The 222,372-nt window shown below is 47.0% G+C and carries 187 protein-coding genes and 5 pseudogenes; 77 read left to right on the top strand and 115 right to left on the bottom strand.

Going from position 1 to position 222,372, the window contains the following annotated elements:
• A pseudogene (locus H6F73_RS02555) lies at nucleotides 1-90 on the top strand (IS1 family transposase); the annotation flags it as partial.
• A gap of 76 nt (nucleotides 91-166) precedes the next feature.
• On the opposite strand, the gene H6F73_RS02550 reads toward H6F73_RS02555, so the two are convergent.
• Complete coding sequence (locus tag H6F73_RS02550) at nucleotides 167-340, bottom strand: hypothetical protein (protein WP_190757251.1); 174 nt, start codon at nucleotides 338-340, stop codon at nucleotides 167-169.
• A 309-nt stretch (nucleotides 341-649) separates the two neighbouring features.
• Nucleotides 650-952, bottom strand: a complete 303-nt coding sequence (locus tag H6F73_RS02545; protein ID WP_190757250.1) for a hypothetical protein — start codon at nucleotides 950-952, stop codon at nucleotides 650-652.
• Nucleotides 953-2,052: 1,100 nt separating this feature from the next.
• Here H6F73_RS02545 and H6F73_RS02535 point away from each other — a divergent pair.
• Nucleotides 2,053-2,874 (top strand): annotated as a pseudogene (locus H6F73_RS02535) (Uma2 family endonuclease).
• Here H6F73_RS02535 and H6F73_RS02530 read toward each other — a convergent pair.
• The 3 genes from H6F73_RS02530 to hslO all read right to left on the bottom strand — a co-directional run bounded on the left by H6F73_RS02530 (nucleotide 2,778) and on the right by hslO (nucleotide 6,798).
• Entirely contained in the window at nucleotides 2,778-3,149 is a 372-nt protein-coding gene (locus tag H6F73_RS02530) for a hypothetical protein (RefSeq protein ID WP_190757249.1), read from the bottom strand. The pseudogene H6F73_RS02535 and the gene H6F73_RS02530 overlap by 97 nt on opposite strands.
• Nucleotides 3,150-3,332: 183 nt before the next feature.
• Nucleotides 3,333-5,609: a chromosome segregation ATPase gene (locus H6F73_RS02525; protein ID WP_190757248.1), complete on the bottom strand. Its 2,277-nt coding sequence runs from the start codon at nucleotides 5,607-5,609 to the stop codon at nucleotides 3,333-3,335.
• 292 nt (nucleotides 5,610-5,901) lie between these two features.
• On the bottom strand, nucleotides 5,902-6,798 hold the full coding sequence (hslO, locus tag H6F73_RS02520) for an Hsp33 family molecular chaperone HslO (protein WP_190757247.1): 897 nt from the start codon (nucleotides 6,796-6,798) through the stop codon (nucleotides 5,902-5,904).
• Nucleotides 6,799-7,201: 403 nt separating this feature from the next.
• On the opposite strand from hslO, the gene H6F73_RS02515 reads away from it, so the two are divergent.
• The gene (locus H6F73_RS02515) at nucleotides 7,202-7,606 is read left to right on the top strand and encodes a hypothetical protein (RefSeq protein ID WP_190757246.1); all 405 of its coding nucleotides are present in this window, start codon (nucleotides 7,202-7,204) and stop codon (nucleotides 7,604-7,606) included.
• Between the two features lie 201 nt (nucleotides 7,607-7,807).
• On the opposite strand, the gene H6F73_RS02510 is transcribed toward H6F73_RS02515, so the two are convergent.
• Nucleotides 7,808-9,466, bottom strand: a complete 1,659-nt coding sequence (locus tag H6F73_RS02510; protein WP_190757245.1) for a phycobilisome linker polypeptide — start codon at nucleotides 9,464-9,466, stop codon at nucleotides 7,808-7,810.
• Nucleotides 9,467-10,551: 1,085 nt separating this feature from the next.
• Nucleotides 10,552-11,106: a phycobiliprotein lyase gene (locus H6F73_RS02505; protein WP_190757244.1), complete on the bottom strand. Its 555-nt coding sequence runs from the start codon at nucleotides 11,104-11,106 to the stop codon at nucleotides 10,552-10,554.
• A gap of 648 nt (nucleotides 11,107-11,754) precedes the next feature.
• On the opposite strand from H6F73_RS02505, the gene H6F73_RS02500 reads away from it, so the two are divergent.
• On the top strand, nucleotides 11,755-13,404 hold the full coding sequence (locus H6F73_RS02500) for an MBL fold metallo-hydrolase (RefSeq protein ID WP_347239459.1): 1,650 nt from the start codon (nucleotides 11,755-11,757) through the stop codon (nucleotides 13,402-13,404).
• 304 nt (nucleotides 13,405-13,708) lie between these two features.
• Here H6F73_RS02500 and H6F73_RS02495 read toward each other — a convergent pair whose 3' ends face one another.
• From H6F73_RS02495 to H6F73_RS02475, 6 genes are all read right to left on the bottom strand, one after another.
• A complete protein-coding gene (locus tag H6F73_RS02495) occupies nucleotides 13,709-14,017 on the bottom strand; it encodes a DUF6679 family protein (RefSeq protein ID WP_190757242.1) in 309 nt (102 codons plus the stop codon).
• A 969-nt stretch (nucleotides 14,018-14,986) separates the two neighbouring features.
• Nucleotides 14,987-15,580, bottom strand: coding sequence for a hypothetical protein (locus tag H6F73_RS26310; RefSeq protein ID WP_242072306.1), 594 nt, complete (start codon nucleotides 15,578-15,580; stop codon nucleotides 14,987-14,989).
• Between the two features lie 29 nt (nucleotides 15,581-15,609).
• Complete coding sequence (locus tag H6F73_RS26305) at nucleotides 15,610-16,155, bottom strand: hypothetical protein (RefSeq protein WP_242072305.1); 546 nt, start codon at nucleotides 16,153-16,155, stop codon at nucleotides 15,610-15,612.
• 76 nt (nucleotides 16,156-16,231) lie between these two features.
• A complete protein-coding gene (locus tag H6F73_RS02485) occupies nucleotides 16,232-18,037 on the bottom strand; it encodes an ABC transporter permease subunit (protein ID WP_190757241.1) in 1,806 nt (601 codons plus the stop codon).
• A gap of 92 nt (nucleotides 18,038-18,129) precedes the next feature.
• Nucleotides 18,130-19,080, bottom strand: coding sequence for an ABC transporter ATP-binding protein (locus H6F73_RS02480; protein WP_190757240.1), 951 nt, complete (start codon nucleotides 19,078-19,080; stop codon nucleotides 18,130-18,132).
• A gap of 164 nt (nucleotides 19,081-19,244) precedes the next feature.
• Entirely contained in the window at nucleotides 19,245-19,724 is a 480-nt protein-coding gene (locus H6F73_RS02475; RefSeq protein ID WP_190757239.1) for a universal stress protein, read from the bottom strand.
• A 93-nt stretch (nucleotides 19,725-19,817) separates the two neighbouring features.
• Here H6F73_RS02475 and leuB point away from each other — a divergent pair, with 93 nt between their 5' ends.
• The 4 genes from leuB (at nucleotide 19,818) to H6F73_RS02455 (ending at nucleotide 23,292) form a co-directional block, all read left to right on the top strand.
• Complete coding sequence (gene leuB / locus H6F73_RS02470) at nucleotides 19,818-20,912, top strand: 3-isopropylmalate dehydrogenase (protein WP_190757238.1); 1,095 nt, start codon at nucleotides 19,818-19,820, stop codon at nucleotides 20,910-20,912.
• A 123-nt stretch (nucleotides 20,913-21,035) separates the two neighbouring features.
• Complete coding sequence (locus tag H6F73_RS02465; protein WP_190757237.1) at nucleotides 21,036-21,932, top strand: fructosamine kinase family protein; 897 nt, start codon at nucleotides 21,036-21,038, stop codon at nucleotides 21,930-21,932.
• Nucleotides 21,933-22,417: 485 nt separating this feature from the next.
• On the top strand, nucleotides 22,418-22,831 hold the full coding sequence (locus tag H6F73_RS02460; RefSeq protein WP_190757236.1) for a heavy metal-responsive transcriptional regulator: 414 nt from the start codon (nucleotides 22,418-22,420) through the stop codon (nucleotides 22,829-22,831).
• A gap of 317 nt (nucleotides 22,832-23,148) precedes the next feature.
• Nucleotides 23,149-23,292, top strand: a complete 144-nt coding sequence (locus tag H6F73_RS02455; protein ID WP_190757235.1) for a hypothetical protein — start codon at nucleotides 23,149-23,151, stop codon at nucleotides 23,290-23,292.
• A gap of 66 nt (nucleotides 23,293-23,358) precedes the next feature.
• Here H6F73_RS02455 and crtD read toward each other — a convergent pair whose 3' ends face one another.
• Nucleotides 23,359-24,915, bottom strand: a complete 1,557-nt coding sequence (gene crtD / locus H6F73_RS02445) for a C-3',4' desaturase CrtD (protein WP_190757234.1) — start codon at nucleotides 24,913-24,915, stop codon at nucleotides 23,359-23,361.
• 367 nt (nucleotides 24,916-25,282) lie between these two features.
• Here crtD and H6F73_RS02440 point away from each other — a divergent pair, with 367 nt between their 5' ends.
• Nucleotides 25,283-26,587: a pitrilysin family protein gene (locus tag H6F73_RS02440; RefSeq protein ID WP_190757233.1), complete on the top strand. Its 1,305-nt coding sequence runs from the start codon at nucleotides 25,283-25,285 to the stop codon at nucleotides 26,585-26,587.
• 170 nt (nucleotides 26,588-26,757) lie between these two features.
• On the opposite strand, the gene H6F73_RS02435 is transcribed toward H6F73_RS02440, so the two are convergent.
• Together H6F73_RS02435 and H6F73_RS02430 are read right to left on the bottom strand one after the other, a co-directional pair.
• Nucleotides 26,758-27,780 carry a WD40 repeat domain-containing protein gene (locus H6F73_RS02435; RefSeq protein WP_199330377.1) on the bottom strand — a complete coding sequence of 341 codons (1,023 nt, stop codon included), beginning with the start codon at nucleotides 27,778-27,780 and terminating at the stop codon, nucleotides 26,758-26,760.
• Between the two features lie 215 nt (nucleotides 27,781-27,995).
• Nucleotides 27,996-28,190, bottom strand: a complete 195-nt coding sequence (locus tag H6F73_RS02430; protein ID WP_190757232.1) for a hypothetical protein — start codon at nucleotides 28,188-28,190, stop codon at nucleotides 27,996-27,998.
• 79 nt (nucleotides 28,191-28,269) lie between these two features.
• Here H6F73_RS02430 and H6F73_RS02425 point away from each other — a divergent pair, with 79 nt between their 5' ends.
• The 4 genes from H6F73_RS02425 (at nucleotide 28,270) to H6F73_RS02410 (ending at nucleotide 31,400) form a co-directional block, all read left to right on the top strand.
• Nucleotides 28,270-28,743, top strand: a complete 474-nt coding sequence (locus tag H6F73_RS02425) for a GUN4 domain-containing protein (protein WP_190757231.1) — start codon at nucleotides 28,270-28,272, stop codon at nucleotides 28,741-28,743.
• Between the two features lie 105 nt (nucleotides 28,744-28,848).
• Entirely contained in the window at nucleotides 28,849-30,360 is a 1,512-nt protein-coding gene (locus tag H6F73_RS02420) for an FAD-dependent oxidoreductase (protein WP_190757230.1), read from the top strand.
• 165 nt (nucleotides 30,361-30,525) lie between these two features.
• Complete coding sequence (locus tag H6F73_RS02415) at nucleotides 30,526-30,867, top strand: 2Fe-2S iron-sulfur cluster-binding protein (protein ID WP_190757229.1); 342 nt, start codon at nucleotides 30,526-30,528, stop codon at nucleotides 30,865-30,867.
• Nucleotides 30,868-30,956: 89 nt separating this feature from the next.
• Entirely contained in the window at nucleotides 30,957-31,400 is a 444-nt protein-coding gene (locus tag H6F73_RS02410; protein WP_190757228.1) for a hypothetical protein, read from the top strand.
• Between the two features lie 150 nt (nucleotides 31,401-31,550).
• On the opposite strand, the gene H6F73_RS02405 is transcribed toward H6F73_RS02410, so the two are convergent.
• Together H6F73_RS02405 and H6F73_RS02400 are read right to left on the bottom strand one after the other, a co-directional pair.
• Nucleotides 31,551-31,835 carry a DUF2470 domain-containing protein gene (locus H6F73_RS02405; RefSeq protein WP_190757227.1) on the bottom strand — a complete coding sequence of 95 codons (285 nt, stop codon included), beginning with the start codon at nucleotides 31,833-31,835 and terminating at the stop codon, nucleotides 31,551-31,553.
• A gap of 132 nt (nucleotides 31,836-31,967) precedes the next feature.
• Nucleotides 31,968-32,438, bottom strand: a complete 471-nt coding sequence (locus H6F73_RS02400) for a tetratricopeptide repeat protein (protein ID WP_190757226.1) — start codon at nucleotides 32,436-32,438, stop codon at nucleotides 31,968-31,970.
• A 697-nt stretch (nucleotides 32,439-33,135) separates the two neighbouring features.
• Here H6F73_RS02400 and glyS point away from each other — a divergent pair.
• The 6 genes from glyS (at nucleotide 33,136) to H6F73_RS02370 (ending at nucleotide 40,684) form a co-directional block, all read left to right on the top strand.
• Complete coding sequence (glyS, locus tag H6F73_RS02395; protein ID WP_190757225.1) at nucleotides 33,136-35,301, top strand: glycine--tRNA ligase subunit beta; 2,166 nt, start codon at nucleotides 33,136-33,138, stop codon at nucleotides 35,299-35,301.
• Nucleotides 35,302-35,790: 489 nt separating this feature from the next.
• A complete protein-coding gene (gene murD / locus H6F73_RS02390) occupies nucleotides 35,791-37,158 on the top strand; it encodes a UDP-N-acetylmuramoyl-L-alanine--D-glutamate ligase (RefSeq protein WP_190757224.1) in 1,368 nt (455 codons plus the stop codon).
• A 57-nt stretch (nucleotides 37,159-37,215) separates the two neighbouring features.
• The gene (locus H6F73_RS02385; RefSeq protein ID WP_190757223.1) at nucleotides 37,216-37,692 is read left to right on the top strand and encodes a M67 family metallopeptidase; all 477 of its coding nucleotides are present in this window, start codon (nucleotides 37,216-37,218) and stop codon (nucleotides 37,690-37,692) included.
• Nucleotides 37,693-37,763: 71 nt separating this feature from the next.
• Nucleotides 37,764-38,936 (top strand): molybdopterin-synthase adenylyltransferase MoeB, encoded by a 1,173-nt coding sequence (gene moeB, locus H6F73_RS02380; protein ID WP_190757222.1) that lies wholly within the window; start codon nucleotides 37,764-37,766, stop codon nucleotides 38,934-38,936.
• Between the two features lie 101 nt (nucleotides 38,937-39,037).
• The gene (locus H6F73_RS02375; protein WP_190757221.1) at nucleotides 39,038-40,276 is read left to right on the top strand and encodes an MFS transporter; all 1,239 of its coding nucleotides are present in this window, start codon (nucleotides 39,038-39,040) and stop codon (nucleotides 40,274-40,276) included.
• 198 nt (nucleotides 40,277-40,474) lie between these two features.
• Nucleotides 40,475-40,684: a hypothetical protein gene (locus H6F73_RS02370; protein WP_190757220.1), complete on the top strand. Its 210-nt coding sequence runs from the start codon at nucleotides 40,475-40,477 to the stop codon at nucleotides 40,682-40,684.
• 85 nt (nucleotides 40,685-40,769) lie between these two features.
• On the opposite strand, the gene H6F73_RS02365 is transcribed toward H6F73_RS02370, so the two are convergent.
• On the bottom strand, nucleotides 40,770-42,965 hold the full coding sequence (locus tag H6F73_RS02365; protein ID WP_190757219.1) for a tetratricopeptide repeat protein: 2,196 nt from the start codon (nucleotides 42,963-42,965) through the stop codon (nucleotides 40,770-40,772).
• Between the two features lie 217 nt (nucleotides 42,966-43,182).
• Complete coding sequence (nfi, locus tag H6F73_RS02360) at nucleotides 43,183-43,842, bottom strand: deoxyribonuclease V (RefSeq protein ID WP_190757218.1); 660 nt, start codon at nucleotides 43,840-43,842, stop codon at nucleotides 43,183-43,185.
• A gap of 371 nt (nucleotides 43,843-44,213) precedes the next feature.
• Between nfi and H6F73_RS02355 the strand changes: the two genes are divergently transcribed.
• From H6F73_RS02355 to H6F73_RS02345, 3 genes are all read left to right on the top strand, one after another.
• Nucleotides 44,214-45,062, top strand: a complete 849-nt coding sequence (locus H6F73_RS02355; RefSeq protein WP_190757217.1) for a prohibitin family protein — start codon at nucleotides 44,214-44,216, stop codon at nucleotides 45,060-45,062.
• A 694-nt stretch (nucleotides 45,063-45,756) separates the two neighbouring features.
• Entirely contained in the window at nucleotides 45,757-47,070 is a 1,314-nt protein-coding gene (locus H6F73_RS02350) for a cytochrome P450 (protein ID WP_190757216.1), read from the top strand.
• Between the two features lie 152 nt (nucleotides 47,071-47,222).
• Entirely contained in the window at nucleotides 47,223-47,789 is a 567-nt protein-coding gene (locus tag H6F73_RS02345; RefSeq protein ID WP_190757215.1) for an FHA domain-containing protein, read from the top strand.
• A 162-nt stretch (nucleotides 47,790-47,951) separates the two neighbouring features.
• Here the strand turns inward: H6F73_RS02345 and H6F73_RS02340 are convergent, their stop codons facing one another.
• Nucleotides 47,952-48,101, bottom strand: coding sequence for a hypothetical protein (locus H6F73_RS02340; protein ID WP_190757214.1), 150 nt, complete (start codon nucleotides 48,099-48,101; stop codon nucleotides 47,952-47,954).
• A gap of 31 nt (nucleotides 48,102-48,132) precedes the next feature.
• Here H6F73_RS02340 and H6F73_RS02335 point away from each other — a divergent pair, with 31 nt between their 5' ends.
• The 3 genes from H6F73_RS02335 to H6F73_RS02325 all read left to right on the top strand — a co-directional run bounded on the left by H6F73_RS02335 (nucleotide 48,133) and on the right by H6F73_RS02325 (nucleotide 52,054).
• On the top strand, nucleotides 48,133-50,097 hold the full coding sequence (locus H6F73_RS02335; protein ID WP_190757213.1) for an FHA domain-containing protein: 1,965 nt from the start codon (nucleotides 48,133-48,135) through the stop codon (nucleotides 50,095-50,097).
• A 31-nt stretch (nucleotides 50,098-50,128) separates the two neighbouring features.
• Nucleotides 50,129-50,557 (top strand): hypothetical protein, encoded by a 429-nt coding sequence (locus tag H6F73_RS02330; protein ID WP_190757212.1) that lies wholly within the window; start codon nucleotides 50,129-50,131, stop codon nucleotides 50,555-50,557.
• A 276-nt stretch (nucleotides 50,558-50,833) separates the two neighbouring features.
• Nucleotides 50,834-52,054 (top strand): cation:proton antiporter, encoded by a 1,221-nt coding sequence (locus tag H6F73_RS02325; RefSeq protein ID WP_190757211.1) that lies wholly within the window; start codon nucleotides 50,834-50,836, stop codon nucleotides 52,052-52,054.
• Between the two features lie 8 nt (nucleotides 52,055-52,062).
• On the opposite strand, the gene H6F73_RS02320 is transcribed toward H6F73_RS02325, so the two are convergent.
• From H6F73_RS02320 to H6F73_RS02260, 13 genes are all read right to left on the bottom strand, one after another.
• Nucleotides 52,063-53,472 carry a protein kinase gene (locus tag H6F73_RS02320; protein WP_190757210.1) on the bottom strand — a complete coding sequence of 470 codons (1,410 nt, stop codon included), beginning with the start codon at nucleotides 53,470-53,472 and terminating at the stop codon, nucleotides 52,063-52,065.
• 120 nt (nucleotides 53,473-53,592) lie between these two features.
• Nucleotides 53,593-54,084 carry a hypothetical protein gene (locus H6F73_RS02315; protein WP_190757209.1) on the bottom strand — a complete coding sequence of 164 codons (492 nt, stop codon included), beginning with the start codon at nucleotides 54,082-54,084 and terminating at the stop codon, nucleotides 53,593-53,595.
• 198 nt (nucleotides 54,085-54,282) lie between these two features.
• Nucleotides 54,283-55,569 carry an MFS transporter gene (locus H6F73_RS02310; protein ID WP_190757208.1) on the bottom strand — a complete coding sequence of 429 codons (1,287 nt, stop codon included), beginning with the start codon at nucleotides 55,567-55,569 and terminating at the stop codon, nucleotides 54,283-54,285.
• Nucleotides 55,570-55,691: 122 nt separating this feature from the next.
• Entirely contained in the window at nucleotides 55,692-56,762 is a 1,071-nt protein-coding gene (locus H6F73_RS02305; RefSeq protein ID WP_190757207.1) for an alcohol dehydrogenase catalytic domain-containing protein, read from the bottom strand.
• 743 nt (nucleotides 56,763-57,505) lie between these two features.
• Nucleotides 57,506-58,576: a glycosyltransferase family 4 protein gene (locus H6F73_RS02300; RefSeq protein ID WP_190757206.1), complete on the bottom strand. Its 1,071-nt coding sequence runs from the start codon at nucleotides 58,574-58,576 to the stop codon at nucleotides 57,506-57,508.
• 94 nt (nucleotides 58,577-58,670) lie between these two features.
• Complete coding sequence (locus tag H6F73_RS02295) at nucleotides 58,671-58,886, bottom strand: hypothetical protein (protein WP_190757205.1); 216 nt, start codon at nucleotides 58,884-58,886, stop codon at nucleotides 58,671-58,673.
• 159 nt (nucleotides 58,887-59,045) lie between these two features.
• The gene (locus H6F73_RS02290; protein ID WP_190757204.1) at nucleotides 59,046-59,975 is read right to left on the bottom strand and encodes a LysR family transcriptional regulator; all 930 of its coding nucleotides are present in this window, start codon (nucleotides 59,973-59,975) and stop codon (nucleotides 59,046-59,048) included.
• Nucleotides 59,976-60,259: 284 nt separating this feature from the next.
• Entirely contained in the window at nucleotides 60,260-61,105 is an 846-nt protein-coding gene (locus H6F73_RS02285; protein ID WP_190757203.1) for a BMC domain-containing protein, read from the bottom strand.
• A 553-nt stretch (nucleotides 61,106-61,658) separates the two neighbouring features.
• Nucleotides 61,659-62,306, bottom strand: coding sequence for a carbon dioxide concentrating mechanism protein (locus H6F73_RS02280; RefSeq protein ID WP_190757202.1), 648 nt, complete (start codon nucleotides 62,304-62,306; stop codon nucleotides 61,659-61,661).
• A gap of 141 nt (nucleotides 62,307-62,447) precedes the next feature.
• Nucleotides 62,448-64,109 carry a ribulose bisphosphate carboxylase small subunit gene (locus tag H6F73_RS02275; RefSeq protein ID WP_190757201.1) on the bottom strand — a complete coding sequence of 554 codons (1,662 nt, stop codon included), beginning with the start codon at nucleotides 64,107-64,109 and terminating at the stop codon, nucleotides 62,448-62,450.
• A gap of 117 nt (nucleotides 64,110-64,226) precedes the next feature.
• Nucleotides 64,227-64,529: a EutN/CcmL family microcompartment protein gene (locus tag H6F73_RS02270; RefSeq protein ID WP_190670689.1), complete on the bottom strand. Its 303-nt coding sequence runs from the start codon at nucleotides 64,527-64,529 to the stop codon at nucleotides 64,227-64,229.
• A gap of 6 nt (nucleotides 64,530-64,535) precedes the next feature.
• Entirely contained in the window at nucleotides 64,536-64,877 is a 342-nt protein-coding gene (locus H6F73_RS02265) for a carbon dioxide-concentrating mechanism protein CcmK (protein ID WP_147689270.1), read from the bottom strand.
• 253 nt (nucleotides 64,878-65,130) lie between these two features.
• Nucleotides 65,131-65,442 (bottom strand): carbon dioxide-concentrating mechanism protein CcmK, encoded by a 312-nt coding sequence (locus H6F73_RS02260; RefSeq protein ID WP_190757200.1) that lies wholly within the window; start codon nucleotides 65,440-65,442, stop codon nucleotides 65,131-65,133.
• A gap of 829 nt (nucleotides 65,443-66,271) precedes the next feature.
• Between H6F73_RS02260 and H6F73_RS02255 the strand changes: the two genes are divergently transcribed.
• The 4 genes from H6F73_RS02255 (at nucleotide 66,272) to mrdA (ending at nucleotide 74,277) form a co-directional block, all read left to right on the top strand.
• Nucleotides 66,272-68,107 carry an NAD(P)H-quinone oxidoreductase subunit F gene (locus H6F73_RS02255; protein ID WP_190757199.1) on the top strand — a complete coding sequence of 612 codons (1,836 nt, stop codon included), beginning with the start codon at nucleotides 66,272-66,274 and terminating at the stop codon, nucleotides 68,105-68,107.
• Between the two features lie 782 nt (nucleotides 68,108-68,889).
• Nucleotides 68,890-70,389, top strand: coding sequence for an NADH-quinone oxidoreductase subunit M (locus tag H6F73_RS02250; RefSeq protein ID WP_190757198.1), 1,500 nt, complete (start codon nucleotides 68,890-68,892; stop codon nucleotides 70,387-70,389).
• A gap of 99 nt (nucleotides 70,390-70,488) precedes the next feature.
• Nucleotides 70,489-71,655 (top strand): CO2 hydration protein, encoded by a 1,167-nt coding sequence (locus tag H6F73_RS02245; protein WP_190757197.1) that lies wholly within the window; start codon nucleotides 70,489-70,491, stop codon nucleotides 71,653-71,655.
• An 804-nt stretch (nucleotides 71,656-72,459) separates the two neighbouring features.
• On the top strand, nucleotides 72,460-74,277 hold the full coding sequence (gene mrdA / locus H6F73_RS02240) for a penicillin-binding protein 2 (protein WP_190757196.1): 1,818 nt from the start codon (nucleotides 72,460-72,462) through the stop codon (nucleotides 74,275-74,277).
• A gap of 174 nt (nucleotides 74,278-74,451) precedes the next feature.
• Here mrdA and H6F73_RS02235 read toward each other — a convergent pair whose 3' ends face one another.
• Complete coding sequence (locus tag H6F73_RS02235; protein ID WP_190757195.1) at nucleotides 74,452-77,583, bottom strand: plasmid replication protein, CyRepA1 family; 3,132 nt, start codon at nucleotides 77,581-77,583, stop codon at nucleotides 74,452-74,454.
• A 159-nt stretch (nucleotides 77,584-77,742) separates the two neighbouring features.
• Nucleotides 77,743-78,597 carry a formyltetrahydrofolate deformylase gene (purU, locus tag H6F73_RS02230; protein ID WP_190757194.1) on the bottom strand — a complete coding sequence of 285 codons (855 nt, stop codon included), beginning with the start codon at nucleotides 78,595-78,597 and terminating at the stop codon, nucleotides 77,743-77,745.
• Between the two features lie 496 nt (nucleotides 78,598-79,093).
• On the opposite strand from purU, the gene H6F73_RS02225 reads away from it, so the two are divergent.
• The 3 genes from H6F73_RS02225 (at nucleotide 79,094) to H6F73_RS02215 (ending at nucleotide 81,983) form a co-directional block, all read left to right on the top strand.
• Entirely contained in the window at nucleotides 79,094-79,288 is a 195-nt protein-coding gene (locus H6F73_RS02225) for a hypothetical protein (RefSeq protein ID WP_190757193.1), read from the top strand.
• Between the two features lie 135 nt (nucleotides 79,289-79,423).
• Nucleotides 79,424-80,620, top strand: a complete 1,197-nt coding sequence (locus H6F73_RS02220) for an AI-2E family transporter (RefSeq protein ID WP_190757192.1) — start codon at nucleotides 79,424-79,426, stop codon at nucleotides 80,618-80,620.
• Nucleotides 80,621-80,801: 181 nt separating this feature from the next.
• On the top strand, nucleotides 80,802-81,983 hold the full coding sequence (locus H6F73_RS02215) for a homocysteine biosynthesis protein (RefSeq protein ID WP_190757191.1): 1,182 nt from the start codon (nucleotides 80,802-80,804) through the stop codon (nucleotides 81,981-81,983).
• 86 nt (nucleotides 81,984-82,069) lie between these two features.
• On the opposite strand, the gene H6F73_RS02210 is transcribed toward H6F73_RS02215, so the two are convergent.
• From H6F73_RS02210 to H6F73_RS02190, 5 genes are all read right to left on the bottom strand, one after another.
• The gene (locus tag H6F73_RS02210) at nucleotides 82,070-83,191 is read right to left on the bottom strand and encodes a hypothetical protein (protein WP_190757190.1); all 1,122 of its coding nucleotides are present in this window, start codon (nucleotides 83,189-83,191) and stop codon (nucleotides 82,070-82,072) included.
• 510 nt (nucleotides 83,192-83,701) lie between these two features.
• A complete protein-coding gene (locus H6F73_RS02205) occupies nucleotides 83,702-85,543 on the bottom strand; it encodes a DUF4335 domain-containing protein (protein WP_190757189.1) in 1,842 nt (613 codons plus the stop codon).
• A gap of 155 nt (nucleotides 85,544-85,698) precedes the next feature.
• The gene (locus H6F73_RS02200) at nucleotides 85,699-86,286 is read right to left on the bottom strand and encodes a DUF3038 domain-containing protein (RefSeq protein ID WP_190757188.1); all 588 of its coding nucleotides are present in this window, start codon (nucleotides 86,284-86,286) and stop codon (nucleotides 85,699-85,701) included.
• A 90-nt stretch (nucleotides 86,287-86,376) separates the two neighbouring features.
• Entirely contained in the window at nucleotides 86,377-88,779 is a 2,403-nt protein-coding gene (locus tag H6F73_RS02195) for an endonuclease MutS2 (RefSeq protein ID WP_190757187.1), read from the bottom strand.
• A 337-nt stretch (nucleotides 88,780-89,116) separates the two neighbouring features.
• The gene (locus H6F73_RS02190) at nucleotides 89,117-89,491 is read right to left on the bottom strand and encodes a VOC family protein (RefSeq protein WP_190670630.1); all 375 of its coding nucleotides are present in this window, start codon (nucleotides 89,489-89,491) and stop codon (nucleotides 89,117-89,119) included.
• 204 nt (nucleotides 89,492-89,695) lie between these two features.
• Between H6F73_RS02190 and H6F73_RS02185 the strand changes: the two genes are divergently transcribed.
• Nucleotides 89,696-90,010, top strand: coding sequence for a hypothetical protein (locus tag H6F73_RS02185; RefSeq protein WP_190757186.1), 315 nt, complete (start codon nucleotides 89,696-89,698; stop codon nucleotides 90,008-90,010).
• A 160-nt stretch (nucleotides 90,011-90,170) separates the two neighbouring features.
• Here H6F73_RS02185 and H6F73_RS02180 read toward each other — a convergent pair.
• Nucleotides 90,171-90,320: pseudogene (locus H6F73_RS02180) on the bottom strand (transposase); the annotation flags it as partial.
• 528 nt (nucleotides 90,321-90,848) lie between these two features.
• On the opposite strand from H6F73_RS02180, the gene H6F73_RS02175 reads away from it, so the two are divergent.
• From H6F73_RS02175 to H6F73_RS02160, 4 genes and pseudogenes are all read left to right on the top strand, one after another.
• Nucleotides 90,849-91,004, top strand: a complete 156-nt coding sequence (locus H6F73_RS02175) for a hypothetical protein (protein ID WP_190757184.1) — start codon at nucleotides 90,849-90,851, stop codon at nucleotides 91,002-91,004.
• A 48-nt stretch (nucleotides 91,005-91,052) separates the two neighbouring features.
• Complete coding sequence (locus H6F73_RS02170; RefSeq protein WP_190757257.1) at nucleotides 91,053-91,436, top strand: hypothetical protein; 384 nt, start codon at nucleotides 91,053-91,055, stop codon at nucleotides 91,434-91,436.
• Between the two features lie 76 nt (nucleotides 91,437-91,512).
• A complete protein-coding gene (locus tag H6F73_RS02165) occupies nucleotides 91,513-91,899 on the top strand; it encodes a VOC family protein (RefSeq protein WP_190757183.1) in 387 nt (128 codons plus the stop codon).
• 79 nt (nucleotides 91,900-91,978) lie between these two features.
• Nucleotides 91,979-92,913, top strand: a pseudogene (locus H6F73_RS02160) (IS630 family transposase).
• A 483-nt stretch (nucleotides 92,914-93,396) separates the two neighbouring features.
• On the opposite strand, the gene H6F73_RS02155 reads toward H6F73_RS02160, so the two are convergent.
• Nucleotides 93,397-93,561, bottom strand: coding sequence for a hypothetical protein (locus tag H6F73_RS02155; protein ID WP_190757182.1), 165 nt, complete (start codon nucleotides 93,559-93,561; stop codon nucleotides 93,397-93,399).
• A gap of 176 nt (nucleotides 93,562-93,737) precedes the next feature.
• Here H6F73_RS02155 and H6F73_RS02150 point away from each other — a divergent pair, with 176 nt between their 5' ends.
• Complete coding sequence (locus H6F73_RS02150; protein WP_190757181.1) at nucleotides 93,738-94,901, top strand: GuaB3 family IMP dehydrogenase-related protein; 1,164 nt, start codon at nucleotides 93,738-93,740, stop codon at nucleotides 94,899-94,901.
• A gap of 248 nt (nucleotides 94,902-95,149) precedes the next feature.
• The gene (gene trxA / locus H6F73_RS02145; protein WP_190670618.1) at nucleotides 95,150-95,473 is read left to right on the top strand and encodes a thioredoxin; all 324 of its coding nucleotides are present in this window, start codon (nucleotides 95,150-95,152) and stop codon (nucleotides 95,471-95,473) included.
• A 127-nt stretch (nucleotides 95,474-95,600) separates the two neighbouring features.
• On the opposite strand, the gene H6F73_RS02140 is transcribed toward trxA, so the two are convergent.
• Nucleotides 95,601-95,795: a hypothetical protein gene (locus tag H6F73_RS02140; RefSeq protein ID WP_190757180.1), complete on the bottom strand. Its 195-nt coding sequence runs from the start codon at nucleotides 95,793-95,795 to the stop codon at nucleotides 95,601-95,603.
• On the opposite strand from H6F73_RS02140, the gene H6F73_RS02135 reads away from it, so the two are divergent.
• Nucleotides 95,794-96,855: an LOG family protein gene (locus tag H6F73_RS02135; RefSeq protein WP_190757179.1), complete on the top strand. Its 1,062-nt coding sequence runs from the start codon at nucleotides 95,794-95,796 to the stop codon at nucleotides 96,853-96,855. The genes H6F73_RS02140 and H6F73_RS02135 overlap by 2 nt on opposite strands.
• A gap of 10 nt (nucleotides 96,856-96,865) precedes the next feature.
• Here the strand turns inward: H6F73_RS02135 and H6F73_RS02130 are convergent, their stop codons facing one another.
• The 4 genes from H6F73_RS02130 to H6F73_RS02115 all read right to left on the bottom strand — a co-directional run bounded on the left by H6F73_RS02130 (nucleotide 96,866) and on the right by H6F73_RS02115 (nucleotide 106,945).
• Nucleotides 96,866-101,236 (bottom strand): PAS domain S-box protein, encoded by a 4,371-nt coding sequence (locus H6F73_RS02130; protein ID WP_190757178.1) that lies wholly within the window; start codon nucleotides 101,234-101,236, stop codon nucleotides 96,866-96,868.
• Nucleotides 101,237-101,968: 732 nt separating this feature from the next.
• Nucleotides 101,969-103,135, bottom strand: a complete 1,167-nt coding sequence (gene cheB, locus H6F73_RS02125; protein WP_190757177.1) for a chemotaxis-specific protein-glutamate methyltransferase CheB — start codon at nucleotides 103,133-103,135, stop codon at nucleotides 101,969-101,971.
• A 128-nt stretch (nucleotides 103,136-103,263) separates the two neighbouring features.
• Entirely contained in the window at nucleotides 103,264-106,380 is a 3,117-nt protein-coding gene (locus H6F73_RS02120; RefSeq protein WP_190757255.1) for an Hpt domain-containing protein, read from the bottom strand.
• A gap of 97 nt (nucleotides 106,381-106,477) precedes the next feature.
• Entirely contained in the window at nucleotides 106,478-106,945 is a 468-nt protein-coding gene (locus tag H6F73_RS02115) for a hypothetical protein (protein ID WP_190757176.1), read from the bottom strand.
• 986 nt (nucleotides 106,946-107,931) lie between these two features.
• On the opposite strand from H6F73_RS02115, the gene H6F73_RS02110 reads away from it, so the two are divergent.
• Nucleotides 107,932-108,096: a hypothetical protein gene (locus H6F73_RS02110; protein ID WP_190757175.1), complete on the top strand. Its 165-nt coding sequence runs from the start codon at nucleotides 107,932-107,934 to the stop codon at nucleotides 108,094-108,096.
• 260 nt (nucleotides 108,097-108,356) lie between these two features.
• Here H6F73_RS02110 and prfA read toward each other — a convergent pair whose 3' ends face one another.
• From prfA to rplC, 31 genes are all read right to left on the bottom strand, one after another.
• Nucleotides 108,357-109,466: a peptide chain release factor 1 gene (gene prfA / locus H6F73_RS02105; RefSeq protein WP_190757174.1), complete on the bottom strand. Its 1,110-nt coding sequence runs from the start codon at nucleotides 109,464-109,466 to the stop codon at nucleotides 108,357-108,359.
• 143 nt (nucleotides 109,467-109,609) lie between these two features.
• A complete protein-coding gene (gene rpmE / locus H6F73_RS02100) occupies nucleotides 109,610-109,855 on the bottom strand; it encodes a 50S ribosomal protein L31 (RefSeq protein ID WP_190757173.1) in 246 nt (81 codons plus the stop codon).
• A gap of 122 nt (nucleotides 109,856-109,977) precedes the next feature.
• A complete protein-coding gene (rpsI, locus tag H6F73_RS02095) occupies nucleotides 109,978-110,391 on the bottom strand; it encodes a 30S ribosomal protein S9 (protein WP_190670572.1) in 414 nt (137 codons plus the stop codon).
• Nucleotides 110,391-110,852 (bottom strand): 50S ribosomal protein L13, encoded by a 462-nt coding sequence (rplM, locus tag H6F73_RS02090; protein WP_190757172.1) that lies wholly within the window; start codon nucleotides 110,850-110,852, stop codon nucleotides 110,391-110,393. The genes rpsI and rplM overlap by 1 nt, the downstream gene beginning before the upstream one ends.
• Before the next feature lie 24 nt (nucleotides 110,853-110,876).
• Entirely contained in the window at nucleotides 110,877-111,755 is an 879-nt protein-coding gene (gene truA, locus H6F73_RS02085) for a tRNA pseudouridine(38-40) synthase TruA (protein WP_190757171.1), read from the bottom strand.
• An 84-nt stretch (nucleotides 111,756-111,839) separates the two neighbouring features.
• Complete coding sequence (gene rplQ, locus H6F73_RS02080; RefSeq protein WP_190670553.1) at nucleotides 111,840-112,190, bottom strand: 50S ribosomal protein L17; 351 nt, start codon at nucleotides 112,188-112,190, stop codon at nucleotides 111,840-111,842.
• 105 nt (nucleotides 112,191-112,295) lie between these two features.
• A complete protein-coding gene (locus H6F73_RS02075; RefSeq protein ID WP_190757170.1) occupies nucleotides 112,296-113,243 on the bottom strand; it encodes a DNA-directed RNA polymerase subunit alpha in 948 nt (315 codons plus the stop codon).
• 141 nt (nucleotides 113,244-113,384) lie between these two features.
• Complete coding sequence (rpsK, locus tag H6F73_RS02070) at nucleotides 113,385-113,780, bottom strand: 30S ribosomal protein S11 (protein ID WP_190757169.1); 396 nt, start codon at nucleotides 113,778-113,780, stop codon at nucleotides 113,385-113,387.
• Nucleotides 113,781-113,833: 53 nt separating this feature from the next.
• On the bottom strand, nucleotides 113,834-114,217 hold the full coding sequence (gene rpsM, locus H6F73_RS02065) for a 30S ribosomal protein S13 (RefSeq protein WP_190757168.1): 384 nt from the start codon (nucleotides 114,215-114,217) through the stop codon (nucleotides 113,834-113,836).
• An 86-nt stretch (nucleotides 114,218-114,303) separates the two neighbouring features.
• The gene (gene rpmJ / locus H6F73_RS02060; protein WP_006618079.1) at nucleotides 114,304-114,417 is read right to left on the bottom strand and encodes a 50S ribosomal protein L36; all 114 of its coding nucleotides are present in this window, start codon (nucleotides 114,415-114,417) and stop codon (nucleotides 114,304-114,306) included.
• A gap of 110 nt (nucleotides 114,418-114,527) precedes the next feature.
• Nucleotides 114,528-114,752 carry a translation initiation factor IF-1 gene (gene infA / locus H6F73_RS02055; protein WP_008191178.1) on the bottom strand — a complete coding sequence of 75 codons (225 nt, stop codon included), beginning with the start codon at nucleotides 114,750-114,752 and terminating at the stop codon, nucleotides 114,528-114,530.
• 219 nt (nucleotides 114,753-114,971) lie between these two features.
• On the bottom strand, nucleotides 114,972-115,526 hold the full coding sequence (locus H6F73_RS02050; protein WP_190757167.1) for an adenylate kinase: 555 nt from the start codon (nucleotides 115,524-115,526) through the stop codon (nucleotides 114,972-114,974).
• Complete coding sequence (gene secY, locus H6F73_RS02045) at nucleotides 115,526-116,839, bottom strand: preprotein translocase subunit SecY (protein ID WP_190757166.1); 1,314 nt, start codon at nucleotides 116,837-116,839, stop codon at nucleotides 115,526-115,528. The genes H6F73_RS02050 and secY overlap by 1 nt, the downstream gene beginning before the upstream one ends.
• Nucleotides 116,840-116,904: 65 nt before the next feature.
• Nucleotides 116,905-117,363: a 50S ribosomal protein L15 gene (rplO, locus tag H6F73_RS02040; protein ID WP_190757165.1), complete on the bottom strand. Its 459-nt coding sequence runs from the start codon at nucleotides 117,361-117,363 to the stop codon at nucleotides 116,905-116,907.
• Between the two features lie 90 nt (nucleotides 117,364-117,453).
• The gene (gene rpsE, locus H6F73_RS02035; RefSeq protein WP_190670514.1) at nucleotides 117,454-117,993 is read right to left on the bottom strand and encodes a 30S ribosomal protein S5; all 540 of its coding nucleotides are present in this window, start codon (nucleotides 117,991-117,993) and stop codon (nucleotides 117,454-117,456) included.
• A 91-nt stretch (nucleotides 117,994-118,084) separates the two neighbouring features.
• Nucleotides 118,085-118,447, bottom strand: coding sequence for a 50S ribosomal protein L18 (rplR, locus tag H6F73_RS02030; RefSeq protein WP_190757164.1), 363 nt, complete (start codon nucleotides 118,445-118,447; stop codon nucleotides 118,085-118,087).
• The gene (gene rplF / locus H6F73_RS02025) at nucleotides 118,444-118,992 is read right to left on the bottom strand and encodes a 50S ribosomal protein L6 (RefSeq protein WP_190757163.1); all 549 of its coding nucleotides are present in this window, start codon (nucleotides 118,990-118,992) and stop codon (nucleotides 118,444-118,446) included. Before rplF ends, rplR begins: the two co-directional genes overlap by 4 nt.
• 96 nt (nucleotides 118,993-119,088) lie before the next feature.
• Nucleotides 119,089-119,490: a 30S ribosomal protein S8 gene (rpsH, locus tag H6F73_RS02020; RefSeq protein ID WP_190670506.1), complete on the bottom strand. Its 402-nt coding sequence runs from the start codon at nucleotides 119,488-119,490 to the stop codon at nucleotides 119,089-119,091.
• Nucleotides 119,491-119,513: 23 nt separating this feature from the next.
• Entirely contained in the window at nucleotides 119,514-120,059 is a 546-nt protein-coding gene (gene rplE, locus H6F73_RS02015) for a 50S ribosomal protein L5 (protein WP_190757162.1), read from the bottom strand.
• A 98-nt stretch (nucleotides 120,060-120,157) separates the two neighbouring features.
• Nucleotides 120,158-120,508 (bottom strand): 50S ribosomal protein L24, encoded by a 351-nt coding sequence (rplX, locus tag H6F73_RS02010; protein WP_190757161.1) that lies wholly within the window; start codon nucleotides 120,506-120,508, stop codon nucleotides 120,158-120,160.
• Nucleotides 120,508-120,873, bottom strand: a complete 366-nt coding sequence (rplN, locus tag H6F73_RS02005; RefSeq protein ID WP_190670500.1) for a 50S ribosomal protein L14 — start codon at nucleotides 120,871-120,873, stop codon at nucleotides 120,508-120,510. The genes rplX and rplN overlap by 1 nt, the downstream gene beginning before the upstream one ends.
• A gap of 24 nt (nucleotides 120,874-120,897) precedes the next feature.
• Nucleotides 120,898-121,143, bottom strand: a complete 246-nt coding sequence (gene rpsQ / locus H6F73_RS02000) for a 30S ribosomal protein S17 (RefSeq protein WP_190757160.1) — start codon at nucleotides 121,141-121,143, stop codon at nucleotides 120,898-120,900.
• A 6-nt stretch (nucleotides 121,144-121,149) separates the two neighbouring features.
• Nucleotides 121,150-121,389 (bottom strand): 50S ribosomal protein L29, encoded by a 240-nt coding sequence (gene rpmC / locus H6F73_RS01995; RefSeq protein ID WP_190757159.1) that lies wholly within the window; start codon nucleotides 121,387-121,389, stop codon nucleotides 121,150-121,152.
• 3 nt (nucleotides 121,390-121,392) lie between these two features.
• Nucleotides 121,393-121,812 (bottom strand): 50S ribosomal protein L16, encoded by a 420-nt coding sequence (gene rplP / locus H6F73_RS01990; protein ID WP_190757158.1) that lies wholly within the window; start codon nucleotides 121,810-121,812, stop codon nucleotides 121,393-121,395.
• Nucleotides 121,813-121,955: 143 nt separating this feature from the next.
• Nucleotides 121,956-122,687, bottom strand: a complete 732-nt coding sequence (gene rpsC, locus H6F73_RS01985; protein ID WP_190757157.1) for a 30S ribosomal protein S3 — start codon at nucleotides 122,685-122,687, stop codon at nucleotides 121,956-121,958.
• Nucleotides 122,688-122,784: 97 nt separating this feature from the next.
• Nucleotides 122,785-123,144 carry a 50S ribosomal protein L22 gene (rplV, locus tag H6F73_RS01980; RefSeq protein WP_190670471.1) on the bottom strand — a complete coding sequence of 120 codons (360 nt, stop codon included), beginning with the start codon at nucleotides 123,142-123,144 and terminating at the stop codon, nucleotides 122,785-122,787.
• Between the two features lie 100 nt (nucleotides 123,145-123,244).
• Nucleotides 123,245-123,523 (bottom strand): 30S ribosomal protein S19, encoded by a 279-nt coding sequence (gene rpsS / locus H6F73_RS01975; RefSeq protein ID WP_190670462.1) that lies wholly within the window; start codon nucleotides 123,521-123,523, stop codon nucleotides 123,245-123,247.
• A 91-nt stretch (nucleotides 123,524-123,614) separates the two neighbouring features.
• On the bottom strand, nucleotides 123,615-124,478 hold the full coding sequence (gene rplB / locus H6F73_RS01970; protein WP_190757156.1) for a 50S ribosomal protein L2: 864 nt from the start codon (nucleotides 124,476-124,478) through the stop codon (nucleotides 123,615-123,617).
• Nucleotides 124,479-124,571: 93 nt separating this feature from the next.
• On the bottom strand, nucleotides 124,572-124,874 hold the full coding sequence (locus tag H6F73_RS01965) for a 50S ribosomal protein L23 (RefSeq protein WP_190670454.1): 303 nt from the start codon (nucleotides 124,872-124,874) through the stop codon (nucleotides 124,572-124,574).
• Complete coding sequence (gene rplD / locus H6F73_RS01960) at nucleotides 124,867-125,502, bottom strand: 50S ribosomal protein L4 (protein ID WP_190757155.1); 636 nt, start codon at nucleotides 125,500-125,502, stop codon at nucleotides 124,867-124,869. The genes H6F73_RS01965 and rplD overlap by 8 nt, the downstream gene beginning before the upstream one ends.
• A gap of 72 nt (nucleotides 125,503-125,574) precedes the next feature.
• On the bottom strand, nucleotides 125,575-126,210 hold the full coding sequence (gene rplC, locus H6F73_RS01955; RefSeq protein WP_190757154.1) for a 50S ribosomal protein L3: 636 nt from the start codon (nucleotides 126,208-126,210) through the stop codon (nucleotides 125,575-125,577).
• 1,080 nt (nucleotides 126,211-127,290) lie between these two features.
• On the opposite strand from rplC, the gene H6F73_RS01950 reads away from it, so the two are divergent.
• From H6F73_RS01950 to H6F73_RS01895, 12 genes are all read left to right on the top strand, one after another.
• On the top strand, nucleotides 127,291-127,767 hold the full coding sequence (locus H6F73_RS01950; protein WP_190757153.1) for an NAD(P)H-quinone oxidoreductase subunit N: 477 nt from the start codon (nucleotides 127,291-127,293) through the stop codon (nucleotides 127,765-127,767).
• Nucleotides 127,768-127,873: 106 nt separating this feature from the next.
• Nucleotides 127,874-128,479 carry a VWA domain-containing protein gene (locus H6F73_RS01945; RefSeq protein ID WP_190757152.1) on the top strand — a complete coding sequence of 202 codons (606 nt, stop codon included), beginning with the start codon at nucleotides 127,874-127,876 and terminating at the stop codon, nucleotides 128,477-128,479.
• Nucleotides 128,480-128,675: 196 nt separating this feature from the next.
• Nucleotides 128,676-129,290: a hypothetical protein gene (locus tag H6F73_RS01940; protein ID WP_190757151.1), complete on the top strand. Its 615-nt coding sequence runs from the start codon at nucleotides 128,676-128,678 to the stop codon at nucleotides 129,288-129,290.
• Between the two features lie 128 nt (nucleotides 129,291-129,418).
• Nucleotides 129,419-130,018 carry a VWA domain-containing protein gene (locus H6F73_RS01935; protein WP_190757150.1) on the top strand — a complete coding sequence of 200 codons (600 nt, stop codon included), beginning with the start codon at nucleotides 129,419-129,421 and terminating at the stop codon, nucleotides 130,016-130,018.
• 180 nt (nucleotides 130,019-130,198) lie between these two features.
• Nucleotides 130,199-130,807: a VWA domain-containing protein gene (locus H6F73_RS01930; RefSeq protein ID WP_190757149.1), complete on the top strand. Its 609-nt coding sequence runs from the start codon at nucleotides 130,199-130,201 to the stop codon at nucleotides 130,805-130,807.
• Between the two features lie 680 nt (nucleotides 130,808-131,487).
• Complete coding sequence (locus H6F73_RS01925) at nucleotides 131,488-138,285, top strand: HAMP domain-containing protein (protein WP_190757148.1); 6,798 nt, start codon at nucleotides 131,488-131,490, stop codon at nucleotides 138,283-138,285.
• 95 nt (nucleotides 138,286-138,380) lie between these two features.
• Nucleotides 138,381-138,773 carry a response regulator gene (locus H6F73_RS01920; protein ID WP_190757147.1) on the top strand — a complete coding sequence of 131 codons (393 nt, stop codon included), beginning with the start codon at nucleotides 138,381-138,383 and terminating at the stop codon, nucleotides 138,771-138,773.
• A 372-nt stretch (nucleotides 138,774-139,145) separates the two neighbouring features.
• Entirely contained in the window at nucleotides 139,146-140,435 is a 1,290-nt protein-coding gene (locus tag H6F73_RS01915) for a HAMP domain-containing sensor histidine kinase (RefSeq protein ID WP_242072304.1), read from the top strand.
• A 203-nt stretch (nucleotides 140,436-140,638) separates the two neighbouring features.
• A complete protein-coding gene (locus H6F73_RS01910; protein WP_190757146.1) occupies nucleotides 140,639-142,318 on the top strand; it encodes an ATP-binding protein in 1,680 nt (559 codons plus the stop codon).
• Nucleotides 142,319-143,027: 709 nt separating this feature from the next.
• Entirely contained in the window at nucleotides 143,028-143,891 is an 864-nt protein-coding gene (gene bchL / locus H6F73_RS01905) for a ferredoxin:protochlorophyllide reductase (ATP-dependent) iron-sulfur ATP-binding protein (RefSeq protein WP_190757145.1), read from the top strand.
• A 138-nt stretch (nucleotides 143,892-144,029) separates the two neighbouring features.
• Nucleotides 144,030-145,451, top strand: a complete 1,422-nt coding sequence (locus tag H6F73_RS01900; RefSeq protein WP_190757144.1) for a DUF5331 domain-containing protein — start codon at nucleotides 144,030-144,032, stop codon at nucleotides 145,449-145,451.
• Between the two features lie 54 nt (nucleotides 145,452-145,505).
• Nucleotides 145,506-146,906, top strand: coding sequence for a ferredoxin:protochlorophyllide reductase (ATP-dependent) subunit N (locus H6F73_RS01895; RefSeq protein WP_190757143.1), 1,401 nt, complete (start codon nucleotides 145,506-145,508; stop codon nucleotides 146,904-146,906).
• 83 nt (nucleotides 146,907-146,989) lie between these two features.
• Here the strand turns inward: H6F73_RS01895 and H6F73_RS01890 are convergent, their stop codons facing one another.
• Nucleotides 146,990-147,529, bottom strand: a complete 540-nt coding sequence (locus tag H6F73_RS01890) for a hypothetical protein (RefSeq protein WP_190757142.1) — start codon at nucleotides 147,527-147,529, stop codon at nucleotides 146,990-146,992.
• A 652-nt stretch (nucleotides 147,530-148,181) separates the two neighbouring features.
• Nucleotides 148,182-148,745, bottom strand: coding sequence for a bifunctional adenosylcobinamide kinase/adenosylcobinamide-phosphate guanylyltransferase (cobU, locus tag H6F73_RS01885; RefSeq protein WP_190757141.1), 564 nt, complete (start codon nucleotides 148,743-148,745; stop codon nucleotides 148,182-148,184).
• A gap of 186 nt (nucleotides 148,746-148,931) precedes the next feature.
• Between cobU and H6F73_RS01880 the strand changes: the two genes are divergently transcribed.
• The 3 genes from H6F73_RS01880 to hpsU all read left to right on the top strand — a co-directional run bounded on the left by H6F73_RS01880 (nucleotide 148,932) and on the right by hpsU (nucleotide 151,755).
• The gene (locus H6F73_RS01880; RefSeq protein ID WP_190757140.1) at nucleotides 148,932-149,870 is read left to right on the top strand and encodes a glycosyltransferase family 2 protein; all 939 of its coding nucleotides are present in this window, start codon (nucleotides 148,932-148,934) and stop codon (nucleotides 149,868-149,870) included.
• A 145-nt stretch (nucleotides 149,871-150,015) separates the two neighbouring features.
• Complete coding sequence (locus H6F73_RS01875) at nucleotides 150,016-150,954, top strand: glycosyltransferase family 2 protein (protein ID WP_190757139.1); 939 nt, start codon at nucleotides 150,016-150,018, stop codon at nucleotides 150,952-150,954.
• 216 nt (nucleotides 150,955-151,170) lie between these two features.
• Complete coding sequence (gene hpsU, locus H6F73_RS01870) at nucleotides 151,171-151,755, top strand: hormogonium polysaccharide biosynthesis acetyltransferase HpsU (protein ID WP_190757253.1); 585 nt, start codon at nucleotides 151,171-151,173, stop codon at nucleotides 151,753-151,755.
• A gap of 81 nt (nucleotides 151,756-151,836) precedes the next feature.
• Here the strand turns inward: hpsU and H6F73_RS01865 are convergent, their stop codons facing one another.
• Entirely contained in the window at nucleotides 151,837-153,228 is a 1,392-nt protein-coding gene (locus H6F73_RS01865; RefSeq protein ID WP_190757252.1) for a proton extrusion protein PcxA, read from the bottom strand.
• A 256-nt stretch (nucleotides 153,229-153,484) separates the two neighbouring features.
• Between H6F73_RS01865 and H6F73_RS01860 the strand changes: the two genes are divergently transcribed.
• The gene (locus H6F73_RS01860; RefSeq protein WP_190757138.1) at nucleotides 153,485-155,752 is read left to right on the top strand and encodes a recombinase family protein; all 2,268 of its coding nucleotides are present in this window, start codon (nucleotides 153,485-153,487) and stop codon (nucleotides 155,750-155,752) included.
• Here the strand turns inward: H6F73_RS01860 and H6F73_RS01855 are convergent.
• The 4 genes from H6F73_RS01855 to H6F73_RS01840 all read right to left on the bottom strand — a co-directional run bounded on the left by H6F73_RS01855 (nucleotide 155,745) and on the right by H6F73_RS01840 (nucleotide 161,483).
• Complete coding sequence (locus H6F73_RS01855) at nucleotides 155,745-157,106, bottom strand: serine/threonine-protein kinase (RefSeq protein ID WP_190757137.1); 1,362 nt, start codon at nucleotides 157,104-157,106, stop codon at nucleotides 155,745-155,747. The genes H6F73_RS01860 and H6F73_RS01855 overlap by 8 nt on opposite strands.
• A gap of 274 nt (nucleotides 157,107-157,380) precedes the next feature.
• Nucleotides 157,381-158,574 (bottom strand): serine/threonine-protein kinase, encoded by a 1,194-nt coding sequence (locus tag H6F73_RS01850; protein WP_190757136.1) that lies wholly within the window; start codon nucleotides 158,572-158,574, stop codon nucleotides 157,381-157,383.
• A gap of 60 nt (nucleotides 158,575-158,634) precedes the next feature.
• Nucleotides 158,635-159,972 (bottom strand): type IV pilin-like G/H family protein, encoded by a 1,338-nt coding sequence (locus H6F73_RS01845; protein WP_190757135.1) that lies wholly within the window; start codon nucleotides 159,970-159,972, stop codon nucleotides 158,635-158,637.
• A gap of 71 nt (nucleotides 159,973-160,043) precedes the next feature.
• Nucleotides 160,044-161,483: a serine/threonine-protein kinase gene (locus tag H6F73_RS01840; protein ID WP_190757134.1), complete on the bottom strand. Its 1,440-nt coding sequence runs from the start codon at nucleotides 161,481-161,483 to the stop codon at nucleotides 160,044-160,046.
• A gap of 417 nt (nucleotides 161,484-161,900) precedes the next feature.
• Between H6F73_RS01840 and H6F73_RS01835 the strand changes: the two genes are divergently transcribed.
• Nucleotides 161,901-162,554: a class I SAM-dependent methyltransferase gene (locus H6F73_RS01835; RefSeq protein ID WP_190757133.1), complete on the top strand. Its 654-nt coding sequence runs from the start codon at nucleotides 161,901-161,903 to the stop codon at nucleotides 162,552-162,554.
• 57 nt (nucleotides 162,555-162,611) lie between these two features.
• Here H6F73_RS01835 and H6F73_RS01830 read toward each other — a convergent pair whose 3' ends face one another.
• Nucleotides 162,612-164,657, bottom strand: a complete 2,046-nt coding sequence (locus tag H6F73_RS01830; RefSeq protein ID WP_190757132.1) for an FAD-dependent oxidoreductase — start codon at nucleotides 164,655-164,657, stop codon at nucleotides 162,612-162,614.
• 636 nt (nucleotides 164,658-165,293) lie between these two features.
• On the opposite strand from H6F73_RS01830, the gene H6F73_RS27200 reads away from it, so the two are divergent.
• From H6F73_RS27200 to H6F73_RS27180, 5 genes are all read left to right on the top strand, one after another.
• On the top strand, nucleotides 165,294-165,467 hold the full coding sequence (locus H6F73_RS27200; protein ID WP_347239455.1) for a hypothetical protein: 174 nt from the start codon (nucleotides 165,294-165,296) through the stop codon (nucleotides 165,465-165,467).
• Between the two features lie 3 nt (nucleotides 165,468-165,470).
• Complete coding sequence (locus H6F73_RS27195) at nucleotides 165,471-165,857, top strand: protein kinase (protein ID WP_347239458.1); 387 nt, start codon at nucleotides 165,471-165,473, stop codon at nucleotides 165,855-165,857.
• A complete protein-coding gene (locus tag H6F73_RS27190; protein WP_347239454.1) occupies nucleotides 165,857-166,354 on the top strand; it encodes an AAA family ATPase in 498 nt (165 codons plus the stop codon). Before H6F73_RS27195 ends, H6F73_RS27190 begins: the two co-directional genes overlap by 1 nt.
• On the top strand, nucleotides 166,347-167,453 hold the full coding sequence (locus H6F73_RS27185; protein ID WP_347239453.1) for a hypothetical protein: 1,107 nt from the start codon (nucleotides 166,347-166,349) through the stop codon (nucleotides 167,451-167,453). The genes H6F73_RS27190 and H6F73_RS27185 overlap by 8 nt, the downstream gene beginning before the upstream one ends.
• A 116-nt stretch (nucleotides 167,454-167,569) precedes the next feature.
• Nucleotides 167,570-168,193, top strand: coding sequence for an ATP-binding protein (locus H6F73_RS27180; RefSeq protein WP_347239452.1), 624 nt, complete (start codon nucleotides 167,570-167,572; stop codon nucleotides 168,191-168,193).
• A 131-nt stretch (nucleotides 168,194-168,324) separates the two neighbouring features.
• On the opposite strand, the gene H6F73_RS27175 is transcribed toward H6F73_RS27180, so the two are convergent.
• On the bottom strand, nucleotides 168,325-168,522 hold the full coding sequence (locus H6F73_RS27175) for a hypothetical protein (RefSeq protein ID WP_347239451.1): 198 nt from the start codon (nucleotides 168,520-168,522) through the stop codon (nucleotides 168,325-168,327).
• A gap of 54 nt (nucleotides 168,523-168,576) precedes the next feature.
• Entirely contained in the window at nucleotides 168,577-169,002 is a 426-nt protein-coding gene (locus tag H6F73_RS27170) for a Uma2 family endonuclease (protein WP_347239450.1), read from the bottom strand.
• A gap of 350 nt (nucleotides 169,003-169,352) precedes the next feature.
• Here H6F73_RS27170 and H6F73_RS01810 point away from each other — a divergent pair, with 350 nt between their 5' ends.
• Together H6F73_RS01810 and H6F73_RS01805 are read left to right on the top strand one after the other, a co-directional pair.
• Nucleotides 169,353-170,114, top strand: coding sequence for an aldolase/citrate lyase family protein (locus H6F73_RS01810; RefSeq protein WP_190757131.1), 762 nt, complete (start codon nucleotides 169,353-169,355; stop codon nucleotides 170,112-170,114).
• A gap of 202 nt (nucleotides 170,115-170,316) precedes the next feature.
• The gene (locus H6F73_RS01805; RefSeq protein WP_190757130.1) at nucleotides 170,317-170,988 is read left to right on the top strand and encodes a 2OG-Fe dioxygenase family protein; all 672 of its coding nucleotides are present in this window, start codon (nucleotides 170,317-170,319) and stop codon (nucleotides 170,986-170,988) included.
• A gap of 36 nt (nucleotides 170,989-171,024) precedes the next feature.
• On the opposite strand, the gene H6F73_RS01800 is transcribed toward H6F73_RS01805, so the two are convergent.
• Both H6F73_RS01800 and H6F73_RS01795 read right to left on the bottom strand, forming a co-directional pair.
• Nucleotides 171,025-172,188 carry a DUF711 family protein gene (locus H6F73_RS01800; RefSeq protein WP_347239457.1) on the bottom strand — a complete coding sequence of 388 codons (1,164 nt, stop codon included), beginning with the start codon at nucleotides 172,186-172,188 and terminating at the stop codon, nucleotides 171,025-171,027.
• A gap of 47 nt (nucleotides 172,189-172,235) precedes the next feature.
• On the bottom strand, nucleotides 172,236-173,819 hold the full coding sequence (locus H6F73_RS01795) for a peptide ligase PGM1-related protein (RefSeq protein WP_190757128.1): 1,584 nt from the start codon (nucleotides 173,817-173,819) through the stop codon (nucleotides 172,236-172,238).
• 193 nt (nucleotides 173,820-174,012) lie between these two features.
• Between H6F73_RS01795 and H6F73_RS01790 the strand changes: the two genes are divergently transcribed.
• Entirely contained in the window at nucleotides 174,013-174,600 is a 588-nt protein-coding gene (locus H6F73_RS01790) for a Uma2 family endonuclease (protein ID WP_190757127.1), read from the top strand.
• 111 nt (nucleotides 174,601-174,711) lie between these two features.
• On the opposite strand, the gene H6F73_RS01785 is transcribed toward H6F73_RS01790, so the two are convergent.
• From H6F73_RS01785 to H6F73_RS01745, 9 genes are all read right to left on the bottom strand, one after another.
• Nucleotides 174,712-175,134, bottom strand: a complete 423-nt coding sequence (locus H6F73_RS01785) for a hypothetical protein (RefSeq protein WP_190757126.1) — start codon at nucleotides 175,132-175,134, stop codon at nucleotides 174,712-174,714.
• A 70-nt stretch (nucleotides 175,135-175,204) separates the two neighbouring features.
• A complete protein-coding gene (gene secF / locus H6F73_RS01780; protein ID WP_190757125.1) occupies nucleotides 175,205-176,230 on the bottom strand; it encodes a protein translocase subunit SecF in 1,026 nt (341 codons plus the stop codon).
• Nucleotides 176,227-177,657: a protein translocase subunit SecD gene (secD, locus tag H6F73_RS01775; protein WP_190757124.1), complete on the bottom strand. Its 1,431-nt coding sequence runs from the start codon at nucleotides 177,655-177,657 to the stop codon at nucleotides 176,227-176,229. Before secD ends, secF begins: the two co-directional genes overlap by 4 nt.
• 85 nt (nucleotides 177,658-177,742) lie before the next feature.
• Nucleotides 177,743-178,726, bottom strand: coding sequence for an alpha-ketoacid dehydrogenase subunit beta (locus H6F73_RS01770; protein WP_190670340.1), 984 nt, complete (start codon nucleotides 178,724-178,726; stop codon nucleotides 177,743-177,745).
• 129 nt (nucleotides 178,727-178,855) lie between these two features.
• Nucleotides 178,856-186,262 carry a putative Ig domain-containing protein gene (locus H6F73_RS01765; protein ID WP_190757123.1) on the bottom strand — a complete coding sequence of 2,469 codons (7,407 nt, stop codon included), beginning with the start codon at nucleotides 186,260-186,262 and terminating at the stop codon, nucleotides 178,856-178,858.
• A gap of 365 nt (nucleotides 186,263-186,627) precedes the next feature.
• Nucleotides 186,628-187,602, bottom strand: a complete 975-nt coding sequence (locus H6F73_RS01760) for a WD40 repeat domain-containing protein (protein ID WP_190757122.1) — start codon at nucleotides 187,600-187,602, stop codon at nucleotides 186,628-186,630.
• Nucleotides 187,603-187,932: 330 nt separating this feature from the next.
• Entirely contained in the window at nucleotides 187,933-188,871 is a 939-nt protein-coding gene (locus tag H6F73_RS01755; RefSeq protein ID WP_190757121.1) for a hypothetical protein, read from the bottom strand.
• Nucleotides 188,872-189,167: 296 nt separating this feature from the next.
• Nucleotides 189,168-190,166, bottom strand: a complete 999-nt coding sequence (gene galE, locus H6F73_RS01750; RefSeq protein WP_190757120.1) for a UDP-glucose 4-epimerase GalE — start codon at nucleotides 190,164-190,166, stop codon at nucleotides 189,168-189,170.
• A gap of 70 nt (nucleotides 190,167-190,236) precedes the next feature.
• Nucleotides 190,237-191,184 carry a hypothetical protein gene (locus tag H6F73_RS01745; protein WP_190757119.1) on the bottom strand — a complete coding sequence of 316 codons (948 nt, stop codon included), beginning with the start codon at nucleotides 191,182-191,184 and terminating at the stop codon, nucleotides 190,237-190,239.
• Nucleotides 191,185-191,616: 432 nt separating this feature from the next.
• Between H6F73_RS01745 and H6F73_RS01740 the strand changes: the two genes are divergently transcribed.
• The 3 genes from H6F73_RS01740 (at nucleotide 191,617) to H6F73_RS01730 (ending at nucleotide 195,103) form a co-directional block, all read left to right on the top strand.
• Nucleotides 191,617-192,507, top strand: a complete 891-nt coding sequence (locus H6F73_RS01740; protein ID WP_190757118.1) for a glycosyltransferase family 2 protein — start codon at nucleotides 191,617-191,619, stop codon at nucleotides 192,505-192,507.
• Nucleotides 192,508-192,594: 87 nt separating this feature from the next.
• A complete protein-coding gene (locus H6F73_RS01735) occupies nucleotides 192,595-193,746 on the top strand; it encodes a glycosyltransferase family 4 protein (RefSeq protein WP_190757117.1) in 1,152 nt (383 codons plus the stop codon).
• Nucleotides 193,747-193,858: 112 nt separating this feature from the next.
• The gene (locus H6F73_RS01730) at nucleotides 193,859-195,103 is read left to right on the top strand and encodes a glycosyltransferase family 4 protein (RefSeq protein ID WP_190757116.1); all 1,245 of its coding nucleotides are present in this window, start codon (nucleotides 193,859-193,861) and stop codon (nucleotides 195,101-195,103) included.
• A gap of 236 nt (nucleotides 195,104-195,339) precedes the next feature.
• On the opposite strand, the gene H6F73_RS01725 is transcribed toward H6F73_RS01730, so the two are convergent.
• The 7 genes from H6F73_RS01725 to H6F73_RS01695 all read right to left on the bottom strand — a co-directional run bounded on the left by H6F73_RS01725 (nucleotide 195,340) and on the right by H6F73_RS01695 (nucleotide 201,433).
• The gene (locus H6F73_RS01725) at nucleotides 195,340-196,146 is read right to left on the bottom strand and encodes a WecB/TagA/CpsF family glycosyltransferase (RefSeq protein WP_190757115.1); all 807 of its coding nucleotides are present in this window, start codon (nucleotides 196,144-196,146) and stop codon (nucleotides 195,340-195,342) included.
• A gap of 160 nt (nucleotides 196,147-196,306) precedes the next feature.
• Entirely contained in the window at nucleotides 196,307-197,383 is a 1,077-nt protein-coding gene (locus H6F73_RS01720; RefSeq protein WP_190757114.1) for an NAD-dependent epimerase/dehydratase family protein, read from the bottom strand.
• Nucleotides 197,384-198,002: 619 nt separating this feature from the next.
• Nucleotides 198,003-198,248: a hypothetical protein gene (locus tag H6F73_RS01715; RefSeq protein ID WP_190757113.1), complete on the bottom strand. Its 246-nt coding sequence runs from the start codon at nucleotides 198,246-198,248 to the stop codon at nucleotides 198,003-198,005.
• A gap of 8 nt (nucleotides 198,249-198,256) precedes the next feature.
• On the bottom strand, nucleotides 198,257-198,622 hold the full coding sequence (locus H6F73_RS01710; RefSeq protein ID WP_190757112.1) for a hypothetical protein: 366 nt from the start codon (nucleotides 198,620-198,622) through the stop codon (nucleotides 198,257-198,259).
• A 366-nt stretch (nucleotides 198,623-198,988) separates the two neighbouring features.
• Entirely contained in the window at nucleotides 198,989-199,387 is a 399-nt protein-coding gene (locus H6F73_RS01705; RefSeq protein WP_199330375.1) for a tellurite resistance TerB family protein, read from the bottom strand.
• 289 nt (nucleotides 199,388-199,676) lie between these two features.
• Nucleotides 199,677-200,141: a tellurite resistance TerB family protein gene (locus H6F73_RS01700; RefSeq protein WP_190757110.1), complete on the bottom strand. Its 465-nt coding sequence runs from the start codon at nucleotides 200,139-200,141 to the stop codon at nucleotides 199,677-199,679.
• Nucleotides 200,142-200,506: 365 nt separating this feature from the next.
• Nucleotides 200,507-201,433: a histone deacetylase gene (locus tag H6F73_RS01695; protein WP_190757109.1), complete on the bottom strand. Its 927-nt coding sequence runs from the start codon at nucleotides 201,431-201,433 to the stop codon at nucleotides 200,507-200,509.
• A gap of 283 nt (nucleotides 201,434-201,716) precedes the next feature.
• Between H6F73_RS01695 and H6F73_RS01690 the strand changes: the two genes are divergently transcribed.
• Entirely contained in the window at nucleotides 201,717-203,015 is a 1,299-nt protein-coding gene (locus H6F73_RS01690; protein ID WP_190757108.1) for a chloride channel protein, read from the top strand.
• Nucleotides 203,016-203,181: 166 nt separating this feature from the next.
• Here the strand turns inward: H6F73_RS01690 and H6F73_RS01685 are convergent, their stop codons facing one another.
• Complete coding sequence (locus H6F73_RS01685) at nucleotides 203,182-203,493, bottom strand: protein kinase (protein ID WP_347239456.1); 312 nt, start codon at nucleotides 203,491-203,493, stop codon at nucleotides 203,182-203,184.
• A gap of 7 nt (nucleotides 203,494-203,500) precedes the next feature.
• The gene (locus H6F73_RS01680) at nucleotides 203,501-203,773 is read right to left on the bottom strand and encodes a hypothetical protein (protein ID WP_190757106.1); all 273 of its coding nucleotides are present in this window, start codon (nucleotides 203,771-203,773) and stop codon (nucleotides 203,501-203,503) included.
• Between the two features lie 501 nt (nucleotides 203,774-204,274).
• Here H6F73_RS01680 and gyrA point away from each other — a divergent pair.
• Nucleotides 204,275-206,923, top strand: coding sequence for a DNA gyrase subunit A (gyrA, locus tag H6F73_RS01675; RefSeq protein WP_190757105.1), 2,649 nt, complete (start codon nucleotides 204,275-204,277; stop codon nucleotides 206,921-206,923).
• 66 nt (nucleotides 206,924-206,989) lie between these two features.
• Here gyrA and H6F73_RS01670 read toward each other — a convergent pair whose 3' ends face one another.
• Complete coding sequence (locus H6F73_RS01670) at nucleotides 206,990-207,658, bottom strand: hypothetical protein (protein WP_190757104.1); 669 nt, start codon at nucleotides 207,656-207,658, stop codon at nucleotides 206,990-206,992.
• A gap of 386 nt (nucleotides 207,659-208,044) precedes the next feature.
• Here H6F73_RS01670 and lnt point away from each other — a divergent pair, with 386 nt between their 5' ends.
• The 3 genes from lnt to H6F73_RS01655 all read left to right on the top strand — a co-directional run bounded on the left by lnt (nucleotide 208,045) and on the right by H6F73_RS01655 (nucleotide 211,516).
• Nucleotides 208,045-209,589, top strand: a complete 1,545-nt coding sequence (gene lnt, locus H6F73_RS01665) for an apolipoprotein N-acyltransferase (RefSeq protein WP_242072307.1) — start codon at nucleotides 208,045-208,047, stop codon at nucleotides 209,587-209,589.
• A gap of 326 nt (nucleotides 209,590-209,915) precedes the next feature.
• Nucleotides 209,916-210,848, top strand: coding sequence for a retropepsin-like aspartic protease (locus H6F73_RS01660; RefSeq protein ID WP_190757102.1), 933 nt, complete (start codon nucleotides 209,916-209,918; stop codon nucleotides 210,846-210,848).
• A gap of 101 nt (nucleotides 210,849-210,949) precedes the next feature.
• Entirely contained in the window at nucleotides 210,950-211,516 is a 567-nt protein-coding gene (locus H6F73_RS01655; RefSeq protein ID WP_190757101.1) for a retropepsin-like aspartic protease, read from the top strand.
• A gap of 111 nt (nucleotides 211,517-211,627) precedes the next feature.
• On the opposite strand, the gene trpD is transcribed toward H6F73_RS01655, so the two are convergent.
• Entirely contained in the window at nucleotides 211,628-212,746 is a 1,119-nt protein-coding gene (gene trpD / locus H6F73_RS01650; protein WP_190757100.1) for an anthranilate phosphoribosyltransferase, read from the bottom strand.
• 436 nt (nucleotides 212,747-213,182) lie between these two features.
• On the opposite strand from trpD, the gene H6F73_RS01645 reads away from it, so the two are divergent.
• Together H6F73_RS01645 and H6F73_RS01640 are read left to right on the top strand one after the other, a co-directional pair.
• Entirely contained in the window at nucleotides 213,183-215,327 is a 2,145-nt protein-coding gene (locus H6F73_RS01645; RefSeq protein WP_190757099.1) for an ATP-binding protein, read from the top strand.
• A gap of 135 nt (nucleotides 215,328-215,462) precedes the next feature.
• Nucleotides 215,463-218,042 carry a PAS domain S-box protein gene (locus H6F73_RS01640; protein WP_190757098.1) on the top strand — a complete coding sequence of 860 codons (2,580 nt, stop codon included), beginning with the start codon at nucleotides 215,463-215,465 and terminating at the stop codon, nucleotides 218,040-218,042.
• An 88-nt stretch (nucleotides 218,043-218,130) separates the two neighbouring features.
• Here H6F73_RS01640 and H6F73_RS01635 read toward each other — a convergent pair whose 3' ends face one another.
• The 4 genes from H6F73_RS01635 to H6F73_RS01620 form a co-directional block, all read right to left on the bottom strand.
• The gene (locus tag H6F73_RS01635; RefSeq protein WP_190757097.1) at nucleotides 218,131-219,216 is read right to left on the bottom strand and encodes an ATP-binding protein; all 1,086 of its coding nucleotides are present in this window, start codon (nucleotides 219,214-219,216) and stop codon (nucleotides 218,131-218,133) included.
• Between the two features lie 188 nt (nucleotides 219,217-219,404).
• The gene (locus tag H6F73_RS01630; protein WP_190757096.1) at nucleotides 219,405-220,550 is read right to left on the bottom strand and encodes a beta-ketoacyl-ACP synthase; all 1,146 of its coding nucleotides are present in this window, start codon (nucleotides 220,548-220,550) and stop codon (nucleotides 219,405-219,407) included.
• Between the two features lie 68 nt (nucleotides 220,551-220,618).
• Nucleotides 220,619-221,380 carry a peptidylprolyl isomerase gene (locus H6F73_RS01625; RefSeq protein WP_190757095.1) on the bottom strand — a complete coding sequence of 254 codons (762 nt, stop codon included), beginning with the start codon at nucleotides 221,378-221,380 and terminating at the stop codon, nucleotides 220,619-220,621.
• Nucleotides 221,381-221,537: 157 nt separating this feature from the next.
• The gene (locus H6F73_RS01620) at nucleotides 221,538-222,104 is read right to left on the bottom strand and encodes a photosystem I assembly protein Ycf4 (protein WP_190757094.1); all 567 of its coding nucleotides are present in this window, start codon (nucleotides 222,102-222,104) and stop codon (nucleotides 221,538-221,540) included.
• Between the two features lie 156 nt (nucleotides 222,105-222,260).
• Here H6F73_RS01620 and H6F73_RS01615 point away from each other — a divergent pair.
• Nucleotides 222,261-222,372, top strand: a pseudogene (locus H6F73_RS01615) (photosystem II D2 protein (photosystem q(a) protein)); the annotation flags it as partial.

The following is a 222,372-nucleotide window of genomic DNA, read 5'->3' as shown; positions in this document are numbered from 1 at the left end:
TGTTATTCCAAGTCTGTGGAGATGCTGAAGTGTTCACTGCGTTTACTGCTTCACTACTTAAAGTACCGAACAGTTCCCTTGCCAGCTTAGTTCATTACATTTTCAGCAACGCCCCCCTTGATGCCCTTGATGCCCTGGGTGATTCTGATGGTTATATCCCTGATGATTAGTCATCGGCTGTGCTGCAACAGTAGAGGCAGACGCTATCACAAAGCCGGCTGTTAGCATTGCCAATATCTGTTGTTTTGTATGCCTGGTTTTCCGAGTTGTCATATTCTTCTCCTCCATAAGAGTGGTCGTTCCATCCCTCAGCAGCCGTCATCTTTTGACACAGTTGCATTGTGTGATAAAGCGATATTTGTTTTGGTTTGAAGTTTTTAGTGGCCGGCAGCTCAAGGGACTATCACAAGCTGTTCATCCTGAAAGCCTTTCACCAAGTTAAGTCAGTGCTGATAGCTTTTATTCAGATTGATTATCTTCACGCCTAATTTACAAACTTGACAGCGCTGTCGGCTTGAATTTTATTAAAATCATAACCATCCGTAAACTAATAACAACGGTTGCAACACCGAGGTTTTATTGTTTGTGAAGAATTAACTATCAGCTATCAGCAAAATTTGAATAACTGATAGTTAAGGAAATTGAATGACTAAGCAGATGAATAATCAACGGCAGCAATTACTTCTTTGATTGCTTTATTAGATGCAAGAGTTTCCGCGCTTACCAATTTTGTTTTGTGTCTTTCATGTCCTTCATGTCCTTGATTATTTTGATGAGCTTGATGGCCTCCGTGTTCTGTATGTTCTCGCTGTCCTTCATGTTCCTGCTGGTTTTGCCCTTGATGGTTGGGTATAGGCTGCGCCGAGACAACTGATGCGAAGGTCATTACAAAGCCTGCGCTAAGCGCTGCAAAAATGCGTCGTTTTGAGTGCAGAGGTTTTTGAACTTTCATTTTTTTCTCCTCGTAAAAGAGTGAAGGGTGATTAACACTATGTTGCCAATACAGAAATATCAGCTAATTGATAATTGCTGATATTAGTTAACACTACTTAAGCTAAAATCGAAGTAACTACATAAGAGAATTCTGTTGCAAATCGAGTAGAAAATGATAAAGTCAAATGCACTTTTTGCCGCTTGATATCATTTACTTTTTTACTTTAAAATGTCTTGTTAGCTGGAGAGTCAAGGGGTAAGTCAAAAAAAATTTCGGTTTTTTTAAACACGTTTCTGCACCAAGAATTGTCAGTGCTTAAGGCTGACAAACACGAGAAGCAATCCTTAAAAGGCTAATAGCCTAAAACTAGCTGCAAAACTGGTTATTTCATGCTGATGTGGCCAGTGATCTGAGTAATCACTAGCTAACCTGAGTTCGGGTTAAGCAGTTTGGGGCAAAGCAAAGTCCAGAGTCAGAGACGGCTTGTTGGGCTGATGGCAATAAGCAATCAACCCAACAAGCCGATTTACCATGAAGTTAACCGAGCTGCAATGCTTGGAGTCGAGGTGACAGTGAGCAGTTGTGCATACTCATTAACCCCCAGATGCGGCTTAAACCCATAGAACCAATCTAGTGAGGTTTTGCCTGGTGCTGCCAGATGAGTAAACACGCGGTGGCCAGTAATGCGACGATTGTGACAAACCTTGAGCTTAGTGGCATTGATGAAACTGATTCCCCTGCAATCACCAGTACAGGCAGACTTGCTTGAGGTAGTAATCCTTGAAATTGCGCTAGCGCTGCGGGTGGAAGGCCACTAGAATCGTGATGATTTCACTGGGCAACAGACAACGAGCGCCTTGGCGTTTTTGTCCCCCCTTATCTTGCAAAGATTTTTGCCTCTGGGGTTCCAAGTGGCAGCACTAATTGTCGATGTCAGAGAAAAGTTCTTCTAAACTCGGCATGGCCGGCGCAGGCTGAATCATCTTTAACATATTTGAGCTTACACAGCTCCTCCTGTTCTTATCCCGAACTCAGGTTATTTAGGATTGGTAGATTATATTTAAAGCTATCTGCCGGCTCTTGGAGGTCAACATGACTACCACAGGAAGCCCGACACTCTGCCAATAAGTTTAGCGGATCACACTCAGCTACCTGACTTCGATAGCACCTGTGTGAAAAACTTTCAGGAACATCCGCAAAGTATTCTCCTCACAACTTGAATTCGGCCTGTTTTAGAACAGCTTCATCCTGACAGCCGGTATTGCATCGGTCAAGATTCTGGTATTTATTAGAAGATCACCGATCCACTAGAACGGGGTGCAGAAGCAACCGATTGGTTTTATTTGCCTGATGTGCCTCCAACCTTAGAAGGTAAAAGCCGGCGTTCTTATGTTTTGTGGCAAGAACATATTCCGCCGCTCATTGTTTTGGAATTTGTATCCGGAGATGGAACTGAAGAAGGCGATAAAACGCCCTATACTGGAAAATTTTGGATTCATGAAAAAGTCATTCGACCGGCTTTTTATGGAATCTATGAAGTCAAACTAGCGAGGGTGGAGTTGTTGATAGAAGACCACTATGAGCTAGTGCCGGCAAATCACCTAGGACATTACCCCATTCCTCGCCTTGGTGTAGAGTTAGGAATTTGGCAAGGATATTATCAAAATATGGAATTGCCTTGGCTACGCTAGTGGAATTCACAAGGCAATTTGTTGCTGACTGGTCAAGAACGAGCAGAACAGGCGGAAGCTTTGCTAAAACAGGAGCGTCAAAGATCAGAAAGCTTGGCGGCACGATTGAGAGAAATGAGCATAAATCCGGATGAAGGATTCGAGTTATTTTTTTACAATTTTAACTCCAGAGGCTCGCAAAAATCATTCACGCCTTGCTTGATTATATACATGAGAACCGGCGCAACTAATATCACGGGTAAAACCTGATTTTCTGTTAAATATTCAACAACAGCCACTAATTCTCCGTTTAACAAATTTTCTCTTACTGCTTGCTCACACAAAGCGGGACGATATCGCTTGGCAAACCCATCTAACCAAGTCGCACTGTCGGGTTGCTGTCCAACCTCAATCGCCAGTACAAGCGCGGCATCTTCCAAATCTCCATCACAATCTTCAATCACCTCAAGGGCTTTCAAGATATCAGGATAAGTAGCTAATTTAGAGCGGAAATGCGAGATTTCTTCCAGGGTAACTGAAGCCATAAAACAAGATCACATCCACTGAATTACGGTTAATTTTTAATAAATTCGCCCCAACAGAAAAGCGAATCTGCTTATAAATTCTAACAGTTTCCCTCGAATCTTAAATTGAAAATAGAAAGATGCCGGCACCAACCACAGTTAGATGCCGGCACACTTTAGCCAGAGAAAACACTGTTTTCTGTCCTAGGGGGCTGCTGGAGGGGGAGGTGCGGGGGCTGCTGAAGGAACGGGCGCGGGGGCGACTGAAGGAGCCGGCGCGGGATTTAACTGTTGTTGCCAGCTCTCTATCTGTCGCTGAGCCGCCGAAAAAGCCCCGGCATAGGAAGGGATCTTCTGGGCAATTTCAATCGCAGCGGGTAAGTCAGATGCTGCCCGTTCTCTCGCAATGGCCAAGATTTGCTGGCTCCATTGCTCGATTACCCCATCCGCCTCCGCCCGCAACAAGCTAGAATCAGAAACTTGATTCGCTGTGCGAATCGCAGACGCCAGAGTTTCTGGATTTCCCGAATTTGCGTAGCGATAGGCATCCTCGATATCTTGCTTCGCCCGAATTTCATCGCGCCAGGTTTTGATCACCTCTTGAGCAGTTTCATAAAGAGCGCGTCCTGGTTGAATTCTTTCTGCAGCCGCAATTGCCTCAGACAGCCGGCCCATATCTGCCATCTGTCGCGCTCGGTCGAGGTAGGGCTGATCTTCCTGCTGTTGCAGTTGCAATTTCCAATCTTGAATTTTGTTCTGAGCTTCCTGGTAAAGCGCCCGTCCGTTGCCAATCTTACGGGCTTCATTAATCGCCGCTTGCAGTGAGCCGGTGTTACCAGAGCGGGCCAATTGCATGGCCATTTCCAGGGCTGGCCGGTCTTCCTGAGTTTGTATCTGTCGATTCCACTCCTGAATTTTGTTCTGAGCTTCCTCGTAAAGCGCCCGTCCGTTGCCAATCATATTGGCCTGATTAATTGCCGCTTGCAGAGCGCTAATACTTCCCGATCTGGCTAACATCTCGGCCTTGTCTAAATAGGGCCGGTCTTCCTGAGTCTCTATTTGGCTTCTCCAGCGCTTGATTTCGCCTTGAGCTTCCTCCCAGCGCGGTTTAGAGCTGGAGACGAGCTGCGCTTGAGAGATGGCCTCTTTTAAGTCATTAATCACGCCACCTTTAGCCAGTGCACGCGCTCGCTCTAAATAGGCTAGACCTTCAAGGCTTTGCTGCCACTCGCTGATCAATCGTTGGGCTTTGCTATAAAGAGGGCGTTTGCGGTTGATCTTTTGGGCTGCGGTAATAGCCGATTCAATCGCTTCAACAGTGTCTGGCCAGGTTTGAGCTTCGGCCCTTGCTAGATCAATAAAGTCTTGAACTTCGTCCTTGAGATTCACACTCTCAGGAATTTGGCGCACGATAGAGATTGCCCCTTGCAAATCCCGGTTTTCTAAGGTGTCCTCAGCCAAATCCATGAGCTTGCTGCTGAATTTTCTAAGGGCGTCCTGAGCTTCCCGATAAACATGACTTTTTGGCTCGATGGACTGTGCAAGTTTAATCGCCTGTAGCAAGTTCTCTAACCCGCCTTGCTCGGCGCTGTTGTAAGCTTTGCCGAGCTTATTGCCATCTTCTCGCGCCGACTTCATCAGGATCGTCAGTTCTTCATACTTGGTCGTTGCCCAGTAGTTATTGCCCACATCCAGCAGCCGTACAGCTTCCCGAAATGCCTGTGGCCAGTTTTGCTTACGCAGTTCGGCTTCAGCTTTTTTATAAATTTCTTCGGCTTCGGCCCAAGTAGCCTTCCAGCGATCAATCCGCTCCTCTACTAATCGGTAGGCCGGCACATTTGAAGGAACTTTGCGGGCCATTTCGATGGCTTCATCCAGCTTGCCGGCTTGGAAGGTGTTGTCACACAAATCCAGGATCTGCTGCGACCACTGTTCGATGTTGCGGTTGATGTCCTGGCGCATGGGGTGATCGTTTGGCAGGTCATTGACTAGCTCGATCGCCCCTAGCAAGTCCTCGACAGTTTCCTTATTCGCTGCCAGTTGAGCGCAATAAATGCGTAAGCTCGCCGAAGCAGTTGGCCAAAATATAGCTGGGCAGTTGGGGAGGGCCGGCAGCCGCAACAACAGGGCTATGGCCATAAATCCACTTCCCCCAAACACGATCGCTGCTGTTATCCACCAAAACAGCCAGCTATTTAGCAGATTTTGCAGCCCCTGGGGAGGCTTTAAAGAATTTTTCAAGCTGTTTCGTGAGCGCCTCGACCGGCGCGTCTGAGAATCCGCTTTAGCCCCTAATCCTTTGGGTTGTAGGGGTGCTGAGCGCACACCATTACTCGCCTCCCATTCTGGAGTGGGCTGAGGCACCGGCTCCCCGGCGCTCGTGCTAGGTAAAGCTGGAAACACACGAAATTTGCTGTCCTCAACTGGCTTTGAAGACCTAGCGACACGCCGCCGGTCTCGACCTTTGCGATCTCTAGTCATATCCCACACCAACAGTAAAGCAGCGGTCTTGGCTCCTGCAAACAAGCAGTCGTTGCTATCGTATCTCTCAACTCACCAAAAGCCAAATTTTATTTCAAATAACAGTGTCTGAGTGAAGGGTGAAGCAGCCTAGGTGGAATTAAAGTTTGCCCGCCAAAGGTTGAAGAATCAAGGGTGAAAGTCTTTTCTCTTCTCTTTTTTATCGGCGTGCAATCGTAAACCGCCCAGACTCTTCAATTTCTTCTGCCCAATTGGCACGTTGCTTTTGATTCGTTTTTGCCCTACTTGAAAATTAGGAGCCGGCTTTGAGGTCGCCAATCAGCTGGGCTAGTTCGTCACGACTCGCTTGGTAAACTTCACCACAGAAATGGCAAGTTGCTTCAGCGCCATCATCCTTTTCTATCATGTCTAGCAGCTCGGCTTCACCCAACATTTTCAGCGCTCCCAGAAAGCGATCCGGAGAACAGCTACAGTGAAACCGCACCATTTGAATTTCTGGCAGAATTTGCAGTCCCATGTCTCCTAACAATTGCTCAAAAATTTCTGGCAGTGTATTACCGGCTTGCAAAAGGGGGGTAAATCCTGACAGGGATGCGATGCGAGATTCCAAGGTTTGAACAAGTGCTTCGTCTGATGCAGCCTTCGGCAGCACTTGCAATAAGATCCCTCCCGATGCGGTAACGCCCTGTGCCCCGACAAATACCCCGACCACTAAGGCAGAAGGCGTTTGTTCGGAAGTCATCAGGTAATGAGCCACATCCTCTCCGATTTCACCAGAAACGAGTTCGACGGTACTGGAGTAAGGGTAGCCATATCCTACATCACGAACGACGTAGAGGTAACCGTCGCTGCCCACAGCCCCACCCACATCGAGCTTACCCTGGCTATTGGGGGGCAGTTCAACTTCAGGATTATCGACGTAACCACGCACTGTGCCATCTAAGCCGGCATCTACAAGAATCCCACCCAACGGCCCACTGCCGATGATGCGAATATTCACTCTGGATTCGGCACGTTTCATGTTGGAGGCGAGCAAAAGCCCAGATGACATTGTCCTGCCTAAGGCAGCTGTGGCAACGTAGGAAAGTTTGTGTCGCTGCCTTGCTTCTTCTACAAGGCGGGTGGTGATCGCCCCAACTGCCCGAATACCGCCCTCCGCTGCTGTTGCTCGAATTAACTGATCAGCCATGAGAAATCCTAACGTTTCTTAACAATTCCCGCTTTCTTTATTTTAGATGTTGGTTTGATGGGAGGTGAGGGGAGACGGAACGGTAATAAGTGAAACGTGAAAATTAGAAATTTTAGGGATTTTTCCCAATAAAAATAGGATTTTTTACGAAGGAAAGTTTTGGCCGGTATGGAAAGCCGGCAATCCTGGCAAATATGAATATCAGCGGCTCTCAATTGGCTGAAACACTAGGGAAGTTAGAAAGACTTCGGAGTAAGTCCTCCAAACCCGCTCCAAATGGGGTGATCTGCTAAGCGTCAATACCTCAAGGGCAATCGTGAATGAGTCATTGCCCCACGCTGCGCTATCAGCGCGGAGAGTGTCAAACTGAAGGAAGGATGACTCTAAAAAGCGCAAATTCTTTATGCTAGGGACTTTTCAACAAACCCACTTGCGAATTGAGGTGGACGCACCGGCATCGACGATTGGGGATAGTCTGCTCCGTCCTGCTTTGCTACAGCAGTGGTTGTGGCCCCAACGTTTTACCCCAGGACTGCCCGAACAGTTTCATTCTGGTTTGACGTTTACCAGTTCGATAGGGCCGGTGGTGATTCAACACCTGGTAGATGTTGCGGAACCTAACTGTCTGCGTCTGTTATTAAGTCAGGGAATTGACGGATTTCACGAGTGGTACTGGGGGGATGGTTGGGTGCAGTCCCGTCTCGAAGGCGTCTCTTTACTGCCACTCAATTTAGGCCAAACTTTCAACTTGATCCGTTTGCGGGAATTTCTAGCAGCCCAAGGGAAAAGCGTTTCATCATTTTCTTAACGCCCACCGGCTATTTGGTTGTGACTCAGACAAGTTATGTGCAGTCAGCTTGTCTGTGGCCACCTCCAAATTTGCTTAGCCTGTTCCGCTCACAGATTCACGCTGGAGCCTGATTGCTTGTATTGCTGCATTTGATGCTCAACCGTCAGCACTGGGCAGGATTGGCTAAAGGCGCGATGATGACGGCTGGGCTGAGATAGCTTAGGAGTCATTGGACGCTGATTTTCGCCCTTTTTTGCTCCGGCTGCTTTGAGAAGTTTTTTTGCTTTTAGTGGTTTTGGTGGTTTTTTTGCCTTTAGTGGTTTGAGTGCCGGTTTTGCTTTTTGTTGTCTTAGAGGCTGTTGTTTTAGGTTCTACTACACCGGCATCTGGTGATGTCGGCTCAGATGAGATCGCCAGGTTAGGGATAATTTCAGGAGATAGCACTTGCTCGTCGGTTGGCTGTTGTGCCGGCTCATCTACTTGAGCAACCTGCACTTCTGGTTCTGGTTGTGGCGCAACTGCTGCTTCTGGGACTATTTCAGATTCAGTTGTTACACGGGCATCAACCTCTAGCAGTTCCTCGTGTTGAGCAGCCGGCTCATCTACGATTTCTGCCACTGCCTCTGCTTCTGGGGTTGTTTCAGATTCAGCCGTTACACTGGCATCAACCTCTGGCAGTTCCTCATGTTTCGCTGCCGGCTCATCTGCAATGTCTGCCACTGCCTCTGGTTCTGGGGTTGTTTCAGATTCAGTCGTTATACTGGCATCAACCTCTGGCAGTTCCTCATGTTTCGCTGCCGGCTCATCTACGATTTCTGCAACTGCCTCTGCTTCTGGGGTTGTTTCAGATTCAGTCGTTACACTAACATCAACCTCTGGCAGTTCCTCATGTTGAGCTGCCGGCTCATTTACGATTTCTGCAACTGCCTCTGGTTCTGGGGTTGTTTCAGATTCAGCCGTTACACTGGCATCAACCTCTGGCAGTTCCTCATGTTGAGCTGCCGGCTCATCGACGATTTCTGCAACTTCCTCTGGTTCTGGGGTTGTTTCAGATTCAGCCGTTACACTAACATCAACCTCTGGCACTTCCTCGTGTTGAGCAGCCGGCTCATCTACGATTTCTGCAACTGCCTCTGGTTCTGGGGTTGTTTCAGATTCAGTCGTTACACTGGCATCAACCTCTGGCAGTTCCTCGTGTTGAGCTGCCGGCTCATCTACGATTTCTGCAACTGCCTCTGGTTCTGGGGTTGTTTCAGATTCAGTCGTTACACTGGCATCAACCTCTGGCAGTTCCTCGTGTTGAGCTGCCGGCTCATCTACGATTTCTGCAACTGCCTCTGGTTCTGGGGTTGTTTCAGATTCAGTCGTTACACTGGCATCAACCTCTGGCAGTTCCTCGTGTTGAGCTGCCGGCTCATCTACGATTTCTGCAACTGCCTCTGGTTCTGGGGTTGTTTCAGATTCAGTTGTTACACTGGCATCAACCTCTGGCAGTTCCTCGTGTTGAGCTGCCGGCTCATCTGCAATGTCTGCCACTGCCTCTAGTTCCGCAGTTGCCTCTGATGTTGGTGCCGGTGCCTCCAGATGTTCAGCGGGGGCTTCTGCGAGACTGCTGGGTGCCTCTGCTACCATTGGTTGAGCGGAATATGCAGCCGGCTCAACGACTTGAAGAGATGATTCGAGTTTGACACTGGCAATATGGCCCCCCATGCGGCTGATTCGCTGGATGGTCTGAGACAGCCGGCTATAAGGAACTTTTAGCGTATAGTGGCTGGTTCGCATCAAGTCGTGATCCGCGCCTCCCTTCACCTCTATAAACACAACGCGGTTGTTATAGTCACTTAAAGCCGAAATCCCTGTGGTTGTCGTACCCAACATATAAAAATACCTCGAATTCAGCAATTAAAAGAGCAAGACTTTAACCCACCCTCTGCAACCCAACCCTGTTTAGAATTTAGTTTTCAAAACCCCTTCACCTCTATGATCACGGTGCGGTTGTCGCAGCCTCTCGTGCTGATCATGCCGGTTGTTGTTATACCCAACATGAAAAAGCACCTCGAAGAAACAGATAAACAGAGAGTAGAGTTTGTGCTTTTAACACCCGATGTCGCTTTTGTCCAGAATTTTAAATTTTGTAGAGACGGGTTTACCGGCTGTTTGGATTTCTTCACCGGCATTTTGATTAAACCCACTCATACAGAGTTTTGAATTCAGTAGAGCGACATCCATAAAATCCACTAAAAGCTTAACCCTCTAGCCGCCTTGTAATAGGGAGCAAGAAGAGTTTTTCATCAGGTCTGGGTTAAGGTAGGGATCTAATATTTTACGTTTAATTTGACCTGCTATTACTCCAGCCTTTGATAGATTTTACTGAAAATCACGGAAGTCCGAATTCAACGGCTGAAGCTGCTTTTACCATCTGGGTTTCTCCTAATTTATTTAATGGCTAAAAACCTTGTCAAACAAAATGTTTGTCTAAAGTTGCCTAATTTAAAGGTAGTTAGGATAGCATGATTTCTGATTTTTCAGAAGGCAACCTTAGGAATTATTGTTACATCACTACTTTGACAAGGGGAGTGTGTTGAAAGAAGCCCCCGCTGAATTAAGAAGCCGGTTCAAAAGTCATTAAAATTATCTCCTGGGTAGAAACAAACTCAACTCAGAAATATATTTGAAAAATGTAAATAAACTTAACAAAATTTCTCGTCGGTCGGCTCTAGCCGGTTAAAGAAGCTCTAGCTTGCATGAGTTAGATTCTTTGAGTTTTTTTACATCTTTGCAAATTATTTATACAATGCTGCACTAACGGGAATCATGAAGAATTGTAAATTTTAATCAGACTGGTCGGTAAAAACTTGCCATCTTCTCAGAATCCTAGGCGTAACCAGTGCCGGCGCAAACAGCGAAAGCGCACCTCAAAGGCATCCCCTGGGATGCCTTTGAGGTGCGATAACCACTCGGTGTTAGACAGCTTTCTGTTCGACGCCAAAGCCAACTAAGACAACGTTTTCCAAAGGCTTGCCTTCTGGGGGTCGTTGATAGTTGACAATCTTACGGATTCTCAACTCAGGGTTGACTAGGGTAATCGAATCGACGGAGACGACACGAGTGTAGTGAGTTGTCATTAACAGCTCTTGGGTTTTGGTATCGAAGCGAAAATGAGCCACGATGGGTTTGGCTTCTTCGTAAGCTCTATCCCGCAGGTAATCTCCTTCTAAAATCGGCGAATCGCTATCGGTGGGCACAAATAGCATATTCAGCTGTTGAGAGACTTGTTCACCTTTCTGGGAAATAGTCTGAAAAGCTAGATGGTATCCCGGTAGTTGGGCTAAGTTTGAAGGCGGTGTGCGCCCGTTATCTGCAAGCACCTTGACTTTGAGATCGAAACCTAGGGGTTGGATGGTAAATTCGGTGCGTGAGCGCTCTACTTCCTGGTGAGTCAAGTAATGGTAGGTGCGTTCTGTCTTCCAGTTGCCAACGCAACAGTCAAAAAAATGTTGAAACTTATGTAGAGACATGAATTTTTATCCTTTGTCAGCTGTCAGTTGCTCCTGACCTTTGATTTTTCTTGAGTGCCGGACACCAGCATAAATACTTATGAAGGCCACCAAAATCAATTCAATGATGAAGTGATCGCTGTCGGCTTGTCAGTCCTTTGGTTCAGGTTTGCAAAGATTCTGACAACAGTATTACCTGATTCCTCGCCGGTCGCAGAGCGGGTGTGTCTGGGAGACAAGTTTTTTGAAGCTTCATGCATTTAACTTGCTTGTCTAGAATTTTAAATTCAAGCAAAAGATTCTTTTAAATCATCATTCAGAAAATACTTTTATAAAGAACAAATATAAATTAGATGCAATCTTATAAACTTGTAGATCTGTTAATACAGCCCAGATTGGGGAAATGCTGGTATCAAGACGGTCTGTTATCTCGCCCTTGTTTAACGTTGGCCGGCAAGTTAGGGCCGGCAAAAAATTCTACAGTGATCCCCAACCTTGGTAGCATCAAAAACATCCGTGTAAGCAGCAGCCAGATTGAGAATGCTCTGTCATGAGCTGCCACCGGCTTTCATATCTACAAACGAGAACTTAGATTTGGCTCCGGTGAAGCTGCGCTGGAACGTTTGCCGAAAGCTGAATGTTCTCCAGGGGAGAGGTGTCGCGAACGTGATAGAACTCGAATGTTTACCCTATGGGGTTGGTCATGCAGATGAAGGGGTGTGCTTGCTGGTGCGGATGGGTCCATACCGCATCTTACTCGACTGTGGATTAGAAGATATCTCATCTTTGGTGTCGGAGCGCAACCTGCCGCTACCGGCAGATTTAGTGCTGTGTACACACGCCCATCCCGATCATGCCAGGGGTTTGCTTGCACTCCACCAGGCATACCCAAAGTTGCCAATTTACGGTACAGAGGTAACTACTCAGCTGTTGCCGCTAAATTGGCCAGATGTGGAGCCGGCAGAAAAACTATTCTTCTGTCAGGCGCTGCCTTGGCGATCGCCGGTCGAGTTTCGCAGTGGACTGGGTGCTCAACTCTACCCTGCCGGCCATTTGCCCGGAGGCGCAGCGATTTTGCTCACCTACACCGCGCCGCACCGAACTTACTCATTGCTGTATACCGGCGACTGTTTCTTATCCAATTCGCGGTTAGTGGACGGGTTGCCTTTAGAGGAATTACGGGGATTAGGGCCGGATGTGCTGATTTTAGAAGGCAGTTACGGCACAGCTCGCTATCCTCACCGGCGCAACCAAGAAAACCAGCTGGCGGAGCGAATCAATCAGGCGATTGCCCAGCGCCGGTGCGTCCTGCTGCCGACATCGGCACTGGGTTTAGGGCAAGAAATGCTGATGCTGCTGCGGAGTCACCATCACTTCACAGGGCGCGATATGGATATTTGGGTGGATGGTGCGGTGGCCACCGGCTGTGATGCGTATTTGGAGCTTTTGCCCCAGTTACCCACATCGGTACAAAATTTTGCCCGACACCAACCTTTGTTTTGGGATGAGCGGGTGCGTCCGCGTGTGCGCCGGCTCAGTCCAGAACAGCGCAATTCCATCGGCAAGTCTCCCTGTATCGTAATTACCGACGATACTGCTGATTTGAGCGAGTTCTGCCAACCAGACACTGGCCCTTGGTTGGTCTTAATGCCCGAACATCCGGGTCAGCCACTTGTTAACCATCAACCGCTGACTCTGCACGCCCAGCCCCCAACCTCGATTACGGTTGAAACTTATTTATTGGCTCAGCACTGTGATGGCCCTGCTACGACGCAGCTGATCCATAATTTGCGCCCCCAGCACGTCATTTTTGTACATGGATCTCCAAATTACTTGGCTGATCTGACAAATTTGGATGAGTTGCGTAACCGCTACCAGTTGCATTTGCCCGCTGCCGGCACGCTGGTGGAACTTCCCATTGGGGAGACGTTTATGCAGCCAGAGGTGGCAGATACGCACTATGAAGGGGAGCTGACGGAACAAGGGACGGTGGTGACGATTACCTTCCCGGAGGCAATCGCCGCCGATCCGCGCTGGCCGCATTTTGCGGATACGGGTTTGGTGGAGGCCCGCTGGCAGGGGGAGGAATTGGTTTTGCGGGGTCTGTCACAGCGGGAATTGCTGAGTCAGGCTAGCGAACGCGATGTGCCGGTTGATATTGAGTGCTGTGGCAACTGCCGGCACTACCGGGGACAGCGCTGTTGGAACCAAGCTTCACCCCTTTTTGGGTTCAAGGTGACGAGCGATGGCTATTGTCCGGTTTTTGAGCCGGTTCAATCGCCCCCACCGGCACAAGCTGAGCATGACGATGACGAATAGTTATTTAATTTTCTTTTAAACGCTCGCTTAATCAAAAAAATTTAATAAACGATTGAGATTCAACTAGGTCGCTGCTGGTTAACGATGGCGATTTTTGATTAACAATATCTAATTAAACGGATTTCATATTATTTTACCGTCCTGGCAATTCGACGAACCCCATAAAAGCGCAACGGTTCCAGTTCGACGCCGGTAGTCTCCCACGTCAATCTGAAACTGTTTTGCAAGCAGGAAAAAAAGAAGAGGATTCAGAGGCGAGGGCGAGTCCTGCTTTCACCATTCACCGTTTCCCCTTCTCGGCTTTTTAGTCTTGATTGGAGTCTGAAGGATTGCGAATTTGTTCGGCTTCCGGACAATCGTCGGAAACTAGGGGTTCAACGTTGCCGCGCGGGACTGAAGCTAGTTTCTGGGTAATCGCACCAATGCTTTCTAAGCGAACCATCTCTTCCCATGAACATACTTCGTCTTCTTCGTCGGTTTCATAGCGCATCGTTACCAAATCCCCTTCAATGTCAAGGATACGAGCGCGTTCAATCCAACGTTGCTGGTCCCGCAAGAAAACACAGACTTCACGACCATCACAACAGAGTTGATAAATCTTGCGGTTTAGCATAGGTGACTTCTCCTGAGGAGGTAACTTTTCAAATGCTTTGTGAATCATTCTCAGACCTGATGGGGGTTGATGCGAGTCTCTTACCCCATTCAAAAGTGACTGATCAGTCTCGCGTACAGGGTTCAGAGGGATTCAGTCATCAACTGCCTCTTGTTTCAATTTTCATTGCCTCCGAACTCTGCTTATTTTTCTCTCTTGCTCTGACAGTTTAGCTTGAGAAGGGCTAAATATCGACCGACTGCGTCCACTATAACAGGCAAGGGTTCGGCTAGATTTTCGGGCTGGTTCACGTTTGTTCAAAAGTTATATCTATGCGCTCATTGTACTCTGTCGGCACAACAACTCGCAGGATTTTAGAGAATCTCCACTGGGATGCTTGTAACAGCGGCAGGGGAGATGATCGCCACAGGTTTGGGATTATGTGTCAAGAGGTGATTTACTGAAGTCTCTTTCGTGTTGTCAACGAGCCGACGCATCTATTTTGCTTGCTCTCAGGGTTTTTAAACGGTCAATGAATTCCCAATAATCCACCTGTATCTGAGTCAAGCAAGCGGTTGGCAACCTTATGTAGGACGATGCAGAAGCTATACAATTGCTATTCAAAACATCTTTGGTAACAGCCGGTAACAATGTGAAAAAGTGAATTTATCACCGTGTTTATTCGCTCAGCCTCAGCTTTAGCATTGGCTTTACACTCTTGCATCAAATCGCAAGCTTACCGATATCTTTACTTGATTCTGTCAATCTTTACACTAACTTCACAGCTAATAACTCTACCTATTAATATTTTACACCACTTTTTGAAATTGAGATTCAGCGAAGCGTGAAGGGAGAACAGTTGTTAATGTCTCCTTTCACGCTTTACCCTTTGGAACAAAACGAGCGCCAATCGTCCAGGGATGAAGCATATCATCGCTTTACTTAAGGTAGCCGATGATACGTTTGGAAAAAAAATAAAGATGAGTTTGGTTAAGAAGGAGATGAAGTTAGCAGGGATTTTGAAGCCGATTCACCGGCTTTTCGCAGTTGTCGCGTCAATTGCAGACTTAACAGGGATATAACACTCAACTGACCGAGAAAGGCTAGAAAAACGGACATGGCAGATGCGTATTTTAAAGCCGGCCAAGCGCCGGTTGTAAGCAGCCACGCAATGCTGTTCACTTTAGGGTCAATTGGCAGCAGGATTAAAAGAAGTGGGGGTGCTAAAATGGCAAGCGCGACAGCATTAAACGCGAGCATTGCCCGTTTTTTAGTTTTTAACAACAGCATGAGTTGGGCGATTAGCGAATATATCAAGATTAAACTTAAGCTCAGAACAAAACTTGTAATCGCCCGGAATTTGCCGGTATCAGCCGGCCACATCAGAATCCAAGGTAAATAAATAGCAGCCGTAATCGCTAAGTTGATGCCAATTGCCACAACTGCCGGACTTTTTTCCCCCCAAATCAAATCTTGCCATACAGAAGGCGTCTGGAGCCTGAAGTTAGAATTCAAAACTTCTTCTGGAGTCTGACTTCTCACGTCTGTATTCTGCTTGTGCCGGTAGCGAGACCAATCTTGCAAAGCCTGCCGGTGGGGTGATAAAGCCGCGATTAAAAATAGAAACCATTTAGCAGATAAAAGCTGAAAAGAAAGCTGAAAGAAACACCGGCACCAATAGCAGACACTAAATGCAATGGGATAGCTAAAGCAACGCCTAAATAGATTAAAGCCGGCACCCCTAACATTTTGCCGATTAAAATACTTTCGCTTGACTGAGGGCTTAGGCGAATAAAATTGAGCGTACCCCGGCGTTCTTCTTTTGCCATGTCAGCAATGAGCACCCCTACTCCACAAACTAGCAAGATTAACGGTAAAATCCAACTTACAACTAGGAATATCTGTACCCACCATTCTTGGCAGTTGATGATGCAGTTGCTCCCAATTTTTCCAACGCCAATAGCATGACAAACCTGATAAGAGCTGTATTTGTCTTTTTCGCCAGGAAGCAGGATATATAAAAACAGCACCAAGGTTCCTTGAAAAATGAGAGAGGCAGCAATGGTGGTTGCTAAATTTCGCGGTTTAAATTTGCCTTTTAGTTCACGAAACAATTGCGAGTTCCAGTCACTCACCCGATTAATTAAAGCTAAAGTCATGGTAGTTTTCCTGAATAAAAAAATAGGGTGGGATGATTGTTTCCCACCCCTCAGACAAGTGATCGATAATTGACTTCTAATTTTTTCCTGCTAGCAGCGCTTTTGAGGCAGATTCACCGGCTTTGCGAAGTTGCTTAGTCAGTTGCCAATTTAATAAGCCCAAGCAAGTCCACTGAACCAAAAGCACTTGAAAAACAAGCGTTTCGGATGCATATTTAACTGCACCCCACGAAAAAGCTGTTAGCAACCACAAACTTCCGCCATGCGATCCGGGATTCACAGATAGCACGCTTAAAATGAACGGCGGCAAGAAAATTGCGCTGCCGGCTACGCCTGCCGCCCAAAGTGCCCGCTTCGGAGTTTTCATCAACAGCATGAGTTGAAAAATAGAAGCACAGATAATGATGAAACTCAGCGTCAATGCAACACTTGAAAGGGCTTCCATTTTGTGTTCAGAACCTACAGACCAAAGCAGAATCCAGCAAACAACTGGTGTGGCGGTGATCAGTAAATTAATTGTGATTGCCACAACTGACGGACTCTTTTCGCCCCAAATTAAACCTTGCAAACCTGAATGATTAATTTTGCCTTCCCCTTTCTGCTTCAGATCTTTGAAGTAACGCGCCCAATCTTGCAAAGTTTGTCGCTGAGGTGATAAAGCTGCAATCAGACAAATAAACAGCAGTCCCATCAACATGAGCAGAGCATGGAGATTAGAGACAAACTGTGAGGATAGCCATTGTCTGGGAGGTTGCAGGGCAAAACCTAAAGTCATAAGGGTAAAGCAAGCTGTTACCAAATAACTCTGTTTTTTGCTGAGCAGGGTAGCTTGATCAGAGCGAAACCGTCGGCTTAGAGATTGCCCGATCCAGTAAGTCCATAAACCGTAATTGAGCAGTAAGAAAATCCCCATGCCGGCACCCGTTGCGCCCACAGGTAAGTAAAACCATTCCAACTTTTGAATCGGCCCGTGAGAGAAGGGAAGATTTAAATAAGTTGAACCCGTCCGATCCAGGAGATAGGGCAGTATAAAAGAGGGATTAAACAGATTCAGCCAATCAAACGGACTCTGCTCTATCTGTCTGTGGTTAAATACCATTAAGAAGATTAAAATTGTGCCGGCACCCAACCAAGACTGAAACCCGCCTAGCCAAGCGCTACCCAAACCAAACAGCAGTGCGGCGCTGTAGAAAAAGGCACAGCTAGCCATTACAACTGCGTAGAAGCTGAATATTTCGCCGGCAGGAATACTTGCAGAAAGCCCAGCCCATACGTGGAACGGAAGGGCTACAAGTGCAGCAAGATAAAGTAAAACCGGCACGCCCAACATTTTGCCAATCAATACGCTTCGAGAAGATTGGGGGCTAAGACGGATAAAGTTGAGAGTGCCGCGACGGTCTTCTTTTGCTAGGTCATCAATCAGCATATATGCGCCGACCCCTAACAGGATGAAGGACGCAAACAAACTCAAACAAACGAATATGCCGGGCCATTGATCTACCCACCACTGCTGGAAGTTAATCTGATCTATTGGGCATTTATCGTTTATTAGTTGTTGCAGTTCTTTGAATCTTGCTTGCAATTCCTGTGTTTTTTCCGGGCTGAGTTTGGGTTGAACCTGAGTATAAGGTGAAATTTGGTTTTGGACTTGGTAATACTCTTTTTGATAAAGTTGATAAGTTGGCTGTAGCCGGCAGTATTTTTCAACAGCCTGATAGGTTTCCGTCGGAATCTGCCTTGCAAAAGACATAAAAACAAGGAGCTGGCCAACTAAGGACATGGCTACGGCTATCAAAATATTGCGAGGTTTAAGCCGGCCTTTGAGTTCTCGAAATATCTGGGGGTTTCCCTCACTTAGCCAGTTTAACTGGTTAATTATCATGATCAATTTCTCCAAATATAGCTATTAGATGAGCGGAGATTGAGACACGAAAGCTTCAGATTATTTTTTAGAAAATCTAAGCTTTAAAATTATTAAGACGCTTGTTGATGCCCCATCTTGAGGAAAATTGTTTCTAAGTCTTCTTGGGTACAGTGAAATTCTGAAAGCGGAACACCGGCTTCCACAAGGGATCTCAGTAAGGTGGCGCTTTCTTCGGGATTTCCTGAAAAATGAACCCGCAAATTTGTTGTGCCGGTAACAACTTCCCACCCTTCAACTTTAGGGTGATTTTTCAGTTCAGCCTGTAAACTATCTAAATTACCCAAAGTTGACATCAAAATTTGTTGCCGGCTGAGACGCTTGTACAGTTCTTCTAGCGATGCACTTTCCACCAAGTAACCCAATTCCATGATGCCTACTGAGGTACAAAGTTCCGCCAAATCGCTCAGAACATGAGATGAAATTACAATTGTCATCCCCGCTTCCCGCAACGTCTTAATAATTTCACGAAACTGCATCCGTGCGAGCGGATCTAAACCAGAAACCGGCTCATCGAGTAACAACAAAATCGGTTCATGAATAATCGTTCTCGCAAGGCTGAGGCGCTGTTTCATCCCCCTGGAAAGCGTCGATATCTGGCTGTTGCGCTTATTCGTTAACTGCGCCAGTTCCAACACTTCATAAAGGCGCTGACTGCGATGGGGTTCTTTGAGGTGATAAAGCCGCGCAAAATAGTCGAGATAGTCCCAGACAACCAAATCGTCATAAAGCGGAAAATCATCTGGTAAATATCCCAGCCGGCGCTTCAGATTAGAGTTACTACGATCCCTGATTAAACGTTCGCCACTGAGATAAATTTCGCCGGTGGTTGGTTCTTCTGCGGTTGCCAGCATCCGAATCAGCGTGGTTTTTCCCGCACCATTCGGGCCAATCAATCCGTAAACTTCACCCGTTGCGACTTGTAGATCCACATCGTTGACAGCAATGTGCCGGTCAAATTGCTTAGTCAGTCCGCGCGTATCAATTGCGAGTTCTTTTGCCATAGCTGCAGAGGTTTGGACAGTTGAGATGGCTTGGTTTTGCCTAGCCTAGCCTCTACCTACAGCATTCGTCAGTAGGTTTACGGAAATTGTAACGACGCCTCCAGATTCTGTATTCTGTGCCTTCATCTGTCCCCTTCTATTCGCCAGCGAGATTGTATTGTTTTTCAACCGGCAACTTCTGTCCCACGCACGATCATCACAGAACAGTGCGTATGATGAACCACATAATTGCTCACACTTCCCAGCACCAGTTCAGCCAGTTTAGATCGTCCGCGCCGGCCTATCACCACTAAATCCGCGTCCCAACTAACAGCAATCTCACGAATCCAAAACCCAGCATCCCCTAGTTGATACTCTAATTGCGCCTCTACTCCCAGCGCTAGCGCCTGCTGGAGATAAGTCTGCAACCAGGCTTCTACTTCTACAACTTCTTGTTGCAGTCTCTCCTGTTGTTTTTGTGCAGCACCGTTTAACCCCTCTCCATAAAGATCCATGCGGGACGCAATTGGCACGGGTGGCACAGGTATGCAGTGAAACACTTTTAAATAAGCTCGCTCTCTTTTCGCTAAAAGCAGCGCTTTCTGAAAAACTGCATCTGCTTGAGTGGAACGGTCAATTGCTACCAGGATTCTTTGGAACTCCATCGTCTTATTTCCTTGAGATATTCTTCTATTCAACTGTTTTTTGGGGACATTTCCCAGGTATGATAAATAGCTTGCAAGAATTTCTGTAGAACTATGACCCAGCACTACCGCATTACTCTGTTACCCGGCGATGGCATTGGCCCTGAAATTATGGCAGTCGCGGTAGATGTCCTTAAACTGGTTGGCCAACAACTCGACCTCAGCTTTGAATTTCAAGAAGCGCTTGTTGGCGGTGCGGCAATTGATGCCACCGGCAGCCCCCTTCCCGATGAAACTTTGCAGATTTGTCGCAACAGCGAGGCGGTACTGCTAGCAGCAATTGGAGGTTACAAGTGGGATAATTTACCTCGCCACCAGCGGCCAGAAACCGGATTATTAGGACTTCGTGCCGGCTTAGAATTATTTGCTAATTTGCGACCGGCAAAAATTTTACCGCAACTGATTGACGCCTCTTCGTTGAAACGCGAAGTTGTCGAAGGGGTCGATATTATGGTGGTGCGAGAACTGACCGGCGGCATTTACTTTGGCAAACCCAGAGGCATTTTTGAAACTGAAACCGGCGAAAAGCGTGGCGTCAATACAATGGCTTACACCGAGTCAGAAATTGACCGCATTGGGCGAGTGGCATTTGAAACTGCACGCAAGCGCGGAAGTAAACTGTGTTCAGTTGATAAAGCGAATGTTTTAGATGTGTCGCAATTATGGCGAGATCACATCATTGAACTGTCTAAAGAATATGCCGATGTTGAGTTATCTCATCTTTATGTAGACAACGCCGCCATGCAGTTGCTGCGCTGGCCAAAACAGTTTGATACGATTGTCACCGGCAACCTTTTTGGTGATATTCTCTCCGACGCTGCCGCCATGCTCACCGGCAGTATTGGAATGCTACCTTCTGCTAGTTTAGGCGCATCTGGCCCTGGAGTATTTGAGCCGGTTCATGGTTCTGCACCTGATATTGCCGGCCAAGATAAAGCCAATCCAATTGCTCAAGTTTTGAGTGCGGCAATGATGCTTCGCTATGGTTTAAATCAGCCGGCTGCTGCAGATAAAATTGAGCAAGCAGTCTTGCAAGTTTTAGATGCCGGTTATCGCACCGGCGATATCATGTCAGAAGGAATGAAGCCGGTGGGTTGCCGCGCAATGGGTGATGCCTTGCTTGAGGCGTTAGAGCAAGATAAAAAATAAAGGAACCACAGATGCACACAGATAAACACAGATAATAGCGCAGCGTGCCGTTAGGCATAGACAGATATCTGCGCTTATCTGCGTTTATCTGCGGTTAAAAATCAAATTAATTAAATACTAACCATGTGGGATAAAATTGCAGCACATATCTCCGACGTCACCGTAGAAAAATTTCACATCAATAACCGGCGATCAGTCAGTGGCGGCTGTATTAATCAAGGCTATGCAATTTCATCTAATAATCGCACCTACTTTATTAAACTCAACCGCGCCACTGATCTTGCCATGTTCGAGGCAGAAGCGCAGGGAGTGCAACAAATGTGGGATACTCACACCATTCGCGTCCCTCGCCCAATTTGCTGGGGCACAGAAGGAGATTCTGCCTATTTAGTGTTAGAGTGGCTGGATTTGGGAGGACGTGGCGGTGAACGCGCTTCGGAAGAAATGGGGCGCAAGCTAGCAGCAATGCACCGCTGGAATCCCCCAGATGGATATCCTGCTCATCCAGCAATCGGTGAATTTGGTTGGGAAATTAATAATACAATTGGCTCAACAACACAGATTAATACTTGGACAGCAAACTGGGCAGAATTTTGGACAAAACACCGCATCGGCTATCAATTAAAGCTGGCAAAACGTCGCGGCGGACAGTTTAGCCAGGGAGAGCGCTTGTTAGAAGTAATTCCAGAATTACTTGCCGGCTATCAACCGAAACCTTCCCTAGTTCACGGCGATTTATGGGGAGGAAATGCTTCTTGTACTTCAGCCGGCGAGCCAGTAATATTTGACCCTGCAACTTATTTTGGTGACCGCGAAGTTGATATTGCAATGACAGAACTTTTCGGGGGCTTTCCTGCTGCGTTTTATCGCGGTTATAACGAGGTTTGGCCGCTGGATGCCGGCTACTCCCAGAGAAAAACACTTTATAACCTTTATCACGTTTTAAATCACTTCAATTTGTTTGGAGGCAGTTATGAATCCCAAGCAAATCGCATGATTCAGCAACTTCTTTCTTCGTAGAACTTAAACAACCAGCCGGTGGGCGAAGTGAAATGGAGAGTCAGGGCAGCGAACCCAACGGGAGCTGATGGACAAGCAGAAGCCCCTGTCAAGCCAGAAGCCGGTGATGATTAGCGACTCATTAACCTTTGTCGGCTCAAGGTTTCGCGCCTCAAAAAGAAGTCTGAATCAACCGGATTTAATATAATATCGCCGAGGATCTTGCCTCTCCAGTGGAGTGGAGAGTTTAGAATAGATGGAGATCAAACAGTTGAGCAGATTCGTCACTCAAATCAACCGGCTTCTAGTGAGGATTGCTCTGTTAGTCATTGGCAGTTCAGACAAATTAGCGCTGATAGACAACGGCTAGATCCAGCAGTAGCAGAAAAAGGGTATAGGAATTGATTACTCTTGAGTAGCTCTAATTCGCAAGGACAACCTCACTCAAATCATTAAAAATTAGAATTCCGCCAAACATACCTGGCTTATTAGCAAAGGAGTTAAATATGCTAATCCAAGAAAAACCAAACCAAATTGGTGTAGTGGCTAAGAAAAGCGGTGTACCCATTAAAACCATTCGCTACTATGAAGAACTGGGATTACTCAAGGCATCTGGGAGAACTGAAGGTGGATTTAGATTATTTGATTCAGATGTTTTGGCTCGATTGAGCTTTATTAAACGCGCCCAAACCTTGGGAATGAGCCTGTCGGAAATAAAAGAATTTCTGGAGGTTCACGATCATGGAGAGTTACCTTGTGATCACGTCCAATCGAAACTGGAAGACAAGCTTTTAGAAATTGAAAAACAAATTCAACAGTTACAGCTCTTAAAACTGGAATTAACAGGACTTCTTTCAGATTGGGAAACAATACCTCAAACATCCGAAGCAACCATTTGCCCAAATATTGAACGAAATTAAGCTAGTATACGCAATTAGCAGTCTTAATTTCATCCAATAATTTGTTTTTTAATTTATGAAAAGCTTGGCTCTCCGCTTGGCTGGAGAGCCTAAGATTTCCTTAAAAAAATTATCTTTAACATCATCTATAGGTAACGAACAAGGGTTTTTTCTTCTTGATATAGCTAACCTGAGTTCGGGATAAGAACAGGAGGAGCTGTGTAAGCTCAAATATGTTAAAGATGATTCAGCCAGCGCCGGCCATGCCGAGTTTAGAAGAACTTTTCTCTGACATCGACCATTAGTGCTGCCACTTTGAACCCCAGAGGCAAAAATCCTTGCAAGATAAGGAGGGACAAAAACGCCAAGGCGCTCGTTGTCTGTTGCCCAGTGAAATCATCACGATTCTAGTGGCCTTCCACCCGCAGCGCTACCGCGATTTCAAGGATTACTACCTCAAGCAAGTCTGCCTGTACTGGTGATTGCAGGGGAATCAGTTTCATCGATGCCACTAGGCTCAAGGTTTGTCACAATCGTCGCATTACTGGTCACCGTGTGTTTACTAATTGCCGGACTGCTGTAAGTGCCGAATAACTGACACCGGCAGTCCCTTCCCCTGGATGTGTTGAATCTCCCACCAGCCAAAGATGCTTCACCGGCGTCCGAGTTGCAAACCCAAATGGGCCAAAAGTCGGCACTCGCTGACCAATTCCGCCAACAACGCCGCGATCACGCCCTGTAAACCGCTCAAATGTGCGCGGCGTCGCAGCTTCTTGATAAACAATGGTTGCCGACGTCAGGTTGAAATATGAGCGAAGACGTGCGATCGCTGCCTCTGTGTAACGTTCTTTCAGCGCTTCATAATCGGTAGAATTCGACCAAATTCGCGTATCCGTAAACGAAGAAGCTGTAATCGTGGCACAACCTGCCGGCGCACGTCCATCCCCAGGATGACTGACTGAGACAAATAAAGAATTATTCTCCCCAATTTCGCCATCATAATCGTAGAGAAATTGCAAGTGTGGAGGGCATCCAGAAGGAATTGCGCTATCTTTTACGCCTAAATACACTACAAACGCACCCGATGCCGGTGGCAGTTTTTCCACGCGATTGCGGTAGCCAGGGATGTTAACTGCCGGCATTCGCTGTTCTTTATTCTCTATTTGCCCTTTCTCAGAGTGCAACAATTTCACTAGATTTTGTACCGGCACATTTGCCACAACCAGATCAGCCGGTTCTGTCCAAACTTCTCCTGTTTTTTGATTGCGAATCGCAACACCTGAAACGCCTGAACTTTCTACATGAATCTGTTCAACCGTGTGGCGCATCAACAGCTTACCACCGTACTTTTCCAGGGCTTCCACCAAGCGATCGCTTAACACCTGCATACTGCCTTTCAGGTGATACAAACCTTGAGGTTCTTGAGAAACGCTTAAAGCGGTTGCCGCATAAAGTAATGCGGTTTCCTCTGCATCGACTTGGGAATAAAGCTTCAGTTGTAAATCTAAAAATGTTCTGAGGCGCAGGTTATCCGCTAATCCATAAAAGCGCAGCGCATCCCCCACCGTCCATAACGTAAACGGAACCGTGATCAACGTATCCAGACGCACTGCTTTGGCTAGCTGCCACAAATCCCAGAGGTTACGGGGGGGCAAAACCGGCTCACGGGCTTGAAATGCCCAGCTAGCGCGGAATAACGTTGCAAATAGCTGCCATAAGGGTTCGCTGCCGGGAAACTGCCGATTGCGTTCCGCTTTCCATTTTTCTGGATCGCGCCAAACCTTAATCGGTTCGGTTTCCCCTGGTAAAAATACTGCACAAGCCGGATCGCAGGGAATCGCCGCCGGCACTTCAACCTCTAATTCTGAAAAAATGCGGTGATGAATGCCACCCGGTTCTAAACCGGCAACCTGAGTCGCGCCCACATCAAACGTAAAGCCGCGCCGCTTAAAGGTGGAAGCGCATCCGCCCGGTACAATCGCTTGGTCTAAAATCAGCACTGAATAGCCTCGCTTGGCTAGCAGTGCGCCGGCTGTCAAACCCCCAATGCCGGCACCGACGATAATCACACGGGACTTGCTGAACGTTGCGCGGGCGCTTCCCATAAACGAATACTTTACATTTCTTAATACAATTATTCATAATTTTAGATCATTTGTTTTGAATAGGCGATGCGATGCGCGGCTTTCCCTGTCCAGATGCCGTGATTAAATGACCTCGATATAAGATTTTTCCTCTTGAGCGAGTGATATGCAGCCTGAAACAAAAAAAATGATGTTGTGTCATTTACAGAAGGACTGCGGTTTGTTCACTAACCTGGATCACAGCCTTTCCCAACGGGCTAATGCAAAAATGGCATGATAAGTTGATAAGGTGGCCGGCTTAACCGACAATACCCGTAAATAATTATTAAGATATGAGTAGGAATCACTAAGCCTGCCCTACTTGAGAATCACTAAGCTAAAGTAATTCATGACTTCAACCCTACTCAAGTCTTCTGTTGTCCCTCGTCTCAACGCCCCCACGCTGCACCAGATGCCTAACGGGTTGACGATCATTGCAGAACAAATACCCGTTGATGCAGTTAACCTCAGCTTATGGGTTAACGTTGGCTCTGCCGTTGAGTCAAATGCGATTAATGGCATGGCCCATTTTTTAGAACACATGGTGTTTAAGGGCACTCAAAAACTGCAAAGCGGTGAATTTGAGCGCCGCATCGAGGAAAGAGGGGCTGTCACCAACGCCGCAACCAGCCAAGATTACACCCACTTCTACATCACCAGCGCCCCTCAAGATTTTGCGGAACTGGCACCGCTGCAAATGGATGTGGCGATTAATCCCAGCATTCCGGATGAGGCGTTTGAGCGAGAGCGATTTGTGGTGCTCGAAGAAATTCGCCGATCAGAAGATAATCCCCGCCGGCGCACCTATTACCGCTCAATGGAGACGGCATTTGAGGTGCTACCTTACCGGCGTCCTGTGTTAGGGCCGGCATCTGTGATCGAACAGCTCAAACCCCAGCAGATGCGTGATTTTCACCGCAGCCACTATCAACCCTCCGCGATGACAGCGGTGGCAGTGGGCAATCTGCCGGTGGAAGAATTAATTGAGATTGTGGGAGCCGGCTTCACAGAAGCATTCAGCCAGCGTGACGGTGAAATCAAGACTCAAAACTCAGAATCAATTCTCCCTTCAGAAGAACCGGCTTTTACAAGTATCGTCCGTCAAGAGTTTATAGATGAAAGCTTGCAGCAAGCGCGGTTAGTGATGGTTTGGCGGGTGCCAGGACTTGAGCGGCTGCAGGAAACTTATGGGCTGGATGTATTGGCAACAATTTTAGGACATGGACGCACATCGCGGCTGGTTCAAGAATTGCGCGAAGAACGGGCATTGGTTTCTCATATTTCTGCCAGCAATATGACGCACCGGCTGCAAGGGTTGTTTTATATTTCAGCGCAGTTGCCGGTGGAAAATTTAGAGCCGGTGGAAGCAGCGATTGCGGATCACATCCGCAAAATGCAAACCGAATTAACCACAGAGGCAGAAATCGCTCGCGTTCGTACCCAAGTGGCAAATCGGTTTATTTTTGGGAATGAAACCCCCAGCGATCGCGCCGGCTTGTATGGCTACTACCGTTCTATGGTGGGAGAACTCGCGCCGGCACTCACTTATCCCTCCCGAATTCAAGCCCTCGAAGCAGCGGATTTGCAACAGACAGCGCAGCGTTACTTATCCCCAGATGCCTATGGCGTTGTGGTGCTGCGACCGAGTGTTTAGGGCATGGGGAATGGGGCATGGGGCATGGGGCATGGGTCAAGGCTTCGCCAACCTAAAGGTAGGGTCAAGGCTTCGCCAACCTAAAGGTAGGGGCATGGGAAGAGTATTTTCTGTTATTTATTCACCATGCCCCTACCGTTGTGGTTAATGCAGCCTTACCCCATGCCTCACTAGGGCACCTGCCAAATTTTTAGGGTATTGTCATTGCTGCCACTCGCTAAGGTGCGGCCATCGGGGCTGAAGGCAAGGGCAAAAACGGTTTTTGTATGATCGCTTAAGGTACGCACCAGTCTGCCGTTTCGCAAATTCCACAGCTTGACCGTTGTATCATCGCTGCCACTCGCTAAGGTGCGGCCATCAGGACTGATCGCGATCGCATGAACGGCAAAGCTATGACCTGTAAGGGTATTGAGCAGTCGGCGATCATTGACATCCCACAGTTTGATTGTTTTATCAAAGCTGCCACTGGCTAAAGTGCGGCCATCGCGGCTGAAGACGACGGAACTCACCCAGTCTGAATGGCCGGTGAAGGTGTCTAGCAAGCTGCCGGTTCCCACTTCCCACAATCTCACGGTTCTGTCAATGCCCCCACTGGCAAGCGTTCTGCCATCGGGGCTAAAAGCGACGCTATTAACGCCATCTGTGTGTCCAGATAAGGTGCGGATGTAGCCGCCGGTTTGCAGGTTCCACAGGATAATGGTGTTGTCCCAACTGCCGCTGGCAAGAATCTGGCCATCGGGGCTAATGGCGACGGATTCCACCGACTCGGTATGCCGAAACAGAGTGCGGCGCAATTGGCCGGTTTTTAAATTCCAGAGGTTGACAGTTGTATCGTCACTGCCACTGGCGAGTATTTCTCCATCAGGACTGGTGGCAACAGAATTGATATCCCCTAAATGCACGGCAAGGGTGTAGCGCAATTCGCCGGTGTTGGCGTTCCACAGCTTGATGGTGTCCTCAATACTGCCGCTGGCCACCACTTGCCCATCCGGACTGAAGGCAACGCCAAACACTGCAAAGGCTTTGTCTCCAAAGGTTCGCAGTAATGGGGTGTTTTGTGCGGTGGTTGGGGTGGCGTCCCGGACGGTTGCCGGTGCGGATATTGATTTGAGTGTGGGGGCGAGAGTGGCGATCGCGGTTGCTGTGACTGCCAAGGCGATGACACGATTCCAGGACGTTTGCTTTAAAGTCATGAGTTGATTAGCCCAGAGAAGTAGCAGAAATCTCTATATATCTTCTAACGAGGAAGCTGTTTGACAAGAGCATTATGGGAAATGTGAGGGATGAAATAGTGCTTTCCCGCCACCCGAAACGCCCAGAACACCCTTCCTGCTCAAGCAAACCCAGTTCTACATTTTACACTTTCGATTTTAGATGCAAGGGGAGAAAATTCTAGAAAAGTATTGAATTACAAGCGTAGAATACCGGGCGGGATTTCTGCAAAATACCACAATGCCGGTGAGCCATCGCGGTAAAAGTGATAGTTTTGATGCCAAAAGAAGAATGTTAGGTCGGTTTTTGGGAATGATAGGAGTTCAACGCCGGCACAATCTGCCGGTTTTGCAGGATAAAAGGTTTTGTTGGTGTCAAAAATATCTGACACTTAACCCCTAATCGTGCATAAAATTCCAAAGAGTCTGCGATAGAGATACGGGTGCAACTACAACAGGAGGGTGCTTGAGATGCTGAAGCAAGATGAACTGATCTGTGCCGTTGAGACTGACTATGCTGTGCTGCGTGACTTGCTGGCTGCTGGAGATTGGAAAGCAGCGGATTTAGAGACGAGTGCGGTGATGTTGAAGGCTGCCGGTCGAGAATTAGAAGGCTGGTGCAATTCTGAATGTCTGAAAAATTTTCCCTGCGAAGACTTGAATATTGTTGACGAGTTATGGGTGAAATACAGTAACGGACATTTTGGCTTTAGTGTGCAAACGCGGATCTATTTTGAGGTGGGAGAAGATTTCGGAAAATTAGGCGATCTCGTGGGATGGCGAGTTTTTGATTGCTGGTTAGATTATTCTGAACGTCGTTTCGATCTTGCCGCACCTGCCGGCCATTTGCCATCGGGTGGGGTTGGCTACAAGCGTTGGACGAGATGGGTTGAGGCGAATTATGCTGCACTTGCCCATCGAGTTGCGGAATGTCAAATTTGTTAGCACCGGCTGCCTGATTGAAGCTTGTTGGAAAACTTAAGTTTTGCATTTTCAAATGCTGAATCGCCCAAATAGTGAGATCCTGAACAAAGAATCGGGAGGATCACTATGTCAGGGGAATCACAAACGCCACGGGTTGTTGTCGTGGGTGCCGGCTGGGCGGGTTTGGGGGCAAGTTACCATTTAGCCAGACAAGGTTATGATGTGACGCTGCTGGAAGCCGGTGCTTATCCGGGGGGATTGGTTGCCGGCTGGAAGACTGCCGGTGGGCGTTCTGTGGAAGCCGGCATTCACGGTTTTTGGTATCCCTACAAAAATATTTTTAGTCTGGTTGAGGAATTAGGGCTAGATCCTTTTACGCCTTGGACTCGTTCCGCCCAATATTCGCCGGCAGGTTTAGAGGTTGAGTCTCCGATTTTCCAAAATGAACCGCGACTGCCGACGCCCCTAGGAACTTTTCTCTATACGCAGTTTAAGCGGTTGCCCCTGGTTGACCGGCTTTCGGCGCTGCCGTTACTGTACGCGGTGGTGGATTTTGACAATTCGGATGAGGCTTGGCGGCGTTACGATGCCGTAACTGCCCGCGAATTGTTTAAGCAGTTTGGGGTTTCTGCCAGACTTTATCACGATTCGTTTGAACCGATGCTGTTGGTGGGTTTATTTGCGCCAGGAGAGCAATGTTCGGCTGCTGCTGCCCTGGGAATGCTTTATTACTTCATTTTGGCTCACCAACCTGATTTTGATGTGGTGTGGTGCCGAGGAACGGTGGGAGAAAAGATTTTTCGCCCTTGGTGTGAGCGCATTGAGGGTGCCGGTGGGCGGATACTGACTGAGCGGCGGGTGAGTGATCTCAAGGTTGATGATGCCGGCAATGTCACGGGTGTGGTTTGCGGCGATGAGGTATTTGAAGCGGATGCGGTTATTTTTTCAGTTGGCATCACCGGCATGAAAAAGATTGTTGCCGGCAGCCGTACTTTACAAAGCCGCCCGGAATTTCAAAATCTTAGCAATTTAAATGCAATTGATGTATTAGCAACTCGGCTATGGTTTGACCGCAAAATTCACATTCCTCGTCCTTCAAATGCTTGCTTTGGTTTCGATACAACGACAGGTTGGACGTTTTTTGATTTGAATGCACTGCATGATGAGTTTCGGGATGAGCCGGGAACAGTTATTGAGGCAGATTTTTACCATGCTAATCAATTTTTATCACTGAGTGATGAAGAAATTGTGTCGAGAGTGCAGCAGTATTTAACGACTTGTATTCCGGAATTTGCTGAGGCGAAGGTGATTGATAGCAGTGCCATTCGGTTGCGACAAGCCGTGACTCATTTCTTTCCGGGGAGTTATCAGTATTTGCTGCCGGCACGCACAAGTTTTGATAATGTGTTTATGAGTGGAGATTGGGTTGTCACTCGTCACGGTTCGTGGTCACAGGAAAAAGCCTATGTAACCGGGTTAGAAGCGGCTAATTTGGTGATAGATAAGTTTGGCACTGGAACTGAGGCAAAAATTGTGCCGGTGGAAGTTGATGAACCGCACATTCAGTTTGCTCGAACTTTTAATAAGACGGTGCGGGATTTTGGTCAGACTTTTTTACCCAACTTTTGGCTACCATAGAACTAATCAAACTCACCCCCGTAGAAGTGATGGGAATGTAGTTAAAATTGCTTCCAGATGACTCGACTTCAGATTTACAATTTCTTAAGCAAATCAGCTAGCTGCACTTGTGGCATTTGAGCGTTATGCTGGAAAAGAGATACCTTGTTCAGATGTTTTACTGAAATGGCAGTTTATCAAGTCCGGCTTGTCAATCCCGCACTCAAACTTGATCGCACGATTTCTGTACCAGACGATCAATACATCTTGGATATGGCTGAAGACGCCGGCATCCGTTTGCCGGCTGGATGCAAACAAGGGGAATGTTCTGCCTGTGTTGCAAAATTGATCAGTGGTAAAGTTGATCAAGGTGAGCAAAAGTTTTTGCGTCCATCCGAAATAGAAGCCGGTTATACGATTACTTGTGTGGCGTATCCCCTTTCAGATTGCACCCTGGAAACTCACCAAGAACAAGTTTTATATAAAGCGTCTCTTTATTATAAAGCCGATAAAGAGTCAGTTGAGTGATGTTGTAAGTTTTAGCAATTTTAATTTTAGAATGGACGCGATTTTTTGAATAAAAAATTGAAGTGAGGAGAGAAACGGGGAAAGTGGAAATGAATCGATTATTATACGAGAACTCAGTTTCATACCAAGGACATCTAATTATCCCGTTTGTTTTTGGGATGGCTGATGGACAAGCGATCTACTCCTACACCTTACTTTCGGAATTGGGATACAAAGGTCAATTTCATAAATTTCAAAATCCTGCCGGCATCTATTCTAATAGCATTGAGAGTATTGTTGAGGTTGCCAAAGAACATCTTGAGAACAACTCAGATGTAAAAAGTAAAATTGATTATTTTAAATCTCGATATACTTATCAAGATAATTTAATTATTGTTTACAAACTAGCCGATAAATATTTTTACGATCATTATAAACCTGATAGCTTAAATAATGTTGCAGCACCCAAAATTTTTGCAACAGAATCTGAGTGTATTCACTGGATAAAGCAAGGACTTGATCGTTCTAAAGCAAGTTCAAGTTTTGAGATTTAAGAGCAAAATTAGGGATTTTTATAGTTTTTAAAACAAAGAGAAGTAAAGAAATAGAGAGTTTCGCAGTCAAAACTTAATTTTAGAAATCAAGGTTGCCGGTGATTCGCTTGAGCTTCGTTTGAGATGTAGAAGAATCACCGGCATCTTCAACTATTTTGATTTTGCTCGTGCCTGTTTAACCATTTCAATGAGAGTATGGTGAGCGTCTTCAGCACTTTCTAAAACGTGATCAAACTCAACTCGCACCGGCACAGACGCATCATTGACTTGTGCGGTTAAATTCATGCCATGCGGATCAATTGAAACCATTTCTGCCGCTGTCGCTTCTGGAGAACCGCCAAATGCTTGAGCATAGAGAACAACAGCATTTGCATGATCTTCGTTCATGTGGGCGCAAATACGTTTGCTTATTTCGGGCGTGATTTGTTCAGACATCAAAAAAGTCCTTTTATTAAACAATTTTACCATTCAAAACAACTTTTACAAAAGGGTATAATCAGAATTATTAAATTTGCGCTGCCGGCAATAAAATCATACAATAGAGCCAATCGCCGGCAGAATACAAGATTAACTCAATCGCGCGGTGCATTCCAAAATCAACTTTTGATTAATCAGCGCGTGAGGCTGAATTTCTAGCGCTTGTCGAAATGCTTGAATCGCGGTTGGATAATCTCCTAAAGCTGCATAACATAATCCCAAACCGTGGAGTGCGCCAAAATGAATGGGGTTGAGCTTTATCACTTGCCGGCAATCGCTGATAGACTGCTTGTAATGCCCTTGCATATAGTAAAGCACAGCCCGCCGGTTCCAAGCTTCTGCAAAATCAGGCTGATCGCCAATCAAGTCTGTAAGTAAATCTTCCGCTTCAGAGATTTGTCCCGCTTCAACTAACTTTTGACTGCGTTGAAGTAGTTCCCACCCATACATTCCCTTTTGCATAAACCAGCGATGCCAGAATTCTTGGGTGGCTTGATCCCGAATCTGTTCATCAGGATTTTTCAAGTCTTCAAGTAACTGATCGATAGATGATTCATTCATGGAGGTGTGTTTTTTAGAAAATGTTCTATTAGAGCAGATTGATTGGATGCTGAACCCTAGTTTAAAATTAGTTCAGTCAGGTAATTCCGCCGAGACTGGCTGGGATTTGTAAAACAAAATGTCATTTCATGGTTTGGTAATCCAGACAAGCTAAAACTGCGGTGACATCCAATATAGTTTCACTAAAACGAAAATGAATTCAGTCAGGATTTTTTGTTGTTTTTATGTTCCGATAGGGAAGCCATAATTTCTAGCCTGCCGCGATCACCGGCAGCCGGTCTCAATCAGTATGATTTTAAAACTACGCTCAAGTATTCTTCCCTAGGATTTTACAGGCAGCAAAATAGGAGGTTCCCCTTATCCAAGTCTTTTGCACGCGTCGAAACACGTGTTTCACTTCCTGGGAATCGCACACCTTGAAAGAGAAAGCACCGACTTCTAAATTCTAGCTTTAGGAGGCCGACACTTTTTCCCCCGCTGACACCTTTGCGTTTTAACAGCTTAACGATTGCCGTGCAACTTTGAACAGGTTTAGATGAGAAACATCCCAACGCGGTAAACTGTTTTAACCGGCTGTTCCCGCAGGCGGATTCTATTTACCTCGCACACCCCACAAACCCTTCCTTGCTGACGCGGTTTGCCGGTGATGCTACCTCTACAATCCCTCAAACATCTTGCATTCCTGAAATCGTGCGCTATGCCAGCATTTTTATTAGAAGTCGGTACAGAAGAATTGCCCGCAACCTTTGTCAGTAATGCCATTGAGCAGTGGCAATCGCGCATTCCTGCCAGTCTCAGTGAACATTTCTTGACAAATGATTCGATTGATGTATATGCAACACCCCGGCGCTTAGCCGTATTGATAAAAGGACTGCCGGCACAACAAGCAGACCGAGAAGAAGAGGTTAAAGGGCCGCCGGCAGCCGCAGCCTTTAAAGATGGCAAACCGACGCCGGCAGCCGCAGGATTTGCCAAAAAGCAAGGTGTAGAACTCGATGCCTTGGAAGTTCGCCCCACGGAAAAAGGCGATTTTGTGTTTGTCCGCAAAAGCATCCCCGGACGCCCCACAGCAGACATTCTCAAGGAACTAGCTTTGCAGTGGATTACCAGTTTAGAAGGCAAACGCCTGATGCGCTGGGCAGATGGAGATTTAAGATTTCCGCGCCCGATTCGTTGGTTGGTGGCACTCTTGGATGAGGTCGTCTTGCCGATTGAATTGGTGAACAATTCGCAGCCGGTGAAAAGTGATCGGATCTCCTGGGGTCACAGAGTTTTGCACGCCTCCCCAGAGAACAAAGGCAAAATTGAAATTACCCAAGCAAGTGATTACGTCGAATGCTTGCGTTCTGCATACGTGGAAGTTGATCCAAATCAGCGGGTTGCTAAAATCCAAGAGCAAGTAGAAGCAGCCGCTCAAAAAGTCGGGGGAGAAGCAGAGATTTCCCCGAATTTATTGCAGGAAGTCACTAATTTAGTTGAATGGCCAACAGCAGTTACCGGAAAATTTGATGATGACTTTTTAATCCTGCCGGCGGAAGTGATCACCACTGTTATGGTCACACATCAGCGTTATTTTCCGGTGTTGAAAAGCAAGGATTCTACTGAATTACTGCCCTATTTCATCACAATTTCTAACGGAGATCCTGCGAAATCAGACATCATCGCCACCGGCAACGAACGCGTGATTCGGGCAAGATTAGCAGATGGTCAGTTTTTCTATAAAAGCGACCTAGCCGAACCGTTAGAAAGCTATGTACCCCAACTAGAAACCGTCACCTTCCAAGAAGATTTGGGTTCAGTGCGCTATAAAGTTGAGCGGTTTAGCAAGATAGCTGATTTAATTGCCGAACAACTGGAACTCACAGAAGATGAATGCAGCCATATTCAACGGGCTGCTTTGCTGTGTAAAGCCGACCTTGTCACCCAAATGGTCTATGAATTTCCGGAATTGCAAGGAATTATCGGGGAAAAATACGCCCGTGCCGGTGGCGAATCTGAAGCAGTTGCCAAAGCCATTTTTGAACATTATTTGCCCAGAGGCGCTAACGATATTTTACCGGAAACCCTCACAGGTCAAACAGTCGGAATCGCAGACCGGCTCGATACATTAGTTAGCATTTTTGGCTTAGGAATGCTGCCCACCGGCTCCTCAGATCCCTTTGCCCTGCGCCGCGCTGCCAATGGCATTATTAACATTACTTGGACAGCCGATTTAACGATCAATTTGCAGCAATTGCTAGAACAAACCGCTAGTAATTTTGCTGCCGATCATCCCAAAGCTTCGCCATCAGAATTAATCGAACAACTGCAAGAATTCTTCATTCAGCGCATCCGCACTTTATTGCAAGAAGAACGAGGAATCGATTACGACTTGGTGAATGCAGTTTTGGGAGAAAATGACCCAGAATATACCGAAAGGGCATTAACAGATTTATTAGATGTGCGAGATCGTGCCCTTTTCCTCCAAGAGATTCGGAACAACGGCAAGCTGGATGAAATTTATGAAACGGTTAATCGTTCCGCCCGTCTTGCCAAGCAAGGTATTTTAGATACTGCCCAACTGGAGCCGGCACCTGTTGTCCGTCCAGAACTTTTCCAAAAACCCACTGAGCAAACTTTTTATGATGCAATCAATCAGCTCGTTCCAGAAACAAAAGCCTCTCAAGAAACACGCAATTACCAACAGCTTGTAAATGCCATCGCTGCGATTACACCCACCGTCAGCACCTTCTTTGATGGCCCTGAAAGTGTATTAGTGATGGATGAAAATTTAGACATCCGGGGTAATCGATTAAATTTGTTAGGATTACTGCGAAATCACGCTCGCGTTTTAGCAGATTTTGGCGCTATCGTCAAAGGCTAAGGCAAGTTTTCTATACCGTTTCTTAATGTTCTAAAAAGGTGGAGAAAGATGAGTCTAAAAGATATGCGAACCTTGTCCAAGAATCCAAGAGTCGTAACTTTATTGTGTACTCTCTTTCTCGGCTCGATGGCAATTATCTTGTGGCAACTTGTTGGGACTAGCGCTGTGTTAATTTTCTTGAGTGTATTAACCTTGATAACATTTTGTTCTCAGTTTTATCTTGTGGCTACTTTAGCGAAAGAAATTGTCCAGTTGCATGAGAAGATAGCAAATCTGGAAAGACGCATTTCTTGAAAGTTTGCTGACATCATTTTGATATTGTGCCGATTCTTTAGCAGATTCTGAGATAAGAAAGCTTCTAATGCCCGGATCTCGGCTCCTTCCCACAATCATCACAGATGGAATTTCTCTGTGGAATCTTGGTGGTTTTGTTTGCTATCTGGACGGTAAGATAAAGTTTACTCAATCAGGGAAATCCTTAAACTAGCTATGCCCATCGCTCACGTCATCGGACTTGGAAAATCGGGAATTGCTGCCGCACGACTGCTAAAACGGGAAGGTTGGCAGGTGACGGTGAGCGATCGCAGTAACTCTGAAATTCTGCAAGAACAGCAACAGCAGCTTGCGCCTGATGGAATTCCGGTGCTGCTGGGCTATTCTTTTGACCCAGATAACCCAGACAACCGGCCTCAACTTGTTGTTGTCAGTCCCGGCGTACCTTGGGATGCACCGGCATTAGTCCGCGCCAGAGAACTCGGCATCGAAACCATTGGCGAGATGGAACTCGCTTGGCGCTATCTCCCGTCCCCCTGGGTGGCGATCACCGGCACTAACGGCAAAACCACCACAACCGCCCTGATTGCCGCTATTTTCCAAGCAGCCGGTTTCAACGCCCCCGCCTGTGGCAACATCGGTTACGCCGCCTGCGAATTGGCTTTGCAAGAAACGCCCCCCGACTGGGTGATTGCCGAACTCAGCAGCTATCAAATCGAATCTTCCCCGTCAATTGCGCCTCGCATTGGAGTTTGGACAACGTTTACCCCGGATCACCTTAGCCGGCATAAAACTTTAGAAAATTACTTCAATATCAAAGCTCATCTCCTCAACCAATCTCAGCAGCAAGTAATCAACGGAGACGATCCTTACCTGCGTCAAAATACCCCGCAACGCTGGCCAAACATTTGCTGGACAAGTGTTAAAGGTCAAGCCGAATTTATCAGCGATTCTAGCTGGTCAGCATACATTGAAGATGGCTGGGTTGTGGCGCTGGGTGAACCTGTGTTGCCGGCAGCCTCGCTGCGAATGGTTGGGGAACACAACCTGCAAAATTTGCTCATGGCGGTGGCGGCAGCGCGTTTAGCCGGCATTGAAAAAGAAGCCATTGCCCGCGCCATTGCCACTTTCCCCGGCGTTTCTCACCGGCTGGAACATATTTGCACGTTTAATGGGGTTGACTTTATCAATGACAGTAAAGCCACCAATTACGACGCCGCTCAAGTTGGGCTATCTTCTGTTCAAGCACCAGCAATTTTAATCGCTGGGGGAGAAGCGAAAGCCGGTGATGATAACGGCTGGATGAAAATAATTCAAACAAAAGCCGCAGCCGTTTTGCTTATTGGTAGCGCTGCCGGTGCGTTTGGCAAACGCTTGGAGGAAATTCATCATCCGCGTTACGAAATTGTAGAAACGATGGAACGTGCGGTTCCTAGGGCTGCTGAATTAGCCGCACAATTAGGAGCTAAAGTTGTTTTGCTTTCGCCGGCTTGTGCGAGTTTTGATCAGTATCAAAATTTTGAGCAACGCGGTGATCATTTCCGCCAAATGTGTCTGGAAGTGATGCAAATCCCCAGGGAATAATAGTTTTCTTGTGTTCAAAATGAGAGAGATTCTATTACTATCCAAAACTCTACCTTTATGGTTCTAACTGTGCATCCAGAGCATCTTCAAGTTATCTGCAATCATGGGATGAGTGCTTATCCGGAGGAGTGCTGCGGCTTGCTCGTTGGCCGGCTCATAGATGGCGGTAAAATTTTGGTGGAAGTGTGGCCGGCAGAAAATGCTTGGAGTGCAGAAGCATCACTAGCGGTATCTGCTGAGGACGAATTTACCAAAAAGCGCCGGTATGAAATTTCTCCTCAATTTATGTTCGAGGCGCAACGCAAAGCACGTAACCTCGATCTGGCAATTATTGGCATCTATCACTCCCACCCCGACAACCCCGCCATTCCCTCTGAGTGCGATCGTCAATATGCTTGGCCACAATATTCATATATGATTGTCTCTGTTCAACAAGGCAAAGCCCAAGACCTACAGAGCTGGAGCCTTGATGATGCTCACCAGTTCCAGGCAGAAGAAATACTCACCAGCGAACCTACAGAGGTTGAACAATAACTTTAAAAACCGCACAACACAAAGATCCGAAAGATTTAGATAAGATATTAGTCTTCTCACTACCGACTGCCATGTTAAACCCGAATCTGGATGAGATCCAGCTGACAAAAGACGAATACGAACGCTACTCACGCCACCTCATCTTGCCCGAAGTCGGACTAGAAGGGCAAAAGCGTCTGAAAGCCGCCAGCGTGCTGTGCATTGGCACCGGCGGACTCGGTGCGCCGCTGTTACTCTATCTGGCAGCTGCCGGTGTTGGACGAATTGGCATTGTAGACTTCGATATCGTAGACAGTTCTAATTTGCAACGGCAAGTTATTCACGGCACCTCTTGGGTGGGCAAACCTAAAATCGAATCCGCCAAAAACCGGATTTTGGAAATTAACCCCAATTGCCAAGTTGACTTGTACGAAACCCGCCTCTCATCCGAGAACGCGCTGGATATCATGAAGCCTTACGATATCGTGGTGGATGGCACCGATAACTTCCCCACCCGGTATTTAGTCAACGATGCGTGCGTGTTGCTCAATAAGCCAAACGTTTACGGTTCCATCTATCGCTTCGAGGGACAGGCAACCGTCTTTAACTACGAAGGTGGCCCTAACTACCGCGATCTTTACCCCGAACCCCCACCACCGGGAATGGTGCCTTCCTGTGCTGAAGGCGGCGTTTTAGGAATTCTGCCAGGAATTATCGGCGTTATCCAAGCAACAGAAACGATCAAAATTATCCTGAAACAAGGGTCAACTCTCAGCGGACGGCTGCTGTTGTTTAACGCTTTGGATATGAAGTTCCGGGAACTGAAACTGCGTCCAAATCCTGTGCGCCCTGTAATTGATAAATTAATCGATTACGAATTTTTCTGCGGTGTGACTCAAGCCAAAGCAGAGGAGGCTAAACAACAGATGGAAGTTTCTGAGATGACGGTGGCGGAACTCAAGCAACTTATTGAGAGTGGCGCGAGTGACTTTGTGCTGGTGGATGTCCGCAATCCTAATGAGTATGAGATTGCTAAGATTCCAGGATCGGTTTTGGTGCCCTTGCCGGATATTGAACGCGGCGAAGGTGTCGAGAAGGTCAAGGAATTACTCAACGGCCACCGGCTGATCGCTCACTGCAAGATGGGTGGACGTTCTGCAAAGGCGCTGGGCATTTTGAAGGAAGCCGGCATTGAAGGAACGAATGTCAAAGGCGGGATTACTGCTTGGAGTCGAGAAATCGATCCTTCCGTTCCAGAGTATTAAACACGGGGGTGGGAGCAGTTCGCAACTGTTGTAGTCCGCGAACGCTTCCCCTATTCCCTAGCCCCTAGTCCCTAGCCACCGGCAACGGAAAACAAAAGCTTATGAACAGCTCAGACTCTCAACCGGCAGTCACTTCAGCGGATCGCCGGTTTATTTTATGGCGGCAAGTTTTGGGTTTAGCGGCGCTGCAGGGCGCAATTACCCTGACTTGGGTGATTTACAAGCTGTATTTGCCGAAACTGCTAACCGGCTTTGGTTTTCCCGCAGGACTTGCCGCAACGCTGCTGATTGTTGAAAGCGCCCTGGCTGTGGTGATGGAACCGCTAATGGGGGGACTGTCTGATCACAGGAAGCGCTGGGTGGGAACGCGGTTTCCGCTTATCTCTTTGGGGGTTATCCTATCCTCGGCTTTGTTTATTGCAATCCCGTGTTTTGCAATATTTGTCAAGCCAGATAGTGTTTTTAGATTACTTCTACCGGCATTTTTGGTAGCCTGGGCGCTGGCGATGACTGTATTTCGTGCGCCGGCGCTGGCGCTGTTGCGGCAGTATGCAGCGGTGCCAGAGTTACCCCAAGCCGCGAGTTTGCTGACGTTAGCCGGCGGGATAATTGCAGCGTTTGGGCCGATTTCAAGCGAGTTTTTGCTGAGTTTAGGTGCGCCTGTTACCTTCACTATTGGCTCTTTAGTTTTGCTGGCGGCAGTCGCGGTGCTGCGTTCGCTTCATCCCCCAGCTACACCCGTAGAGGATAACAAACAGGAGGCCGGTTCCACAACACCCGTTTCGATTGCTGCTTTAGCCTTAATTTTTGGCACCGGCATCTTTGTTGCATGGGGTTCAAGTTTCCTCATGTCGCTGCTGCCAAAGCTGCTCAAAATTCAGTTTAATGCTGCCGGTATCAAGTCAATTATCTTTGCTTTTTCCATACTTTTAGCCTTAGCCGCAGTGCCGGCGGGAAAAATAGCGGTTCAACTCGGTAATCGGCGAGGAATGCTGATAGGAGTTGCGGGAACAGCGCTGTGTTTGCTAATGCTAGCGGTATTTTTACCTAGTGGTTTACCTCTCATTGGCAGTGCAATCATATTGATTGCTTTTTTAAGTTTAGTAAACAACGGGGCAATTCCCTTTGCCTTGTCTCAAGTGCCGGCACATCGGGCGGGATTGGGAGTAGGAATATACTTTAGCGGGATAGGAACCGCAGTGAGTTTATTCCCCATCATTTTTGGTCAATTAAGCGAAATAACGCCTGTTTCTGCTGCAATTAAAGGTACAATTGTGTTCATTGCTGCCGGGGTTTGTATCGCCGTTACCATCAAAATGCAGCCGGCACAATCTGCCTAGATTTAGATTTTATACGAAGCTATTTATGTTAACTTCTAAGATAGACAATTCAATGCTGTTTTGCTCGATCCCCGCTGGTTATTAAGCTATTTTACAGCAATACTAATTTAATTTCAAAGTTGGGAATTATAAAAATGGGGAGCAAGGTGCCGGCAATGCCGCGCCGGCTCCCCAAGGACATACCTAAAGGAGACAACAATGCTCGGCCCAATAATGGAATTCAACAGGCATCAAGGAGGGGAATCTCCCCTACAAATGCCTTGGGAAGGCAGCAGCACACGCCCCTCTCGTTCTCGAAGAATTTGTGAGCGAACCGCTTACCATTGCCGGGAGGAGATGGAAATGACTGCTCAATTAGAAGGATTATCAGAACGGATTGCCTCGTTAGAAAGCTTTCGTGAAAGATAAAATTTTGGAATAGTTTTGTAATAGGTTCAATTGATTTGGCCGCTTACAAAACTGTTCGTATCTGCTTGTAGAATTTTTTACTTTCTCACTCTTTCTCTACATTCGTGTGGTTGGTTTGATCGGGGGCTGCCGGCGAAGAATTGTCTGGATTTTGGGTAAGTTCTTCTAAATGGCTTTTGATTAAAGGGGAAAACTCGCGAGAAGTCGTTTTTGCCGCCGGCATATCAGAATAAAGCGAGATCGCCTGATTATTCGCCTCAATTGCCTCCGGATATCGCCCTAAATTGCGAAGCGCCTCCCCCTTGCGAATCCAAGCATCTCGAAAGTCTGGTTTCAATTCCAAAGCCTTATCCAAACTTACAATTGCCTCTTCATAGCGCCCTAAATTGTTTAGCACAATTCCCCGGTTATACCAAGCCGGCTCATAATCAGGATTAATATCAATCGCCCGATTGTAGCCGGCAAGTGCTTCCTCATCGCGCCCCAATGCTCTAAGCGTAGTGCTGCGCTCATTCCAAGTAATATGGAAATTCGGTTGAATGTCGAGTGAGCAGTTAAAGCCTTCCAGCGCTTCTTCATAGCGCCCTAATTCAAAAAGTGCGTTTCCCTTACCATTCAAAGCAACGCTATCTTTTGGTTGAATATCCAAAGCACGGTTAAAGCATTCCAACGCTTCTTCAATGCGCCCCAACTCAGAAAGCATCGCACCCTTGTTATTCCAGGCTGCATGAAAATTCGGTTGAATTTCCAGCGCCCGATTAAAGCAGTAAAGTGCTTCTTCAATCCGCTCTAAATCTCTAAGCACATTACCCTTTGCATTCCAGGCAAAGTGATAGTCTGGTTGAATGTTTAGCGCCCGATCAAAACACTCCAAGGCTTCTTCAGGACGCCCTAAATAAAACAGCGTCACCCCCTTACCATTCCAACCAAAATGGTAATTGGGTTGAATTGCCAGGGCGCGGTTATAACTATCAAGCGCTGCATCAATTTCCCCTAAATCTCTAAGAACATTTCCTTTCCCATTCCAGGCATCATAGTAGTTTGGTTGAATTTCTAGGGCACTGTTAAATAAACTTAAGGCTGTATTGATATTACCGGCATAATATTGCTCAACACCCTGATTGTATAAAGCCGCTGCTTCCCCCTCACTGCTAGCCGGCTTAACCTGAAGGTTGCGATTTGGGGAACTCAGGGCAATGGCTTGATTATTAGCTTCCACTGCCTCCGCATATAGCCCTAACTGCTGCAACGCCATGCCTTTATTAATCCAGGCATCGTGGAGATTGGGTTGCAATTCTAAAACTTTATCCCAGCAACTAATCGCTTCTTCCCAACGCTGCAAACCCGTCAGCCCGATGCCGTAATTAAACCAAGTTTCAGGATCGTCGGGGTTTAATTCTAAAGCTTTCTTCCAACTAGCAACGGCTTCCTCCCACCGGCTCAAACTCCCTAGCGCCAGCCCGCGATTGTACCAAGTTTCAGCATCGTCGGGTTTCAGCGCCAGAGTTCGATCCCAACTGGTAATCGCTTCTTCATAACGATTTAAATCAAACAGCACATCGCCCCGGTGATTCCAAGCAACGCGAGATTCCGGGTTAATGGTGATGGCATGATCATAGGAGTCGAGGGCTTCTTCAAGACGCTCTAAGTTAAACAGCGCATTGCCTCGGTTTACCCAAGCGCGGTGGTGGCTGGCATCAAGTTTGAGTGTGCGGTTAAAGGCAGCAAGGGCGGCTTCACTATCCTCGGCTTCTAGTTGCTCTACGCCAAGCTTAAACCACGCATCCGCGTCTTCTGAAGATTCCGGATTGTCGAGTGCGGATAAATCAACATCTAGCTTTTCTTCAAAAGGCGGTTGTTTTTCAGCGGGTTTTTCGAGGAGTTTAGTGCCGATTTGGTAAGAATTTTCGCCAATTTCTGCGATAGCGGGAATTTCTCTGGCTTTTTCGCTCAATTGCAGCAACCGGCATCCTAATTCATAATTCGGCACGGGCGACGCTTCCAAACTTGCGCCAAAGCGACGTAGCCACAGCACCCATTCTTGAGTCGTAGCGCGAGCACTCAGCCCTTCAAAAAACCTGACAACCCGCACTGACTCCCAGCCCTGATTCACCCCTTCCAGCAGTTGCAGGAAATAGTGTTCATACTCTGCCTCACTCAGGGGTTGAATTATTAGTGCCGGCGCGACTGCTGCACCTGCCGATGCCGGTGACGACTTTCTAAAGACGCCCAACAACCGCTGAAATAACCTCACGAGCCGGTGCCAAATTCGCCTTAGCATCTGTCACACCCCTGCATTACATTTACTGACAATTGTAAAGACTGTTGATTGCCTTTTTATGTTTTAAATTGTGAAATTAATAGTTAGATTTTCCCTGATTAAGCACAGCTAAGAAATCATCCAAAGTATTTCCTCTCAAATAAACTTGGGATAACTCATCTGTGGTTAAAAAAAGAATTCCCAAAACTATGCTATTTCATCCCAACACAAAAGCTGTTTATCCCGATGCCAGCCGATCTGCCAAACGAGTTGTCTCTGGGAGTCGGTACTTGAGAGTGCAGCGCATTACATAATCAATTGCACTTGTCAAGGAAATTTGATGGCCGGTTGAGACATAGATCGGCTTAACACCAGCACGAGTTCTCAGCACCGCCCCAATCACTTCACCCTGATGTCGCAACAGTTGCCAACTGCCCCGATCCGCCGGCACCTGATCATGTTCTCCAATAAACCGCGTCTTTGCTACTCCAATTGCCGGGATATTTGCCAAAACGCCCAAATGACAAGCCAAACCAAAGCGGCGAGGATGGGCTAATCCTTGCCCATCACACAGCAACAAGTCAGGTGTGACAGTCAGCGTTTCTAACGCATCCAAAATTGCCGGCACTTCCCGAAACGAAAGAAACCCTGGAATGTAAGGAAAAGTTGTTGGTTGCAAAGCAATTGCTGAGGAGTGCAACTGCAAGTCTGGAAAACTCAAAACCGCCACAGCCGCCCGCGTCATCGAGTTGGCGATATCATAACCCACATCCACACCGGCAACATAGCGCACCTCCCCCAGCCGATCTTCTGCAATCACCTCAGATCGCAGTTGCTGTTGAATTGCGATAGCCTCCTGAGTCGTCTGAGGCCAAGTGTGAGTCCGGTTAATCTTCATTTTCTTATATTATATTCAGGCTGACACCTATCATTTTTACTCTCCAGCATGATAAAAGAGGGATTGCTAGTATTACGATCAACCTGATGGCATCCTCCAAGCAAATCGAGCTTGTCGGCAACTTGAGCGCTAGTCGCCGCGCATAACATCAACTTCCTTAAACCGCACCGACGACGTTTGCGATAAAGGATTGGCAAGCTTTGTCAGGAGACGGCGTTATTCCTAAACTTGATAATCAGCATGGGATTTGCCGTAAAATTTAGGATATTTTTTTTTCAGAAACATCAAAGCCGGCACAATCTAAATTTGTCCCACTCTCTCAGTCCTAGCAGTACAATTCAGTATCATCAAATTCTTGAGGCGAGCGAACCATGAAAGATGCAAAATTTCTTTACAACCCCAACCTTATTCCTTACCTTGTCGGCGGAATCGTCCTCGTCTTGGCGGCAATCTTATTCAAACCTTTTGTCATTGTGAATTCGGGGCAACGGGGTGTTGTGATGCAGTTTGGCAAAGTTCTGCCCAATGTTTTGGATGAAGGTATTCACCCGATTGTGCCGATTGTGAACACGGTTAAAGCAATCAGCGTTAAGGTGCAAAAAAGCGATGTCGAGTCAGAAGCAGCTTCTAAAGACTTGCAAGACGTAAAAACACTGGTTGCCGTCAACTGGCATATTGACCCCAAGCGGGTGAATGAAGTTTACCAACGCATCGGTGATGAAACCGACCTTTTGAATCGGATTATTGCGCCCGCCGTGTCTGAAGTGGTCAAAGCAGCAACGGCAAAAAAAACCGCAGAAGAAATTATTACCCAGCGCACAGAACTCAAACAAGAAATTGACACTGCACTCAAAGAACGTCTCGCCGCTTACGGAATTTTAGTTGATGATGTGTCTTTGGTGGATATATCTTTTTCTCCGGAATTTGCCAAAGCAATTGAATCCAAACAAATTGCCGAGCAAGACGCCAAACGCGCAGATTTTACTGCTTTAAGAGCTGAAAAAGAAGCCCAAGCAGAAATTAACCGTGCTAGAGGACAAGCTGAGGCGCAGCGCTTGCAGCGGCAAACGATATCCGCTGAGTTGCTTCAACAGCAAGCGATTGAGAAATGGAATGGCCAGTTTCCAATGGTGATGGGTGGCAGCAACACTCTGCCTTTTATCAATCTTAATCCGTCAAACTTGTCATCTGGTTCCGCGCCGGTGGCTCCCGCTCAGTAAGTTTTATTATGATGAGATAAAGGTTATTAGCTATTAGCTTGATGTTGTTTTTTCAGTATTCTTTTGTTGGTTAAAAATGAAAGATAAATCAATAGAAAAGCTAATAGCTAATCGCTATAAAGAGGGTCATAAAAAATTATAATAAAATAGCGTAGCCATTACTGATATTTGTAAATAATTTGCTATTAAATATAGTAAATTTATGCAAATTTTTGCATTAAGATGTTAATATTATCTGCGTGCATTGGGGGTTAAAAAATCAAATTTTGCAATAACTATCTTATGGATGTACTGCCGGCTTTAAAAACTAGCAGGATAGATGAGGAGATATAATTTTAAATTAGTACATCTTTAATAAAAGATAATAAAAATAGTTAGGGGATGTGCCGGCAAATCTAGTACAAACTGCAAAAGACTTCGTTTTGTTCAAAATAGCCGGCCATGATGCGATCAGCTAAATTACCGCTATTTTGCCGAAAACCCGCTGAAAAGTTAACGCAGAGTTTAAGAACTTGTTAAATCTTCCGGAAAAGCCAGATTTCTGTGGCTAACTATAAATCATAAGATACCTCCTAACTGCGTTCTTTGCCCCATTTGCGCCCTCCGTGCCAGATGGGGTTTTATGTTTGAGGGGTTGGGGGTGCAAGCCGGCACTGAACCTGGTAGGCTGGGTCAATTGGTTAATCGTTGACCTATGCACAGCAATCGACTTCCTCCAGGCGAGATGGGTTTGCCTGGAATCGGTCAAACTCTGCAATTTCTTTTTGACCGGGATTATCTTCAGAAACGCTACGCCCAGTATGGGCCAATTTTTAAAACTCGCTTCCTGGGCAAACCGGCTGTATTTATGATCGGCCCAGAAGCGAATGAATTTCTCTTAGCCAGTCATGCCGAGCATTTTTCCTGGCGAGAAGGCTGGCCTGAGACGTTTAAAATTTTGTTGGGGGAGTCGCTGTTTGTTCAAGATGGCGAAGAACACCGGCGCAACCGGCGACTGATGATGCCGGCATTACATGGCCCAGCGCTGACTAGCTATCTGACTACGATGGAATCGATTACGCAGCGCTATCTCCAGCAATGGGAACAGCAAAAAGAGTTCCGCTGGTTTGAAGAATTTAAACAGCTAACTTTTGACATTGCCAGTGAGTTGCTGCTGGGTGCAAGTGCCGGCCCTGAAGTCGCTAGACTCAGCCAGCTATTTTCTACCCTGACAATGGGTTTATTTTCCCTGTTTCCGGTGCGCTTGCCGGTGACACAGTTTGGTAAATCGGTTGCCGCGCGAAACCAACTGCTGCAACACATCACCACAGTTGTGCGGCAACGGCAGCAAAACCCAACAAACGATGTACTTAGCTTGTTATTACAAGCTAGGGATGAGGAAGGCAACAGTCTTAGCCTGAAAGAATTGACTGCCCAAGCGATGCTGATGCTGTTTGCCGGCCATGAAACCACCACGTCGATGCTTACTTGGTTGTGTCTGGAGTTAGGCCGGCATCCAGAAATATTAGAACGCGCCAGAAACGAACAGCAAACGCTAGCAGAAAAAGGGCCGGTGAATTTAGAACAATTAGGGCAAATGCCCTATTTAGAGCAAATTCTGCTAGAGGTGGAACGCTTGCATCCGCCGGTTGGGGGTGGGTTTCGCGGCGTGGTGAAACCCTTTGAGTTTAATGGTTATTATGTGCCGGCTGGATGGCTGGCACTGTACTCGATCAAAATGACTCACAACCTGCCAGAGATTTACCCCGAACCCACCCGATTTGATCCAGATCGCTTCAGTCCCAGCCGGCAAGAACATAAAAAACAACCCTTTAGTTTAGTCGGATTTGGTGGTGGGCCAAGAGTTTGTATCGGCATTGCCTTCGCCAAGATGGAGATGAAAATCGTTGCCGCGCAATTATTACGACAGTATCAATGGGAATTGTTACCCGATCAAAGTTTAGAAACCGTTGAGGTTCCCACACGGCGTCCGAAAGATGGCTTGCGGGTGCGATTTCAACGGCTATAATTCGCAGGAAATGCAGGTTTGCTTAAAACAAGTGTAATTAGATGTAACAAGTCTCAATGTCAAGATATTAAAGACCGGCTTATAAAGTTGAATAATATTAATAGTTGATTCCAGCGGGATGCTACAACAGAAAAGAGCGCTGCGGAGGAGAGATGAATCAACTAATTTTAGAGTGGTTAGAAGCCGGTCAGCCCAGATCCCAAACAATCCAAGACCAACAGCCTAGCAAACATCCGGGAACCGTCCGTATCGGTCGCGACCCCAGCCGGTGTGATATCGTATTGACGCATCCAACCGTATCAGGGCTGCACGTCGAAATCTTTTTTAACCGGCAGCAAAATAACTTTTCATTGCGGAACCTTCGCGATACAAATCCACCCGCTGTTGATGGACACCGGCTAACTGTGGGAGAACTGCCTCTCCACCCAGACAGCAGAATTCTCTTAGGCGAAGTGGAACTCAACGTTGTTACCGTATCTGTGACAACTTCCGGCGTTGCGCCGACAGTTATCGCCTCTCCACCGGCAGCAATTCCAGCATTTCACTCACCCGCAAAGCCGGTTAAACCTGCAATTTCTCCCACTGTCCCCCCAAACGCTAGTTACGGTTTAGAGTGTCCCTGTTGCCACCGCATTTCCCCCTACGAACGGCTAGACTTGGGCTGTCCTTGGTGTGGCACTTCCCTGGCAGCAGCGGTTAGTGTTGTTATGCCTAACTGATACTTAGCGGGCATGGGGCATTGGGGATTGGGCATGGGGCATTGGGCATGGGGCATTGAATGAGGGGGAGATGGGGAGAAATTTTCAATGCCTTCCTAGGTTGTAATAACGACCACAATCTACCTAAGAAAGGAAAAATCCACTACAAACTCACCCATACCTTTAGGTTGGCGCAGCCTTACCCCTACCTTTAGGTTGGCGAAGCCTTGCCCATACCTTTAGGTTGGCGAAGCCTTGCCCCATGCCCCATGCCCAATGCCCCATGCCCCATGCCCCATGCCCCATGCCCAATGCCCAATCCCCAATGCCCAATCCCCAAAAATCTATTATCTAAAATCTTAAAATGGTATCACCTGTACAAATACGATTGAGATGGGACGATCCAGCGACTGGGGAACGGCGAGAACCTGTGCTGGGTTTGCCCATTGCCCTAGGACGAGAATTTTCTCAAATGCCTGCAGAAATTGCCGGCAATCGCGTTTCCCGCTTGGTACTCAATAGCGATCAAGTTTCTCGCTTCCATGCCTTGATTGATATGGAGTCGGGCGGCTTGGTTGTTGTTGATCAAGGCAGCCGCAACGGAACGTTTGTCAATGGGACGCTTCAGCAGCGCTGCGCCTTGGCGAATGGCGATACACTGCAAGTTGGCCCTTACCAGATTAATGTCTCGTTTGCCGGTTCTGCCCCTGCCCCAACACAGACAAGTAATTCGCCAATTTTATTTAATCCTCATACGGATCTGCCCGATCCCACCCAGCCGCCACAGCCGCCGGTGATTGCTGCCGGCTTTCCACCTCAAGCTTTTATAGATTCTAAAATCGTGCCGGTGCAAGATTTGCACGCAACAGGGTTGCCGGTGGATGAAATTGATTATGCGGCGATTGGTGCCGGCTTAGGTAGTTTTATCTGGGTTGATTTATTGCGGATTTTTGGGGTTAAACCTGGGCAAATTGCTGCTTTAGGGATGGAGAAAGAACCTTACGCCCGTTATCGCCGGCTTTGCCTCAATTCCCAAATTCCTTTACACGAACGGTTGCGTTCCAATTCAGATTCCTGTCCCGATAATATATGGGGTTGGCCGAGTTATGCCCTGCGGGAGGCTTGGGGCGACTTTTTTAAAGGACAAATTGGGGCATCTTTTAAATATTTGTGGCAAGTCTTTGCAGAACCAACCTTTGCTGAAACTTACACGCCTCGCGCCGGCAATGTATTTAATTCCATTGATCGAGAAGCCACGCGCATTGGTTGGGATGGCATCTTTCGCTACGGGCGCATTCGGGCAATTCGCAAAACCGATGATGGACGCTATGCCATCGCTTATTCGCGGGGAGATGCCAGCCGGCGAGATCGGGCGTTTCTCCTAACAAGATATGTGCAAATCGCCACCGGCTATCCGGCGATTCAATTTCTCCCCGATTTGCAAGATTACCGCGAAAAAACCGGCGATTTTAAATCAGTCGTAAACGCCTATGAAGATCATAAACACGTTTATGAATATTTAGAGCAAAATGGTGGCACCGTATTAATTCGCGGACGGGGAATTGTAGCCTCTCGAATTGTGCAGCGAATTTATGAAGCGCGGCAGCGGAATCCGAATATTTCCCTGTTACATTTGATGCGATCTCCTAAGCCTCAAGGTAACAAATTTGGCAGTGCTCAGCGCCAAGTTAAAAACCACTATGAATTTCAACCTTTTAACTGGCCAAAAGCCGGTTGGGGTGGCGAAATGCGGGCAGTGCTAGAAAAGGCAACTCCGGAACAGCGCAAGCGTTTACTGGCAGACTGGGGTGGCAGTACAACGGCAGATCGCGGAGATTGGAAACGCATTGTTCAAGAAGGATTAAATCAGGGTTGGTATCAGATTGCATTTGGTGAAGTTGAACGCGTTGAGGGCGAACAAAATGGCATTATTACTTATATTCAGGAGAAGGGATTTAAGGGGCAAGTAAAACTAGAGGCTAACTTTATTATTGACGCCACCGGCCTTGATGCTCATGTTACCGCAAATCCTTTACTAAATGATTTGGTTAACTGTTACAATCTTCCGCTAAATCATTTGGGACGCCTGAGTGTTGCCAATGATTTTGAATTAGTAGAAATGCGGGCAGATCGAGGCCGGATGTACGCTGCCGGTGCGATTACATTGGGCGGCCCTTATGCGCCGGTTGATAGCTTTTTAGGCTTACAATATGCCGCACTTCGCACGGTTGATAGTTTAGCCGCAGCGCGTGCAATAGGAATCAGCCGGCTCAATTTACTCACTTCTTTAGGGCAGTGGTTAAAATGGGTTGCCAATCAATCTCCCTAATCAAAAACTTCTATCCCAAACTTAAATCAAGATGACTCCAACTTTACTAGGCCGGTGGCAAAGCCGGTTATTACTCTTCGCTACCGTTGGCGTGTTGCTAACCCTTCCCTTTTTTCTTGGCATGATTGGCAATAAACCAGGTGCAATTTATTTTTGGATACTGGGATATTTGGCAATTTTCGGCCTTGGTTGGGATTTCCTTTATAACTACCTGCAAAAATTTCGCTGGGATTATGATTGGCCAGGAGTTTTTCAACTGCTTGCCGGCATCTGGGAAGGAATTTTTGTATCGATTTTAGCGATAGTAATTGGTTTGCCTGGGGTGCCAAAGGGTCAATTTGAACTGCCTTTATTTGTGCTTCATTACAGCATAGTGTGGTTGGGAATTTATATCGCTTCTCAATCCTTAATGCGTATTTTGTTTGTGCGCTGGCGTTTTAAAGGTGGTGAGTGGTTGTAAGGATTTTAATCAGGCCGGCAGCAAAAAAAAGCATTTTTTATTAATAATATTCTTTAGTAATAAATATTTTTTAATAAAAAATGCCAAATAAACAACTACCACAAAATCCCTGAAACCGAACTATTAAACGCATCAAACTATCAACCTCATCTGTGTCCATCTGTGTGCATCTGTGGTAAAAAAATCCCCCATTAATCTCAACCACCAACAAATAACCCATCTGCGTTTATCTGCGTGCATCTGCGGTTAAAAAAATAAACCCCTGCAATAACTGCAATGAACCCTATACAAATAATAGTCTCCTCAGCAACCTCAGCAAATGCAACTATTTTGCCCCTAACCGATCCAGTTTACATATTTTGTATTCTGCTATTAACAATTTATATTGCCCCCTCGCTTGCGAAGCTATTACGCTTGCCGGCATTGGTTGTGCTAATTATTTTAGGAACAATTCTTGGCAGCAACGTTTTAGGTATTTTATCACGAGATGCTCAGCTAATTTTCCTAGAAAAAATAGGCTTGCTTTACATTATGCTGTTAGCCGGCATCCAAATGAATTTGAGTAATTTCAGACAATTGGGTGTCCGGGCACTTGTGTTTGGCTTACTAACCTTTGGAGTTCCGTTTATTGTGGGGTTCGGTTCCGGTCAATTATTAACCGGCACCTTCGTTTCCAGCCTGCTTTTAGGAATTCTTTATTCGCCGCATACGCTAGTTTCATACCCCATTATGACTCGCTTAGGAATTGTTCAACAAGAAGCCGTAGGTGTGGCGGTAGGTGGCACAATTGTTACTTCGATTTTAACATTAACCGGCTTTTCAGTTGTGCAGGCAATTGCCGGCGGCAGTGTGGGAATAATTTTATGGGTAAAGCTTTTAGTTCTGCTGCCGGTGTTGATCATGCTATGCTTTTGGGGCATTCCAAAGTTAGGGCGTTTAGTCTTAAAAGAAAAAGAAGAATCTCTGCAAACTCAGTTTATTTTTGTTCTAACTTGTTTGTTTGTGGTTGCCTCTGGCACTGTATTATTAGGAGTTGATTCGATTGTCGGGGCATTTATCGCCGGCCTTTCTTTAAATCGCCTGATTCCCCTCACCAGTCCGTTAATGAATCGAATTGAATTTGTGGGAAATAGTTTATTTATTCCGGCTTTTTTAATTTCAGTCGGCGTTTTATCGAATCCCAGTGTTCTCTTCACTCACCCTGAAAATTTAGGCATCGCAATCGTAGTAATTTTTGGGGCTGCCGGCGCTAAATTTATGGCTGCATGGATTACCGGCCAGGTTTTTAAATACTCTTTTGCAGAAATCATGGTCATGTTTAGCCTGACGATGTCCCGCGCTGCTTTAGTTTTAGTAATTGCTTTATTTGGCAAAAATTCAGGATTGCTTAACGATGGAATTTTTAATGCCATCATTCTTTATATTGTCGTAACTTGTCTGCTTGGGCCGTTAATCGCAGATACTTTTGGAAAAAAGATTGCAATGATTAAAAATTAACTGAAAATCTAATCCATCCCACCGAAAGCAGCAAATCCAATTCCCAAAACAAGCAAAACAATCACCACTAAAAGGAGTAATAACATAATTCCCCAGAAAATGAAGCCGCCAACCGCCCATGCTCTTTGATGGGCTTTAAAAGCAGCAATACTGTGCCACCGGCGACTTTTCCACGCCCATTCATTGCCTTTCAATCCTAAAATAATTGCCATTGTTGGCAAGGCTAAACCGAAGGTAATAATTGATATATCTAGCCAAGCTAATGCCCCAATCCAAACTTGATTAGTAATAAACCAGAAACCCGGCAGCAAAAAAGCCCCCCAATTCCAACCAAGAATTTCCTGTGGCACTTCCATAGAACTGTCAAATAGCCCACCTTGCCCAGAATTATTAGACGCAATCGGCTTAGAATTAGGCGGATGAGTGGGTAGGCGATTTGGGGCAACAGACTGGGTGACTTGAGTTGCCGGCAGATTAAAAGAAGAATCCAATAATTGCTGGATTTCTTCTGCATATTGAAACCGATCAACTGGCTGAGAGGATAACATTCGTTTCAAAATACCCTTCAGTTGAGGGCTGATTGTTTTCAGGTGCTTCTCCCAAATCCAATTCATTGTATGGGAATCGATCAAGTCTTGCGGCTGTTTGCCGGTCATTAATACAATTGCTGTCACAGCTAAAGCATACAAATCGCTGTGAGGCGCAACAATACCGGCTTGCATTTGCTCATCTGGTGCGTAACCAATTTTACCCAAACGAGTCGCACTCGCAGAAGTTTGTGAGCCGGCAACCTCATTGGCAATTTGCTTAACACCGCCTAAATCAATTAACACCGGCATCCCATCTCGTTCGCGGCGAATAATATTATCTGGGGCAATATCGCGGTGAATAATTCCCTGCCGGTGTAGATAACTTAACACCGGCAGCAATTGCTGTAATAATTCAACAATTTCTGTTTCGCTAAAACATTGACCTCGCTGTTGCCGGTTATCCAACAGCGATTGATACGTTTCTCCTTCAATAAAATCTTGCACTAAAAACAGCCGTTTTCCCTCACGAAAGAATTCCCAAAATCGAGGAATTTGAGGATGCTGAAGTTTGTGCAGCATTGCTGCTTCCCGCTGAAACAGTTCCTCTGCTTTCTGAACGGCAGAAGTTCCTTGCAAAGAAGGCGTAAGTTCCTTAAGCACAACGGGTTCATTAAAGCGTCCCGTATCTTCGGCTAAATAAGTTTTACCAAATCCCCCTTGACCGATAGGATTTTTGATTAAGTATCTGTCCCGCAACCGCATTCCCGGTATTAAATCTCCAGCGCTTGCTGTGCCGGCATTCTGTCCCTGCAAAGATTCCCCGCAGTTTTCGCAAAAACGTGACGTAGCCGGATTTTGATGCCCGTTGCTGCAAGTAATCACACTCATAAAACTCCTTAACCTGTGCTGATCACCCCACGTATCTAAGTCAATTCTAGCGAGTGTTTGAAGAACACAAGATACTTTAGTGTTTCAGGTGAAGATCGCGCATTTTCTTTAGGCAGGTTGCTATTGTCGTTTGGCAGGGCCATCTCTGACCTCAACCAACTCCTCAACTGTTGCCCCCAAAATTCGCGCTAATGAGACTAATTGACTGTTAATAACTTCTTCGCCGGCATAAATTTCTTGCAGTTCTTGAGGGGATAAACGATAAGAATCGCAGAAACGGGCAAATTCCTGATCGCCAACATTCAGTTCGGCTTGTCGATCTCGCAGCATCACCGCAATTGCCCTACTTCCATATTTGGGGCGATCAGCCATGAGTAAGTATTTCTGGATCAGCTCATCAAGTTTTCTTTTGTCCCCGCCAGACTGCTTTAGCAACTCAGCACAAGCGAGTTCTAAGGCTTTGCGTAGCTTTTCTTCATCATTCATTACTTGAACAATTTTTGCCACATATTCCCGCCGGCCAAATCCGACTAATGCCCCCTCATAGAAAATCGGAAAATAAGCAACTTTTGCTCCAAACTTCCAAGGTAAATCGTTATTATTTTGTGTCATAGCTGCACCCTCTTCAGTGGTTCAATTTCTCAATTTTAATGACAACCAACTCCCATCAATTTAAGTTGTAACAATTTTTGGAGTATTTTTTTAGGTTACACTTTGGAAGTTGGTTTAGATCGCTCTGTATTTAAGCAAAAACTGCTACGATTAACGCTGCTTATGCTAATTTTCAGAAAAAATAGCTTTCCGAGACTTTCAAGCTTTTTGATTTTGTTCCACTTCATTTAAAGGAAGGAACAAGATTGTTAGCATTCCGGGAATTGTTAGAATGCAGACAATAATGAAAAAGTTATAATAGCCAACTCCTTGCTGAATCGGGCCACTGATAAATTCAGCCACCATTTTCCCCAAAGCCATGAAGCCGGTTGAGATGGCATAATGAGAAGTTTTATATTTGCCCTTTGAGGTGTACATTAAATAAATCATGAAAGCGGTGAAGCCTAATCCATATCCGAACTGTTCTATGGAGATAAGCGGATATATCCACTGGACTGGAAGCTGACGGGAAGCGATGTAAACATAAAACACATCGGGGACATTTAAGGCTAAAGCGAGAGGCCAAATGGTCTTTTTTAAGCCATATCTTGAAACAATCAATCCTCCTAAAACGCCTCCGATGATGAGCGAAGTTACTCCAAATGTGCCATAGATTATCCCCACCTCTTTCGTCGCGGCTGCTGTATCTAAACCACTTTGTTGGAGATAATCTAACAAAAATAGCTTTCCAATTTTACCCAGCATGACTTCCGCAAAGCGGTACAATAAAATAAACGCCAATGTCGCCCAAATTTTAGGCTGGCGGAAGTACGAGGCGATTACTTCTAAAAAAGGGGCTGTCTCTTGGCTTTCTCTGTTTCTAGCGTTGGATAAATCACTATCAGGAAACGGTAAAATTAGCTGGTGGTAAATAAAACTAGCTGCAAAGATTAAAGCGGAAACACCTAAAGTTATGCTCCAGCTTAAAGGAATATTACCTAGAGTTCCTCCAAGCTGACCGGCAAAGGCGACTAAAAATCCAGTGCCAAAAATCAAAGCGACTCGAAACGCAACGTTGCGAATGCCGGCAAACAGCGCTTGCTGTTCTGGACTTAATGCCAACATATAATATCCATCTGCTGCAATGTCATAAGTCGCAGAGATAAATGCAGCGAGACTAAAGGCTAGCAGCGACAGAAAAAAGAAATTGGGTAGAGTGAAGGAGAAGGCTGCCAAAATTAAGCAGCCAATCATGGCTAACTGGGTGTAAAGTACCCACTTTCTTTTGGTTGAGTAAATATCAACAAAAGGTGCCCATAAGGGTTTAAGTACCCAAGGAAAATTCAGTAAACTTGTGAAAGCGGTAATTTGAGCGTTGGGAATTCCCAGACTTTTATAAATGATATCCAAAACGCCAGTGATGATAACGTTAGGGAGACCTTGAATAAAATAAAGGCTAGGAATGAAAGTCCAAGGATTGCGATAATTAACTTTTTTTGATTCCATTAGATTGAGCTGGGTGGAAGCTGAATGAATTTGATTTAAACATTTGTGAGGAGAAGGAACAGCAGAGATGAGGTAAAATTTTCACCCCATGACTCTGATCAGTTCCCATGTCTCACTTATTTTTATCCGGGTTTAATGGCGACTTTAATGACTTGCCGATCACGCATTTCATGGAACACTCGCTCTAAATCTTTCAAAGGCCGGTGTTCGCTAATCAGTAATTCAAATGGAATCGTGCGACTCGCTAAAAGTGATAAGGCTTCCCGAACATAAGCCGGTGTGTTGTGAAAAACTCCTTTGAGGGTGAGTTCGCTGTAATGTAATTGTTCTGTATTCACCGTGATGGTGGTGTCACGCGGACAACCGCCAAATAAGTTTACAGTGGCACCGGCACGAGCACACGCAATTGCTGTTTCCCACGCTGCCGCCACTCCAGTGGCTTCGATCACGACATCCGCACCCCATCCTTCCGTCATTTGTCGCACGAGTTCGGGAATATTTGTCGCCTGACTCTTTACCACATCTTCCTGTTGATGCCCATTCGGTAATTGATGATAATTAAACGCCTCAGATGCGCCTAATTTTTTACCAATCTCCAGCCGGCTGTCGTTGCCACCGAATAATATTACCTGTGCATCCCGATTGGCTAATACTGCCACAAACATTAAACCAATTGCGCCATCTCCGAGCACGACAACGCGATCACCGGCTTTGACGTTGGATCTCGCCACACCATGAAGTACACAGGCTAACGGTTCTGTCATCGATGCCAAAGCGTCTGGTAAAGCTTCAGGCACCGGCAGCATATTATGCTCCACAATTGGCGCAGGAATCTTTAGGTACTCGGCAAAGGTGCCGTTATTCCAGGTCAAATTCGGGCAAAGTGAATATTCTTGCCGGCTGCAAAAAAAACACTTATAGCAGGGTGCGGAGTTGTTTGCAACCACCCGATCTCCCACGCGCCAGCCGGTGACACCTTCTCCGAGGGCCACAATTGTGCCGGCTGCTTCATGGCCAAATAATGTAGGTGGTTTCAGCATTTTCGCATGGCCACCACGCCGCCAAACTTTCAAGTCTGTGCCGCAAGTCGTTGCGGCTGCCACCTGAACAACCACCTCACCGGCAGCCGGTGAAGGATCGGCGACGGATTCTAAACGTAAGTCTTCTTGTCCGTAGAGTAACGCTGCTAGCAAGATAAACTGCCCCTAACCGTCGATTTCCCCGATTGTATCAGGGCGACTGTTGCGATTTGAGGGGCAAGCGTTAAAACTCAAGTGGGAATTGGAAGTCGGGTGACAAAAATGCTGAATTCCCACATCCGTAGCTTGCTTGGTGCAAAGCGGTAGGATGAGGCGTAGCAATTTTAGATTGTGTGGCTGATGAAAATTTTGATGGGTTAATTTTTAAGTCAAAATTTCTAATTCAAGCCTTCTAGATGAAAAATAATTTTTCTTTTTTCTATCTAACCTTAAGCCGAAATTAACTAAACTTTTATCATTTATTTTTCGAGAAAGCTTCTAATCAAAAAGCCCGTTTTCAAAAAAAACGAGCTTCCCTGCCTATTTTTGCTTTAATCTTTTAGTTTTTAATTTGAGAGCGAGCGTGTAACTTATGCTTGTACGGATGCTGAGAGGCGTGACGGTTGACTGAGGCTGTCACTCAGAGGCTGGCAACTCGCAATCAAAAGGGGCATTTCTTGCCGGCAGGTCATGCAAAACCAATACATACCTCCATGCCTTATGTGACGCAGCATTTGGTAACTACCGCAACAAGGACAGGTCATGCTTCGCATACTCATCTGCTTTACCCCTAAAAAAGTTTGTTAACCCAACCGATATAAATGGTAAGTGGTCACGCCTAACCTCTGAATCCCCCTCTGGGAATATCTCAAGTTAGAAAACTTGGATATTTCTATTTAACAAACTGGAGAATTCGTCTAGGCAGACACACGGGGATCAAGGATATGACCATTGATATTACATATTCGACCTTCTAAAACTTGTTGATAAGCGGCCTCATATTCATCAACCATTGTGCTTACGCTGAAGTTACTTAATACCCGATCTCGGCAGGTTTGTCTGTTCATTTCTAAAGCAGCGGGGATCAAAGTTGCCATCTCTTCATAGCTTTGGCAAACGAAGCCGGTTGTACCGGGGGCAATTACTTCTGGAACCGAACCTAGCCCCATGCCAAGCACAGGAGTACCAACAGCCATTGACTCAATCATTACCAGGCCAAAAGGTTCACGCCAGCTAATGGGAAATAAAGTAGCGGCAGCATTGGCTAAGAGTTCAACTTTTTCGGAATGGTTGACTTCACCCAAATATTCGATTTGTTTGCCATCAATGAGAGGAGCGAGTTCACGTTCATAAAACTGCCGGTCAACTGCATCTAGCTTGCCGGCCATCTTTAAACGCCAGCGGGTGGCGCGGGCAATGGCAATGGCGTGTTGGGGGCCTTTTTCTGGAGAAAGACGCCCCAAAAAAGCCAGGTAGGGAGGGTTTTGAGGTTGAGGGTTGAAGGGGTAATCTTGAGGGTTGATGCCGTTGTAAACCGTGCGAATGTAGTTCATTCCCGGTTCTCGCTGGGCGTCGCTAATGCTGATATAAGGTTGCTGCCGGTGATGGCTAAATAATTTACGGTTGTCGGGTGTTAAAACGCCATGAAGCGTGTGGACAGTCGGCGTTTTAACCAAATTACAAAAGGGCAGGGCAGCACATCCCATGTGGGAGTGGATAATGTCAAACTCTGCTGCCTGTTCGTAGACGCGGCTCAGTTGCAGCATTTCATAAATTCCGGATTCTCGCACATTCGGGTCTGAACGCAAGGCGCGGGGGTGAACAGATTCTAACCGCGCTAAGGTTTCAGAATCACCAGAGGCAAATAAGGTTACTTCATGGCCCCGACGAACCAGTTCATCGGTTATGTGGCCCACAACCAATTCAATGCCGCCGTAAGCAGGAGGCGGAACTCGTTCCCACAACGGTGAAACTTGAGCGATTTTCATAGGTTTGTCCCGTCCTTGTTCAAAGACTTTAAACTATATCTCTATGTAGAGATATACAGACATAGGCGCGACTGCCAGATGGAAGTTAAGGCGTTTAGATGGAGCAAAGCAGATGAGCTAAGCCTTTTACAGTTGCAACGACAGTTGCTCGGCTCATGTCTGACAAAACCTTAACAGGAGTGCCGGTGGAAGTGCGAGTCGGGTTAACCGTCACAAAATGTAAAGGAAAGTTAAGACGGGTGACAACGCAAGTGGTGATTACCGTACCAAAGAGCAGGAGATATCCCAATAGGCAATCCCGTGGAGGCAATTGGATGCTACTCCACTGAGTTCATTTGCTCAGATTGAGAGGGGGAGGGGGAGAAAAATTTAAGATGTTGATTGATTTGCCGGCAGCCCAACTTAGATGGGCTTTACCTTACCCACTTGTCTGGTTAAACGCCCACTCTTTGAAAAGCCGGCCTGAGTTTTATTCCCTAAATTTGAGCGCTGCTGTGTCTTCGGCTACCCGCTTGCCTTCATCAAGCAGATAATCAAAAAATGCGCGTGCAACAACCGAGAGCTGTTTGCCCTTGGGATAGATGACATACCACTGCTGGCGGATAGGAAAGTTTTCTACATCCAAAATTGTCAGCATACTTGTGCCCCCTTCTAGGGCTAAAACATGGCGAGATAAAACGGATATTCCTAAGCCGCCGGCAATCGCTTGCTTAATTGCCTCATTGCTGCCCAGTTCTAGCCGGATCTTGAGCTTAATGCCGTGTTCCTCAAACATTCTCTGCACCGCTCCCCGCGTTCCCGATCCAGGCTCACGAATGATAAAGGGTTCGCCGGTGAGGCGCTCTATGGGGATGTTTTTTTGTCCCGCCAGTGGATGATCGTGCGGTGCCAACACCTCCAGGGGATTTTCCAGAAAAGGGTGGCAGCTAACGTCAAAGCTGGTTGGGGGTTGGCTCATAATTTGCAGTTCGTCCAGGTTGTCATTCAGGCGGTCTAATAAGCCTTCGTGGTTGGTCACCTGGAGGGAGATATCAATTCCGGGATAGCGCCGACAAAATGGGCCGAGTAAACGCGGCACAAAGTATTTAGCGGTCGTGACAACGCCTAGCCGCAGTTGGCCCTGTTTGAGACCCTTCATATCTGCGACTGTCATCTCAAATTGAGAGAGCCGCTCGAATACCTCTCGGCAGGTGGCCAGCAGTTCGCGACCGGCATCTGTGAGATAAAGCCGCTTCCCCACCTGTTCAAACAGTGGCAAACCGACTGCCTTTGTCAGCTGCTTCACTTGCATTGAGACTGTGGGTTGAGTGAGAAACAATTCTTCGGCTGCGCGGGTAAAGCTACCGTGCCGTGCAGCCGCTTCAAAAACCTTCAATTGATGAAGCGTTGCCTGCTTCAAGGGACTTACTCCTGAACCTAATCATAGAATATTATCTATGATCTTAATTACAAACAATTACTTTTGTTTATGAATTTAGCAAGTTATTATCAAATTAATCTCACGAGCGTAAGTCCTCTTCCAATGGGTGTTGCACTGGTGTGTGAGGGTTTAGGAGCAGAGTTTTCTTTAGACTCCTATCCTGAAGTTGGTTTTCTGTAGGAACCAACCAGGGATGATCCTCGCGGCCTTACCAAGTCAGCCGGTGCTACACTTTTTCATCTCATCACTAAAATCGGCCAGTCTTATGGGTCTGCCTGTTGTTCTTTCTGTTTGGGTAACTCCTTCAACTCAGGAAGTTCCACAAGTTCCTTCTCAGCCTCTTTAGGAGCCGGCAACTTTTCTAAATCTGGTAACTGTACGAGTTCTTTTTCCGCCTGCTTCTCTTTCTCCTTAACATTTATTGGCATTAACAGAGGTTTGTGTTGCTCGATCCAGCAACTCGCCACCGGCAGCGTTTTCTCCAAATCCTCCAAAGGCCGGGGAATCACCATTAACGAGTTAAAGTCCCCTATCCGCTCAGCCTCATACATACCGGCCTCAACTGCCACGGCGACATCCGCCACGGAACCCCGGATAATCACCGTACACAGGCCATCCCCAATCGTTTCATAAGCAGCCAGTTGTACATCGGCTGACTTGAGCATGGCATCAGCCGCGCCCACCATTGCCGGAAACCCCCGCGTTTCCAAAAGACCGATGGCTTGATTGCTCAAGCGACTGTAACTGTTGCCTTGAACCATCTCATTCCAACGAGTGCCGATCGGTAAGATCGCATCTAAGTTAGGCAAGGGTCGGGCGAGTACCACCTTTGATATTAACTGGCCAAACTGTTCAGCCGTGTCTGCCCCTGCTTCCACAGCGATTCTGACATCGGCAATTTTGCCCCGCACGATGGCTGTGCAATAACCGCTGCCAATTTTTTCGTACCCCACTAAAGTCACGCCGGCAGACTTCACCATCATGTCGGCAGTCCCAACGATGGCTGGAAAACTCCGCGTCGAGACTAAGCCTAGGGCACTTTCCCGAAGCGGGTCTAATTCCCTCGTTTGTTCGAGGGGAGCCGGCAGTTGTTTTCTTAATTCCCTCATGTTGTAGATTTCGATAAAATTTATATGGGCCTATCAAAATCTTTTCTAAAAGCCAATCTATTTTGACTTTTTTGGGGCAACATCACACCCTCACTGGGGAATAGTTTTTGGCAACCGATTCCCTCGAAATGAATTCTGGCAAGTCTCAAGCAAAACTTCAAGTTGCCGTTTTGTAGAGAGAGCGGCCACGAGTGGTGGGTCACACGCATTTATTTTAGGAGGATTTCCGGGTGTTGGCAAGCAACAATCTTTTGCCCGATAAGCCTTTGGCCGGCACCTTCGGAAGTACCGGGCTTTAATAAAATCAAAGTTTTGATAGGTTATTATTTAGTTTGGCTGATTAGTTCAACCATAATCTATAAAACCGGACTGAGCAACTGCTTTATCAGGTGTTGAGAAGTCGGGGCGCTGCTATGCCAACCAAAGGGGACGCGCTGACGCCCGTACAGAAGAGAGAATGGGTTCAACTTCAACTGAAATTTTTCCGTTCCTCTTGATCCTTCTCACCCGTCCCTGATGCTACAGTGAGCAGGAAATGACGGCACCGGCTTGACTAGGGCGCACCGGCAGACGGCCCGTTTGGCGAGTTGCGATTTAAGGACTGGCCGTGAGGAAACAAAGTCAGCATTAGCCGATTTAATTGACGTTGGCCGTGGGTTGCCGTCTGAGGCTGTGCGGGGACTTCTGGTGCTGCCTCGGTCGTGTCAGAAGCAGCGGCGTCAGGAGTCGGATCGGTGCTTTCAGGTGTATTTGCGGGAGTCTCGCTGACCTCAGGATTTGACGGTTCAACCGAGTCATTTGGGCCGGCTACATGAGTATCAGCCGGGGGTTCTGGAGTTAGCCCCCTCTGACGGCTGCTGTCTCCAAATACCGAACCTGCCGGCACCACTTGCTTTTGCTCAATGTCGCTAGACAAAATCGTAGAGCACGCACCGATGCAAGCATTAGCTCCAATTTTGCTAGTGCCCACTACCAGCACCCCTGCCCCGATGATCGCGCCCGCCGCCACCTCCAAGTTTCCTTGGTGTGCGTGGAGAATCGCGCCCATACCGACGCACGCACCGGCAGCGATAGTTATCCGACAGCCGGCATCTGCTTGCAGAATCACCCCCGGCGCGATCGCCGCACACTCATCAATGACCACATCGCCACTAACAAAAAAGTCAGCGCTGCCTATCGGTCGCAGTAGCGGCAAATACATGGAAATAGGAACCTCTTTTTCATCCAGAGTCAGTTGCCAGCACTCAGAAGTCAGGGGTTAGCGATTAATCCCTAGGAACCGTGCAGCTCTGTATTAACATCACTACACTCCCCTGAGCGCTGGCAATTCCTTTAAAAGCCTTTAGCGACGCGAAGCCGTAGCATTAGGCCGCTGGATAATCGTCTCCAGCACGCGGCGCTTGGCTTTGGGGTCAATGCCAATCAGGCGCACGTATTCGCCTTGATGTTCAGCGATGCAAGCTTCTAGGGCAGCCACCACATCAGATTCACGAGTCCCTTCTATCGGGCTACAGCTCTTCCAAGAACTGGTTTGGAACCGGCGCTCGTCGGCGTGTTCCGTGCCAATCTTGTATCCTTGAGCCATCAGTTGGCGCACCTGCTCGATCGTTTCGCTAGCGATGGTAGAACTGCTGACGGATGCACTCGAATGAGCTGAACGAGAGACCTGTGCCGAGGCGGGGGCAGAAGACTTAGACACCCTGCCATTAGGCCGCTGGATAATCGTCTCCAGCACGCGGCGCTTGGCTTTGGGGTCAATGCCAATCAAGCGCACGTACTCGCCTTGATGTTCAGCTATGCAACCTTCTAGGGCAGCCACTACATCGGCTTCGCGATTCGATTCAATCGGCCCGCAGCTCTTCCAAGAACTGGTTTGGAACCGGCGCTCATCGGCATATTCTGCACCAACCCGGTATCCTTGACCCAAAAGCTGCCGGATTTGAGCGTTCAAATCGCTATCGAGGTTGGCACCACTGCCCGATGCAGACCCGCCACTGCGGTTGCGTCCTAATGATGCCGGTGCAGCTGTTGTCGAGCGGTTGGATGCCTTATCATGGGGCCGCTGAACAATGATCTCCTGTACCCGACGCTTAGCTTTGGTGTCAATCCCGATCAGGCGCACGTACTCGCCTTGATGTTCGGCTAAGCACCCTTCCAGTTCAGCAAACACGTCTGCTTCACGACCAGACTGAATTGGCGTACAACTTTTCCAAGAACTGGTTTGGAACCGGCGCTCATCGGCGTGTTCCATGCCAATCTTGTAACCTTGTGCCAATATTTGGCGCACCTGTTCAACGACCTCGGCACTCAAACTCTTACTCTGCATCGAACGACCTCTTGAGCCATTACCATTATTAGATTTTGTTGTATTAGATGTTCCTTTCTCATCACGGACGATGGTAATACAGCCAGCATCCTGAGCGCACTGATACCCAATTCGCAGTGCATCATTAATTCCCACCACATGGCGAGAAAAATGCAGATCGTCTTCTTGAACGTCTGGCAGTCGGTCGGCTTGCTGCTGGTTGGTAATCACAGCCCCCGAAGGAACGTATTTTCCTGGGGGAATCTCCACATCTTGGATCAAGGCGTGCATCATCACGATGCAACCTTTACCTACGCGAGCATTAAATACGGTCGAACGAAAGCCAATAAAGCACTCATCCCCGACATAAGCTGGCCCGTGAATCAGTGATAAGTGCGTAATTGAAGCATTGCTGCCGATCCAGACTGAATAGCTTTTTTGGTCATCCCCTATCACGCGGCCTTGCTCAAGTCCGTGAATCACCACCCCATCTTGAACATTCGTGCCTTCACCGATATGGAAAGGGCTGCCTTCATCGGCCCGGATATAAGTTCCTGGCGCAACCATGACATTCTCGCCGATGCTGACATCTCCAATAATGTTGGAGAAAGGATGCACGAAGGCGGTTTCATGAATACTGGGTTTTGCCAAATTCTTTGACCAGGGGGTTGGGGGCGCCGCTTGATTGCGGGCTGGCATAAATAAGTTCCTCCTTAAACACTTAAAAAGCTTTTTGTCAGGGTTCAGTCGCCAGATGTCAGTTTTCCTTGGCTTTTGAGGAATTACCGCTAACCACGGAACTCTGACAATTGACAGTTATCGATATTGGTCTTTCTTGCTGTAAAGCAGGCGATTGTCCACACTTACGGTATCGATAATCGCCACAACCAAAGCATCGAGGGGCCGATTTTCATTCCCTGGAACTTGGCGGGCGGCACTGCCCCGGGTGACAAGAACCCACTCATCAACGCCGGCCCCGACGGTATCCGCTGCCACCTCATATCCGGGCAAAGGGCGTCCCTCCTCATCTAGGAGTTGCAACAGAAGCAGTTTAGAGCCTCTAAGACTTGGTTCCTTTTGGGTGCTGACGATCGTGCCCCGAACTTTGGCCATTTGCATTAGTTTTTACGGTCTGCCAATCGAGCGAATGCCACCCAGGCTTTCACGAAACTGTTCAACGGCTTCGGTGTAACGAATGGGCAGAACGTACTCTAGGTTCTCGTGAGGACGGGCGATGATGTGGGTAGACAAGACTTGTCCGCCATTCACGCGCTTGACATTTTCTACGCCGGCGGAAACAGAGGCTTGCACTTCAGAGACATCCCCGCGCACAATAACGGTTACACGACCGCTGCCGATTTTTTCATAGCCCACGAGGGTGACGCGGGCGGCTTTAACCATTGCATCGGCTGCTTCTACGACTGCCGGAAAGCCGAGTGTTTCTACCATTCCAACTGCAATTGACATTTGTTCTACTCCTAAATTAAGTTTTGCGGAAAGGACTTTTCCGAGAAATTCCCTGGTTTTTACGTGGCAAAACTGGGCAACAACTGCCAAGTTCTTTTTGAAAGCCTTTAAATCAACGATTAGTGGAGGTTGTGGCCAACTCAAACCTATCGGATTACGCGATTGCCACTGGACAGGTAAAACTCACTAAATTACATTTTCCCCCTGTCTCTGTCTTTTGCGAAGGGGTCAAAGTTTTCTCCCACATGGAGTGTTAGTAGCTTCGGAACTGTTCAACTGCTTCGGTGTAACGAATGGGCAGAACGTACTCTAGGTTTTCATGCGGACGGGCGATGATGTGGGTGGACAAGACTTCTCCCCCATTGACCCGCTTTACTGATTCAACCCCAGCGGCGACAGAGGCTTGCACCTCTGAGACATCCCCCCGGACAATAACGGTACAGCGACCACTGCCGATTTTTTCATAACCCACGAGGGTGACGCGAGCGGCTTTGACCATCGCATCAGCGGCTTCCACGACAGCCGGAAAGCCTTTGGTTTCAATCATTCCAACTGCGATTGACATTTTTTATCTCCTGTAGTCCGAGCGTAATTAACTGGGTATACCCAATTAAGATCCCATAAAATTTTGACGGAAATGCTGATTTTTCCTAAATGAGAAAAAACTTTAGCCTTACCAAATTTAAGAATAGGGAACGTTGGCTACCTTGACAATATAAATCATTATGATTAATTTAAATTAAGTAAATTAAAAAAACTTAACCTTCTGTTCATTGTTGTGACCGGCTGCATCGAAGATGGCACGTTTATGGGCCGGTTGCAGCAGTTTTATAATTTTTTTATTACTTTCACATAAGATAGGCTTTTATCACCGCCATTCTCCACGCCAATAGATGAGGGGCAGCATTGCCAATCGGTTGCCGATTCCTTAGCTCTGGTGGCCAGACAAAAATTACAAAACCCTTATTCTGCAAGACTTTGAGGGCAAACCTAGACTTAAGAGGAAACGCTTTGGCGGATGCTCTTCACAATGGTGAGGGTTGCGCTTATAACCAATTTGTGCATTGCTCAACCGGCAAAGGTTGCTTGTCACCGTGAGCGCAACTAAGCCGGTTTAAACACCTATTGCATTTGAGTACAAAATCCACTTATCTCAGCTTAATAGGTAAAAACGCTTAATCTCTCTAACCCGTATAAGTAAAAATTAGAGGCGTTATTTATGATTTTTTTGTCTGGAATACTTAACTTTCAGGGCAGCTATAGGTTACGCTAGACAGAACAAAAGTTAAAAATTATTCATTGAACTCAGACGGAACTCCCAGGAAACACGGAAAGCGTTTCAACAGAGTTCGGGCAAGGTTCAATAAAGTCGGTAATTTCATAAGGAAATTTAGATGAGAGACTTCTTCCTCCAAACAAGTTGGTGGATACCTTTCTATGGCTTAATTGGCGGGATATTAACCTTGCCGTGGTCAATCGGGGCGATCCGCCGCACGGGGCCACGACCGGCAGCCTACTTTAACCTGTTGATGACCGTCTTGGCTTTTGCTCACGGGTGGATACTCTTCAACTCCACCTGGAACCAAGAACCCCAAGAGGTCATAATCCACTGGCTGCAAACAGCAGATTTAGATTTATCCTTGGCCCTAGACATTTCCAGCGTCAGTGTGGGGGCAATGGAACTGATAACAGGTTTAAGTCTGCTAGCGCAAGTCTTTGCCCTCGGCTACATGGAGAAAGACTGGGCGCTGGCTCGCTTTTTTGCCCTCATGGGATTTTTTGAGGCGGCGATGAGTGGGCTTGCCATCAGTAACTCTTTATTTCTCACCTACGCCCTGCTAGAAATTCTCACCCTTTCCACCTATTTACTGGTGGGATTTTGGTACGCCCAGCCGCTGGTGGTGACGGCAGCGCGAGATGCCTTTTTGACCAAGCGGGTGGGAGATATCCTGTTGCTGATGGGCGTTGTGGCGCTGGCAACGATGTCGGGAAGCTTGAACTTTCCCGATCTGTATGAGTGGGCAGAAACAGCCCATCTCTCTCCCGCAGCAGCTAACCTCTTAGGCTTAGCGTTGATTGCTGGACCCATCGGCAAGTGCGCTCAATTTCCCTTGCATCTTTGGCTAGATGAAGCGATGGAGGGGCCAAACCCGGCTTCTATCTTGCGAAACTCAGTCGTTGTCGCTTGCGGCGCTTATGTGTTGATTAAACTACAGCCCATATTGGTGCTCTCGCCGGCAGCGCAAACAGCACTTATTGTTTTAGGCACGATGACAGCAATTGGTGCCTGTTTGGTGGCGATCGCCCAAATTGATATCAAGCGAGCTTTGTCTCATTCCACCAGCGCTTATTTAGGGCTGGTGTTTATCGCAGTGGGGCTACAATGGACGGGGTTTGCCCTGCTATTGCTGTTTGCCCATGCGATCGCAAAAGCACTTTTATTCATGAGCATTGGCTCTGTGATTATAACAACCAACAACCAAAACCTCACAGAAATGGGCGGGCTTTGGTCACGGATGCCGGCAACCACCACAGCTTTTATCGTGGGTTCTGCTGGTTTAGTGGGACTGCTGCCTTTAGGCGGTTTTTGGGCGCTTAGACAAGGCGTTGATGTTTTTTGGGTCAGCCATCCTTGGGTCGTGGCAGTTGTGTTATTGGTTAACTTCCTCACCGCAATTAATTTAACCCGCGTGTTTCGTCTGGTGTTTTTAGGCAAGCCCCAGCCTAAGACTCGCCGCGCCCCCGAAGTTCCCTGGCCGATGGCAGTACCAATGGTGTCTATGACAGTGATCACGCTGTTAGCGCCGCTGATGATGCTGCACTTGTCACTGTTGCCAGACTGGGCGTACCTGAACCCAGCCGCTGTCGCGCTGCTAATTTTATCGGGCTTAGGCGGCGTTATTGTGGGCAGTTCGCTTTATTTGGAAAGATCTTGGTCTAGATCGATTCTCTCACCTGTGAGATTTGTACAAGACTTGTTATCTTACGATTTCTACATTGACCGGCTTTACCGCCTCACGGTTGTTTTTGCTGTCGAGCAATTTTCAAGGATTACAGCTTGGGTTGACCGCTATGTGGTAGATGGAGCTGTTAACTTGGTGGGACTGAGCGCTATTTTTAGCGGGGAAAGCTTGAAGTACAATGTTTCTGGTCAGTCGCAATTTTATGTACTAACTATCCTCTTAGGAGTCAGCGCTTTAGTGATTCTAATGATGGGTTATGTGCAATAAGTAAGCGGCAAACTGAGAGAAGCGAGAAGTCGGGAAATTGTTTCACTTTTCTCGCTTCTTTCTGTCTCCTTGCGAGAAGCCGGTCAAACTCGTCAAACAAAAACTTTTTTACTAGCTTGTCTATAAACTCTCAATCCCAGCGTTGCCCTAATCTGAGAGTAGGTAAATTCCTATAAGAACTAGCACTAAGGTTCTGTATTTGTGAGCCGGTGATATTTTTAAAAAGTTAAGGGAGTTGGAGACAAAGAGATTTTTGCTTTTTGCCTTAGTTTGCTTTTCCAACTTTCTAAAATAGATATTGAGACAGTGACCCTGTTGACATACAATAGTTTTACATATCTAGTAAGTCATTGACGCCGGCCTAATTTCTGTTATGAGAAAAACTGTTGCCGGTTCCTGCTAAACAAATCTGAGGCCAAAGGGATGTGAGGTTAAACTTGACCGGCTTGTCAGCCAATCAGGTAATGCTGTCATTTCCTCTCTCAAAATGCAGGTTGGCAATGAAAATCCTCTAAAGCTATCATCGACAACTCGGTGAAATCAAAAAATCTAAAAGTTCTCCCTTGGCTTTACGAGTTAGACAGGAGAAATGTATGGCTTATCCCAGGATAGTGCTAAAAAACTTTTTACGATTGATTAAAATAAATGATTTTGCTTTTGCAACGACGCAATTCTTGCAAATCAAAAATAACCGAGTTAAATGCAGGTTAAGATAAGTTATGAGCGCTCACAATTGATGAGCCGGTCGTCATAAAATTTGACTAAAGGAGGGAGATTTATTAATGCTTAGTGCCTTAATTTGGGTGCCAATACTCGCTGCTGCTCTCATTGGGTTCTGGCCAACAGCAATGACGCCGGTTCGGTCGCGCCAGCTAGCTTTAGTGATTGCCGGCGGGCTGTTTATCTGGACGCTGATTCTGCTCAGCAAGTTTGATGCCGGCGCGGCGGGGTTTCAGTTTACCGAGTCCATGCCCTGGATTGAAGCGTTAGGTTTGACCTATAACCTCGGTATGGATGGTTTATCTTTACCACTGATCGTTTTAAATGGTTTACTCACCTGGATTGCCATTTACAGCAGTGATGAAGATGTGCAGCGGCCTCGATTTTATTACGCTTTACTCTTTTTACTCAATGCCGGTGTTGTCGGCGCATTTTTAGCACAAGATTTGCTGCTGTTTTTCTTATTTTATGAGCTGGAACTCATTCCGCTGTACTTCTTAATTGCCATTTGGGGCGGACAGCGGCGCGGTTATGCAGCCATCAAATTTCTCATTTACACAGCAATTTCTGGAATTCTGGTTTTAGCATCATTTTTAGGATTGGTTTGGTTCACCGGCGCTTCAACCTTTGCTTACGATTCGCAACTCGCTCAAGCCTTACCTTTAGGAACACAAATGTTGCTGCTGGGCGGAATTTTGCTGGCATTTGGCATAAAAATTCCTCTGGTTCCCTTTCACACTTGGTTGCCAGACGCTCACGTTGAGGCATCTACCCCCATTTCAGTGCTGCTGGCTGGGGTGCTCTTAAAATTGGGCACCTATGGACTGCTGCGGTTTGGCTTGGGCTTGTTTCCCGATGCGTGGGCAGCTTGGGCACCCTGGTTGGCTAGCTGGGCAGTAGTGAGTGTGCTCTACGGCGCATTCAGTGCAATCGCCCAAACAGATATGAAAAAAATGGTAGCCTACTCCTCGATTGGGCACATGGGCTACATTCTTTTGGCGTGTGCTGCCGCTACACCCCTGAGTGTGCTGGGGGCGGTTTTCCAGATGATCAGCCACGGTTTGATTTCAGCGCTGCTGTTTTTGCTGGTTGGAGTTGTTTACAAGAAAGCCGGCAGCCGTGACTTGAGAATTATCGAAGGATTGCTCAACCCGGAACGTGGTTTACCCATGATTGGTAGTTTGATGGTGTTGGGCGTGATGGCGAGCGCCGGCATTCCAGGTATGGCGGGATTTATTGCGGAATTTATAGTTTTTCGCGGCAGTTACCCCGTTTTTCCTGTGCAAACGCTGCTGGCGATGGTGGGAACCGGCTTAACGGCGGTTTACTTCCTGCTTTTAACCAACCGTGCCTTTTTTGGCCGGCTGTCTAAGCGGGTGATTAACTTACCTCAAGTTCGGTGGTCAGATCGCACGCCGGCGATTATTTTAAGCGTAGTCATTGTTGTTCTGGGAATGCAGCCAAGCTGGATGGTGCGCTGGAGTGAGGCGACGACAACCGCAATGCTGAACAAACCCCCAGTAACCTTGACGCTATCCACTATCCCGGAAAGTCAAAAGTAAAAATGTCAAAGGTAAAAGACAGCAGAAAAAAAGTCTTTTGCCTTTTTCTAACTAACTTTTAACTTTTCTATCCCTGCTTATTTTTTGAGGATAACTGCCATGACAAAAGCTGCTTTAAAATATTCTAATCATCCCCTGGCAACTTACATTGAGAAATTGGAAGCTGGTGATGCACTGCTTCCAGATTCGCCAGAAAATGTGTTAGAGGTTGTGGGAATTCTTAAAAGCTACGGCATCGTTTTAGATGCTTACTCTCGCAATCTCATTTACATTGCTGAGCATCAATTTTTAGAATTATTTCCCTTTTTTAAATACTTCGACGGGGAATTTTCGGTTAAGAAGTTGCTGCAGCATTGGTGGCACGACAGAATTAATTTTGAGTACGCAGAATATTGCATGAAAGCGATGCTTTGGCATGGCGGCGGCGGTTTGGATGCTTATTTAGATTCGCCAGAATTTAGTCGGCTGGCTGAGAAAGCAATTCAGGCTAAGCTTAAGGGCAATTTTCTGATGTTGGGACTGCACCGGCTGTTTCCAGAGTTTTTGCCAGAACAGATCAGACAATTCGCTTACTATAGCGGTTTGGGTCAGTTTTGGCGGGTGATGAGTGATATGTTTATCTCCCTGTCGGATCGCTATGACAGAGGGGAAATTAAAACAATTCCCCAAGTTGTCGAGCATATTTTGAACGGTTTAGTCGCCGATGCCAATAAGCCGATTACCTATAGCGTGAAGATTGGGAAAGAAGTGTACGATATCCTTCCTAAATCTGCCGGTTTGACGTTTCTTACCGATACCGGGGTGCCTTATGTAGAGGCGATTTTCTTCCGGGGAACGCCGTTTCCGGGCACCGTTTCTTACAACGCCCAAGCTGCTCAAATTCCTGCGGATCAGAGCGATTTTACCTATGGCGCTTTGTATGCAGATCCGCTGCCTATTGGGGGTGCCGGCATTCCTCCCACCCAACTGATGCAAGATATGCGCCATTTTATCCCCGAATATTTGCATGAAGTTTACCGCACCAGTTGCCGGGGTGAAGATGATTTGCGGGTGCAAATTTGCCAGACTTTTCAGAAGTCAATGTTTTGCGTGACAACGGCTGCAATTCAAGGGTTAGCACCGCATCCGTTAAATACATCTGATCCGAAGCAGCGGCAAGCAAATCGGGCGTATTTAGAAAGTTGGATGAATCGATTTACTGAGTCTCGTCTGGCAGAAGTTAATAAGCCGGACGAACGATATTGCCAGCTATTTCCGGAGAGATAAAAGCACTTTTTGTACTAACAGATTTTTTGCCGGCAAAACGGGAAGATCGGTGTGTGAAAAGTCGCAAAACAAATAACCCTCATCCCCCAGGCGAAGGGGAGAGCGTTTCGGGTTCCCTCTCCCACAGGTGAGGGCGCTTGGGAGTTCGATTCTAGATTTTTCAAACCTCCTCTTACGCAAAATCGCAAGAAGTTAGGCTTAGTAAGGGCGGGTACGTTAAGAGGATCTGTACAATACTGAATTTAACCTCTCAAACCGCCCTATTCTCAAAATCGCTGAAAATATAGAAATGTGCAGAGCATTATCGAAAGTTCTGCTCTGATTAAATTTCAGGCTTTAATTTTCAAAAATAAGCTGACATTCTGCTGACAAGAAAATTGCCTTCAAATGGCGCGAGTCTTCTTCTAGTGTCCCATAATGCTGGGGCAAAGACAGGAATAAATATTTCTAAAGGCAGAAAAGCGAGCGCAGCTTTTTTTAGCAATTTGCGAAAAAGTTGCCTATTTTCCCCAGCTTGAACCTCTTTTTATATCTAAGATTCTTCCATTTCAAGTTCAATATTTTAAATTCAAAATGATATTAGCTGCCGGCATCCCTTTAAGGTTTCAAAAAAAATAATAATTACTCTCTCAGACAAAAAAACTGTGTTCAAGTACCAGATTTTCTATATTTTTACATCTGTCCTCTTTCGATTTACGACTTAAGGCAGAGGCTTGATAAAAAACCAAAGGGTAGGTTTCAGTTGATCCCCATTAGGGATTATCCTGTTTAAAGCAAAGCTTGTTATCGCTGAGCCTGGGTCTTATGACTGTTTTTCCCTCTTTCTCTATCGGTCGTCGAGCTTCCTCTGCACGCACTCTGGGAAAACCTTTCCAGTCCATACTGATCATGTTTGGCATCACCAGTGTGATGTTGGGTGCGATCGGCAGTCGGCTTGCCCAACTACAGCTAATTCAGGGAAACCGCAACCGCCAATTGGCAGAGAACAACCGAATTCGTTTGCTGCCCAAACAACCAGTGCGGGGTAATATTTTTGACCGCAAAGGCAAAATTTTGGCCAGTAGCCGCCTCACTCATGCTGTATATTTGTGGCCTCTAGATTTAGAAAAAACAGACTGGCCCAGAACGCGCAATCGCCTGTCTAAAATTCTGAATACCCCTGAATCAGAATTGCAAAAGCGGCTGCAAAAATCGAAAAGCTATAAATCGAATGAGCCAATACGTGTTGCCCGCAGCGTCACCCCCGCCCAAATCACAGCACTCCAAGAATATAGCAGTGAGCTGAAGGGAGTGAAGGTGGATATCGAAGCAGTGCGGAATTACCCGAACGGCATTTTAGCCGCTCATGCCTTGGGATACACCGGCGAAATTAGTGACTCGGATCTTTACGATCTTCAGGAGCAAGGTTATCGCCTGGGTGATGTTATCGGGCAGATGGGAATTGAACAAGCTTTTGAGAAGCAATTGCGGGGAGAGTGGGGCGGGCAGCAGGTTGAAGTTGATAGCATGGGCCAAATTTTGCGGGTTTTGGGTGACAAGCCGGCAAAGGCGGGTCAAGATTTGCATTTAACCCTCGATCTGGACGTGCAGAAGGCAGCAGAGGCAGCCCTAGGCAATAATCAAGGGGCGATCGTGGCTTTGAACCCCAACACAGGGGAAGTTCTAGCGATGGTGAGCCGGCCTGCTTTTGATCCGAATATCTTTTCCACGCGCATTTCTGAGAAGACGTGGCAAGAGTTGCAAAGTGCGGATCACCCGTTTGTTAACCGAGCGCTGCGAGGATTTCCCCCGGCAAGTACCTTTAAGATTGTGACAACAACTGCCGGTTTAGAATCAGGCGAGTTTTCTCCCGACACGTATTTAGGAACTTACGGTTCTTTAACCTTCGGTGGCATTGAGTTTGGGGAATGGAATCATGCCGGTTTTGGGGTTTTGGGATTTGTTGGAGCACTTGCTTGGAGTAGTGACACGTTTTTCTATCAAATCGGCAGCGGAGTCGGCCATGAAAAGCTGATTCAATGGACGCGAAACTATGGCTTTGGCGAAAAAACCGGCATTGAGTTAGCCGAGGAAGAAGCCCCTGGATTAGTCCCGGATGAAGATTGGAAGGTGCAGGAAATCGAGGAAGGATGGTATCTTGGAGATACCATAAATATGTCAATTGGTCAAGGATTTTTACTGTCTACGCCGCTGCAAGTTGGGGTGATGTTTTCTGTGCCGGCTAATGGCGGATATAAAGTGAAGCCGCACCTGCTGAAGGATAATCAGCCGGCGCAAAAATGGCGAGAGTCCTTGAATTTGAAACCCTCAACGGTGGAAATTTTGCAACAAGGACTGCGAGAGGTCGTTGCCGGCGGCACCGGCGCAGCTTTGAATGTGCCAACCATTCCGCCGGCTGCGGGTAAGTCTGGGACGGCTGAAGATCCCCCTCGTCTTTCTCATGCTTGGTTTGGTGGCTATGGGCCAACTGATAAGCCAGAAATTGTGGTTGTAGCTTTTGGGGAAAATTCCGGCGGCGGCGGTGGTTCGTTTGCTGCGCCAATGGTTTTGCAAGTATTGGAGACGTATTTTAAGGCAAATAAACCCGCTAAGCCTAAACCCGTCCAGCCGGCTGCTGAGTAGGTCAGCCATTAAACTGGAATTTTACCTTTACCCCCTGTGATCGACGGTCAGCTCATTTCTCTCAGTTTGTTTTCCGGTGCCGGTGGTTTAGATTTGGGGATGAATACGGAGTTACAAGAATTTTTTATTATCCCACCGGCACTCCACCTTTGCTAATAGTAACCACAATTTAATTTACAAAAGCGCAACCTCATATATCGCTTGACGACTTGTAAATTCACTTAAATAATTATGGGATTCTGGAATATACAATCCAGACAGGGAAACAGTGCCTAAATTTAACGCATCTCGCTGTTGCCAAATTTCAAAAATAGCCTGCCGGCCATCATTGAAAGTCAGTGGATCGATTTGATAAACTTTAACCTGTTTTTCTACTTTTCTTTCTATCATCTTCATCGGCTTTAATTTTAATCCCAACAAGCTTAGAATTTTGCCGAGTATTTTTATCGAACTCACACACCCTTTTCCTGTTTCCACAGGAATGCTAATTCCAAGCGACCTTTTAATATGCTTGCTACACCGGCACGCCTTTGCCTTCAATTCCAGCAACTCTAAATCACTCTCCTGAAACTCACGTTCTGGATGAAGGAAATCTAAAATTCCTAAAGCTTTTAAGGCTTCAACCTTCAACGTGTAAGTTTGTACGTCAGGGAGAAAAACTCGTCCTTCACCTTTTTCTAACTGCTGGTTCCATTCCTGCCGGTCTTTAAAATAAAAATACTCGCTTTCATGGGTTAAATAATAATGCGTTAAAAGTTGCGAGTAGTACCCTCTGTCATCCCGCAGCTTCAATTGCGGCGTAACTTTCACACCATACCGCTGTTTCAAGATATATTTATTAACTTGATAACGCTCCTCATCTGTTAGCGCGTGCTTAACTAACAAATATTCATATTTTTCCCGATTAAGATCAATTGCCTGAGCAACAGCTTCTGCAACGTGTAATTCATTTTGCTGATGAATTTGTCTGAATTGATGTTTAATCAATAAATACTGATTCGTGTGTTTCTCAAAGGTTTGCTGAAGTTTTACAATTTCTAAAATCAGCTTTTTTCTAGTTTCCCAATGCTCCGGATTAACCGTGAGAAATTCCTGACGCAGCTCTCTGAGGCGAGTTTCTGGGGGAGCATTATTAACCACATTTACCTGATGTCCTTCAGCAATTAAACCCTCTCGCAGGGACTGCCGGTAAAAAGTAATCGAGGCATTGACTCGCGCCGCCATTTTTGCCCAAATTCTCAGGTGAATTAAGTCATAAACTAAAGGTAAATCCACATCAACTTTGTGCAGTGGATTCATTAAAGCTAAGTTTTCTCTATGATTTTCTTGATACCAGTATGAAAGCACCCGGTAATTTTTACTGCCACTGCCAATTGAGCCGATACCCCGCTTTGCACACCAGATAAACCGAGGAATGCCGGCGCGAACTCTGGCTAATGCCTGTCGTGCTTCCCAGTCTGGAATTACGCCTTGAAAGATGCCATAAACGCAGTCAAAATGTTCCACATCAATGCTGATGCCGGTTCCCAAACTGGGAGTTACAAAAACCGCGTCATAATCCTTTGCTCTCTGGTTAATTGCCTCTGCAAAATTGACGGCTTCGTGTCCAGGTGTGCTGGTTGTTTGAGAGTTCACAACGAGCGTTTTAGGATACTGATGAATCAATTTTTCTAAATGCTGTTTGAGATAGCACTCTATTGTTTCTGAACTGTAAAGTCCTGACCGACTATCGGTTGTAACATAACACTTTTTTCCCGCCATTAAATCTTGCTCAAGCTGCTGAATCAGCGGCGTTGGGTTTGGACAGTCATAGAAAGTAACATTCCAATCAATTTCAGGTTTCCACTCATTCACCACAACCCACGGCTCAATTGAAATGCCGGCCAGTTCTTTGAGATAATCTAAAGAAAGGTCTGATAAATCGGCATCTTGAGCGATCACCGCACCGCCGGTTTGCATGACTGTAGAAATTAACTGCTGGAAAGTTTTTAAAATTTTAACGCGTTTATCTTTACAAGTTTCGCTGTTGAGAAGATGCCATAAGCACTGTTCCACCTCATCCAAAATCACCAGCGCTCCTTGCCAGTGTTGAGGGTTGAGTTTGCCTATAGAATCTATACACAGTCCGAGTAATTGGGAATGAGAATTGCTTTTGGCTTCCTGTATTCCCCGATTATTAATCCAATTTACTCCGATTTTTTCACACAAAAAACGCCCTAGTTGAATTCTGTGAGTCAGCAGCAAAACTGCTCGGCTTTGTTTTTTCGCTTCTAATACCAACTCTAAAAGCGCAGTTGTTTTTCCAGTTCCCTTGGCAGACTTAACAGCTATTAATCCAGATGTGGGAAAAGGCAGTTTTCCTAAATAGCGCCGGTTAAGAATCAATTGCGGCGGGTAGGTAAACTCAGTGTGGGGTTTAGTTTTAGCTAAATCAGTTTCTAAATCTGCGCTTGCTTGATAAACCGCTTGGAATGCTTCAGCACCTTGAGCGACAATAAAATCATCCACTCCTTTTTCTAAACCGGGAAGTCTGATGACTTTAACTGCACAGTTTTTTTCCTCTAAAAGCTCACCCAATTGAGTGATCGCTTGATTGACTGCTTTGATAGTTTTCGGCTGAGTTTCATAATCAAAGCAAATGTAAAAGGTGCGCGCCGGCACTGTAAGCGCTGCCAATTCAGGAATTAGCCGGCGGCTCATCACTCTGCCTTGTGCGTCTCGCGTCACCCGATAGCTGCTGGTAATTCCCGGTACGGCAAGCGCAGCATATCCCCGACTCAACAGCGCCGCCGCTTTCTTCGCACCTTCACAAATAATGAGCGGAATTTGCGCCTCCACCACCCACTGCCAAAATCCCCGTGCTTCCCCTCCTTCTGCGATCTCAGGGTTCGCCGGCACCGGCACTCCATAGCGATCAGCAATTTGCTGCCAGATGTGAAGCGGCACTTTCAGACAAAATACCCGTGTCGGGGTGCAGGGAGGATGCTCGTACTTCACCGGCTTGCCGTTTTTATCCTGCCTGGGATGATTTGGCTTGTAGCACCCCCATTCCATTAAACCCCAATCATTGAGCGGATCTCGTCCCGCACACCACCATCCCCCATCAGCTACCTGAGCATAACGATGCAGCCATCCACCGCTCACTCGTCCGACGTTATTGCGGTGTATATCATCGGATATTAGTAAATGCGTGTAAATTGCATCTTCTTCCAGAGACGTGAAGTTGAGCGAAGCCAGAGTGCCGTCAATGCCACTCTCTTCAATTAATTCTTGCAAGTGTTCCGGGTGCAGACTTTGCCGATGCATGAGCGAGTATCCTTCCCAAGGGTAAGCGACGGATCTAAAACCCTATCACGACCGGCGACTTTATAACCGGCAAATTTACCCGTAAAACACTAAATCTAGTGTGTGCTATTTTGCTGTATCCTATATATGGGGTGTGATGCCGTCCCCACTCAGCCCCGCTCACTCAAAAACGACCGTCCGATTCCCGTAGACTAACACGCGATTTCGCAAATGCAAACGCACCGCACGCGCTAAAACTACCCGCTCTAAGTCTTTTCCTTTGCGAATCAGATCGCTAGTTGTATCCCGGTGGCTCACTCTCACGACATCCTGCTCAATAATTGGGCCGGCATCTAATTCATCGGTTACATAATGTGCTGTCGCGCCAATAATTTTTACCCCACGCTCATAGGCACGCTCGTAAGGATTTGCCCCCGCAAAAGCCGGCAAAAATGAATGATGAATATTGATAATTTTCGGAAAATTGGTGATGAAATTACCACTGAGAATTTGCATATATTTGGCTAAAACAACCAAATCAATTTTGTATTGCCGCAGCAATTCTAATTGTTTAGCTTCTTGCTCTAATTTATTTTCCTTTGTCACCGGCAAGTGATAAAAATCAATTCCAAACTGCTTCGCTACATCACCCAGAGCCGCATGATTGCTAATCATTAAAGGAATCTGAGCCGCAAATTCCTTTGCTCGCTGACGCCAAATTAAATCCAGCAGACAGTGATCTTGCCGGCTTACCCAAATTGCAATGCGGGGCACCGTATCGGAAAAGTGTAACTGCCAACTCGCTTGTAGCGGTTCCGCAATTTCTGCGAATGCCGGCGCGATCTGATCACGAGGCAAATCGAATCCATCTATTTGCCACTCCAGCCGGCTGAGAAACAACCCAGCCGTAAAATCAGTGTGGTGATCGGCATGAATAATATTGCCATGATGGGCATAGATAAAATTCGCTAACTTAGCAACCAGTCCCCGTTGATCGGGACAAGACACTAGCAGCGTTGCAGTAGGGCTAGTCATAAACAGGGTGCATCAAAATAAAATCGTTTGTATCAACATTGTGCCTTGAGAAAGCTTGCCGGCACGCACCCCTGAAACTTATTGCAAAAATCCTAACAGACACGACCCACAAATCACGACACCTGGTGCAAAAATCTGAACATACCAACCCGCACTATCTACGTCTGCCTAACGATAGATTCTCGCCCACATCTGCGGCTTATCAATCTATACCTAACGACAGATTATCACTTACATCTGCGGTTATCTGCGGTTTAAAACAAAAAAAATCAATAGCCACCCAATAGCAGGCACAGCCTCCCCATCCCATAGATCCGAAGCTTAACCTGTATAGCCCCAGACTTCACCGTGCCGGCAATCTGCTTTTCTATAAAATCAAGTTCAATCGCGCCCCATGCCGGCCCCGCTCATAAACGTTCCCCATTGCCGTAAACTAGCAAGAATCTGTGACGAGACATTGCCAACACGAAGCCGCTTGCTAGGGAAACAAAGAAATATGGAGAGCAATGCTGGGTTTATTATCAAAGTGCTGATCGCTTCAACTGCCATATCTGTTGCGATCAAGTACGCAGGTGCAATTGCCACCATCCGCCCAGCGCCTAACTTAGCCTTAATCGCGGTGTTGCTGCCAACCGTAATTATGGCTATAGCCCTTTTATGGCGATCACAGCAACAAAAGAGTGAAGGATAAAAAAATTTTGAGCGAAAAATTTTCTTTGTTGACTTGATCGCTCATTCCTTAAAACTGATCCTTCTAAACTTTTTACGCTTCTTCACCAACATTTTACACTCTACCTCTAAGCCCAAATGAAAAGGAGTCAGCACTGTGGAACTCGGTAAATGGATCGGTTTATTAGCATTAATTCTTTCCTTATACATACTTTGGCAAATTCGGCAAGTTGTATTACTACTATTTGCTGCAGTTTTGCTAGCAACAGCCTTGAATATGCTGGCTCGCCGGCTGCAAAAGTTTAAATTGCCAAGGACAATAGCTGTGCTGCTGTCAGTAGCGCTTTTCCTAGCCGTATTAACCGGCTTTTTCTTATTAATTGTGCCACCTTTTGTAGCGCAATATAAAGAACTCACAACAACCAAGCTTCCGCAAGTTATAGAACTCTTAAATACTTGGCGAAATCAGCTCAGACCTCGCGTTCCCGCGCAGTTCATCGAGTATTTACCAGATGTTAAAAGCTTGACCCAACAACTACAACCGATAGTAGAACGGATTGTGGGTCGCTCGTTTGTCTTTTTGTCTAACTCGCTAATTATTATCGTCAACTTTTTACTGGTGGTGGTGCTGACACTGATGCTGTTAGCTCAGCCAATGTCTTACCGTAAGGCGTTTGTGCGGCTGTTCCCATCCTTCTACCGGCGGAGGGTGGAGGTGATTCTTGACCGATGTGAAATTGCCCTCGGCGGATGGATTTTTGGCGCACTTATCAGCATGGGTGTTGTGGGAATGTTAAGCTTTATAGGCTTATCTGTTCTGCACGTTCCAGTGCCTTTAGCTCAAGGAATCTTGGCAGGATTGCTAAACTTTATTCCCAATATTGGCCCAACTTTAAGCGTTGTGTTACCGATGGGAATCTCGCTTTTAGACGCACCTTGGAAAGCTGGAGCGGTGTTTATTCTCTACTTCTTAATCCAGCAGTTTGAAACTAACTTGCTAACGCCCTACGTCATGGCTCAACAGGTATCACTGCTGCCGGCAGTCACCTTATTAGCCCAAGTATTCTTCGCCACTTTTTTTGGATTTTTAGGGTTTTTATTGGCGCTACCCCTAACAGTTGTCGGCCAAGTTTGGGTGCAAGAAGTATTAATTCACGATGTGCTAGATATGTGGCGGACAGGTGAAGATGCAGAGGGGACTGAAACAGCGGGTGTGGTTAACACGCCAGCCGCTAATACGCTGCCGGCTGAAAGTTATGGGCCAGTTGATCAGCCGGTGCTACCCGAAAACCCTCCAGCCGGGAGTACACAACCTCGCAATCATCCCAAAGCTGATGATGCTGATAGGCGGTAGTTCAAGGAGTGCTGCCGGTGAAATTCCGCAATATTTGAATATCAGCGAATGAGCCTTTAACAAAGCCAATTTCTGCATCCCTGCGCTCTCCTCCTCAATTCGGACAGAAAAACAGAGTGGAGTGCCAGATTAAAGCTGATAGCGTCCCTCAACACCCAGCCAAGGCATCTAGCACAGAATTATGAGAACCATCGCCGAAATTAACGACAAAATCAGCCGCAAGTGTGCCGTAGTTTGGACGGTGGAAGAATTGAAAGCGCGGGTGAGCGAAGTTGGCGTCACCCAAGCTGCCAAGGAAGTAGACGTGATCGCCACCGGCACCTTTGAACCGATGGAATCCTCTGGAGCGATTATCAACCTTGGCCACACCGATCCACCGATTAAAATTCGCCGGTGCTGGTTAGATAATGTCTCGGCTTACTCTGGGTTTGGGGCAGTCGATTTATATTTGGGTGCCACCCAAGTTACTGAAACCGCAGATGGAGAAGAATCCCGCGAACGTGGCGGCGGTCATGTTATAGAAGATTTAATTGCCGGTAAACCCGTATCGCTACGCGCACTTGGACAGGTGACAGACTGTTACCCCCGCGCCACATTTGAAACCACTATCACCCGTGACACGATTAATCAGTTTTACCTGTATAACCCTCGCAACCTTTACCAAAACTTCATTGTGGGCATCAATGGCGGCGAACGTCCCTTGTTTACCTACCTCGGACCCTTGCAACCGCGCCTAGGGAATGCAGTTTACTCAAATCCCGGTGCCGTCTCTCCCCTATGGAACGACCCAGACTTGCAACTGATTGGCATTGGCACCCGCGTTTTTTTAGGCGGCGGCATCGGTTATGTTGCCTGGGAAGGTACGCAACACTTCCCATTGCAAAAGCGCCTACCCAATCGAACACCCATTGGCCCAGCAGCCACCTTAGCTTTAATTGGAGATGCCAAGCAGATGCAGCGCCGTTGGGTGCGCGGGTGCTACTTCAAAAATTACGGCCCTTCCTTGATGCTGGGTGTCGGCGTTGCCCTGCCGGTGTTGCGCGAAGACGTTGTGGCCAACTGCGCTGTGCGAGACCAGGAACTCGTAGCACCGATTGTGGATTTCTCCATTCCTCGCCGCGTCCGCCCCACCTTTGGTTTGGTGAGTTACGCCCAGCTCAAGACTGGTCGCATTACGATTGACGGCAAATCTGTGCGAGTCGCGCCCCTGGCCAGCATCTTTTTATCTCATCAAGTCGCCTTGGAATTGAAACAGTGGATTTTGCTGTCGCAATTTACCCTCAGCGAGCCGGTGGCCCCCCTACCGATGGATCGCTCATTTGTGCCCCAAGACTTGTGGGGCGCTCAAATTACTCTCGAATAGAGCGGGGGCACAATGGCAAAGACAACTCTGAATTTTTAATTCTGAATTCATTCAAAATTCAAAATTAAAACTCCAAAATTGTCCCTTCAACTTTCTTGAGGCGGCTCATTCGGGGGTGGCCGCTTGATGATCGGTTTAGAAACCGGCGTCTTGCGTTTAGGTGGTGTGCTGGCAGCAGCAGATTGGGGTCTGCGCGGGTTAGGCGAGGCGCTGCGGTAATTACCCCCACCCGGACGGCCTTTTCTGAAGGGCTTTGTACCGGGCCTTTTCGGCTTACCAGGCAGCGGGCCAATATTTTCACTTTCCTGAATTACAAGCGTCTCTGCTTGCCGGTTTACCTGTAAGTCCCAGAAGTGCCCGACTGCTTTACCGGCAAGTGTGCCGTTGAGCTTCAACTTGAAGAACTTCGTTTCATCGGCCTCTTTGCGAGGAGCTTGTCGAATTTTGATGACAATGTATCCCTGCTCTTGGGATTGGTAAATGACCTCGCCGCGAACGGAAAAATAGCCATCTGCAACCGGCATTGACTGAGGAGCCGGCTCCACCGGCGCATCCCCGGCAGGTGCAAGATCCGTCGGCGCAAGGGTTTCTGGCTCCCACACCCCCACAATTTGGGCGTGCAAGTTGCCATCCTTCTGACGGGTGCGCGGATAAACCACCCACAGATGCTCTTGTTCCAAATTCAGGTGATTCTTCACCAAACTCATAATCCGACCCAACAGCACAGCATCGATCACTGTACCGTCTGTGGTAAGGAGTATCCCCTGAGTGAATTGATCAGCCGAGGCAATATAGCGACCTTGAATTAAGCCAATTGCTCGGTATTGCATTGGCTCACTCGGCGGCGGAATCGGTTGCTGTCGGATGCCTGCGAGTGCTGAATTAGAGGAGGATTCATCGTCTCCCTCATTTTCTTCGCTAGGCGGGGATGTCTGAGAACTCAGAAGCGTTCCTTCACCGGCACTTTCACTTTCAGCACTGGCAGTCATTTCGGAATCACTGCCAGGGGAGGCACCGGCTGGCGATAGCGTTCCTTCACCGGCACTTTCACTTTCAGCACTGGCAGTCATTTCGGAATCACTGCCAGGGGAGGCACCGGCTGGCGATAAGGAAGGGGGCGGGTTAGTAGCCTGCAAATCATCAGGCTGGTTTGGGTCAGATGCAGCAGAGTCCGGTGATTGAGGGAACTGCTCAGGAGACATACTCATAAAACCTCCGGCAAAGACACATAGCCGATGTGAGTTGAGTCGGGATGTGCACGTTTTCTGTATTGAGATGCTTGCTGTTGACAGGTTGAGTGATGAGTGGGCGACTTTATCATAAAGAAAAACAAGCCCACAAAAGACTCCTGCTTTAAGCAGGGAGTAGTTGGCATCAGTCAGCTTATTTTACTGAATGCAAGTATGCTACGAGAGGATCAGCAAGATTTCTCTGAAATAACCCTTATGCTAAACGCTGATCGTCGTCGCGTGCAGTTCTATCAGTAGGCTTAAAGATTGCCGGTTTTTGTTAGCGGGTGCTGATAGCTGAGGATGCCTGAAATGGCTGTGCCGGCTAAGTTTTTATTGCCTTACCAGTTGGGGATTTCACCCTCAGCCATTGCCAGAAAATCCGCATTTGTAAACTTTTAAATTGTCTCAATTCTGCCTCAGTCGCAGATAAAGGCTGCCGGCATCTGCTTCACAATCGCTGCTTTTGCAGTTTCTACTGCCAATTGCTTAAAATCCCTCCTTATACGGTTCCATAAACGTCAGTACCTGACCATCTGGTCTGAGAACAACCCGAATTCTGGGGGCTTGCTCTCCTCCCACCGGCGAAACAAACGGTTCATTCTGCAACGGCATCCCGGTGCGATCTAAAAATCTTCCTGCCGTCAATCCGCGAGGCGTAATCTGCTGAATTGACCCATCGGCATTCAAAGATAAAGTGTACTCCAAAGGCTGTGTCAATCCCTCTTGAGGAGTCCAGCGCTGTTGGAAATAGGTTCTCGCCTCTTCGACTTGGGGAATAATTTTAGACGTGTCCGCTGTAGTCCCCCTGGCGACCTCAGCCGGCTGCGCGGTTGCAGAAGCTTCCGGTTCGCTAGCCCCGCTTGCTGAGGCTTGGGGCGCGGGTGTCTCGTCAGCAAGGGGTTGATCTGGCAATGTGACGGAGGGAAGCGCAGGAGGGGGTTCTGCACCTCTAGGCGCGGGAGCAATGGCGGGAGTGGGGGCAACCGGCGGCGCGACGGGTGGCGTAGATAGAGCAGGTGCCGGCTGCTGATTGGCGGTTTCCGGGGTTGGGGCGGGCGTCCTAGCGCGAAGATCGATATTCGGTGCCCCAGAAGTAGGTGCCCCAGGAGTTGCCGGCCTGGGAGATAGCAGGGGTAGGGGTGCGGAATTGCTTGCGCCTGGGGGAATTTCTGGAATCGACTGGGAGGGTTTGGCGGGGATCGCTGGATTTGAGGGAATGGGATCAGCGGGAATTTCCAACTGGCTGGCCGCGTTGGGCGCAGTTTTGGGCACCGGCACCGTCGGTATAGCAGAAGACCCTGCCGGTAAGGAATTTGGAGTCGCCATCGCTCCTGGCGGTAGTGAGGGTAATTTTTGGGCCGGCAATTGTTGCTTTGCGGGAGGCGACGCTGCTGGCGGTGGCGGAGGGGGCGCAATGGCGATCTGTTGCGACTTGGCCCTGCTCGTTTCTGCTGGGGGTGCGCTGCCTCGGTTCTCGACTTTCGAGGTGGCTGTTTGGACAGGGGCAGGGCTTTGTGGCTCAAGGAATTTGCCTACAGCCGCCGTTAAACCCACGGTAAGCAACACCACCGCTGCCGTATTCATCCAAGCCGGTGGCTCTTTTAGCAGAGATAAAATTCCTGATGATCCGGTGCGTTTGAGGCTGGGTAAAGCCACCATTTCCGTCGTGTATTCATCAAGGGCGCTTGCCAGGTCAAATAGTTGCAAAACGCCCAGATGAACCACCGGCCCTGATTCTTCTGTGGCCAGAGAACCCAAAAATAGGTTATGAGATAGCAAGCCTTTGGGTTGTAAATAGATGCCGGTGCCTGCACCCGGCGGTCTGTTTGTCATTTGTACAGCATTTGCCGGTGGCACTAATGCCGGTTTCCTCGACGGGTTGCGACTATCCACCCGATTCAGATCCGCTTGAGGGCGAGCAGCGGGGGCAGCAGCGGGGTGAAGGGTGAAGTTCGTTTCTCCGAAGCTCCGGCGATTCTCTAGGTCTGGCCGGTTGCCTCGAACCGGGTCCGGAATCTCTTCGGATCTACTCAATTCAGAATCGATATCAGACTTACTCCATTTTGTCAAGCCTGCGGACTCTATCTGGGCAGGGGACTGGTGGAGCAAGTCCTGCACGTAAGTGGTTACGGCATCACACAGGGCTTCAAGTTGGGTGCGATCTCCCCAAACAGTCACCCGCTGTTCTTCAGGCAGTTGGGGCGCATCAAAACTTAGCTCAAACCGCAAATCTTTTAGTACAGGCCGGCCAGCCCAGCGGGACAAGGGCGAACCATTCGCCATAATGACCAGCGTGCAAGTGGGGGGCGTGTATCGTTGCAAAACCATTTTGTTCTTTGTCAGGTGTCAGTTGTCAGTTGTGTGCTTGTCCTTTGTCCGCTGTCCTTAACCCGTAACCACTCGCCCCTGTCAGTTGCCAGATTCGAGCTGGTTTGTGGTGGGTTGTGCCTTGCTGTGGACTGTGAACTGCGAACTGTGAAGCCTTAGCGACTTCGGTCGAGAAGGGCTAACCAAAGACGTCGGGAACCACCCGGCCCGCTGTAGAACAATAGGTCAATCAAAAGTTTTAAGGCTAGGTGGGTTAGAGTATCCGGCGATACACTTTCTCCGTCTTCCATGCGCTCTTGATAGGTATTGCAGAACGTATCAAGATAGTCGCCAATCAAAGCAGCTTGGTGCGGTTCACGATTTTGCTCCGCAAGCTGTTCGAGGAGTCCCACAGCACGGCGAATTAATTCTTGATTTTGTTTAGCGAGATAGCAACTAATTAAAACCAGCGCCCGCGCTTCTTCCACATCCAGCTTTTTGCGCCCTCCTTGTCCTTTACGCAGGGGAGAGGACTGGCGCAGCCGCCACAAGGCAACCCGATCTGCTACCATCGATTCGATTTTCAAATCCACCGCTGCCCGAAGCATGGCTTCGGAACCAATGCCGGCCAAGGCTTCTAGGGCCAAGAGGATTAAATCTAGCTGGGCTTTGATGTTGTCGAGTTGCGCCGGTTGTGGCGCATCAGTGACTGTAAATTCCTCCCACTTGGGCACGGATGCGGGCGTCTTCACTGATGGATGCATAGCTTAAAAATAGGGCAGAGGAGCAGAATGCTGAGCGAGAACCCAGAAAAGCGCTTTAGGGAAGTGAGCAATTTTACTTATCCCCCTTGGCTAGGTAAGGTAAGCAACGGTGACACCGGCACCTCCCTCTTGTGCGGTAGCTAACTCATATCGGCTGACTTGAGGGTGCTGCTGCAAGAATTCATGGACGCCTTGACGCAGCTTGCCAGTTCCCTTGCCGTGGATAATCCACAGGGCACCGCTCTTGGTTGCGGCGGTGGCGATGGCACGTTCTAATTCTATTTCTGCATCGCCAACTCGGCTACCTCTTATATCAACTGTATTTTGTGATGTCCGGACAGTCGGTGCCGGCAGGGGTGCGGGTGCGGGTGCGGGTGCCGGCTTTTGTTTCACCGGCACATCGGCTTTTTGGCCATCGAGCGATTCAATGTCTGTCAGAGACACTGTCATCTTCATCAACCCAAACCGGACGCTCAATTCCCCATCTTCATCAGGCCCGCTCAGCACTTCAGCCGTTTGGCCCAAGCGAGGAATCCGGACGCGATCACCCACTTGAGGCCGAAATCCGGGTTTCGGTTTGGCCGGCGGTGCTTTACGCGACGGCAGGCGTACCTCGGCGATTTCCTTTAGGTTTTCTGTGGCTTGCTGGGCGTCTTGAGCGGTGGCCGGCCCTTGCTGCAACCGGCGAATCACTCGCGCAATTTCCGATTTTGCCGTATTAATTTCATCTTGAACGGCTTTTTCTTGGGAAAGCTTTAATTGCTGCTCTCGTTCTTGCAATTGCGCTGCTTTTTGCGAGAGTTCCCGATGCAGGCGCTCAGCTTGTTTGACCAACTCTGCTGCCTCTTGAGCACGGGTTTCTTGGCTGCGGCGCTGCGCCTCCAAGCCGGCAATCACTTGGTTGATTTCTTCAGCCGATCCCATGCCTACGCGATCAGACGCTCGATCCGCAATTTCTGACTTTAATCCCAACCGGCGGGCAATTGTCAAGGCATTGGAACGTCCGGGAATTCCCCACAGCAGCCGATAGGTGGGCGAGAGGCTAACATCATCAAACTCCACCGAGGCGTTTTCAAATCGCTCGTCTTGATATTTCAGCGCCTTGAGTTCGCCAAAGTGGGTGGTAGCAATGGTTAAACCGGCAGTTTCAGCCAGGTATTGCAACAGGGCAATCGCTAGGGCGCTGCCTTCTGTGGGATCGGTGCCGGCACCCACCTCATCTAGCAGTACCAATGTTTCCTCGCTCAGTGCTTCCAGAATGCGACTAATGCGGCGAATATGGCCTGAGAAGGTAGACAAACTTTGCTCTAAAGATTGTTCATCTCCAATATCGGCTAAAACTTGGTCGAACCAGGGCAGTTCCACCGGCTCACGGGCAGGGATAAATAAGCCGGCTTTGGCCATCAGCGCGGCTAATCCTAATGTTTTGAGCGTAACCGTTTTGCCGCCGGTATTCGGGCCGGTGATCGCCACCACCCGAATCTTGGGCTGGATATGCAAGTCGATAGGCACCACCGGCGCACCTTGTTCGTGTTGCTGCTGCCAGACTAACAGGGGATGGCGCAACTGCCGCAGGGTAATAATTTCTGCTTTGCCGTCTTCTTCTGTCCTGCTGATGAATCGCGGGGGATTCGCTTCTAACCACAAACTATAACGAGCGCGGGCGGTGGCTAAGTCTAAGGTTGTGGCAATTGCCAACAAGCGTTCTAAGTCAGGTTTAACCGCTGCAACTTGCTCGCTGAGAACGCGGCGTATGGCCTCTTCTTCGGCTTGTTCTTGCCGCACCAACTGCCGCATCTGGTTGTTTAAATCAACGATGGCATGAGGTTCAATGTAGAGGGTTGCCCCGCTCATGGAAACATCATGAACGATGCCGCGAATCGCGTCTTTTTGAGGGGCTTTAACGGGGATGACAAAGCGATCTCCCCGCTGGGCGATGATTTGTTCTTGAACTGCGCCGGCTTGCCGCTGTAATATGCTTTGTAATACTTGATAAATCCGATCTCTGACTTGCCGCATTTTTGCCCGAATTTCACCGAGTTTCGGGCTGGCTCGGTCGGCTACCTTACCCCGTTCGTCGATGCAACGATGAATTTCTTGCTCGATTTCTGGATAAGTTCGCAAATCGGCAACCAGTGCGTTCAACACCGGCACGTCTGGTTGGTTGTCGATGATGCGCCGCAAACGTCTGACGCCGGCTAAGGTGGTGGCAATCTCTAACAGTTCTTCTCCAAAGAGAACGCCTTGCCGCTCTGAACGCTCTAGCGCTTCTCCAATATCATAAATCCCTTCAAAAGTCAAGCCTGAAGTTAGGCGACTTTCCAATTGATAAACTTCGCGGGTTTGCGTGAGCAGTTGTTGCGTCTCATCCAGAGTATCCGGGATTGGGATTTGCTGTGCGGCAATCGCACCTAGTTTTGTGGCCGCAAAGGTGGCCAAATGCTGGCACAAGCGCGGCCATTCTAAAAGTTCTAGAGTCTCAGATTGAATCAAAGCTGGAAAGCCGGATCTGCGGGATAAGGTATCTATTGAGTCATTTTAAGCGCTAGATTTGATATTCGTAAGGCTCCAATGGGTGTAAAAGCCGGAATTTCTTCTACTGAACAGATGCCGGTGCAAAGGGTCAAACTCTCATGAATGTGGCAACACAAGACACTGTGTGGGAATATCCCGCTTCCGCAAATATCCATGTCGCGGCATAGCATTCGGCGCAATCAGTTATCACTCAAACTAAAGATTGATTACCTGAATACTATGCCTGTGCAAAAACGGGAGACTCTTCAGTGCGTTTCTGCATAGAGATTTAGCGCAACGGGTTCTGCTGTTTCATTTAGCGCTGAACACTGTTACTGGCGACAGGTGCCGGTTCATAGAGGTACTCAAACCAATTGCCATCGAGATCGCGTCCATAGAATGAGGCTGTGCCATCCCGGTGATCGTGAATAGGGCGCACATCAACCCCTGCTGCCTTCATTTGTTCGTAGGCAACTTCTATCTCGCTGCGTTCATTAAAGATAAATCCAAAATGCTGTCCTGCGTGCTTGTAGCTTGGCCCTAACAATGCTAAACCATCTTCGCCGGCTTTAAGGTAAGCCCAGTCTGCATCCTTCCAAACGACATCCATGCCTAAGTTTTGGTAAAACTCAGCGGCTTTGTTAATGTCCTGAACACAGATCGCAACGTGGCCTATTCGTTTCAATTTCATAACTTTTTATTGCTTTTCTACCGACTCTATTTTATGACGGCTATTTTAGATTCGGTATTGAATCTGGATTTTTCTCAAATCTAGCAAAGATAGCGTGCTACTTTTACCGGCTTTAAAACCTGGAGTTTGGAATTGAGGCGCACGCACCCATCTAAAATCTCACCCTTAGAATTGAGCTAGCTCCTCATCACCCATTAGGCATTTATGCTCTTTAACTTGGCCAACCTTCCCTACTGGATGTTCTTATCTTTAGGAATTGTCTTATTTCTATTAGTCATTGCCGGCGGTGGCGGTGACGAATATTTAGGCATAGATGCTGATGCCAATGCCGATTTTATGGGCGTGTGTCAAGCAACACTGCTATTATTCTTAGCCATCAATTTGAGTTTATGGGGCGCTGTGGGGTGGATGTTCAATATTTTAGTCCGCAGCATTTCTGAGGGCATTCCCGTCAACTTTTTTTGGCTTAGAAGGCGTTGTATTTATAGGATTAATTATCTACCCGCTGTTTATCGCTAAGTAATACTTTGCTAGAAGAAGATTAATTAAAATAATTAATTGGCCACGTCTTCCAGATGGTGAGCAGTAAAACGAATGGTTCTTCAATCTTCTATCCGACTCAGCCGGCAATAGTGGAGTCAAATGTTTCTACGGCTACTTATAGCAAGCGCCAAGGCAGTTAGAACGCTAGGTGTAGGAGATGCTCCATCGCATCACCTAGACACTCAAACTGGTCGAGTTGCGTGGCGTAACGACTTTTGAGCCAAGACCAGCATCGCTCAATCCGATTGAAGTCGGGTGAATAAGCAGGTAAGTAAAGCAACCGACAGCAGGTCACGATAACATTTTGAGTCTACATCCTACTAACTACACTGGCCGTTGTTATAAATGGGGTTTCTGTAACAAAAATTTAGGAAATTACTATTAGCGTTCTAGCGATTTTGCGAGCAAGCGCATGGGTTATGACCTCCAATGCGGACTCAAATTCTATAAAAATTATCTCTGGGTATAAATATTAATTTAACTTAACTTCATTTTCCCTACTTAAACTTTATAATTTCCTGCTAAGACGACACTACGGAGTTTTGATAAATTAGAGGGAACCTAAAGGTCGCATCGCCAAAGCTTAGTTCGTTGCCAAAGTTCTACGTGCTAGGTTAGCGACTGAGAAGAAAAACTAAATCAATATCAGCAAGCATTACACAACCGAAAAAAGCCATGACATCAATTCAAGACACAGCAGAAGGAAAAAGATTAGCAGAAGACCGGGAGAAGAAAGAAGATTGGAAGCGGTAGGGTTCGTATTTGAGCGATCGCCAGTGGGGAACGGTGCGGGAAGATTACAGCGATAATGATAATGCTTGGGGCTATTTTTCCCACGATCAATCTCGTTCTCGCGCCTATAGAGCAGTCAGATGGTACTAGCTGGATGGCGATGTTCTGTCTGAATATGCTAAAAATTGCAACGGAACTAGCCAAAAAAGATAAGGATTTGGCGAGAATTTATGAATAACTCCGCCAAAAATATGAAGGTATAGTTAAAGAGCAAAAAGATGAAGAGTTGATCTCAACTTATCGAACCCTGGTAACCAAATCGGCGAGAACCAACTACGAAGATATGGCATCCAAATATTTTCAGCCTTTCCTGTTGATAGCAGATGCGATGAATAAAGTTGGAGATAACAATGTCGATATATGGGACGACCATGACAAATTTTACTACGACATCTTGAACGCTCCTCCGGGTAAGGTAGCCGGTGCGAACAGTTTGGGTGTACTATCAATGAAAGTGCGATTCGCTTTGATTCTTTTCTATGAAAATTTTCATGGAGATAAGGGTGCTGGAGTTGGTGCTAGCCATCAAACTGGCTGGACTGGGGTAGTGGCCAATCTAATTCAGGATTGGGGGGAATACTCTGCACAAAATAAGGTGCCAAAACCTTAAATAAGCTGGATAACGAGTTGCGACGGGGTTGTTACCTCGTCAAGCCAAATTCATCTCAAAAGCTAGGATTGAAAACATGAAATTAAAGGGAATTCACCATATAGCTATTATTTGTTCTGACTATGAAAACTCTAAAAATTTTTACACAAAGATACTAAAATTCTCAATAATTAATGAAACATTTAGAGAGCAACGAAATTCTTACAAGTTAGATTTAAAAGTGGGAGACAATGCTCAAATAGAACTTTTTTCTTTTCCTAGTCCTCCTTCAAGAATCAATAGTCCTGAAGCTTGTGGGCTACGACATCTAGCCTTTGAAGTAGAAAATGTAACAGAATATGTTGCTTATTTAGATTCAAAAGGAATCAGGGTTGAACCAGTGAGAATTGACGAATTAACAGGGAAACGTTTTACTTTTTTCAAAGATCCAGACGACTTACCACTTGAGATATATGAACAGTAATATAGCAATTCTCGGACTCATAAGGTATAATTTTATTCAAGTCTATCAATTATAAAAATCAGTAACGAAACCTTATCCCATTGAGTGCCGGCAAAAAATTATTGAAGTCCATGAAAAAGGAAATATCTCGATTAGGAAGCTCGCTCAACGTTTTGTGTGGCTCCAAGCAATATTTCAAAAATTACTCAAGCAGTATAAAGAAACCGGAAATATTCATCCTCGCCCTCAATTCGGAAGCCCTGAACCTAAAATCAAGGGAGAGCAATTAATTGATTTAATAGAAATTATCGAAACCCATAATGATGCAACCCTTGCAGAACTTTGTGACTTGCTAGAAGAAAAAGTTCAAGTTAGAGTCAGTAGAGCCACGATGGGAAGGCTGACGCAAAAATTAAACTATACCGTGAAAAAAAAACTCTTTACGCTGCGGAAAAATCAAGTGAAAAAGTTCAAAAACAGCGAATGGAATTTTGGTCAGTCATCAGAAATATCCGAGTATACTACCTGGTTTTTCTGGACGAATTAGGAGTCAACCTGGTAATGGTTAGGCTGTATGCTAGAGCTTTAAAAGGAAAAAGAGCCAGAGGGGAAAAGGCACAAAAAAGAGGCAAAAATATTTCTTTAATTTCTGCCATATCATTTAAAAAAGTGCTGGCTTCAGAAAATATTTATGGGGCAATAGATGGCGCGACGTTTGAAGCTTTTATTCTGATAAAGTTAGTTCCTAACCTCTGGAAAAATGCCTGTGTTGTCATGGATAATGCAAAAATTTATTAGGGGGAAATGGTCAGAGAAATTATTGAAGGAGCGGGAGCAATCCTGATTTATTTACCTCCTTACTCACCAGAGTTTTCCCGCATAGAAAATTTTTGATCAAAAATTAAAGCCCTCTTGAGAAAGACAGCAGCAAGAACTTACAAAGATTTAATCGATGCCATCGTTAATGCAATGCTCAGGGTGACTAAAAAAGATATTTATAACGGGTTTACTCATTGTTGCTATTGTCTCTCATGACTACAAAAAACGCTATAATATGCAGAAGTCAGTAAATTTTCTAGGCGGAATAGATGAAATTGCATTCGAGATTTTTATAATCACAAAGCTTGGTAAAAAAAACTCTTAAGATCGGCTTCTGTATAAACGGAAATTTATAGTATTCATAAGAGTAAATAATGAAGCAAGGCATTCATATTTCGGGATAAATAAAATTAATATTTTTACCCCCGTCTTCTCCAGATTTTCTGCCTCGAAAGAATGTCTGGTCAAAGGTTAAAGGTATTCTCCGTTGTCAGGGTACGAGAACATATATAGCAACGGCCAGTGCAGTTAGGGCTAACCACTAAAGATGTTATGGTGACCTGCTATCGTCTGCTGTGCTATAACGAAGAACATGGTCAGAAAAAAATAGACTATGCCGAATTGGGCATTTTGTAATAGGTGATTTATGCTCTGAACGCCGTCACAGCCTCAGAGACGAACCGTTTGAGGTGCATCACCTTATTGAGGGGAACTATGTGCGTTGCGTTGGTAAGCCGGTGTGGATGCCTGAAATTGGTTTAGGCATTGGGCGGGAACGAGGTACTTTTTGGGGATGGCAGCGGGAATAGCTGTACTGGTATGACGCTGACGGGAGACGGTTTCTTTTCCCTGATGAGTTAACACAGCAGGCGGCTCAAGTGCAAGGGCAGGCAGAACAACGGACTGAGCAATTAGCAGCGCAATTGAGGGCGTTGGGGATTGAGCCGGCTGAAGGTTAAAAAAACCTTAACTCACCCAAAACCAATCCCCCTACTAATTTGATACCCTTACTTAAATAGTCTTGGGAACGAGTAACGAGCGTGGATATTCAAATTGGAAGGGGCAAGGCAGCTCGCAGAGCTTATGGAATTGACGAAATTGCGCTAGTACCGGGACAGCGAACTCTCGATCCGAGTTTAGCCGATACTCGCTGGCGCATTGGCGGCATTGAACGAGAAATTCCCATTATTGCTAGCGCAATGGATGGGGTTGTCGATGTCCGCATGGCAGTGCGACTGTCTGAACTTGGGGCACTGGGTGTACTTAACTTAGAAGGCATTCAAACGCGCTATGCTGACCCAGAGCCGATTTTAGATCGCATTGCCTCTGTGGGCAAAGATGAGTTTGTGACCTTGATGCAGGAACTTTACGCCGAACCCATCAAGCCAGAACTCATCGAACAGCGAATTCAGGAAATTAAGCGCCAAGGCGGAATTGCGGCGGTTAGCGCTACACCGGCAGGGGCAACCAAATACGGTTCAGTCGTTGCTAAAGCCGGCGCGGATTTATTCTTTGTACAGGCAACCGTTGTTTCAACCGCTTACCTGGCTCCAGAGTCAATTACACCCCTCGATTTAGCCCAATTCTGCCGGGAAATGCCCATTCCCGTGATTTTAGGCAATTGCGTCACCTACGAAGTGACCCTGAACTTAATGAAGGCAGGGGCAGCCGGCATCCTAGTGGGAATTGGCCCTGGTGCGGCTTGCACGTCTCGCGGTGTTCTCGGTGTGGGGATTCCTCAAGCAACGGCTGTTGCTGACTGCGCTGCCGCCCGTGACGATTACTATCAAGAAACCGGCAATTATGTGCCGGTGATTGCGGATGGCGGCTTAATCACCGGCGGCGACATCTGCAAATGTATTGCTTGCGGAGCCGACGGTGTTATGATCGGTTCACCTTTTGCCAGGGCGAAAGAAGCACCAGGCCGGGGCTATCACTGGGGCATGGCAACGCCGAGTCCTGTTTTGCCCCGAGGCACGCGCATTCGGGTTGGCACCACCGGCACCCTTGAGCAAATCTTACGCGGGCCGGCACAGCTTGACGATGGCACCCACAACCTTTTAGGCGCACTGCAAACCAGCATGGGCACCTTGGGAGCCAAAGACATCAAGGAGATGCAGCAAGTTGAGGTCGTCATTGCTCCCTCACTGCTAACTGAAGGCAAAGTTTACCAGAAAGCGCAACAACTGGGCATGGGTAAGTAGAATTACCGGCCTAGCTAAAACTTTAAATTTTTCTACAGTTCTAAAGGCATCAATCGAATCAGTCGCTTACAATATAAGAGAAGCGGAGACGCATGTTTCCGTTCACTCCTCACACCACACTCCGCCCGGACTATGTTCGGGCGGTTCCTTTTTAATTAGACATTCTCATGTCCCAATACCGCAGTTGTAGCACCCTAAGAATGGTAGAATGACAATCTTAAAGACAATGTAGAGAGGGATTGTCAGGCATGTCAGCAGCCGCACAAGTTACAGACGCCACGTTTAAACAAGAAGTGCTTGAGAGCGAAGTTCCCGTATTAGTCGATTTTTGGGCACCCTGGTGCGGACCTTGTCGGATGGTCGCTCCTGTCGTCGATGAAATCGCTCAACAGTACGACGGGCAGATAAAGGTCGTCAAAGTCAACACAGACGAGAACCCCAATGTAGCCAGCCAATATGGAATCCGCAGCATTCCCACGCTGATGATTTTTAAGGGTGGTCAGCGGGTTGATATGGTAGTTGGTGCAGTTCCCAAGACCACACTGGCAAACACGCTAGAAAAGTATCTCTAAGCGCCGTCTGCCACAATTCAACAAGCCGCAACGCTGTTAGGGAATCTTCACTGGCCGATTAGGTGGCTAAGCCTTTTGGGCGTTACTGATTTCGGTCAGAAATAAAGGGCTTTTACGATCTAAAACATTACAAATCAACCCGTTCTGGTTTACGCTGGGGCGGGTTTGTTTTTTTCAAGTTGTCAACGCCCCCACAAAATAGGGAGGCTGCCGGCAAATTGCTCATATCTGGGGAGACTGGTGCGCTAAAAGTGCTGAAAATAAGGCGATCCCAGCCCGAGTCTGGGTAGAATAAAGGTACTGCCAGGACACAAGCATTCATGTCTCCTTCTTTGAACTCAACAGAATCCCTCTATAACGACCTATTAGAATTATTTGCCGAGCTGCCTAACGCGAAGTATCAGAAATTTATTGAGCGCACGCTGGCTTCTCTGGTGCGAATTGCCGGCGATGAAATAGAGCGGCTCGATTGGAAGATTTTGACGGCTTGTTTGGAAGATATGGAGCGTGCGTTCCGGGTGTTTTATCCTTACCGGCACGTTCGCAAAATTACCATTTTTGGTTCGGCTCGAATAACAGAAGATAGCCCCGAATACAAAATGGCGGCCCAGTTCGCTCACAGTGTCACCCAGCAAGGATTTATGGTGATTACAGGGGCCGGCGGTGGGATCATGCAAGCCGGCAATGAAGGTGCCGGTGCCGCTCAATCCTTTGGTTTGAATATCCAGCTACCCTTCGAGCAAGGGGCCAATCCCTTCATTGCCGGTGATCGCAAGCTGATTAACTTTAAATATTTCTTCACCCGCAAGTTATTCTTCCTGCGTGAAAGTGACGCTCTCGCCCTCTTTCCCGGCGGATTTGGCACCCAAGATGAGGCATTTGAGTGCTTAACCTTAAGCCAGACAGGCCGGCTTGGCCCGGTTCCCTTGGTGTTAATTGATCGAGCCGGCGGCGATTATTGGCACGACTGGAACGCATACATTCATAAGCATTTAGTCGGAAGAGGATTGGTTAGCCCCGCCGATCCCAGCCTTTACACAATTACCGATAACTTGGATGTTGCCTGTGAAGTCATCCGCAGCTTCTATCGTGTTTATCACTCCAGCCGCTACGTCAACGATAAATTTGTCATGCGTCTGAAGTCTGAACTTTCAGAAGCGGATGTTGAACAGTTAAATACTGATTTCAGCGACATTTTAGTGAAAGGACGCATTGAGAAAAGTCAAGCTTTCCCCGAAGAAGCCGCTGATGATACATCAGAGCTACCCCGCCTAGTTTTTTACTTCAACCAGCGAGATTTAGGGCGCTTGTATCAACTGATCGCCACGATTAACCAAATCGGTGCCACCACGCCGGCAGCTGCTCATCCAGAGCAAAAGTAGCGATTCGGGATTAATCGTTAACCACAACCTGATCGCGTCCCCCTTCCTTGGCTTGATACAAGGCTTCATCGGCTGCGGCAATTAACTGTGCCGGTGTTGTGTTGTGAGCCGATGCGCTGGCAACCCCCAAACTCAAAGTCACCACAGATGCCGCCGCTGATTTAGCGTGGGGAATTTGCAAAGAGCGCACGCTGGTGCGAATCGCCTCAGCAACTCGAACTGCACCGGCAGCGTCCGTATCCGGCAAAATCACCGCAAATTCCTCACCGCCGTACCGAGCAGCCAAATCTGCCGGTCGCTGGAGCGCATTACGAATTGCCCCAGCAACCTGCTGCAAACAAGCATCACCGGCTTGATGGCCATAAGTATCGTTGTAGGGCTTGAAACAGTCGATATCGCACATAATCAGGGAGATGGGAGCGGTTCCTTGCGCCAGACGCCGCACCTCTTGCTTAAGATAGCTATCAAACTGGCGACGGTTGGCAAGCAGCGTCAGGCCATCTGAAGACGCAAGACGCTCTAACTCCTGGTTAGCCGCCTGTAGTTGTTGGTAAAGCTGCGCCTGCTGAATCGCGATCGCCACCTGTTCTGTGAGTTGCATCAGTAACTCACCCTCCCAAGTTTGCCATTGCCTAGGGCCACTACACTGGTGGGCAATCAGCAATCCCCACAACTGATTTCGAGTTGGGGATGGGGGATTTTGCAGGGCTTGTTCGCTTAGCAAAATCGGAACGACTAAATTTGCTTGAACCTGAAACTGAGCCAGTAAGTTGACATGACACTGACTCATATTGGCTGTATAGATATTGTCAGTGGCGCGGATGCGACCTTGTTTGTAAAGCTTTGCATAAGTCGGCGCAAAACAGGGGTCGTGAATATTGGTGGCTAGAATTGCCGGCCAACCCCCTGTCACCGACTCCACCGCAACCACTCCATCAAAATTCGATTCAAAGCGGAAAATGATCACGCGATCTGCCTGTAGCAGTTGTCGCACTTCTGCCACTGTGGTGTTAAGCGTTTCTTCTAAATCCAACGATTGACGAACCCGCTGGGCCATCGCACCGAGCAGCCGTTCTCTCTCTGCTTGCTGCCGCAGTGCAATCTCTGAATGCTTGCGTTCGGTAATATCGTGGCCTTCAGAAATCAGCAAGACGACTTCACCGGCTTCATTGAACACCGGCTTAATGGAAAAGTCTATGATTGCGACTTTATCCCCCGCCCCAAGCATTTCCACCTCGTAGCGAACAACCTGGCCGGCAGCGGCTTGGGAAATCGCCTCTTTCAAGCGTTTCTGAGTGCGATTGAGGTCGCCATCGCCCCCTCTGGCCCTCTCTAGGGCTTCCTCGGTGGGCGGATGATCCCTCACCCACCACCGGCATTCCCAAAACGGGCGAGCGATCACATCGGCGCTGGTGAGTCCGCCAAAATTAAGTGCCGTCTGGTTCGCTTCCAGCAGCGTGCCCTCTGGGTTCATCAGTCCGATAAATTGAAACGAGGAGTTGAAAATTGCACGAAAACGTCTTTCACTTTCCAGCAAGCTGGTTTGTATTCGCTGAGGTTCTGTGATATCTCGAAAGCTCCACACTCTGCCAATAATTTTTTCACCGGCACGTTGGGGAAGTGAGTAGCGCTCAAAAATCCGACCGTCTTTTAACTCTAAAATGTCGTAAAGTTCGGCATCTACCTGGTTGGGCAGTTCCCTAATTCTTCGCAAGAAAGCTTCGGGATCTCGCAACTGCTCGATCGCCAAGGCGAGCAGGCGAGTTTTATTTTGCGAGGCCATGAATTCATCAGGAATGCCCCACATCTGTAAAAATTTACGATTAAAGCTAATAATTTCTCCTGCTATGTTAATGGCAACGATGCCGTCGGCAGTTGATTCTAGCGTGGCATGAAGCAGAGAAAGCGAGCGCTCAAGTTCCGCTTCTGCCTGTTTGCGTTCGCTTAAGTCTCGCATCGCGATCACCCGAACTAAGCGGCCTTGATAAGTGATTGCTTTTCCCCGAACTTCTACGGGAAACGCGCTTCCATTTTTTTTGATACAAACACTTTCATAAGTTTTTTCTGTGCCTGACGCAATGATTTCTTTTACGAGCGGATGTAATGCCGGGGCAACAAATTCCATCACATTCATTCCGATGGCTTCGGATGATTCGTAGCCTAATAAATTGGTTAAATTTTTATTAACATCTACAATCTTTTCTTTCTCAATGATCACAATTGCTTCAAAAGATGCTTCATAAAACCGCCGTAGCTGTTCCTCACTTTCCCTCAAGGCAGCCTCGGTTTTCTTGCGTTGCGTAATATCTAAAATATATCCTTCATAGTAAGTAATTTTTCCCGTTTCATTTCGCACAACTACGGTGAAGTCATACACCCACCGGCTTTCCCCATTGCCTTGAACAATGCGGTAATCCTGTTCAAAGGAAGTAGCCCCAGCTTCGCTATAAGCTTTAACTTCTGCTAATACTCTTTCTAAGTCGTCTGGATGAACAATACTGGCATAAAACAATTGACCGTTGCTGCATTGACTGGCTTCATAGCCAAATTGAGCAATATTCGGTGAGACATATTCAATTGGCCAATTTTCTGTTGCTAGCCAGCGAAATACAGTAACTGGCCCTCCAATAAATAAATTTCGCTCTCGCTTGAGCGCCTCCTCTGCTAAGATACGGCAGGCAATTTCCTCTTGCAATTGTTCATTCGCCCGTCTTAGTTCGGCGGTGTGTTCGTCTACTTTCTCTTGCAGGTGATCACGATATTGCCTCAATTCTTCCTCGGCTTGTATTAATTCAGTAATCTCAACCGCAAAAACAATGACTCCAACGATATTGCCGGCACTGTCACGGTAGGGAATTTTATCAGTGCGAATCCAAAGTTTTTCCCCGGTGAGGGTTTGCAGTGGTTCGATAATTCCCCTTTTAGGACAGCCAGAATTGATCACTTCCAAGTCGTCTTGGTAATAGCGATCTGCTTCGTTGGGCGAAATTTCATAAATTGATGCGCTTGCTATCGCTTCTACCGGCACCCCTGTTGCAACCGAGGCAGTTTTGTTAATCCGTAAGAGCCGGTTGTGGGTGTCTTTATACCAAATCAGCGCCGGCACAGAATCAAAGATAATTTGCTGTTCTTGTTGCTGGTTTCGCAGCATCGCCTCTGTCTGGCTTCTCTTGATAATTTCTTCCTGCAATTGTTCGTTGAGCTGAGTGAGTTCGGCGGTACGTTTTTCAACCGCTTCCTCAAGTTGCTCGTAATATTGGCTTAACAGAATCTGTTCGCGTTCTCTGCGTTGCATCTCTGCTTGCGATCTGCTATCAGCTTCTAACGCTAGGGCGATGAAATCGGCGCTTGTAATGGCGAAAGACTCTTCATCTGGCATCCACTGGCGCTCGTATTCTTTGCCAGAATCTTCAGAAGTGGTATGTTCGTAACAAATAATGCCTACTATCTGGCCGTGCAGCCGAATGGGTACGTGTAAAAAAGCTGTAATGCCTAGCTTTAAAAAATAAGAATCTGACTGTTCTTTTGTTCTCGAATCGCTACAGGTGTGATTTATTACTATCGTTGTTTGTTTTTCCAGCACTTGAAAATAAGTGGGACAATTGGCGGCTTCTAACACCCAGCCTTGAGAATGATGCTTGTCTGGCGCTTCGTAAAGATCGAGGCAGACAATTTTTGAGTTATTAGCTTTATACAGCCAAACGCTAACGCGCTTAACCTCAAGCGTGTCAGCGACAGTTTTTGTAATTTCTCTCACAACAGCTTCAAGATCGCCCCGGTTGAGGATCTGGCTTTTTGCCAATTCTGTGAGGGTGCGCGTTTGCCGGCATCGGCGTTTTTCGCATTCGCGCTGCTGTTGTTCTGCCTGCTTGGCTTGGGTGATGTCTTCGCAAACCAAAAGAATGACGGAGGAAGGTTGAGGGTTGAAGTAATCGTCTCCTCCTTTTCCAGCCTCACCTGAAACCGGCACTATACGGGCGCTGGCTTTTACCCAGAGAATTTGACCATTCGCACAGACAAGCCGGCTTTCCCAACTTACAACTTGATCGAGCTGTTGCCAATAAGCAGTATTGAGCGCTTCTAATTGTTGCCGGTCTTCAGGATGAAGAATCTGGGCCATTGATTTTAAAATTAACTGGCCGGCAGGATATCCAAGACGTGCTGCCCCAAATTGATTAACATCAATAACAACACCCGCTGCGTCGAGCGTGAAGCAGATAGTCGGAAGAAATTCGTATAAAGTTTGATCCCATCCCAGGTCAGCTTTCCTTTCACGCACAGCGACTTCAAGCTTGTAATGGTTTGCATTAAAATCAGAAGAGTGGAACTGTTTAATAGCCGCTTTTGCTTCCTCGTATAAAAGCATTGCTTTCACGGGCATAGCCGGCTTTGTTTAGGGCTTAAACCCCAGTTAAAACATTAATTCAGTCTTAACACTTTAAATAATATTATGGGAATCTTATGCTTTTTAGGCACAAGTCTTCGTTCAAAATGCTTTACCTTTTGTTACTAACTCCACTATCCAAATGGTTTTATTCTCTGAGCATATAGTAAAAAGTTGCTGATTGGGTAACTGCCGGCACCCTACACTTCTTTGGTTATCTAATATCACAATTAAACAATTATTGCAATAAGATTTTACACTTAATCTACCTTGCTAAAACTGAGCTTTTAATTCTGCTTTGAATTTAAAACCCTACAAATGTCTTTCTCTCCCCGGAGCTGGGGGGATCTATAGAGCAGCAAAAGAAACTGTTATACGTTGTCAACATTATGGACTAGCAGACATTCTCAAGTCCGATTTTGGCTTCACCGTTCCTTCGCTAGACACAACACCTTATCGTAATACATTTTAAATTTTAGATTTTTAATTTATCAACTAAATAAAGGTAGCTTTTTTAAAACTTTAAGATGTGGCTTTGAATTCCAGCAAAACTTTAACGGCTGCCGGCGTTGCAATATTGTAGAATGGTTGCTGAAATACCAGGAGTGAAGGGGATGCCGGCAAAGTTTTTGTTGAGATTTACGAGCGGATGACTCATGCTTTCCGAAGAATGAATGAGCCATCATTGTTTGTGCAGGAAATAAAATTGAATCAAAAAAGAACAAAATCCTATATTTTTTTAATCAAGATCTTGTTTAATAACACCGGAGCAATTTCAGTCAGCGGCAAAATATACTGAGCGGAACCGAGGGCAATCGCTTCTTTCGGCATCCCAAAAACGATGCAACTCTTCTCATCTTGAGCGATGGTGAGACCGCCGGCTTTGCTGATACTAAGCATTCCATCTGCACCGTCTCGGCCCATCCCTGTTAAGAGGACACTCGCAGCCGACTTGCCGTAAAAATTAGCCACCGAGTTAAACGTAACGGTTACAGAGGGGCGATGCCCAGAGACGGGTGGCGCAGACGAACAGTGAAACCGGCCTTTGTTATCCAATTCTAAATGGTGCTGCTCTGGTGGAAAATAAATCGTGCCGGCAGATGGATACTCACCCGCCGTGGCAATTCTTACGGAAAGAGAACACTCCCCATTTAACCAATCCACCAATCCTTTTAAAAACCCCTCGCTGATGTGTTGCACACAAATCACCGGCACTGGGAAATTTGCCGGCAGTTGAGTGAGAATGGTGTGCAGCGCTTGGGGACCGCCAGTGGATGCCCCGATTGCCAATATTTTTTTGGGTGGTGAGTGCTGACTGCTGAGTGCTGACTGCTGAGGGAGAGAGGGGGGGACAGGTGGGGGTTGTTTGGCGTGGGTTTGTTGTTTTGGAATTTTGCTCTCGCGATCCTTTGTGTCTTTGGCGATCAGCTGCTTTGGCTGAGGGTTAAAAGATACTGGTTCAGCCGTGGTTTTTCTTCGCCGCAGGGTAAAAACAGCCACGCCAGATAGTATCCTAATTTTGCTGATCAATTCTTGGCGGATGGATTCATAATTTGGGCCAAGCGCACCATGCGGTTTGGGAAACACATCCACCGCCCCTGCTTGCAGCAGACGAAAGACTGTGTGGGTATTTTCTGGCTGTACTGAAGAACTAATCACCAAAATTGGGCGCGGGAAGTTTGCCATCACTTCTTGGGTGAATTCCAACCCATCCATTTGAGGCATATGCAAGTCTGTGCAGATCACTTGAGGCTGAAGTTGAGGAATGAGGGCCAAACCCTCCTTGCCGGTGCGAGCCGTTCCCACGACTGTAATATCAGGGGATGAGGCTAGCATCCGTTTGAGAATGGTTAACGCCACAGGTGAATCTTCTACCAGCAAAACACGAATTGTCATTTGTCATTTGTCCTTACCCGCCTGTCAACCGCCATTTCTGGGATGTTTTTTAACAACAACCAACACTCGATATTTCTGGGATGTTTTTGAACAACAACCAAGAATTGATCACTAATGATCAATGACCGTTAAACTAGCCGTCTCAATGTTTCTAACAGCACTTCTTGATTAAAAGTGCTTTTTGTAATGTAGGCGTTAGCACCGGCTTGTGCACCAATTCTTCTATCCTCGTCTGTAGCGAGGGAGGTGACTAGGATAATCGGTAATTCTTTATATTCCTTGTGTTGGCGAATTTTTACCGTCAAGCCCAAGCCGTCTAAATTCGGCATCTGAATATCAGAGACGACCGCATCAAAAGAGCGGGTTTTCAGTTTATTGTAGCCATCCAATCCATCGACGGCGGTAACAACTTCATAACCGGCAGATTCGAGAATGCGTTTTTCTTGAGTACGAGTGGCGATCGAGTCTTCCACTAGCAGAATCGTTTGTTTTTCCGCTGCCGGCTCCGTTGCAGTGACGGGTTTAATCCCCCTAGATGGCCGGCGAACCGACTTGATCAAATCCTGAGGATTTAACACCATACAGACTTCACCCGTGCCCAAAATCGTTGCGCCGGCAACATTTCGTACTCGCTGGAGCAATTTACTTTGAGGTTTTAACACCACATCTTGCTCATCAAGCAGCGCATCTACCAGCAGCCCCAGGCATTCTTCACCTATCTTCAAAATAATACAAGGCTGTTGCTTGTCGTTTCTTATTTCTTGTCCCTCATCCGCTGGTTTCGAGAAATTATTGTTGAGTGAGGGCATTTCCAACAAATTTGCCAGTGGCGCAACTGATATAGGTTGACCATCTAAGATTATGGTATCGCGGCCTTCAATTGTAAAAATCTCACTCTCAGCCACCAGCCGAGCCATTTGCACAAACTCCACCGGCAAAGCATAGGCAATATCATTAACGGCAACCAACAGCACATGGGCTGTAGACAGGCTCGTTCCCAGATTCAGGCGCAACGTGCATCCCTTTCCGGGTGCCGATTCTACATGAATGCTGCCTTTGAGGTGCTCGACATTGGTTCGCACCACATCGAGTCCCACACCTCTGCCGGAGACTTCTGTTACAAATGTTCGAGTTGAAAAACCGGGCGCAAAGATCAGAGCCTGAATTTGATGAAGTGTCATGGTTGCCAGTTCTTCTTCCCGACAGATGCCACGTTTGATTGCCGTGCGTTTAATACTTTCGATGTCCAAACCCCGCCCATCATCAGCAACCTCAATAATAATGTTGGTGGCGGTTTGGTAACCTCGCAGCCGAATGGTGGCTACTGGCGGTTTGCCCATTTGCAAGCGCTCTGCCGGTGTTTCGATGCCATGATCAATCGCATTGCGAAGGATATGCATTAAAGGATCTTTCATTTCTTCCAAAATGCGCTTATCTGCCTTGGTTTCTCCTCCTTCAATCACGAGTTCTACTTCTTTGCTTTGCTGTCTGGCGAGATCGCGCACCATGCGGGGAAATAAATTAAAAATTGTGGACAGAGGCAGCAGGCGCAGGGTGCGAATTCCTTCCTCTAATTCATCGGCGACGGTGTCGAGTCGGGCAGTGTCTTCATAAACGGCATTTCTGAGGCGATTAACGAGCGAACCTAACTGCTCTAAGCGTTCTTCAGCTCGATGGTGCAAGTTTTGTACTTGCTTAAGCGTGCCATTGCGAGCTGAGGGGCGCAGGTGGAAGTTACCCGCAAGCTTTGGGTTGATGTCGGAGTTTCGCCCGTTTGGAACTTCGACTTTCAAGCCCCGCTCTAATTCGTCGAGGGCAAAACGATTGACAAAAACATCCCGGCTCCACTCTTCCCACAAGCTGACGATTTGCTCGATTTCGCCGAGTCGGTGGGCGATCCGAATTTTGGCGACGGTTAATTCACCGGCTTGAGTCATGAGGGCATCGAGATTTCGAGTTTCAACGCGAATGGTTTCGATGCGGTAGGTATCACTGCTGATTTTGACGGCATCAGTCGGGGGGGGAAACTGCAAGCCGGTGGCTGCCGGTTGAACCGGCGCGGCTGAGAAGTACCCGTTGCCGGTTAATGGCTGAGGTTGCTGGTTAGCGGTGATGTTTGGTGTTTGTAAAACTTGAGCCGGCATCCTATCAGTTGGCGCTGCTGATGAGCTGGCAGCGATCATGTTTCCATCCTCAGCAAGGGTGGGCACAAGTGTTGCAGCAGATGGGGACGTCTGCTGGATAGGTGACATCCGGGCGAGGACGTCTGCTGGGTTGGTGCCGGTAGGTTCGCCAGTGACGGCTTCGTGAACAAGTTGGCGGATGCCATCCAATCCGTAAGATAAGTTATCGCAAAGAGCTGAGGTAAAGCTGAGTTCGCCAAGTTTGACTGCCGTGAAAATATTCTCTAGCTGATGCGCGAGGGTGCCCACATCTTTGACGCCCAGCATTCCGGCATCACCTTTGATGCTGTGGGCTTCTCGCAACATTTCTTCTAATTTGGCATTGTCGTTGGGGAATTTTTCTAAAAAGAGCAAGCCGCGATCAAGTTTTTGTAAATGCTCTTCACAGACGATTTTGAAGGTGGTACGAAGTTCGTCGTCTTCAATATAGCGATGACTTTTTTGCCCGCTGATGAGTTGTGAGTTTTCAGCGGGGGTTGGGAGTTGAGGGTTGGGGATAGGCGATCTATGATTTTGCCAGCGATCAGGTGTTTCTCGCCTAGGGTGTGTGATGTGCTGTTGTGCTGCTACCTCGCTCTCTTGTTCACTTGTATGAGTCGGGGCTGCCGGTGCGGGCTTTGTTTCTGGGGTTGGCTTGATAATTTCAACCGTTTCTTCCTTAACCTGTAGGGGTTTTGGGGGTTGAGTATCGGCTCCCATCAAGTGAGCAAGGGCATAAAATGTGTTGATGCCGCTGGGTTCGCCAGTGACGGCTTCGCGGACGAGTTGACGAATCGCATTTAACCCACCCGACAAGCGATCACATAGTGCTGGGGTGAGGCTGGCTTCGCTGCGCTTTATGGTGCCCAGAATATGTTCTAGCTGGTGGGCTAGGGTGCCGACATCTTTGATGCCTAACATATTGGCATCTCCTTTCAGGCTGTGGGCTTCCCGCATCAATTCATTTAGCCCACTTAGATCGTCGGGGTATTTTTCTAAATGCAGCAGCCCTTCATCAAGTTTCTGCAAATGTTCTTCGCTGGCATCTTTGAAGGTAATTCGGAGTTCTTCATCTTCGATCATCATAAATATCGGCTCCTTTACAAAGTTAGGCGGAGTAATTGATGTTTAGAATGTTTGTGAAACCCAGAAACTGACGATTAGTTAATAGATAAAGGCTTTAAGTGAACGGAATAGCTGCTGATGAGCCTAGCTGTTGGCTTTTGGGCTGGGCGACCTGATGGCGGATATTTGGAAGCTTCTCTATAATTCGGCTGTCTATGCCGGCACCACTCAGTTGCGATTGCCTAGATGCTTTGCCTGTGTTTAATAAAGTGAGGGACTGTTCAATCAATGCGTCTATTTGATCTTCTAGCCTTCGTCTTTGGTAGAAAACTTGTTCATTATTTCTTAAAAATTCTTTATATTTTGCAATAAAATAACATTCGAGTGTCTGGGTGATTTTCCCGAGGCCCAGCAGCCTATGGCTTTCTTTTAAAAAAGGTTTTCCTTCAGTTGGGATATCTTTTAACCTGTCCAAAACTTGAAGGGTGCTGCTGTAAATGCGCTCTGTCAAGACGGTGACTAAAATCTCGAAAATAGCACGGGCGATTAGAATCCTGTTTCTTAAGTTTAGGTTACCAATCATTACAGCCTCTCTGAGAATCTAAGCGGATGCTTAATAAATAGTAAAAGTTTCTAGATGGCGAAACCTTGGTACTGCTACACTAGACGAGGAAATGGCCATGCTTGCTCTCGTCATTGTTACTCAAGATGGGAGGGTTTCAGTTTCTCCTTCCTCGGCCAGTTTTTGCGCTTACTAAGTCGATTTATTGATATACCTCCTGTTTTTTATCCTAACTTATTTATTCGGTTAAATGAATTTGATATTTTAAAGGTAATCTTTGCCGTTGGCATGGATGCACCTTATTCTAAAAACTTCTTTGTTTTTAGAATTCATGATAAGATTTTGATGACTATAGATGCGCTGCCATTTGGCTTACTTTGTCTGACTGTGCTTTTCCATTATTGAGCGAAAATGCACTATCTATAATAAATTTAACTTTAGTTTAATGAATCGTGTCTAAAGTTGTTTCTTGAAGTTAATCTAAAAATATTTTTATTTTTCTTATTTTTCTGGACTCAATTTTAATTTTATTAGATTTAAAAACCAATAATTTAAAAATTAAAGTTATTAAACTTATAAAAAAGTAAAGTAGTGTATGACAGTTGACTTGGCACTTAACTTGGTTAAAAAATATTATTTTCAAGGTTAATTTATTTAATATGGCTTACCGAGAAACTATTTTTGAATTGAAAAGCAAAATTTTAGCCAAGGCAGTCAGGGGAATGCTTGTTTCCAGTCCTTGGTAAATTTCTTGCTTGTTCAAAACTATGTTCTTGATAGCCGGTGCTGCACGAGCCAAAAGTTGTTCCTTCTTAAGCCAGCACCTTCATGCCTTTGTGATTAATTGCTTTATCCATATACCTTCTGCCTGCGAATGAACTAAATGTGATATTATTAGTGTTCCCATCATCATTAATTACTAACCAAATATTTGCCATTTTATCGTGAAGTTTTGAAGGGGCAAACACAGCCCTAGTGTTGCTTCAGCAGGGTTTCACACAGGAGTCGTGGGCAAGACGCCAAAAATTTACACGCTAAAGCCGGCACAGCCTTCACTCAGAGTAGAAGCCGGCAAAAAACTTGCCCCCGGAATTATTCTGTCCCCGATGCAAGAATTTCAAATTTCAGAATTACCTAATTCCGGTATCATCCCCACTTGTATTGACAAGTAGAAAACATTGTTCTTTAATCTAATATCTTAAATGGTATAAGGTGGCTCAGCTTGTTTTCGCAAGCCAGTTGGCTAGGATGCAGCAGTCAAACAGTGCTATCCAAAAAGTGTAGAAATTTTAAATATTCTCGTAAAAATTTGCGCCCCGACACTAATATCGGGGTGTTTCTCCTGAGCAATAATTAACATGAGCTGGACACAGCATTCACCTAGGCGAATTGCTATGCCGGCACCCTCAATGGGAATTAGCTCAAACCAACCTTAAACTGAACTCGGCGCGGAAGTGGAAGCGGCGAGTTCTTCCAAGCGTTCCTGCTGATCTTGGCCTATACAGGATTGAATAAGCTGTTCGATTTCACCTTCCAAGACAGGGGTAAGGGTGAAATTTTGTCCAAGCCGGTGATCCGTGACGCGATTATCTTTGTAATTGTAAGTGCGGATCTTTTCCGAACGTGCGCCGGTGCCAACTTGGGAACGCCGCATGGATGTGACGGCTTCTTGTTGCTCCCGCAGCTTCAGCTCATAAAGCTTGGCCCGCAAAATTTGCATAGCCCGCTCTCTGTTTTGTAGCTGGGAACGTTCTTCGGTGCAGAAGATGCGGATGCCAGTTGGTTTGTGGAACAAGTCAACCGCTGTTTCCACTTTGTTGACGTTTTGGCCGCCGGCACCCCCAGAACGAGCAGTTGTCAGTTCTATTTCCTTCGGATCAATGTGGACTTCTACATCATCCACTTCTGGCATGACGGCCACGGTTGCCGTTGAAGTGTGGACACGTCCACCGGCTTCTGTTACCGGCACCCGCTGTACCCGATGGACGCCGGCTTCAAATTTGAGCTTGCTGTAAACTTGATCGCCTTGAATTTCTAGAACAGCCTCCTTAAATCCGCCCATTTCTGCTAAAGATTCGCTCACCAGCTTGACTCGCCAATTTTGGTTTTCAGCATAGCGAGAATACATCCGCAGTAAATCGCCGGCCCAAATACTGGCTTCATCTCCGCCGGTGCCGGCGCGGATTTCCAGCATGATGTTTTTATCATCATTCGGGTCGCGGGGCAGCAACAATATTTTCAGGCGTGTCTCTAAGCTTTCCAGCTTGGCTTCCAGTTCTTCAACTTCCAGCGCTGCCATCTCTTGCAGATCAGGATCGCTGTTTGATTCCTTAAGCACTTGCCGAGTGCCGATCAATTCCTGCTGAGTTGTTTTCCAAATCTCATAGGTATCGACCACTTCTTCTAGAGAAGAACGAGCCTTAGCCACCCGCTGGTATTCATTCGGCTCTCTGGCCACATCTGGGTCAGCCAGACGGCGGGTTAACTCGTTGAAGGTTTGCTCAACGGATTTTAGCTTGTCGAGCAGATAAGTCTCAGCCATGTCGCGATCACCAGTCAAAATAGGAGGGTTTATCAGCGTTTTTTAGCGCTCAGCGGCTACTGTGTTTAGTGGCCTAGGGCTGAGTGCTGAGTTTTGAGTTAATTCAAAACTCAATTCCTCAAAACTTCTTGCTGACAGCCCTGCTACCTTTTCTTTTTGCCTTGCTCGCCTGCAGGAGCTTCGCTTCCCATGCCGTACTTACGCAAGAAGCGCTCAACGCGGCCTTCTGTGTCAATAATTTTCTGGGTGCCGGTGTAGTAGGGGTGGTTGCCAGACCAAACATCAACGTGCAGTTCGGGCTTTGTGGAACCAATCGTCATGACTAATTCCCCGTTGCAGTAAACCTTGGCGTCGGGATACCACTGGGGATGAATATCAGGTTTTGCCATCGTTTTCGACTCTTAATCGGTTGACTCTGAAATCATTTTAACGCTCATTGGCCTGTATCGTTTGCCCTGAGTCCTTTGCGTTTAAATAAGGGGCAAAGGACAGAAGACAAAGGACGTTTGACTTAGCGCTTAGAGTATTGAGGTGCCTTACGGGCTTTACGCAGACCGTATTTCTTCCGTTCTTTGGCGCGGGGATCGCGGGTTAAATACCCTTCGATTTTCAACGGTTGGCGGTTGTCTGGGTCTAGCTGGCAAAGGGCACGGGCGACGCCTAGACGAATGGATTCTGCTTGGCCGGTCAATCCGCCGCCTTGAACTTTAACCAGGATGTCATATTCATTTTCCAGGCCCAAGGTTTCTAAGGGAGCCTTGGCGGCAGCTTGATAACCGGCATTAAATTGCAGGTAATCTTCTCCAGTTCGACCGTTGATGAGCAGCTGGCCGGTACCGGGAACCAGGCGCACTCGTGCGACGGATGATTTACGGCGTCCGGTGCCCCAGTACATGGCGCGACCGCTTTGTTCGGTTGCTTGCATTAGTCTTGTCCTCCGGGAATCGTTTGAATATTCAGGGTTTGGGGTTTTTGAGCTTCGTGGGGATGGTCGGGTCCGGCGTAGACTTTGAGATTGGTAAACAGTTGTCTGCCGAGGCTGTTTTTGGGCAGCATCCCCTTCACGGCTTGCTCAACGATCCTTTCGGGGATGCGAGCTTGCAATTTGGCGAAGGTTTCTGTTTTCATGCCGCCCGGTCTGCCGGAAGTGCGCCGGTAGAGTTTCTGGGTGCGTTTTTTGCCGGTGACGTTGATTTTTTCGGCATTTACCACGATCACAAAGTCCCCGGTATCGATGTGAGGGGTGTAGATGGGTTTGTTTTTACCCCGTAAAATCATGGCGACTGCAGTAGCCAGCCGGCCTAAGCGCTGGTCAGCGGCATCCACAACGTACCAGTTTTTCTCGATAGAAGTTGGATTGGGTAGGAAAGTTTTGTTTTCGCTCATTTGTCATTATGTCCTTTGTCATCTTTAAAAAATCTTTTGTTTTTCGTCTTTTGTCATTTGCGCTGGGACAAGGGACGAAGAACCAAAGACGAATTTGGGCATGGTGTCAAACCAGATATCTGGGGGAAACGGGGAGTCGGGATAGCCAACTCTTAGCAAGCAGAGTCCGTGAGCCGGTGCTGCATACTTGACTTCTTCACGGCGCTCGTTTGTCCACAGTTCTTGGAAATTGGCCAGCGACCGCTGTCCCCTGCCCACTTGAACCAGCAGCCCGACGAGCAGGCGCATCATGCCATAGAGGAAGCCATTGGCTTGCACTTCGATATGAAGGAATGGCCCTTGCCGGTAGCACTCAGCGACGTGTACTTCCACCCAAGAATGCTTGCGCTGCGATCCAGCTCGGTGAAAAGCAGCCAGATGATGGTAACCAACCAGCGGTTTTAAGGCTGCTTGGATTAATGATTCATCTAAGGGAGCATGATAATAATGCCAAGCAAAGGGTTGCACAAACAAGTTGGGTTGCGCTTCTGTATAGAGGCTGTAGCGATAACGACGCCACTCGGCACAGAAGCGAGCGTGCCAGTCTGAAGGCACTGAGGCCGAGGCCCGAACCAGAACATCTTTGGGCAACCTGGTATTGAGAACTGCTGCCCACCGATGGCCCGGAATGGTGCCGGTGGCATCAAAGTGAGCGACCTGAGCTGCTGCGTGGACGCCGGCATCGGTGCGACCGGCTCCATAAAGAGTCACTGGCCGATTGAGTACAGATTGCAAGACTTTTTCAATGTCTTCCTGCACACTTCGATGATGGGGTTGCCGTTGCCAACCATGAAAATGAGTGCCCAGGTATTGAATCACCAGGGCAATTCGCTGTGTGTTGGTTGGGCAATGTGCGCTATCCATCTTTTGCAAATTACTAACAGCTAATTGCTAATTCCCATTAGCCATCAACCATTAGCATTCGCCAATGACCAATGACCCATGACATCAAACGAGTTCGATAATCGCCATTTCAGCATTGTCACCTCGTCTGGGCATGGTTCGCAGAACCCGGGTATACCCGCCGTTTCGATTGCCATAGCGAGTAGCCACTTGTTCAAACAGCGCATGGACGAGCTGTTTGTCGTAGATATAGCCGAGGGCTTGGCGGCGGGCAGATAGAGAGCCATCTTTGGCCAAGGTAATGATCCGGTCAGCTTCCGAGCGAACCGCTTTGGCCCGCGTTTTTGTGGTAGTAATCCGACCGTGGCGGAGCAGCTCGGTGGTCAGCGCTCTGAGCAAAGCCCGACGCTGATCTGCCGGCTTACCGAGTTGAGGAACACGACAACCGTGACGCATAGGGAATTCTAAAGTATAATTACAAAGTGAGAAATCAGAATGAAAAAGGGAGAAGGGAAAAGTGGAAAATTAGTTTTTCCCGCGTGCTTGTCCCTTGTCCCTTTTTTAGGTGGTTTTCGCCGATTTTTCTTGCGGCAGCGTAATGCCTAAACGCTTCTGCAAAGCTTCAATCACTTCTTCAGCGGACTTTTGACCGAAGTTTTTGATCTCTAAAAGATCTTCTTGGCTGTAATCCAGTAAGTCGGCTACTGAGTTAATTTGCGCCCGCTTGAGACAGTTATAGGCTCGCACTGAGAGCTGCAACTCTTCAATTGGAATCTGGCTGGTTGGATCTTCTGGGAATTCATCGGCTTTATCCAGTGTCTCAAGGTTGATATCCTTGAGCGGATTGAACAGATCAACCAGAATATTTGCAGCTTGGCTGAGAGCCTCTTGGGGGGTGAGGCTGCCATTCGTCCAGATTTCCATAATTAGCCGATCTTTCTCCAGAGAACCCCCAACGCGGGCATCCTCAACGCTGTAGTTGACTTTACGAACCGGCATAAAGATCGCGTCAATCTGGAGAAAGTCTAACGCAGGAGCTTCGTCGCGACTGCGGTCAACCGCTCGATAGCCTCTGCCTTTTTCAATCCGAAATTCCATTTCCAAAGTGGCTCCCTCTGAGAGGGTGGCCACATATTGGATCTGATCGACCACTTCGACCTCAGATGGCAGATCGAACTGTGATGCTGTAACGGTAGCTGGCCCATTTACGAGCAATCGACCAATCTGGGGTTGAGAGGAATAGGTTTTGAGGACAACTTCCTTCATGTTGAGGAGGATTTCCAGCACATCCTCCCGCACCCCCGGAATAGTGGCAAACTCGTGATTAACCCCCGCAATGCGGACAGCCGTCACTGCCGCACCTTCCAGGTTAGACAGTAGCACCCGCCTCAGCGCATTGCCGACCGTGGTTCCTTGCCCCCTCTCCAGCGGCTCCAAAACAAATTTGCCGTACTGGCCCTGGTCTTTCTCAGTGTTGGACTCTACACATTCAATCTGAAACTGCGCCACGGAGTGACCTCCCTTCTCCTTGATCCCTGGAAGGCTCACATAGCCTCCCTCTATGAATGCTGGCTTGATACCCAGCTGTGTTTCCTCAGGCAAAAGTCAAAGAAATTCTTTGTTGTGTTTTGCCTGTTGGCTGTCGAGTGCCTAAACTCGCCGCCGTTTTGGTGGGCGGCAGCCATTGTGGGGAATTGGGGTAATGTCCCGAATCAGTGTGATTTCTAGCCCAGCACCTTGTAAGGCACGTATCGCAGTTTCTCGACCCGATCCTGGCCCACTCACCATCACTTCTATTTGGCGCATACCCTGGTCGCCGGCTCGTCTAGCCGCGCTCTCAGCTGCTGTTTGAGCGGCAAAGGGGGTGCCTTTTTTGGCTCCCTTGAAGCCGCTAGAGCCGGCTGAGGCCCAGGAAATCACCTCACCGTTTTGATCGGTGATCGTGACAATGGTGTTATTAAAGGTAGACTGAATGTAGGCTACCCCATTGGGGACGTTCCGTTTTTGCTTCCGCGCCCCTGTTTTTTTTGGTGTTTGTCGCGCCATATCGGTCTGTTTGAGAGGGTTTTAAGTTGATTGTTGTTAGTTCTAGAAGGCGCTTACTTCTTAGCCGCTGCCTTCTTCTTACCGGCAACGGTCCGACGGGCACCGCGACGGGTTCGAGCATTTGTGCGGGTTCTCTGTCCCCGAACTGGCAGTCCCAAGCGATGGCGGCGACCCCGGTAGGTGCCGATATCCATGAGGCGCTTGATGTTCATCCCCTCTAAGCGCCTGAGATCCCCTTCAACTTGATAGTCGCTTTCTACCGCTTCTCTTAAGGCCGCTACATCCGCGTCACTTAAATCTTTGATGCGGGTGTCAGGATTGACACCCGTGGCGGCTAGAATATCTTTGGACCTAGATAGCCCAATCCCATAAATGTAGGTCAGACCGATTTCGACGCGCTTATCGCGAGGAAGGTCTACCCCGGCAATCCGTGCCACGTTTTTTTCTCCCTATTCTTTACTTTGTTGCTAAAAATCTCAAATGGGCAGATGCCAGATGGACATCTCTGTGAGATTTGGGTAAGCTAACCTTGACGTTGCTTGTGTTTCGGGTTAGAACAAATTACCATGACCCGACCGCGACGACGAATGACGCGGCATTTCTCGCAAATCTTTTTGACTGATGCTCTAACTTTCATGCCTTTTTTGGCAGCACTACAAACGTAATATTATATCAATTTCTGTTGGGATTGCAAAAAACTCAGCAAATTTTTCCTTGTCTGAGTTTTTTAAACCGTTTTATCTAAAGCTACTTCTTGCGAAGCCGGTAAGTAATTCTCCCTTTCGTCAAGTCATAGGGCGTTAGCTCGACTTTGACGCGATCTCCTGGCAAAATTTTGATGTAATTGCGCCGGATTTTGCCGGAGATATGAGCGAGAACATTAAACCCATTATCTAGGTCAACGCGAAACATCGCATTGGGCAGGGATTCAGTCACCGTGCCTTCCATCTCAATTAAATCTTGCTTAGCCAATGTGTTTTTTCCTTGACGCGACTGTATCTAGAACTCAACCCAACAGTTTTTTTCTTTCCACTGAGTCTGGAACTGCTCAGGGCACTCTAGCTTTACATATCTTAGCAAAGCTTTCACCCAAAGCAGTCTGACACTTATCAGGCAAGCAGTCTTGACTCAGATGAAGAATTTGAGTGAACGGTCAGGCAACGCCCTCAGTCCCGCGCACTGGCGTGCCGATCAGGACTCAATGAGTTGTTTGAGTGCGGTCGTGACCTCCTGCATCGATTGATTGCCATTAACAGAAACGAGCTGCTGCTGTCCGCTGTAATAGTCAATCAGCGGTGCTGTTTGTTCCCTATAAACTTCCAGACGCCGGCGAATGGTCTCTTCGTTATCATCTTTGCGCCCTCGGCTTAGCATTCGTTCCACCAAGACGGCATCAGGCACGTCTAAGTTGACAACACGATCCGAGTGCTGTTCTAATTCTTGGAGCAGCTTATCCAAAAAGGTAGCCTGAGTGACGTTACGCGGGAAGCCATCTAAAATCCAGCCGGCTTTAGCATCCGGTTGGCCCAGACGTTCCCGCACCATCTCCAGGATCAGCTCATCAGGCACTAACTCGCCGCGATCCATGTATCCTTGGGCTTTTTCACCCAAAGGAGTTTTTTCTGCGACGCAGGCTCGCAAAATATCGCCGGTTGAAATATGGGGAATGTGGCAAAGCTCAGCGAGTAGATGAGCTTGTGTGCCTTTACCGGCTCCTGGAGGCCCTAAAAAAATCAATCGCGTCACTACTGCTTCACCATTCCTTCGTATCGCTGGGAAATCACGTAAGTTTGAATTTGTTTCGCCGTATCAATGGCAACCCCCACTAAAATTAGCAGTGAGGTTGCGCCAAGCCCCTGAAACGTCTTAACACGAGTCGCCGTTTCCACAACTGTTGGCACGATGGCCACCAAACCGAGGAAAATAGCACCTAAGAAGGTTAGCCGGTTTAAAACGCGCTCGACATACTCACTCGTGGTCCGACCTGGACGAATACCCGGAATACTAGCTCCCATCTTTTTCAAGTTTTGAGCCATATCCACTGGGTTAACGATTAAGGAAGCATAGAAATAGCTAAAGAACAAAATCAAACTCAGGTAGAACGCTTCATAGAGAAATGGGATAGGACCCCCAGGACTCAGATATTGAGCGATTTTGATTAACAGATCGTTGCGAGTGAATTGAGCTAAGGAATAAGGCAAAATCAAGACAGCTGACGCAAAGATGATGGGCATGACGCCCCCTTGATTCAAACGCAGCGGCAAATAGCTTTTTTGCTCTTTATAAAGGCGTTTACCGACTTGCCGGCGTGCTGAGATGATGGGAATTCGCCGAGTTCCTTCTTGAACAAATACAATCCCCACAATCATGATCAAGAAAACGATCAGTAGCATGATGACGCGACCAACGTTTTCCCGGCCTCCTGTTTGGGCGTATTCAATTGTTTGCCCTAAGGAGCGGGGTAGTACCGCCACAATGTTGAGGAAAATTAACAGGGAAGCCCCATTGCCAATCCCCCGTTCTGTAATCAGTTCTGACACCCACATGACAAACATAGAACCGGCAGTGAGAGCCAGCGCCGTGAAGGCGATAAATAAAGGGCCAGGATTGATCGCAGCTTGGGAATTAGAAATCCACAGGGCAATACCAATACTTTGAATAATCGCCCATCCCAAGGCCACATAACGAGTAATCTGGGAAATTTTCCGCCGGCCCGCTTCCCCTTCATTTTTCTGCAACTCCTCTAAAGCCGGAATTGCTGCTGTCATCAGCTGCAAAATGATAGAAGCGTTAATGTAGGGCAAAATTCCTAGGGCGAAAATTCCCAAAGTGCGAATGCCGCCTCCAGAGAAAAAGTCCAAAAAACCAATTAATGGACTGTTGCTAATGTTGGCTTCAAACGCATTTCGATCAACGCCCGGTACGGGTAAGAATACGCCCAATCGTACCAATATCAGCAGACCGACAGTGACAAGCAGCCGACCTCGGAGGCCGGCAGCTTGAGCCATCTGCATAAAGGTTTCTTGAGCAGTTGGAGCTTTGTCTCGACTAACGACCATTCAGGCATCCCTCTCCTACATAGATTGGCAAGGACGCTGGGCACTCCTAGCAATCGCCAAGGCTGCTAACTTCCCCTTCCAGATACAACTTCACAACTGCCACCCGCAGCTTCAATTTTGGAACGGGCGCTAGCTGTAAAGGCAGAGGCTTTTACGTTAAGTGGGACGTTCAAATCCCCATCGCCTAAAATTTTCAGCGAGCCGTCATTTGATGTGACAATACCGGCCTCCATGAGTGAGGCTAAAGTCACTTCTGTGTTGGCGGGGAGTGAGGCCAGCGATCTTACATTAATCGTAGTGTAATGTTTACGATTAATGACGGTAAAGTGCTTAAGCTTGGGCAAGCGCCTGTAAAGAGGCATTTGACCACCTTCAAAACCGGGCCGGGTACTGCTACCCGATCTGGCTTTTTGACCGCGCATTCCTTTGCCGGCGCTAGCACCTTGGCCGGCAGCAATACCCCGACCTAAGCGGCGTTTGCGCTTTGTAGAGCCCTTTTTGGGCACCGCATCTTGTATTCTCATACTCTTCAGTTGTTTTTTGTCTTTTGCCCTTCATCGTTTGCCCTTCGTCCCTGGTTTTTACACCTTTGACTGGTGACAAGTGACAAGTGACTAAATGTAGAGATTTTCAATTGGAATTCCGCGCTCTTCGGCCACATCAGAAAAGGTGCGGAGACCGGATAAGGCATTGACTGCCGCGCGGGCATTATTTAGAGGATTGTTCGAGCCAAGTTGCTTGGCTAAAATATTGCGGACACCGGCCAGTTCCAGTACCGTCCGCACAGCTCCCCCGGCAATTACCCCAGTTCCAGGTGAAGCAGGACGCATCATCACTTTGGCTCCAGTTGCCGCCCCATTTGCGGGATGAGGGATGGAATTGGACTTGGTGAGGGGAACCTCAATCAAGTGCTTTTTGCCATCAACCACGCCTTTTTTAACAGCACTGATTACGTCACTTGCTTTGCCTACGCCAACACCCACTTGGCCCCGTTCGTTGCCAACAACGACGATCGCGCGGAAGCTGAGTTTTTTACCGCCTTTCACCACTTTGGTAACGCGGCGGATCTGAACAACCCGCTCTTGCCACTCGGTTTCTTTTTCGCGATTGCGACTGCTTTTTTTACGTCGCTGTTGCTGTTGTTGTTCCGCCATAGTTTTGTCCTTTTAAGTTAGTTTTGAATTTTGATTTTTGAGTTTTGAGTCGTGATTTCATTCAAAACTTAAAACTCAAAACTCAAAACTCTTAAAAATCTAAGCCGGCTTCACGAGCGGCTTCTGCTAGCGCTTTGACGCGACCGTGGTACAGGTTGCCACCGCGATCAAAAACGACTTTCTCAATGCCTTTGGCCAGCAATCGCTGTGCGATCAGCTTTCCAACTTGAGCCGACGCTTCACAGTTAGAGCCAGAGTTCACTTCTGATTTTAGCTCTGTGTCTATCGTCGAGGCCGCCACTAAGGTCTGGTGCTGGGTATCGTCGATCACCTGTGCATAAATATGCTGGTGAGAGCGAAACACTGCCAGTCTGGGACGATCTGGGGTGCCAAACACCTGGCGTCGAACGCGCCGGTGCCGGCGCTTGATTGATTCTGTACGAGTCAGCTTCATTTCTTACCCTTACCTCCTGCCTTACCAACCTTACGTCTGACGACTTCACCGGCATAGCGAATGCCTTTGCCTTTATAGACTTCCGGGGGTCGGACAGCGCGAATTCTGGCGGCAGTGTTTCCCACGATTTCTTTATCAATGCCGCTGACAACCACATTTGTGTTGTTTTCCACGGCGATTTGGATACCGTCAGGCGGTTGAATTTCAACGGGTTTGCTGTAGCCCACGTTGAGAATCAGCGTTCGCCCTTGGGTTTGCGCCCGATAACCAACGCCTTGGATTTCCAGGCGTTTTTGAAAGCCTTGGGAGACGCCATCAACCATGTTAGACACTAAGGTTCGGCATAATCCGTGGCGCTGACGTGCTGGCCGGGACTCATCCTTGCGCTTGACGTGTAATGTGCCATCTTCCTCTTCGACGGTGACTTCTGCCGGCAAAACTCTAGAAAGTTCACCTTTTGGCCCCTTAACTGCTACCTGCTGCCCCTCAATTGCGACCGTCACTTTATTGGGGATAGGAATGGGGCGCTTGCCAATGCGAGACATAACTGGTTTCTCCTTAAGAATTCAGAGTTGGGAATTCAGAATTCACACTGGGGATTGAAAAAGATTTTTTCACGCCCCAGTTGTGATTTCTGAGTTTTACCAGACATAACAAAGCACTTCCCCACCTACGCCGGTTCGCCGAGCTTCGCGATCGGTCATAATGCCAGACGACGTAGAAATGATGGCAATACCAATGCCCCCCAAAACTCGTGGTAATTCTTGTCGGTTTGAGTAAACCCGCAACCCAGGCTTACTGACTCGCTTTAGTGCTGTAATAATCGGTTGCCGGTTCTTTCCTTTGTACTTTAAGGAAATCACCAGATGCCGTGTTACTCCTTCGCCTGCTTCTTCATACTCAGCAATAAAACCTTCATCTTTTAAAACTTTGGCTATATTGCGAGTCATTTTAGTGGCCGGCACCTCAGTTGTTTGATGCCGCGCTAGGCTGGAGTTGCGAATGCGCGTTAGCATATCTGCAATCGTATCGTTAACCGCCATCGTTCCCTCCTTATAAAACTGCTTTAGTTAGTCCGGAAGGGCATACCCATTTCTTTGAGCAAGGCGCGGCCCTCTTCGTCGGTGTTTGCAGTTGTGATGATTGAAATGTCCATACCACGAATTTGATCGATGGTGTCGTATTCGATTTCTGGAAAAATTAGCTGCTCTCTGACGCCTAGAGTGTAATTCCCCCGGCCATCAAAACTCTTGGGACTAACGCCTCGAAAATCCCGAATTCGGGGCAGGGACAGGTTAATGAGTCGCTCTACGAAGTCGTACATCCGCTCAGACCTGAGAGTGACCATAATCCCAACCGGCATTCCTTTGCGGATTTTAAAGCCGGCGATGGCTTTTTTCGCGCGAGTGACTACTGGCTTTTGACCTGTAATAATCCCAACTTCTTTGATAGACGCTTCCATTGCCTTAGCATTCTGAGCGGCATCCCCTAACCCACGGTTAACGGTGACTTTCACAAGCTTGGGCACCTGATGAATGTTCCTATAATTGAACTGCTCCATCAGTTTTGGAACAATCGTCTCGATGTACTGAGTTTTGAGTTTTCCTGGCATAATTTTTTGATCCTTACTTTCCCTGGGCTTGGTCAGAGAATTCGTCATTTCTCGTTAGTCATTTGTCCAAAGCGCTGTGCATAAGGGACAGATGACAATTAATCAATGATTTCTCCGGTCTTTTTGAGCATCCGTACCTTCCGACCCTCTTCGGTAAAGGTATAAGAGACGCGGCTGGCAACTTTTTGCTTGTTGGAGTAAAGCATGACATTGGAGCTGTGGATCGGGGCTTCATAGTTGATGATTTTGCCCGATTCACCTTCTTGCTGGGGTTTAACGTGCTTGGTTTTGACGTTAACCCCTTTAACCACCACTTTGCTTTCTCTAGGAAGGGTTTGGAGAATTTCTCCCACCTTACCCTTATCCTTGCCGGCGATCACCTGAACAGTGTCACCTTTTTTGACGTGCATTTTGTAGCGAACTACAGGGTTTTCACTTTTTTTGGCCATCAGAGTACCTCCGGCGCGAGGGAAACAATTTTAGTGAAGTTCTTGTCACGCAGTTCGCGAGCCACCGGCCCAAAGACGCGGGTTCCTCGCGGGTTGCCATCTTGGTTAATAATCACGGCGGCGTTATCATCAAAGCGAATGCTCATGCCACTGTCCCGGCGCAGTCCCTTACGGGTACGGACGATGACAGCACGCACGACATCCGACTTTTTGACGGCTTGATTCGGAGTGGCATCTTTAACGACGGCAATAATCACATCGCCCACACCGGCATAGCGCCGATTGCCCCCCAGAACGCGGATGCACATCAATTTGCGTGCACCGCTGTTATCTGCCACATTTAAGTAGGTCTCTTGCTGAATCACGGTTCGGTTTCCTTTGTCCTTGTTTTAGGAGGCGCTGTTGAGAACTTCGATCACCGTCCAGCGTTTGGTGCGACTCAGGGGCCGAGTTTCCTGAATGCGGACGCGATCGCCTTCCTTACATCGGTTTTCTTCGTCGTGAACTTTGTAACGCTGGGTGCGAACCATAATTTTGCCGTATTTAGGGTGGGGCGAGCGGTTTTCGATAGCCACCACAACGGTTTTTTGCATTTTGTCGCTGACAACCAAGCCAACTCGTTCTTTAACTGCCATGTTTACCTACTCCTGGGTTGCCGCTTGTGAGGGGACTTGTTGCGTGGATGACCGCATGCGCTCGGATTCTACAGTCATCAGCTGGGCCAACCGATGTCGGGCGTGCTTGAACTGATGGGATTTTTCTAACCGGCGAGTCGCTTGCTGCAACCGCAATTCAAACAATTGGCGTTTGACAGCCAAAATTTCCTCACCCAGTTCCTCGTCACTTAAGCTTCTTGCTTCTTCAATCTTGGGAAAAGGCATATTCTATGACTGCTCCTCTTCACGCGAGATGAACTTTGTTTTGATGGGCAGCTTATAGGCAGCCAAGCGCATTGCTTCACGGGCTATCTCTTCAGTGACGCCCCCAATTTCAAAGAGAATTCGACCGGGTTTGACCACGGCTACCCAGAATTCTGGCGAACCTTTACCGGAACCCATCCGGGTTTCGGCAGCCCGCATGGTTACGGGTTTGTCTGGGAAAATGCGAATCCAGATTTTGCCACCCCGGCGAATGTAGCGGGTCATGGCACGACGGCTGGCTTCAATTTGGCGGGAGGTGATCCAGGACGGCTCTAGCGCTTGGAGGGCAAACTCGCCAAAGTTGAGTGTGTTGCCCCTAGTTGCCTGACCTGTCATCCGTCCGCGCTGCTGCTTGCGGAATTTTGTTCTTTTAGGACTTAACATGATTTGTCAGTTGTCAGTTGTCAGTTCTAAGAATGCCGGCTGCGGGCGCTCAGCTGTCAGTCGTTGGCTGTGATCCTTTTGGCGGCTGACCGCTGACCGCTGACCGCTGACAGTCCCAACAGATAACTGATGAGGTTTTACAGTTATCCTTCATTTGAGCGGTCTTCAAACTGCTGGCGGCGTCGCTGTTGCCGGCGCTTGGGCTGAGCCACGTTTGTCGGAGCCACGTCTTGCTGTCCGGGAATGATTTCGCCTTTGAAAACCCAAACTTTGACGCCAAGAATTCCATAAATGGTTTTGGCGGTGCAGTAGGAGTAGTCAATGTCTGCGCGTAAGGTGTGCAGGGGCACTCTTCCTTCGCGAGTCCATTCGGTGCGGGCGATTTCTGCGCCGTTAAGGCGACCGCTGACTTGTATTTTGATGCCTTCCACACCGGCTTTTTGGGCGCGTTGGATGGCTTGGCGCACAACTCGTCGGAAGGAAACCCGCCGCTCTAATTGTCCGGCGATGTATTCGGCAATTAACGCTGCATCGGCGTCTACTCTAGCCACTTCCACAACATTAATGCGGATTTGGCGGTTGCCGCCACCGAGCATTTCTAGAAGGCCGGTGCGTAAACTTTCGATACCTTGGCCACCCCGTCCCACAACGACGCCGGGTCGGGCTGTGCGGACTTCTAGATCGATCTGGTCAGCTTTGCGTTCAATACGCACTTCAGAAATCCCTGCATTACTGAGGGTTTTCTGCACGTACTTGCGGATTTTGTGATCCTCTTGCAAAACTTCTGGATAACGATTGGAATCGGCAAACCAGCGCGAGCGGTGTTCTTGGGTGACACCTAAACGAAAACCGACTGGATGTATTTTTTGTCCCACGGATGCGTCCTCTAACGACTTTAGATTTCAGATTTTGGATTTTGGATTGAATCTAAAATCTAAAATCCAAAATCCAAAACCGCTCCTGCTTTCTAAATTAGTCTTCTAATGCAGGAGCCACAGCCACGGTAATGTGACAGGTTGGCTTCCGAATTTGGTAAGCGCGACCTTGAGCGCGAGGCCGGAAGCGCTTGAGTGATGGCCCTTGATCCGCAAATGCCTGACTGACCGTTAGCTTAGCCGGGTCAAGCCCCAGATTGTGTTCAGCATTGGCGACGGCTGAGCGGAGCACGTTCAGCACCGGCTCACAGGCACGGTAAGGCATAAACTCCAGAATAATCAGCGCTTCCCGATAGGAACGCCCCCGAATCTGGTCAAGCACCCGACGCACCTTATGAGGAGACATCCGAATGTATCGCGCGATCGCTTTGACTTCTTCAGTGGTTTCAATAGCCATAATAAAATTGAGAATTGAGAATTGAGAATTGAGAATTAAGAATTAAGAATTAAAAACGATTATCTCTTTCTTCATTCTTAATTCTTTGTTCTAAATTCATCTAACGACGTGCCTTTTTATCGCCCTTAGCGTGTCCCCGGAAAGTTCGGGTCGGGGCAAATTCACCTAATTTGTGACCGACCATTTGCTCGGTCACATAGACGGGTACGTGCTGCCGTCCGTTATGGACGGCGATGGTGTGACCAACCATCAGGGGCAAGATTGTTGAGGCGCGTGACCAGGTTTTGATGACCTGTTTTTCGCCTTTGGCATTCAAGTTTTCTACTTTGGTAAGCAGATGGTCAGCAACGAAAGGACCTTTTTTGAGAGAACGACCCATAGTTCAATTTTGAATCTTGGATTTTTGATTGATGCGCGGAGTCTAGATTTCGGAGGTTTTTTTGAAGCTCGAAAATCTAAAATTGAAAATTCTAGGACTCTCTACCGCCACGCCCTCGTTTGGAGGATTTACGGCGACGGCGCACAATTAAAGCGCTACTTTGTTTCTTGCGCTTACGAGTCTTGGCACCCAAAGCTGGCTTACCCCAAGGTGTCACTGGGCCGGATCTACCGATTGGCGCTTTGCCCTCACCACCGCCGTGTGGGTGATCAACCGGGTTCATTACGCTGCCTCGGACAGTAGGCCGGATGCCTTTCCACCGAGTCCGCCCTGCTTTGCCAACTTTGATGTTTCTGGCCTCAAGGTTGCCAACTTGGCCAATGGTGGCATAGCACTCGCGCCGCACCATCCGGACTTCACCCGAAGGCAGTCTGAGGGTGACATAGTTGCCTTCTTTGGCCATTACCTGAGCGGTTGCGCCGGCAGCTCGAACTATTTGGCCACCCCGACCGGGTGTCAGTTCTACGTTGTGGACGCCTGTCCCTAACGGGATATTGCCCAAAGGCAAGGCGTTGCCAATTTCAATCGGGGATTCGGGTCCGGAAATGATGTGGGTGCCGACGGTTAACCCAACGGGATGAAGAATGTAACGCTTTTCTCCATCTTGGTAGTACAGCAGTGCAAGCCGAGCGTTACGATTCGGATCGTACTCAATAGCTGCAACTTTCGCTGGGATATTGTGCTTGTTACGGCGAAAGTCAACAATCCGGTACAGGCGCTTGTGGCCCCCACCCCGGTGCCGGGTTGTAATGACACCACGATTATTCCGGCCTTTGGGGCGGTGTCGTGAGCGGGTTAGCGATTTTTCTGGCTCATCACGCGTCACCTCGGAAAAGTCGGAGACGGTGCGTTGGCGTGTGCTTGGTGTGTATGGCCGGTAAGAACGGATGCCCATAACTTTTTTCTCAGTTGTCAGTTGTCTGTTGTCTACTGTCCGCTTTTAGTGGCCTTTCGCACGCTTCGGTGATGCCACTGACTGCTGGCGAATTTAGACTTCTGGGAACAAGGTGATGGTATCACCCGGTGCCAAAGTTACAATTGCACGTTTGTAGAGCGCTTTGAACCCTACAAATCGGCCAACCCGTTTCTTTTTGCGCGGCGGTCTTTGAGTGTTGACACTCAGGACTTTGACATTAAACAGGTATTCAATTGCGGCTTTAATTTCTGGTTTGGTCGCTTTGGGAACAACTTCAAATGTGTATTTGTTTAGTTCCATTAACATCGTTGCTTTTTCGCTAACGATGGGGCGATGGATTAAATCGGCTAGTCCGCGCTGATTGTATTCACTCACTGTACACCTCCTGAATTTTAGCCAGTGCCTCTGCACTCACAACAATTTTGTCTGCATGAAGCAGATCAAAAATATTCAAGTTTGCTGCTGATATGAGCTTTAAATTCGAGACGTTGCGAGCTGATAAGTAAACGTTTTCTTCTCGCTCGTCCAAGATCAACAGAACCTTGGCGTCTGGCTCAATTCCCCAACGCGTGAAGGCGGCCAATAATTCTTTGGTTTTTGGACGTGATAGCTGTTCTTTAAAGTCGCTCACCACGATCATGTCTTCGGCGGCCCGACTTTGGAGAACGGTCCGAAGCGCCAGACGCCGCTCTTTGCGGTTCATTTTGATGTCATAATCTCTGGGTTTGGGTCCAAAGATTACGCCGCCGCCCCGCCACAGGGGTGAACGGATAGAACCGGCACGGGCGCGACCTGTTCCTTTCTGACGCCAGGGTTTGCGTCCGCCACCTCTGACTTCGGCTCTGGTTTTGGCGCTGGCTGTTCCCTGCCGCCCATTGACCTGTTGCAGTCTCAATGCTCTGTGGACAATGTGTGCGGCGTTTTCTTCTTTCGCCACTCTTAAATCTAGCGTTGCTTCGGAGACTTCTTGTCCTTGCCAGTCTCGCACTACACAAGTAACCATGTTTTTTGTCCTTTGTCTTTTGTCTTTTGTCTTTTGTCTTTATTTCGCCTGCAAATGACGCTTGACAAATGACTACCGACCTACTGTTGTTGCCGGCTTGATGCTGAGTAAGGCTCCAGGTTTACCGGGAACGGCTCCTTTAATTAGCAGCAGGTTGCGCTCGGCATCTACGCGAACGATTTCCAGCTTGCGAATGGTGACTTGTTTGCCACCCAGGCGACCGGCCATCCGCTTGCCAGGGTAAACCCGACCGGGGGTTGTGCCTGCGCCGGTGGAACCGGGTAGTCTGTGATTTTTGGAACCGTGAGCCATTGGCCCGCGCTTAAAGTTGTGTCGTTTTTGATAGCCGGCAAAGCCCCGACCGATGCTGGTGCCAACGACATCTACAATTTGGCCGGCGGTGAACATATCGGCTTTAAGTTGCTGCCCCAGTTCATAATCGCCGGTGTTATCCAAGCGATACTCAAGCAGGTGACGCACCGGCGTGGTACTGGACTTGGCCAGATGCCCCAGCAGCGGTCTATTAAGAGCTTTCGGTTTCACATCGCCGTACCCAACTTGGATGGCTGTGTAGCCATCTGTTTGTTTGGTTTTAATCTGTGTAACGGGGCATGGACCGGCTTGGATGACGGTGACAGGAATTGATCTCCCTTCAGCGTCAAATACTTGGGTCATGCCGAGTTTTGTGCCAATAATACCTACAGCCACGGGTTTAAGGGTCTCCCTTTTTTACGCACTACTATATATTCGGATTACGGGCGCGACTATGACCTTTGCTCCCATAAACCTTTGTTAGAACAACCAGCCAGCAGCAATCCCCTAAACTTTTAGGAGATTAACTGTGAGGGCGATTTACCAACAATTTAATCAGCCTTTTGAAAGCTGCCATTTGCCGAGTATTTACTTCGGCTTGCGGAGGTTTCCCTTTTGGACTTAAGCAGTTTGCTGCTTAGTATCCGATTTAGAAGCGACAGCGCTTTGCTGACCCAGTGGGACAACAGTGCCCTCGATCTTTTTTCCTGCTTGGCCGATCCTTTAGAAGCGCAGTGTCACATACTCTGGATCTGCTCAGGATAGACTTGGGGGTTCTGTTCCACCTCTGTCAACACTTCCGAGCGTTTACCTCTCTTGCGAAGAGGTCTTTGCCTGAATTTTTGCCGACAATCTAAGATACTAAACCATCTTGCGGCACTTGTCTACATAAATCTCAAAATTTATTTAGACGATGGAATGAAACTCTGGCCCAAGGCGAACATCAACGGGTTTGGCAATGGGCCGGCTGATTGTGCTGTAGAGCATTAACGCTTACAACGCCAGGAGTCAGCCGTTTCGATTTCAGGAAGCTTAACTTGAATCTTTCTAATCTAACATTGATTGACACCTGAGTTGATTAATTTTGATGGGAAGGTCAAGGATTAATATTTTTTGTCGTTAAAAAAAACTTGCTCTTTAATTTAAAAACAGCAAACACAGCCTAATGATGCGATGCGATTACTTGAAACTTTTTAAAATATTCCTAATAAGTATTTTGAATCTATAACGTCACTCAAGTTTATTCCATTTGATACCTTTCTAAATCTGTTAATTTATGGTGTCATGCCGTTGCTCGTTTCCCCGCAATACTCGCACTCAGGCATTGTAAGTTCCCTGTAGTCGGGGCGAAGTTTTCCCCAACACGTATGAACAACTCGGTATCACCGGCTTGCCCTGTGCAACCGCAGCCACCCCAATTCACGGTAAAATTCCAGCAGGCATTAACAAAACTATAAAAAGGTAGACGGCACAGTTATGGGACTGATTACTACGGGGGGCGGGTTAATCCGTGATCTGGAAAAGCACGGGGCGCTGGGACTGTATGTACCATTAGAAGGGGGATATGAAGGGCGCTATCAGCGGCGGGTAAGGGCAGCCGGCTATAACACTTACAACCTTTCTGCGCGGGGTTTAGGGGATTTGGCAGCCTATTTAACCGGCACTCATGGAGTACGTCCCCCTCACCTCGGTAAAAAAGGTACGGGCAATGAGGGTGCAGTTGGCTATACCTATTATGTGCCGGCACTGATTAGCACTCAATTAGCGCACTTACCGCCTAAGTCAAAAGGACTGGTGCTTTGGATGTTGGAAGGACAGATCTTGTCGCGCCAGGAAATTGAATATTTAACGACTTTACCTAGCATAGAACCACGAGTGAAAGTTGCAATTGAGATGGGTGGCGATCGCGTCTTCCGGTGGATGCCGCTTAAAAATATGTTGGTTCCTGCTTAAGGGGAAAGAAGGAGGGGGGAAACCGATTCGCCAACCCCCTACTCCTTAAATCATCTGGCTGGGTTTAATACCTTTAAAGAAAACTAAGTCTATTGGGGAGATACTTATGCTAGAAAACCGTGACTATACCTTAATTATTGACAAAAGCGGCAGTATGTCCACGAAAGATCAGCAGGGGGGTAAAAGTCGCTGGGTTGCGATGCAGGAGTCTGCCCTGGCTTTAGCGAGTAAATGTGAGGAATTTGACCCCGATGGATTAACAGTTTACTTGTTTTCGGGTCGGTTTAAACGCTACGACAACGTTACCTCCAACAGAGTCTCCCAGATATTTCAAGAAAATGAGCCTTCTGGAAGAACTGATTTAGCCGGCGTCTTGGTTGATGCCCTTAATAGTTATTTTCAACGCAAAGCAGCCCGCCAGACGAAAGCCAATGGGGAGACAATTTTGGTGGTGACAGACGGGGAACCGGATGATCGCAAAGCCGTGATGAAAGTCATCATTGAAGCGTCTCGCCGGCTGGATCGCGATGAAGAATTGGCAATTTCATTCGTGCAAGTCGGTACAGATGCCACTGCGACTCAGTTTCTCAAAGCGCTGGATGACGATCTGCAAGGTGCCGGCGCGAAGTTTGACATTGTCGATACTATCACGATGGATGATATGGAAGATCTGACCCTGACAGAAGTATTGCTCAATGCCATTATTGATTAAGAGCATCTACTCAAGAAAGCATTCAGCCGGCAGCCGCTGAAAATCTTGCTGGCAGAAGACGTGAGACTGGGGAATGATTCTGAAGCGCCAGAAACCCTCCAGTTGTCACCTTTTACAGTTGATCCCTGATAGCTGAATGCTTGCTTATCAATATCATTGTTGCAATGGTTGTTAAAAACCTTTAGGGGTTAAATTTATGGACTCGATAGAGCGCTTATTAGCTGACGTTAGAACAGAATATCAGAGTTCTGTGGAGCCGGCAGAATCAAAAATACCGCCTAACTTAACTGCACAAACCTCTGCAGCGCCGGCTGCTGGTGAAAAGGTATTGCTCAGCAATTTTTCTACTTTACCGGAAGATAACTTATTAGCCGAACTTAAGCGCGAGTATGAAGAGACAAATGCTCTAAGTTCTGTGAAGCCGGCCAAAGTAAACGCATTGCCTGATTTAACCGAGGAAATTTCTGCACTCCCCCAACTTCTCTCACCTACTATACACGAAAACGGGTTGCAGAACAATTTAGTTTCTTTACCAGAAAATAACTTATTAGCGGAACTTAAAGGCGAGTACGAGGAGGAAGCCAAAGCTGAGGAACAGAAGAGACAGCAACAGCTTAAAGAAGAACAGATCCGGCAGGAAAAGTTAAAACAGCAACAGCGGGAAGCAATCAGCAAGCAAGCGCAAGCGTGGTTAAAAACCTTAGATCCTCTATCAGATGAAGGACTGTGGTTTGAAGAGTTTGCTTATAAATATCCGTCAAAACAAGAAGCGGCGATTGATTATTTGCAAGCTTTGCAGGAAGCCCCGTAAAAGCGATTTTAGAAAATTGAAATCGGAAAATCTAAAATTGCTTCGGGATTGTTGAGAAAGTGGGATAGGCTAGATTCAGAAGCCATGATAACACAGGAGGTTTTCTCTTGGTAAAAGGAGGTAATACTTTGGAAGCTCGTGATTACACCTTAATCATCGATAAAAGCGGCAGTATGTCTACTCCAGAGGCAACTGGCAGAAGTCGCTGGGATACGGCACAGGAGTCTACCTTGGCACTCGCGCGAAAATGCGAGCAATTTGATCCAGATGGAATTACAGTTTACCTATTTTCAGGCAAGTTCAAACGCTACGAAAATGTAACTTCTAGTAAAGTTGCACAGATTTTTCAAGAAAACGATCCATCAGGGACAACAAACCTGGCTGCTGTCCTGCAAGATGCCACCAGTAATTACTTAAAGCGTAAAGCAGGAGGTCAAATAAAAGCAAATGGTGAAACAATTTTAGTCATAACAGATGGAGAACCCGATGATCGTAGGGCGGTGATGAAGGTAATTATTGATACCTCCCGTCAAATGGATCGAGATGAAGAATTGGCGATCTCATTTATTCAGGTTGGCAATGATCAAACAGCCACCCGGTTTCTGAAAGCTTTGGATGATGAGTTGCAAGGTGCCGGCGCGAAGTTTGATATTGTCGATACAGTCACCCTGGATGACATGGAAGGGATGACTTTAACAGAAGTGCTGCTGAATGCGGTTTCAGACTAACTCGCCATGAATTTTTTGATTAATTCTCCAAATCAGTAATTTATACAAGGACGGGTTTAAACAAAATAGACTTTCCCTGAGAAAGCTAATTCCCTAAACCCGTCCTTACCGGCAGCCAGATTATGATTTTGGGGAATAACCTACACTCATTGCTAACAACTAACCTTTGAAAGGTCAATTATGGCAGTAGAAAATCGGGATTTTACATTAATTATTGATAAAAGCGGCAGTATGTCTACCCCAGATCAGGTAGGTGGCAGAAGCCGTTGGGAAGCAGCGCAGGAGTCTACTTTGGCGCTAGCACGAAAATGTGAACAATTTGATCCAGATGGGATTACAGTTTACCTATTTTCCAGCCGGTTTAAACGCTACGAAAATGTAACTTCTAGTAAAGTTGCACAGATTTTTCAAGAAAATGATCCTGCCGGCACAACAAACCTTGCTGCTGTGTTGCAAGATGCAACAAATCAATATTTTCAGCGTAAAGCAGCGGGACAAATAAAAGCCGGCGGAGAAACTATTTTAGTGGTGACAGATGGGGAACCCGATGATCGCAAAGCCGTGATGAAAGCCATTATTGAAGCATCTCGCCGGATGGATCGCGATGAAGAACTTGGCATTTCTATCATACAAGTTGGATCGGACGCCACCGCCAGCCGATTTTTAAAGGCATTGGATGATGAGTTGCAAGGTGCCGGCGCAAAATTCGATATTTGCGACACGATTACCATTGATGATATGGCAGATATCACTCTAGCAGAAGTGCTGCTCAATGCCATTAATGATTGAGTAGATATGCAATTAACTTGCATATTGTGTGGGAGAGAGCCATAAAACCCGTAAGCAAAAGTTAAAAGCTATTTTCCCTTAAAGCGTAAAAAGTGACGAACCAAAATTCAAGCTCGTCACTTTTCACTGTCTTTTACCTTTAACTTTTATCTCTACCGCACCCGCACCACTCCCATACACCACCCAATAAAATATGCAAGATAGATGATTGAAAGCTTAAAGGGCGACTCATCTTGCCGCTAAGCGCTTATCCTATACATTGCGCCCAACTTTTATCATCCTCCTTTTGACAGAGATATCTAGGTACATTTTTGCCAGATAATGAGCAGAGAACTCACCGGCATCAACTTCCTAAAAGCCTGAGATTTCACCAGCAATCACCGGCAGCCGGTATCTAAAGACGTAAATACAGGGTTGCAAAAAACAGTCGTTCCCTTTCTCTACGCTCAAGGCTATATACCACTAGACACAAGCAGAGAAGGGAAGATGGGGAAAAGTCTCTATCACCCATCAACAGGCGACTCGAACCAAGACTAGCTAGCAGGTTAACGGCTGCTAGTTATTCGCTTACTTAGGGGAATATTATCAAACTTTCCTGTTAAATCGCTACTTGTAATAAGTAAATCTAATAATTATTCGCCCACCACCGCTCACTCATCAACCGGCAAAAGGAATCAGCTATGTCAAGCTCACAAGCAGTCCAAGAACGTACAGACGATTTAGATGAAAAGCAGCTATTAAGAACTCTTGCCGCTGTCAAGAAAGGTGACTTTTCTGTGCGGATGCCCCTCGACCAAACCGGCATAGCAGGTAAAATTGCGGATACGCTCAACGATATCATCGAACTTAATGAAAGGATGGCCGCCGAATTAGAGCGAATCGGCACCGTTGTGGGTAAAGAAGGCAAAATTACCCAGCGGGCATCGCTTGGAAACGCCGGCGGTTCTTGGACAGCAAGCGTTAATTCTGTCAATACTCTAATCACAGATTTAGTTCAGCCCACAGCCGAAACTGCCAGAGTCATTCGGGCCGTTGCAAATGGTGATTTATCGCAAAAGATCGCACCTGAAATAGAAGGCCGGCCCCTAAAAGGAGAATTCCTTCAAACTGCCAAGATTGTCAACACAATGGTTGATCAACTGAGTTCCTTCGCCTCAGAAGTAACACGGGTGGCGCGAGAAGTCGGTTCAGAAGGGAAATTAGGCGTGCAAGCCGAAGTTCAAGGCGTCGCCGGCACCTGGAAAGATTTAACGGATAGCGTTAACTCAATGGCCGGTAATCTGACAGCCCAGGTGCGGAACATTGCCGAAGTCACGACAGCTGTAGCTAATGGCGACCTTTCTAAGAAAATTACGGTTGACGTAAAAGGTGAAATTTTAGAGCTGAAAAACACCATAAACATCATGGTGGATCAGCTCAACTCCTTTGCTTCAGAAGTAACACGGGTGGCGCGAGAAGTCGGAACCGAAGGCAAATTAGGTGTGCAGGCAGATGTGCGCGGAGTCGCCGGCACTTGGAAAGATTTAACGGATAGCGTTAACTCAATGGCGGGTAATCTGACAGCCCAGGTGCGGAACATTGCGGAAGTGACAACGGCTGTAGCTAATGGGGATCTTTCTAAGAAAATTACGGTTGACGTAAAAGGTGAAATTTTAGAGCTGAAAAATACCGTCAACATCATGGTGGATCAGCTCAACTCCTTTGCTTCAGAAGTGACACGGGTGGCGCGAGAAGTCGGTTCGGAAGGGAAATTAGGCGTACAAGCAGAAGTTCGAGGCGTTGCCGGCACCTGGAAAGATTTAACGGATAGCGTTAATTTCATGGCCGGCTCATTAACCGCCCAGGTGCGGAATATTGCCGAAGTCACGACAGCTGTAGCTAATGGCGACCTTTCTAAGAAGATTACCGTAGATGTCAGAGGTGAAATTTTAGAGCTGAAAAACACCATAAACATCATGGTCGATCAGCTCAACTCCTTCGCCTCGGAAGTGACGCGGGTGGCGCGAGAGGTGGGAACCGAAGGCAAATTAGGTGTACAAGCGGAAGTCCGAGGCGTTGCCGGCACCTGGAAAGATTTAACGGATAGCGTTAACTCAATGGCCGGCAATCTGACAGCCCAGGTGCGGAATATCGCGGAAGTGACGACGGCTGTAGCGAACGGGGATTTGTCTAAGAAAATTACGGTTGACGTAAAAGGTGAAATTTTAGAGCTGAAAAACACGATTAACATCATGGTGGATCAGCTCAACTCCTTTGCCTCAGAAGTAACGCGCGTGGCGCGAGAGGTGGGTTCGGAAGGGAAATTAGGCGGTCAAGCAGATGTTAAGGGGGTCGCCGGCACCTGGAAAGATTTAACCGATAGCGTAAATTTCATGGCCGGCTCATTAACCGCCCAAGTGCGGAATATTGCCGAAGTCACGACGGCTGTAGCGAACGGGGATTTGTCTAAGAAAATTACGGTTGACGTAAAAGGTGAAATTTTAGAGCTGAAAAACACCATCAACATCATGGTGGATCAGCTCAACTCCTTTGCCTCAGAAGTAACGCGCGTGGCGCGAGAGGTGGGTTCGGAAGGGAAATTAGGCGTACAAGCAGAAGTCCGAGGGGTAGCCGGCACCTGGAAAGATTTAACCGATAGCGTTAACTCAATGGCCGGCAATCTGACAGCCCAGGTGCGGAATATCGCGGAAGTGACGACGGCTGTAGCTAACGGCGACCTCTCTAAGAAAATCACCGTAGACGTTAGAGGTGAAATTTTAGAGCTGAAAAACACGATTAACATCATGGTGGATCAGCTCAGCTCGTTTGCCTCGGAAGTGACGCGGGTGGCGCGAGAGGTGGGAACCGAGGGTAAATTAGGCGTGCAAGCGGAAGTGCGAGGGGTAGCCGGCACCTGGAAAGACTTAACCGACAACGTGAACTCAATGGCCGGTAATCTGACAGCCCAGGTGCGGAACATTGCAGAGGTGGCAACCGCAATCGCAAATGGCGACCTCTCCAAGAAAATTACTGTACAGGTTAAAGGCGAAATTTTAGAGCTGAAGAACACCATCAACGTCATGGTGGATCAGCTCAGCTCGTTTGCCTCAGAAGTAACACGGGTGGCGCGAGAAGTCGGTTCGGAAGGGAAATTAGGGGGTCAGGCAGATGTGCGCGGCGTTGCCGGCACCTGGAAAGACTTAACAGATAGCGTGAACTTCATGGCCGGCTCATTAACCGCCCAAGTGCGAAATATTGCCGCTGTGACGACGGCTGTAGCAAATGGTGACCTTTCTAAGAAAATCACGGTTGACGTAAAAGGTGAAATTTTAGAGCTGAAAAACACGGTCAACGTCATGGTGGATCAGCTCAACTCCTTCGCCTCAGAGGTGACGCGGGTGGCGCGAGAGGTGGGAACCGAAGGGAAATTAGGTGTACAAGCGGAAGTGCGAGGGGTGGCCGGCACCTGGAAAGACTTAACCGATAGCGTTAACTCAATGGCCGGTAATCTGACAGCCCAGGTGCGGAATATCGCGGAAGTGACGACGGCTGTAGCGAACGGGGATTTGTCTAAGAAAATCACGGTTGACGTAAAAGGTGAAATTTTAGAGCTGAAAAACACGATTAACATCATGGTGGATCAGCTCAGCTCGTTTGCCTCGGAAGTAACGCGGGTGGCGCGAGAGGTGGGAACTGAAGGGAAGTTGGGCGTGCAGGCGTATGTTAAGGGGGTCGCCGGCACTTGGAAAGACTTAACCGACAACGTGAACTCAATGGCCGGCAATCTGACAGCCCAGGTGCGGAACATTGCCGAAGTGACGAAAGCTGTTGCAAACGGCGACCTCTCGAAGAAAATTACCGTCGATGTCAAAGGCGAGATTTTGGATCTGAAGAACACCATCAACGTCATGGTGGATCAGCTCAGCTCGTTTGCCTCAGAAGTCACGCGGGTGGCGCGAGAAGTCGGTTCGGAAGGGAAATTAGGCGGTCAGGCAGATGTCAAGGGCGTCGCCGGCACCTGGAAAGACCTCACCGACAACGTGAACTCAATGGCCGGCAACTTAACCGCCCAAGTGCGAGGTATCGCCCGCGTGGTGACGGCAGTTGCCAATGGTGACTTGAAGCGAAAACTGATGCTGGAGGCAAAAGGGGAAATTGAAACCTTAGCCGACACGATCAACGAGATGATCGACACGCTGGCGACCTTTGCCGATCAAGTTACCACAGTGGCGCGAGAAGTGGGGATTGAAGGGAAATTGGGCGGTCAGGCCAAAGTGCCTGGTGCGGCGGGAACCTGGAGGGCGCTAACCGACAACGTGAACGAACTGGCAGCAAATTTAACCACCCAGATCCGAACGATTGCTGAAATTGCAACCGCCGTGACGAAGGGCGATTTGACCCGAACCATTAACGTCCAAGCAGAAGGCGAGGTGGCCGTCCTCAAAGACAACATCAACCAGATGATTGCCAACCTGCGAGAAACAACGCAGAAAAACACTGAGCAAGACTGGTTGAAGACCAATTTGGCTAAGTTTACCCGGATGCTACAGGGTCAGCGAGACTTGGAGACGGTTTCCAAACTTATCCTCTCAGAATTGGCTCCATTGGTTTCTGCCCAACATGGGGTGTTCTACCTCATGGAAGCCGGTGTGGCGCATCAACCCTTTTTGAAACTTCTCAGCACTTATGCTTATCGCGAGCGCAAGCATCTGGCGAATCAGTTCCACTTGGGTGAAGGATTGGTCGGACAGTGTGCTTTGGAAAGGGAACGAATTCTGCTGACTGAGGTGCCGAGCGACTATATCAAAATCAGCTCTGGGTTAGGGGAATCCACTCCGCTCAATGCCGTTGTGCTGCCGGTGTTGTTTGAGGGGCAAGTGACGGCGGTGATTGAATTAGCCTCCTTCCGGCGCTTTAGTGAGATTCACCTCACATTCTTCGATCAACTGACTGAAAGTATTGCCATCGTGCTCAATACAATCGCTGCCAGTATGCGGACTGAGGAATTACTCAAACAGTCCACAGCACTGGCAGAAGAACTGCAAACTCAGCAAAAAGAACTGACAGAGACGAACAAGCGATTAGAACAGCAAGCTCAATCGCTGAAAGCCTCTGAGGAACTGCTGAAGAACCAGCAGGAACAGTTGCAGCAAACCAACGAAGAACTTGAAGAAAAGGCGCGGTTGCTGTCGATTCAAAACCGGGAAGTTGAACGCAAGAATCGGGAAATTGAACAGGCGCGACGCTCTGTGGAAGAGAAAGCCGAACAGTTGGCGCTTACTTCTAAATACAAGTCGGAGTTTTTGGCGAATATGTCGCACGAGTTGCGGACGCCGCTCAACAGCTTGTTAATTTTAGCTCGCCTACTGTCGGATAACGCCGATGGCAATCTCAGCGCCAAGCAAGTGGAATACACTCGCACGATTCATTCTGCCGGCACGGATCTGCTGGGGTTAATTAATGACATCCTCGATTTAGCCAAAATTGAATCGGGAACCATGTCAGTGGAAATCGATCCGCTGCTGTTCACAGATTTGTCGAACCAGATGGAGCGAACATTCCGTCAAGTCGCCCAAGATAAGGGCTTGAACTTCAGCCTTGTGTTTGATGAGAAACTGCCAAGGGCGATTTATACCGACTCGAAACGCTTGCAGCAAGTGCTGAAAAATCTGCTCTCCAACGCCTTTAAATTTACAGACTCTGGAGAGGTGCGGTTGCGAGTTGAGCTGGCAACCCAAGGATGGAGTCCTGAGCAGGAGACATTAAATCGCGCTGAGACGATCGTTGGTTTCTCGGTGATGGACACCGGCATCGGCATCGCCCCTGAAAAGCAAAAAGTCATTTTTGAAGCCTTCCAACAGGCAGATGGCACCACCAGCCGCAAATATGGCGGCACCGGCTTGGGCTTATCCATCAGCCGCGAAATCGCCCGACTCCTCGGCGGAGAAATTGTCTTAGTTAGCAGCCTCGGCCACGGCAGTACCTTTACGCTTTACTTGCCCCACACCTATATGCCTCCCGCGAACCCTGCCAAGCCAGAAGAATTGCATTATTTGTCGCTGGATCGCGGGGATTCCGAAGGGGGGCACAGCAACAATTTCCCACAATCCCGGCAGTGGAATCCAGACAGGCGCAGGGAAGAAGGCTGGTCGCTTCGCTCCGCGAATCCGGAGAATTCCACCCCCAGCAGCACTCCTGAGGCAGAAGTCTTAGCACAGTCCAAGAACGACCCTTCCTCCTTAGCGATCTCGCAGCAACTGAGTGATGATCGCGATAATATTCATCCGGGCGATCGCGTGCTGTTGATTGTGGAGGATGACATGAACTTCGCCCGCATCCTGTTAGATATGGCACGACAGGTCGGCTTTAAAGGGTTGGTGGCGCTGCGTAGCGAAGCCGGCTTGGCGATGGCCCACGAATTGAAACCCCACGCCATCATGCTCGATATCCGGCTGCCAGGAATGGACGGCTGGACGGTTCTTGATCGCTTAAAGCACGACCCGGCAACGCGTCATATCCCGGTTCATATTCTCACGGTTGAGGCGGCGCGGCAACGGGGGTTGAAAATGGGAGCACTGGCTTATCTACAAAAGCCTGTTACCCGCGAGGCGCTAATTGAGGGGTTGGTGAATATCAAAAGTTTTGTTGAGCGTCCGGTGAAGAACTTGCTGGTTGTGGTTGTTAACGAAAATCAGCGTCAAAATATTGTCGATTTGATCGGTAACAGCGACGTCGCAACCACTGCGGTGGGAACGGGTGAGGAGGCGCTCTCAGCCCTAAAGGCAGGGACGGGTGAGGCGGTAGGCCGGCACTACGATTGTGTCGTCATCGATTTGGATCTACCCGATATGAGTGGGTTAGAACTGATTGAGCAGCTCACTCAGGAGTTTACCGCCGGCTCACGGGGTGTTGTGCCTCTACCCATTATCGTTTATACCGACAGAAGCTTAACTGAACAGCAAGCATTTGAACTCAAGCGGATTTCTGAAAGCATCATCATTAAAGCTTTGGGTTCGCCAGAAACTCTATTTAATGAAACCGCTTTGTTCCTGCACCGGGTTCAAGAGAATTTGCCTGAACCCAAACGACAGATGATCGAAAAGCTGTATCAAATAGACCCGCTTCTGGTCGGCAAAAAAGTCTTGATCGTAGATGACGATGTCCGCAATATCTTCGCGCTCACCAGTATGTTAGAGCGCCATCAAATGCAGGTCTTATATGCCGAAAACGGTTCTGATGGCATTTCGATGTTGCAAAAAATATCTGACATTGATGTTGTCTTGATGGATGTAATGATGCCAACAATGGATGGGTATGAAACTATGCGCCATATCCGCAAAATTTCTAACTTCCGGTCTCTCCCCATTATTGCCCTGACGGCTAAAGCTATGAAAGGTGATCGGGAAAAATGTCTGGAAGCCGGTGCGTCTGACTACATTACCAAGCCGGTTGATACTGAGCAGTTGCTCTCACTGCTGCGGGTCTGGCTCTATCGGTAAGCAGAGAAAATGAAGGATTGAGAACCTCAAAAATTCTCAATTCTTAACTTCCAAATTTTAAAGTTAAAGGTTGAAGTGTCAATTTTAAATCCGCCATGTCTCACGTTTTATTAGTTGATGATGAAGAACCACTTCGGGCGAGTCTCACGTTTTCTTTAGTCCAAGAAGGCTATAAAGTGATGACAGCAGGAGATGGGCTAAGCGCACTAGAAATGGTGAAACAAAAAGTGCCAGATATCATTATCTTGGACTTGATGTTACCGGGAATGGATGGAATGGAACTTTGCTGGCGCATTCGTGCTTTCTCTGAGGTTCCTATTCTGATCTTAACTGCCAAAGATCACGATGCAGACAAAGTTTGGGGGTTAAAAGCCGGCGCAGATGACTATCTCACCAAACCTTTTAACACTCGTGAGTTGATCGCCCGAATCGAAGCTATTCTGCGCCGGTGTACTCGCAGCTCAAACTCTTCGCAAACAAAATCATAATGTGATCGCCATAAATGGATAAAATCGTGCATAATATTTGGCGTTGAGATTCACGATGCAAGTGAGAAACAGAAAGGTATCGTTCGCTTTTCTAACAAGTTTTTTATTAGGTTTGCCCTCTGTTTCTCTGCAACCATAAAAAAGTGCAATTAATAAATTTTTGGCTTATCGAAATCGAAAGCTAAATGCCGGCACAAGTCTCAATCCTTTATAACAAATCGTCCCTAACGAATCGCCTTAAGGAGGTGAGTTACCATTCGGATTAAATGGAATTCCATTCACGCCAAACTTTTAGCCACTTATTTGGGGCTAACTGCACTCGGTACATCGCTCCTAGCCGGCTACCTTTTGTGGGCTTTCCACGCCTCTTTCATGAAAACAAAACAGGCAGAATTAGATACGTGGTCTACCGCTTTGAGTGAAAGCGTAGCCGATGCGCTCGAAAACAACGATTTGATGCAAGTGGAATTGCTCGTGAAACGCTACGGCGCACCCGAAACCATCAATCTGCGAATCTTTGGGCCAGAAGGTCGCCTCTTGTCTACCTCCTCTCCCGAAATAGATTGGCAAATAACCGACTGGTTAGAAATTCCAGGCGTTAGAGAAGGACTTAAAAACAAGCGGGTGCGAGGCTTTGGCAAAGGTGTTCTTTCAAACGATGACAGAGTGTTTGCCGTGCAGCCACTGAACCGCAACGGTCAAATGATCGGTCTGTTGCGGATGTCCCTAACCCTCAGTCAGTTCCAGCGCCAGTTTAGAACGGTCATTTCTACAGTTCTAGGAACCCTGCTCTTAACGTTCTTACTTTGTGGTGCAATTAGTTTATGGCTCGCTCGCAGCATGGCTACACCGATCCAAGCTATGTCCCGATTTGCCGTGCGCCTTGGCAGTGGTCATTTAGGTGAGAAACTCAACATTTTTGGCAGCGATGAACTTGGACAATTGGCCATTGAATTGAACCGGATGAGCGAACGGCTGGCTTCACTCGATAACGAACGGCGATCGTTCCTGGCAAATGTATCTCACGAACTCCGCACTCCAGTGAGCAATGTTAAAGTGACTCTCGAAGCCCTAGAAAGGGGAGCCGCTGAAGACCCGGAGTTACGCACCCGGTTTATCCGAACCGCACAGGATGAAACAGTGCGCCTGTCACGACTGATCCAAGATTTGCTGGATTTAGGCCGGCTTGAAGCCGGTGTTGTTCGTTTGGAGGAGCAACCTTTGAGTCTTCAATCTCTCATCAACCGAGCTGTCAGTGCAATGGAACTGCGGGTGCAATCCAAAGGAATGAGCATCCAGCAAGATATTCCAGACGTGCAGATCCAAGGCGATCCAGAACGCTTACTGCAAGCTTTTTTAAACATCCTGGATAATGCGATTAAGTATTCCGTGTCAAACTCTAGAATATTTGTTTCTGGTCAAGTAGAAGGCTGTAAAGTTGCTGTACAAATCCGAGATCAGGGAGCCGGGATCAGCGAAACCGATCTTCCCCATATTTTTGAAGAGTTTTATACAGCAGACTCCTCTCGCAAGAAAGGTGGAACCGGCTTGGGACTGGCCATTGCTCGGCGTATTGTTGTAGCCCACGGAGGAAATATTAGCGTTCACAGTAAAGCGCCTGAAGGAGCGGTATTTACGGTTTTTCTGCCCCTCACTTCTTAAAAGTCTGAGTGGAGCAGTTTGAATTTTTTATTTTTTATGTAAATCGTGATTCCGCTTAGATTAAAAGAGTGAGCTAATTTCCACTCAATTCATTAACAGCTATCTTTTTTACATCCATTTAATTTATCTAAGGTACAACTTGAAATTGCAAGTCTAACCTTATTATTCATTTTACCTGTTTAACTATTTATCCACTAGACAATATGCAAGCCGAACAAAAAGTTAACATTCTCCTCGTTGATGACCATCCCAAAAACTTGCTGGCCTTAGAAGCCATCCTAGAAGGACTCGATCAGAATTTAGTTAAAGCTCAATCTGGCGAAGAAGCTTTAAGATGTTTGCTTCATCAAGATTTTGCGGTTATCCTGCTTGATGTCCAAATGCCAGGGATAGATGGATTTGAGACAGCAACGCTGATCAGAGAAAGACAACGGACGCGGCTCACCCCGATTATTTTTCTAACAGCATTTAGCAAAAGCGATTCATTTGTATTTCAAGGTTACTCTCTGGGGGCGGTAGATTACCTGTTCAAACCCATTGAACCAGAAATCTTAATCTCTAAAGTTTCAGTATTTGTTGACCTGTTCAAGAAGACAGCAGAAGTCAAAAGACAAGCCGAAGAAATTTATAGTCTGAATACAGAGTTAGAACAACGAGTCCTGGAACGAACCGCCCAATTAGAAGCAGCAAACCGGCTCAAAGATCTATTGTTAAAAAGCGAGCAAGCAGCACGCACCCAAGCTGAAGCCGCAGAACAGCGTTTTCGCGATTTAGTCAATGGTTTAGGTCACACAATCTTTTGGGAAGCCGATCCCTTCACTGAGAAATTTACATTCGTCAGCCAGAGTGCTGAGCAAATTCTGGGCTATCCCCTTGACAAATGGACAAGCGAACCAAATTTCTGGCTGCAGCTTTTCCATCCCGATGATCGGGGTTGGGCGCAAGCTTTAGCGAAAACGGAAACCCTCGAAGGTAGAGATCATCAGTTTGAGTATAGGTGTGTGGCAGCAGATGGTCAGGTACTGTGGTTGCGAAACAGAGCATATATTGTTCGCGATAGCGAAGGCGCTGTCGTGAAGGTGCGAGGACTGATGATTGACATCACTGAAGCTAAGCAAGCAGAGGAAACACTTTCAGCACGCGCTGAGGAACTCGCCCGCTTGACGATTGTGCTGACGCAGACGAACGCGGCTTTGGAGAAACGCAACCAGGAACTCGATCAGTTTGCGTATGTGATCTCCCACGATTTGAAAGCGCCACTGCGGGCAATTGCTAACCTCTCACTGTGGCTGGAAGAAGATTTGGGCGACAAGCTGGGCGAGGACACGCAACACCAAATGAATCTGCTGCGAGGGCGTGTTCATCGCATGGAAAATTTAATTAATGGTATCCTCGAATACTCCCGTGTGGGGCGCTTGCAGACGGAGTTAGAAACGGTCTCTGTAGAGGTAATCCTCAAAGATGTGATCGATTCTGTTGCTCCGCCACCCACGTTTACGGTTGAAGTTTGCCCTGGAATGCCAACGTTAAAAACCTCGCGGTTGCTTTTAGAGCAAGTTTTTTCTAATTTGATCAGCAATGCCATCAAACACCATGATCGTCCAGATGGTTGTGTGAAGGTCACATTTCAAGAGAAAAAAGATTTCTACGAGTTTTCTGTAGCCGATGATGGGCCGGGGATTGCGCCACAATATCACGAGCGAGTGTTTGTCATTTTTCAAACGCTACAATCACGCGATACGACAGAAAACACCGGCATTGGGTTGTCTTTGGTCAAGAAAATTGTTGAAAGTGAAGGCGGCACCATTTCTGTAGACTCTCAAGAAGGTCAAGGGACAGCCATTCGCTTTACTTGGCCAAAGATCGGCAAAAAAACGGAATAAGACCTAGAGGATGCTCGCTCAATTGGGAGGGGCTGATCATCAGGTGACCGGCCTAACCAACAATTTTTGAGGATTCCAGGTGGGCCAGCTCAGAATCAATTGCTCAGAATTTGCCAAGAAAGTTGTTAGCTAGACCTACGCATTTGAAGGGTGTTCATAGATTTCTTGAACATTTAAATATTCTTAACAAAAATCTCAAATAAATTGCTCAGCCTCTAAATCCGGCAGTTTTACTTGAATCGTTGCAATGAATGTCCCTAGACAATTGGTCTGGGATCGATAGGGATTATTGAACCAAAATGTTATCCCCACAGGCTCTTTGAGCTGAAAATAGTGCATCGGCTCGCTTGATCCGAGCCTGCCGGCTAGGGGTTGTTTGTGCGTAGCCGCTTATTTTTTTGCTTTTTGTTCGTATTTTTATAAAAATTAATATATAAATTATGTTCAAAATATTTAATAAAGCTTAAAAAAGAATAGAAAGAAGATTAAGCGGTATTATGACGAGTAAGAACGATACAAAGAGCGTTTAAGCCCTGATCTATCGATTTAACCCCTTTCTTTTCAGGGGAATATGGACAATAATGCTTTCAACAACAAGAACAGGCGAAAGCAAAGCTGAACTGAAAGAGCAGCTTAAAAGTGCCGGCCAAGGGCGGCATTGCATAGAAATTAAAGATTTGAGACGCAATTATTTAAGGAGAGCACTAGGGTGAAACTAGCAGTTTACGGAAAAGGCGGAATCGGTAAATCTACAACCAGCTGTAACATCTCGGTTGCCCTGGCACGTCGCGGCAAAAAAGTGTTGCAAATCGGCTGCGATCCGAAACACGACAGCACTTTTACCCTCACCGGCTTCTTGATTCCCACGATTATTGACACGCTGCAAGAAAAGGATTTTCACTACGAAGACGTTTGGCCAGAAGACGTCATTTATAAAGGCTATGGCGGCGTTGATTGCGTAGAAGCTGGCGGGCCTCCTGCTGGTGCCGGTTGTGGGGGTTACGTCGTGGGCGAAACCGTGAAACTGCTCAAAGAACTCAACGCCTTCGACGAATACGACGTGATTTTATTTGACGTTCTTGGAGACGTGGTTTGCGGTGGGTTTGCGGCCCCCCTCAACTATGCCGACTACTGCATGATCGTCACCGACAACGGATTTGATGCTCTGTTTGCTGCCAACCGAATTGCAGCATCCGTGCGGGAAAAAGCCCGGACACACCCCTTGCGCCTCGCCGGCTTAATTGGTAACCGCACCTCTAAGCGCGATTTGATCGAAAAATATATCGAAGCCGTACCGATGCCGGTGCTGGAAGTTTTGCCGCTGATTGAAGATATTCGCGTCTCTCGCGTCAAAGGCAAAACTTTGTTTGAAATGGCAGAGACAGACCCCTCCCTCAACTACGTCTGCGACTACTACCTCAACATCGCCGACCAAATTCTGGCTCGTCCAGAAGGCGTAGTGCCCAACGACGCCCCAGATCGGGAGTTGTTCACCTTGCTGTCTGACTTCTACCTCAACCCCACCCAGCCCAAAGTTACCAGCGAAGAAGAATTAGACCTGATGATGGTATAGCTCACAGCAGCACACCCAAACAACCAGGATAAGAGGGAGCGAGGGTTGCTGATTGGCTAGTATGATTCAGTACAAGACTGCGGTTCTTGAAACAAAAAAAAATCATACTTTGTTGCAGCAAGACGGGGGATAGCAACTATGGCTTTTTTCGATGACTTCTCAAGTGCTTTAAAACAAAAGTGGTTGCAATATTACCAAGCCAATCATGACTGGCTGAGCCTGCATATCAAAGTGGCAGCCGTTAAAACCCCCGATGGTGGCAGACGCCCCACTTCTTACTTCATCCTGGGCGCGATGAATGCGCTAGAACCCAAGCTAGCGCAGTTAATGTTGCCGTTTTCTAAGCTAAATCCAGATGCAGAAACCCTGATAGAAGTGTTGGGGTTGAATTTCGATCCAGACATCGCACTCGGTAATAACCCAACCGGCGAACCGGCAGTTTATGAAGAGCAACCGGCACCCATACCCGTCTCGACACCGGCATCCACAAGCCCAGCTACCGAAACCTTAGATGAGTTAACGGGTGAAAACTTGGGCTTACCACTCGCAGCGGCTGCCGGTGTTGGCGTGCTCGGTGTAGCCGCCGCCGCAGTGGCAATGATGCAAGACACCACCGATGAGTTTGAAGAAGACTTACCCGATGATGAGTTGGGAGGGATGGGTCTTACTGGCTTAGCAGAGTCTACCCCTGACTTTGATGAAGAGTCTTCCGACGATGACGATTTGGTGGATATGGGGCTTGATGCGCTTGATGAAGAATCTTCTGATAACTTCGGGGCGGTGGCTGTTGCTGACTTCGGTGAAGATATATCCGATGATGAGCTAGGTGGCATCGGCCTTGATGAGCTTGATGAAGAATCTACTGATGACTTCGGCGCAGTCGCTGTCACGGGCTTTGATGACGATACATCCGATGATGAGCTAGGTGGCATCGGCCTTGATGAGCTTGCTGAAGAATCTACTGATGACTTCGGCGTAGGGGCTGTCACGGGCTTTGATGACGATACATCCGACGATCTCAGCGATATGGGCTTGGGCGATCTCGATGACGAGTCCACCGATGATTTTGAAGTCGTCGTTTCCGACGATCTCAATGATATGGGCTTGGGAGGGTTGCCAGAAGCGTCCAGCGATGCGTTTGGAGCCGGCGTTTCTGACGATCTTGATGATATAGGCTTGGGCGATCTTGATGACGAGTCCAGCGATGCGTTTGGAGCCGGCGTTTCCGACGATCTCGATGATATGGGCTTGGGCGATCTTGATGACGAGTCCAGCGATGCGTTTGGAGCCGGCGTTTCCGACGATCTCGATGATATGGGCTTGGGCGCTCTCGATGACGATTCTACCGATGCGTTTGGGGACATGGATCTAGGCGATCTCGGTGATGATATGTCATCTCTGGGCGATGAGGGTTCAGAGGATGACTTGGGTGATATGAATTTTGGGGATTTAGGTGAAGATTCCTCTGACTTGGATGAAGCCGATCTGGATGCGCTGGCACGGGACGAATGGGATTCGGACGATGATCCAGAAATGAAAGATTTGCTGTCAGGTTTGTGAGGACTTGTTCAACCTTCAATTTCAGCAATCCTATAAGGAGAAAAACGTTATTTTATGACTGTTGCTCAACCAGAAGCGCTCAATTTTGAGTGTGAAACCGGCAATTACCATACCTTTTGTCCGATTAGCTGCGTCGCGTGGCTATACCAAAAAATTGAAGATAGTTTCTTTTTGGTGATTGGCACGAAAACCTGCGGCTATTTTCTCCAAAACGCAATGGGGGTGATGATTTTTGCAGAACCCCGTTATGCAATGGCAGAGTTGGAAGAAGGTGATATTTCAGCTCAACTAAATGATTATGATGAGCTGAAGCGGTTGTGCTTGCAAATTAAGCGAGATCGCAACCCCAGTGTGATCGTTTGGATCGGCACTTGCACGACTGAAATTATCAAAATGGATTTGGAAGGCTTGGCTCCTAAGTTGGAAGCCGAGATTGGAATTCCGATTGTGACGGCTCGTGCCAATGGGCTAGACTACGCGTTTACCCAAGGGGAAGATACGGTGCTGGCGGCGATGGCGGCTCGTTGCCCGGATAAAGCGCCAGTGGGAGAAACCCAGAAAAATGAGGGGAATGCGATTCAAAAACTGCTCAACTTCGGCAAAAAGAAGGAAGAAGTAGTAGCAGACGAAGCGGAATATGTCAACCATACGCCGCTGGTTCTTTTCGGTTCGCTGCCTGATCCAGTGGTGACGCAATTGACACTGGAGCTGAAGAAGCAAGGAATTAAAGTCTCTGGGTGGCTGCCTTCCAAGCGTTATACCGAACTGCCGGTGATTGAAGAAGGCTATTTTGTGAGCGGAGTGAATCCTTTCCTCAGCCGCACTGCAACGACTTTGATGCGCCGGCGCAAGTGCAAACTGATCGGCGCTCCCTTCCCGATTGGGCCAGATGGCACCCGCGCTTGGATTGAGAAAATCTGCTCGGTATTAGGCATTGAACCCAAGGGACTGGATGAGCGGGAAGCGCAAATCTGGGCAAATCTGGAAGACTACCTCCAGATCATTCGCGGCAAGTCTGTCTTCTTTATGGGTGACAACCTGCTGGAAATTTCTCTGGCACGCTTCTTGATTCGCTGTGGCATGACTTGCCCAGAAATCGGGATTCCCTATATGGATAAGCGCTATCAGGCTGCTGAGCTGGCTTTGCTAGAGAAGACTTGCCATGAAATGGGTGTGCCGCTACCTAGGATTGTCGAGAAGCCGGATAATTACAACCAAATTCAGCGGATTAAAGAAATTGGTGTGGATCTGGTGATCACCGGCATGGCGCACGCCAACCCCTTGGAAGCGCGGGGGATTAATACTAAGTGGTCTGTTGAGTTCACATTCGCTCAAATTCACGGCTTTACGAATGCCCGTGACATTTTAGAATTGGTAACTCGTCCACTTCGCCGCAACAACAGTCTCAAGGATTTGGGTTGGGATAAGTTGGTGAGGGACGAAGCCAAAGTTTAAAGTTTGAATTCGCTCTCATTGCTTGATAGGGGTACGAGAACCGTGCCCCTTTTTTATATTTTTTGAGTTAGATCAATCAGAATTCAGGAGCGCATTGAGCTTTCTTGCGGTTCCTGGGGGCAATGACAGGTGGGCAAATTTAAAGGGATTTCCATATTAGGAAGTTGCGAGTTATCGCCACTATTCTTTTTGTCTTCATTCGCCTGAGAATTGGCTCTAATTAACCGACCGCGAATAGAATTGAGCTGCTTTTGAGTGTTAACAGCTTCTCGCGGTTTCGGAACTTCATTGTTTGGCCAATTGGGTAAATCAAAGCAGGGACAGGCTTCTGGCGGCATTCCCTGAGTCGGCAGAGGGACGGGCATGGTGCAACGAGAACACATCACCAATTCCCAAGCCGATGTTAGCAACTCCGCAATGGTTTGATCCGTTCCTTCCAAATTGCAATCCCCTGATTCTGGAGCAGTAATTTTCTGCCAGCATTCTTCAAATTCAGAGCTATAGCGCTCACCGTTGAAGACTGGTTTGGGCAGCAAAACTTCCTGACCATTGCGAATCACAACTTTCTTGCCCAACTGAAACCAATACGCAAGATATTGTCTGACTTGATGTTCGGATGCCATAGGTAATGTTTAAGTGAGTTTAACGAAAAAAGGAGTGAAACCTTGTCGGTTTTGTGAATTCGCAAATCCCCCGCGCTTGGGTGAGTGAGTTCTGCTTATTTACCTATAATGTGGATTAATTATTTTTGGAATCCTCCATTTGAAAGATTTAGCTTGTGCAAGCTAAATTAAATATACTAGCTACTTTCAATAAAATCACTTATTTTTAATTTAAATTCATTAAAGTAAAAGTTTAAACTTTTTAATTGATTTTGTTCATTATTCATTACAGCTAAAAATAAAAAATACAATATTAGTAAAAAATAGTTAAATGACGTTGATCGGTTTCATTTTTCCTAATAAAACCCATTTCCGATGTGGCTTTCAGTCTTGTTAGCATGGCTCAATTTATTCAAAAAATGCTTAATTTCGAGGAAAAACAGCCAAGAATATACTTTCCTAATGTTAACTAAAGCTCGAAGGCTTAAAAAAATTGCAATTTTATATCCTGTGTTTAACAGAGAGTAGTTAAGGCACAAGGATGCAGATAAGCGACACAGTTCAAATTTTGAAAGCGGCTTATTTCTATCCTAGCGCTTATGCCCGATGGTCGGCACAGACTCAGACTTTAGACAGAATGGAACATGGTTTAAGACTAGGACGGGCTGTTGGGCTACACCGGCAGCGGAGAACCGAGGACGCTGAGGTTTAAGACATGGCCGCCTGTAACCAGATAAACAGGATTGGCAATTGCACCCAACCGACGAACTAACTGGCCAAGTCTGTCGCGAAAGGTGCGACCGAGAGGGTATGCCGGCACCACGCCCCAACCCGTTTCCTCAGCCACAAAAATCACTTCGCCGGCAACGTCATCTAAACTGGTCAGCAAATCTTGCAAAGTCTTCTCCCAGTCAGCATCGTCTTGATCTAAAAGGTTTGCCACCCAAGTTCCTAGGGAATCAACCAGTAGGCAAGTGTCGGTTTGGGAGAATGAGCGAATTGTGGCCGGCAACTCCACCGGCACTTCTAGAGTCCTCCAGGCGGCAGGGCGGCGATGCCGATGTTGTTCGATGCGAGTCTGCCACTCCACATCAGCGGGATCACGCTGCGCTGTGGCCACATAAATTACGGATGTGCCGGTGTGCGCCGCCAGAGTTTCCGCCCACTCACTTTTGCCAGATCGGGCCGGGCCGGTAACCAGGGTGACTCGCCCCGGCAATGTAGCTTCAGTGTTCATCAAGGATAAACTAGGGATTGATTTTCTAAGGCTTATTGGTCAGTCGTCATTATAGGGTGTCACTTGTTAAGGGTTTATCAAGGCGGACAATTATCTTTTTCCCAATGCCCATTAGCAACAACCCACTGCGGACATCCGGCAACGACTCACAACCGGCTGCTAACTAACAATTACTTTTCTAACTTTATGCCTGTACCCCTGGTTTCTGCGATTATCTGCACCCACAATCGAGACACCTATTTAGGCGCTGCTATTGATAGTTTACTGATGCAGGATTTCCCAGATTTTGAAGTAGTGGTTGTGGATAATGCGTCGAATGATCGTACCCAGGAAGTTGTCGCAGAACGACGTTCCCATCCGATTTTGAAATACGTTTATGAACCTGTACTTGGCCTTTCTGTGGCACGGAATACTGGCGCAAGCGTTGCTGCCGGCGAGATTTTAGCTTATCTCGATGATGATGCCATTGCCGGCCCTAACTGGTTAAGCGTGCTTTATTGCGCCTATCAAAGCAATGAAAAACTAGCCGTTGCCGGTGGGAAAGTCACCTTACTTTGGCCGGCTGCTGTGACTGCCCCCAATTGGCTTTCCCCAGGACTTGCGGGCAACTTAGGCGCTTACGATTTAGGAGATGATGTTATTTATATCAACAATCCAGGCATGACCCCAAGAGGGTTAAACTACTCAATTCGCCGGTCTTTTCTGGCGCAAATTGGCGGCTTCGATCTTAATCTTGGTCGCGTTGGCAAAAAGTTATTATCAAATGAAGAACTGCACATGACAGAACTCGCCCTACAGCAGGGTTGGCAAGTGGCCTATCTCCCTGATGCTTTAGTCGCTCACAATGTCGCACCTGATCGCATCAACCGTTCTTGGTTTTTGCAGCGAGGCTGGTGGCAGGGAATTAGCGAGTGCTATCGGGAACGGTTAGCCGGTTCTGCCGGTGTGCGCCAGCTAGGGCGTGGGGGGGAGCGATTTGTGCGAGGGCTGTACAAATCGTTGAAATACTTTAACGATCCAGCCCAACGCTTTGACAATATAGTGTATACCTACGGTCAGATTGGTTATTTAAGTGCCGCCATTCAAGGCTTGCTGTTCGCTCCCAAAGAGACTGAGCAGCCCTAACTTGAGTTTTGAGTTTGTAGAACAGGGTTACAGAACCCGCACTTGATATCAATATCTTAGTTAACCTGCCCGCACAGAGGTTTCAATTAAAGAAATAACTCCTAATCTATACCTGATAACTCATAACTCGTTATAACTGTCTATCATGACCATCCAACCTGCTAAAATTCCGGTATCGGTTCTCATTCCCGCCAAAAACGAAGAGATAAATCTGCCGGCTTGTCTGTCCAGCGTTGCTAGGGCGGATGAAGTGTTTCTGGTAGATTCTCAAAGCACGGATCGCACCTGCGAAATTGCCGAGGATTACGGGGCAAAAGTTGTCCAATTCTATTTTAATAATCGGTGGCCTAAGAAGAAAAACTGGTCACTGGAGAATTTGCAATTTCAAAATGATTGGGTACTCATCGTTGATTGTGATGAGCGCATTACGGAGGAACTGTGGGATGAAATTTCTCAGGCAATTCTCAACCAGAATTATAATGGTTATTATTTAAACCGGCGCGTGTTTTTTTTGGGAACCTGGATTCGCCACGGCGGTAAATATCCAGATTGGAACCTGCGTTTGTTTAAGCATGAAAAAGGACGTTATGAAAATTTAGGCACAGAAGAAGTTCCCAACACCGGCGATAATGAAGTTCACGAACACGTTATTTTAAAAGGCCAAGTTGGGTATTTGCAAAATGATATGATCCATGAGGATTTTCGAGACATTTATCAATGGATAGAACGACACAATCGTTACTCAAACTGGGAGGCTAGAGTTTATTTTAATTTGATAGCCGGTCAAGACGACTCTGGCACGATTGGGGCAAATTTTTTTGGAGATGCTGTGCAACGCAAGCGATTTCTCAAAAGAACGTGGGTGCGACTTCCTTTTAAACCGATCCTGCGGTTTATTGTATTTTATATTATTCAATTGGGTTTTTTGGATGGTCGAGCCGGCTACATTTATGCACGGCTGATCAGTCAGTATGAGTATCAAATCGGGATAAAACTTTATGAGTTACGCAAATTTGGAGGTCATTTAAATGTTGCATTACCATCGGCTGCTAAACAGAAATCCCTGCAAAACCCGGATTCTTAGAAAGTATGAAATAAGCATAAAAAATTCCAATATGTAAATTATAATTTGTTATTACTAATCTTTGCGATTGCTTTATAGAGGCATTTATTAGTTTTTTATTAGGTTTTTATGAATTCTGCGACTCCCGATCCGGAGACTGAAAATAATCCACCGGCAGCGTTAGAAAACTTGGATATAACACCGGATGCCGGTTTATCCAATCATGGGGAAGAATTCATGCCGGTGTTGGACGCACAACCGTGGGTAGATTTGCGTAAATACGACCAATCTTGGTTTGATCGAGGACGTCCCGGTTGGTTTATTTTGCTGTGGTGGTTTGTGCAAGCCGTCGTATTTCCCCTTACTCCTCACTTTTTACATGGGGTTCGCCGGCAGTTGTTACGCTTGTTTGGTGCTCGCATCGGTGTTGGTGTTTTAATTCGTCCAACTGCCCGATTTACCTATCCTTGGAAGCTGGAAATTGGTGATTTTAGTTGGATAGGAGATGATGTGGTTTTCTACAGTCTTGATCAGATCAAACTGGGTTCCCATTGTGTCATTTCCCAAGAATGTTATTTATGCACCGGCAGCCATAATATTCAAGATCCGGCTTTTGGTTTAATCACAGCACCGATCACAATTGGAAATGGCGTTTGGGTGGCAGCAGATTGTTTTATTGGTGCCGGCGTTCAAATTGGAGCAAATTCGGTGATTGGGGTTCGCAGCAGTGTGCTTAATCATCTGCCGGCGGGACAGGTTTGCTGGGGAAATCCTTGCAAGTCTCGGTATCCGAGAAAGATGAACAATTTGTCTCAGCTTTAACTCACGCTTAATTGAGGCTGATAGAGTGCCGGCAGGAAAAATTTTAGCCTAAGATTTGCTATCGATAAAATGGCTTAGGGATTATTCATTCATATTTCTGTAAGTTGCCACAGCAGAAGGCGAGATCCGATTGAGATACCGGAAGATCCAATACTTAAATACCGTATCCAAAATCACCGGAAACGTAGCAATAAACAAAAAGATAAATTGCCGATTCTCTGGCAATCCCAAATGCCGAGATATACCTTCTAAAATGACTTCCCAACCGTGCGGCGAGTGGAACCCTACGAAAATATCTGTAAATAAAATAATAATAAACGCTTTAGCACTATCACTCAACCCATATACAATATCGTCCATGAAAGATTTTAAAACAGCAATTTCTCGCTTGCTGTAAAAAATCACAACGCCAAAAGCAACAACCGACAGAAGATCGGAAAAAACATTTTTGATAGCACTAGCGCTTTCTTTGCGGTATTCTTCAGCGATTTCATGAGCTTTATCTCTGACTTCCTCTTCCATTTCTTCTTCAGAAATTGGTGGAATGACTCCAATTAACCTTTTAAATTTGAGGTGTTCTTCAAATTTCTGTAATTCAGAGAAAGCTTCTTCTTCCATATCAGTATTTAAGAAAACTTCAGCCGGCTGCTCGTCTCGGAATCGATCAATCAGTGGCCCGACAATAAAGTTTTTAGAAATTTGATGCGTTAGTAAGGGAATTAATAGTAGCAATAAAATAAACTTCATCGAAATGATAGTTTTGGTTTTAGAGCTGCGAAAATCCCTAACCACTTCTTCTTCAGCTTGCGGATCTAGCTGTCGCTTCAGCCGATCTAGCGTCCTTAAAATTGATCGGGGCAAGAAACTGGTTTTATCATTAATTGATTCCGACAATTTATCAGAATTAACATCATCAGCTAAAGGCTTGGCCAGATTTCTGCTACTGGTGCGGACTGTCGGAGAGAGGCTTTCAGGTGTAGGTGTTTCGTAAACAGCGACTAAAGAGGAGGAAGCAGAAGTAGAGGAGTTGGTAGTCGCAGACTTCACCGGCTTATAAGTATACTTAGCCAAAACCTCATCAATAAAATTCAGCTTTTCTAAAACAATCGCCGCTTGATCTTTAACTTCTTGTTCATGTAAATTATGGTATTCAACCGAGTAATCGTTTTTAGCTTTTGTCGTCTTTAAAGGAGAAAAACTTAAAACTGAGCGACTGGTATTAAAGGCTGCTAACTTTAGTTTTGCAAGATTTAAATATTTTGTTAACTCTCCCTGAAAATAAGTCATGATGCTGTCGCTGTAACGAGCAGATTCCGCAGAAATTTTTCTGCCATTAAAATGTTCATCTTCAATGGCCCTAATCATTAAAGCAGCATCATAAGCTTCATCCAAATTTCTATCGGGAGTCTCTGAAATCCACTTATTTGCAGAGCGTAAGTATCCTTTGATATTGTTAAGCTTAGGAATTTTCATGCCGGCAAAGTTTTGAGAGTTTGTGAACTTGGATAAATTAAAATTACAGTAGGCGGCTAGCGGTTGGGCAGTCAATGGGTACACGGGCACTGAAATTAGGGCCGTCTGCCGCTTTAACCGGGTCAGGAGTTGGCCAAACAGCGCCTACCAGGAAAAATGAAATCGATCAAGTTGTGTCTTAGTTTGTAGTATAACGGTGATGCGATTTCAACCCCCATCAGATGCATCGAAAGTGGAGGGCAGTCGAGGTTAACCGATGAAGCGGGAGCAAAAGAAAGCTGTGCAAGCTGATTCCATTTGGATTACCGGCCCGACTCGCACGGGCAAAACGACACGCCTAGTTGAGCATTTGTGCCGGTGGGTGCAGGGAAAAACAGGAGAGAGGGGGAGAAAATCGCCCAATTCCCACAAAATCCAAAATCCAAAAATCGAGAATCCCCCGTTGCCCACCTCGCCGGCAGTGCTCGTCTTTGCCGCCAATGGCTGGGTGGAACTGGCTGATCGCATCGCAACCGCCACCCAAAGCGCATACCCCGCGCAAACCACAACACCCCTGCGTTTCTTTCGAGATGAAGTCATTTTATTTTGGCCCTTATTAATCCGGCAATTAAACCTGAGAGCACAATTTCCCCTACGACTGCGGCCAGAAACCGAACAGGAATTGGCCACCCAACTCTGGCGTCCTGAGTTAGACGCAGGAATTCTCAGGCAGGAGGGGGTAAGCGAATCTCGCATCGTTCGCCGGACTTTGGACTTACTGCAGCTAGCAGCCGCTAGCGGGACGCCGGTTGAAGACGTTCCTCGCATCTTGGAAGCAGGAATGCTTGAGGAATGGGAAATGGAAAATGGCAACGCGTTGCAAAATCCAACATCCAAAATCTACCCGTACATGGGAGAGTTGCTGCTGCGCTGGCGCGGTTGGTGCCTAGAAAGAGGGTTGCTGACCTACGGGATTATTTGCGAACTCTACTGGCGTCATCTGCTGCCAGATGCCACTTACCAGCAGCACTTAACGCGGCGCTATGGGGCAGTCATGGCGGATGATGTGGATGAGTACCCGGCGATTGCGCGTTACCTGTTCGATTTTTTGCTGGATCAGGGAACGTGGGGGGCTTTTACTTGCAATCCCAACGGTGCAGTGAGGTTGGGATTGGATGCTGACCCAGATTTTTTAACCGGCCTCTCCTCACGCTGTCAAGTGGAAACCTTAACCCAGCAGGCTGTAGATTCTCTGGGAAGCAGCCTGGGTCAGCCGGCAGTGGAGTTGGTTCTCAGTACCTTCACCCTTCCTCCTTCCGCCTTTATTTTTCCAGAATCGGTGCGCTCGATTCAAACGATCTCCCGTGCTCAACTGTTGCGAGAAACTGCCGAAGTCATTATTGAAGGGGTCAAAACCCAGCAAGTACAACCTCAAGACATTGCGGTGATCACCCCAGGCTTGGATGCCATCGCTCGCTATAGCTTAATTGAAATTCTCAACAGCCAGGGAATTGCGGTAGAATCGCTCAACGAGCAACGACCTCTGGCCAGTTCACCAACGGTTCGGGCATTGCTAACGCTTTTGGGGCTAGTTTATCCGGGTTTAGGGCGCTTGGTTGATCGAGATTGCGTTGCCGAAATGCTAGTGATTTTGAGCCGGCAGCCGGCAGGCGTTGTTGATCAAGAAGGCATACCGGAGAATATTCCCACTTCACTATTCAGTGTTCAATCTTCATTTTCTACGAACATTGACCCAGTGCGGGCCGGCTTGTTGGTGGATCACTGTTTTTACCCAGATTTAGAGCAACCCCGCCTGCTGCCGGTGACAGCGTTTCCCCGGTGGGATCGGCTAGGATACCGCGCCACCAATGCTTACCAAGAAATTTTGCAATGGCTGGAAATGCAAAAATCTCAGTTAGCACAACGTCTAATTCCGGGGCCGGTTTCGGTTCTTGATCGCGCAATTCAGGAATTTTTGTGGAGAGGCAGCAATCTCCCCTACGATCAGCTAACGGCCTTGCGGGAACTGATTGACATCGCTCAACATTACTGGCAAGTTGATGGCCGGTTGCGGCAAATTCAACCCAACAAACGGTTAACGCTTTATGAGACAGTTGGGGAGTTTATTCAACTACTGCGTCGCGGCACAATCTCCGCAAATCCTTACCGGCTTTCATTGTGGCCACCGGGCGGGGCTATTACACTGGGTACAATCTTTCAGTATCGTTTCAATCGCCGCGCTCATCGCTGGCACTTTTGGTTGGATGCCGGTTCGCCTCTGTGGCTGAGTAGTGGGGAGGCGCTGCGATTTGGTGCGCCATTGTTTCTCAAAGATTGGCCAGAACGCCCTTGGACAGCAGAAGATGGCATTCAGGCGGATGAGAGCCGGTTGCAGCGAATTTTGTTAGATTTGCTCTCTCGTGCCGGTGAGCGTCTGTTTCTGTGTCACAGTGAACTCGCGGTTAATGGCCAAGAACAAACCGGGCCGGTGCTATCGTTGGTCAATGCTTGCGTGCCTTTAAATGCAGAGATTGCACTTACTTAAAACTCAGCCACGTTTGAATCTCTTGCGCTAACCAAGCGCACTCAACTTCACTCAATTGCCGGCCAAATAAATATTTTATTGGGCCTTCTCCTCTCAAAAAAACTTTTGTACCGCCCTTGCTCACTTCGCAGCCGGCATACAATATGTCTGAAAGTCTCCCCTTTTTCCAAAATACTGTCTTTCCCCACCACAGCCATTCTATTATAAAAAATTTACTGTCAGGCTGAAAGGCAACCCGTGTAGATTCAAAAAAATTGCGGATTGTTGACACAATTAGTGCCACCGACAAGCCCGGTAATATTAATATGAACGGCCAAAACTTAGCAATAATTAATAAGGTATCTACGAAGTAAACACAAAAACCTATCCAGATTAAGAAGAATAATAAAGTCACAAAAAAGTTTACTAAATGTAACCCAGCCATCTTGCGTGCCGGCATGATAATTTCTAGATTTCCTGAAGACTTACTTACCATGACCCAAGTCTGCCTGGGTTTGCGAAGATTAGGGGACAGGAGTTTGGGCAGCACTTCTATCTGTGGGGTGTTAATTGCCTTACGCACTTTTAGCGCCTCCAGGACTTCGCGGGCTGAGGAAAACCGTTTTTCTAAAGCCGGCTCTGTAAGTTGTTCTAACCAATCAACAAAACTCGGATTAACCGTCACCTTATCCTTAAATTGAATGCGTAAATCCTTCTGCGGTAAATCAGCGGGTGCTGTGCCGGTTAGTAAATGAATTAAAGTCGCACCTAAAGCATAAAGATCCGATGCCGGTACCGCACGCCCTCCAAATTGTTCTAGCGGTGCATAACCATACGTTCCCACAACCGTAAACGTTGCCCCCTCTGCCGCCGCCCGATCTTGCACCGCGCCAAAATCGACTAAATAAATTTGATTATCTTCCCCCCAAATTAAATTACTCGGTTTAATATCTCGATGTAGTAAAGCCGGATTTAACTCATGCAAATAAATCAGAATATTTAATACTTCTATCGCCAGTTTTCTAACTTCCTGAGCGCTAAATTTTCTTCCTTGCGTGAGTTTGTCTTTCAGAGATGATCCAGGGATATATTCTTGCACCAGTCCAAACCATAGGGTTCGATCATCTATCGAAAAATAATCCCTGTATTTGGGAATTCGGGGATGATTTAACTGTTTGAGAACTTGTGCTTCCCGCTCAAATAATTTAAGGTCATCCCAGTGAACATCGCCGCCAAATGTTAGCAGTTTAACAACAACAAGCTCTTTGGTTTCTGTCACTAAATCTTCGGCTAGCCAAGTTTGACGACCGGCATTGTGTCCTAACTTTTTTTTAAGCTGATAACGCTCGTGTAATACTTGTTCAGCTTGCAGCATGATCTCACCCGTCCTCTAAGATTTTTGTTGAGCTTTCTGTAGCCCTAACTTTTTTAGCTTTCTCTAGTATTCCCAAAAACATGGAAAAATTTAACTTACATCGGCCTCGATAAATAAGCTCTTAAGAATAATTTTAATTTTTTACTTTTTTAAAAGGATTTTATAGTCGGTTTAACTCACATTCAATCGCTATGTATGGGCAATCTTCTTTACGCCCATACATAGGTTTCGCAGTGAATTGAAAATCAGTATCTAACTCTCCCTACTTTATGTTTTAAAATAAATTAGTCATAATAAAATAAGCCGCGCCCCAAAGTATCAGCGTAATGGGAAGACCCATCATGATGCCGGCAATTGCCCAGCCTCTTTGATGAGCTTTAAAATGCTCAATGCTGCGCCATTTTCTGCTTTTCCACGCCCATTCATTACCCTTAGCGCCCAGGGCAATTGCCATCAAGAAACCAACATTAGGAACCCACGCCAAAAGTCCAATTCCAACGCGATTACTTAAAGGCCAAAAACCGGACAATAAAAATGCTCCCCAATTCCAACCTTTAATTTCATCTGGCACCGGCACTGAGGAATAAAATAAGCCACCGCAACCCGAATTGTTCTCGATTTCCGGTGAGACTCTCGGCAGCACTTCGATTTTTGGGGTGGTAGGTACTTTGGGGACTTTTAGCGCTTCTAGTGCTTCGCGGGCTGAGCTAAATCGTTTTTCTAAAGCCGGCTCAGTGAGTTGCTCTAACCAAGTTAAAAAGTTAGAATTCAGGCTAACTTTATCTTTAAATTGAATGCGTAAATCCTTTTGAGGTAAATCTGCGGGTGCGGTGCCGCTTAGTAAATGAATTAAAGTCGCGCCTAAAGCATAAAGATCCGATGCCGGCACCGCACGTCCTCCAAATTGTTCTAGGGGCGCATAGCCATAACTTCCCACAACAGTAAACGTTGCCCCTTCTGCCGCCGCCCGATCTTGCACTGCGCCAAAATCTACTAAATAAACCTGATTATTTTCACCACAAATTAAATTGCTGGGTTTGATATCTCGATGAAGCAATGCCGGACTAAGCTGATGCAAATAAGTCAGAATATTTAGAACTTCTAAAGCAATTTTACGAATTTCTTGAGGGCTAAACTTTTTCCCTTTATCTAGCCGTTCTTTAAGAGATGCTCCCGGAATATATTCCTGCACCAACCCAAACCACAGCGTTCGATCATCTATTGAAAAATAATCCCGGTATTTCGGTATCTTGGGATGATTTAACTGTTTGAGAACCTGGGCTTCCCGCTCAAACAATTTGAGGTCATCCCATTGAACATCGCCGCCAAATGCTAGCAGTTTAACAACCACCGGCTCTTTAATTGGTGTTGCTAAATCCTCAGCCAGCCAAGTTTGACGACCAGCATTATTCCCTAACTTGTGTTTGAGCTGATAGCGCTCACTTAAGACTTGTTCGGCTTGCAGCATAGTTTCGCAATTCCTTCAGCCTCAATTTAGTTGAATTAATCCTGATGAAGTAAACGGATGTTAGTTTTTTACCTCCGTTGTACCAGGGCTACAGAGTCTGTCCCCATTAGTAGCAATGATGGGGGGCGGCGATTGAGTTTTGCCGACAGAATTTGCTTCACACAAAATAGCTTGGGTCGTCATTTTTGTAACACCTTGCTCCACAGCCTTTACTTGGAAGACACCGCCAACATAGCTTTTGAGATTATTCTTCCGGGCTATCGCATAGTTGAACGAAGCATTGGCAGTTTTACGCGTTGAATATTCGTAATTTTCTGTTTGAGTTTTTATGCCCAGTCCTAATTTATCAACTGACTCAGAAAAGCTATTATTTTCCCAATAATAGGCTTGCTGAGCGCGGTTCATGGAACCAATTCTTTCTCTTGCTGAAGGACGAGGCTGAGATGTTTTATAGATCAGGAAAGCCGGCACAATCATGCTAGTTATTCCAACGAGCAACAATTGGAGAGCAGCTAAACTTCCTAAACGAAGATAACTCACTGAATTTTTAGGGCTGCGGAGCGAGTTAGTTCCCCTAAATTCATCTGAGAATCGGCCTGTTTTAAGAGCGTTTAGGGCTTGACGGGCTGTGCTAAAACGTTGTTCTAAAGCTGGATTGGTCAGTGTTTCAATCCAACGACAAAATGTAGGATTAAGGTTTACAACATCGCTAAATTGAATGCGTAAATCCTTCTGCGGTAAATCAGCGGGTGCTGTGCCGGTTAATAAATGAATTAAAGTGGCACCTAACGCATAAAGATCCGATGCCGGCACTGCACGTCCCCAAAATTGCTCCATTGGTGCATAGCCGCCGGTGCCTACTACTGTAAAAGTCACACCTTCTGCGGTGGCTTTGTCTTGCACAGCACCAAAATCGACAAGATAAATTTTACCGTTTTTGCCTAAAATTAAATTGCTGGGTTTGATATCACGATGAAGAACCGGCGGACTCAATTCATGCAAGTAAATCAGAATTTCTAGAATGCCGGTGGCATAGGAACGTACCTGAAATTCTGTAAACTGTTTTCCCTCATCTAAAAGCTGTTTTAATGACTTGCCAGGAATATATTCTTGCACTAAGCCAAACCAAGGCAAACCAGCTCCGGTGTTTTCATCAACAGCAAAATAATCGAGATACTGGGGAATTCGAGGATGATGAAGCTGTTTTAAGACTTTAGCTTCTCTTTCAAACAGCTTGACTTCGTCCCACTGCATCTGAGGGCTAAATGCCAGTAACTTAACAATCACCGGCTCCTTTAATTCTAAATCTTCTGCTAGCCAAGTCTGACGGTTGGCATTGTGTCCTAATTGTTGTTTAAGTTGATAGCGTTTCTGGAGAACCTGATTTTTTTGCAGCATAATAAATGAATTTCAGTGATTAGGTATCAAGGCGAAATAAATTTTTCCTTTTTGCTGTTTCAACCCTCGCTTCACGCTTGCCTCTCTTTGGCTTGCTGAACCCACTCTTCAACTTCTTGAGCTAGCCAAAGCACTTCAGGTTTACTCAAATGCTTTCCAAATAAATATTGTTCGTTCTGGGTTTCAATGATAACTCCTTGAGAGGGAATGGCTGTAATCTTTTTAATCTCTGAAATTTTCCCTCTCTCCGACCGATTTTTGCCAAAGCCGAACAGTTGCTCCTCGATTTTAAATTGATTTTTATAAAAATCCAGCTCTTGCTGCCCCCAGTAGGTTAACAATGTGGTATTAAAATCATTTTGTAAGTTCGCAATTTCTTGAGTAGTGTCTATCCAGACTTTTACGGCAAATAAAATTGGTAAAGCAACTAAGCATGATAAAGTAATAGAAAATAAACCAGAAGCAAATAAAGAAATTAAACCAAAAAATACCAGAAAACCGAGAAGTAGCTGAAAGGGGAGAAACCCGACAGTCAGAATTAATTGAAACAAGATTTTGATGAGGCCATAAAATGACAGGGCCGATTTAGGAATTTGAACGCCTAAATGAAGGGAAGATTTGCTCAGCTTCACACGGCTGCCGGCAGGTTGAGGAATCGTTGGCAGAGGTAGGTGCAGAGATTTTCCAGTTTTAAGCGCTTCTAATGCTTGGCTAGCCGTGCTAAATCGTCGGTTTAAATCGGGTTGAGTCAGGGTTTCAATCCAGCTAATAAAAGTGGAATTGAGGCTAACGCGATCTCGAAATTGAATGCGTAAATTATTTTGGGGTAAGTCAGCAGGTGCGGTGCCGGTGAGCAAATGAATTAAAGTGGCACCTAGGGCATAAAGATCCGATGCCGGCACCGCACGTCCCCAAAACTGTTCTAGAGGCGCATAGCCGGCACTTCCCACAACCGTAAACGTGACACCTTCGGCAGCAACGGGATCTTGCACAGCCCCAAAATCTACCAGATAAATTTGCTTGTCCTTTCCCCAGATCAGGTTGCTGGGTTTGATATCCCGATGAAGTACCGGCGGATTTAATTCATGCAAGTAAATCAAAATCTCTAAGATGCCGGTGGCAATTGAGCGCACTTGAGACTCGGTAAAGCGCTCACCCCGATCTAAAATCTGTTGCAAGGAAGAACCAGGGATATAGTCGTGTACCAGTGCAAACCAATGTAAGCCGGCTCCCATCTCCTTGTCTATGGAAAAATAGTCACGATATTGGGGAATTTTGACATGATTTAGCTGCTTAAGAACTTGGGCTTCCCGTTCAAATAGTTTCAGTTCCTCCCACTGCATCTGCGGACTAAACGCCAGCAATTTAACAATGACGGGCGCAGCGTTAAGAGATGCCTCTGAAGATGGGGCGTTTAAATCCTTTGCCAGCCAAGTTTGACGACCGGCATTGTGTCCTAATTGCCGATGCAGTTGATAGCGTCCCTGTAAGATTTGTTGTGCTTGCAACATTTTGTGCCTATTCCCGGCAGCGATCTATACTTTAATCTACCCTTCCCCAGCCGTGGCGTCCTTAAAATTTTGCTAAAATTTTTTGTTGAGTCATTGTGGCTGATGCTGCCGGCTTTGCGGCGGTCTTGGTAAACAAGTTGTCACAGTTGCCGGTTCTTAATAAAACTCTGGTTAAAATAAAGCTTGTTCGGTGCGTTTTAGTCAAAGCATAGTGGAACCCGCCCGGATTCTCTCAACAGGAGGTCTAAAAAGTTGCAAATAGCACTCCTGGTTAAGGCTGAATCTCCCTCCAACTCCCTTTCTAGGGGTAATCGAGGGACTGATTCTTCTGGTGCCTCCTCTAAGCTTTGCTGCTAAAAATCCGGCAGGATCAACCACTAAAAAACTTACTTACTTTTTCTGGAAATAGGTTAAATTATGCAGCTCACTCCCTCTCAAGTCGCTAATATAGAGAACTTTTTACAAAAAACCAGAGATGATATTTATCCAGAACCGCCGAGTCCGGAACATACTCGATTAACTTATAAACTGTTTGATTTTTGTTTGAAGAGAATTAATTTACCGACCCAAGCCAAAATTTTAGATGTGGGGTGCGGCCAAGGAATTGCTTTAGAAATGTTCAAAGAAAAAGGATATCTACCTGTCGGAATTACCTTGGGTCAAGAAGACATTAATGCCTGCCGTACCAATGGATACGAAGTTTACGAAATGGATCAATCTTTTTTAGAATTTGGGGATGCTGAGTTTGACTTTCTTTGGTGCCGGCACTGTATCGAACACAGCATTTTTCCTTATTACACCTTATCTGAATTCTATCGCGTCTTAAAACCTGAAGGTTATCTCTATATTGAAGTACCGGCACCCGATACCGTTGCGAACCACCAAAGGAACCAAAATCATTACAGCGTTTTCGGAAAAAGTATGTGGGAGCAATTAATCATACGTGCAGGGTTTCAAATAATTGAAAATGCCGACATTAAATTTCCTCTTAGAGTCAGAGTAAGAGCAACAGGTGAAATTATAGAAGGTATTGATAATTACTGGGCATTTATTAGCAAAAAATCCAACTAAAGTTAGAAAAAAAACAGAGCCGGCAGTCAGAATTTAGGTCTGACTGCCGGCGTTTACTTATTTCCAATTTTCCCAAGAGCGGTTGAAAATTGAAGTATCTGGAAAAGCAACCGGATTGCCATTCAACTGAAGGCGCTGTTGCAGTGCGTACAGCGTCGGATCAAAGATTGGAATTCGCTCGACCAGCTTGTAAGGCATGAGTCCCTTTTCCAAGGCAAAATCAGCCGTGACACCGGCAGCCGCGCCGGCAGACCATTCAAAAGAATGCACCCGATAAGCCGCTGCCGCAATGTGACTGGTGGCAATACTTTTACCCGCAACCAGCATATTGTCAATTTTCTGGGGAATCATTGCCCGCAGAGGAATTTGGAACGGATAAGCCGTGCCGGCACCTCGACGCTCACCCTCACGTTCTGTATTGCCCGGAGCTTCTGGAGGGCTTTGCGTCATGCAAGGGTGGAAGTCGATGGCATAGTGACCAATTCCCACAGAGTCAGGGAAAATACTCGAACGCGTTCTCGGCTTCGCTTCCTCAACCGGCTTTTTATCTGTAATGATATATGGCGCATCTAAGCCGGCAAGGGCTGTCCACAAGTTGCGATACTCTTCTGGCAGCAAATTCAGCCGATAGTAATCTTCCCGGTAATCCTTGCGAGAAATATCTACTTCCGACACCATAAAACCTTGAGGATGTGCCAAACTAGGCCGGCCAATAATTCGGCGTCCTTCTCGCATATAAGGATATTTAGATAAACCATGCGCCGTTCCCATCGGGGAATTTAAACCCGATAGAAAACGGTTATTTGGATGCGGTTTTTTGACTCCATCTCCCAGTTGGGAATCAGTCGTTCCTTCCACCAACCAGTAAAAGTAACCTAGGGCGTTTTCTTCACCCTTCTGCAAACTTTCCGTTCGCAGTCCACCCAACCATCCTCCAGGTTCCAACTGGCCGCTTTCTTCGAGTTGGTTGCGGGTGTAGATAAGATTATCTACCTCGTTTCCGGGCCGGTAATCGTTGCCCCATGTCCAGTTTTGCATGGAAATATCACCGGCATCGATGGGGAAATCTTTCGGGTTTGGCGGTTGTTTGCGATCAGGGTTGGTGCTGGAAATGCGCCGGTAGGTGAAAACGAGGGGAAAACTGGCTAAGCGGGGCAATTCATAGCTGTAATAGGGGGCATATTGTGAGTAAAAAGCCGGCTCTTTATGCTCTTGGGGCTTCTCTGTGGCTTGCATTGCAAAGGTATAGGTGAAGCCTTGGGTGCAGAAGGGATCACCCTCTGCGCTAGAGGAAGAAGGTTCTAAGGCAGAACGAGGATCGATACCCACCCGATAGGGAACGTCTGCAAGGGCAATCAATTCGCCGGTTTCAGTGGCGTCTACAACGTACCACGGAGCAGGACTTGGGGATTTCGATTTAGAATTAGTGGCTGCTGGAACGAAGCGGATAATAGTTTTATCAAACCGGCGCGAATTCTCGTAACGATAGGCATCTTCAATCGTTTGAGAAAGCGGTTCTGTATTGAGTGGCGCAGTACCGGCAGCCGGTTCGTGTTGAATCGCAACTGCGCCCGTAATTAAGTTGCCAGAGGCGTTCGTTTGCACCTCTTTAACAACAGTATTGGGATACCATTTCAGCTTGCCTTTTCCCCGTTTGGCAGCGTCTTTAAGCAAACCAAATAGCAGTTCGTGACCGTCGGAAGGCAAAAAACATGATTCACTCACCCAACAAGCACCGGGATTGAGTCTGCCATATTCGTTCTTGATTCGCTGTCTAAATTCCAAATAGCCGCGAGGATAATATAGCTGTTGCCGCTGTGTCGGGCGTTCATCGAGTGCAGAGGTGCCTTGGGCAGAAATTTGGCCCCCCACCCAGTCGGTGATTTCGGTGAGGCAAACGGTTCTGCCGGCAAGTAAACCTTCGTAAGCGGTAGCAGCGCCGGCTAGTCCGCCGCCGGTGACTAAAATTTCACAGGTTTCTTCTTTATCTGGGCTTCTGGGGGGTGCGGTTGTGCCGGCGGGGATAAAGGATACCAGCCAAGTCAAGCCTAGGGTTAAGCTAATCAGTGATTGTCTTTTGGTAATGCTCTGTGATCGCTGCATGGTAGAAAATCTGTTTGTTGCGTACATCCAGGTTGAGACAAGGTTTATCGCGTCTGTAGCAGACGCTACCTGCACCCAAAAAATCATTCTGTACTATTCGGGCATCTTTTTGTACGTTCAGGGTAATTAAACGGCGCAATTGCTTTTGTTAAACTTCAGGCCGGCTCTACAAACGGTCTTTTTTTCAAGCTAGACTCTCTGACTTTAGCCAAACCTTTGAGATGCCGGCCTAAATCACTAAACGTCAAAACAAAACCATCCTTTTTTTTCTAAAAATGAAGATTTAAATCTTGCAATCAATATTTTAATTGCAAAGTGTGTTTGCTACAATAAAATCCGATGCGTAACTCAAAATATTATCTTTTTAAAAAATAAGATAGATTTTTTTAATCATTTTTAAATTCTATTTTTTTATGCTTGGCGACTGAGTTGATTTGGGTTATAAAATCAACCGTTTAGTCTCAAATTTTTGTTTTCAAATTATAAAATCTTAGGGAAAACAGCTTAGTAAATTTATTAAATTATCTTGTCGTCAAGTTAGATTAAGAAAAATATAAATTTCATGAATAACAACCGAGAAAACGGGAACGCTAATTCTACAAGTCTTCAGACTGAAGAGAAGCAGTAGGGGGATTTATGGGCAGCGCGACAATTAATCTTTTGGGCTACAGCATAATTGAGCAGATATACTCAGAAACTCGAACTTTGGTTTATCGGGGTAGGCGGGAAATAGATCGGCAACCAGTCGTGATCAAAGTGCTTCGCAATGAGTTTCCCCTCTTTAATGAACTGGTTCACTTCCGCAATTAGTTTATCATTGGCAAAAATCTCGATCTTCCTGGCATCATCAAGACCTACAGCCTGGAAAGGTACTATAACAGCTACGCTTTGATTCTGGAAGACTTTGGCGGCATTTCTTTGTATAGCTACCTTACTTCTATTGGAGAAGCAAGCCAGCAAGCCGCTGAAACTTCTGGCTTACCCATACCCTTATTTCTCTCCATCGCGGTTCAAGTTGCCCATACTCTTGACGGATTGTGCCGGCATCGTGTCATTCACAAAGACCTAAAACCCGCCAATATTGTAATTAATCCGATCCGATGGACTTGGTACACTGTCACCTTGCTAAGCAGCCTATCCCAGTTCATCACCTCAATAAAAGCGTGCCGTTTGTATTGTCAGAAATTGTTAGCCAACTGATGGCAAAGAATGCTGAAAATCGCTATCAAAGTGCGCTAGGACTTAAATATGACTTGGAAATTTGTTTATCCCAATGGAAAGATGCCGGTGAAATAGCTAACTTTGATTTGGCAACACGAGATTTGTGCGATCGCTTCATCATCCCAGAAAAGTTGTACGGTCGAGAAAACGAAGTGTTAGCCTTGCTAGCGGCATTTGAGCGTGTTAGTGCAGGAAGCGCAGAAATGATGCTCGTTGCCGGTTTCTCAGGCATTGGCAAAACCGCTGTCGTCAACGAAGTTCGCAAACCAATTGTGAGACAGCGAGGTTACTTCATTAAAGGCAAGTTCGACCAATTCCAGCGCAACCTTCCCTTCAGTGCTTTTGTACAAGCTTTTCGAGATTTGATGGTGCAATTGCTGAGCGAAACTCACGCTAAAGTTGAGCAGTGGAAAACTAAAATTTTGGCAGCATTGGGGGAGAATGCTCAAGTAGTTATTGACGTACTCTATGGGTAGAGACTTGGCGGAAATGGAGCGGGAGACAGAAAACTTTGCTCGCGCTATTCATGAGATTCGTCAGGGAAACGCACTCAATTTCGTGAAAATTTTTCGGCAGGCTGTTTTGAACTTGCGAGGCAAGACCGATAATCCCTGCCGTCTGGTTGGGGAAGCTTATGATGAAGACATCATGATACCGCAGCATCAAGCTAATAACGTGCAGTATGCGATTTGTAGCGTTTATCTCAACAAGTTGATTCTTGGTTATTTGTTTAAAAACTATCAACAAGCGCTGGAAAATGCCGTGTTAGCAGAGCAATATTCGGATGCTATAACCGCAGGGCTTCAGTATTCGCTGATTTATTTTTACGGTTCTCTAACGTACTTAGCGGTGTATGCAGAGGCTGATGCGGAAAAACAAGCTTTACTGCTCGAAAAAGTAGCATTAAATCAGGCAAAAAGCAAGCGATGGGCAGAGTATGCCCTGATGAATCACTTGCATAAGTTCTATTTGGTCGAGGCGGAGCGCCATCGCGTTTTAGGGCAGCAAGTTGAGGCGATGGATTTTTATGATCGCGCCATCACTCTGGCTAAAGAAAACAAATACCTCAATGAAGAAGCTTTGGCAAATGAGCTGGCTGCAAAATTTTATTTACAATGGGGTAAAGAAAAAATTGCTCAACTTTATCTAATTGATGCCTACTATGCCTACTCCCGTTGGGGGGCTAAAGCGAAGATTGACGACTTAGAACGACGCTATTCTCAACTGCTTGCTGTTATTTTGCAACAAAATCAAGTTCATTTGTTCGAGGCCGGCACTACTTCCATTAGCACCTCATCTTCTATCAAGAACCAAACAATTGCAGGGAATACGAGTACCACAGTAATAGATGTATCAACGGTTATCAAAGCTTCTCAAGTTCTCTATAGTGAAATCCAGATCGACCAGTTGCTCACTACTCTCATGCAAGTGGTGGCGAAAAATGCCGGCGCTCAAACAGGAGTCTTGATTTTAAATGAAGAGGCAAGCTGGAAAATCGCTGTCCACTGTCCCAATCGTCAAGGCTGTTTTCTGCAAGATATCACGAAATTAATAATCCCGTCGGCTTCCTTTTAGGAAACCTACAACCGGCTCAAGATTACCTGCGAGATTTATTTAACCTGAGCGACCTGTATCAAGAGAAGTTTCCTGATCCAGGAGCAGAAATTGAAGCTGAAATTGAGGCGATTGACTTGGAGTATTTGCGAGAGGATCTCCCCAAACTAATTAACTCCATGAATGAGGGTGTGGATCGTATTCGTAACATCAGTACGAGTCTGAGAACTTTTTCGAGGGCAGATAGTGATCGTCCCGTTCCTTTTAATATTCACGACGGAATTGACAGCACTCTCTTAATTCTCAAGCATCGATTAAAAGCAAGTGAGCGCCGGCCTGCTATTGAAGTCGTGAAAGAGTATGGAAACTTGCCCCTCGTGAAGTGCTTCCCCGGACAGTTGAATCAGGTATTTATGAATATGTTGGCGAATGCCATTGATGCTTTAGAAGATTCAAATAAGAGACGTAGTTTTAAGGAAATTAAAAATTTTCCTAATTGTATTACGATTCAAACGGTTCAAGACAAAGAAAGCGAACGGGTTGTGATTACAATTAAGGATAATGGCGGGGGAATGTCGGATGAAGTGAAGCAAAAAATCTTCTATCATTTATTTACAACAAAGCCGGTGGGTGAAGGAACCGGCTTAGGGCTATCGATTGCCCGTCAAATTGTTTTGGAGAAACATGGAGGAGCATTGGAAGTAAATTCTTCCCTAGGGTATGGTTCCGAGTTGATTATTTCTATTCCGCTTAAGGGATAAAATTATCGGATTTACAAACATCAGCAGCGCCTAAGAGTGCTTTACCCTGCAGCCGACAAATTTATCTAATGATGCCGGTGAACGCTTGGAATCAAATTGCCATCACCTGACGATATTATCCATGCTCAATACTAATCACCGGCATCTGGATCTATGCCAAGCGCTCTTAATTGCGCCGCTAATCTTTCAGCGCGTTGTTCTGCTTGCACAATGCGTTCTTCTGGCGTTAGAAATCTCGTTTCTTGCTGATCGTACCAATACAGCCATTCCCGTGTGATTCCTTGATAGGTTCCCCGGTCTGCACCAATTCCTAAACCAATTTCTGGCAACCAAACGGGATTACCTTGTTGTAATACATATTGCCCATCTACTAAAAAATAGACTTATAAAGGCGGTTTCTTACGCCGGCGGGGGTTATAAACCACATAGTAGGGCACTTCCATTTCAGCATAGAATTCTTTCTTTTTGCTGTATTCCCCCCGGCGTTTATGGGAGATGACTTCTAAGACTAAAGTTGGAACGCGATTTTCTTCCCAGAGTAGATAACTCAGGCGCAAGTCTTCATGAAAAAAACGCTCAACTCCTATGCTAAGAAAACCATCGGGTACGATTGCCGGTTCACTGGGTTGGTAGTAAATTCCCATGCCAACGCCAAAGAAGCAATCCCAGCGGTTGGCCCACAGCAAGGCTAGGATCGCTTTGAGCAAACCTGGAATTAAATCTTGTAGTTCATTATCCACCGGCGTATCGTCTGAGTCTGGCAGGTCTTCGGAGGAGGGTAAGCAATCTAGCGGGTTGTACTTAAACATGATTGAAGTAGGGACAACTCACAATTGCTATGGTAACTGTCTATAATTGTTTTATTGCAAGAATTGTTTTTTTAAACCGCAGATGCACGCAGATAAACGCAGATGTTTTTGAGAGATGAGTGAATAGGTTTTTGCAGGATTTGGAGTTTTTTATATGAACCACAGATTCCGCAGATGAAACTGGAATGTGCTTTGCTCGTCATAGGAGTTCCACCTACGTCCACAGATAAACACAGATGGTTTATCAAGGTTGTTTGCTTTTGCCAAGGATTTGATGTTGGGATAGAGAGGATTGACAGGAAAAGTTTTATTTTAAGCTTGGTAAGGTTGTAGTTTTTTAAGAAATAACAATGCGGGAAAATCAACTGAAAAGAAAGCTAAAGCAGGGTGAATTTGCTTTGGGTTTATTTGTTAATTGTGCGTATCCGGCGTTTATGGAAATTTGTGGGCACGCCGGCTTTGATTTTGCGATTATTGATATGGAACATGGCCCATTGCACACGCTGGGTGCGGAGGATCTTTGCCGCGCTGCAGATTGTGTGGGACTTGCGCCGGTGATTCGGATTCGCAAAAATGATGGGCCGCAAATTCAACGGGCACTCGATATCGGAAGCGCCGGCATCCAAGTGCCTCAAATTGAAACGAAGGCGGATGCAGAAGCGGTTGTGCGGGGTGCGAAATATTCTCCGATTGGTTCGCGGGGTCTTTCTTTCAACACGCGCGCCGGCAACTATACGGCGGCGGGGACGAATATCACCGATCAGCTGAATGAGGAATCTTTGGTTGTGGTTCATGTTGAAGGGACTCGCGGTGTGGAAAACCTGGAAGAAATTGTTAGCGTTCCCCACATTGATGTAATTTTTCTCGGCCCTTACGATTTATCGCAGTCCCTAGGAATTCCCGGACAGGTGCGCGATCCGCGTGTAATTGAGCTGATGAAAAGTGCGGTACAAACCATTCGGGATGCCGGAAAAGCTGCCGGCACTTTTGCGGATAATCCGGAAACTGCTAAGCAATGGCGTGATGCCGGTGTTCAATATGTGGCGCTTGGGGTTGATGTTGCTATCTTTTTGCGGGCGTGTGAGGCATTAGTAAAAGCGGTCAGGAGTTAATGTAGTGACCTTGATGCCGGTAAAGTAGCGTCCGCTTTATCTATTGTGGAGTTTACTGAGTGCTTTGAAAAAAACTTTATGATAACTTTGCATTTTTTGTAGCCTATCTAGCGACATTAAAATTTTGCTGTTCTATACTGAAGATATAGCCCTCATGGAACGAAGATAAGAAGAGGGATCAAGACAAACAGAGGTAATTCCTATGATAACTGTATTGGGATCGCCGAATTTGGATTATGCTATCAGTTTTGCACTGGAAAGTATAAATTCTATCAAGCTAGAGGCTTTTAAGCGATTTTTCGTGGATATGCCGGTTGATCCTTATATCAAAGGCAAATATCGCTCTCGCAGATTATCTCGGTTCAAAATATCGGGAAACGAGTTAATTAAACTGCCTCATGGATACCTCTACCAAAGCAAAGCTTACAACCCATTATTAGGAGATATCAAGAGAGGGTTTGCTGAACTTGATGATCAACTGATTGCACTAGATGAGTTGAAAAAGCTGGTTTTTGAGTTTAGTGCTTACTGTAAACTTCCGCCTGACGTTGATATCGCTGTTCATCAAATTAGAACCAGCTGTTCACCGAGTAATTTTGGCAACCCTGCGCCGGAAGGGATTCATCGAGATGGGTGTAATTTTGTTGGCATTTTCGCGGTTGACCGGCACAATATTATAGGTGGAGAAACCCATCTTTATAAAGCCAAGAAGGAAAAGCCGCTTTTTAATAAAGTTTTGAATCCCGGCGAACTTCTTTTGGTGAATGACAACGAGTTCTTTCACTTCACCACCCCTATCAAACCGATCACGGATGGTGAGGGGACAAGGGATGTGTTTGTTCTGACTGCGCCCAGCTTATTTACAGAGGAATAGCGCCGGCAACTGTAATTTGCAGCCAGACAAACAAATTCACTCAACTTTAAAGATTTTACAATCCACAAGATAGGGGGAATTGAATGCAGTCATTTCCCCTTCTTTTTTGCCTAAAATTGGAAATAATCTTGCAGATAGGGGTTTATCTAGCTTAATCGCTAAAGCCGCCATATCAATTAATATGGCTTCTAGTGTTTCAATGGTTATATTACCAGCTACCGGCACTGTGTCTAAACCACAACCACAAACGGCAGAATATAATAGTAAATTTGTTAAATTATAAGTCTTTTCATTCGCTCTTTGGGCTAAACCGGCATCTTCACAAACCGGCAGCATTAAACCTGAATAACCGCAAAGTTTCACAGAGAGACTTTTCAACACACGAGTAATCATCGCAGAAATCGCCAGCGTTCCTTGATTCCCAAATTTTCCTATACCAAGGGCTTCATAAGAAAAAGCAATGCTGGCAGTTTTGTCAAGAGATGGGGCAAGGGATGAATCAATTCCTCGATATTCAATTTTAAATTTATCTGAAATTTTTTCTGCGATAACTTCAACTTGAGATAGTTTATCTTCAAGTATCCGTTTAAAATTCGCCTCCGCTTCTGGCAGATTTTGAGACTGGCTAAAGGCTGCCATTACCAAATCCCCACACTCTAAACCAATGGCAAAAGACGAGTTGCCCTCATGGCAAGATATGGGAAAGAATGGAATACCTGGCCGGCAGTTCGCCCCAGCGCAAAATCTAAAATTCCCAAAACCATCTTCTGTCTCTTCAGAAATCCGCTTAATAACTTTTGCCGATTCTCTAGCATTTTCAAATTGAATGCCGGCATCAACATCGCCAATGTTACTAGAACAGTAAATTACTGATGTATTTTTAATAATTTCTGGAATAACAGAAATTTGCTCTAGATTACTCACACAACCAATACTAAAAAAGCTAATATTCAAGTTGTGGCAAATTTGCTCTAGTCCTTGAATTTTCTTGACAATTTCTGTAGCGGATAAAACCGGCAAATATTCCGCCCAGGAATTTGTCGCAATTCGAGTTGTTTGAACTTCATACCCCAGATGCTCAAAAAAAGCCTTTGCTTGCTGATTAAATTCAGCCGCTTGGGTAATGCTTTTTTCCTCTATTGGAGATTGCAGGCAGATGCCGGTTGTAATCGTTCTAATTTTCATAAAATTACATTTGATAATCTCTCCTTAATTTTCCCTACATTTACTGCTTTCTCTCTCGTCCCTTATCCCCGCCCATTCCATTTAATCGGATGGGTAGGCGGCGACAACCAGCCGGCATCATCAGCAGAACCCGTTTCCTCATCCAGCGCCTTCACAACCTTATTGTAAATTTCCTCAGCCTGTTGCGGGGAATTACCAATACTCGTTAATCCCAACTTGCCAAATTGAGACAGGCAACCCATTAAATGAAAAACCGTTCCCGTCTCCGTACTGCTATCAAAATGCAATTGGTTATGAGCGATAATATCCATCAAATCATTTGGCAATAAACCTTGATATCGGTCTTTTTGCAAATTGTCAGTAGCTGTGTAAAATTTTGGACGCCCTTGCTGACTGTAAAATAAACCCGTAGATCGCTCATACCGGCCATTCGTTAGCAGCTTCAGCGTCATAAACGGATGGGTTGTCCCGCCCTTACGCAAGTTAATTTCAATTGCTTGCAGATCCCATTGGCCATTATCTTGACGCACTGCAATAAAATCAACCCCAAAACGCTCTAAAGCGCCTTTTTCAGCTAAATTTTGACCCACTCGCACGCCTAATTCTTGTAAGCGCAGCCGGTAAACCTCATCGGCAGGAAACCGGCATCCCAAGAAAATCTGGCCATCGGGACCGCCTAAAATTTGGTCGTGGGTGGAAAGAATTTCGACCTCGCCATTGGGCATAATGCGTCCCTGCACACTGGGAGATCGCTTCTCTTCCCCTTCAATAAACGCCTCTGCGATTGCCCCTAATTCGGGAATGCGACTGCTAAAGTTTTCCCACGTTTCATTAACGGCTTGGAAGCGGAGTGAGGAAAACTGTTCGCGAATCGCTTGTACTCGGTTTGCCGGCGAGACATCCTGCAACGGCTTCAAATCTAGCAAGGCGTTGCCTTCTCCCGAAAAACCTTCGTTTAGCTTAATCACCATCCGCTTCAAATGCGGTTCTTTCGCCCACAATTCAGCGGCTGCTTCTGCGAGATCGTCAGCCGTGTGAACCAATTGGCTGCCGGCGGGAAGGGGAACATTACATTCGGCAAAGATTTGCCGGCTGCCGCTTTTCGTCCCCCAATACAGCAAATCCGGCGCAGCCGCCAGTAAAGGGATGTTTAACTGCACAGACAACGCCTCCTCTAGGGGCGTCGAGTTATAGCAGATCATGTAAGATTTCTTTGAGTCCAATGCCTGCCGAATGCGCTGTATTAACCGAGGACGCTCTAAAATCTTCTCACTCAGTGGCTTGGGAGAAGTATCGTAGGTGGAGAATAACAGCAAGCGATCGCGGGCGTGAGAAAACGGAATTCCCGGTAACAGCTGCAAATAGTAATCGATGACACTGGGATGCAACGGCTGGGATGTAACGTAAATCAGCCGAGTAAAAGGGTTGCGGAGGCGGATGAGAGAAAATAGCAGCCGTTCTTCATAGTGATGCACCCCCTCAATCTTCAACATTTCTCGTTGATCGAGGCTGAGAGAGGGGACGACTAAAATATCGTAGTCGCCGGTGTCAAACAAATCCACAGTTTGCCAGCGAGTGCGTAAATCAGTCTGAAGCTGCCGGAACTTGTCCGCCTGATCAATGGATGATAAATTTTGAGATTGCATGACCCCAGACCCACCTTGAAACCGATACCAGCGATTTTACAAAGATTACAGGCAAATGGGGTTCTCCCGTCACATTTGGCAATATTTTTTTAATTTTGGCTGACTCGGTGCGAGTGTTCTTTGCTTTTCCCCACAGCGTTAAACTAGGAAAGCGAGGACAAAGCATTTGCGTGGAGTGTCGTGAGAAAGAACTATGCAAGCTAAGGAACAGCGCTACTACTCCCCCGAAGAATATTTAGAGTTAGAAACGACTGCTGAATCCAGAAGTGAATATTTTAACGGTCAAATATTTCCTATGCCTGGTGGACTACCGAATCACAATCGTATAGCACTCAACTTTAGTGCGGCACTTCATTCTGCTTTTAAAAGAAAGAATTATGAGGTATTCATGGCGGATATGCGTTTATGGATACCTCAAGTGCGACTCTACACTTATCCAGATGTGATGATTGTTTCTGGTGCCCTAGAGTTTGCTGAGGGGCGCAGAGATACGATTACTAACCCGATAGCAATTGCAGAAGTTTTATCAGAATCTACAAAAAATTATGATCGGGGTGAAAAGTTTAAACTGTATCGGAGTATTCCAAGTTTAAGGGAATATCTTTTAATTGAGCAATCAGAAAAGTCGGTTGAGCAGTTTTTTAAGAATGAGAATAATCAATGGATACTTTCTGAATATCAAGGTGAAGAGGCTATGCTAAGTTTAAATTCTGTAGAATTTCAAATTTCGTTTTCAGACCTTTATGATAATGTTGAGTTTGAATCTGTGGATGAGATTTAGGCAAAAGATTTTTTAACCACAGATGCACACAGATAAACACAGATAGGTTAGCTGTTGTGTGATAGAGAATTGGGGGATGGGGGATTTTTCGGGGGCTTTGATATTTAGGGGTTACCGGCAGCAAATCCATTTCCACAATGGATGTGTTTGCCCTTGCCGGCGAATGTTCAAGACTCGATCTTCAAGACGTTTTTGTTCTTGGTGTGGCATTCCTAGGAGAATGTTTCGGCTTTGCCAAACGAGAACAGAAACTGTCATCGCAATACAAATTGCAAGGCCAAGATTTGGCAGGGGATTGTAAGCCAAGCTGTAGCGCACTGCTGTCCAGGTAAAATGAGCCTGCCACAAGGCAATTTCCGAGCGTAAAGCCCAGAGGCTTAAACTACCTATGCTAGCCCAGAGCAACCCCACAAACAGCCACCGGCTATAAACCGTAAGCCGGTGGAGTCGTTGCACTTGAGACTCAAATGTTGAGTCAGAATTTGCCGGCGTAGCAGGCGTCTCGCGATCTTGTCGATCTTCTGGATAAGCCATAGCAGATTGCAAATTGCCTGGTAAAAGAAGATGCGCTTTATCGACTGTCTAGATGCCGGTGGGGGCGTTTTTATCGCTCTGGGCTGGCAGAGATTTCAGGTTCTTCTGTCCCTGGTGCCGGCCCTGCTATTGCTCTACCCGTGCGTTCTCTCCACCATGCAAGCAAGGAACTTGCAATGAAGATACTTGAATAAGCACCGGCAATAAAGCCAACAATTAACGCAAGCGCAAAGTATTTCAGCGTTTCGCCACCAAACAGAAAGATGGAAAACAGGGTCAGCAGGGTCGTTAATGTTGTATTAATTGACCGTGTGAGTGTTTGATTGACGGCATCGTCCACAATTTGGTTGATATGCTGATCGGGATGAAGACTGATCACCTCTCGCACCCGGTCGTAAATCACCACAGTATCATTGACCGAGAAACCGATAATCGTCAGCAGCGCCACGATGAACAGGCTATCGACTTCCACACCCAGCACTAGGCCGAGAATTGAGAAAATGCCCACAGTGACCAAAACATCGTGAAACAAAGCCACGAAGGCAAAAAAGGCGTAGTCAAACTGGAATCGGAAAGTGAGGTAAACCGTGATGCCGGCGAAGGAAATCAGCAGCGCCAGTAAGCCGGAAGAAAAAATCTGACGTCCCAAAGTCGGGCCAACGGTGTCGATCCTAACGGCTTGAGGGTCAAAGGCACCGATTTTCGACTCTAGAGTGGTTCGCAGTTGACTGCGCTCCTGCTCTTTCAATTCCTTTGTCCGAATGGAGATTACCTGCTGATCTTTTACTTTTGGATCTTTATCCAAAATTTGGATCGTACTGCCGCCCAAACCCTGCTGTGTCAAGACTTCCCGGACGGTGCCCGAATCGAGCCGGCGGGGCTGGGCAGGATCGGCTTGGCTAACACAATTATTGGGTTTGCTACAGTCGAGTTCAAACTGCAACCGCGTCCCGCCGACGAAATCCAGACTAGGACGAAGGGGGGCGCGGATGTCTGGCCGAGTCCAAGAGATGACCATTGCGATCAGACCGCTAAGAATGATGGCGGCAGAAATTGTCCACCAAAGCGATCGGCGTTTGATAACGTTGAGTTTCATGCACTCCCTGCCTTAGATTTCAATGACATGGGCAGATTGGGACAAAACCATTGTGGCTTCCGCAATTGCGGAAAGGTGATGGCAAAAAACAGCAGCGTGCGACTGCAAGTGAGGGCGGTAAACATACTCACCACCACCCCTAAGCCGAGGGTTAGAGCAAAGCCTCGCACCAGACCGCTTCCCAACCAAAACAGGGCGGCACAGGCAATTACCGTTGTGACGTTGCCATCTAAAATACTGGAAAAAGCGCGGTAGAAACCCGATTCTACGGAGCGGTACAAACTTTTACCGGCTCGCAATTCTTCTCGCGTGCGTTCAAAAATCAGGACGTTGGCATCAACTGCCATGCCAATACTGAGAATAAAACCGGCAATCCCTGGCAAGCTTAAGGTGACGCCGAGTAAGGCAAAGCTAGCAATGGTTAGCAGAGAATAGATGATCAGGGCGATATCGGCAATGACTCCGGGCAGCCGGTAGTATACGCCCATGAAAATCAGCACTAACAGCAAACCTCCAACGCCGGCATAAATACTGCGCTGAATGCTATCGCGTCCCAGTGTGGCACCGACTGTGCGGTTTTCGACAATTTCCACCGGCACCGGCAATGAACCGCCTCGCAACTGCACCGCTAGTTCATTCGCGGCTTCTGCCGTAAAGCGTCCCGTAATCACCGCATTGCCGCCCGTGATGCCGGTTTGGGCAAATTCTGGCCCGACAACCGGAGCACTAATTAATCGTTCATCGAGGAAAATGCCGATGCTGCGTCCAGTGCCGGCCAGATTTTTGGTCAGTTCAGCAAATTTCTCACCTCCCGGCTGATCAAAGCTGATGCCAACATTCCAGTTGTTCCCGCTTTGCTCTGGTTGAGCGTAGGCTTCTTTGAGATTTTTGCCGCCTAAACCAATGCGTTCGTAAAGTTTATCGAACAGCCCGTTTATTTGCTCATTTTTTTGCGTGAGCGCGGCTTGATTTTGGGCAATTGCCGCCTGATCTCCGCCGTTCTCCAGCTCAACCTGTTTCGTTAATAATTGCCGCAGCTCTTGCTGTCTAACATTCAATTCTGCGGTCAATTCCTGATTATTGTTTTCTCTGCGAAACTCTAGTTGAGCAGTTCCACCAAGAACGCGTTCTGCCTGTTCGGGGTCATTCACCCCTGGCAATTGCACAACAATTTGATCCTGTCCCACGGTTTGCACCAAAGGTTCAGAAACGCCGAGTGCGTCAACCCGGTTTCTCACCACGCTCTCAACATCTTCTAACATTTGAGGCGTGATTTCTTTGATCTCGTCAGTGGTTTTCACCTGAATTGTCAGTTGTGCCCCACCTTGTAAATCTAAGCCCAGACGGATTGGCACCCGATAAAGCACCGTAATGGCACCAATTATCAGAACTAAAATGAGAGCCAACCATGAAGTTTGTTTTTGCATACTTTTACCCGCTGCAACAATTTTAGATTTTAGATTTTAGATTTTTGATTGGAGATTCAATCCAAAATCCAAAATCCAAAATTGACTAGACTCGCAAGCCCACCATTTTTTGTACGGCTTCTACGATTTGCTCTGGTTGAACGATTGTCAGGCGTTCCAGAGCGCCATTATAAGGTGTGGGAATATCTTGAGAAGATAACCGCAACACCGGCGCATCCAATTCATCAAACAAGCGATCGCTGATTGAGGCAATTAATTCAGCGCCAATGCCGCCGGTTTTCATGCACTCTTCAACAATAATCACTCGATGGGTTTTGCGGATGGAAGCACCAATGGTGTCAAAGTCAAGGGGTTTGAGGGAAATTAGGTCGATCACTTCCGGATCTAAACCTTCTTTTTCCAAACTTTTCACCGCTTGCATGACATGGTGACGCATCCGGGAATAGGTGAGGATGGTGACATCTTTGCCTTGACGCACGACTTCTGCCTTGTCGAGAGGCAGCAAATATTCCTCTGTCGGCAAGTCTTCTTTGAGGTTGTAGAGGAGGACGTGTTCAAAGAATAAAACTGGATTGTCGTTGCGAATGGCTGATTTCAGCAGACCCTTGGCATTATAAGGAGTCGAGCAGGTGACGATCTTGAGTCCAGGAACAGCTTGGAAATAAGCTTCGAGTCGCTGGGAGTGTTCTGCGCCTAATTGCCGGCCAACGCCTCCTGGACCCCGAATCACCATTGGGATTTTGAAGTTGCCGCCGGAGGTGTAGCGCAACATCCCGGCATTGTTAGAAATTTGGTTGAAGGCGAGCAGCAAAAAGCCCATGTTCATGCCTTCAATAATAGGCCGCAGGCCACTCATTGCGGCTCCCACGGCCATGCCGGTGAAGCTATTTTCCGCAATGGGCGTATCTAAAACCCGCAGATCGCCATATTTTTTGTATAGGTCTTTTGTGACTTTATAGGAGCCACCATAGTGACCCACGTCTTCACCGAGGACAAACACCGAGGGGTCACGCGCCATTTCTTCGTCAATGGCTTCCCGGAGGGCGTTAAAGAAAAGCGTCTCTGCCATCTTATAGAGAATTTAATGGGTCAAACATTAATTTTAATCGCTTATGGTTGCAATTTGAGGATGAGAGCGGTAGAGATGGGCAGGGGCTTTCCTGGCGTCGCCCCTACCGCTTTTTGATGAAACAGTGGGTTAAAAAACAATCCCTAGCTGAGTCACATCATTTTGTACCACCAATTGCAGGTTGCCCTTGGTGTAAGTGGTGTCTGTTGCGCCGATCATTTGGGTAAATCCAAATCCAGAGAGATTTGCACTCACCGCATCACCGGCATCACCAACGACGGTTAATCGGTTGTAACCGCCACTTGCCCTCGTTTCGGACACCAAATTCAGCAGCGATGCGTGATTCAGGATCAGGGTGTTATTTCCGCTGCCGGTTAAATCGATACGCTCAATGGCATTAATTTTGGTATTGTCAGCAGCACCGGCAGCTAAATCCAAATTGATACCGGCACCGTTAAGTTCTAGGGTATCCACTCCCAACCCGCCATCCAGCCGGCGGAAATTGGCATTGCTAATCCTCAAGCGATCATTGCCGGCACCCCCATAAAGCAGAATATCGGTGAAATTCCCATCGCTGAGAATATCGTTTCCTTGTCCGCCCACTAACGCCTCACGATTCGCAGTGCCGGTGAGCAGATCATCACCCGTTGTGCCTTGTTGGGTGACAGCGCCGGTGAAGTCGCCACCCAATATAACGTAAGATTGCCCTGGTTCAGTTCCTCCTACATCGGGAGCACCGACAATTAAATCAGCAAAACCATCGCCATTGACATCGCCGGCCCCGCTGACTGAGAAACCGGAACGGTCACCATTAATGTTAAAGTCACCATTATCGATTCCATGAATGGCAAAGCCACCGCCTTCGGTACTGCTCAAATTCACGTCTTGGGCGTCAGCCTTACCAAAGACCACATAAGATTCCCCTAAGCGATTCGTCCCCAGATCAGAACCGGGCGCACCGATAATTAGGTCAGCCAAACCATCCCCATTCACATCGCCGGCCCCGCTAACAGAGAAACCGAAACGCTCAGGGAAGAACCCGCTAATGGCAAAACCGCTGGTGCCCAAATTGTTTAAATTCACCGTTTGATTATCAGCCTTGCCAAGCACCACATAAGCCTGCCCCTCCATCAATCCCGGATCGGGTGATTCGGCTAGGTCGGCACCCACAATCAAGTCAGCAAAACCATCGCCATTGACATCGCCGGCCCCACTAACTGACCAACCGGCACGATCACCATTGTTAATCCCATTAATGGTAAAGCCGCCGGTTCCTAAGGCGCTCAAATCTACCGTCTGGTTGTCAGCTTTGCCAAACACCACGTAAGATTGCCCCTCATCCTCAGCATTAGGCGCACCCACAATTAAGTCGGCCAAACCATCGCCATTGATATCGCCGGCTGTACTGACTGAGAAACCGGAAAGGTCAAAATTGTTAATCCCGTTAATGGCAAAGCCGCCGGTTCCCAAAGCATTTAACTCGACTGCTTGGGCGTCAGCCTTGCCAAACACCACGTAAGATTGTCCTGGGATAGATTGCCCCATAGGGGCACCGGGCGCACCCACAATCAAGTCAGCCAAACCATCGCCATTGACATCGCCGGCACTACTGACTGACCAACCTGCACCGTCAGAATTATTAATCCCGTTAATAGCAAAGCCGCCGGTTCCTAACGCGCTCAACTCGACTGCTTGGGTGTCAGGCTTGCCAAACACCACATAAGATTGCCCCCTCGAAGCACTAGCATAGGGCGCACCCACAATTAAGTCAGCCAAACCATCGCCATTGACATCACCGGCACCGCTAACTGACCAACCGGCAGTGTCACCATTGTTAATCCCGTTAATAATAAAGCCGCCGGTTCCCAAAGCATTTAACTCGACTGCCTGGGTGTCAATTTTGCCAAACACCAGGTAAGATTGTCCCCGGCGAGTGACCCCCGCAGTGGTATGGGGCGCACCCACAATCAAGTCGGCCAAACCATCGCCATTGACATCGCCGGCCCCACTCACTGAAAAGCCGGCGGAGTCACCATTGTTAATTCCGTTAATGGTAAAGCCACTGGCTCCCACCGGCAGCCCTGTACCGGATACAATGCCACTCAAGTTTATTTGGTTAGTAACCGTTAGATTCACGGTTGTTGTGGCGGTGCCGGTGTTGCCATCACTCACGGCATAGTCAAAGGCTGCTGCACCCGGATCAATTCCCCGGAAGGTAATCATTTCAGTAGCCGGATCAAGAGAAACTGTGCCATTGGTGGCGTTGAAGACTTCAACAATAGTCAGAGGCCCACCATTGGTGTTGGTATCGTTGGCAAGTAAAGTGGCTACCGGAATATCTAGGCGACTGCTTAACAAAACCGGCACTGTGAAAGGTGTGTCGGGATTGGCTACGAACTGGGAGTTGACGACACCAGTAATGGGGAAATTAAAGGGATTTTCATCGTCGTCAGTCGTAGAAAATTGCAAATTGCCGCTATAGGTGCCGGCAGTTGTGGCATTCAGTTGCACTTGCAAGGTTGCGGAACCGCCAACGGCAATGCTAGCCGGGAGTTCGCCTATTAAATTAAAGCCTGCCGGCAGTGTCAGTCCGCTGAGACTTAATAAATAGGTGCCGGTGTTCGTAATGGTGAAAGTTTTGGTGACGGGTGTCCCAGGTGTTGTGTTGGGGAAGCTGACTGCTGTTGTTGTCTCATCTGGGATATCGGTTGTTCCATCCAGTACAGCGATTTCTGGCGCGAAATCTGACTCGTAAGCACCGATATCAATTCTGCCCCCCCTGACGCGGGGATTGCCGCGCTGGTCGGTTGTTAGGGGGGAGGCTGCGGGATCACCGGCATTAATGGCGCGGCTGTCGGAACGCAATGCGCGAGTTTGGGTTGGGCCACCGTTATTTGCGAGGGGGTTGATATTGGCAGCAATACCCGTGATATTGCCTGTGGTGTTGCCGATTATAATCGTGCCGTTTAAGTTGCCGATCAGGTTATAACCCTCAGAGGTGAGGATGCCGGTAAAGTTAGGGTTGCCTGTAGTAGAAGTGTTGCCGGTGATGATGGTATTTTTTGCCGTCACCGTCCCGCCTGTGTTGTTAAAGATCCCGCCGGTGCCGGTGCCGCTTGTATTGGCAGAAATGGTACTGCTGGCTAGAGTGAGTGTGGCTGTGCTGTTGTTGTAAAATGCGCCGCCGGTGCTTGCTCTGTTGCCAGAAACGGTGCTGTTAATGACATTCAGTGTGCCGGTGTTTAACACGCCACCGCCGAAACCGGCATTTGCGGCGTTACCAGAAAGGGTGCTGTTGATGAGATTCAGCGTGCCGGTGTTATTGATGCCACCGCCGTTGCTTGCTACGTTGCCAGAAAGGGTGCTGTGGGTTAGATTCAGCGTGCCGGCATTATTGATGCCACCGCCGTTGTTCGCACCGGCATTCCCTCCGGCAATCCGCAAGGCGTCAATATTTGCCGTGATGCCGGTGGTGATATCAAACACGCGCACAGCATTGTTACCGCTAACGGTTAGAGTATTCGCGCCGGCACCCTGAATATTGACACTTTCAGTAATTTGTGGAAGTGCAGAGGCGAGGGTAATGGTTCCCGACACGTTGTTGAAACTAATCGTATCGATGCCGGCAAAGTTATTGGCATTAATCAGCGCTTGCCGCAAGGAACCCTCCCCGCTGTCATTGGTGTTAATCACCACGGTGTCATTCGCGGCAATGGTGACACCGGCGCTAGGAGTGCCAATCGCGTAATTTCCCGCTGCTAGATTGAGTTGCAACGTCTCATTTGCCTCTGCGTGGATGTCATCATTTGCCGTCAGGGTGACATCGACAAATGTCTCTCCGTCGGGAATAACAATGGAGGTGCCGGCAACTGCAATCCCGGCAACACTGAGGGTGTAGTCATCGGCAGAAACGCTACTGGTTCCCCCAACGGTAAAATTGACAGTTAAATTGCCGGCGGTGCTTGTCCCGCGAGAAATGCGGAAAGTGCCGGTGTCGCTGCCGGTTTCTGCGGCATTCGCATCAATTGCGGTAATCCTAACCGTGATCGGGTTGACAGTGATGGTAAAAATTTGAGGGGTTGAGGTATCGACGCCACCGCCGGCAGTCCCGCCGTTATCCCTGACTTGCACAGTAACCGTTGCTGTGGTGGGAGTGGAAATGCTATCCACCGCTGTGTATGTGAGGTTGCCGGTTGCTGGATCGATAGCCGGTTGCACGGCGAACAGCGCGTTATTATCGTTGCTGATGATATAACTGCTGACAGTCTGAGTTGACTCGTAAGCATTGCCTGGATTAAACCCACTAGCAAAGCCGGCAACTATCTGCGATCTTGATCCTGCTGCGATCGCCTGGTTGGGATCTGCCAGCAAAGTGAAACTAGGTGCATCGTTAATAGGATTAACGGTTAGGGTTGCCGTCGTGGTGTTACTGCTAAATGCCGTACTGCCACCGGCAACAGTGGTATCTGCTGTGCCACCATTGGTTCCAATGGTCGTGTCCCATGCCTTAAACGTCAGATTGCCAGGACTGCCATAATAGTTGGCATCCGGAATAAATCGGATGCGGTTTGTCGCCACCTCAACAGACAACAATCGCGCCGCTGTGCTGATATCTACGACAGTGCCGGTTGTGGGAGACAAATCATTCCAAATGCTGCCATCGGTGGTGTATTGCCATCTGCCATTGGTGTTATCAACCGCAGTGATGGCAATTCCTTTAACTGTGCCGGTGTCTGCATCAGAAATTAAGCTAGTAATCGCGGGAATATTGACAGCATCACTGATATTTATCGCAGAATCTTCGTCAATATTAGTCAAAGAGACGGGCGTTTCAATCAGAATCGGCGCATCGTTAACATTGGCGACAGCAATGGTAAAGTTTTGCTCGACATCAACCGTACCATCATTAATCCGTAAAACAATATTATGATTACCAACTTCGCTATTTGTTGGCGTGCCGGTTAATGTAGCCGTTCCATCTCCATTATCTGTGAGAATCAGCCATGATGGCAAATTGGTTGCGTCGATTGTTAGGGAGTCGCTGGGGTCTGGATCTGTAGTGCTGATATTGTAGCTATAGGCGCTATCTTCATCTACATTTGTAACAGGTGTTGATGTAAAAGCCGGCACATCATTAACATTAGCGACAGTAATGGTAAAGTTTTGCTCAACATCCACTGTGCCATCATTAACACGCAAGACAACATTATGATCACCGACTTCTGAATTTGTTGGGATGCCGGTTAATGTGGCGGTTCCATCTCCGTTATCTGTGAGAGTCAGCCATGAAGGAAGTGTTGTTGCGTTGATGGTTAAAGGATTGCCATCTTCATCAGTTGTGCTGATATTGTAGCTGTAAGCAACGTCTTGGGTTCCTGCTGTTATTGCTGTGGAAGTAAAAACCGGCACATCATTAACATTGGCAACGGTAATGGTAAAGTTTTGCTCAACATCAACTGTGCCATCATTGACGCGTAAGACAACATTATGATTGCCGATTTCGCTATTGGTTGGCGTGCCGGTTAATGTAGCCGTTCCATCTCCATTATCTGTGAGAATCAGCCATGAGGGAAGTGTAGTTGCGTCGATTGTTAGGGAATCGCCGGTATCTGGATCTGTGGTACTGATGTTGTAGATGTAGGTACTATCTTCTTCGGCGTTTGTTACCGCTGTGGAAGTAAAAGCCGGCACATCGTTAACATTGGCAACTTCTAGATCAAATGTATTATTGACAGTGCCACCATTGCCGTCATCCGCTGTCACCTGAATAGAAAGCTGGCCAACATCGCTATTGGTTGGAGTACCAGAAAAGGTTCGCGTTGCCGGATCGAAACTCAACCAAGAAGGCAGAGGACTCCCGTCAGCAAGTTTTGCTGTATAAGTTAAAGAATCTCCATCTGGATCGTTAAAAGCATTTTCATTCAATATCACGCTAAAGAAAGTGTCTTGAATGGCGGTTAAATCGCTTAACGGATAAGCAACATTCGGCGTTTCATTGGTGTTATTAATTGCAATTGAAAAACCTTTTTCAAAAGTATTGCCTGCATTATCTGTTACTTGCACACTGATGCTGTGGCTAGCCTCTTTTTCAAAGTCTAGTGATGCTCCATTCGCAACTTGTAACTGGTTTCCGTCAATTACAAAACGACCGTTCGCATCATTCAGTAGTACATAAGTGTGTTTATCTTCCACATCTCGGTCAGTGGTTGACAAAGTGCCGATAACTGTCCCGGAAAGACTGTTTTCATTAACCGAATTGCCGGCAAGAGTAATATCTGTGGGTGGGAGGTTGACTGGCGTTGGCGTTGGCGTGGGTGTCGGTTCTGGTGTTGGTGTAGGAGTCGGTTCCGGTGTGGGAATGGGTGTGGGAGTCGGTTCCGGTGTGGGAATGGGTGTGGGAGTCGGTTCCGGTGTGGGAATGGGAGTGGGAATGGGTGTTGGGATCGGAGTTGGTTCCGGCGTCGGTATTGGTGTGGGAATGGGAGTGGGAATAGGAGTCGGTTCCGGTGTCGGTTCCGGTGTCGGTATCGGTGTGGGAATGGGAGTCGCTTCCGGTGTCGGTTCCGGTGTCGGTATCGGTGTGGGAATGGGTGTTGGGATCGGTGTCGGTTCCGGTGTCGGTATTGGAGTGGGAATAGGCGTTGGTATCGGTGTGGGAGTGGGTTCCGGTGTTGGCTGTGGAACAGGGGTTTCGTCTGTCGGAATGGGTGCCGGCGTCAAGGGTAAAAAATCATTTCGGTCGATTAACCGGCTCTCAATTCCTTTCAAAATGGCTAAATACTGGCCGGTTATGCTTTCTTGAATAATCGTATGACCGGCATATTCTCCCGTTCCTGAGAAGATATTTAAATCGTCAAAGGTTAATCCACCGATTAACTCAATTGAGTCAACCCCATCCTCAAAGTCTAAAATCCAGTCGGCATCCCTAATTTGAGCGCCGCCGGTAGAAAGAAATCCGGGGACATCGTTGCGTTTGCCGATAACAAAAGAGTCGTTGCCACTGCCGCCGGTGATTGTATCCGCACCTAAGTCGCCGAAAAGCCGGTCATTGCCGCGATCACCTGATAAAACGTCATCGTCAAATCCCCCGTGCAAGGTATCATTGCCTTGACCACCGTGAACGGTATCTTGACCTTCGTTGCCGGCAACCCAATCATCACCGGCATTGCCGTTAAGGTAGTCGTCGCCGGTTATGCCTAATAACAGATCGTTGCCATCATTTTCAGCGTTCGCAAAGTCGCCACATCCGCCTAATAGGGTGTCGTTGCCTTTGTCGCCATAAACGGTATCATCGCCCAAATCGCCATAGGCCCAGTCAGCGTCAGCACCGCCCCGCACAGTATCATTAGCTTGGCCCCCTCGAACTGTATCGTTACCGTGGTTGCCGTTGAGGTAGTCGTCACCCTCGTTGCCATTGGCATAATCATCTGCCTCTATGCCCAGCACGGTATCTTTACCGGCAAGACCCCTCAAAATATCTTTCTCTAGCGAACCTTGAAGAAGATCATCCCCAAATGAGCCATCAAGTGCCTGCATCAACTTATCTCCCGAAGTGTAAATCAAACTCCTTCGGCTTCTTCCAGTTATGTGTATCCACCTAGATGCGTCAGTGGATTGTTAATTTCAACTGTCTTCTATCAAAAGGAAGATGTGCCTTAGACTACTTAGTTCTAAGATAGCCTACTCATGCGTGTCAAGTGAAAATACTGAATTGTTGCTAAAGTTACTCAATTTAGTGAATAATAATATGTATTAAATTTTTATTATTTTTGCTAAGTTATGATAATAAAAGCTAGGGTTTAGGATTGATAAAATAGCAGGAAGCGATCACTGTCTGAGCGGTTGGCGCTTTAACGACTTCAAATCCGCGCGGTTGCTGAGTGCAATTATTGAAAAGTTTTTTAGCTGGCCTGCCAAATTTTAATAGTCCCATCTCCGCTGCCGGTGGCAAGCTTCTGGCCATCAGGGCTAAAGACAACGGACATCACTGAGTTTAAATTCTGAGAATAGCCGGTGAGAGAGCAAAGCCGTTTGCCGGTGTTCATCTGCCAAATTGTAATCGTGCCATCACCGCTACCACTCGCCAGAAGTTGCCCATCAGGACTCAGCGCCACTGTATAAACTGCATCTGCATGACCGATCAGAGTGGTGGAACTTTGGCCGTTGGCTAGCTGCCACAACTTAATCGTTTTATCCCCACTGCCACTCGCTAAAATTTGACCATTCGAGCTAATGGCAATTGCGTAAACGGCATCTTGATGACCATTAAGAGTGTGCGAGGGTAGAGGCCGGCTGCTTTTAGGCCAAATATTGATAGTACCATCACGATGTCCACTGACTAAGCTGTTGCCGTCAGGACTGATAGAAAGCGCATTCACCGGCACAGAGGGATCGCAGAGGTTGTAAAGCAGTTTGCCAGTGCTTAAATGCCAAATGTTGATACTGCCGGCATGACTTTCACCGGCATCAGCATTGCCTTTGTTAGCCGGTGTGGCAAACACGGTATCAGAAAATGAGTTATCGCTGCCGGAAACAAGGGTTTTCCCATCTGGACTAAAAACGATTGCCGTAACTCGACCTTGTCCGCAGAGTGTGCGGAGTCGTTTGCCGGTTTCCATGTCCCACAAGTCAACGGTTCCATCTGGAGCACCAATTGCCAGCATTGTGCCATCAGAATTAATCGCAACGGCATTAACGCCTAAAGGATAGCCAAACAGACTGCGGTGCCGATCGCCGGTTTCCAAATTCCATAGCTTTACAGTGCTGTCGCAGCTACCACTTGCCAATATTAAACCATCTGGACTGAAGGCAAGGTCGGCGACTGGGCCTGAACGCTCCGAAAGGGTGCGGATGAGTTGGGCGTTTTGCCAAGGCATGAAGGATCAATTAAGCGCGAATTTTGCATACACGGTCATGGAGATGGGAAGCTTTACCTCCCAATCACTGCACCCTGTAGATAATTTAATTTTAATACGATTTTTACAAATGCCGATATAACCTAAAGACAGAGCATCTAAAACCAGGCTGTTTAAAGGTTTAAATTTTAGGCGAGCGCAGCTTGTATCAAAAAATCTGACTTTTAATTTAAAAAATCTAGATGTTAGATTTTAAGATTTTCGTTAATGCCGGTCATGAATCAATTTTTACACTGACGACCGGCAATTAACTTGATAACGATTAGGCATCCTTAAAATTAGGACGCTTCTCTATTTTTTTGCAGCGAGCCGGCGGCGCAATTTGCCTTTGTAAACATTGACAAATCGCTGAAAATCTTCTAATTGCAGTGAGACTTCAGCCGGCAAGCCGGTTAAACCTTCTGTTTCACGCAAATATTTCCGCCGAAAGAAACTCATCGGGTCTGAATACACTTTGGATGTTGCCAGGGTTGGCTTTGGCCCACACCAGTGAATTGCTGTCGCCGTTTCATCTGCCGGCACCGGCCCAGAGTTTGTCATTGGAAAGCGCTTTCTAATTTCCTGCTGATCAAAATCTGGAACAAGCAGTTGCAAATCTTCTTGTCCCACCTTAATTCTGCCTTGTTGAACGGCACGGAAAATCATGAAATTTAAAAAGCCCATTTCTCCATACTTAAAAACTTCAGGATGCTTTTCTGTGAAATCTAAAATTTCCACATATTCATCCAATGTGAAAATATCCCGTGTCGCAAAGAAAACCCCCGTACAGTAATAATTATCTCGATACTTTTGCCAATCAAAATCGGGAAAGTGTTGCTCAATTCCTTGAATGTCAAAGAAGAATTTAGTAACGTTTTTGTCAGTATACGAGTAACAGGGTTGGTCAATAATCATGTCATAGTCCTTAAAATTCGCGTATTTAAGGACATTTCCCCAAACCATCGTATCTGCATCCAGCATCATAAAATGCTTCCAGGGGCTTTCCCAAAACCCGATCATTTTGGTTTTACCCCAGCCAAAGCTTCTCTCCCTGAGAACTTTGTGGGTAACATTAAGGCGATTGACGACTTTAACCCCATACGCCTTTTCCATAGAATCGACTGGAAAGGTTCCGTCAATCAGCAAAGCAAGGGGAACATCACCCAGGAAATGCCTGATGCTGGCACAGCAACCCTTGGCAAATAAGTAATCTGAGGCACAACAAGCTACGATAATGCCAAAATCTTCCATAATCGCTCACTACATCCTTGCTGGGTGATCGGTCATTAAGAGCTTTTGATGAGGACGCCTTTGAGCCACTTCCCACAATCAACTGCTTTACATTTAATTAAGCTAGCGTCTGAGTTAAATCTTGCCAACGATAGATTTACAGACGGCAACTTAACTAAATGCTAGCTGATCAGGCAGCGATTTTAAACGCAGCAGTGGCTGCTTGCCGGCTAGGAAAACCCAGGAGTTTGACTCAATCATAAATTTAGCAACTTCTGGCTATTTTGACATGGCTTGCCGCTTGATGTCCGGCGCAATTATTGGTGACGCTGCTGGTGCCACTGCCATGCGTGGCTCAAAATATCACTCAAGTTTGAGTATTCAGGACACCAACCAAGAATTTTTCTGGCTTTATCGCTACTGCCAACGAGAGCCGGTGGATCACCGGCACGGCGATCACACTTAACAGCTTTAATCTCTTTTCCGGTAATAGCCTTGGCTGTTTCAATCACTTCTGTAACTGAAAAACCTTTGCCATTACCTAAGTTAAATACGTCACTCTTGCCACCCTCTAACAAATACTGTAAGCCCAAAACATGAGCTGATGCTAAATCACTGACGTGTATATAGTCGCGAATGCAAGTACCATCTGGAGTGGGATAATCAGTTCCATAAATTGAGATGGATTCACGCCGGCCTAGTGCGGTTAGCAACACAAGTGGAATGAGGTGAGTTTCTGGGTTATGATCTTCGCCCAGCAATCCGCCCGGATCAGCGCCGGCAGCATTAAAATAGCGGAACCAAACTGATTTGAAGTCATAGGCGACATCAAAATCAGACAGCACTCGCTCAACCATTAATTTACTCGCTCCATAAGGATTGATCGGATTTTGATCGTGATCCTCTGGGATGGGAATTGTGTGCGGTACGCCATAGGTAGCGCAAGTGGAAGAAAAGACAAATTTCTTAACAGACGCTGCTTGCATCGCTTCTAGCAGCGTCAGAGTGCCGGTAAAGTTGTTGCGGTAGTATTTGTCTGGAGCTGTTACGGACTCACCCACATAAGCGTAGGCGGCAAAGTGCATGACTGCTGCAATTTGGTGTGTCGCAAACAGCTGATCCAAAAGGGCACGATCATTCGTATCGCCGGCAATGAGTTCAACTTGCAGTATCTTTTCGACAATTTCCCGATGTCCGTACACCAGGTTATCAAGAACAATCGGATTATAACCGGCACGTTGCAGCGCCAGCACCGCATGAGAACCGATATATCCGGCTCCACCCGTTACCAGAACCGTTTGCTTAACTTGTGACACTGTTAAAACATTCCTATTTATTGGAGCCTAAATTATATCGACTTGTGTGGGGTGCCGGTTATAACTTCCTTTAGTTTTTACCCGCTTTCACAAGGGTTCCTAGTTTTTTGCGAATCTTTTTATTGTAAACATAGAAATTGCGCTGTAAATCCTCTCGTTGCAATGCCATTTCTGCGGTTAATCCCGTTGAACCCCAAGCATCCTTGATAAACTTGCGGCGAAAGAAACTCATCGGTTCTGCATAAGTTTGGGAATTAGACAAAGTTGGTTTGGGTCCACACCAATGAATAACATTGGCATCGTCATTTTGCACAACCGGCCCAGTTTCAGTCATGGGAAAACGCTTTTTCACATCTTCCTGGTCAAAATCTGGAACTAGAAATTGAATGTCTTCTTGTTTCAAGCGCAGTCTGCCTTCATCGGCTGCCCGGAATATCATAAAATTCAAGAATCCCATATCGCCATATTTAAAGACATTTGGGTACTTCTCGATAAAATCGAGGATCTCGACATACTCCTCTAAGCTGAAAATTCCTCTGGTGCCAAATATTACAGCCGGACAAACAAACGGACGCTTCCGCCAGTTAAAGCCTGGGAAATTGGCTTCAAAGACCGGCAAATCAAAGAAATACTCAGTAATTGCTTCTTCAGGATAATCGTAACAAGGCTGATCAATAATCAAGTCGTAATCTTTAAAATTGGCATATTTAAGCACATTCCCCCAAACTGCAACATCTGCATCAAGAACTAAGAAATGCTTCCAGGGACTCTCCCAGAATGCAATCATCCGAGTCGTTCCCCAACCAAAACTTCTCTTTTTTAAAACTTCATGAGTCATGTTCAGGCGATTAATCACCTTAACATCGTATGCCTTTTCTAACTCAGCCACGGAAAATGTCCCATCAACCAACAGACAAATCGGAACATCTCCCAAAAAGTATCGAATGCTAGCACAGACACCCTTGGCAAATAGATAGTCTTGGTCACAACAAATTACGATTACCCCAAAATCTTCCATATCCTATTAATCCTAATTATTGAATGCATAATTAAGAAGCTGCAAGCCGGCTAAAAACGTCTTTTTGAGACTTGCCTTCACCTTTAAATTCAGCATAACCTTAAAAAAGTTGTTTGTCAGGGGAGATCTTACGGATTTTGCTAGGCAACAAGTCTGAAAACATGAGTAAGTAACGCAAAAGCCCAAAAATCAAGGTAAAACTTTTTTTTACGCAACAAATTGCTTCAAAAATGTTAAATATTTTAAATATTTTGATACAAGTTGCGCTTGCCCATGTTTGAGAGTTGGTTTAGAACGAATCTTATAAAGTGTTTGTTAGGCTAAGCATCTGGGTATTCTGTCAAACAGCCGGCTTTCAAAAGACTCCCGCGAAGTCACGATAGACTGAGAGACGGTAACGATTAACAGCCAGAGGCAACTTTTTTTGAGCCAATGAAACACACCACTATCGCAGTCCTGATCACTTGCTTCAACCGCAAGCAGAAAACTTTAGCAAGTCTGGAGGCGCTGTTTAACCAAGTTCTCCCTCCTGAAGTTTCCATAAGCGTATATCTTGTGGATGATGCGAGTACGGATGGTACAGCAGAGGCTGTTCGCCAAGCCTATCCTGCCGTTAAGATTCTTCATGGGGATGGAAATTTGTTTTGGAATGGCGGGATGCGGATGGCGTTTGAGGAGGCGATTAAGGAGGATTATGATTATTACCTCTGGCTCAATGATGACACCCTCCTCGAGCCAGAAGCGGTGAATGTGCTGCTGACAACCTCGCACCGGCTTGCCTCTGAGGGTGATACCGCAGCCGTGATCGCCATCTCTACCCGCGATCCCGAAACCGGCAAGTTTACCTATGGCGGGATGCTGCAAAGTCGTTGGTGGCATCCATTGAACTTAGATCCCCTGCCACCAAGTCAAGAAGCACAGCCTTGTGACACGATATGCGGTAACTGTGTGCTGATTCCGCGTCAGGTGGTAGAAAGGGTGGGAAATCTAGATCCGGCTTTTGTCCATTATGCCGGCGATTGGGACTACGGTTTGCGTGCGAAACAGCAAGGATGTACAGTCTGGATAGCTCCCGGCTATTTAGGAACGTGTTCGCAAAATCCGAAGCCGGCACAAAGAACAGAGGCGCAGCTACGTCAGGAATTAAATAAAGTCGGTCAACCGAAAGGTTTAGCACTTCAAGATGTTATCCTTCAACCGATGGAAGAGTGGAAGGTGCTGACTCAGCGACATTGCGGTTTGTTGTGGCCGGTTTATTGGTTACTCCCATATCGGCGCGTCTTGTGGATTTCTTTATTAGGCCGGCTCAAAGGTCAAAAATAACCCGTAAAAAGGCAAAAAATAGAAAAATTTGCTTGAGCGTTTTGCCTCATTTTACGCTTTCTGCTTGTTGTTTTTAAGGAAACAGTAATGAACGATCTTCGTATCGCTTGGCTTGTCCCAGAAGTTGAACTTGGGGCATATTGGCAGCCGGTTTTAAAAGAGTTTACGAAAGTTTTTAAAAATACCGTTTTTTATACGGGTCGGGTTTGGCCGGGATTCGATCCGACAGCCCCCGGTGCTTCTGCCATTCAGTTAGTGGGCGAAACAAAATTTGTTGAAACGGAGAAAATTGATACAGGTTACAATCGCGGCTTTATCGTTGTATCCCCCAGCATTGTCGGTTATTTACTGAAGTTTAAGCCGCAAGTTGTGTTTCCCCAGGCTTTTTCTTTGTGGACAGTGCTAACAGTGCTATTAAAACCTGTAGGCGGCTGGCGGATTGCAATTATTTATGATGGGAGTTCTCCAAATACAGATTTTCGAGATTCTGGATTCCGAACGGTTGTGCGGCGAAACTTGGCCCGATTTGCGGATGCGTTTGTTGCCAACAGTGAAGCCGGTAAAAAATATTTAATCGAAGTGCTTAAAGTACCAGAACGTAAAATTTTCAAGAGAACGTATTTGGTTCCCGATGCGGAAGCTTTGCTCAAACGCATGGCAACAACTGAGTTGCCAGAACTTAACTTACAGCATCCAACTTTTCTGTATGTGGGACGAATTACCCAGAGAAAAGGGCTGAAAACGCTTTTGGAAGCTTGTTCAATTTTAAAAAGTCAGGGATACCGAAATTATACCTTGCTGATTGTAGGCCGGGGCGATCAGCAAGAGGAACTAGAAGCCTTTATTAAGGAGCGTAATTTTGAAGAACAGGTAAAGTGGATTGGATGGGTTGAATATGGTAAATTGGGAGCATATTTTAGCAAAGCTGATATTTTTGTTTTTCCCACTTATGAGGATGTCTGGGGAATGGTGGTTCCTGAAGCGATGGTTTTTGGCAAACCAATCTTGTGTTCAAATGGAGCCGCTTCCTATGAACTCATTGCTGAAGGAGAAAATGGCTATATTTTTGACCCCCACGATCCTCAACAATTGGCTGAGCAAATGCGCCGGCTGCTAGATAATCCTGATTTAATTGCTTCTATGGGCAAGCGGTCACAGGAGTTAATTGCCAAAACAAATCCACAAGCAGCGGCAGAAGCCTACATAGAAGTGGCATCTTTTATTATGGGCAAGCGCTGATAATTATCAGGCAAAATCTACCTGAAAATATTTATCGGCTAACGGAATAATACGCCGAGATAAATCAGCGCCGGCTTCCTTTAAAACTTTATTAAACTGAGGTGTTTTGCCTATGAAGGTTCTTCTATCTGCCTTCGCCTGCGAACCTGGACTTGGCTCTGAGGAAGGGGTGGGCTGGAATATGGTTTTGCAAGCTGCAAAATACCATGAAGTTTGGGTTTTTACTCGAACATTTTGTCAGCCATTTATTGAAGCGGAATTAGATAAAAATCCGGTTCCAAATTTGCACTTTATCTATTTCGATCCCTTTGGTTGGAGCGAAGATTGGAAAGGCCGGCAGGGGTTACTCCAATTCCATTACTACCTCTGGCAAATTTGGGCTTATTTTGTGGCCCGCAAACTGCATCGTGAGGTGGGTTTTGATTTAGTCCGTCATGTCACTTATGTCAAGCACTGGTCACCAAGCTTCTTGGCGCTGCTGCCGGTGCCCTTTATTTGGGGTCCCGTCGGGGGTGCAGAGTCTGCCCCCAAAACCTTTTGGAACGAATACAGCCGGCGAGGAAAGATTTACGAAACTCTGCGACAAATTGCTCAAGGAGTGGGGGAACGCGATCCGTTTACCGCTTTGACAGCGCGGCGTAGTGCTATGGCGCTAGCAACCACTGAAGAAACGGCGCAGCGATTGCGCTCGATGAAAGCAAAGAACGTTCAGGTGTTCTCTCAGGTGGGTTTGTCTGAGGCAGAAATCAGCAAAATGGCGGAATATGCCGTTGATCTACAAAGTCCGGTACGCTTCATTAGTGTAGGCCGGCTCTTACACTGGAAAGGCGTACAACTCAGCCTCAGAGCCTTTGCCTTAGCTAACTTGGAAGGAGTCGAGTTATGGATTGTCGGGGATGGGCCAGAACGAAGCCGGTTAGAAGCATTAGCCGGCGAGTTGGGAATCGCGGACAAAGTTCAGTTTTGGGGCGCTTTACCGCGCAACCAAACACTGCAAAAGATGGGGGAATGTCACGCCCTGCTTCACCCTAGTTTGCATGAATCTGGAGGGTTTGTCTGCGCGGAAATGATGGCGCTAGGCCGTCCTGTGATCTGCTTGGATCTGGGAGGGCCGGCCACTCAGGTGACAGATGAAACCGGCATTAAAGTGCCGGCTGTCGATCCGGAAAAGGCTGTTAAAGGTCTTGCTGAGGCGATATCTCGTTTAGCCGGCGATCAGGCGCTGCGAGAACGCATGGGACAGGCGGGGCAAAAACGGCTGAAAGAGGTGTTTGATTGGGATGTCAAGGGTGAATTTTTTGCCCGACTTTGTGAAAACGTTCTTGCCCAAAATCAAACCCTGCGTGGGGGCAAATAATGTTGAGGTTTTTTAACCACAGATGATCGCGCGGCGTCCCCTTAGGCACATACAGATAAATCTCGGATGCTATCTGTGTTTATCTGTGGACGCTGGTGGAACTTGAATGACAAGCGCAGCACATTCGGGTTTCACCAGCGGAATCTGTGGTTAAAAAATCAAAAATCCCCCACCTAACGAAAGAATAAATCACCCTAATTTATTCTTTTTCCTTAACGTTTGAACAAAAACAAACGTCAACCGTAGCGCATTTCTTGAACCGGCGGAGTGCCCTCAAGACTTTCAAAATTCCGCAATTTAAGTGCCTGTAAAGTAAACAGCCAAATATACAGGGGGTTTAAGAACATATATCGCTTCCAAAGACGCTTAGGTTCTTGTAGTAGCCGATAAAACCATTCCAGCCCTATTTGGGCGAGAAACTCTGGTGCTTTAGACAAAGTGCCGGCATGGAAATCAAACGCTGCGCCTACAGCCATGAGTGGCATCGAAAGTTCATCGGCATATTCATAAGCCCATACTTCTTGCCGAGGGCATCCTAACCCAACAAAAGTAATGGCTGCCCCACTCTGGCGAATCTCCTGAACAATCTCCTTTTTCTCTTCACTAGAAACTTGCCGGAAACGAGAAGGCTGAGAGCCGGCAATGATCAGGTTAGGAAAATGGGTGCACAGATTGCGTGATAAATCTTCCAGCACAGAAGGTTTGCTGCCATACAAATAAATCGGCAGTCCTTCTTTTGCTGCGTGTTCACAAACTAACAGCATTGTTGTCGGGCCACACACCCGATCAGGCAGGGCAGTCTTGTACAGTAAATTTAATGCCCATCGCACCGGCTGTCCATCTGGCAAAATCATATCCAAATGATTGAGCCGGTAGCGATGAATTTCATCAAGCACCCCAGTCATCACCCCGTGAACAGCTAAAGCTGAAACGGCCATTCTTTTGCGTTCATGGGCCGCTGTAATGATTGTCTTAACAGCAGCTTCGTAATCTAAAGCGTTGACCCAAACGCCAAGGATATTTTTTCTTCCTCGATCTATCATTAGAACACCTCTGGTGGCCAAAGTTCACAGTTAACTTGGTAGATGTCCTGCCTGATCTGCTAAAAATGTGACGGTCAGCACACTGAGCCTCATTTTGCACAACAGGTGCTTGACTTGCATCTATCCTGGAAAAGAATTTAACTGGCACAATTTGTAGTCATCAGACAGACTCTTGCGGCCAGCGTTCCTTGTTGAACTCGTAGATTTCTTGTAATATCTGACGAACGTTATATTGCATTTTCCAGTTAGGATAGTGCTTACTAAACTTACTATTATCGCTGATCCACCAAATGTGATCGCCAATACGATTATTGTCAGCATAGTTCCAATTTAGCTTCCGACCGGCAATCTCCTCACACATTTGAATGCCTTCCAACATTGAGCAGTTGCTGTACCGACCGCCGCCGGTATTGTAAACTTCTGCAACGCGAGGGGCTTTGAAAAACTCATAGAATGCCCGGATCAAGTCGGCGCTATGAATATTGTCGCGGACTTGTTTGCCTTTATAGCCATTAACTGTATAAGGCTTACCTGTAACTGTACACTTCATCAAGTAAGCGAGAAACCCGTGTAATTGCGTACCGGAATGCTTGGGTCCGGTGAGGCAACCGCCGCGAAAACAAGCTGTTTTCATTTGAAAGTAGCGTCCGTATTCCTGTACTAAAACGTCAGCCGCTACCTTCGATGCACCAAACAAACTGTGCAGTGTATGGTCAATTGACATATCTTCGCGGATACCAGGTTCATAGGTGTGGCCTGGTTCGATTTCCCAGCGATATTCTTTTTCAACCAAAGGTAAGCGATTAGGTGTATCGCCATAAACTTTGTTGGTTGAGGTAAAGATAAAAACCGCGTCTGGTGCGTGAAGGCGAGTGGCTTCCAGCAGATGCAGCGTGCCATTTGCGTTCACGGTAAAATCGGTTAATGGCTCACGCGCTGCCCAGTCATGGGAAGGTTGGGCTGCTGTATGAATGACTAAAGCTATCTCTGAACCGTATTCTTTAAATAGCTTGGTAATTGCTTCAAAATCCCGAATATCTATTTCTACATGGCGATAGTGGGAACCTAAAGACTCCTCCAGCCGCTGCCGGTTCCAACTTGTAGAGGCATCGTCACCAAAGAAGACACGACGCATATTATTGTCAATTCCAACCACGTCTAAGCCTTGTTTGGCAAAGAAGGCAGATGCTTCAGAACCAATTAGGCCGGCAGAGCCGGTGATAATAGCAATGCTCACAGTTCACTTCCCGAAAAAATAAAGGTTTTGAGTTTAAATATATCCTCAGTCTTACGCTTGTGGCGCAAGTTGCTTCGCCCAGTGTTGGGCGAGATTGAAGATGCACTCCTGCCAGCCTTTGAAATTTGGGCAAACACAGGGTGGCTACTTATTTTACCCAGTTTTAACCGGCTTGTATCTTACCTTGTCTAAGCGATGCACAATTGAGTTTTTCCGAATACCGGCTGCTCAACCCAGTTGTAGCATTGTTCGCGGTTTCTAAGGGACAACCAAATTTAAAGCCGGCAGACTGAGCAGACAAGTTGAAGGAAAAAGCGCTCAGGTTGCGAGTTATGTTTTCTATAGTTTATACGACTGACTCCACTTCCTATTGCGTATTTCAATAAAGCAGCAAGGGGACAAAATGGCTCATTCGTGTAGATTTGTGTGCCGGCATAAAATTGCGGTTTAAAAGAGCGGGCTTTGATAGAGGGTTTGTCGTCAAGTTAATCGGCAAGCCAAATGCGCTCGTAAAGTTTTGTGAGGGAAAATGATTCTTACCGGCCTCAATTCGATGGGTCAATTCTCACTAGCAGCCGGCGTAGACAGCACACACTGCTTTTTGTGGCCAGATTCGGCGTCACGATTCCAGGCAAAACAGAGCCGGCAATGGCTTTTCAGGAACTCGTTTAAGGATTCGCACTTGAGGTATCGCTTTGGTAAAAGCAGCCGGAAGCAGATGCTCAAAGAAAAAATTTGCTTGAGGTAAATAGGTGACAACCGGCTCTGAGATATGGGGTTGACGCACACGTAGAGAGCCAATCACTAAAAACAAAAGCAAACCTGCTAAAGAATCGCCGGCTGTTAGGTTCTGATGCGGTGGCACAGCCGATTTTAGCAAGTCAGGATCGCTGTTCTCGCCTCTATATTCATCAGCAGTTTGCCTTGTGCATCTACACTAAAGTCTTTCCCTGGAGTCAATCCTTTGCCAATTAACCGCTTATAAGCCGCGACAGAGGTGATTCTTTGGACTTCGAGCATCACATCCGCAGGAATGATATTTTCGATTGCCCAGAAAACTGAGTCTGTGTCGTACCAAAAAACCAATCGCTCAACACTTAGGATTGTTAACCCAGCAACCTCTTCCAGCGTCAACTGGGTTCTCAGGTAGTTAATCAAGTCTTTCCCTAACTGGCTATTGCGGGTTCTCAAGGTCAAAACCATTTTTGCCGTTTCTCGTTCTAGGTCTAACTGGTTCATATATAGCTGTTGGGTTTTATTACTGGGGTGGGATTGCAATTTTGCTAAGTATACCCAAAGGAAGAGATAAATACACCCTAAGGAAGAGGTAAAATCTTTACGTTTTTTTAATAAATCTGCTTCGGCTCGGCTCCTTTAGCCTGGAAATGCTCTCTCCAAGCAGATTGACAGCTTTTTGATCAGAATTGTGCCGGCAGTTGTTGGCTCTGCCTAAAGATAGATATGTTAAAACTCCTTGACAAGTTGCCCCATATCGGCGCGGCGGTAGGGAGTGAGCGCCAAGAAAAGTCAGGCCGGCAAAAACAAAAGCCCCCTTCCGGGGGCTTTTTGGGTTTGAGTTGAGTTAAGCGCAATGGCGGAAAATATTTAGCCTTTGTTTTTAATCATCATGACTTCTACAATTTGCAGCGCTGTGTCACCAGGAATATCTAAAGCTTGATGAAGTTGATTCAAAAAGTTCTCTTCTTCTTTAGTGACAACGCCATCGGCTAAGATCAAATCTGTCGCAACGGCAAAAGCAGTGGGCCGCATTTCGTGGGGGAGTGATTCGAGGGCCGCATCAAACAGCGCACTGGCACCTTGACGCTTGAGAATACTGAGGAGTTTATCAAACATTCTCCGCATTACATCGTCTGAGTAACTCCTGAAGAGTTTCATGCGAGACAGTGTAAAAGAAATCCCGTGCGATTCTTCATCAGACAGGTAACCGTCTGAGGCGATGGCAGCCAAGGTGAGAGCAGCAAAAGCTTCAGCTGGACTAAGCATATCTTGGCTTTTGCTTTGCGTGCCAAATACTTTGTCAAATAAGCCCACCGTAATTTTCTCCTTACTTCAGAGCTGATCCTTCTGTTAGGTCTGCTTTGAGGCATCCTGCCAATCAATAGATTGAGCGGGGCGTAGCTTGCCAGCAAAGCTTTCGCTAACAGCGAGACAATTTTGTTCTCTAATGCTAACTAAATTACCCGTGATGGAATCGCTTAAGTTAACAAAAATTGGCAATGGTTGGTCGCTCTAGTTCAGTGGCAACTGAGTGAAGTGCCCGTGCAGTATGCGCCTAAACTTCCTCGTCGTCCTCAATCGGTTCGTCGTCAATCAAGTCGTCTATAATTTCCTGTGCGATCTCTTCAGGAAGCCCCAATGCTTCTGCAAGCTCGTCTAAGAAGGTATCTTCCGACTCATCATCAGATTCCTCGGATAAAATGATTTCAACCGCTACCTCAAAAGAAATTTCTATCAGATCATCGGAGAGGGCATCAACTGCTGTATTAAAAAGAACGCCAATGCCTTCTTGATTGAGGATGCCGGTGATTTTATCAAACATTTTTTGGAACTCTTCGACGGTATACTCCTCGAAGATATCCAAACTGTTAATAATCTCGGTTAATACTTGATTTTCCTCATCCGAGGGGTGCCCGTCTGCAAAAATGGTAACCACAGCGATCGCAGCTACAGCTTCTTCCGGGCTAAGGGTTTTTTCGCTCGCGCCCTCAGCGCCAAACACATGATCGTACTTACCCACTGTCTTTTCCTCCTGAGATTTATGACTGCAAGTGTGCTTCTAGAGTGCGCCTGAGTTACTTTTTGGTAGCCACCGGCACACGGCTTTGATTTTCGGCTTTTAGCTCAATCTAGCGTGATAGAACACGCGCACTTGATTTATATCAGCAAGGGGTGGCAACTGTATATAACTGTGGAAACAAATTTTGACAAAGCGGAAGAAAAGCTTAAATTCCTTAATTAGTGAGAGACATAAGGTCAGGTTGAGCGCAAAGAAACAGCAAAATCCTTGCAGCCGGCAAACAACCTCTGTAAAAAAATACAACCCTATTGTTGGGTTCGTTTTTTTCAATTCCAGGCCGGTTAAGCGAGGTTAGGGATGGGCGCTTAACTTTTCTGTAACAAACATCGCTCAACGGTTGCTACAACCGATTTCGCCAATGCGTCCAGATCGTAACCGCCTTCTAAGCCAAAAACAATCCGGCGTGTCAGCGTCAGGCAATAGTCTGTAAATAGCCCAAAATCTTCGGGTTGCAAATTGATACCGGCCAAGGGATCAGCAGCATTGGCATCGTAGCCGGCACTAACAATCAGCAAATCTGGCTGAAAGTTTTGTAAAAACGGCATCACTTCGCTTTCAAATGCCTGCCGGTACTGTGCAACCGCGCTTCCCGGAAACATCGGAATATTTAGTACATTGTCGTGCCCTCCCCGTTCGTTTCCATAGCCTGTACCGGGATAGCAGGGCGACTGGTGCAAAGAACAGTAGGCAATTTTAGGATTGTTCTCCACAATGTCTTGAGTGCCGTTGCCGTGATGCACGTCCCAGTCGAGGATGGCCACCCGTTCAATGGCCGATTGTTCTAGGGCATAGTGAGCGGCGATCGCGGCATTTGAAAAGAGGCAAAAACCCATGCCGCGTGAGCTGAGGGCGTGGTGTCCTGGGGGACGGGCCAGTACAAAAGCCGGTGTGCCGGTGGACAGAACGCGATCAACGCCATCTAGCCACGCACTCACCGCCAACAACGCCACATCATAACTTTGGGGGGAAACCGGCGTGTCGGGATCAACGTGGCCACCGCCCCTGGTCGCTAGGTGCTGGATTTCTTGGATATAAGATTGAGGGTGAATTTGTTCAATTTGAGGAATCACCGGCCTCGCTTTCACTGGCGTTGGCTGTTGCCAATCGAGCCGATCTGCCCAAGGAGAGGCTTTCAGCGCTTCTACAATCGCACTCAAACGCTCTGGACGTTCTGGGTGGAGCCGGCCTGTCTGGTGCAGCAGGAAATCTTCTGAGTAGATGATGGGAAACATGGCGATTTGAAATAAAAAGGATGGGGTAGAAGCTGGGATTTGAGGATTTTGCAGTCTGTTACGGGCAAAATTGCCGATCTTAAGGCTGCGGAAAGCGCTTTTAAAGTTTAGTTATTAGTTTAGTTTTTAATTCGTTTGTCCTGCTGTGTGGGGGCGGCGTGGGGAAAAAGCCGCAGAAAACCAGCTCAGGATTCAGGACTTGAGATGAGTCAATGACAGGTAGCATAGAAAGCATACAAATTTTGTATATTTTGTTTCAATAACGAGCGGTAGGAAACAAGCTGTGCTACCAGAAAAGCCCCAAACACCTGATAAAACTCAACGCCGGCCATTACTTCAGCTTTTTGGCGTTGCTAGGCGCAACCCGCTGATGATTTCACGCTGGGTTTTACGCTGGGCCATTGTTGGTACGATTTGCGGTCTGTTCGCAGGGTTGTACTGGAATGTTTTGGAGTTCATGATACACGCCTTGGATCGGTTTAATGGCCCAACGCTGATGTTTGTCATGCCTGTTGCGGGTTTGCTGATCGGGGTTGTGATTCATTTTCTCGGCAATCCCGGTGAAATTGCCGTGATTGTTGATAATATCCATTTTCGCGGTGGGCGTTTGGATGCTCGAAAAAATCCTGCGATGATTTTGGCGTCTCTGCTGAGTATTTCTGCGGGGGGAAGTGCCGGCCCAGAAGCCCCTCTGGTACAGGTAACAGGTTCGTTTGGTACTTGGGTTGCGGATCGCTTGAACTTGGAAGGGGAAAACCTCAGATCAATGAGTTTGGCGGCAATGGCTGCCGGTTTTACGGCGCTATTTGGTGCACCTTTGGGTGGGGCGATGTTTGCTTTGGAGATTTTGCACCACGAGTATGTTTTGGAGTATTACGAGGCGCTACTACCGGCAATTATTTCCAGTTGCGCGAGTTATTTGGTGTTTGCCGGTATTACCCGCTTAGGAATTGCACCCACTTGGCATTTCCCGTCTTACCATTTGGATAAGATTGACGATTTTGCGCTGGCGATTTTGTATGGGGCAATCGGTGCTGTGGCGGGATGGATTTTTATCGCCATTTTTCGAGGGTGTGACCGGCTTTTTGCCCGAATTCCAGGGCCGATTTATGTCCGCACAACCTTTGCCGGTTTGGCATTGGGCGGACTCGCTGCCATTTTACCGTTAACTCGTTATTTTGGTCACGATGAATTGGATGCCGTTGTTAGCACTAACTTTCCTGCTTTTTTCCTGTTAGTTTTAGCTTTGGCAAAAATGGCGGCAATTAGCGTCACGGTTACAGGTGGCTGGCGTGGCGGGTTTATTATTCCGCTGTTTTTCACAGGTGCGTGTATCGGCAAAGCTGTCAGCAGTTTCATTCCGGGTTTAAATCCTGCTTTGGCGATGATTTGTACAATGGCAGCACTGAATGCAGCAGTAACGCGAACGCCGATTAGTACAACTTTGCTGCTTGCAAAACTGACTAATCTCAGTCCTTTTACACCGATTCTTTTTGCTAGTTTGATGGGCTTCTTTTTAGCCCCCAAAGCTCCTTTAATTACCTCTCAACTCAAGTCTCAGCCGGAAGCGTTAGCTGATTGATAGTTCTGATTTTGAGGGTTTAATTTGCTATTCATTCTTGTACGCCCTAGCAGTTAAACTTGCTGATGATTCTGGTTAATTGAAATTCTGGGGTGGGGAAACAAGGAAGCTGAAACCTTGACACAGAAAGGATGAGAGCTGGGTAACCCAAAAAAATATGGGTCTGCTATAGCGCCGATTTTATCAGATCAGTGCAGTAGTCCAAAGCGCGATTCATTCTGTCGGTTTGTTGCGGCGACATATAAATTAAAGTTCCTTCCAAAAAAATCTGATTTTTTTGAGCCGGCGTTTCTTGCGATAAAACGGTAGAAATTCCAAAATCTATTAATTTTACTGCTAACCTTTCTGGATTAATAACGATATTGGAAGGATTAATATCTTTGTGAATTATATATTTTTGATAAACTTGGCCTAAAATTTCAACAATTTTAATTGCAATTTGCAAAAACTCTTTTAAATCAAAGCCTTTTTTTAAAATTATTTTTTTAAAGACTTTGCCCTAAAAATTCTAAAACTAAAGCAACCGTATTTCGATATTTTTGCCACCCATAAGCTTTTACAATACCTTCTAAATTTAAAATTTGGATAGTTTCATATTCTTGCTTATAACGGGCGACCTGTTCCGGAGTGGGAAACTCTTCTTTCAGAACCTTAAGAATAACGGGTAAATTATCTTGAGAGCGCAATGTCCGATACACAATAGACTTGTCACTTTCATGTACTTGATCCAGGATTTGGTAATCGCAAAGCGTTAGCATAATAGAGCTTTGAAGGGGTTTTTACTTGTCTGAGCAGACTCGACACTGCCGAGTCTTTACTCACGAAACTCTGTATTAGCTCAGAACTCTTAAGTTAGTCGTCTCAATGTTAAAAACATTAATAAAAATAACTTTTAATTAAAATTAATTCAAGTGTTGATAAAAAACAAACAATTGTTTGCAGAATTAAATATATTTTCAAGAAAAATAGCCTAGATATACTTTGAAAATAACTTTTTACTCTTTTGTTATTTCTGAAAGAAAGTCGATTGATTTGCTTAATAATAAATCAAATTTTTCAATTTAAATAAAGTTTATTATTTTATTAACATCTAGCAGCGCAAAAAGACAGTGCTGAGGGCTGCCAAACGAGCGGTTAAAGACCAAAATGTGTTAAAATCTTAACAAGATTTGGCATTTATTAAGAAACCACACTAGGGTTTTAATATTTTTTTGCCGATTTGCGCCTGAAATCTTACATTTTTGGAGTTTCTCACTGTTATGACCTACTCCCAGGAGCGGATTATCCCCACGGATTTACGCAACGAGATGCAACAGTCTTACCTGGAATACGCGATGAGCGTAATTGTGGGGCGGGCGCTCCCAGATGCCAGGGATGGACTCAAGCCGGTACACCGGCGCATCCTCTACGCGATGCATGAGTTGGGCCTTGCTCCGGATCGGCCTTTCCGCAAATGCGCCCGTGTGGTGGGGGAAGTGCTGGGTAAATACCATCCCCACGGCGATACAGCCGTCTATGACGCCTTGGTGCGGATGGCACAAGACTTCTCCATGCGTTCGCCCCTGATCAACGGCCACGGCAACTTTGGCTCGATTGACAACGACCCACCGGCAGCAATGCGGTATACCGAGTGCCGGCTGCAATCGCTGACCTCGGAGGCGATGCTGCGCGATATTGACTCAGATACCGTCGATTATGGGGATAACTTCGACGGTTCCCAGCAAGAACCCCTGGTGATGCCGGCACGCATCCCCCAACTGCTGCTCAACGGTTCCTCTGGCATCGCGGTGGGCATGGCCACCAACATCCCACCACACAATCTGGGAGAACTCATTGATGGCTTGGTCGCCCTGATTCACAACCCAGAGTTGACCGATGTCCAGCTCATGCAGTACATTCCTGGCCCGGACTTTCCCACCGGCGGCCAAATTTTAGGCGTCACCGGCATCCGCGAAGCCTACACCACTGGGCGCGGTTCCATTACCATGCGCGGTGTTGCCAGCATAGAAACCATTGAACACCGGGGCCGGCCAGACCGCGAAGCAATCATCATCACCGAACTGCCCTACCAAACCAATAAGGCAGCGATGATTGAGAAAATTGCCGACATGGTGAACGAAAAGCGGTTGGAAGGCATTGCCGATATCCGCGATGAAAGCGACCGCGACGGAATGCGAGTCGTCATCGAACTCAAGCGCGACGCCTATCCGCGAGTTGTCCTCAACAACCTCTACAAACAAACGCCCCTGCAAGCTAATTTTGGGGCAAATATGCTGGCGCTGGTCAATGCAGAACCACAACTGCTCACCATCAGGCAGTTCCTCAATGTTTTCTTGGATTTCCGTGTTGAAACCATTACCAGACGGACGCAGTACGAACTGCGAAAAGCCGAAGAACGCGATCATTTGCTGCAAGGGTTACTCATTGCTCTAGACAATTTAGATGCAATTATTCACCTAATTCGTAGTGCAGCAGATACCGCCACTGCCAAGCAGGAATTAATGGATACCTATGGGCTTTCTGAAGCCCAAGCAGACGCCATTTTGCAGATGCAACTGCGCCGGTTGACTGCATTAGAAGCTCAGAAAATTATGCAAGAACACGATGAGTTGCAAACACTCATCGCCGATTTGCAGGATATTCTGGCAAGGCGCGAACGCATTTTAGAAATCATCGAAACCGAAGCGACAGACATCAAAACAAAGTTTGCCACACCGCGACGGACCCTGATCGAACACGCAGATGGGGAAATCGATGACACTGACTTAATCGCCAATGAAAAAGCCTTAATTCTGCTAACAGAACAAGGTTACATTAAGCGAATGCCGGTGAACTCTTTTGAAGCGCAAAGTCGGGGCACTCGTGGTAAAGCCGCGAACCGGATGAAAGAGGATGATGGGGTTGAGCATTTCTTAACTTGTTGCGACCATGATAGCGTTTTGTTCTTTAGCGCTCGCGGCGTCGTTTATTGCCTGAAAGCTTATCAAATTCCCACCGGCTCCCGCACGGCGCGAGGCACTGCCATCGTGCAAATGCTGCCAATTCCACGAGATGAAAAAATCACCTCAATCGTGCCGGTGAGCGAATTCAGTGACGATGAATATCTAATCATGCTCACCAAAGGCGGCTACATCAAAAAAACCGCCTTGTCTGCCTTCAGCAACATTCGAGCCAATGGCTTAATTGCCATTTCTCTTGAAGAAGCCGATCAGTTGCGCTGGGTGCGACGCGCACGCGCAGAAGATAGCATCATCATTGGATCGCGGCAGGGAATGGCAATTCATTTCAAAGCCACCGCCGACCAGTTGCGTCCCCTCGGTCGTGCTACGCGGGGTGTAAAATCCATGAACCTCCGCAAAGGTGATGAACTGATCAGCATGGATATCCTGCCGGCAGCGATCGTTGCCACCCTTGCTCAAACAGAGGTGGATGAATCAGAAATCGAAGAGGAGGAACTAGAACTCCAAATCGATGAATCTGAAAACGGCGCTCAAGATTTAGCACTCAGTAGCGATGAGTCTGAAAACGGCGCTCAAGATTCAGCACTCACCACATCTGCCGGTCCGTGGGTATTGGTGGTAACCACCGGCGGCTATGGCAAGCGAGTGCCGGTTGGTCAATTCCGGCTACAAAATCGTGCCGGTAAGGGAATTATCGTCACGAAATTTAAGTCTCGGCGTACGAATGATCAACTCGCTGCCTTGCGAATTGTCCATGAGGGTGATGAACTCATGATCGTGACAAGTCGAGGCATTATCATTCGCCAATCTGCGGATGCAATTTCCCCTCAATCCCGGAGTGCAACGGGTGTGCGGGTGCAACGCTTGGATGAAGATGATGCCATTGCCGCAGTCGCTTTAGTTCCCCCCTCTAATGGCGAGACGGAGGAGCAAGAAGAGGCGGAATAAAAATTATAATTTTGGATTTTAGATGGGGTATTTGCTCATCTAAAATCCAAAGTTAATCTGGGCGATTTATAAAAGATCGCGGGTTTCCTTAAAATATTCCACTCCTACCCCAACCGCTTGACGCGTCCCAACCCCATTAATCAGGACTGCCGGCTGATCGTTAAATTTTAAAGCTTGTTGAGTTTGACGCTGAGGGTCTGGCACAGGCCGGTTGGGTAATACCAATCGCACAGCTTTTTGCAATTGATCATCACTCAAAGGCAGCTTGGTTTTGACGGTTAAAATTTGATCAAAATCAGGGGGTGCTGTGATTAAATGAGCTAAATATTGCTCTTTGCTATTGCCAAATAATAGGTATTCTGTAAGTTTCGGCACTTGGCTGTTAGGGGAAAGCCGGCGAAAGTACACAACCCTTTTAACTTTGGCATTCACATTACTAGCAATCAGTTGACGAGTAGCATTGCGCTCATATTGACCTCGATGGATATTACCTTTAAAAGATTGAATTTTTCCCGATTCTAAATCAGGCATTGAAAACTCTTGTGTCGGCTCAAAGGTAAATTCATTCTGATTCAGGTCTTTTTTCTGCTCGATCAAGTATTTTGCTTGAGGATCGCCGGCTCCTTCAAACGTGACTTCCAACAAAGCTTGGTAGTTGTGACAAGAACCATTAAACAAAGGCATATGGGAGAGATAAACCGCATTTTCACCCACAATCCGCATTCCATGCGTCATACAGGGTGATGTCTGAGCAGAGGCCGGGTTTACAAATATGAAGGTGGCGGTTAGGATCACCATCAATAAGCTAAAGAGCTTTTTCCATCGAGAAAAAAGCCAATTGATCAACTGGACTGGAGGCTTGGCTATGTTGGAACTAATGGAATAATGAATCATATTTTATTTTTGGTAAAATTATCTCAAGTTATTTCTAGGTTTCTTCGGAAGTATCCGGAACCTTTTTCAATTTAAAATTATAAAAAAAAACTAATTTTAATCATTATAAGCACTGCTAACTATAATTCATGACATTGGGGAGTGACTGTAGCTTGAAAATACTCACAATTCGCAGCCTCAAACTCAACAAAACCAATCATCATATCCCAACCCCTGTGCTCATCCTGATGAGTGGGATTCTGATGGGACTGACACCCGCGCCGGTTGGTGCTTGGTTCCTAGGGTGGGTTGCCTTAGCGCCCCTTTGGTTGCTGGTGGTGCAAGAAAGTAAACAGTTAAAAGAGAAAAAAGAAAAGAAATTTTTACCCTTGACTGCTTTGTTATGGGGAATTGGTTATCACGGGGTCGCTCTTTTTTGGATCACCGGCGTTCACCCCATGACTTGGATGGGAGTGCCTTGGCTGGCAAGTTTGGCGATTGCGTTTTTCTGTTGGGTATTTATCACGCTTTGGGGAGCGGCATTAGTTGCAATTTGGGCAACTTGTTTCTTTTGGATCAATCGAAAGTTTAAAGTTTCAACATTAGTTCGAGTGTTAACCGGCACCGCTTTATGGTGCATTTTAGAAACGATCTGGAGCGCCGGCTCCCTATGGTGGAGTTCCCTATCTTACACCCAAAGTCCTAACAATCTCGCTATTTTGCACCTGGCTCAACTTGCCGGTCCCTCTGCTGTAACAGCCGCCCTTGTTGCCGTCAATGGCTTAATTGCTGAAGCTTGGATTAAAGCCAAAAATCATCCAGTAAAAGGCATTAAAGCAAATATTTTAGTTTATTTATTGCCAGTTAGCCTTTGCTTATTCCTGCATCTTTTAGGATTTTCCCTCTACAGCCGGCCACTGGCACAACCCCCAGCAGATGCCTTAAAAGTTGGCATTATTCAAGGCAATATTCCCAATACGATTAAACTTTACCAAGAAGGATGGCTTCGTGCAATTGAAGGTTATACCACCGGCTATCGAATGTTAGCCGATCAAGGAGTAGACGCTATTCTTACACCAGAAACCGCTTTGCCGGTGAAATGGTTAGAATCGAATGGGATTCGAGATGAACTTTATCAGGCAATTCTCGATAAAAATGTTTTGGCTTGGGTGGGCGCATTTGGTGAAACAGGAAACAGCTTTACCAATAGTTTATTTACCGTTACAGGGGCAGGAGAAACCTTCAGCCGCTACGACAAAATTAAGTTAGTTCCCTTGGGGGAATTCATTCCTTTTGGAGAGGTTTTAGGACGTTTAATTGACCGGCTTTCACCGTTAGACGCTCATCTAGCTGCCGGGTTACCTACTCAAGTATTTGATACGCCTTTTGGCCGTGCAATTGTGGGGATTTGCTATGAATCGGCTTTTTCGTATCATTTCCAGCGTCAGGCAGCTTTAGGCGGGCAGTTTATCCTCACAGCCTCTAATAACGCCCACTACAGCCCATCAATGCCGGCACAGCACCACGCCCAAGATGTAATGCGGGCAATTGAAACGGATCGGTGGGCAGTGAGAGCCACCAATACCGGCTATTCTGGCATTGTCGATCCCCACGGCAAAACTGTATGGATATCGGGAATTAATACTTACGAGATTCATGCAGCTACGATTTACCGCCGGCACACTCAGACGCTTTATGTGCGATGGGGAGATTGGCTAACACCGGCACTGTTTGGACTCGTTGCAATGGCCTGTTTTTTTGACTTTCGCACCCGGATGAGTGTCGGTTCTTAACTTTGGTAAAAATCAGCCGGTGTAAAAATATTCCTCATCTCCAGTCCTCTTGCTAAAGGTAATTTTAGCCAGCTTGAAAGAACCCGCTTGCGGTGTGAATTTTTCATCAATGGCACCTCACAGTCGTTTAGCGTGGCTCACCAAAAAATCCGGCAGCTAGCAATAAAGCCGGCTAAAGCTGAAGATGCTAGACGTTTAAGGGTTTCAGCAAATTTTGACTCGTCAAATGCAAAAGGATAAGTTTAAATGGGAAAAGATAGGGAATACTCAATAGTAACGGCGACTTAAGCGGCTCACAAGTGCGGTGAAGCTAAAAAATAACAGTCATGGTCAAATTTTCTCGATTCGGGGTAGCACAGATTTTTTTAGCAGCCGCACTAGCGGTGATCGGTGTAGGTTGTAATGACGGCGAGCCTTCAAGCAGCTCAAATACCAATACGGCGCAAAGCACACCGGCACCGGCTGCGAGTGCAACACCGGCAAGTCCAAAGCCGGCAGCAAAGCCAGCACAGAAGCCGGTGAATCCACCCGTTAATGATGGCGCTGCTCGAAGATCCTATGAAGAGGCACTTGACAAAGGTTACAGTGCCGCTAGCATCAGTCAAACCGCCCAATCTCCAGAAGATTGGCAACTGGTAGAAAGCCAGTGGCAAGAGGCTATCAAGCTCTTAAAAACAGTGCCGGCTTCTAGCACTCAAAATAAACTAGCAAAAAGCAAAATAGCTGAGTATCAGAAAAATCTGGCCTCCGCTAAACAGCAAGCAGCTCGCGCCACAACCCGTTCTAAAACTGAATTAGCGGGGATTGAAGTCCCGCTCATCCCTTCCACGTCAGATGCGGCTTCTCGCAGTAGCTCCAGCTATGGCTCATCCGGGAAGGGTGGCAGCCGTCCTGGGGTTTTTCTGGCTCCGATCAAACGTCGTGCCGGCGGGACGGCAGTGATAGAAGTTACCTTTAATGGCTGGCAAACTTTCGACATGATCGTTGATACGGGAGCTAGTGGCACAGTAATTACGTCAAAGATGGCTAGTGTCTTGGGAGTTTTTCCAGAAGGCTCGATGATAGCAGACACTCCCAGCGCCAAATCGGTGACATTTCCCATTGGCAGAGTCGATAGCCTGGAAGTTGGGGGTGCCCTTGTTAATAACGTGCCGGTTGCAATTGCATCACAGCTTGACATTGGACTGCTGGGGCAAGACTTCTTTGGGGGTTACGACGTCACCTTTAGAGAAGATGTGGTGGAATTTCACAGCCGGTGACGGCGGCGAACAGTGATTAAAAATTAAAAATCTCCCTTTTTAATTTTTAGTTTCTTACTTTTCAATCATTTACTTAGCTTCTATAAGGAGTCAGATTTGCTATGGAAAAAATTAAATTCGGATTGATTTCTCTGGCTGGATTGGCGCTTTTCCAAACTGCCGGCATTGCCCAGGAATATGAGGGATGTTTTCTGCGGGATCGAACCGGCAATCTTATTAAATTGACGGATATGTGTCCGAATAGCTCGCAAGAGGTGGTTCCAACAACTTTAGGAGCCTTTCAAGTCCCGATTAAACGCCGTGCTTCTGGCATTCCAGTGATAGATGTCGTCTTTAATGGAAATCAGACATTCGAGATGATGTTGGATACAGGAGCGAGTGGGACGGTCATCACGCCAAAAATGGCACAAGCGCTAGGCGTGAAACAGGAAGGAACCGCACGAGTCGAGACTCCCAACGCTAAGGACGTTGAGTTTGCAATTGGGCGTGTGGCTTCTATTAAAGCCGGCAATGCGATGATTAATAATGTTGCAGTCGCGATTTCACCTACCCTAGACATTGGATTGCTCGGCCAGGATTTCTTTAGCAACTATGATGTGACCATTAAAAAAGAAATCATTGAATTTAACCCACAAACAGAAACGGCAACACCTGGGCCGGCCAAATAATATCTGGCCTAAACTTACCCAGTTGCATTGAGCATTGTAGGGGTGCTAGCACAGCCAACGCCCCTACTTTATTTTTCTCTGGTTAGCGGTTTAAATCTTTTCCTGCCGGCTTCACGCTTCCGTTTTTAAGAATGTCACAAGCTGCTCTAGCTTTGACCAACCGGCACCGCTATGCAAAATATCTTTAGCCAGTGAAAGACCGGCTGCGTGGTCTTCAAGCGGGATGACACCGGCAACTTGGAGGGCTAAAGCAGCATTTAAAGCCACTGCATCTTGTTGCGCCGGCGTTCCCTTGCCTTGCAGAACATTTTGCAGGATCTGGGCATTTTCTTGAACATCCCCCCCTCGCAGTTGATCCGTCGATGCCGGTGTTAAACCCAACTGTTGCGGGTTTAAAGTTGCCACCCGTACCTTGCCGGCTGAAAGAATCGCCAAATCTGTGATATCAGCTAAGCCGGCTTCATCAAGTTTCTCGCGTCCGTGCAAGACAATTGCGGCTTGAGTGCCCAACTGTCCTAAAGCTTGGGCGATTGTTGCCACCAACTGAGAATCAAACACTCCAATTACTTGGCCGGTGGGGCGCAAAGGATTGACCAGCGGCCCTAACAAATTAAACACCGTCCGCACGCCCAATGTGCGCCGCATGGGTGCCACAGCTTTCAGCGCTGGGTGCCAGCCAGGAGCAAACAGAAACGTAATCCCGACTTCATGGAGTGCGGCATACACCTTCTCACCGGCAGCGCTCAAATTCATTCCCAGCGCTTCTAGTACGTCAGCGGAACCCACGCGACTAGAGGCTGAGCGATTACCATGTTTGGCGACCGGCACCCCGGCTGCTGCTGCCACAAAGGCAACTGCTGTGGAAATATTAAAGGTTGAGGCTCCATCTCCGCCGGTGCCACAGGTATCAATAACCGTGTTCAGTTGGGAATTTCCACTTCTGGATGAGGGGTTAGCGTTAGTCGCGTCTTGCCTGAGTGGAGAAGATTGAGATTGCAATACCTGAGCCATGCCAGCTAGCTCGTCAGCTGAGATGCCTTTGCCTTGCATTGCCGCTAAAATTGCCCCCGATAGCACCGGCGGGATTTCTTCATTGAGCCATCCCAGCATGAGTCCAGCAGCTTGGTAGCGGGTGAGGGACTGGCGATCTAGTAGCTGTTGCAGCAAAGTTGGCCAACTAAGGGCTTCGCTGGGGGCGTCTGTTGCTGCCGGTGAAGCAGAATCAATCATAAAATTTACGCTTTAAGACGGAAGTCACAAATAGCTAGTTTTTTCCAGCTTATAACTTTATGTACTTTCTCTGGCAATCAGTTATTGGGTTTAAGAGAAACTTAAGGCTTTAGGGTTGGGTTGGGAATTCACAACGCACAACTGAAAACTCCTGTGTTCGGGCTTGCGCCGGCAACTTTGGCAGATCGGGTGCGAGTAAATTGTCGGGAGTGAAGCGGTATTACAGGCATCTACAGCCGGCAAAGCAGATTTTCTGCCGGCAAGCGCGGTTATACTTGCCTCGATTGGCTCATTAAGGAGTTAAAACAGAATAGTTAGCAGCAAACTTGTTAAGCAGAGGTTAATTTTTAGGTATTAGTGCGAACGTTACAAGCGTATCGCAGGGATAAGTACAGCTTTGCGTTTACCGACTTCATCAGGCTAGGGTCAATCAGAGATGGCCGATAAAAGCAAAAATTCAGGTGCATCCAGACGAAATAGTATTGCCTTTGGCTATCTGGGAATTGCCGGGACTTTCCTGCTGGCCATTCAATTACTGTTCGGGGCATACCAGATTAATCGGGGATTTAATCAGCAGGTGGCTGATTTAGAATCCAAAGTAGCCGGTCAAGGCAGATTCCTGAGTGTCGTTAGCCAAGATGCGCTTTCGAGTTCGGACTTCCTCACCCTGGAGTTGCTGATGCAACAAATCTCTCAGGATGGCGATATCATTTACGGCGTGGTTCTGAACTCTGAGGAACTTCCCATCACGCACTTCTTAAAGCGGGACAGCCCCACGATTGCCCAATCTATCGCAACGATTCAGACAGAGGGCGATATCCTCACTGCGATTAATCAAGCGCGTCAAGAACCGCTGATTCGAGAAGTTAGCATCCCGATTGTTTCCCAAAATCTACCGCTGGGACAGATCCGCTTGGGTTATTCAGTCGCCCATGTTCAAAAGCGCCTTTACAAATCGGCAATTGTGACTGTAATCGATTCAATTTTGGTCAGCATTGGCGTGGCGATGCTGACGGTTGTCTTATTTAACCGGCAGATTCGTAAACCGCTGCAAGACTTGGCAAATTTAGCGCAAGCACTCGCTGCCGGTGAGTTGCATCAACGGGCGGAAGGCAGTTCCAAAGACGAAGTTGGCCAACTCAAGGCGGCTTTTAACAGCATGGCGACTCAATTACAACAAACGCTTTTAAGCCTGGAACAGCGTGTTATTGAACATCAGCATATGCAAGAGGCGCTGCAACAAAGTTATAACCTTTTGCAAGTTGTGATTGAAGGAACGACCGATGCAATTTATGTGAAAAATCTTGAGGGTCGCTATGTGTTGATTAATTCAGCCGGTGCGAGTGTTTTGGGAAAACCCAGGGAAGAAATTCTGGGTAAAGATGACACTGAATTGCTATCGCCGGAAACCGCCCGTCAAATTATGGCGACCGACCGCAAAATTATGCTCAGGGGCGAAAGTCAAATTGTGGAGGAAGTTGTCACCGTGATGGGCGATTGGCAGCGAGGAATTAGGGCTGATAAAATGCCCACTCCCCGAATTTACTTAACGACCAAAGATGTTTATCACGATCCTCAAGGCACTGTGATCGGTTTGATTTGCGTGGCACGGGATATTACGGATCGCAAACAATCTGAAGAAGCTTTGCAGCTATCGGAAGCACAAATGAGAGAGCAAGCGTTGCAATTAGAAAAAGCTCTGCAAGAAGTGCGACGCACCCAAGCTCAGTTAATTCAGAGCGAAAAAATGTCTTCTTTGGGGCAATTGGTTGCCGGTGTGGCTCATGAAATTAACAATCCGGTTAATTTTATTTACGGTAACTTAGAATACACTGAAGCTTATATTGAAGAGTTAAAGAAGCTGTTACATCTCTATCAAAAACACTATCCTCATCCACCTGTGGAAATTCAGGAAGAGATAGAAAGGATTGATTGGGAGTTTATGGAAGAAGACCTTCCTAAAATTTTGGGTTCTATGAAAAAAGGTGCTGAGCGGATTCGCCAGTTGGTTTTATCCCTGCGGAATTTTTCTCGCCTGGATGAAGCCGATGCCAAATCTGTTGATCTGCACCAAGGAATTGACAGCACGCTGGTTATTTTGAATAATCGGCTTAAAGACAACGTTGAAGTGATTAAGAACTACGGGAACTTGCCACCTGTACAGTGTTATCCTGCCCCGCTTAATCAAGTTTTTATGAATGTTATTAATAATGCAATTGATGCCTTAGAAAGTCAGGATTCTTCTCGAAAAATAATGATTTACACGGAGCTTGTTAAAAATAAAACAATGAACCAAAGAATTGAAGATAAGCTAGCAGTTATCAAATCTGAATGTTCAGTTTTAATTCGGATTGTCGATAATGGGCCGGGAATTGATCCAGGAATTAAAGACAAAATATTTGACCCGTTTTTTACGACCAAGCCGGTGGGGCAAGGCACAGGTTTAGGACTTTCAATTTGCCATCAAATTATTGACAAGCATGGGGGTGAAATTTCAGTGAATTCCCAAGTGGGTGAGGGGACGGAATTTGTCATCACTTTGCCACTTCAACAAAAACGAACAACTTCCGTTTCGTTGTGAGTGAGGGCCAGCAAATTGTGATGACAAATTCCCTCAACAGTTAAGCTAGAAGCATCAGGTAAGGCTCACCTAAATAGGTCTTTTATAGCTTGTGCGATTTTAAACTCACAATTCACAAAAACAGTGGTTGCATCTATGCCATGTTTTGAGGAGATCAATAACCGGCTGAAATTAGCGTTGCAAGCCAACCACACTGCTATCTGGGAGTGGAATCTCCCCAGCTACAGTCTGGCTTGGTCTGAAAATCTTGAACCTTTGTTTGGGCTGCCGGCGGGGACGCGGCTAAGCAGTTACGAAGCGGTTCTGGAAAAAGTTCATCCGGAGGATCAAAGCGTATTGAGCAAATTGTTTACCCCCGCCGGCATCGCTTGTGAGGATTTTTACATTGAATTTCGCATCATCTGGCCAGATGGGAGCGTTCGCTGGATAGCCGGCACAGGAAAGGTGTTTAAAGACGAGGACGGCAAGCCGGCACAGATGATGGGGATGTGTGTGGATATTACCCAAAAAAAGCAGGCTGAAGCTGCGTTGCAGGAAGAGCAAAACTTGCTGGCTGCGGTTTTGGATACCACCGATGCTTTGGTTGTGGTGCTCGACCGGCAGGGACGGATTGTTCACTGCAACCGAGCCGGTTTTGCAACCATCGGCTACAGTTTAGCTGAGGTGCGAGGCCAATTTTTTTGGCAGATATTCCTCACTCCTGAAGCGTTGCCAAATGGGTTGGAATGTTCAAATTTTGAGCGTCAATTTCCGAAGCAGCATGATAGCGAATGCATGACGCGAGACGGGACACGCCGGCTCATTACTTGGTCACATCGTAGCCTTCAAGATGCGAATAATTCCTTCAAGTACCGGATCGCCACCGGCATTGATATCACTGAAAGCGCTAAAGTTGAGGCCGCATCCACTGGGGAAATCGGATTTTTAAGTAACCGTGATCGGGAATTTCGGGCCACCTTTGAACAAGCCGGTATCGGTATTGCTCATCTGGCACTTGATGGCCGGTTTGTGCGAGTCAACCAGCGCTTTTGTGACATTTTAAACTACACTGCGGAAGAATTTGAGTCACTGCGGGTTCAGGATATTACGCATCCCGAAGATTTGGATGCGGATTGTGTTGATATTTCCCAGTTATTGCAGAAGCAAATATTTAGTTACTGCATCGAAAAACGTTACCGCCACAAAGAAGGCTTTTATGTTTGGGGAAATTTAACGGTTTCCCTGGTGCGTGATGCTTCGGGATCGCCTCAGTATGCGATTAGTATCCTTGAAGATATTACCGAGCGCAAACAAGGTGAAGAAACGATCCGCAAAAGAGAAATTGAGATGCAATCGATGGTTTCTTTACTTGCAGAAGCTCAAAAAGTGGCTCACGTCGGTTGGTGGGAATTTGATGTGGGAACCCAAGCTGTAAATTGGTCAGATGAACTATTCCGAATTGTTGGTTTAGAACCAAGCCAACCTCCTCCCAACTTTTCCGAATATTTGCGAATGGTTCATCCTGACGATATAAAAGTTGTAACCAAAGCTGTTAAGCAGGTGGTTAATGAAGCACAATCTTATGAATTCGACCAGCGAATTGTGCGCCCTGACGGCGAAGTGAGATATTTGGCTGCAAAAGGGCAACCGATTTTTGATAATGAGGGCAATGTTATTAAGCTGCTGGGAACTGTTTTAGATATTACTGAACGCAAGCTAGCTGAGGAAACGTTGCGGGAATCTGAAGGGGAGCTTGTCCGAAAAGCGACTGAGTTAGAACAAACTTTGAACGCGCTACAGTTAACCCAAGCTCAGCTAATTCAAACGGAAAAAATGTCTAGTTTGGGGCAGTTAGTGGCTGGTGTTGCACACGAAATTAATAACCCGATCAATTTTATTTATGGAAATCTTACTTTTGCCATTCAATACAGTCAAGATTTGCTGGGCTTAATCCAACTCTACCAGCAGGGCTACCACACAGAAAAACCAGAGGGCAAGAAAGATGCCGTTCACGAGTATATCGAAGCGATTGATTTAGATTACTTGAAGGAAGACTTGCCGCGACTGCTGCGTTCGATGCAACTAGGGGCTGAGCGCATTCGCAGTATTGTGCTGAGCTTGCGAAATTTTTCGCGGCTTGATGAATCTCAGATGAAGGTTGTCGATATTCACGAGGGAATTGAGAGTACGTTGCTGATTTTGCAACATCGCCTGAAAGAAAAATCGGGGCGTTATATGATTCAAATTATCAAGGAGTTTGGCGATTTACCTGCAGTTGAGTGCTATCCGGCACTGCTCAATCAGGTATTTATGAATCTTATAGGCAATGCAATTGATGCGTTAGAATCTTTGGTTGGGGTTCCTCTGCCGGCTGAATCTGAAAGAGAAGGTTTAATGAATGAAAAATTGACAAAAGTGATTAAGATTCGCACTGAATATAATCCTGAACCTTCTCGATTGAATTTAGAGGTTTTTCAGAATTCAAAGTTTGAAATAAAAAATCATGTGGTCATTCACATTGCCGATAATGGCCCTGGAATTTCTTCAAGAATTCAAACCAAGATATTCGATCCATTTTTTACGACGAAGCCGGTGGGAAAAGGTACGGGGTTAGGGCTTTCAATTTGCTATCAAATCATGGAAAAGCATGGGGGTCAGATTTGGGTGAAGTCTCAACCGGCACAGGGAACGGAGTTTGTGCTAATTCTGCCGGTTCAGCAAGTGCCTGTGTCGTAAACTGCTATAAGCAAACAAAGTCTATTTAAAGTGAGAAAGCTGCTATCCAAAAATTCTTATTTAAAAGAGATAGCTTAAATCAGAAAATTTAAGCGGGTAAACGAATATAAAATGTGGTTCCTTGGCCGGATTTAGATTCAAAATAAATCTGACCGCCATGCGCTTCGACAACCGATTTGGCAATTGCTGCTCCCAAGCCGGTGCCACCCCGTTTTCCGCTGGTAACAAACGGTTCAAACACCCGACCTCGAATTGCTTCAGGAATTCCAGGGCCATTATCGCTAATTGTAATTTCCACCCATTCTTGAACAGAGCGAGCCACGAATTCGATGCGACCGCCACTTCCGTTAAAAGATTCTACAGCGTTAGTGACTAAATTTTGAAAAACACGCATGAGCTTATTTTCATCAGCGCTAATAACGATATCTGCCGATTGAAAGATAAACATAACTTTTTCAGATTCAAAATAACAGCGATTTAGCTTTTGAAAATATTGAATCAGTTCAAGGAATTTGATGGGTTGTTTGTTAATTGCTGGGGTTCCGCGTCCAAATTCTAAAACTTCATCGGTCATTTCTAGCATTCGGGTGAGCTGCGTTTGGATAATCTCGCACCACTCCTGAGTATCTTCATCTGCGTGAATTTCTTTTAACATTGAACTAGCCAGATGAATGCCGGTGAATGGACCCTTAAAATCATGAATAATGGTATTGACCATTTCTCCAATTAAAGCCATTTTTTCTTTGTGAACAACTTGATTCACGTATCGATCAGTTGTAGAGCGTAAATGTTGAATCAGATGACGAAACACGTCGAGGACAACACTGCCATTTGTCTTGAGTAAAATTTCCATCAGCCGATCACGCGGAATTTTTGCTAAGGTTGTACAGCCGCTCGTTGAAGCTCTGGCACTGCGTGGTTGTCCGTCTAATACTCCAAACTCGCCAAAAAAGTCGTTTGCGCCGGCAATGGCAACGGTTTGATATTTATTCGTATTGGTGCGCTTACTAAACGCCACTTGACCGTCTAAAATTAGGTAAATCGAGTCTGAGGTTTCGCCTTCTTCAAAAATAACTTTTTGATCGGAAAAACTCTCCACAATTGCTAGCTGGCAAAGTTCTGCTGCTTGCGCCGGCTCAAAATAGGCGATAAACCGATGCGATTTCAGATCCATGCGAGAGTACCTGCATCGTTAGTCGAGGAAGCTGCTTGATCTATCTTCCCTCAAGTTCACCGATGTGGTAATTCTAACCGGCTTTTCTCTGTGGAATAACTTGGCACTGTGAGGCGATGGGATTATACAATTGGAACTTTACAAGGCAACTTGCAGGCACAAAAACAAAGCCGCAACGAATGTTTTGTTTAGCTTGAATGTTTCCCCAACGCCATTACCGCATTCTGACCGCCAAATCCAAAACTAAAACAAAGTATATTATTTATCTCACTCTGACGCGCCACACTCACGAAATCTAAATCACAGGCCGGCGCTTTCAAACCCACACAGGGCGGTAAAATTTGATACTGCAACGCCATCAGCGCGAAAGCCGCACCGATTGCACCGGATGCGCCTAATGTGTGACCTGTTGCGCCCTTCGTGGAACTCACCGGCACACCTTGAGGAAACAACCGCTCGATCAAATTCGCTTCAAACTCGTCATTGAGTTCGGTGCCGGTGCCGTGAGCGTGGATGTAATTAATCTCAGATGAGGAAATGCCACTGTGTTTGTAACATTGCTTAACAGATGCGATTGCACTGGCTCCACCTATTTCTGGGGAATTTGCATAACAAGCATCATTTGTCAAGCCAAAACCCAGCACTTGCCCGTAAACCCTTGCAGAGCGCTCTTGAGCGAGCTGGGCAGACTCCAGCACAAACACTGCCGCGCCTTCTCCGAGCACCAAACCTTCGCGATGCCGATCAAAGGGATAGCAACCCGTTTTTGCTAAAGCTCCCATTCTGTCAAATCCTGCCAGCGTCAGCGGTGTCACCGGCGCTTCCACCCCGCCGACCACTACCTGCCGGCACTGCCCTGTTTGAATCAGCTCAAACCCTTGGGCCAGCGCCCACAAGCCGGTGGCACAGGCGGCCATTGGTGCCAAAACCGGCCCGCTTGAGCCAATTTGACGCGCCGTATTGATAGCTGCCATGTGAGGAAGGGTTTCCAGCCAGGAAGGAGGCAATTTAACGGGGCTTTCCCTCTGTTGGATGGCTTCCCTGGCTTGCTGTTCCCACTGGCTTTGATAAGCACGGCTTGAGCCAATCACCACGCCACACTCGGCTGCCGGCAGGATTAAACCGGCATCTTGCACTGCTTCTGCCACAACCTGCTGGGTTAAAGCAGACAAATCGGTAAGCGTTGGGCCAATCAGTGCCAAGGGGCGGGGTGGCTGTTCTGGAAACGGTTGATGTTGCTTAATGGCTGACTTCCCGGCAAGCAACCGCTGCCAACTGGCTTCGAGTGTCCCTAACGCTGAAACCAACCCAATGCCGGTGACAACAACTTCCACGACTTAATTCTGAAATGCACAGATTTTAGATTTTAAATTGAGTGCAATCTAAAATCTAAAATCTTTGATCATTGATTTCCTAACTTCAAGTTATCCAATCCCTGGGTTACTTTGGCAGATTCAATGCGATCTCCCGCCTGAATTTTGTCAACCACATCCATACCTTGGGTAACTGAACCAAATACGGCATAATTGCCATCTAAAAACGGGAGATCCGCTAACGTAAAGTAGAACTGCGAGGAAGCTGAATCTGGGGGGGCTGAACGCGCCATCGCCACAGCACCACGTTTATGCTGTAACTCAGGTTGAGCACGCACGTTTGCAGCTTCCAGCGTCTTACTATAGACGGGAGCGCCTGACCCTTTGGGCTTAATTTCAAGGGGAATATAGCGGGGACGAGAGGTTGCGGGGTCAACAAAACCGCCGGTTCCTAAAGCTTCTACCGGCACTTTGGGGTCTTTACCTTGAGGATCGCCGCCCTGAACCACAAAGGGTTCCGGTTCGCGCACGACTCGATGGAACACAAGACCGTTATACACGCCGCGCTGCACGAGATCAACGAAGTTGCCGGCGGTGATGGGGGCATTGGTGCCATCGACTTCAATCGTAATCGCAGAACCGTTGACGACCATCACCACGGTTGCTTTACCGTCTAGTCGGGGTAAATTGCTGGGTTGTGGGTTGTTGGCTTGATTGCCTACCGGCGACGTTTGAGCGTCTGAAGCATTTGGGGAAGTTTGGGAAGCAGAGTTTTGATCAGCACATCCTCCAATCAGCAGTGCTCCCACAAGCAAAATTGAGACTAACCAGTGGCGAATTTTAATCTGCATTTTGAATTATCTAGACAATTGGTGCGCCGGCCTGATCATAACGCTGAGACTGCGCCACCTGGGAAATGGTTTTTGCCGGCAAAGATGGGGCCGACGTGCCGGCATGGGGCCGCTGAGGCTTGATTTTAAAGGAATTTTGCTACGCTCCTAGCGCTTATCATAAACCTTCTAGCGGCACGCCCAGAAATCGAGCCAGTTCAGCTCCTTGATTTTCCAACTCAGCCAAGGCCAGCGGTTGGCCCACGCGCGTGAGGGGCACATCCCTTCTTCCCTTAAGACGCAAATAAAGGGCGCGACGAGGATTGAGACCTTCTTTAATATCAACGCGAATTGATTGGACTTCTTCTGTAGTGGATTTGAGTTCTATCCGCCGGTTTTTACCGGGAAAGCCCCACCGGAAAATGCTAATCTCACCCGTCTCGCGGTTGAATTCGTTGTAACCACCGCCCACATCCCAAAAGATGCTCAGCCAAAGGTAAAGGCTCAGGAGCAAAGCGGCAGAGCCGTATAAACCCATGACTAGACCTTGGGGGACAAAGATTAACTGGGTGGTATCGGCAAAGGGCAGCAGATTCTGGTGCAGATAGCTAGAAACCCCAGCTAGCAGAAAGCCGGTGCCGCCCACAGACAAGGCCGTTGCCCAAAAGTAGTTGCTGAGCCGGCGAGAACCGATAATCTCCTTGCGGAGGATGCGATCATTTTTAGAAATTGTTTGTCCAGTCATCGAACTACTACCATGCTTGCTTAATTCAAATTCACCAGCCTACAGGAAATCCCTACTCATTGAGGGCGGACTTTGCGAATATTGATAAATTTCATATATAGTTATGTTAACTTACTTAGAAACCTCGCAGTTTTAATACAAGAGGGTTTAAACGAAATGACCATAGCAGTCGGACGCGCCCCAGCAGAAAGAGGATGGTTTGACGTCCTTGATGACTGGCTCAAGCGTGATCGCTTCGTATTCATCGGCTGGTCGGGCCTATTGTTGT

Source organism: Microcoleus sp. FACHB-68, assembly GCF_014695715.1.
GTDB lineage: Bacteria > Cyanobacteriota > Cyanobacteriia > Cyanobacteriales > Oscillatoriaceae > FACHB-68.
This window is presented reverse-complemented; position numbering and strand designations above follow the sequence as displayed.

What these genes read in the sequence shown, in the direction of transcription:
- H6F73_RS02550 (WP_190757251.1), bottom strand. Translation starts at nt 340, where the DNA reads ATGCAACTGTGTCAAAAGATGACGGCTGCTGAGGGATGGAACGACCAC.
- H6F73_RS02545 (WP_190757250.1), bottom strand. Translation starts at nt 952, where the DNA reads ATGAAAGTTCAAAAACCTCTGCACTCAAAACGACGCATTTTTGCAGCG.
- H6F73_RS02530 (WP_190757249.1), bottom strand. Translation starts at nt 3,149, where the DNA reads ATGGCTTCAGTTACCCTGGAAGAAATCTCGCATTTCCGCTCTAAATTA.
- H6F73_RS02525 (WP_190757248.1), bottom strand. Translation starts at nt 5,609, where the DNA reads ATGACTAGAGATCGCAAAGGTCGAGACCGGCGGCGTGTCGCTAGGTCT.
- hslO (WP_190757247.1), bottom strand. Translation starts at nt 6,798, where the DNA reads ATGGCTGATCAGTTAATTCGAGCAACAGCAGCGGAGGGCGGTATTCGG.
- H6F73_RS02515 (WP_190757246.1), top strand. Translation starts at nt 7,202, where the DNA reads ATGCTAGGGACTTTTCAACAAACCCACTTGCGAATTGAGGTGGACGCA.
- H6F73_RS02510 (WP_190757245.1), bottom strand. Translation starts at nt 9,466, where the DNA reads ATGTTGGGTACGACAACCACAGGGATTTCGGCTTTAAGTGACTATAAC.
- H6F73_RS02505 (WP_190757244.1), bottom strand. Translation starts at nt 11,106, where the DNA reads ATGTCTCTACATAAGTTTCAACATTTTTTTGACTGTTGCGTTGGCAAC.
- H6F73_RS02495 (WP_190757242.1), bottom strand. Translation starts at nt 14,017, where the DNA reads ATGCTAAACCGCAAGATTTATCAACTCTGTTGTGATGGTCGTGAAGTC.
- H6F73_RS26305 (WP_242072305.1), bottom strand. Translation starts at nt 16,155, where the DNA reads ATGACTTTAGCTTTAATTAATCGGGTGAGTGACTGGAACTCGCAATTG.
- H6F73_RS02485 (WP_190757241.1), bottom strand. Translation starts at nt 18,037, where the DNA reads ATGATAATTAACCAGTTAAACTGGCTAAGTGAGGGAAACCCCCAGATA.
- H6F73_RS02480 (WP_190757240.1), bottom strand. Translation starts at nt 19,080, where the DNA reads ATGGCAAAAGAACTCGCAATTGATACGCGCGGACTGACTAAGCAATTT.
- H6F73_RS02475 (WP_190757239.1), bottom strand. Translation starts at nt 19,724, where the DNA reads ATGGAGTTCCAAAGAATCCTGGTAGCAATTGACCGTTCCACTCAAGCA.
- leuB (WP_190757238.1), top strand. Translation starts at nt 19,818, where the DNA reads ATGACCCAGCACTACCGCATTACTCTGTTACCCGGCGATGGCATTGGC.
- H6F73_RS02465 (WP_190757237.1), top strand. Translation starts at nt 21,036, where the DNA reads ATGTGGGATAAAATTGCAGCACATATCTCCGACGTCACCGTAGAAAAA.
- H6F73_RS02460 (WP_190757236.1), top strand. Translation starts at nt 22,418, where the DNA reads ATGCTAATCCAAGAAAAACCAAACCAAATTGGTGTAGTGGCTAAGAAA.
- crtD (WP_190757234.1), bottom strand. Translation starts at nt 24,915, where the DNA reads ATGGGAAGCGCCCGCGCAACGTTCAGCAAGTCCCGTGTGATTATCGTC.
- H6F73_RS02440 (WP_190757233.1), top strand. Translation starts at nt 25,283, where the DNA reads ATGACTTCAACCCTACTCAAGTCTTCTGTTGTCCCTCGTCTCAACGCC.
- H6F73_RS02435 (WP_199330377.1), bottom strand. Translation starts at nt 27,780, where the DNA reads ATGACTTTAAAGCAAACGTCCTGGAATCGTGTCATCGCCTTGGCAGTC.
- H6F73_RS02425 (WP_190757231.1), top strand. Translation starts at nt 28,270, where the DNA reads ATGCTGAAGCAAGATGAACTGATCTGTGCCGTTGAGACTGACTATGCT.
- H6F73_RS02420 (WP_190757230.1), top strand. Translation starts at nt 28,849, where the DNA reads ATGTCAGGGGAATCACAAACGCCACGGGTTGTTGTCGTGGGTGCCGGC.
- H6F73_RS02415 (WP_190757229.1), top strand. Translation starts at nt 30,526, where the DNA reads ATGGCAGTTTATCAAGTCCGGCTTGTCAATCCCGCACTCAAACTTGAT.
- H6F73_RS02410 (WP_190757228.1), top strand. Translation starts at nt 30,957, where the DNA reads ATGAATCGATTATTATACGAGAACTCAGTTTCATACCAAGGACATCTA.
- H6F73_RS02405 (WP_190757227.1), bottom strand. Translation starts at nt 31,835, where the DNA reads ATGTCTGAACAAATCACGCCCGAAATAAGCAAACGTATTTGCGCCCAC.
- H6F73_RS02400 (WP_190757226.1), bottom strand. Translation starts at nt 32,438, where the DNA reads ATGAATGAATCATCTATCGATCAGTTACTTGAAGACTTGAAAAATCCT.
- glyS (WP_190757225.1), top strand. Translation starts at nt 33,136, where the DNA reads ATGCCAGCATTTTTATTAGAAGTCGGTACAGAAGAATTGCCCGCAACC.
- murD (WP_190757224.1), top strand. Translation starts at nt 35,791, where the DNA reads ATGCCCATCGCTCACGTCATCGGACTTGGAAAATCGGGAATTGCTGCC.
- H6F73_RS02385 (WP_190757223.1), top strand. Translation starts at nt 37,216, where the DNA reads ATGGTTCTAACTGTGCATCCAGAGCATCTTCAAGTTATCTGCAATCAT.
- moeB (WP_190757222.1), top strand. Translation starts at nt 37,764, where the DNA reads ATGTTAAACCCGAATCTGGATGAGATCCAGCTGACAAAAGACGAATAC.
- H6F73_RS02375 (WP_190757221.1), top strand. Translation starts at nt 39,038, where the DNA reads ATGAACAGCTCAGACTCTCAACCGGCAGTCACTTCAGCGGATCGCCGG.
- H6F73_RS02370 (WP_190757220.1), top strand. Translation starts at nt 40,475, where the DNA reads ATGCTCGGCCCAATAATGGAATTCAACAGGCATCAAGGAGGGGAATCT.
- H6F73_RS02365 (WP_190757219.1), bottom strand. Translation starts at nt 42,965, where the DNA reads ATGCTAAGGCGAATTTGGCACCGGCTCGTGAGGTTATTTCAGCGGTTG.
- nfi (WP_190757218.1), bottom strand. Translation starts at nt 43,842, where the DNA reads ATGAAGATTAACCGGACTCACACTTGGCCTCAGACGACTCAGGAGGCT.
- H6F73_RS02355 (WP_190757217.1), top strand. Translation starts at nt 44,214, where the DNA reads ATGAAAGATGCAAAATTTCTTTACAACCCCAACCTTATTCCTTACCTT.
- H6F73_RS02350 (WP_190757216.1), top strand. Translation starts at nt 45,757, where the DNA reads ATGCACAGCAATCGACTTCCTCCAGGCGAGATGGGTTTGCCTGGAATC.
- H6F73_RS02345 (WP_190757215.1), top strand. Translation starts at nt 47,223, where the DNA reads ATGAATCAACTAATTTTAGAGTGGTTAGAAGCCGGTCAGCCCAGATCC.
- H6F73_RS02335 (WP_190757213.1), top strand. Translation starts at nt 48,133, where the DNA reads ATGGTATCACCTGTACAAATACGATTGAGATGGGACGATCCAGCGACT.
- H6F73_RS02330 (WP_190757212.1), top strand. Translation starts at nt 50,129, where the DNA reads ATGACTCCAACTTTACTAGGCCGGTGGCAAAGCCGGTTATTACTCTTC.
- H6F73_RS02325 (WP_190757211.1), top strand. Translation starts at nt 50,834, where the DNA reads ATGAACCCTATACAAATAATAGTCTCCTCAGCAACCTCAGCAAATGCA.
- H6F73_RS02320 (WP_190757210.1), bottom strand. Translation starts at nt 53,472, where the DNA reads ATGAGTGTGATTACTTGCAGCAACGGGCATCAAAATCCGGCTACGTCA.
- H6F73_RS02315 (WP_190757209.1), bottom strand. Translation starts at nt 54,084, where the DNA reads ATGACACAAAATAATAACGATTTACCTTGGAAGTTTGGAGCAAAAGTT.
- H6F73_RS02310 (WP_190757208.1), bottom strand. Translation starts at nt 55,569, where the DNA reads ATGGAATCAAAAAAAGTTAATTATCGCAATCCTTGGACTTTCATTCCT.
- H6F73_RS02300 (WP_190757206.1), bottom strand. Translation starts at nt 58,576, where the DNA reads ATGAAAATCGCTCAAGTTTCACCGTTGTGGGAACGAGTTCCGCCTCCT.
- H6F73_RS02285 (WP_190757203.1), bottom strand. Translation starts at nt 61,105, where the DNA reads ATGAGGGAATTAAGAAAACAACTGCCGGCTCCCCTCGAACAAACGAGG.
- H6F73_RS02280 (WP_190757202.1), bottom strand. Translation starts at nt 62,306, where the DNA reads ATGTATTTGCCGCTACTGCGACCGATAGGCAGCGCTGACTTTTTTGTT.
- H6F73_RS02275 (WP_190757201.1), bottom strand. Translation starts at nt 64,109, where the DNA reads ATGCCAGCCCGCAATCAAGCGGCGCCCCCAACCCCCTGGTCAAAGAAT.
- H6F73_RS02270 (WP_190670689.1), bottom strand. Translation starts at nt 64,529, where the DNA reads ATGCAAATGGCCAAAGTTCGGGGCACGATCGTCAGCACCCAAAAGGAA.
- H6F73_RS02265 (WP_147689270.1), bottom strand. Translation starts at nt 64,877, where the DNA reads ATGTCAATTGCAGTTGGAATGGTAGAAACACTCGGCTTTCCGGCAGTC.
- H6F73_RS02260 (WP_190757200.1), bottom strand. Translation starts at nt 65,442, where the DNA reads ATGTCAATCGCAGTTGGAATGATTGAAACCAAAGGCTTTCCGGCTGTC.
- H6F73_RS02255 (WP_190757199.1), top strand. Translation starts at nt 66,272, where the DNA reads ATGAGAGACTTCTTCCTCCAAACAAGTTGGTGGATACCTTTCTATGGC.
- H6F73_RS02250 (WP_190757198.1), top strand. Translation starts at nt 68,890, where the DNA reads ATGCTTAGTGCCTTAATTTGGGTGCCAATACTCGCTGCTGCTCTCATT.
- H6F73_RS02245 (WP_190757197.1), top strand. Translation starts at nt 70,489, where the DNA reads ATGACAAAAGCTGCTTTAAAATATTCTAATCATCCCCTGGCAACTTAC.
- mrdA (WP_190757196.1), top strand. Translation starts at nt 72,460, where the DNA reads ATGACTGTTTTTCCCTCTTTCTCTATCGGTCGTCGAGCTTCCTCTGCA.
- H6F73_RS02235 (WP_190757195.1), bottom strand. Translation starts at nt 77,583, where the DNA reads ATGCATCGGCAAAGTCTGCACCCGGAACACTTGCAAGAATTAATTGAA.
- purU (WP_190757194.1), bottom strand. Translation starts at nt 78,597, where the DNA reads ATGACTAGCCCTACTGCAACGCTGCTAGTGTCTTGTCCCGATCAACGG.
- H6F73_RS02225 (WP_190757193.1), top strand. Translation starts at nt 79,094, where the DNA reads ATGGAGAGCAATGCTGGGTTTATTATCAAAGTGCTGATCGCTTCAACT.
- H6F73_RS02215 (WP_190757191.1), top strand. Translation starts at nt 80,802, where the DNA reads ATGAGAACCATCGCCGAAATTAACGACAAAATCAGCCGCAAGTGTGCC.
- H6F73_RS02210 (WP_190757190.1), bottom strand. Translation starts at nt 83,191, where the DNA reads ATGAGTATGTCTCCTGAGCAGTTCCCTCAATCACCGGACTCTGCTGCA.
- H6F73_RS02205 (WP_190757189.1), bottom strand. Translation starts at nt 85,543, where the DNA reads ATGGTTTTGCAACGATACACGCCCCCCACTTGCACGCTGGTCATTATG.
- H6F73_RS02200 (WP_190757188.1), bottom strand. Translation starts at nt 86,286, where the DNA reads ATGCATCCATCAGTGAAGACGCCCGCATCCGTGCCCAAGTGGGAGGAA.
- H6F73_RS02190 (WP_190670630.1), bottom strand. Translation starts at nt 89,491, where the DNA reads ATGAAATTGAAACGAATAGGCCACGTTGCGATCTGTGTTCAGGACATT.
- H6F73_RS02185 (WP_190757186.1), top strand. Translation starts at nt 89,696, where the DNA reads ATGCTCTTTAACTTGGCCAACCTTCCCTACTGGATGTTCTTATCTTTA.
- H6F73_RS02175 (WP_190757184.1), top strand. Translation starts at nt 90,849, where the DNA reads ATGCTTGGGGCTATTTTTCCCACGATCAATCTCGTTCTCGCGCCTATA.
- H6F73_RS02165 (WP_190757183.1), top strand. Translation starts at nt 91,513, where the DNA reads ATGAAATTAAAGGGAATTCACCATATAGCTATTATTTGTTCTGACTAT.
- trxA (WP_190670618.1), top strand. Translation starts at nt 95,150, where the DNA reads ATGTCAGCAGCCGCACAAGTTACAGACGCCACGTTTAAACAAGAAGTG.
- H6F73_RS02135 (WP_190757179.1), top strand. Translation starts at nt 95,794, where the DNA reads ATGTCTCCTTCTTTGAACTCAACAGAATCCCTCTATAACGACCTATTA.
- H6F73_RS02140 (WP_190757180.1), bottom strand. Translation starts at nt 95,795, where the DNA reads ATGAATGCTTGTGTCCTGGCAGTACCTTTATTCTACCCAGACTCGGGC.
- H6F73_RS02130 (WP_190757178.1), bottom strand. Translation starts at nt 101,236, where the DNA reads ATGCCCGTGAAAGCAATGCTTTTATACGAGGAAGCAAAAGCGGCTATT.
- cheB (WP_190757177.1), bottom strand. Translation starts at nt 103,135, where the DNA reads ATGACAATTCGTGTTTTGCTGGTAGAAGATTCACCTGTGGCGTTAACC.
- H6F73_RS02120 (WP_190757255.1), bottom strand. Translation starts at nt 106,380, where the DNA reads ATGATCGAAGATGAAGAACTCCGAATTACCTTCAAAGATGCCAGCGAA.
- H6F73_RS02115 (WP_190757176.1), bottom strand. Translation starts at nt 106,945, where the DNA reads ATGATTGGTAACCTAAACTTAAGAAACAGGATTCTAATCGCCCGTGCT.
- prfA (WP_190757174.1), bottom strand. Translation starts at nt 109,466, where the DNA reads ATGGCTGAGACTTATCTGCTCGACAAGCTAAAATCCGTTGAGCAAACC.
- rpmE (WP_190757173.1), bottom strand. Translation starts at nt 109,855, where the DNA reads ATGGCAAAACCTGATATTCATCCCCAGTGGTATCCCGACGCCAAGGTT.
- rpsI (WP_190670572.1), bottom strand. Translation starts at nt 110,391, where the DNA reads ATGCAAGCAACCGAACAAAGCGGTCGCGCCATGTACTGGGGCACCGGA.
- rplM (WP_190757172.1), bottom strand. Translation starts at nt 110,852, where the DNA reads ATGAGCGAAAACAAAACTTTCCTACCCAATCCAACTTCTATCGAGAAA.
- truA (WP_190757171.1), bottom strand. Translation starts at nt 111,755, where the DNA reads ATGGATAGCGCACATTGCCCAACCAACACACAGCGAATTGCCCTGGTG.
- rplQ (WP_190670553.1), bottom strand. Translation starts at nt 112,190, where the DNA reads ATGCGTCACGGTTGTCGTGTTCCTCAACTCGGTAAGCCGGCAGATCAG.
- rpsK (WP_190757169.1), bottom strand. Translation starts at nt 113,780, where the DNA reads ATGGCGCGACAAACACCAAAAAAAACAGGGGCGCGGAAGCAAAAACGG.
- rpmJ (WP_006618079.1), bottom strand. Translation starts at nt 114,417, where the DNA reads ATGAAAGTTAGAGCATCAGTCAAAAAGATTTGCGAGAAATGCCGCGTC.
- secY (WP_190757166.1), bottom strand. Translation starts at nt 116,839, where the DNA reads ATGGTCGTTAGTCGAGACAAAGCTCCAACTGCTCAAGAAACCTTTATG.
- rplO (WP_190757165.1), bottom strand. Translation starts at nt 117,363, where the DNA reads ATGAGAATACAAGATGCGGTGCCCAAAAAGGGCTCTACAAAGCGCAAA.
- rpsE (WP_190670514.1), bottom strand. Translation starts at nt 117,993, where the DNA reads ATGGCGGAACAACAACAGCAACAGCGACGTAAAAAAAGCAGTCGCAAT.
- rplR (WP_190757164.1), bottom strand. Translation starts at nt 118,447, where the DNA reads ATGAAGCTGACTCGTACAGAATCAATCAAGCGCCGGCACCGGCGCGTT.
- rplF (WP_190757163.1), bottom strand. Translation starts at nt 118,992, where the DNA reads ATGTCTCGCATTGGCAAGCGCCCCATTCCTATCCCCAATAAAGTGACG.
- rpsH (WP_190670506.1), bottom strand. Translation starts at nt 119,490, where the DNA reads ATGGCGGTTAACGATACGATTGCAGATATGCTAACGCGCATTCGCAAC.
- rplE (WP_190757162.1), bottom strand. Translation starts at nt 120,059, where the DNA reads ATGCCAGGAAAACTCAAAACTCAGTACATCGAGACGATTGTTCCAAAA.
- rplX (WP_190757161.1), bottom strand. Translation starts at nt 120,508, where the DNA reads ATGGCCAAAAAAAGTGAAAACCCTGTAGTTCGCTACAAAATGCACGTC.
- rpsQ (WP_190757160.1), bottom strand. Translation starts at nt 121,143, where the DNA reads ATGGCAGTTAAAGAACGAGTTGGCTTGGTTGTCAGCGACAAAATGCAA.
- rpmC (WP_190757159.1), bottom strand. Translation starts at nt 121,389, where the DNA reads ATGCCTTTTCCCAAGATTGAAGAAGCAAGAAGCTTAAGTGACGAGGAA.
- rplP (WP_190757158.1), bottom strand. Translation starts at nt 121,812, where the DNA reads ATGTTAAGTCCTAAAAGAACAAAATTCCGCAAGCAGCAGCGCGGACGG.
- rplV (WP_190670471.1), bottom strand. Translation starts at nt 123,144, where the DNA reads ATGGCTATTGAAACCACTGAAGAAGTCAAAGCGATCGCGCGATACATT.
- rpsS (WP_190670462.1), bottom strand. Translation starts at nt 123,523, where the DNA reads ATGGGTCGTTCTCTCAAAAAAGGTCCTTTCGTTGCTGACCATCTGCTT.
- rplB (WP_190757156.1), bottom strand. Translation starts at nt 124,478, where the DNA reads ATGGGCATCCGTTCTTACCGGCCATACACACCAAGCACACGCCAACGC.
- rplD (WP_190757155.1), bottom strand. Translation starts at nt 125,502, where the DNA reads ATGGTTACTTGTGTAGTGCGAGACTGGCAAGGACAAGAAGTCTCCGAA.
- H6F73_RS01950 (WP_190757153.1), top strand. Translation starts at nt 127,291, where the DNA reads ATGGGACTGATTACTACGGGGGGCGGGTTAATCCGTGATCTGGAAAAG.
- H6F73_RS01945 (WP_190757152.1), top strand. Translation starts at nt 127,874, where the DNA reads ATGCTAGAAAACCGTGACTATACCTTAATTATTGACAAAAGCGGCAGT.
- H6F73_RS01940 (WP_190757151.1), top strand. Translation starts at nt 128,676, where the DNA reads ATGGACTCGATAGAGCGCTTATTAGCTGACGTTAGAACAGAATATCAG.
- H6F73_RS01930 (WP_190757149.1), top strand. Translation starts at nt 130,199, where the DNA reads ATGGCAGTAGAAAATCGGGATTTTACATTAATTATTGATAAAAGCGGC.
- H6F73_RS01925 (WP_190757148.1), top strand. Translation starts at nt 131,488, where the DNA reads ATGTCAAGCTCACAAGCAGTCCAAGAACGTACAGACGATTTAGATGAA.
- H6F73_RS01920 (WP_190757147.1), top strand. Translation starts at nt 138,381, where the DNA reads ATGTCTCACGTTTTATTAGTTGATGATGAAGAACCACTTCGGGCGAGT.
- H6F73_RS01915 (WP_242072304.1), top strand. Translation starts at nt 139,146, where the DNA reads ATGAAAACAAAACAGGCAGAATTAGATACGTGGTCTACCGCTTTGAGT.
- H6F73_RS01910 (WP_190757146.1), top strand. Translation starts at nt 140,639, where the DNA reads ATGCAAGCCGAACAAAAAGTTAACATTCTCCTCGTTGATGACCATCCC.
- H6F73_RS01900 (WP_190757144.1), top strand. Translation starts at nt 144,030, where the DNA reads ATGGCTTTTTTCGATGACTTCTCAAGTGCTTTAAAACAAAAGTGGTTG.
- H6F73_RS01895 (WP_190757143.1), top strand. Translation starts at nt 145,506, where the DNA reads ATGACTGTTGCTCAACCAGAAGCGCTCAATTTTGAGTGTGAAACCGGC.
- H6F73_RS01890 (WP_190757142.1), bottom strand. Translation starts at nt 147,529, where the DNA reads ATGGCATCCGAACATCAAGTCAGACAATATCTTGCGTATTGGTTTCAG.
- cobU (WP_190757141.1), bottom strand. Translation starts at nt 148,745, where the DNA reads ATGAACACTGAAGCTACATTGCCGGGGCGAGTCACCCTGGTTACCGGC.
- H6F73_RS01880 (WP_190757140.1), top strand. Translation starts at nt 148,932, where the DNA reads ATGCCTGTACCCCTGGTTTCTGCGATTATCTGCACCCACAATCGAGAC.
- H6F73_RS01875 (WP_190757139.1), top strand. Translation starts at nt 150,016, where the DNA reads ATGACCATCCAACCTGCTAAAATTCCGGTATCGGTTCTCATTCCCGCC.
- hpsU (WP_190757253.1), top strand. Translation starts at nt 151,171, where the DNA reads ATGCCGGTGTTGGACGCACAACCGTGGGTAGATTTGCGTAAATACGAC.
- H6F73_RS01865 (WP_190757252.1), bottom strand. Translation starts at nt 153,228, where the DNA reads ATGAAAATTCCTAAGCTTAACAATATCAAAGGATACTTACGCTCTGCA.
- H6F73_RS01860 (WP_190757138.1), top strand. Translation starts at nt 153,485, where the DNA reads ATGAAGCGGGAGCAAAAGAAAGCTGTGCAAGCTGATTCCATTTGGATT.
- H6F73_RS01855 (WP_190757137.1), bottom strand. Translation starts at nt 157,106, where the DNA reads ATGCTGCAAGCTGAACAAGTATTACACGAGCGTTATCAGCTTAAAAAA.
- H6F73_RS01850 (WP_190757136.1), bottom strand. Translation starts at nt 158,574, where the DNA reads ATGCTGCAAGCCGAACAAGTCTTAAGTGAGCGCTATCAGCTCAAACAC.
- H6F73_RS01845 (WP_190757135.1), bottom strand. Translation starts at nt 159,972, where the DNA reads ATGCTGCAAAAAAATCAGGTTCTCCAGAAACGCTATCAACTTAAACAA.
- H6F73_RS01840 (WP_190757134.1), bottom strand. Translation starts at nt 161,483, where the DNA reads ATGTTGCAAGCACAACAAATCTTACAGGGACGCTATCAACTGCATCGG.
- H6F73_RS01835 (WP_190757133.1), top strand. Translation starts at nt 161,901, where the DNA reads ATGCAGCTCACTCCCTCTCAAGTCGCTAATATAGAGAACTTTTTACAA.
- H6F73_RS01830 (WP_190757132.1), bottom strand. Translation starts at nt 164,657, where the DNA reads ATGCAGCGATCACAGAGCATTACCAAAAGACAATCACTGATTAGCTTA.
- H6F73_RS27200 (WP_347239455.1), top strand. Translation starts at nt 165,294, where the DNA reads ATGGGCAGCGCGACAATTAATCTTTTGGGCTACAGCATAATTGAGCAG.
- H6F73_RS27190 (WP_347239454.1), top strand. Translation starts at nt 165,857, where the DNA reads ATGGCAAAGAATGCTGAAAATCGCTATCAAAGTGCGCTAGGACTTAAA.
- H6F73_RS27185 (WP_347239453.1), top strand. Translation starts at nt 166,347, where the DNA reads ATGGGTAGAGACTTGGCGGAAATGGAGCGGGAGACAGAAAACTTTGCT.
- H6F73_RS27170 (WP_347239450.1), bottom strand. Translation starts at nt 169,002, where the DNA reads ATGTTTAAGTACAACCCGCTAGATTGCTTACCCTCCTCCGAAGACCTG.
- H6F73_RS01810 (WP_190757131.1), top strand. Translation starts at nt 169,353, where the DNA reads ATGCGGGAAAATCAACTGAAAAGAAAGCTAAAGCAGGGTGAATTTGCT.
- H6F73_RS01805 (WP_190757130.1), top strand. Translation starts at nt 170,317, where the DNA reads ATGATAACTGTATTGGGATCGCCGAATTTGGATTATGCTATCAGTTTT.
- H6F73_RS01795 (WP_190757128.1), bottom strand. Translation starts at nt 173,819, where the DNA reads ATGCAATCTCAAAATTTATCATCCATTGATCAGGCGGACAAGTTCCGG.
- H6F73_RS01790 (WP_190757127.1), top strand. Translation starts at nt 174,013, where the DNA reads ATGCAAGCTAAGGAACAGCGCTACTACTCCCCCGAAGAATATTTAGAG.
- H6F73_RS01785 (WP_190757126.1), bottom strand. Translation starts at nt 175,134, where the DNA reads ATGGCTTATCCAGAAGATCGACAAGATCGCGAGACGCCTGCTACGCCG.
- secF (WP_190757125.1), bottom strand. Translation starts at nt 176,230, where the DNA reads ATGAAACTCAACGTTATCAAACGCCGATCGCTTTGGTGGACAATTTCT.
- secD (WP_190757124.1), bottom strand. Translation starts at nt 177,657, where the DNA reads ATGCAAAAACAAACTTCATGGTTGGCTCTCATTTTAGTTCTGATAATT.
- H6F73_RS01770 (WP_190670340.1), bottom strand. Translation starts at nt 178,726, where the DNA reads ATGGCAGAGACGCTTTTCTTTAACGCCCTCCGGGAAGCCATTGACGAA.
- H6F73_RS01765 (WP_190757123.1), bottom strand. Translation starts at nt 186,262, where the DNA reads ATGCAGGCACTTGATGGCTCATTTGGGGATGATCTTCTTCAAGGTTCG.
- H6F73_RS01760 (WP_190757122.1), bottom strand. Translation starts at nt 187,602, where the DNA reads ATGCCTTGGCAAAACGCCCAACTCATCCGCACCCTTTCGGAGCGTTCA.
- H6F73_RS01755 (WP_190757121.1), bottom strand. Translation starts at nt 188,871, where the DNA reads ATGGAAGATTTTGGCATTATCGTAGCTTGTTGTGCCTCAGATTACTTA.
- H6F73_RS01745 (WP_190757119.1), bottom strand. Translation starts at nt 191,184, where the DNA reads ATGGAAGATTTTGGGGTAATCGTAATTTGTTGTGACCAAGACTATCTA.
- H6F73_RS01740 (WP_190757118.1), top strand. Translation starts at nt 191,617, where the DNA reads ATGAAACACACCACTATCGCAGTCCTGATCACTTGCTTCAACCGCAAG.
- H6F73_RS01735 (WP_190757117.1), top strand. Translation starts at nt 192,595, where the DNA reads ATGAACGATCTTCGTATCGCTTGGCTTGTCCCAGAAGTTGAACTTGGG.
- H6F73_RS01730 (WP_190757116.1), top strand. Translation starts at nt 193,859, where the DNA reads ATGAAGGTTCTTCTATCTGCCTTCGCCTGCGAACCTGGACTTGGCTCT.
- H6F73_RS01725 (WP_190757115.1), bottom strand. Translation starts at nt 196,146, where the DNA reads ATGATAGATCGAGGAAGAAAAAATATCCTTGGCGTTTGGGTCAACGCT.
- H6F73_RS01710 (WP_190757112.1), bottom strand. Translation starts at nt 198,622, where the DNA reads ATGAACCAGTTAGACCTAGAACGAGAAACGGCAAAAATGGTTTTGACC.
- H6F73_RS01705 (WP_199330375.1), bottom strand. Translation starts at nt 199,387, where the DNA reads ATGCTTAGTCCAGCTGAAGCTTTTGCTGCTCTCACCTTGGCTGCCATC.
- H6F73_RS01695 (WP_190757109.1), bottom strand. Translation starts at nt 201,433, where the DNA reads ATGTTTCCCATCATCTACTCAGAAGATTTCCTGCTGCACCAGACAGGC.
- H6F73_RS01680 (WP_190757106.1), bottom strand. Translation starts at nt 203,773, where the DNA reads ATGCTAACGCTTTGCGATTACCAAATCCTGGATCAAGTACATGAAAGT.
- gyrA (WP_190757105.1), top strand. Translation starts at nt 204,275, where the DNA reads ATGACCTACTCCCAGGAGCGGATTATCCCCACGGATTTACGCAACGAG.
- H6F73_RS01670 (WP_190757104.1), bottom strand. Translation starts at nt 207,658, where the DNA reads ATGACGCATGGAATGCGGATTGTGGGTGAAAATGCGGTTTATCTCTCC.
- lnt (WP_242072307.1), top strand. Translation starts at nt 208,045, where the DNA reads ATGAGTGGGATTCTGATGGGACTGACACCCGCGCCGGTTGGTGCTTGG.
- H6F73_RS01660 (WP_190757102.1), top strand. Translation starts at nt 209,916, where the DNA reads ATGGTCAAATTTTCTCGATTCGGGGTAGCACAGATTTTTTTAGCAGCC.
- H6F73_RS01655 (WP_190757101.1), top strand. Translation starts at nt 210,950, where the DNA reads ATGGAAAAAATTAAATTCGGATTGATTTCTCTGGCTGGATTGGCGCTT.
- trpD (WP_190757100.1), bottom strand. Translation starts at nt 212,746, where the DNA reads ATGATTGATTCTGCTTCACCGGCAGCAACAGACGCCCCCAGCGAAGCC.
- H6F73_RS01645 (WP_190757099.1), top strand. Translation starts at nt 213,183, where the DNA reads ATGGCCGATAAAAGCAAAAATTCAGGTGCATCCAGACGAAATAGTATT.
- H6F73_RS01640 (WP_190757098.1), top strand. Translation starts at nt 215,463, where the DNA reads ATGCCATGTTTTGAGGAGATCAATAACCGGCTGAAATTAGCGTTGCAA.
- H6F73_RS01635 (WP_190757097.1), bottom strand. Translation starts at nt 219,216, where the DNA reads ATGGATCTGAAATCGCATCGGTTTATCGCCTATTTTGAGCCGGCGCAA.
- H6F73_RS01625 (WP_190757095.1), bottom strand. Translation starts at nt 221,380, where the DNA reads ATGCAGATTAAAATTCGCCACTGGTTAGTCTCAATTTTGCTTGTGGGA.
- H6F73_RS01620 (WP_190757094.1), bottom strand. Translation starts at nt 222,104, where the DNA reads ATGACTGGACAAACAATTTCTAAAAATGATCGCATCCTCCGCAAGGAG.